The following is a 223,912-nucleotide window of genomic DNA, read 5'->3' as shown; positions in this document are numbered from 1 at the left end:
CTCGCTGGTCGGTTCGGGACCCGGCGACCCGGAACTGCTCACGCTGAAGGCGCGCCGTCTGATCGACGAGGCGGACGTGGTTCTCCACGACAAGCTCCCCGGCCCCGAAATCCTCGGCTCCATTCCCGAGGACAAGCGCGAGGACGTGGGCAAGCGCGCCGGCGGCGAGCGGACCAGCCAGGAGTACACGAACGACCGGCTCGTCGAGCTCGCTGAGGCCGGCAACCACGTGGTCCGCCTGAAGGGCGGCGACCCGTTCGTCTTCGGCCGCGGCGGCGAGGAGGCCGAACACCTCGCCGACCACGGCGTTCCCTTCGAGGTCGTCCCGGGCGTCACCTCGCCGATCGCCGCCCCGGGCGTGGCCGGCATCCCGGTCACCCACCGCGATCACGCCTCCTCCGTCTCGTTCGTCACGGGCCACGAGGACCCGACGAAAGACGAGTCGGCTGTCGACTGGGAGGCCCTCGCGGCCACCGGCGGCACCATCGTCGTGCTGATGGGCGTCGGGAAGCTGCCGCTGTACACCGCGGAACTGCTCGACGCCGGAATGGCCCCCGAGACGCCCGTCGCGCTCGTCGAGCGCGGCACGTGGCCGGAGATGCGCGTCGCGACCGGAACCCTCGCGGACATCGTCGACGTGCGCGACGCCGCCGATATCGAGCCGCCCGCGATCACCGTGATCGGCGAGGTCGCCGGGACCCGTGCCCGGGTGATCGAGTTACTGCGCGGTCGTGGGGACGCGGCCGCGACCGCGGGCGTCACCGGCGACGGTGACGGCGGCGACGGCGATACAGTCGGGAGTATCGCCGGGGACGGCGGAGGTGACGGCGCATGAGCGCCGATGGCGGCGACGGAGCCGCCGGTGGGACCGACCGCCCGCGCGTCGCGGTGTTCCGCCCCGACGACGAGCGGCTGACCGAGGCGGTCGAGACGCTCGCTGCGCTCGGCGCCGAGGCCGTCCCCGACCCGATGCTTTCGATCCGACCGACCGGCGCGGTGCCGGAGGGCGCCGACTGGATCGTGTTCACCTCGAAGACGGGCGTCGAACTCGCGGACGAGGCCGGGTGGTCGCCAGCCGACGTCGGCGGCGACGGGCGAGACGGAACTACCGCCAGAACGGGCGAGGGGCCCGCGATCGCGTGCATCGGCCCCTCGACGGCCGACGCGGTCCGGGAGGCCGGCTGGCCGGTCGATCTGATCCCGGACGAGTACTCCTCGACCGGCCTCGTCGCCGCGTTCGACGCGCTGAGCGTCGACGGCGTCCGGATCGAGGTCGCCAGGTCCGACCACGGGAGCCAGGTGCTGCTCGACGGCCTCCGCGACGCCGGCGCGACCGTCCGCGAGACGGTGCTGTACGAACTCGTTCGGCCGGAGGGCAGCGGCGACTCCGTCGAAGCGGCCGCCGCCGGCGACCTCGACGGGGCGTGTTTCACCTCCTCGCTCACGGTCGAGCACTTCCTCGACGCAGCCGACGAGCGGGGCGTTCGCGAGGAGGCGCTGGCGGGCGTGAACGACGCCGTAGTCGGCTGTATCGGTCATCCAACCCGCGAGACGGCCGAATCACACGGCGTCGCCGTCGACGTGGTGCCAGCGGAAGCGACGTTCGAGACGCTCGCCGAATCAGTCGTCGCCGAGTTGAGCGAATCCGAGTTGGACGCCTGATCGGCGCTCGTCGGCGAACGGATCGGTTCGAACAATCGGCCGCCGCACCGATCGCTGAACTCGGAAGCGCGCGCGAGGTATTTCGGGCGGATCCGGCAGATCGTCACCTTATATATTTCTCGCCTGTCACTATGTGCGTCAACTCCGAGTGCAACAATTGCCACGCGTGTGACGATGTTACATCCTTATATGACCTATATTCACCTGAAGATCCGACGCCCGTGTGAATAGGCCACCCGAAAGTTGAATATTTCAACTCCAACCTTTATGTATATCCAAATCGGCCCGTCTACCGTCGAGATGTACCAGAACGACACGGAATTCACGGCACTGCTGAACAGTTGTGGATCGGTTGAGGTGGAACAGTGACGCTCCTACAAGTCGACCCCGCGGTCCTGGCGGAGGGGATCAACCTGATGTGGGTGCTGGTGGTCACCTTCCTCATCTTCTTCATGCACGCCGGCTTCGCGATGCTGGAGGCCGGCCAGGTGCGCTCGAAGAACGTCGCGAACCAGCTGACGAAGAACCTCCTGACGTGGAGTGTCGGCGTTCTCGCCTTCTTTATCGTCGGTGCGGGCTTCTCTACGGTCGTCGGCACGCTGACGAGCAGCGGGAGTATCACCGTCGCCGACCTCTACGCCACGATGACGACAAACGCAGTCAACGACTGGGTCGGCTGGCTGTTCGGCGCGGTGTTCGCCATGACCGCCGCGACGATCGTCTCCGGCGCTGTGGCCGGCCGTGCGAAGCTCCGTGCGTACGTTAGCTACACGGTCCTGCTGGCCGCGGTCATCTACCCCGTGGTCACCGGCTTCACCTGGGGCGGCGGCCTGTTGGCGGTTAACGACGGCGCGGCGAACGGCTTCATCGCTGACGCGCTCGGCGGAGTCGGCTTCGCTGACTTCGCGGGCGGCATGATCGTGCACGGGATGGGCGGCATCGCCGGCCTCACGGCGGCGTACGTCATCGGCCCGCGGATGGATCGCTACAACTCCGACGGCTCGACGAACGTCATCCCCGGCCACTCGATGACGTTCGCGGCGCTGGGAACGCTGATCCTCGCGTTCGGCTGGTACGGATTCAACGTCGGGACGGCCGCGACGGTGTTCGCCGTTCAGGACGGTTCGCTCGTGCTCGGTGCGTTCGACTACGTCGGCCGCGTCGCGCTGAACACTACGCTCGGCATGGCCGCAGGGGCCGTCGGTGCCGGGCTGGCCGCGCTGTACAAATCCGGCAAGGTCGACACGCTGTACGTCGCAAACGGGCTGCTGGCGGGCCTGGTCGGCGTGACTGCCTCCGCGAACGTCGTCGTCTGGTACGGGGGCATCATCTCCGGCCTTATCGCCGGGGCACAGCTTCCCTTCGTCTTCGAGTTCGTCGAGAAGCGCCTGAAGATCGACGACGTGTGTGCAGTCTTCCCCGTCCACGGCTCGGCGGGTGTGGTCGGCGCACTCCTGCTCCCGTTCTTCCACGTCGACGGGTTCAGCGCGACCCTGCTGGCCGCACAGGTCGTCGGCGTCGTCGTCATCGCAGCGTGGACAATCCTGGCGACCGGCGCGGTGTTCGGGCTGTTCAAGTCCGTGGGTCAGGCCCGCGTCTCCCCCGAACACGAGCGCGACGGCCTCGACGTCTCCGAACACGGCGTCGACACCTACCCCGAGTTCGGCAAGCCCGACACCGTCACCGACGGCGGCGAGAACGACATCATCCGCACCGACGGCGGCGAGGCAAACGACGGCGAGATCAAGCTGGTGACGGCGTTCATCCGCCCGGACAAGCTCTCGGACGTCAAGACCGGCCTCGCGGAGGTCGGCGCGCCCTCCCTGACGGTGACGAACGTCTCCGGCCGCGGCAGCCAGCCCGCGAAGAAGGGCCAGTGGCGCGGCGAGGAGTACACGGTCGACCTCCACCAGAAAGTGAAGATCGAGTGCGTCGTCGCGGACATCCCGGCCGGGGACGTCGCAGCGGCGATCAGCGACGCCGCACAGACCGGCGAGAAGGGCGACGGCAAGGTGTTCGTCCTGCCCGTCGAGAACGCCTACCAGATCCGGACCGGCGAGGAGGGACGCAGCGCGGTCTGAGCGTCCCCGCCTCGCGGCAGCGACGAACCCACGTACAGCGCAGCGAAACGACCGGACGCCCGCTTTCGCAGTCGGCGCGGACGCGGCCGCCGGAGGTACGCGACGGAGGACCCCACTGGTACTGGTGCTCACCTCCTCGCGCCCGCCACCGTGCCACGTTCCGTGTCACCGCCTCCGCGGCCGCCGTAGCCGTCTGCCGGGTGACGCGTCCGGCTCTCGCCGCGACGGTCCGCCAGCCCGTCGCGGCGTCGTCACCCGATTCTGTCCGACACGCCACACCGATAGCGGCGGCGCCCGCCGCGACCCAGAAACTACTTTCGGGGACACACCCGTAGGGCGGCGTATGAACCACGACCGATCGCGGGAGCTGTACGACCGCGCGCTCTCGGTGCTGGCCGGCGGCGTGAACTCGTCGGTCCGCGCGACGCGGCCGTACCCGTTCGTGATCGAACGCGGCGACGGCGCGCACGTGATCGACGCCGACGGCAACCGATATCTCGACTACGTCATGGGGTACGGCCCGCTGCTGTACGGCCACGACGCTCCCGAGCAGGTCCAGTCCGCGGTCCAGCGCCACGCAAGTCAGGGGCCGATGTACGGCGGCCCCACGGAGATCGAGATCGACCACGCCGAGTTCGTCGCCCGCCACGTCCCCAGCGTCGAGATGCTGCGGTTCGTCAACTCCGGCACCGAGGCGACCGTCTCTGCGGTCCGCCTCGCCCGCGCGTACACCGGCCGCGACAAGATCGTGGTCATGCAGGGCGGCTACCACGGCGCCCAGGAGTCCACCCTCGTCGAGGCAGGCGATGACCCCTCCCACACCCATCCCTCGTCGCCGGGGATCCCCGACGAGTTCGCCGAGCACACGATCGCCGTCCCGTTCAACGACGAGGTGGCGATCCGCGAGGCGTTCGAGGAACACGGCGACGAGATCGCCGCCGTGCTCACCGAGCCGATCCTCGCGAACTACGGGATCGTCATGCCCGTCGACGGCTATCACGAAGCGCTGCGGGACCTCTGTGACGACCACGACTCGCTGCTGATCTTCGACGAGGTGATCACCGGCTTCCGCGTCGGCGGCCTCCAGTGTGCCCAGGGGAAGTTCGGCGTCACGCCCGACCTCACCACCTTCGGGAAGATCATCGGCGGCGGCTTCCCCGTCGGCGCGATCGGCGGCCCCGCCGAGATCGTCGAGCACTTCACCCCCAGCGGCGACGTGTTCCAGTCCGGAACCTTCTCCGGGCACCCGGTCACGATGGCCGCGGGCCACGAGTACCTCCGCTACGCCGCCGAACACGACGTGTACGATCACGTGAACGCCCTCGGGGATCGGCTTCGGTCCGGGATCCAAGACATCTGCGAGGACCAGGCGCCCGAGTACACCGTCGTCGGCACCGACTCCATGTTCAAGACGATGTTCACCCGTGGGGCGCCCGAAACGTTCGAGAACCACTGCGGCGGCGGCTGTCGTCAGCGCGAGTCGTGTCCCCGGTTCGAGACCTGCCCGAAAACCGGCGCCGACACCGCCGCGGCGGCGACCGAGCGCTGGGAGCGCGTGTTCTGGCAGGAGATGAAAGAGCGTGGGATCTGGCTCACCGCCAATCAGTTCGAGTCGCAGTTCGTCTCGTACGCGCACACGGAGGCTGACATCGACGAAACGCTGGAGGCGTACAAGGACGCCCTGTAAGGCGCGCGCCTCAGCCGAGGAGCTTCTCGCGGACCGTCCCGACCAGCCGCGTGATGTACCCGCGCTGAGAGCGGCGCTCGGGCACCTCGTCCCACAGCGCGAACGCCGACACGACGTCGGCCTCGCGGCTCGCGACCGCCGCCTCGCGGTCAGGCGAGACGACGCCGAGGTTGATCTCGTAGTGGCCGAAGTAGCCGTACTTCAGGAGCTGTCGCTCGCGGAAGTCGACGACGAACTCCCGCACGTCCTCGGGGATCTCCGGGACGATGATGACGAACGAGAGGTCCGTCCCGTAGTGTTCCTCGTCGCCCTCGACACGCTCGTCGGCGAGAGCGTGGCCCAACTGGACGATCCGCTCCAGCTCGCCGACCGTCACGGACGACTGCCGGCGGGCGAACAGGTACTCGTCGCTGTGGTGGTCGCCGTAGCCGAGCGACGGGTGGAAGAACTGCTTCTGTGATTCGATGCGCATCAGCCCGTAGAGGTCGAAGCGCTCCCCGCGAACGCGGTAGTCGCGTTCGAGGTCGTAGTTGAACATGAGCCGGTCGCTCGCGCGGTCGAGGTACTCGTCGTCCCAGACGGGGACGTCCTCGTAGGCGGCGCCGTCGAGAATCCGGCCGTGCTCGTCCGTCCGCGGCTCCGCTCTCCCGCCGAGGGCGCCGTCGTCGGCCGTCCCCGGGTCGACCCCGCCGCCGGAGCCATCGGCGTCGGCGTGCTTCTCCCGATCGTCCTCGCTCATCTTACTCCTCCGGCTCGTACGGGTGGACGTCGTCGACGGCGGGCGCGCCGACCGCGAGCAGCGTCACCGGGTCGTCGGCGTCGGCGGGGTTGTGCGCGCGCTGGGGGCTGTCCGGCTCGACGGCGAACAACGATCCCTCCGGCACCTCGAACGTCTCATCGGGCGTTTCGACGTGGAGCGTGCCCGCGATCACGTAGAACAACTCCTCCTGATCGTCGTGGTAGTGGTACGCCAGGGGAACGTCCTCGCCGGGATCCGCTCGAAACCAGTTGGCGACCATCTGCTCGAACTCCGCCGCCTCGCTCACGCGGCGGAGTTCGCACGGTCGGTCCGGGACGGCCGCTAGTTCGTCGGGATCGATGACGTGGTAACCCATACCTCGCGGGAGGCTCACGGGGATGAAAAGCCCGTCGTCCGACGCCGACGCGGTCGCCGGCGCCGGAGCCGAGGGTTTATGCTCGTCGTCACCAATGTTGTCACCAAGTACCATGGGACACGGCGATCGTGAAACGTGCGGCCGGTGTTCGATGACGACGGTCGTGGACGCGACGGAGGACGGTGAGGGCGCCGCCGACCGCGATCCGTTCGGCGACGAACGGATCGAACTCGACGAGGGAGACCTCCGACGGACGTCGCCGACCGCGTGGTTCAGCAGCGTCGCCTCCGCGCTCGACGACCTCGGGACCCGCCTCACCTACGGACGACGCTGACCCGGAACCAGCGCGGGTCGGGGGAACGTGGGGGCGCGAGTCCGTCTCGCATCCGACCTTCGCGCGACGACAGAGGGACCCTTATACGGCTCCAGGGCGTACGCGGCTGCTAATCGCATGGAAGAGAGCATCTCCGGCTTCAAGGTGCGCGGAGAGTGGGGGGACGCCGTCGAGCACGGCGAACGCATCACTCGCGCGCTCCAAGACGCCGGTGCTTCCGAGGAGTACTCCGAGGCGTTCGAGGCCTGGAACGAGTGGCGGCCCAAGGCCCACGAGCGCCTCGGCGAGGACGTGAACGAGAAGACCGCCGAACAGGCGAGCGTCGCCGAGGGGAAAGGCGAGCAGGAGGGAAAGACACCCGAGGAGGACCTCCAGACGGCCGGCGAGAAGCTTTCCGAGTCGTACGAGCACGTCGAGAACGGCGACAACGACGGCGCGCTCGACTCGTGGAGAGACTCCATCGACCACGTCGCGCGCGCGGCCGACTCCGCAGGGCGCAAGGCCGTTCGAAAGCTCGAGAACACGGTGTACCAGCGCGTGATGACACAGATCGCGCCGTACTACTTCGACAACGAACTCGTCTCCGCGAACATCCAGAAGTCCACCCGCGGGGAGGGCGGCCCGGAGTTCATCTTCGAGGTGAACGTCAACGACGACCGGTTGAAGTCCGCGGTGTCCGAGCGGCTCTCGTCGTACGAGGACGAGGTCGACCGGTGGCACGTCGACACCCAGAAGGTCGTCGAGGCGTCCGAGGCCGCGGAGGGCGCGGAGGCGCCGGTCGAGACGGTCGAAGACGGGAGCGACGGAGAGTCGAATCCGACAACGAACTGAGGCCGCTCCGGCGGCCGGTTCCTTCGGAGGCAGATTCGAAGGACCCGACAACGAACTGAGGCCGCTCCGGCGGCCGGTTCCTTCGGAGGCAGATTCGAAGCAGCGCACGGGCAGAGCGGACTGCGTCTCGGTTCGCACGCGGTCACCGGCACGGTCGTCGACGCCGGCGCCGGGCCCTATTCGACCGGTTCCTTCAGTTCCACGCGGTAGCCGAACGGGTCGCGGACGTACACCGCGCCCGCCTCGCCCGTCGCCCCCAGCGGACTGTCGAGCCGCCGTTCCACCTCGATCCCCGCGTCGGCGAGCGCCTCGGTGACCGTCGCAACGTCTGCTTCGACGACGAGCGCGACGTGGTCGTAGTTCGTCGCCGTCGGCGGCTCGAACTCGTCGGTCGGCCACAGGTGGATCACGTGTTCCGGAGCGAGTCGGACGTCGAAGAACGGCTTCTCGCCCGCCTCGAAGCGGTCGACGCCTTCCAGTTCGAAGCCGAGTCCGTCGGCGTAGAACGCGCCGGCGTCCGCCAGCCCGTCGGCGGGAATTCGGAGGTTCACGTGATCGATAGTGCGGACGTTCACGCCGGACATTAGCGACCAGGAGACAAGAAACATTACCACGCCCCGCTCATGCCCGGACATGAAACCACTGGAGGTCGACGCCGGCGAGCTCACTGCCGAGGAGATCATCGACGAGCTCTGGGAGGGGCGGCGGGTCGTCGTCACCGCCGATCTGTTCGGGAGCGAGCAGACGCTCACGCTCCGTCACGACGGCGAGACGTTCTACTGCGACACGCCGACGCGGCTGCACAAACACGACGACGAGGCCGGAATGGTCACCTGCATCAAGAAGATGGGCTACGCGAAGCAGGACGAGTGAGACGAGCGCTGACCGCCGAGTGAGCGCGGCGAGGTCAGTCGCGACGTGCTGTCTCGGTACCGGACGGTCGCGTTGCCGCCCGGTCGCCGCGACCGCCGGGGTTTATTCGCGGCGCGGTCGTCGGGTGACCCGACATGAGCGACGCGCCGGACATGGAGGACCTCATCGACACGAACGATCCCAGCTTCGGGCACGTGATGGCGTGCGTCTTCGGCATTCAGAAGCACGAGAGTCGGACGTACCTCCGGTTGCTCGACAACCCCGGAAGCACCGTCGAAGAACTGGCCGGCGTCCTCGAACGCGATCGATCGAACGTGAACCGCTCGCTCACGACGCTGCTGGAGAAGGGGCTGGCCGAGCGCGAGCGACGACTGCTCGACCCCGGTGGCTACGTGTATCAGTACACCGCGACGCCGCTGCCGGAGGCGAAAGAGCTCCTCCACGGGGCGCTCGACGAGTGGGCCGAGACCGTCCACGAAGTCATCGAGACGTTCGACGAGCAGCGCGAGGCGGGCGACGGGTAGCCCGCGGTCCCTGCCGACGAGGGTGCGCCGCGCGGCGGTCGTCCGCGAACCTCTCTCTCCGTCGAGCCCCGGCTGGCACTACCCGCCACGAACGGCCGACTTTTACCCGGCGAGTTCGACCGCTACCTCATGAGCCTCTCTCTCGACGCGCCGACGCAAGACGCCCCGTCAGTCGCCGACGACGGCGTCTGGCTGGAGTGTATCGCCTGCGGCGGGCAGTTCGCCCCGTTCGACGAGGTCCGCTTCACCTGCGACGACTGCGACGGCCTGCTGGAGGTCCGCTACGCTGACCCGCCCGCGTGGGACGAGTTCTCCGGCGAGGGCGTCTGGCGGTATTCGGCCGCGCTTCCCTTCGAGGAGGGCGTCTCGCTCCCGGAGGGGCACACCCCACTGCACGAGGTTCCCCGCCTGCGCGAGGACGTCGGCGTGAACCGCCTCCGGATCAAACACGAGGGCATGAATCCCACCGGTTCGTTCAAGGACCGCGGGATGACCGTCGGCGTCCGCGTCGCCCGCGAGCTCGGCGTCGGCCGCCTCGCGTGCGCCTCCACCGGCAACACCTCCGCCGCGCTGGCCGCCTACGGCGCCCGCGCGGGCATGGAGACGCTCGTCCTCCTCCCCGCCGGGAAGGTCGCCGCCGGGAAGGTCGCACAGGCGAGCCTCCACGACGCCCGAATCTTGGAGGTCGACGGCAACTTCGACGCCTGCCTCGACATCGTGCAGGACCTCGCGAACCGGGGCGAGGTGTACCTCCTCAACTCGCTCAATCCCTTCCGCCTAGAGGGCCAGAAGACGATCGGCTTCGAGATCCTCGAGGAGTTCCGCGACGACTACGGCACGTTCCCCGACCGGATCGTCCTCCCCGTCGGCAACGCGGGCAACACCTCGGCGCTGTTCAAGGCGTTCCGCGAACTCGTCGCCGCCGGCGCGATGGACGCCGACGAGGTGCCGAAGCTGACGGGCGTGCAGGCCGCCGGCGCCGCGCCGATGGTCGAGGCCATCGAGGAGGGCAACGACGAGGTCCGCCGCTGGGAAAACGTGGAGACGCGCGCGACCGCCATCCGCATCGGCAACCCGGTGAACGCGCCGAAGGCGCTGCCGGGCATCCGCGAGACCGGCGGCACCGCCGTCGCCGTCGACGACGAGGCGATCACCGAGGCCCAGCGGGATCTCGCTCGCGAGGGCGTCGGCGTCGAACCCGCCTCCGCTGCCTCCGTCGCCGGCCTCCGGAAGCTCCGCGAGGCGGGACGCGTGGACGCCGACGAGGACGTGGTGTGTCTCACGACCGGTCACCTGCTGAAGGACCCCGACGCCGCCTACGAGGCCGGCGGCGACCCCGAACCCGTGGCCAATTCCACCGAGGCGGTGCTGGACCACATCGGCGCCCAGTAAGCCATTCGCGGGCGGTCAGAGTGGTTTCCCGGATCGGGAACCGGTATCGCGCGGCGGTCGGCTCCCCTCCGTCCGACTCCCGTTGTTCGCGTGTCACCCGCTCGTCCGACAGGGGTTTTTGCGGACTCGTTCGGTACTATGTAACATGGTTGGGGAACGCGTGAGCCGGGAGCAGCGGAGCGGCGAACAGAGGGCCCGGGGGGACGGATCTCGGGCAGTCGGTGGCGGAACCGGGGGGGACAACGCCGCCGATAGCCCGGTGAACGCTGAGACGATCGAGGAACTCAGACGGGAGAACGAACGGCTCCGCACCCGTCTCGACGAGAAGCGACGCGAACAAGACCGGATCGTCGAGCGCTACGAGACGTTGCTGGATGCGGCGCGGGCGGGACGGACGGCGAGGGACGGTGACACCGCCGACGGCGACAGCGCGGGCGGACGGGGCGGGGAGGCAGTCCCCGGCGGGGACCCCGCCGGCGCGGATCCGACGCCGACTCGTTCGCCGGGAGATCGGTCAGAAGATCGGTCAGCGGGTCGGTCGAGGGATCGGTCAGCGAATCGCTCGGAGGAACCGTCAACAGATCGGTCGGTGATAGAGCGCGTGCTCCAGCGGTTGCGGCGGCCCTGACCGAACTCGTTTGGACCTCGTCGCGATCCGACGCCGTGTGTGAGCCGCGGTCGTTCTCAGCGGCCGTTCTCAGCGGCCGTTCTCAGCGTCGTCGAGTACGATTCGGTCGACGGAGATGATCCGGTCGTCTGCGAGCAGGCGTTCGACGGCGTCGTCGGGAAGGCGGTCGTCGAGGTTGTACACCGTGAGCGCCTCGCCGCCGATGGTCTCGCGGGCGTTGAACATCCCGGCGATGTTGACGCCGGCGTCGCCGAGGACGGTGCCGATGAGGCCGATGACGCCGGGCTCGTCGCGGTTGCGCGCGACGAGCATGTGGCCGTACGGCCGGGCGTCGACGCGGTAGCCGTCGATGCGGACGATGCGCGGGTCGTCGCCAGCGAAGAGAGTCCCGCAGACGGACAGCTCGGTGTCGCCGTCTTTCACCGTCACCGTGACCAGACTCTGGAAGTCCTCCGCTTGACGGGTCTTGCTCTCGGTCACCTCGATCCCGCGATCCTCCGCGAGCTGCGGGGCGTTGACGGCGTTGACCTCGTACTCCAGCGGCGAGAACACGCCCTTCAGCGCGCTGGCGGTGACGAGGTCGATATCCTCGTTCGCGATGTCGCCCTCGTAGTGAACCTCGACGCCGGAGATACGCTCGCCCAGCAACTGGGCGGCGATCCTGCCGGCGGTGTCGGCCACGTCGAGATACGGCTCGATACGCGGGAACGCCGACTCGTCGACCGAGGGGGCGTTGAGCGCGTTGACGACCGGTTCATCGGCGAACGCCGCGAGCACCTGCTTGGCGGTGTCGACGGCGACGTTCTCTTGGGCGGCCTCCGTGCTCGCGCCGAGATGGGGCGTGACGATTATCTCGTCCACGTCGAGCAGCGGCGAGTCCTCGGGAAGCGGCTCCTCGGCGAACACGTCCAGCGCGGCGCCGGCGACGGGGCCGTCATCGACGGCCGTCGCGAGCGCGTCCTCGTCGACGATGCCGCCGCGCGCGCAGTTGATCAGGTACGCGTCGCCCATCGCCTCCAGCTCCTCGGCGCCGATCATGCCCTCGGTTTCCGGGAGCAGGGGCGTGTGGACGGTGACGAAGTCCGACCGGGCGAGGCAGTCGGTCAGGTCGTCGACGAGCTCGGCCCCGAACTGGGCGGCGCGCTCCTCGTTGATGTACGGGTCGTAGACGACCAGATCCATTCCCAGCGAGTCGAGGCGCTTGGCGACCTCCTGGCCGACGCGCCCGAGGCCGACGATGCCGAGGGTCTTGTTGTTGACCTCGCGCCCGAGGTAGTCACTTTTCGCCCACTCGCCGCCCTTGAGGCGGGCGTGCGCTTGCGGGATGGAGCGCGCGACGGCGAACGTCATCGCGACGGTGTGCTCGGCGGCGGCGCGGACGTTCCCCTCCGGCGCGTTCGCGACGACGACGCCGTGGTCGGTCGCCGCCTCGATGTCGATGTTGTCGACGCCGATGCCCGCGCGCCCGACGATGACGAGGTCGGGAGCCGCCTCGAACACCTCGGCGGTCACCTCGGTCCCGGAGCGGACGATCAGCGCGTTCGCGTCGGCGACGGCGTCGAGGAGGTCCCGCCCCTCCAGTTCGTAGCCCGTGACGACCTCGTGGCCGGCGTCTCGGAGCGTCTCGATCCCCGCGTCCGCGACGGGGTCCGTGACGAGTACCTTCATGCGCGACCGGAGTTTCGGCGCGAGGTAAAGGCTTTCCACCTCGGCGGAACTCGCCCGGCGGAACTGTCCACGTCTTTGGATAGTCAACCCCCACGTTTCGGGTGGAGAATGCACGCTGGTGTACCGTCGGCACGGTTGGTGGGGCGGGCGGGTCGCCCCGACGCAGGGGCGGCGCGCTCGACGGCGCCGACGGACCCGCCTCGACGGGGAGTCGGTCACACCCGGGACTGTGAACCGATCGCATCGTCACCGGGGGTGGGGCGACCCACCAAACCCGGGGAGTTGAAGCCCCGGCCGCCGAACCGGGAGCCATGACGCGACTCGTGGCGTTCGACTTCGACGGGACGCTCTCGGACTCGGAGATGACGGTGCTGCTCGGCGAGCAGTGCGGCGTCGCCGACGAGATGGCCGACATCACCGCGCGGGCGATGAACGACGAACTCAGCTACGCGGAGAGCCTCCGCAAGCGCGCCGCCCTCCTCGAGCACCTGGAGGAGGAGGACGCCGAGGCGGCCTACGGCGAGGTGGCGCTGCGTGAGGGCGCCGCCGACGTGATCGAGCGCCTCCGCGACCGCGGCCACTACGTCGTCATCTTCACCGGCGGCTTCGAGCGCGGCGTCGCCGCCGCGCTGGAGAAGGCGGACGCGGAGGTCGACGAAATCGTCGCCAACCGCCTGCCGATCCAGGGCGGGCGCCTCACCGGCGACGTGGAGGGCCCGCTGATCGAGGGGACGAAAGACGAGCAGTTGGAGCGCGTCGCCGGCGAGCAGGGCGTGCCGATGACGCGAACCGTCGCGGTCGGCGACGGCGCCAACGACCTCCCGATGCTGGAGGTCGCGGGGCTGGCGGTCGGCTACGAGCCCAAGCCAGCGGTCGAGCCGGCGTGTGACGTCGTGGTCGAGTCGATGTTCGAACTCGCGGAACTGTTCGAGAACGAGGGGATCCTGGTCGGCGACGCGAGCGAAGAGTAACGCCGGGCGGGGATCGAGATTCGCGGGCGTGAACAGAGTTCGGCGGGCCCGAAACTACCGGTTCGAATGCGCCTCCGACTCGGACTCCGGCGCCGATCCGAACTCGAAATCGGCGTCCCCGTCGGTCGTTCCACCGTCCTCGATCGCGACCCGTGCGGCGTCGTTGCCGCCCGCGGGTCCACGGTCACCGCCCACCGCGCCGGCATCGCCGCCCGCCGGTCCAGAATCGGGCGCGTCGTCGACAGCGTCCACCTCGAACTCCCCGAGCAGGTCGCTGAGGTGGTCCGCCTGCGCCGACAGCGACTCCGTCTCGGCGGAGACGGCCGCCATCGACTCCGTCTGGTTCTCGGCGGTCGCTGCGGTCTCCTCGGCACTTTCGGCCGTCTGGCGGCTGATCTCCGTCACCGGCTCGATCATCGCGACCGCCTCCTCGGTGCTGGCCGCCTGGTCTTCGGTCGCGCTGCTGATCTCTTGGACGCCGTGGTTCGTCTCCTCGGTGTTCGCCGCGACCGTCGAGAGCGACGCGGACACCTCCTCGACGGCGGCCGCGCTCTCTGTGATGTGTTCTTCGGCCTCGCGGACCTCGTCGACCGTGGCGTCGGTGCGGGACTGCGTCCGCTCGATCAGCGCCTCGATCTCGGTGGCCGCCTCCTGGGTCTCCTCGGCGAGCTGCTTCACCTCGTCGGCGACGACGGTGAACCCGTTGCTGTCGCCGCTGCCGCCACCGCCTGCGCGCGCCGCCTCGATGGACGCGTTGAGCGCCAGCAGGTTCGTCTGATCCGCGATGTCGCCGATGAGGTCGACGATCTCGCCGATCTCGTCCATCTGCTCGTCGAGCGACTGGACGTTGTCGACGGTGGTGTCGATCGTCTCCTCGACCTCGTCCATGCGCTCGATCGCCTCGTCGGCGGCCGTCTCGCTCGACTCGGCGATCCGAGCGGTCTCCTTTGACGTCTCCGCGACCGACTCGGCGGAGGAGGCCACCTCCTCGATCGTCGCCGAGAGCGTGTTCATTTCGCCGGCGACTTCCTCCAGCAGGCCGCGCTGCTCCTCGGCGCTGTCGGCGATCTCGTCGGTCGCCTCGCTCATCCGGTCGGCGGCGCGCGTCGCCTCGGTCACGCCCGTGGACGCCTGTCCGCTCGCGGTTCCGACCGTCTGTGAGACGGCCTTGACCTGACGCACGGCCGCTTCCATCTCGTCCATCATCTCGTTGAACGCGACGCCGATCTCGGCCATCGCCTCGCTGTCGCTCTCGGCGTCGACGCGGACGGTCAACTCCCCGTCGGCGGCGCGGGCCATCCGCGCGCTGTAGGCGTCCGCCTTCCGTTCGAGCACCTCGTTCAGCTGCTCGACCTCCGCGCGACGCTCTCGGGCCTCGGCCATCGCCTCCTCGGCGTCGCGGACCTGCGACTTCTGTCGTTCGACCGCCGCCATCCGCTCGGCCGCCTCCTCGCGCGACTTCTCGATCGAGAACCAGTTGCGCATCAGCGCCGCCGCGAGCATGAGGATGAACGCAGCGTGGATCCCCGCCCAGACCCACGGGTTCTGGATCGCCGCCTGGTGGTTGTAGACGGTCGTCGGATCGATCAGCGAGAACACGACGTGGCTGCCCGACACGTAGACCAGCCCCAGCGCGAACGGCACCCAGTCCTCGTAGAGAGCGACGACCGCCATGACGACGAAGAAGTGAAAGTGCGCCTCGATGTAGCCACCGGAGAACCGGACGAGGAAGCCCGAACTCACCATCAGTCCCAGCGACGACAGCGCCGTCCGGGTCCGGCGGTCGAGCCGCGACCAGTTCGACAGCGCCGCCAGCCCCCCGAGCACCGCGACCTGCGCGGCCACCATCCACGTCGTCGTTCCCGGGATCGTCGCGCCCGTGACGAGCGATTCGGTCCCCTCGTACAATCCCAGCGCGGTCAAAAACGGGATGTGTACGACCAGCGCGATCAGGATGGTGCGGTGGCGAGTGCGCCACTGCTCGTCCGGGATCGTGTCGCCGGCCGGCGTGTACCTGATTACTTCCTCGATCCGAGCGCTGAACCGTCCCACAACGCCCGGTCCGGTCTCTTGGGTCCCCCCTGTATGGCTCATAGAGAGCGGAAGGTCGGATCGTCACAAAAGCCTACGTGGCAAAATATTTCCACTGATAACGAAACGGCCGCGAGACGTGACGACAACGGGGATCGCCGCCGGTCGTGGCTCGTCCGATGGATTCACGCGAGCCGCGTCCTAACCGCCGCTAATGAGCACGCCAGCCGAGGTCGACGCCGACGACCTCCGCTACGCCGACCCGGACAACCCATACCTGACCAATCCGGACACGGACTTCGTCGCCCCCGACGACCTCGACGCCGAGGCGGCCGCCGCGGAGGCGACCCTGCTTCGGGCGGCAGTCCGCGAACACGATCACCGGTACTACGCCCGCAGCGACCCGCTGATCGCCGACCGCACGTACGACGCGCTGTTCGCGCGACTGGCGGAGTTGGAGGAGGCTTTCGATCTGGCCGTGGCGGATACCCCCACGCGGCGCGTCGCCGGCGGCACACTCGACGAACTCGGCGAGGTCGAACACGCCGCGCCGATGCTCTCCATCGACCAGTCGGGCGAGGCCGCGGACGTACGCGAGTTCGACGAGCGCGTTCGCCGAGATCTGGGCGCCGACGCCGACCTCGGGTACTCCTGCGAGCCGAAGTTCGACGGGCTGTCCGTCGAGGTGGTGTACGAGGACGGCCGGTACGTGCAGGCCGCAACCCGGGGCGACGGCCGCGTCGGCGACGACGTGACCGAACAGGTGCGGACGATCCGCTCGGTGCCCGAGCGCCTGGCGGGTGACCCTCCTGAGACGCTGGCGGTCCGCGGGGAGGTATTCATCCCCCGAGACGCATTTCAAGCGCACAACCGCGAGCGCATCGAGACGGGGAAAGAGCCGTTCGCGAATCCCCGCAACGCGGCCGCGGGGACCCTCCGACAGCTCGACATCGACGCCGTCGCCGAACGCCCGCTCGACTGCTTCTTCTACGACGTGCTCGGGTGGGAGGAGGGTGACTCGGGCGATGCCGACGCCGGCGATCCGGGCGTGCGCTCGCGCCCGGACGACCACCTCGGGGAACTGGATGCCCTGCGCTCGTTCGGCCTGCACGTGAACGACCGGGACGAACTCGCCGCGGACATCGAGGCGGCGATCGACTACCGCGACCGCCTCGCCGAGGAGCGCGAGGGCCTGAACTACGAGATCGACGGCGTCGTGATCAAGGTGAACGATCGCACCGACCGCGAGGAACTCGGGACGAAATCGCGGAGCTACCGCTGGGCGTTCGCGTACAAGTTCCCCGCGCGCCACGAGGTGACGACGGTGGAAGACGTCGTCGTGCAGGTCGGCCGGACCGGCCGCCTGACTCCCGTCGCCCTGCTCGATCCGGTCGACGTGGGCGGGGTGACGGTGTCGCGTGCGACGCTGCACAACCCCGAGGAGATCGCGTCGCTGGGCGTGAACGTCGGCGACGAGGTGCGCGTGAAGCGCGCCGGCGACGTGATCCCGCAGGTCGCGGAAGTCGTTGAGTCTCACACCGACCGTTCCTACGAGTTCCCCGAGCAGTGTCCCGCCTGCGGCAGCGACGTGGAGCGGGACGGACCGCTCGCCTTCTGTCCGAACGGCCTCGCGTGCCCCGCGCAGGCCGAGCGCGCGGTCGTTCACTACGCCAGCCGCGGCGGCCTCGACATCGAAGGACTCGGCGAGGAGTCGGTCGAGCAACTGCGCGAGGCTGGACTGGTCGAGACGCTCCCCGATCTGTACCGGCTGCCCGACCGTCGCGAGGACCTCGCGGCCCTAGAGGGGTGGGGCGAGACGAGCGCGGACAACCTGATCCGCGAGATCGAGGCCAGCACCGAGCCGGAACTGGCGGACTTCCTCGCCGCGCTGGGCATCCACGAGATCGGCGCCGCGACGGCCCGGAACCTCGCGCGTCACTTCGGGACCTTCGAGGCCGTCAGGCGCGCCGGCGAGGCGGAGTTGGTGGAGGTCGACGACATCGGCGAGACGGTCGCGCGCACCGTGCGCGACTTCTTCGAGACCGAGCAGAACGCCCGCGTCATCGACGACCTGCTCGACCACGTCAACCCGCAGTCCGACGACACCGAGACGGGCGACGCGCTCGAGGGGCTCACGTTCGTGTTCACGGGCTCGCTGTCGACCGCCCGCAGCCTCGCGCAAGGGCTCGTGGAGACGCACGGCGCGAACGCGACCTCGTCGGTCTCGGGCAACACCGATTACCTCGTCGCCGGCGACTCGCCGGGGACGAGCAAGCGCGAGGACGCCGAGGCGAACGACGTGCCCGAACTGGACGAGGGGGAGTTCGCCGAGTTGCTCGCGGATCACGGGATCGAGTGGCCGCCCGACGAGGAGGGCTGACTATCTGCGGTTGCGCGTGCCGGCCGACCGCCGGTCACGCGAGCGGTGTGCGGTCGACCAGCGGGAGACCGCGATACCGGACGGCGAACGGAGTGCGCGAAGAGCGCAGCGAGCCGCGCGAGTCGGGAACGCTGGCAGGTTCGCGGGCGACAGCGCGGTCACTTGGCCGATGCCAAGACCGCGAGAGCGACGAGAGTGACAACAACGACGAGAACGTCAAGAACAGCGAGAGCGGATCTACGGTCGAGGAGAGTCTACAGATCCGCGCCTTCGAACCGCCACAGCCCCAGCAGCGGCGGCACCAGCAGCCACGCGCCCAGCATCGCGAACGCCGCGATCTCCATCTGTGTCGCGTACTGCCCGGCCGCCTCGGTGCCGGCCTGCCCGGCGGCGAACAGGGTGCTGCTCACGAACTCGCCGGAGACGATCTTGAACGAGCCCGTGGGATTGATCAGCCGTAGCAGCCGCAGCAGCTCCGACCCCGCGATCGGCAGCCAACCGGGGCCGCCCGTGCCGAGGTAGAGCCGCAGCGGGAACTGGATCGCCCCCCACAGCGGGACGAACAAGAAGTACAGTCCGACCGCGCCGCCGATCGCGAGGCGATTCGACGACACCGCCGCCGAGAAGCCGACCGCGATGGCGACGAACGCCGCCGACAGCAGCAGCGTCAGCAGGATGTAGCCGAAGAACGTCCCGACCTGCAGCGACAGCGGCCCGATCGCGGCCACCAGCGCCGGCAGCAGGAAGCCGATCGAGACGGGGACCGCGATGGCCCCGGCGCGGCCGGCGACCTTCCCAAACACCACGTCCGCCCGCGAGTGCGGCAGCGCGAGCAGCAGCTTCAACGACCCCGTCTCGCGCTCGCCGACGACCGCGTTGTACGAGACGACCAGCGCGATGAGGGGGATGAGCGTCGTGACGAGGGCGTCCCGGATGAAGATCGAGCCGAGAAGCGCGCTCGTCGAGAGCGTCTGGCCCGCTCCCGGCCGGACGAGGTAGACGACCACCGAGACGAGCAGGACGAAAAACGCCGTCAGTCCCAGGAGCCACCGCGATCGGACGGCGTCCTGGAAGTCCTTGCGCGCGACCGCTTCCAGACTCATTCGGCCACCTCCGTGTTCGCGGCGTCGCCGTCGACGGTCTTCGGATGATCGCTGTCTCCCGCGTACGTGAGGAAGAGGTCCTCCAGACTCGCCTCCTGCGTCGAGAAGTCTTTCACCGTGACGCCGGCGTCCTCTAACGCCCCGATCACCTGTGTCTTCGCGTCGCTCTCACAGGAGACGGTGACGGTGCCGCCGTCGGTCGCGGCCGAGGAGACGCCCGCCAGCGCACGGACGGCTTCGACGTCTTCCTCGCTGGCGGCGTCGACGGTGACGACGAGCTGTTCCTCGCCGCCGACGGCCTCGCGCAGCCCCTCGATGGAGTCCTCGGCGACGAGTTCCCCCTCGCGCATGATGCCGACGCGGTCGCAGACGGATTCGACTTGCCCGAGCACGTGGCTGGAGAAAAACACCGTCGTCCCCCGCTCGGCCTCCGCACGGACGATCTCGCGCATCTCTTTGGCGCCTGCGGGGTCCAGTCCAGAGGACGGTTCGTCGAGGATCAGGATGTCCGGGTCGCCGACGAGCGCCATGCCGAGGACGAGGCGCTGGCGCATCCCCTTGGAGTACCCTCCGGCGCGGCGGTCCGCCGCGTCGGCGATGCCGACGCGTTCGAGAACCGCGTCCACGTCGCCGTCGATCTCCTTCGAGCGCATCGCGAAGTCGACGTGCTGGCGACCGGTGAGCCGCTCGTACACGTCGTACCCCTCCGGGAGGACGCCGGTGTGCCGGCGAACCTCCACGGACTCCGCCTGCGCGTCGCGAGAGAGCACCCGAACGCTCCCGCTCGTGGGACGCACGAAATCGAGCAGCATGTTGATCGTCGTCGACTTGCCCGCCCCGTTGGGGCCGAGGAAGCCGAACACTTCGCCCTCCTCGACGGTGAGGTCGAGGTCGCGGACGGCCGTTACGTCGCCGTACCGCTTCGTGACGCCCTCCAACTCGATGGCGGCCATGTACCGCCCGCTTCCCCCGGTTTCCGCTTTAGGCTTTGGGAGTCTATCCGTCGACCGGCAGACGTTGCCGTAACTCGCGCGCATATCCGTGTGTGTGAATATGCTTGGAGTACATGACTGACGACGTCGATGCCGGCGCGCCGCGGTCGGCCGACGGAGACGGGTCGGCCGGGCGCGGGGCGCGTACCCGTGCGCTCCACTCCGGGTGGGACGGCGACCCCGCAACTGGCGCACGAGCGCCCCCGATTTACCAGACGACCTCCTACGCGTTCCCCGACGCCGACACCGCCGCCGATCTGTACGCGCTCGACCGCGAGGGCGACGTCTACACCCGCATCTCCAATCCAACGACCCGGGTACTGGAGCGGCGTCTCGCGGACCTGGAAGGCGGCGTCGACGCCGTCGCCACCGCGTCCGGGATGGCGGCCATCGACACCGCGACGAGTCTGCTCGCACGCGCCGGCGACACCGTCGTCGCCAGCGCGGACATGTACGGGGGGACGAGCACCTACCTCGCGCACATGGCCTCGCGCCGCGGCGTCGACCTTCGGACCGTCGAGACCACCGACGCCGACGCGTACGCAGCCGCCGTCGACGAAGACACCGCGTTCGTCCACGTCGAGACGCTGGCGAATCCGTCGCTCGTCACGCCGGACCTCGAGCGGATCGCCGAGATCGCCCACGACCACGCGGTCCCGCTCGTCGTCGACAACACCTTCGGCACGCCGGCGCTGTGCAACCCCATCGAGCACGGTGCCGACATCGTCTGGAACTCGACGACGAAGTGGGTCCACGGCGCCGGTACCACCGTCGGCGGCGTCCTCGTCGACGGCGGCACCTTCCCGTGGGATCACCCGGACGCGGACTACCCCGAGGTCGCGGGCGAGAATCCCGCCTTCGATGTCGACTTCGCCGAGCGGTTCGGCGAGCGGGCGTTCGCGCAGGTCGCGCGCCACCGCGGGGTCCGCACGCTCGGCAACACCCAATCGCCGTTCGACGCCTGGCAGACCCTTCAGGGGCTCTCGACCCTGCCGATCCGGATGGAGAAACACTGCGAGAACGCCCGCATCGTCGCCGAACACCTCGACGATCACCCTGACGTGGCGTGGGTCACCTATCCGGGATTCGAGGCGCACCCGACTCACGACGAGGCCGCCCGGTACCTCGACGGCTTCGGCGGCATGGTCGTGTTCGGACTTGAAGGCGGCTTCACGGCCGGCAAGCGCGTCTGCGAGGAGGTGGAGTTGGTCTCGTTCCTCGCGAACATCGGCGACGCGCGCTCGCTGATCATCCATCCCGCAAGCACCACGCACGCACAGCTCGCTGAGGCGGAACAGCGTGCAGCGGGCGTCAGTCCGGACCTCCTGCGCCTGTCTGTCGGCATCGAGGATCCGGACGACATCGTGGCGGACCTCGACTCCGCCATCGCGGAGGCGACGCGATGACCGCGATGGAGTCGGTCGGTGAGTTCCGGTTTGAGTGCGGCGAGTCCGTCGACGACCTCCGACTCGCGTACGAGGCGTACGGCGAGTTCGACGGCGATAACGCGGTGCTCGTCTGTCACGCCCTCACCGGAAGCCAACACGTTTCGAACGCCCCCAGGAGTGAGGACCACGAGCCGGTGACCGGCGAGAACGACGACACGGGCGACGAGGACAACGCCGTCGACGGCGCCGCGACCACCGGCGTCCAGACGGCCGGGCAGGCCCGTGCGTGGTGGGACGACGTGGTCGGCCCCGGCAAGGCCATCGACACCACCGAGTACTACGTCGTCTGCGTGAACGTCCCCGGCTCCTGCTACGGCTCCTCGGGGCCGCCCACCGAGGGGCCGGACGACGGACCCTGGGGCACCGAGTTCCCGCCGGTGACCGTCGGCGACTGGACGCGGGCACAGCGCCGGCTGTTGGATCGCCTCGGCGTCGGCCGCCTGCACGCCGTGGTCGGCGGGAGCGTCGGCGGGATGAACGCCCTCGACTGGGCGAAGCGCTACCCGGACGACGTCCGGCGCGTCGCCGCCGTCGCGACCGCGGGGCGGCTGGACACGCAATGTCTCTCGCTCGACGCCATCGCCCGGCGCGCCATCACCACCGACCCGGACTGGAACGGCGGCGACTACTACGGCGCCGACCGGCCGAATCCCGACGACGGGCTCGCGCAGGCGAGACGACTCGGTCACGTGATGTACCTCTCGAAGGCCTCGATGGGGCGCAAGTTCGGCCGACGTGCCGCCGGACGCGGCGCCTTCGACGACGCGCCCGCCGACCCAACCGGGCGGTTCTTCCCGTACCGTGAGGTGGAATCGTACCTCGATTATAACGCCGATTCTTTCACCACCCGGTTCGACGCCAACAGCTACCTCTACCTGACGCGGGCGATGGACGAGTACGACCTCGCCGCCGGCTACGGCTCCGACGCGGAGGCGCTGGCAGCGTTTGAAGGCGAACTCCTCGCGCTGTCGTTCACCGGCGACTGGCACTTCACCGTCGAACAGTCGCGCGCGCTCGCGGACGCCGCCGGCGACGTGGACGTGCCGACGGCACACCACGTCGTCGACTCGGACCACGGTCACGACGCGTTCCTGGTCGAGCCCGAGTCGGTGGGCCCGCCGCTTCGCGACTTCCTCCGCGACGGCGTCGACGGACGTGCCATCCGCGATGAGGGCGAAGACGACGACCCCGACGGCTCGGGGATCCACTCGGGCGGTCCGGACCGTGCGCCGGTCCACGCGAGCCTCTTTCCGGGCTGAGCGCCGGGCGTCGATCGGAGCTCGTTCGAACTCGTCAGCGACGGCGGCGAAACTCCGGACGGTCTGAGTCGTTATACCGCTTGGTTCCGATGGTCCACGGGATGCCCGACAACGACACCGACTACGGCTTCTGGACGCGAAGCGTCCACGAGGGCGCAGATCCCGATCCGACGACCGGCGCGCGCGCGCCACCGATCCACCAGACGACCTCCTACGTGTTCGACGACGCCGACCACGCGGCGCGGCTGTTCGCGCTGGAGGAGGAAGGATACATCTACAGCCGCCTGCTCAACCCGACGGTCGCGCAGCTCGGCGACCGGCTCGCGTCGCTTGAGGGCGGCGTCGGCGCGGTACCGACGAGCTCTGGGATGGCGTCATTCGATCTGGCTACCTTCCTGCTCGCGTCCGCCGGCGACAACATCGTGTCCTCGTCGTCGCTGTACGGGGGGACGTACACCTACCTCACGCACACGGTGGAGCGACGAGGGGTTGAAACGCGCTTCGTCGACACGCTCGACTACGACGCCTACGCGGAGGCCATCGACGAGGACACCGCGTTCGTTCACCTGGAGACCATCGGCAACCCCGCGCTCGTGACGCCCGACATCGAGCGGATCGCCGACATCGCCCACGAGCACGACACGCCGCTGTTCGTCGACAACACGTTCGCGACGCCGTACCTCTGCCGGCCGGTCGAACACGGCGCGGACCTCGTGTGGGAGTCGACGACTAAATGGATCCACGGCTCGGGCTCCACCATCGGCGGCGTCCTCGTCGACGGTGGCTCGTTCCCGTGGGGCGAACACGCCGATCGCTTCCCGGAGTTGGGCGCGGAGAACCCCGCCTACCACGGCGTCAACTTCGCCGAGCGCTTCGGCGACGCGGCGCTCACGTACGGCGCCATCGCCCGCGGTCAGCGGGACCTCGGCAGCGCGCAGTCGCCGTTCGACGCCTGGGCGACGATGCAGAAGCTGGAGTCGCTCCCGATGCGGATGGAACGACACTGCGCGAACGCCCAACACGTCGCCGAGCACCTCGCAGACCACCCCGCGGTCGACTGGGTGACGTACCCGGGGCTGCCGGACCACGAGACGCACGCCGAGGCCTCCGAGTACCTCGACGGCGGCTACGGCGGGATGATCGCCTTCGGCCTCGCCGGGGGCTACGACGCCGCCCGCGACACCGTCGAGAACACGGAACTCGCGTCGCTTGTCGCGAACGTCGGCGACGCGAAGACGCTCGTGATCCACCCGGGGAGCACGACCCACCAGCAGCTCACCGAGGAGGAGCAGTTGGCCGCGGGCGTCACCGGCGACATGGTCCGGCTGTCGGTCGGTGTCGAGAACCCCGAGGACATCGTCGCCGACCTCGACCAGGCGATCGACGCGGCGACGCGGTAGCTGCGGATCCGGAATGGCTGACAGGCGGCCCAGTAACCCGGGTCCGGCCCGGGTCGACGTCGACGGTCGGGCCGCACGCCCGCGGCGCCGCCGACGGCGGTTCTCAGCGTCGCATCGAGGGGGCTGGTTCCGCCTTCCGCCTTGAATCCTCGGCCGCCCGGGAACCGACGCGGCTGCCGCGGCGGCAACGTTTTACTGGCGGTCGCGAGACGACTCGCGTATGAACTACCGCGAGGTCGAGGTCGCCGGCGAGTACATGGCGAGCCTGGACAACGGCGCCGACTGGCGCGAGGAGATCGAATCGCTCGCAGACGAGGTCGAGGCTGACGCGGCGTGGTTCAACGCCATGGGCGCCGTGCAGGACGCCGAAGTGTGGTTCTACGACCAAGCCGACCAGGAGTACCAGTCAGTGGCGTTCGACGAACCGCTGGAGGTCGCCGCGTGCGTGGGCAACGTCGCGTGGCTGGACGGCGAACGGTTCGCCCACACTCACGCGGTGCTGTCGCGGCGCAGCGGGCAGTCGCTCGCGGGGCACCTGAACGCCGGCACCGTCTTCGCAGGCGAGGTGTACCTCCGGGCGTTCGAGGAGCCGCTGGAGCGCGAGCACGACGAAGTGACGGACCTGGATCTCTGGCTGTAGCCGACAGCGCCGCGTCGCGGCGGCGAGTCGCCGCCGCGCTCCGGCGACGACGAATTGCTTATCACCCGTCCCCGCACAGGAAGGTGACGTGCACCGACGACCCCGACACGCGAGCCGAGGCGACGCGTTCGCCGCCGCCGTGACGCCGGATCCGGGGTCGTCACCGACGATCGCCGCGACCGCGGAGGCGACACGATGAGACCGGACGACGAACGCTACTTCACACGGATCGAGGACAGGCTGGACGAGGCGTTCGAGCGCGCCGAGGCCGCGAAGGCACAGGGGAAAGACCCCGAGACGGAGATCGAGATCCCCGTCGCCCGCGACATGGCCGACCGCGTCGAGAACATCCTCGGGATCCCCGGCGTCGCCGAGCGCGTCCGCGAGTTGGAAGAGGAGTACTCGCGCGAGGAGGCCGCCTTGGAGCTCGTCACCGACTTCGTCGAGGGAACGGTCGGCGACTTCGACTCTCGGGCGGGCAAGATCGAAGGCGCCGTGCGGACCGCGGTGGCTCTGCTCACCGAGGGCGTCGTAGCGGCGCCCATCGAGGGGATCGACCGCGTCGAGATCCTGGAGAATGACGACGGCACGGAGTTCATCAACGTCTACTACGCCGGGCCGATCCGCTCTGCGGGCGGCACCGCGCAGGCGCTGTCGGTGCTGGTTGGCGACTACGCCCGCGCCCTGTTGGGCATCGAGGAGTACAACGCACGCGACGACGAGGTCGAACGCTACGCCGAGGAGATCGGCCTCTACGACAAGGAGACCGGCCTCCAGTACACGCCGAAAGACACGGAGACGAAGTTCATCGCCGAGCACATGCCGATCATGCTCGACGGGGAGGCCACCGGCGACGAGGAGGTCTCCGGGTTCCGGGACTTGGACCGCGTGGACACCAACAACGCCCGCGGCGGGATGTGTCTCGTGCTCGCGGAGGGAATCGCGCTCAAGGCCCCCAAGATCCAGCGCTACACCCGGCAGCTCGACGAGGTCGACTGGCCGTGGCTCCAGGACCTCATCGACGGCACGTACTACGACACGGAGGGCGCCGAGGCGGCGCAAGCGGAGGACGCCGAAGCCGACGACGTGGACGCCGAAGCCGACGCGGATGAGAGCGAGGACGGAGACGTGAACGCCGGTCCGGAGACGGAGGAACCGGTCGGACCCACCCGACCCGACCCCTCACAGAAGTTCCTGCGCGATCTGATCGCCGGCCGCCCGGTGTTCGGTCACCCCTCGGAGTCGGGAGGCTTCCGCCTGCGCTACGGCCGCGCGCGCAACCACGGCTTCGCGACGGCGGGCGTCCACCCGGCGACGATGCACATCGTCGACGACTTCCTCGCGACCGGCACGCAGATCAAAACGGAGCGACCCGGGAAAGCCGGGGGCGTCATCCCCGTCGATTCCATCGACGGACCGACGGTCCGGCTGGCGAACGGCGACGTGCGCCGCATCGACGACCCGGCGGAGGCCAAGGAGGTGCAAAACGGCGTCGAGGAGGTGATCGACTTGGGCGAGTATCTCGTCAACTTCGGTGAGTTCGTCGAGAACAACCACCCGCTGGTCCCGGCTTCCTACGTCCGCGAGTGGTGGGAACAAGATCTCGCAGCCGCCGGCGCCGACTTGCAGGCGCTCGAGGACGACCTCACCACGGATCTGGACGAGCCCGACGCCGAGCAGGCGCTCGCGTGGGTCGAGGAGTACGACGCGCCGCTGCATCCCGCCTACACCTACTGCTGGCACGACATCTCCGTCGACGAGTACGACGCGCTCGCGGCCGCCGCAGCCGACGGCGAGGTGACGGGCGACCTCCTCGTCGTCGAAAACGGCGACACCGTCCGCCGCGCACTCGAGCGCCTGCTCGTCGAACACACCCAGACCGAGGACGCGCTTCGCGTCCCCGATTTCCGACCGCTCCTCCGGCAACTCGGGGTGACGGACGGCCTCCGACGCGAGTGGACGCCGGACGACCTCTCGGCGGAGGCCGAGCGGTGGGACGACGGCGACAACGCCGTCCGCGCGGTCAACGAGGTCGCAGACTTCGAGGTGCGCGAGCGCGCCCCGACCCGGATCGGAAACCGGATGGGCCGTCCGGAGAAGTCCGAGAGCCGCGACCTCTCGCCGGCGGTCCACACGCTCTTCCCGATCAAAGACCACGGCGGGAATCAGCGTTCGATCGGAGAGGCCGCCCGCGACCGTACCGAGCAGGGGAAGGGCGTGTACGACGTGCTCGTCGGCGAGCGCGAGTGCCCCGACTGCGACGAGCACACGTTCAAGCCGCAGTGTCCCGACTGCGGCGCCCACACCGAACCCTACTACGAGTGCGAAGAGTGCGGCACGGTCTGTGAGCCCGACGAGTCCGGGCGCGTCGAGTGCCCGCGCTGCGAGTGGGACGTCGAGAGTCCCGACTGGCACACGATCGACCTCAACGACGAGTACTGGTCGGCGCTGGAGGCGACCGACGAACGCGAGGCCAGCTTCGAGATCCTCAAAGGGGTTAAGGGGCTGTCGTCGTCGGACAAGACGCCCGAACCCATCGAGAAGGGCATCTTCCGGGCGAAACACGGCGTCACGTCGTTCAAGGACGGCACGGTCCGCTACGACATGACCGACCTCCCGGTCACGTCGGTCCGGCCCGAGGAGTTGGACGTGACGGCCGACCACTTCCGGGAGCTCGGCTACGAGACCGACATCGACGGCGAGCAGCTCGTTCACGACGACCAGCTGGTCGAGCTGAAGGTGCAGGACATCGTCCTCTCGGACGGCGCCGCCGAACACATGATGAAGACGGCCGACTTCGTCGACGAACTCCTCACCGACTTCTACGGGCTGGAGCCGTTCTACGAGGTGAACGAGCGCGACGACCTCGTGGGCGAGTTGGTGTTCGGGATGGCGCCCCACACCAGCGCCGCGGTCGTCGGGCGCGTGGTCGGGTTCACGAGCGCGGCGGTTGGCTACGCGCATCCGTACTTTCACGCCGCAAAACGCCGGAACTGCGATGGCGACGAGGATTGCGTCATGCTCCTCATGGACGGCCTGCTGAACTTCAGCAAGGCGTTCCTCCCCGACCAGCGCGGCGGACAGATGGACGCCCCCCTCGTGATGTCCTCGCGGATCGACCCCTCGGAGATCGACGACGAGGCGCACAACATGGACATCGTCCGGCAGTACCCCCGGGAGTTCTACGAGGCCACGCTCGACATGGCCGACCCGGACGAGGTCGAGGAGCTGATCCAACTCGGCGAGGACACGCTGGGCACCGACGACGAGTACCGCGGCTTCGACCACACCCACGACACGACCGACATCGCGCTCGGCCCCGATCTCTCGGCGTACAAGACGCTCGGGTCGATGATGGACAAGATGGATGCCCAGCTCGCGCTCGCGCGAAAGCTCCGCGCCGTCGACGAGACGGACGTGGCCGAGCGCGTCATCGAGTACCACTTCCTGCCGGACCTCATCGGGAACCTCCGGGCGTTCTCCCGCCAGGAGACGCGGTGTCTCGGCTGCGGTGAGAAGTACCGCCGGATGCCGCTGACGGGCGACTGCCGCGAGTGCGGCGGCGACATGACGCTCACCGTCCACCGCGGCTCCGTGAACAAGTACATGGACGTGGCGCTGCGGGTCGCCAAGGAGTTCGGCTGCCGCGAGTACACCATCCAGCGGCTGGAGATCCTCGAGCGCTCGCTGGAGTCCGTGTTCGAGAATGACAAGAACAAGCAAGGATCCATCGCGGACTTCATGTGATCCCGGCTCGGCGGCGCGGCGCCAGCGCGATACGCCTTTGACCGGTCGGCTACAGGAGCCATCCATGCTCTCGGAGGACGCCTGCCGCGCCGAGATCGAACGCCTGCACGACCGCTTCGTCGCGTGGTTCACCGGCGCGACCGACCCCGACGACTTCGACGCCGTCGAACGCGCGCTCGCTCCGGAGTTCGAACTGGTCACGCCCGACGGCGACCGCGCCGACCGCGCGGCCGTCCTCGACTCGATCCGGGGCGCACACGGCCGGAACGACCCCGGGACATTCGACATCGAGATCCGGAACGTCGAGGTGGTCCACGGCGCGGCCGACCGCGCGACGGTCCGCTACGAGGAGTGGCAGGAGACCGCTCGGGGGACGACCGGCCGGATCAGCACGGCGCTGCTGCGGGAGGCCGCCGACGCTCCCGGCGGCCTGCTGTGGCTCGACCTCCACGAGACGTGGATCGAGCGGTAGCGGGAAGCCGACGGCTTCTCCGATAAGCTTCGCGTGCACTCGGTTTGGGCAGTGGCGTTCGTTCGGACGAAACCGGGAGATATCGCGCAACAACGTGGAAATGATGTCGCCATCGATCCTGTGAGATTGTTTAACAGGTCCCGTCGCGTACGTTCCCCCATGGCGACCGAACAGCGTGGCGAGGAGACGAGGCTGACCGATATCTCCGCGGGACAGTCGGTGTACGACGCCGAGGGGAACGAACTCGGGACGGTGCGCGGCGTCGACGACGCCGGCTTCTACGTCCTCGCGGCCGAGGGAGCCGGCGCCGTGGACCTCGACGAGGCCCGAGACATCTTCGGCAAGGCGTTCGTGATGTGGCGCTGTTGGGAGTGCGGCGAGATGGGCCAGATCGCCGACGACCTCCCGGCGAACTGCCCGAGTTGCGACGCCCCGCGCGAGGAGCTGTACTACTGGGCCGAGGACTGACTCCGACGGCGGGCAGACCGACGGTCGCTCGACCGAACCGCTCTTTTCGTCGCGTGACCAGCCGCTGCCATGGACATCGTCGTGTTCGGCGCCGGCGCGCTGGGCAGTCTCGTCGGCGGCCTGCTCGCGCGCGAGCACCACGTCACACTCGTCGCCCGCGACCCGCACGCCCGCCGCGTCGCCGGGGAGGGCCTGCGCGTCGTCGGCGAGCTCGATGCACACACCCAGCCGCGAGCGACGACCGATCCGACGCCCGCGGACCTGACCTGCGATCTCGCGCTCGTCACGGTGAAGGCGTACGATGCAGAGGCGGCCGGAAGCGCGCTCGCGGCCGGCGACCCCGAGGTGGTCTGCTCGCTGTCGAACGGCCTCACCGAGGAGACGCTCGCGGAGGCACTCGGCGACCGCGTCCTCGCCGGCTCGGCCACCTACGGCGCCGAACTCGTCGGCCCGGGCGAGGTGCGCTGCACCGGCGCCGGGCGGATCCACGTCGGCGAATTCGCGGGCACCCGGCGCGACAGCGACGAGAGTGACGCCGCGAGCGACCGCGCTGAGCGCGTCGCCGCCGCGTTCCGCGAGGCCGGCCTCGACTGCACCGCCGACCCGGCGATGCCGCGCCGACGCTGGGAGAAGCTCGCCGTCAACGCCGGCATCAACGCCGTGACGGCGCTCGCGCGCGTTCCCAACGGCGCGCTCGCCGACGGCCCGGGCCGAGCGGTCGCTCATCGCGCCGCCCGCGAAACGGCCCGCGTCGCCCGCGCCGAGGAGTCGACCTCGCGGAGGGAGCGGCGGTCGACGCGGTCGACACCGTCGTCGCGGAGACCGCGGCCAACCGCTCGTCGATGCTGGTGGATGTGCTCGGAGGCGGCCGCACCGAGGTCGACGCGATCAACGGCGCCGTCGTCGGCCGCGGCGCCGACCGCGGCGTCGACACGCCGACGAACCGAACGATGGCGGAGCTCCTGGGGACGCGGGAGCGAAAGCGAGAGCAGAGCGAAGAGTGAGTCGACGGTGAGAATGGCAGAATGAATCGATGGTGAGTGGAGGAGCGAATCGAAAGATCAGAGAGCGGAGAGCATCTTTCCGATCGGCCGCGATTGCTACTGAGTTCAGTCGTGGCCCGTACTTCCGAACAGATCGGGAGACGGCGGTCGGAATCGGAGCTTACTCGACGTATCCCAGATCGCGGAGGCGCTCGGTCGCCTCGTCGTCCATCTCGTCGAGCGAGTCGTCCGTCACCTCGGCGGCGTCGGTGCCGGTCCACGCGCCCCCGGCCGCCGCCTCGAACTCGCCCAGGTTGGCTTCGGCCTCGGCGATGCGGTCGTCGTCGCCGGCGGCGATGTCAGTCTCCTCGGCAGGGTCTTCGTCGAGGCGGAACGCCTCGTCGGGGATCCGGTCGATGCGGACGTACTTCGCGTCGGTGCTCCGGGCGGCGCGCATCCGCGAGTAGAACCTGGAGTCCTCGGGCAGTTCGATGCCCGCGCTCGACGCCTTCTCCTCCAGCTGTTTCAGCTCGACCACGGGCCGCGAGTACTCGACGAATCCGAACTCGCCCTCGGGCGACGCGCGCTGCCCGGGGTCCCGAGCGGCGTCGTCGAGCCCGGCGAACTCGCGATAGTCGGCCGACAGCAGCGAGCGCGTGCGATCGAGCGCGACCGCCTCCTCGCCCGCGGCGGCCGGGTCGCCGCCTTCGACGTCGAGCGTGTCGAGCACCGTGTGGTAGGTGTCGAGGAGTTCGACGGTGTCCTCGCGTCGGTCGCCGTCGAGAGACGGGTGCTTGACCATGAGCGGGACGTTGATCAGCTGATCGTATAGGCAGAACTCGTGGCCGTAGAGGTCGTGTTCGCCGTGGAGTTCGCCGTGGTCCGCGCAGACGACGACCGCGGTGTCGTCCCAGCGATCCGTCTCCTTCAGCCAGTCGAACAGGCGGGTGAGTTGGTCGTCGATGTGCGCGATCTCGGCGTCGTACAGCCCCCGGATGGCCTCCCACTCCTCGTCGTCGATGTCGCGGGCGCCCGCGTTGTACTCCTTGGAGTTCTGGCACACCTCGGTCGAGTCGACGCCGGGAGCGTACTCGTCGACGTACTCCTGCGGCGGGTGGTACGGGAGGTGGGCGTCCATCAGATTGATGAACGCGAACCAGTCGTCGTCGGCCGACTCGCTGTCGTCGATGAACGACTTCGTGCGGTCGATCACCGCCGGCGTCTTCGAGTCGGCGCCCTCCCCCGAGGCGAGATACTCGTGGGCGACGTTGCCAAGCGAGACGAGTTTGTCCGCGACGGTGCGCAGCGCGTCGTTGTCGTTCATCGCCTTCCACGCCTTCGCGAGTGGGCCCGACAGCAGGTCGCCGGGCATCACTTCGAAGAAGTTGTCCTGGTCGTCGAAGCCGTCGGTGAGGTGCGTGTACGGCGTGATCCAAGCGTTCGAGGAGTAGCAGGCGGTTCGGTAGCCCGCCGCGGACAGCGTCTCCGCGAGCGTCGTCGCCCCCTCGAGGTACGGGTTCTCTTGGTCGGCGCCGTGACGGTGCGGGTACATCCCGGTGAACAGCGACGCGTGTACCGGGAGCGTCCACGGCGCGGGCGCGACCGCGTTCTCGAAGACGGTCGCCTCCTCGCAGAACGCGTCCAGCCCCGGCGTCGTCCCCCCGTCGTAGCCGTACGGCCCGAGGCGGTCCTTGCGGACCGTGTCGAGCACGACGAACAGCACGTTCTCGGGCGAATCGTCGCTCATGTCTCCCGAATCCCGCTCGCCGGTAATCCCTCTTCTGGTCTCCCCGAACGGGGTGTGAATGAGTGCGATCCGACGTTCGATAGGGCGCTATACGGTTTATCGCTGACCGCAGCAGATCGTGTTCAACGCAGGTTCCGGGTCCAGAACGCGTCTACAGCCGAGTTAGCGGATTCGACGGTCATGACCTGCGGAGTACCAGATTCGACAGTCACGATCCGCGGAGTCGACCGTGACGACGGCACGGCCGCTCAGTGGAAGCGATCGAAGCCGGAAAAACGAGACGTGCGAGGGAACTATCGCGCGTTCAGAACGGCGCCTGCGGTCCCTCGTCCTCCTCGCCGTCCGAGGACTCGCCGGGGAACGAGGGAGACATGCCGTCGTCGGAGTGACCCATACCGCCGAGGTCGCCGTCGGCGCCTGCGCCCATGCCGGTGTCGGCGACGACCTCCTTGATCTCGGGGATTTCCTTGGTCATCCGGGATTTGATCGCCTGGATCGTCATCGGTGAGATGCCGCAGCCGGAACAGGCGCCACCCAGCGAGATGTGGACCTCACCGGTCTCGCGGTCGAGGTGCTGAATGGCCGCGCTGCCGCCGTGCATCTGGATCTGCGGGAAGTTGCGGCGCAGGAAGTTCGTGACGCGCTCGCGCAGTTCGTCCTCGCCGCCGTCGTCTTGAGAGTCGGCGCTCATTACTGACTGTTTGGCAGTACGAGGGTTTCAACCTTGTGCTCGGGGGGTCAGCGCAGCCGTCCGGTCACGCCGATTCCGGCGGTTCGAGGTCGAACACGCGGTACAACTGGGATTCGATCTCCGCGACATACCGGTCGAGCGTCTCACTCAGTTTCTCGTCGTCCACGACGGTCGCGGTGAGCCGCTGGGTCGAGTTCTCGGGGAGTTCGACGGTGAACGCGCCCGACTCCTCGTCGTAGAACGGCTCCGACTCGTTGAGGATCTGCTGGTCGATGGCGTGGATCAGCTCCGAGTCATACCGGTCGTTCATGATCTCGAAGGCGTTCTTGTACGCCCGCTGGAGCTCCGGGAAGTAGTTCGCGTACTTGTCCTCGAACTGCTCGGGGTCGAACTCGGCCATTATCGGACGATCCGTGGGGACCGAGGTAAGCGCGACGGTCCAGGCGTATACACCAAATTGCGCGATATCGAATGCGGTGGTGGTCGCCTGCGACGCACCTTCGGTGCGGTCACAGCGAGACGGGACGGCAGTCGTCCCGCTGGAAGCCTCGACCGATCGCCGGAGACCGCTCTATGGAACGGAATCGAGGCCTGAGCGGGCGAGAGGTGCTTCGGCGGAAATCGAGTCGGCGCGCCGGCGCGGAATGTCGTTTCGAGAGAAGAGGCAGCGTGTGGCCGTCAGAATGTCGTCCAGGCGGTCGCCGCCTGCGTCCGGTTTCGGACGCGCAGTTCGCGGGCGCCGTTCTCTTCGCGCGTGTTGATCACGGTGTCGAACGGCTCGTACATCGTGTGCAGCGTCTGCTCGTCGTGCATCGTGGAGTTGATCACCGCGATAGTTGTCCACCCCTCGTTTTGCGTCTGGCGGGTGAGTACGCGGACGAACTGGTAGACGTCCTGCGGGTCGAGGTACATCAACAGTTCCGACAGCGAGTTGATGCCGACGGCGACCGACTCGTCGGTCTCGCGAAACGCCTCATACAGGTCGGTGAACTTCATCCCGATGTCGGTGATGTTCTTCGGGGAGGAGGCGTACCTGACGAGGTCGTCTTCGATGAGATCGCCGCCGCGCTGTTTGGAGACGCAGTCGACGACGCCGACCGATTCCGGAGCGACCTTCGCGATGTCCGCGTAGTCCGCGCGGACCTGCTCTGCGGGGTCGCCGGTGGTGATGAGGACGCCGCGCTCGCCGGCCTCCACCAACAGGCGCAGCATGAGCGCGTATTTACCGGTCATGGGCGGACCGGCGATGAGGAGGCTCTCGCCTCCCCCGCTGCCGTCAAGCGACAGCGGGGCGTCCTCCAGCATACGCATCAGCATGCGTCGGACAGCTAAAACCTTTGTCCAAACCGACGGAAGCGACAGCTCTGATCGATAGAGGCTCACGCGTTTCCCCCGTCCAGGGCGGCCGAACGACCCTGGTCGTCGACCCGGTCGAGCGGGCGGCCCGTGGCCGCTTCGATCACCGAGGCGTGTCGCGCTCGTTCGAGGCCGAATTCGGCCGGCCGTGCCGTTCGGTGCACGGTCACGGGTCCTCGTCTGACGGTTCCGATCCCGGTGTCGAGCCAAACAGCGCGGGGAAGCCGAGCGAGTCGAGATCTTGTCCCCCTTCGAGCAGGTCCACTCGGCCGAGCGCCGACGGTAAATCGGTGGCGGTGATCGGCCGCCCCGCGGGGCTTCCTGCGTCGGGGCCGCCAGAGTCCGACAGGTCTGCGGGTGGAGTGGTCCCCTCGATCAACTGCTCCCAGACGTCGTCGCCGTCGGCCCCCTCGCTGTCGGCGTGGACCTCCTCCGCCTCGTGTTTGCCTTCTTGATACGCGAGGTCGATGATGCTTCGGTCGTAAGACGTATCGAGTGCCCCTCGGAGGCGGTCGAACTCCTCGCGGTTCTCGTAGCCGAAGGCAGCCGCGACGCCGAGCGCGTACGCCCGGCGAATCGCCTCGGTCCCGGAGAGCTCCTCCCAGTCGGTTCCGAGTCGTGTTTCGTACATCAGTGAGTGACCGTCCCGTCGTCGCCGACGACGAGGCCGTCGTCGGTGAACCGAAGCTCTTGGATGTCAGTGTCGACGTCGGCGCCGCGCATCTTCACGACCTGCAACCCGCGGCGCATCCCGTCGTCTTCCATGTAGTTGTGGAAGAAGACCACGCCGTGGGCGAGGAAGTGCTCGTCCGCGTACGCGGACGGGTCGGTCATCTCGGAGATGAGATACGTCGTCGCGCTGGTTCGCTTGAGCGCGGAGAGGACCCGCATCGTCGTGTTCTCCTCGTCGTCGAGGAGATACCGCAGCAGCATCGTCGAGTCGATGACGACGCGGTCGATGTCGCGCGACTCGACGAACGAACTGATCCGGTTGGTGACGCTGTTGACGTCGCGTCGGTCCCCCGGCATGCCGAAAAAGCGCTTTCCATCCGAAGAGAAGGCATCGAGGAACGTCACCGCCCCGGAGTCGAGCGCCCCCTCGAAGCCGAAGTCGTAGGCCGCCATGTCCCGTTCGAGGTCGGCCCGGCTTTCGTGCATGCTGATGAACAGACAGCGATCGCCGTTGGCGGCGCCGTCGGCGATGAACTGTGCTGAGAACGTCGTCTTCCCGCTACCGGGGGGACCGCAGACAACGTAGAGCCGTTCGGCTGGGAGCCCCCCGCCGACGAGGTCGTCGAATCCCGAAACGCCGCTCGAAACGCGCATGGTCACTACGGTATGAGGGGGCAGATAAGGACTGCTCCCTGAGACTCAGCAGTGATATTGGCGGGGCGTGAATCGGGGAGCTGCGCGGAAATCGAGGCGCGAACCGGGGAGATACGCGAAACCGAGCTCACTCCGTGCGCGGTTCGACCCAGACGACGAACCGGTCGTCGCCCTTCACGATGCCGCGGACGGAGTCGTCGCCGGCGGTCGTCGCCTCGTCGACCTGGTCGGCGGGCACGTCGCGGACCTGGAACACCTCGTCGACGACCCAGCCGACGGTGCCGCCGTCGTCGACCTCGTCGGGATCGAACACGATGATGCGCTCACGCGTCCCCGTCCCAGTGACGCCCAGCAGCGTCTTGGGGTCGATGATCGTCGTCGTCTTGCCCCGCAGGTCCATCACGCCCTCAACGTGGCGCGGCGAATTCGGGATCGCGGTGAGGTCGCCCGCATCGACGATCTCGTCGATGTAGGCGATGTCGAGACAGTACGTCTCGTCGCCGAGTCCGAACTCCAACACCTGCGTCGTCTCCTCGGTCGAGACGGCGTCCGCGTCGGCCGCTCGCTCGCTGCTTGCCATATCACCGATCGCCCGAGCGAATCGCTTAACGGTAGCGCACGAGGTATCAGCCGTGAAATTCGGGGCGGTGTCTTCAATAACGGCGTATCGGTAGCCGAGGACATGATTCGAGACGCCGCACGGCCGGCTGGGGGTGTGCCGTGAGCGCGCGGGCGCCGCGGACGGTCGTGGTGGACGATTCGCGGTTCATGCGCGGACTCATCGCGGACATCTTGGAGTCCGACGGAGTCGAAGTCGTCGGCGAGGCCGCGGACGGCCGCGAGGCGCTGTCGGTCGTCGCCGACACCGACCCCGACGTGGTGACGATGGACGTCGAGATGCCGGAGATGAACGGGATCGAGGCGGTGGAGCGACTGATGGCCGAGAACCCGACACCGACGCTGATGCTGTCGGCGTACACCGCCGAGGGCGCCGAAGAAACATTCGCGGCCCTTGACGCGGGCGCCGTCGACTTCTTTGCCAAGCCCGGCGGCGAGGTGTCGATGGGCGTCTCCCGAATGGAGGAGCAGCTCGTCGAGACGGTCCGGTCGGTCGCCAGTGCGGATGTCTCGCGAGCGGGACGGCGCCGTCGCAGCGAGGCCGCGACGGCCGCGACGGCCGGGGCGACGCAGGCGTCGCCGAGCGCGTCGACCGCGGGCGGGTCCGCCGGCGCCGCCGTCGAACCGAACACGACGCTGGTCATCGGCTCGTCGACCGGCGGTCCCGACGCCGTCGAGCGAGTCGTCTCGGCGCTGCCTGGCGACGCCGACCTCCGCGGCGTCGTCGTCCAGCACATGCCCGAGGCCTTCACCGGGCGGTTCGCGAACCGCCTCGACGACGCCTGCGAACTCTCGGTCCGTGAGGCCGAAGACGGGATGCGCCTCGGCCGGGGCGAACTGGCGGTCGCCAAGGGCGGCCACCACCTGGAGATAACGAACGCGCGGGACGGCCGGCTTCGCCTGTCAGTCATCGACGAGGAGCGCGGCGAGGGCGTGCGCCCGTCGGTGAACGTGACGATGGAGTCGGCCGCCGACGTCGTTGACGACCCGCTGATCGGAGTGATTCTCACGGGGATGGGCGGCGACGGGAGCGACGGGGTGCAGGCGCTCTCGCGTGTCGGCGCCCGCGTGCTCGCGCAAGACGAGGACTCCTGTGTGGTGTACGGGATGCCGAAGCGCGCGGCCGCGACCGGCGCGGTCGACACGGTGCTTCCGCTGGACGATATCGCCGCGGGAATCACGGGTGAGCGCGCGTGAGCGACGATGATTCACGTCGGGCGCACGCGGTCCACCGGAGGTGGTCCGCGTGAGCGAAGCGCACATCCGCGCGTTCGTCCGCGAGTCCGAGGAGGGGATCACCGAACTGAACAACTCCCTGCTCGCACTGGAATCGGACCCGGACGACCCCGAAGCGATGGACGCCATCTTCCGGACCGCCCACACCCTGAAGGGGAACGCAGCGGCCATGGGCTTCGGTGACTTTTCCGGGCTCGCACACGCGATGGAGGACCTTCTCGACGAGGTCCGCGACGGCGACATGGCGGTGTCGGGCGACCTGATGGACCGGCTGTTCGAGGCGGTCGACCTGCTCGACGCGATGCTCGGGGAGATCGACGACTCGGGCGGCACGAGCATCGACCCCGCCGGCGTGGAGGAGGACCTGCGGACGATGGCCGAGGAGGGCGTCGACGCGCTCGACGGTGACGGCGCGACTGACGCTGCCGGAGCAGGCGCGAATGCCGAGACCGGAGACTCGACCGACGGAGACGCCGACGCGAGCGGATCGGCCGACACCCCCGACGGCGACGACACCGACGCCGTCGATCCCGACTTCGACCCCGGCCTCTCCTCGGCGGACGACGAGGGCCTCTACCGCGCTCGCGTCGACCTCGGCGACGCCGACATGCCCGGGATCGACGCGATGTTCGTCCTCGAGGCCGTCGAAGGCGGCTTCGGGGAGATGGCCTGCGACCCCGACCGCGAGGCGATCGAGGAGGGCGAGTTCGGGGGGACGTTCGACCTGTACGTCGCCGCCGACGCGGGCGCGACCGTCGAGGCCGGTATCGACGCGGTGAGCCAGGTCGACGCGGTCGACGTGGCCACGGTCGAGCCGGCGCCTGGGGACGGCACGGTCGACGCGACCGAGGCCGAGTCCGACGCGACCGGCCGGTCCGAGCCCGGAGACGCCGGCGGCGCGGGCGAGGAGACCGACGACGGGGCGACCGATTCCGCAGACCCAGACCCAGACGCAGACGGCGACGGCGCCGACGGCGGGAGCGGCGACGGGTCGTCAGGCTCCGCCGGCGGTGGCGGATCGAGCACGTCGTCGTCGGACAATATCTCCTCGGTCCGAGTCGACGTGGAGCAGCTCGACGACCTGTACGGACTGGTCGAGCAGCTCGTGACCAGCCGGATCAAACTCCGCCGGGAGATGGAGGAGGCCGACATCGACTCCGACAACCTCGACGAGCTGGACAAGATCTCGACGAACCTCCAAGACACGGTGATGGACATGCGGCTCATCCCGCTGTCGGCGGTCGTCGACACGTTCCCCCGGCTCGTGCGGGATCTGGCGCGCGACCAGTCGAAGGACGTGAACTTCGACATCGACGGCCGCGACATCGAGCTGGACCGCACGATCCTCACGGAGATCCGCGACCCGCTCGTCCACATCCTCCGCAACGCCGTCGACCACGGCATCGAACCGCCCGAGGAACGCGAGGCCGCCGGAAAGGACCCGGCGGGAACCATCGAACTCCGGGCCGACCGCGAGCGCGATCACGTCACCATCGTCGTCGAGGACGACGGCGGCGGCATCGAGGCCGACGCGCTCCGGGAGAAGGCCGTCGAAAAGGGCGTGAAATCCCGCGCCGAAGTCGAGGCGATGTCCGACGCCGACGCGCGCGAGCTCGTCTTCCACCCCGGCTTCTCGACGAACGACGAGGTGACCGACGTCTCCGGCCGCGGGGTCGGGATGGACGTGGTCCGGACGACGGTGAAGGACCTCGACGGGAGCGTCACGCTCGATTCGACCCCCGGCGAGGGGACGCGCTTCGAGATCAAGCTGCCCGTCACGGTCGCCATCGTCCGCGTGATGTTCATCGAGGTCGACGGCGTCGAGTACGGCGTCCCTATCAAGAACATCGCGGAGGTGAGCCGCGCCGACGGCGTCGACGTGGCCCACGGCGACGAGGTCGTCCGCCACGACGGCGACATCTACCCGGTGGTCCGGCTGCGAGAGGTGCTCGGGACAGACACCCACGCCGGCACGCCCGGCGGCGCCGTCGCCGACGGCGGGCGCGACCACGGCGCCGAGTCTCGCGATCACGATGCCGGCTCGCACGACCGCGCCGCCGGCGACGAGGACGGCATGCTCCTGCGGATCCACGAGGAGAAGCGCCCGATCGCGCTCCACTGCGACGACGTGCTCCATCAGGAGGAGGTCGTCGTGAAGCCGCTGGAGGGCATCCTCTCGGGCATCCCCGGGCTGTCGGGGACGGCCGTCCTCGGCGACGGGGACGTGGTGAGCATCCTCGACGTCGAGACGCTCGGAGGGCGCAGATGAGCAGCGCCCGCGGCGACGCCGGCGACCTCCAAGGCGTCATCGAGTTCGTGGAGGACCGGGTGCCGTTCGAGCCGGGGTACTACAACGAGGCGTACCTCGGGCGGCGAATCGCCGCGCGGATGCAGCGACGCGACGCCGACGACCACGCCGAGTATCGCGCCATCCTCGAGGACGACGAGGGGGAGCGCGAGGCGCTGCTGGACGCGCTGACCATCAACGTGACCGGATTCTTCCGCGACCCCGACATGTGGGCGGACCTCCGGCCGGTGTTGCGAGACCTCTCAGAGGAGAACGGCCGCGCCGGCGTTGACGCGTGGAGCGCCCCGTGTGCGGACGGCCGCGAACCGTACTCGCTGTCGATGCTCGCGGCAGACGACCCCGAGGTGAGCGAGCGGCGACTCCGGATCACGGCCGTCGACATCAGCGAGGAGGCGCTCGACGCCGCTCGGGCGGGCGTGTACGAGACGACGCGGACGACGGACATCGGCGAGGAACTGTCGCCGCTGTCGGACCCGGAGGCGTACGTCGACCAAGAGGAGAACCTGTTTCGGGTGCGCGAGTCGGTGAAGTCGCGAGTCACCTTCGAGCCGTACGACCTCATCCGCGACGGGCCGAAGTCGGACATGGACCTGGTGTTCTGTCGCAACCTCCTGATCTACATCGACACCGAGTACAAGGGCCGGCTGTTCGAGACGCTGCGCGACTCGCTGCGCCCGGGCGGCTACCTCGTGCTCGGGAAGACCGAGACGGTGCCCCCCGACATGCGCGAGGAGTTCGAGCCGGTGGCGAAACGCAGTCGCATCTACCAGTATACGGGATAATGTCGCTGTACACGCTCGCCCGCGACGGGGACATGGAGCAGCTCACCGACACCGCGAAGAACAGCGACAGCGCCGCGGTGCGCCGGCGGGCCGCGGAGATGCTCGGCGACGTGGGCGACCCCGAGGACGACCGAACCGTCGACGTACTCATCCACCTGGCGCGAAACGACGACGAGGACGCTGTCCGCGCGGCGGCGGTCGACGGCCTCGACGAACTGGGCGGCAACGGGCTCGAACGGCTCATCGCCAAGGAGACAGGCGTCGACCCGAACGCCGCCGACTGGGCGGCCGTCCGCGCGTTCGCGAAGGTACTCGGCGGCGCCAGTATTCCCGAGTACCGGATGGCCGCCGCCAACGCGCTCGGTCGGATGGGCGACTCGGACGCGGTCGGCCCCCTGGCGAAGCGCCTCGACGATCCGGACCCGCGAGTGCGCGAGCGCGCCTGTCTCGCGCTCGGCCGAATCGGTGACGCGCGCGCTGTCGGGCGCCTGAAGACGCGACTGGAGGACGACCATCCCGCCGTGAAGTCGGCCGCCGCGGACGCGCTCGGCACCATCGCCAGCGGCGAGGCGCTCGCGGCGCTGTTGGGTCTGCTGGACGACGAGAACCCGAGCCTTCGGCGGCTCGCGGCCTCGGCGCTCGGCAACGCCAGTTCGGCGAAACCGGTGCCGGAGCTCGCGGGGGCGCTCGCGGACGAGCACGACACGGTGCGCAGGGCGGCGGTGTTCTCGATCATCGAACTGCTCGCGAACGCGCCGACCAAGCAGAGTCACGCCGTGCGCGACGCGGTCGTCTCCGAACTCCAAGACGCCGACGACGAGACGGTGACCGGGCCGCTCGTGGAGATCCTGGAGGACGCGACGCAGGCGCGCCAGCGGCGCAACGCCGTCTGGTTCCTCGGGCGAGTGACGAGCGCGGAACCGCCAGAACACGTGCTCGACGCACTGGTGGACGCGCTCGACGACGACGACAAGATGACCGCGCAGTTCGCGGCGACGAGCATCACCAACTTGGACGGGCTCGCCGTGGAGTCGACGCTCATCGATCTGGTGGACGACGACGACGCGACGATCGACGCGCGGGCGAAGGCGGCGTACGCCCTCGGCGACGTGGGCGGCGACCGCGCGAAGGAGACGCTGGATGCGATCACCGACAGCGACGTGGACAAGCAGATACGCAAGCGGGCGTTCGCGTCGCTGTCGAAGCTCGGAGGTGTTAGACAGTGAGCGACAGTAGTCAGCGAACCGACGGTGGCGGACAGCAGTCCGGCGAGGAGTACAAGGTCGCGGACACCCGCGGCAAGTTCGCGCAAGCGATGAAGGGCGGACGAAAGCTCAACGACGTCGGGTGGACCAACGGCCGGGTCGTCCTCTCGAACAAGCGGGTCGTCCTCGTCGGCAACGGCGGAAAGCGGACGATCGCGCTGTCGTCAGTCGACGGGATCGGCGGGCGCTACGACGCCAACCAGGAGATCCAGCGCGTTTCGAACTACGTCAGCCTCCGCATCGGCGACGACGTGTTTCTCATCGCCGCCGAGGAGCACGACGAATTCCGCACAGATCTCTACCGAGCGTTCCTCGACCGCAAGGTGATCAAGGCGCGCCACCCGGCGATCAAGGGCGGCGTCGTGCAGGACACCGAGTGGGAGCAGGCCCGGGTGAAGGTGGAGGCCGGCGGAATCTCCGTCGCCCAGCAAAGCGGCGCGTTCGTCCGCCTCGAACTCGACGACATCGGCACCCTCGAGGAGACGGAACGCACGGTGATGGACGAGAAAGCCGCCGTTATCGAGGCCGAGCACACCGACGACGAGGGCACGAGCGTCCAGACGTACCTCTCGGGCAAGCCGTGGCTGGTCGCGGTGATCAAGTCGTATCTCGGACAGGGCCACGATCGCAACCGCGGCGCCGTCGAGCTGTCCGAGTCAGAGCGCGAGGTCCTGATGGCGCTGTACTCGGGGGTCTCCTCGTTCGAGGTGCCGAACTTCCTCGGGATGAGCGTCGACCGTGTCGAGGAGATCTTCGAGCGGCTCATCGAGGCGGAGGTGCTCGAGGAGGTGCGGACCCGCCGCGAGGTCGCGCTGGAACCCCGCGGGCGAAACATCGCCAGCGAGGCGATGAACGAGCAGTGAGACGCGAATGAGCAGAGAGACGATGAACGGCAGCGAATCGGCGGGCGGCGACACTCCGCCGACAGCTATCCCGACTTCGGGAGTCGCGTCGACGCCGATATCAGGTGTTGACCGACTCGATCCGCTGACCGACGATCACGCGTCCCTTGGCGGTGAGTTCGGTTCCCTCGCCGCTGTCGACGAGTAGTCCGTCGTCGATGAGACCGTTCAGTAGCATGGTGAGCCGCTGAGGCTCGATGTCGACCACCTTGTTCAACGAGACGCCCGAGCCAGCCGAGTAGGCGGCCACGAGCACCTCCGTCTCCGCCTCGCCGAGTTCGACGTCCGCCAACTCCTCCTGCACGTCCGCGTAGCGCAGCCGGATGTACCGGCCGAGGACGTTCGTGAGCCGCCCGGAGTCCAGGCCGACTTGGGAGGTGACAGCGGTGCCGTCCTCGATGTGCCGAAACGAGATGACGGGGTGGGTGCCGTTGTCCAGGTCGCGCTGAGCGCGCTCGACGGAGATGACGCTGCGCAGGTCGACGGTGAACGGCTCCGGGCAGCCCTCGAACGAGAGCGCTCCCTGGGTTACGTCGAGCCGAGCCTTGTGCGCGTCCGTCTCGACGACGCGTCCGCCGATCTTCGCCGGGTGACGGACCAGCGCAGTCGTTCCGTTGAGAAGTACTTTGAACAGCACCGTCGCGAACCGGTCGATGTTTGTGTCGTTGCCCTCGATGGCGGCGACGCCGCGGCGGTCGTCGGCTCGATACGCGACGGTGACGGTGTCGTTGAAATAGCCCGCCATCTCCGGCGGCACCTGTCCCACCTTCACGTCGAACACCGACGACAGCGGGATCGTCTCCTTGGAGCCATCGGCCGCGAGCACGAGCCGCCGCTGACTCAGGATGATCCGCCCCGTCGGGGGTTCGCCCTCGACGCCGGGCGCGAAGAACCGACCGACGAAGTCGGCGACGACCGTCTCGCTCATAGCAGTCGACAGTGAGGCGGCCGACTTGACGGTTTCGCACCGATGCTCAGCGATGAAACCGAGCGGTCGGTCACTCGTCGGCGACGCCCGCCCATCGCTCGATCCGCGAGGCCTCGCTCATTGCGAGCGTCCCCGCGAACGCCATCACGAGTACGTAGCCGACCGCGAACGCCGGGATCACCCGGGCGATCGTCGGGTTCGGTGAAGTGGCCGCCAGCGCCGCGATGATGAGCGAGAACTCCCCGCGCGGGACAAGCGCGAGTCCCGTCCGCAGCGACCGCCGCCGGGAAAGACCGTAGATCTGCCCGCCGATCCCGCCGCTGAGTACCTTCGCCGGCCCCGACAGCGCGGCCGCCACGACGACGGGAACGGCCACGCCCGCGACCGCAACGGGGTCGGTGTTGAGGCCGACCCACGCGAAGAACACGACCGCGAAGGCGTCCCGCAGCGGCGCGATCCGGTCGGCGACGCGGTCGTGTAGCGGCGTCGCGCCGATCCCGACGCCGACAAAGAAGCCCGCGACCGCCTCGCTGGCGCCGACAGACAGCGCGAGCCCGGAGATCACGAGCGCGACCGCGAGCGTCCGGACGACGAGGTCCTCGTCACTCGTGCCCAGGTAGGGAGCGAGCCGCGGCGCGAGCACCTGCGCGGCGACCGCCAGCGCGATCAGGAAGCCGAGCGCGACGGCGATCCGCGGGAGGGCGTCGACCGGCGAGCCGCCGGCGACGAGCGCGACCGCGAGCGCGAGATAGACGGCGATGACGAGGTCCTCGGCGACGAGCGTCCCGAGCACCGGCTCGGCCTCGGGGTCGGCGATCCAGCCCAGGTCGACGAGCGACTTGGTGATCACCGCCGACGAGGAGATGTAGACGATGCCGCCGACGAGGAACGCCCCGAGCGGGCCGAGTCCGAACAGCAGGCCGACTGCGACGCCGACGGGGAAGTTCACGAACAGGTCGACGGCGGCGGCCGCCGAGAGCTTCCGCCGGGCGGCGATCAGCCGGTCGAGACTGAACTCCAGGCCGAGGAAGAACAGCAGGAGGACGACGCCGACCTCGGCGAGCGTGAGCACCTCCGCGGGGGCGATCGAGGGGAGGCCGACGGCGCCGGCGACGTGCGGACCGACGAACACGCCGCCGAGGACGTACAGGGGGACGGTCGGGATGCCGATCCGCCGGCCGACGGCGGCGACGGCCGTGGCGGCCGCGATCAGGATTCCCAGCGCGAGCAGGCCGTGGAGGTCGCCAGCGGCTGTCGGTCCCGCCGCCATCAGTCGAGCACGGTCCCGTCGCCGTCGTCGCCTCCGGCGTCGGTACCACCGGCGTCATCGCCACCGTCGCCCACGTCGATGAACATCGCGTGGAACGCGTCGACCTCCTCGCGCGAGCCGATGACGACGACCGTGTCGCCGGCACCGACCCCGGCGCCGGGGTCCGGATTGGGCGTCACCTCGTCGCCGTGTTCGACCGCGATGATCGACACGCCGGTGCGCTGGCGCACGTCGGCCGCCTCGATCGTCTCGCCCGCGAGCTCGGAGTGATCGGGCACCTCGTACCACTCAATGAGCGCGTCGCCGCCGAGGACGGTCTCGATGTTCTCCGTGGCGACCGGCTGGAAGTACGCCCCCTCCAGTACCGTGCCCACGGTTCGCGCGAGCCCGTCGGACAGTTCGAACAGCTTCTCGGCGTCGCTGTCGGCGTCGGCCCGCCGGTACACCTCGCGCTTTCCGGTGTTGTGCGTGACGACGACGAGCCGCTCGTCGCCGTGGAGTTCGATCTCGTGTTTCTTCCCGACCCCGGGAAGGTCCGACTCGTAAACCGTCATACGTGGGTGGTCCGGTCGGTCGGAGCATAAGTACGGCGACGGGCGGGGATCGGCGGCGGCGTCGACCGCGGCGGGACCGGGGCGAACCGATCGCGAACCACTTACCCCGGACCGCGACCCACCGGCGCCCATGAGCCACTTTCCGGCGTTCGAGGTCGTCCCGGCCGTCGATATGCAGGACGGCGAGGTCGTCCAGCTCGTGCAGGGCGAGCGCGGCACCGCCACGCGCTACGGCGATCCCGTCGAGGCGGCCCGTCGGTGGGTCGACGAGGGGGCCGAGACGCTGCACCTCGTCGACCTCGACGGGGCGTTCGAGGGCGAGCGCGCCAACGCCGCCGCCGTCGACGCCGTCCTCGACGCGGTGGACGTGCCGGTCCAACTCGGCGGGGGGATCCGAACCGCCGCGGACGCGATCGACCTGTTGGATCGGGGCGTCGACCGCGTCATCCTGGGCACCGCCGCCGTCGAGACCCCCGAGATCGTCGCGGAGATATCCGATGCGCACCCCGGGAGCGTGATGGTCAGCCTCGACGCGAAAAACGGGGAGGTCGTCGTCTCCGGGTGGACGGAGGGGACCGGCCTCGATCCGGCCGAAGCCGCCGAACGCTACGAAGCCCTCGGCGCGGGCGCGATCCTGTTCACCGACGTGGACGTGGAGGGACAGCTGGAGGGGATCAACCGCGAGTCGGTCGAACGCGTCGTCGACGCGGTCGACGTCCCGGTCGTCGCCTCCGGCGGCGTGACGACGCTCGACGACGTGCGGGCGCTGCGCGAGGCCGGCGCCGCCGCCGTCGTCGTCGGCACCGCGCTGTACGAGGGCCGGTTCACTCTCGCCGAGGCGCAGTCGGCCTGAGGCAGCAGCTCAGTCCCCGAGTCGTCGCGACACGTACGCGACCGCCAGAACCGTCGCGGCCGCCATCAGCACCAGCCCGATCACGAGCCCCGCGTTCGTCGCCGACGAGAGCGAGACGGAGCCCCCGGCGAACACGAGCGCTGCCGGAAGTGCCTCGTCCATGTGCGTTGGTAGTGCACGCGGATCGACTTGAATCCCTGTCGAACGGCCGTCAGACGGCCGGAAATCGGATGCTGGGCGAGCAGCATGCGGACGCCGGGCGGACAGCACGCGGACGCCGGGCGGACAGCACGCGGGCAGCAGGCGACCGGCGGACGGCCGCGAGACGGAACGGCAGGCAGCGGAGCCGGGAGGGAGTACGTCCGGCACGGCGACCGACGAAGCCGGAACCGTCTTGACCGGCGGCGCCGACGCCTCGGCCATGAGTGACCGCACGGCGGCTGTCAGTCGGGAGACGGCCGAGACGGACATCGAACTCACGCTCGCGATCGACGGCGACGGCGACAGCGAGGTCGACACCGGCGTCGGGTTCTTCGACCACATGCTGACCGCCTTCGCCAAGCACGGGCTGTTCGACCTGACGGTCCGCTGCGACGGGGACACCCACATCGACGACCATCACACCGTCGAGGACGTGGGAATCGCACTCGGGGATGCGTTCGCTGAAGCGCTGGGTGACAAGCGTGGGATCCGCCGCTACGCCGACCGGCGCGTCCCCCTCGACGAGGCGGTCGCCGGCGTCGTCGTCGACGTGAGCGGCCGGCCGTACTTCGAGTTCGCGGGCGAATTCTCACAGGACGAAGTCGGTGAGCTGACAAGCGACATGGCGCGCCACTTCGCGTACTCGCTGGCGATGAACGCCGGCCTGACGCTCCACGCGGAGGTCGAGCGCGGCGTCAACGCCCACCACGAAGTCGAGGCGCTGTTCAAGTCGCTCGCGCGGGCGCTGGACGATGCGACCCGCCTCGACGAGCGTCGCAGCGACACCCCGAGCACGAAGGGCGACCTGTAGGTCGGCGGGTTCACATCTTCCCGCGGCCCGATCCCCCGCTCAGCCTTTCATCAACTGACCGTCCTCCTCCGCGAGGACCCCGCGTTCGATCGCGTACTCGAAGATCTCCCGCACCTCCTCGTCTTCGAGATCGTACGCGCCGGCCGCGAACTCCGCGACCTCGGCGCGCGCGACGGGGAACTCGCGGTTGTTGAGGAAGCGCATCACCTTCCGAAAGTTCGCGGGCTCCTCGCCGGTAGTTGATCCCGCTGGGTCGACCGACTCCGTCGCGTCCGCGTCTGTCGGTTCCGTCGTGTCCGTGTCTGCCGACTCCGTCGCGTCCGCGTCGGTCCCTCCCGAGTCCGACTCTCTCTCCGCCGGGGGCGGCGAGGCGTGTCCCGCCGTGTCGATCGCGAGCGCCGGGTCGTCGTCAGTCTCGTCGATGCCGTCGTCGCCGCCGGTCGCGGCCGACGGCGAGGCGTGGCCGGCGTCGTCGGTCGCGAGCGAGGGAGGCGCGTCGCTCGCGCCGTCCGCGCCGAGGCGGTCGAGCAGCGGCGAGAGCACGCCGTCGAGCGTCTCCCGACAGGAGTCACAGAGGACGACGCGGGCCTGTTCATCCGGCGCGGGGTCGAGATCAGCGGGGATGACCTCGTACGCGCCCGCGGCAATCCCCCCACAGAAGTCGCAGTCGAGTTCGCGCATACCCGGCGCCTCGGCGTGAACCGACAAAAGCGAACGGGAAGCGCGGGCGGGTGCCGGCCGGCCGACAAGGGGACGACTCCGAACAGTTATGCCTGCACGTGGACGACGACGGACACGAATGTTCGACGAGATCATGGGGAAGTTCGAGGGCTCGCCCGGCCAGCAGGCGGTGGTCAGGCTCCTGCTCGAGCGCGGCTTCTCCGTGAACGAGGACGGGCGGGTCGTCTCCGGCGGCATCGAGATCCCCGACACGGGGATCGCCCGCGAGGCGGGGGTCGACCGCCGGGTCGTCGACGCGACGACGACGGCCGTCCTGAAGGACGAGGAACTGCGCCGGATCTTCGCCAACATCACCGCCGTCCCGAGCCTGATGGACCTGGCACCGGTGCTGGATCTCACCGTTCTGACCGTCGAGGTCGGCGACCCCGACGCCTCGGGGATCGTCGCCGAGATCACCGGAATGCTGGCGGACGCCGGCATCTCGCTCCGGCAGGTGCTGTCGGACGACCCCGAATTCGCTGACGAGCCGAAGCTGTACCTGATCGCCGACGAGGAGTTGCCGGGCGACCTGCTCGTGTCGATCCGCGATCTGTCGTACGTCCGCAGCGTCGAGTTCTAACGGGAGCCGCGGCGGTCGCCGTCGGCGCGGCCAAACGCTCGAACCGACGGCGCTTTCAGCGCGACCCGCCGAGGGCGAGGTATGGACGACCGAACCGCGAGCCTCCTGCGCGTGCTCGGCGTGCAGACCGCGCTCGTCTCGGCGGCGATCCACCTGATCGAGGGGCTCCCGCGGCTGTTCATCTACCTCCCGATACTATCGGTTCGTGACCCTCGACCGTACCTGTTCGTCCCGTCGGCGCTGTTGCTCGTCGGACTCGCGACGGCCATCGTCCGCGGGTCGCACGACCGACGGCTCTACTCGCTGAGCGCGGGGGTCCTGCTCACGTACACCGTCGGATACGCCTGGTGGCACCTCACCGACCACGGCGGGCTCCTCCCGACCCACGACGTGACCAACCCGGTGGGCGAGATCGCCGCACACCTCGCGGCGGATCCGATCGCGTTGGTGTCGTTCGCCGCGCAGGTGATCGGGGCGGTCGCCTTCCTCGCGCTGTTCGCCGCCGACCCGCGAGCGGTCGGAACCGCCGACTAACCGGACCCGATCGACCACGCCGACTGACCGAGGTCCGGCACCGAACCGCGGAGCGACCGTCCCCCGACGGATACCGCTTTACCGCGTCATCGACAAGCCCCGTCATGGCGAACCCCGAACCGTACCGCACCGTCGGCGACCGAGCGTCCGCGGAGTTCACGGTTCAAGGGTCGCGATTCATCGGTCATCTCGCGCCCGTAGACACCGTGGGGGCGGCGGAGGCGTTCGTCGATGAGGTGTGCGCGGAGTACGACGACGCGACGCACAACGTCCCCGCGTACCGCGTCCCCGCGGACGACGGCGCGTCCGCCTCCACCGGATCGGTGCTGCTCCGAGAGTATTCCAGCGACGACGGCGAGCCGACCGGCTCGGCCGGCAAGCCGGCGCTGAACGTCCTCCAGCAACAGGAGATCCGAAACGTCGCGGCCGTGGTCACGCGCTACTACGGCGGGACGAACCTCGGCGTCGGGGGCCTCGCGCGGGCCTACTCGCACGGGGTGAAAGCGGGGCTCGACGCCGCCGGCGTGGTCGAGGAGTCGCCTCACGAGCGACTGTCGCTCACGGTCGCGTACGACGACTCCGGCACCGTCAGGAGCGTCCTCGAGTCGACCGGCGTCGAGTTCGACGCCGACTACGACGCCGAGGTGACGTTCGAGGCGCGCGTGCCCGTCGCCGCCGCCCCCGAGCTTCGGGATCGGCTGCGCTCGGCGACGAGCGGTCGCGTCGAGATTCGGTAGTCGTCCGGCGTTCGCGCCGCTGGAAGCCAGCGACGGCGACCCTCGGCGCCGCCGCCACGTTCCGGGTTCCGAACGTACTTGGCGCGCGACTCCGACGCCGCGGTATGGACCGTATTCAGGCGAGCGACTTCCACGACATCGCAAAGCCGAGCGACCCGAGGGTCGCGCCGGGCGGCGAGCACGTGGCGTTCGTGCGGAGCGTGCCGGACGACGAGGAATCGTACGAGTCGACGGTGTCTCTCGCGCCGACGGACGGCGACGGCGACCACCGACGACTGACGTTGACGGAGGGAAGCGACGCCGAGCCGCGGTTCTCTCCGTCCGGGGACCGACTTGCGTTCACCTCCACACGCGGGAAGGACGACGACACCCAACAGCTGTGGCTGCTCCCGCTCGACGGCGTCGGCGGCGAGGCCGAGCAGGTGACCGACGTGGTCGGCGGCGTCGCCTCGATCGCGTGGAGTCCCGACGGGAGCCGGATCGCGTTCCTCCAGTCCGTTACCGACGAGGACCGCGAAGAAGAGCGGGACCTGGAGATTCCAGAGGAGTACGAGCCTGAGGATCCGGACCCCCGAGTCGTCGACCGGACCGTCTATCGAACCGGCACGGAGTACTTCGACGGCAAGCGCCCGCAGGTGTACGTCCTCGACGTAGAATCGGGCGGCCTCATCCGGGTCACCGACGGCGACCACGACCACGCGGCTCCCACGTGGGGCGACGACGAGACGCTCTACTTCACGGCGCAGAAGGCCGGCGACGATCCGGACGACAACTACGAGATCGATATCGTCGCCTACGACACCGAGTCGGGCGACACGGAGGACGTGGTGCGGACGACCGGCTGGGGCGCGGCGCTCGACGTAACCGAGGACCACCGGATCGCCTACACGTACACGGAACCGGAGCAGGCGAGCATCCAGCCCACCGAACTCCACGTGTACGACCGCGCGGCCGACGAGACGTCCGATCTCACCGCGGACCTCGACCGAACCGTGGGCTACGAGATTCCGCCGCAGTGGGGCCCCGAGGAGGATCGCGTGTACTTCGCGACGCCCGACGAGGGCGCGACGAGCGTCTGGTCGGCGCCCGGCGACGCCGGCGCTGCCCCCGAGCGCGAGTACCGCGGCGGCGCCGTCAACGGCGGTCACGTCGCCGCCGACGTCACCGCGATCACGAAAAGCGAGTGGGACCATCCCGGCGAGCTGTTTGTGCTCGACGGGTCCGAAGAGCGCCGGGTTACCCGCCTGAACGGCGAGTACCTCGATTCGGTCACAGTCTCGGAGCCCGAACCCCTCGCGTTCGAGTCCGAGCAGGGGCCCGTCGAGGGGTGGGTGCTGACGCCGCCGGAGTTCAGCGAGGACGAGACCTATCCGCTCGCCGTGGAGGTCCACGGCGGTCCGCACGCGATGTGGACGACCAGCGGGACGATGTGGCACGAGTTCCAGACGCTCGCGGCCCGCGGCTACGTCGTATTCTGGTCGAACCCGCGCGGCTCCACCGGCTTCGGCGAGGAGTTCATGCAGGCCATCGAGCGCGACTGGGGCGACGTGACCCTCACCGACGTGCTGGCCGGCGTCGAGACGGTCGCCGCGCGCGAGTACGTCGACGAGACGAACGTCTTCCTCACCGGCGGCTCCTTCGGCGGCTACATGACCTCGTGGGCGGTCGGACAGACCGATTACTTCCGGGCAGCCGTCTCCCAGCGCGGCGTGTACGACTTCACCGGGTTCTACGGGTCGACCGACGGGGCGTACAAGCTCGTCGAGGGCGACTACGATACGACGCCGTGGGAGGAACCGGAGTTCCTGTGGGAGCACTCGCCGGTCGCGCACGCCGACGGCGTGACGACGCCGACGCTGCTGATCCACTCGGACCGAGACTACCGGACACCGGACAACACGGCGGAACTGTACCACCGTATCCTCCGGAAGGCGGGCGTCGACACGCGGTTGGTGCGCTACCCGCGCGAGGGGCACGAACTGTCGCGCTCGGGGGAGCCGGCACACATCGTCGACCGCATCGAACGCATCGTCCGCTGGTTCGACGGCTACTCCGAGTACCACGACGCAGCGCGCGCGCTCGATCGGCCGGACGGCGACGGGCTGAGCGCCGGATCGGACGAGGAAGACGAGGCGTAGGCGACGGCGATCGACCGCCCGGGTCGGCGACCGACTTTTCCGTTCGCGGCGGTTTCGCTCGGCAATGAGCGACGCCGAGCACGACGACTGTGCGTACTGCGGCTGTGACGTGACCGTCCACGATCCGGTGTACGTCCGCGACGGCGGGGACGACACCGAGACGCCGTTCTGCAACTACGGCTGTCTGGCGGCACACATCGATGAAGAGGGGCTCGCGGTCGAGACGACCTGTTCGGTCGAGTTCTGACTCAGTCGACGATGATGTCGTTCTCCTCGTCGATCGTCACGTCCGGCTCCGACTGCATCTGCTGCTCGTAGCGGTCGATCCAGTCGGCGAAACAGCCCGGGCACAGTCGCTGCTCGTCGACGGTCGAGCGATCGACCGACAGCCGGATCGTTCGAGCGAGCGCGTCCTCCACCGACGATCCGCACGCGTCACAGGAGTCGGCCATACCTTCGGCTGTGCGAGCCAGCGATTTAGTCGTTGCCTCGGTGGCCGCGGAGAGACGGCGACCCCGCGAGATGGCGAATAGGCGGCACAGTCGACCCGCGACCGGGATGCCGCACACCCGCGAACCGGTCGCGGCACGCGTCAGCGCACGCGGTGGCTGGCCCCGGCATCGGGTATGAACCTTCGCGCGCTACCTCCACAGTTCGGGCGCCGGCACGTCCGCGTCGCGCGCGGTTCGCCACTCGTGCTCGGGACTCCAGTCGAACAGCTCGGCCGCCTTCGCCGTCGACAGCGCCGACTGCTCGCCGTCGAGGTCGCAGTCGTCCGGAAGCCGGCCGAACCGCTCTTCGACCGCCGTCGCCGTCGGGCGGCCGAGGTAGTTGTCGGCAGCGGCGACGTGGACCGCCTCGTGGCCTGCGGGCGGATCGGCGACCGCGCGGGCAACGAGGGTGGCCACGTCGCGCACGTCGACGTACGACCAACAGTTGCCGGCGCCGTCGGCGAGGTCGTCGACGTCGCTGCAGGCGTACTCCCCCGGGTACTGGATCCACGACGGGCGGACGGAAGTGGCCGAGACGCCGTGGCGACGGTGCACCATGTCGGCGACCTCCTCGGCGACGACCTTCCCGGTGCCGTACGGGTCCTCGGGCCGCATCGGATGCTCCTCGGTGATCGGGAGTTCCGCCGGGAGTGGGGTCTCCTCGGCGAACGCGAGGCCGTAGGCGCTCTCGCTCGACGCCTGCACGACGGTCGCGTCCGCGCGGCCGGCGGCGACAAGGACGTTGTACGCGCCGGCGACGTTGTCCTGGAAGACGCGGCTCCCCGCGTGCCGCGTCGGCGACGGGTGTGAGCCCCAGTGGACGACCGCGTCCGGGTCGAGGTCGCCGACGAGGTCGAACGTCTCGCCCGCGTCGGTGAGGTCGGCGGCGCGGAAGTCGAGGTTCTCGCGCGGGGTCACTTCGTAGCCGGGATGGTCGAGATCGACGCAGACGACCTCGTGATCGTCAGCGAGCCGATCGACGATCCAACGGCCCGAACGCCCGAGACCGCCGGTGACGATGACTGTCGAGTCCATACGTTCCCGGTGGGACGGCGGCGTCAAAAACGAGGGCGGTCACTCGGAACAGATCGCGCGCCGGAGTCCGGGCGCAGTACCCGCTTACGCGATCTTGTCGTACTGGTCGGCGAGCTTCCCGGCCGCCTCGTCCATGAGGTCGACCTCGTAGTCGTCGAGGTCCCACTCGACGACCTCCTCGACGCCGGTCGATCCGAGCTTCACCGGGACGCCGAAGGCGGTGTCGTCGTGGCCAAACTCGCCCTCCAGGGCGATCGAGCCGGGGAGCACCTCGCCGGTGTCGCGGACGACCGCCTCGACCATGTGGGCGACGCCGGTCGCCGGGCCCCACTCAGTCGCGCCCTTTCGGGAGATGACGTCCATCGCCGACTCCTGGAGATCGCCGAGGATCTCCTCTTTCTCGTCGGCGGTGAACTCCGGATCCGCACCGTCGACGCGGACCTTCGAGAACACGGGGACCTGCGCGTCGCCGTGCTCGCCGAGGATCGTCGCCTCGACGTTCTTCACCGGTGCGTCGAAGCGCTCGGAGAGGACGTACCGGAAGCGCGCGGAGTCGAGGCGACCGCCGAAGCCGATCACCTTCTCGCGGGCGCGCTCGCCGCTCTCGTACAGGTGGCGATTGAGCAGGTCCACGGGGTTCGACGTGGTGATCGAGACGAAGTCGTCGTTGTACTCGCGAAGCGACTCGCCGATGTCCTCCATGATCGGCGCGTTGTCGCCCGCGAGATCGATCCGAGTCTGTCCCTCCTTGCGTGGGATACCCGCCGTGATCACGACGACGTCGGAGCCCTCGGTGGCCTCGTAGCCGCCCTGTCGGATTCGCGTGTTGGAGTCGTACGCGACGCCGTGGTTGGTGTCGGCCGCCTGGCCGATCGTCGTCTCCTCCATGTCCGGGATGTCGACGAACACGAGTTCGTCCGCGATGTCCCGGAGCGCGATGTTGTAGCCGGCCGCGGCGCCGACCGTTCCAGCCGCGCCGATCACGCTGACTTTCGTCATATCACGTATCTAGCCGACCGAGCCTCCGGTAAACGTTTCGAAACCGACGATCTCGGGCGGTAAACGACGTAGCGTCGATCGACGATCGACGAAATCACAGTGTATCGGGCGCTCGAACACGAGCGATCAGTCGCGGTCGAACGCCCGCGCGCGACACTCACGCAGGGGGCGCGCGAGCCAACGGGATTATGACCGCCCACGGAGCAACGTCTGAACAACGATGGCTATCGAGGACCGAGGGGACGCACACCTCATCACGCACGCGCTGGCGAAGGACACGCTGTCTCGCCTGCGCGACGTGGAGACGGAGCAGGTGGCGTTCCGAAAGGGGCTGGTGAAGTTGGGCCGCATTTGTGGCTACGAGATCATCGACGGCGCGATGGAGACTGAGTTCGTCTCCATCGAGACGCCGCTGGCGGAGACGACCGGCGAGCGCGTGAAGGGGCTCGACAACGTCGTCATCATCAACGTCCTTCGCGCGGCGACGCCGTTCGTCGAGGGACTGTTGAAGGCGTTCCCGCGGGCCAAGCAGGGCGTCATCTCCGCCGGTCGCAACGAGGAGGCCGGGATGGACGAGGACGGCACCTTCCCGATCGAGATCGATTACACGAAGCTGCCCGAGATAACCGGGGAAGACACCGTCATCGTCGCCGATCCGATGCTCGCGACGGGATCGACGATGTGCGCCGTGCTCGACCACGTGCTCGCGGAGAACCCCGAGCCGGAGGACCTGTTCGTGCTCTCGGCCGTCTCCGCTCCCGACGGACTCACGCGCGTGGCCGAAGCGACGCCCGAGGCCGACCTGCTCACCGTCGCCATCGACGACGAACTCAACGACGAGGGGTTCATCGTCCCCGGCCTCGGCGACGCCGGCGACCGCGCGTTCCGGACGCAGTAGCGGTCCCGCGCCTGCTGTGGCCGACGGCTTGTTCGATCCGAGCCTTCTTCCGTGAATACGAGCCCATACGCTCGCGTGACGTAGTTACGGCCGTCGGGGAACACGGCGGGTGCGCGATCCATCCCCGACGCCGCGAGCGCCCGTATCCGGGGGCGAGCCGACGAATGATCGCCAGTTAGCCTACGAGCCGAACCCCCTGTAACGGCGAGGAATCGATAGCCTGGGACTGGGTCCTACAGCCGTGAATGGAGCGCTTGGGCGGTCTTCTCGCCGACACCGGGAACGTCGAGGAGGTCGTCCTCGCTGGCCGCACGGACGTTCTCGACGGAGCCGAAGCGCCGCAGGAGTCGCCGGCGCGTCTCGGCGCCGACGCCCGGCACCTCGTCGAGCACCGTCGACACGTCGTCGCGCAGCGTCTGGTGGTACTGAACGGCGAACCGGTGGGCCTCATCACGTGCGCGCTGCAGCAGGTGGAGGTGGGGCGCATCGTCGTCCCAGCGGTGCACCCGATCGGGAGCGATCACCAGCTCCTCCTCCTTGGCGAGCGCCACCGCGGGAACGTCCCAGCCGACCTCGCTGAGCGCGTCGCGGGCGGCGCCGAGCTGTCCGTCGCCACCGTCGATCAGCAGCAGGTCCGGGTCCGGCCGGTCGTCGCGCCCCTCGACAGCGCGTTCGGCGCGCCACTTCATCAGTTCGCGCATGTTCGCGTAGTCGTCGTTGCGGTCGGTGAGCTTCTTCCGCCGGTAGTCACCAGTCACGGCGCTCCCGTCGACGAAGCACACGTCCGAGCCGACGACCTGCTTGCCCTGCGCGTGGCTCACGTCGAACGCTTCGATACGCTCGGGGCGGTCGACGCCGAGCGCGTCGGCCAGCGCCGACAGCTCGTCGCGTCTGGTCGGACCGCTGCGGGCGTTCTTGAGCGCGAGGTCGACGAGCTTCGCTTCCCGTCCCGCTCCGGGGACGCGGACGGCGACGCCTTCGGCCTCCAGCCACGCGAGCACGTCCTCGTCGGGCGGTCGCTCCGAGAGCAAGATCGCCTCCGGAAGCTCGCGTTCGGCGTAGTACTGCACGAGGAACGCCGACAGCACCTCGGCGACCCGATCCTCGGCGTCGGGGGCGTCCAGCGAGTGTCGAGAACGGTCGACGAGTTGGCCACGTTCGCTGTGGAGGCGAGCGACGACCGCCGAGTCGCCCTCGACGGCCGCGCCGAGCACGTCGACCGCGCGCTCGTCGGACCGGTCAGAGACCGCTTCTTCGCCCTCGCCGTGGAACGACTCGACGGCGTCAAGGCGATCGCGGAGGTTCGCGGCGCGCTCGAACTCCTGCGCCTGCGCGGCCGCCTCCATCTCCCGGCGCAGCGGGTCGGCGAGGGCGCCGGTCTCCCCCTCGAAGAATCGGGTCGCCGCCTCGACGTCCTCCCGGTAGGCGGCCTCGGTTATCTCGCCCGTACAGGGTGCCGAGCAGAGCCCCATTTCGTAGTCGAGGCAGGGGCGCGCGCGGTCCTCGTACTTGTGGTCCGAACAGCCACGCAGCCCGTACGTCTCGCGGATCGCCTTGATCACGGTGTCGACGCGCCCCTTGTCGGTGAACGGGCCGAAGACGGTCGCGGCCTCGTCGGGGTCGCGCGTCGCTTCGATCCGCGCTACCGGGTGGTCGGTCAGCTGCACCAGCGGGTACGACTTGTCGTCCTTGAGTCGGACGTTGAATCGAGGGTTGAGCCGCTTGATCAGGTTCGCCTCCAACAACAGCGCCTGCGTCTCCGTGTCGGTGACCGCGAAATCGAGCGCGTCGGCACGGTCGACCATCTGTCGGACCCGGGCCGACCGCGGGTCGGCGTACGACGGCACCCGATCGCGGAGATCCACCGCCTTCCCGACGTAGAGGACGGTATCACCATCGAGGAACTGGTAGATCCCCGGCTCGCGCGGGAGGTCTGCCGCACGCTCGCGAACCGCGCTCGCGTCCATCGCGGGGAGATGAGAGTTCCGCGCGCTTGAGGCTGACGCGTCGAAGGAGCGACAGACCGTCCCCGGACAGTCGTCGGGCGACGGTCGGACGGCGGCCCCGTGAACGGGGATCGCACCAGCTATCGGGAGTGATTCTTAGACGGTAATGATTAAACAGGATTCGCAGAGCCGTAGGAGTATGTCATTACTTACCCGCCTCCGCGCGTGGGTCGCCGGGACGGCTCAAGAAGAGCCACTGGCCGACGGTGGGGTAACTGTCGAGGCGAACGGCGAACCGATCCCGACACAGGAGGCGGACTCGGACGACGAACTGAACATCGACGACGACCTGCTGCTCGACGGCGTCGGCTCCGCCGTGTTCATGGTGGACAGCGACGGCGAGATCATCGCCTGGAACTCGGCGATCGAGGAGCTGACCGGGGCGACCGCGGAGGAGGCGATCGGGCACGAACACGCCAGCGAGATGTTCTACCCTGACGGCCGTCGTGCGCAGACGCTCGCGGACAAGGTGCTGGAGCACCCGAAGTCGGTCCACGAGGAGTTCGGTGTCGACCTGAAAGACGAGTCGACGTGGCTCTACGCCGACACCAGCGTGATGACCGATCAGTACGGCGACGAGCGCCACATCTACTTCAGCGCGATGCCGCTGTACGAAGACGACGAGTTGATCGCGGTCGTCGAGACGGTCCAGGACAGGACCGAGGAGAGACAGCGCCAGGAGGCCGCCGAAGCGCTGGTGAACGAACTCAGCGCGACGATGGCCTCGTTGATGGCCGGGGATCTCAGCGAGCGCGCCCAGTTCGAGGACGACTGTCTCGACGAACGGCTCCTGTCGGTGGTGGACGACCTGAACGAGATGGCTGCCGCCTTCCAAGAGACGGCCGCCGGCGTCGACGAGGGGACCGTGCGGCTGGAGGACTCCGTCGAGGAGGCGGTCGACGCCGCCGAGGAGATCGCCGAGAACGTCGGTGAACAGAACGACCTCCTCTCGGAGGGCGTTTCGGAGATGCAGACGTTCTCCGCGTCGATGGAGGAGGTCGCCGCCACCGCCGAAGAGGTCGACACAGCCGCCGGACAGGCGCGCGAGGCAGCTACCGACGGGCTCGATGCCAGCGAAGACGCACGCGAGGCGACCGAGGAGGTGACCGATATCGGCGAGGAGCTCGTCGATTCAGTTACCGATCTCGGCGACCGGATGGACGACATCGAGGCGGTCGTGGAGGTCATCTCCGACGTGGCCGAGCAGACGAACCTGCTCGCGCTCAACGCGAACATCGAGGCCGCCCGCGCGGGCAAGGACGGCGACGGGTTCGCCGTCGTCGCCGAGGAGGTGAAGACCCTCGCTGACGAGACCCGCCAGCACACCGAGCAGATCACGGGGAACATCGAGGAGCTCCAGAGCCAGACCGACTCGACGGTCGTCGCCGCCGAGCAGAGCCACCAGCAGATCGACCACGCGGCCGACCAGATCGACGACGTGTTGGAGGCGTTCGAGGACATCGCGTCGTCGATCGATCAGGCCGCCGACGGCATCACCGAGGTATCGCGTGCGACCGACGATCAGGCGGCCACCGTCGAGGAGCTCACTGCGACTATCGAAGAGGTCCGCGAGCGGTCGACCGAGACCGAACACGCCGCCGACCGCATCGTCGCCGCGACCGACGATCAGAGCGAGGCCATCGCCGAGCTGTCCGATCGCGTGGCCGATCTTCGCGGGAAGAACGCCGAAAGCGCCGGGTTCAGCGCTGCCACGACCGACGGATCGGACGCCGAGTCGGACCACGAGTTCCGAACCGACGGCGGGATCACCATCGACGCGTCCGCGGTTCGCAAGGAGAACGACGATGGCGACGAGGGCGACGGCGTCACCATCGAATCGGTCGAGGAACCGGACGAGCGGACCGAAGCGGCGACTGAGCCGGCCGAGGAACCGAACGGGACCGAGGACGAAGACGAGTACGGCGGGTTCAACTTCGGCGTCTGATCTGCATCGACGCGGACGGTTCGGTTCGCCTCGTCGAACGACGCCCCGGGACTCGGACCCACACAGCCGCCCGTTTCGGACCCCGGTAGCCTTTCTCGCCGGCGCTTGAATCGGGTGTCATGCGCCTCTGGCTCGTCTCCCGCGAGTACGACACCCGACAGACGGTGACGCTCACCTACGCGAGCGTCGACGGTCGACGCGTCTACACCCGACAGGCGTCGATCGAGTTGCTCCAGCGAAAGCCGATCACCGCCGCGATCGACCGCGACGAGAGCGACACGGAACGCATCGACGACGTTGAGCGGCGCGAGCGCTACGCTGCGGAGGCAGAGCGAATGGCCGGGGACCATGACCCCGACGACGAGATCTGAGAAGCGGCGACGACGCCGTCGGTCGCTCGCGTAGCTATCGGTAATCCGCACGCTGCCCGTCGCCTGGTCTCTCGGTAGCCGAACAGAATCGACCGGATCAGCCGCAGCGGGGGAGATACCCTCTCAACACCAGTTCTCAAGCACCGGGGCGTCCGCCTCGCCGACGGCGAGCCACGCGTCGTCGCATGCGAGGTCCGCGATGACGAACTCCGCGGAGCTCTCGTCCACCGACGCCATCACCTCACCGGGCTCGCGCCCCGTGTGCCTCGTTGTCATATGCATACCTCTCACATACGCACTGATAAACTCATCGGATTGACAGCGACTCACAGGGGCCAGAGCCGGTGTCGGCGTCCGATTGATCGGGTGCGTTCCCGGGACAGCCGCCGGAAACACCTTCGCATGATACAAGAGGCGTGGGGGCGCACTGCGGGGTATGAACGTAGCAGACGCGATGACGCCGCGGACCGACCTCGTCACGGTGTCGCTCCCCGGTACTCGCGACGACGTCCTCACGTATCTCCAGGAGTACCGCTTCTCGTCGGTTCCGGTCGTGAAAGGCGAGGGCGACGAGGAAGTGTACCGGGGGCTCGTTTCCCGCGACGATCTCATCGACAAGCCGGACGAGGACCAGCTCGCGCTGTTGATGCGCGAGACCCCGACGGTCACCCCCGACACGAATCTCCGCGACGCCGCGCAGGTGATGCTCAGCGGCAGTCGCCGGATTCCCGTCGTCCACGAACACAACGGCGACGCGCTGGCGGGCATCATCACCGTCACCGACATCGTCGCTGCGATCGCTCGTGGCAAGGTCGACACCGCCGCCGTCTGCGCCGACGTGACCGGCACCGACGTGAACACGGTGTACACCGGCACGCCGCTGACGGTCGCCGAGCGACAGCTGTTCTTCGCGAACGTCCCGTATGCGGTCGTGCTGGGCGACGACGGCGACATGGACGGGATGCTCACCGAGGTCGACATCCTCGATGTCGCTCGCGTCGTCGAGGGCGAGGACGATACCGGCGACTCCATCGCCGATCAGGACGACGACTGGAAGTGGGAGGGCATCAAGGCCATCGGCGCGGCGTACGTGCCCACGCGGAACGTCGAGATCCCGGCCGAGCCGGTGACGGGGTTCATGACCGAGGACGTGACGACGGTCTCGCGAACCCGCTCGGTCAAGGAGGCCGCACAGGAGATGATCACCGAGGACATCGAACAGCTCCCGCTGCAGGCCGGCGGTGAACTCGTCGGCATCGTCCGGGACGTGAACCTCCTGGAGGCGCTGTAGGATGGTCGCACAGGAGGACGTGATCGAGCTGGCGAAGCGCCGGGGCTTCTTCTTCGGCGCGAACGGCGCCTACGGCGGCGTCGCCGGCTTCTACACGTACGGCCCGAACGGCGCGGCCGTGAAGGACAACCTCGAGTCCGCGTGGCGCGACCGCTTCACCGTCCGCCAGGGCAACATGGAGATCGAGGCGCCGACGATCATGCCCGAGGCCGTCTTCGAGGCGTCCGGCCACCTCGACGGCTTCGACGACATGCTCGTCAGTTGCCCCGAGTGCGGCGAGTCCCACCGCGCCGACCACCTGATCGAGGACAACACCGACATCGAGGAGGCCGAGTCGCTTCCGATCTCGGAAGTCGAAGCGCTCATTCGCGAACATGCGCTCTGCTGCCCCTCGTGTGACGCCGAACTCGCGGGCGAGCCCGTCGAAGACTTCAACCTCATGTTCGAGACGAGCATCGGCCCCGGCTCGGGCCAGCCCGGCTACATGCGTCCGGAGACGGCGCAGGGCATCTTCGTGGAGTTCCCGCGGCTCAAGGAGTACGCCCGCAACCGCCTCCCGTTCGGCGTCACCCAGATCGGTCCCGCCTACCGCAACGAGATCAGCCCTCGCAAGGGCATCATCCGCGTGCGCGAGTTCACGCAGGCCGAGCTGGAGACGTTCATCGATCCGGAGGAGGACGAGCCGCCGCTGGACGAGGTCGCGGACGTGGAAGTCACCCTCTATCCGGCCGACGAACAGGAGGACGAGGAGGGCTCGGCGTACACCGCGACCGTCGGCGAGGCGGTCGACGAGGGCGTGATCGGCTCCGAGTGGGTCGGCTACTACCTCGGCGTCGCCCAGGAGTGGTACGAGCGCGTCGGCGTCGACATGGACCGCTTCCGCTTCCGCCAGCACCTCCCCGGCGAGTTGGCCCACTACGCGGCAGACTGCTGGGACGCCGAGTCGGAAGTGAGCGGCGACTGGATCGAGATCACCGGCTTCGCGTACCGCTCGGACTACGACCTGCGCAAGCACGCCGAGCACTCCGGCGAGTCGTTCACCGTGTTCAAGCAGTACGACGAGCCCAAAACCGTCGAGCGCGCGACCGTCGACCCGGACATGGCGACGCTCGGTCCCGAGTTCGGCGGCGACGCCGGCGCGGTCGCCGACGCGCTCCAGACGCTGGCCGAGCGCGACCCCGACGCCTTCGACGCCGACGCGGTGACCGTCGAGGTCGACGGCGAGACCTACACCGTCGACAGCGACGTGGCGGACTTCTCGGTCGAGACGGTGACCGAGAACGGCGAGCACATCACCCCGCACGTCGTCGAGCCGTCGTTCGGCGTCGACCGCATCGTCTACACCGTGATCGAGCACGCCTACCGAACCGACGAGGTCGACGGCGAGGAGCGCACCTACCTCGCCTTGGACCCGGAGATGGCCGCGACCGACGCCGCCGTATTCCCGCTCGTCTCCAACGACGACCGCCTGTTGGAGTTGGCCGACGACGTGACCGGCGACCTCCGCGCGGCAGGCCTCTCGGTCGAGTACGACGACTCCGGCTCGATCGGCCGGCGCTACCGCAGACAAGACGAGGTCGGCACGCCGTTCTGCGTCACGGTCGACCGCGACGGCATCGAGGGCGACGGCCAAGACACCGTCACCGTCCGCGAGCGCGACTCGGCCCGACAGGTCCGCGTCCCGGTGGACGAGGTCGGCGCCGAGATCGCCGCGCTGCTGGATCCGGAGGACGACCGCGCGTTCGACGCGCTGGCGGCGTCGCACGACGAGATCGAGACCGACGTCCAGACGGCCTGAGGCGCCGATGGGGGAGCTGAAGCGGCGGGCTGTCCACGCCTCGGGGACGGGCTTTCCGGCGATCTACCTGCTCGGCCTCGTCACGTGGCGACAGCTGCAGGGACTGCTTCTCCTCGCGACCGCCGGCGTGTTCGTGCTGGAGTTCCTCCGGCTCGTCGTCGACGTGGAGTGGTGGCCGCTGAACCGCGTGTACGACGAACTGACGCGGGAGTACGAGGCCGACAACGTCGCCGGCTACGCGCTGTTCATGGTCGGGGCGACGCTGGCGGCGCTGGCGTTCGCGCCCCCGTACGGCCCCGACGCCGTCGCGGTCGAACCGCCAATTGCGGTGTCGGCGATACTGATGCTCTCCGTCGGCGACCCCATCTCGGGGTATCTCGGCAGCAACGACGCGACGACCGCCAAGGAGGTCGGCGTGCTCGCGGTGATGTTTCTCGTCTGCTTCGCGCTCGCGGCGCCGATCACCGTCATGCACGCGGGAGCGGTCGTCGGCGTCGCCGCCGCGGTCGCTGGCGCGCTCGGGGCGACCATCGCCGACGGGGTGAAGCCGGTGATCCGCGGCTACGTGGTCGACGACAACCTCACGATCCCGCCGGCCGCGGGGGCGGCGATGACGGCGGTGTTCCTGCTGGCGGCCTGAGTCGGTTGCGCGCGGCGGCCCAGTGAGAAGAAGCGCGGCTATCGGAGGACGACCAGATACGTCGCCGCGAAGATGACGATCGCGAGGCCGGCGACGTTCTCCAGCGTCAGGGCGGCGAGATCGAGGTACGACAGCCCCCACACGACGACGGTCGAGAACAGAGTCGAGAGGACGATGTTCATCGCGAGCAGCACGCGCGGGTCGCCGTCGCTTGCCATGCCTCGCCGTGCGGGTACCACCTACTTGGCTCTCGCGGTCGTAGGTGGGGGTATGCGCCTCCGGAACCGCGAGGGCGACCCCGTCGATCCGGTCCCCTTCCTCGTCGTCGCCGGGATGGCGTTCATGATCGTCTTCTCCGCCGGCCCGATCTACCTGATGGCGCTGTTCGGCGTCGATCTGTCGCTCGCGCTGGGCGGCTCCGCCGCCGCGTTCGTTCCGACGGCGGCCCTCGCGTACCACCGGCTCGTTCGGTCGGTTCGACCCGACCTCCGCGAGGAGCTCCCCGCGTCGTGGCGATTCCGCCGGCTGTGGTACGCCGCCGTCGCCTTCGGGCTGCTGCTCGTGCTGTTGACCCTCCCGCTTGTCGACTGGTGAGCGCGGCCGGCGCCGCGGCGGGGGAGCGACGCGGACGAGGGGGGCGAGGCCGGTTCCCCGCGGGCTTTTGTGCGGGGGTCGCCCACCGCTCGGCATGCGCGAAGTCGAGGCCGAACGGTTCGTCGGGGCGCCGCCCGACGCGCTTCGGCGACAGATCTCGCCGGCGGCGCTGGTCGAGTACGAGGGGAGCTTCGTCGTCCGCGGAACCAGACCTGAGCGCGCGGGCGAACAGAGCGAGGCCGCGGAGCGGGCGGGGAGCCACGGGGCCCGCGAGCGCGACGCCACCGTCGTCACCGTCGCCGGCGGCGGCCTGGAGTTCGACCTCCGGGTGACCGAGACCGACGGCGGCTGGCGCTACGAGCAGGTCGGCGAACGGGGCCCGTTCGACGCGATGGAGACGGAGGTGACCGTCGAGGCGGCCAACGAGGGCAGCCGGGTACGGGCAGTCTCCCGCGTCTCGCTCGGACTACCGCTTCCCCTGACCGACCGGATCGCCGGGTGGAAGCGCCGGGGGGAGCTTCGACGGCTGCTCGATAACGTCGCCGACGACCGCTGAGGCGCGCGATCGCTGACACGGCGGTTGTGTGTCGCGACCGCGGATCCGCGCCGCAGTTTATGCGCGGGACAGAGAGGATTACACCCATGGGACTGATCGGCACGCTCACGGAGACGCTGAAGGCCTCGACGGAATCGCCGAACCGCGGGGGCGGCCGCGAGGAGTCGGCGGGCGCGTACTGGTGTCACGACTGCGACGAGCGCCTGCTCGATCTCGACGTGGACGGCGACGGCGCGCCGTCGTGTCCGGCGTGCGGCGACGAGATGGAGTTCGAGCGCTCGCCCGGCTCGACCGGTTGCGCCTGCTGATCCTTACGACAGCGAGACGACCGCCTCGGCGTCCCCGTCGCCCTCTGCGGGCGCGGTCGGGAACCACTCGGCGGGGTCGACGCCGGTTCCGTTCTCCAGTTCCGCGTCCGTGACCCGACAGTCGTCCAGCCGCGCGCGAACCGCCGGCTCGTCGAGGTCGACGCCGATGACGACCAGCTCGGTGTGTCGGTCGCCCCACTCGTCGTCCCAGTCGGCGCCGCCGCGGCGGTTCGCGCGGTACAGCTCCCGGTCGGCCTCGTCCATCGCCGCCACCCATCGCCCGACCGCCTCCACCCGAACCGAGGGGCCGGCCTGGCTGTAGTTCAGCCGCTGATCGCTGCCCGCGACGTGGAGGGTCCCCTTCGAGCGCACGACCGACTCGGGGAGGTCCGAGAGGAGGCCGGAGAGCCGTTCGGGGTGGAACGGTCGACGGGCACGGTACACGAACGACGTGACGCCGTACACCTCGTCCGGGTGCGCGTGGTCGTGGCCGTCGCCGCCATGGGTGTTCCCGCGACCGTCGCTGTCGGTCCGTTCGTGCTCGTCGCCGTCGGCGTGGCCGTGGTCGTGGTCACCCTGCCCGTCGAGGTGGCCTGGATCGCCCTCGCCGCGGTGTTCGTACAGGTCGACGTCGAGGATCCGGTCCAACGGCGCCGCCGAGTGTTCGGTGAGGACGATCTCGGCGCCGGGGCGGAGCGCGCGGACCAACTCCTCGGCCTCGGCGAGGTCGGCGTCGTCGCACAGGTCTGCCTTGTTGAGCAGGACCACGTCCGCGCCTTCCACCTGTTCGACCAGCAGATCCGAGAGCGGTCGGGGCGCGTCGGCGGCAGCGGTGTCCTCGCTGTCGCCGTTCTCGTCGTCGGGCGCCGGCGTTCCCCGTCGCCGGGGCGTTCCCTCGCCCGCGAATGCGTCGAGGAACTGCGGGGTGTCCAGCACCGTGACGACGGCGTCCATCCGGTAGCGCGCGGCGGCCGGACCGTTCGTGAACTGTCGGGCGACCGGGCCGGGTTCGCTGATCCCCGAGGGCTCGACGACGAGGTGGTCGAACTCCTTGCCGTCGGCGAGTTGGACGACCGCGCGTTCGAGGTCGTCGCGCAGTTCACAGCAGATGCAGCCGTTCGACAGTTCCGCGACGCCGACGGCGGGGAGGTCCGCCGAGGACAGGAGGTCGTAATCGACGTTCACCGACCCCACGTCGTTGACCAGGACCGCAATGTCGCGGTCGCCGGCGTTCGAGAGGATGTGGTTCACGAGGGTCGTCTTGCCAGCGCCGAGGCTCCCCGAGAGCACCGTCACGGGGATCGCGTCGTCGCCGCTCGGTCCGGGACCGCCGCCGAGTCCGCGTCCGGGCGTCATCGACGGACGATCCGCGCGTGTGGTACTTGTGCCCGTTGATCGCGGCGCGTCTCCGCCGATCGGAGGCGACGAACAGCGCCGGCGCACGATCGCGATACCCTTAACCACGGGAGCATCACACAACCGGCTGATGAGCGACGCCACGGACGACGGCGAGGGCGCCATCGCGGACCGGATCGACCGGTACCTCGACGCGCTGCGCGAGTGGGCCACCGGCCTGTATCACGGGCTGGTGACCCACCCGGCGTACGAGAAGATCGAGAAGGAGGCCGAGGACCTGGAGGACACGTTCATGCTGGCGTGCTTCCCCGACGCCTTCGGCATCCCCTCCCCCGTCTCCTACTACACCGCCGAGCTGCTCCCGTATCTCGAATCGGAGTTCGAGGCGTGGGAGCGGCGGATGTGGGACCGCGGCTCGATGCTCGAACGCAAAGGACAGCAGTACCACTTCTGATGGCCGAGAACACACGCATGGAGAAGTTCGTGTTCTTCGGCGGCAAGGGCGGCGTCGGCAAGACGACGATGTCGGCGGCGTACGCCGTCAAGTGCGCCGACGCCGGGCTCGACACGCTCGTCGTCTCGACGGACCCGGCCCACTCGACGTCGGACGTGTTCGACCAGCAACTGGGCGACGAGCCGCAGGCGGTCGACGGTCGCGACAGGCTGTGGGCGATGGAGATCGACCCGGACGAGGAGGTCGAACACCACCTGATGGAGACGAAGCGCGCGCTCGGAGACCAGGTGAGCGCGGCGCTTGTCAACGAGATCGACCGCCAGATCGAGATGGCCCACCAGACCCCCGGCGCCTACGAGGCTGCGCTGTTCGACCGGTTCGTCGACGTGATGCGCTCGAGCGAGGCGTACGACCGCGTCGTCTTCGACACCTCGCCCACCGGCGGAACCCTCCGACTGCTCGGCTTGCCGGAGTTCTTGGAAGGGTGGATCGACCGCCTGCTGCGCAAGCGCGAGCAGTCGATCGACCTGTTCGAGAAGGCCGCCATCGGCAACAACGAACCCCGGCGGGTGATGGACGGGGACCCGATCCTCGCGCGCTTGCGCGAGCGCAAGGAGTTCTTCGAGTACGCCGGCGAGACGCTGCGTGAGCACGCCGCGTTCTTCCTCGTCGTCAACCCCGACGAGCTCTCGGTTCGAGAGACGCGTCGCGCGGCCGAGGGGCTGTCGGACCGGGGTCTCTCGGTGCGCGGGTTGGCGGTGAACCGCCTCACGCCCGGACCCGACGACGACGAGAACGGACGCGGGGCGCGCTACCTCCGCGACCGGGTCGCGACCGAACGCGCCCACCTCCGCACGCTACGCGAGGAGTTCGACCAGCCCGTCGTCGCCGAGATCGAAACCCGCGTCGAGGAGGTGAAAGGCGACTTCCTCACCGAGGTTGCCGCCGAGCTCGACATCGACACCGCCGCGCCCGCGACGCCTTCGAGTGAGTCGACGTGAGCCGCTCCGGCAGTCGGGTCGACCGCGCGACGGTCCGGGTGCGCGCGAGGCGCGCACCCACGACCACAAAGTATTCAACGAGATCCCATCAGTAAAATTCAGTGAAAAAAGATAAGAAACGAACATAGAACGACCGTTCAGGCCGATGAACCGGTCGTTTGAGCGTCCGCGGTCCACCGCCGAAGGTTAATGTTTTTATATTCATTCTACACACGACTGTGACGAGGTAACAAGCATGGTGGCAGCAATGTGGCTGGTGATCGGGGTACTCGTACTGTTCAGTGCGGGCTACCTCGGCTACTCACGGTATCTCGCTCAGTTCGTCGAACTGGACGATGACCGCGAGACGCCGGCACACAAATACGAGGACGGACAGGAGTACGTTCCGGCGAAAAAGCCGGTGCTCTTGGGGCATCACTATTCGAGTATCGCTGGCGGCGCGCCCATCGTGGGCCCCATCACCGCGGGTGTGGTGTGGGGCTGGGTGCCCGCGTTGTTGTGGATCGCCATCGGCAACCCGCTGATGGGGTCGGTCCACGACTTCGTCTCGCTGTCGGCGAGTCTCCGACACGAGGGGAAGTCGATCGGGTACATCATCGGGGAGTACGTGGGCGAGCGCGGCAAGAACATGCTGCTGTGGTTCGCGTTCCTGACGATCATCCTGGTCGTCGCGGTGTTCGCGCTCGTCGTGGCGATCGTGTTCAACGCGTACCCCGAGGCAGCGACGGCGAGCCTGATCTACATCGGGCTCGCGGTGCTGTTCGGCGTGTACCTGTACCAACTGAACCTCTCGTTCATCCCGGGGACGATCGCGTTCGTCGCCGCGATGTTCGTTGGCGTGTACGTCGGAACGCTGTTCCCGGTCGCGCTGTTCGAGCCGGCCGCGCGCGCGCCCGCCGAGACGTTCGTGCTGCTCGGAAGCGGCGGCTCGTGGCTCCCCGGCGCGGGGGCCCTCGGCGCCAACACCGCGGCGTGGGTGCCGCTCATCCTCGTGTACGGTGCGCTCGCGAGCGCGCTCCCGGTGTGGGTGCTGCTGCAGCCGCGTGACTACCTCTCGTCGTTCCTCCTGTACTCGGGGGTCGGCGGGGCGCTGCTGGCGATCATCGTCGGCACGCTCGGCGGCGCGCTCGGCATCGGTGCGATCACGCCGAGCCAGCCGCTCACCACGCAACTCGAACCGTTCTACGGGTTCATCGGTCGATCCGGCGCGCCGCTGTTCCCGCTGCTGTTCATCACCATCGCGTGCGGGACCATCTCCGGGTTCCACTCGCTGGTGTCGTCGGGGACGACCTCGAAGCAACTAAACAAGGAGAGCGACGCCCGCGCCATCGGCTACGGCGGGATGCTCGGCGAGGGTCTGCTGGCCACCGTCGCGCTGATCACCGTCGCGCTCGTCGCGCCCGAAGTCGGCGGCGGCATCGGCCTCGCGCTGCCGACGTTCGCGACCGGCGGCGGGATCATCCTGACGAGCTTCGGCATCCCGACGTCCTTCGGCGGCCCGTTCATGGCGCTGGTGCTCGTGAGCTTCCTGCTCACGTCGACCGACACCGCCGTCCGCCTGGGCCGGTACATGATGGAGGAGATCGTCGGCACGCCCGAGTCGTCGGTCGAGTCGTTCGCGGCCGACCGCTACGGCAACGCCGTGGTCCAGGCGCTTCCGGCGTACGTCCTCATCACGAGCGGCTCGTGGTTGACGCTGTGGCAGCTGTTCGGCAGCGCGAACCAGCTGCTCGCGGCGCTGGCGCTGCTCACCGCGACGGTGTGGCTCGCCAACTGGAGCGACTCGAAGCAGCTCATCTCCACGGGCGGCCCGATGGTGGTCATGGTGACGATCACGACTCTGGCCCTGCTGTGGCTCGCGCTCCACGACAACATCTACGCGAAGTTCCTCAACGACGCGTGGATGGCCGATGCGGGAGCGTTCGCGATGCTGTCGGCGGTCGTCCAGATCGTGCTCGCGTTCACCCTGCTGTACCTGGGGCTGTCGCTGGTGAAAATCGGGTACGAGAACATCCAGAATGCCCGCGAAGGCACGGGCGGTGCGGTCGCCACCGACGGCGGTGAGAAGTCCTAACGCGATTCTCGAACTCGTCGGGACCCGTTCCGACGGAGGCCAGGTCGGCGACTGAGCGGTCGACTGCCGGGGCGTCCGGTTCCACTTTTTCGATGCGCTCGCCGGACAGCGATTGCGCCGTCGAATCTCGCCGGTCTACGGGGCGGCGCCGACCGCTCGGACGGCACACGCTCGTCGAGGACTCGGATACAGAACGTCCCGAGCGCCTCGAACCCGAGGCGCCCGGCCGGATCGACGCGTCGAACGCCAGGTCCCTACCCATGGCTTCGCCGCGACCCGACGGCGGTCGACTCCCGTAGCCTCGTGACCGCCGCTGTCTGTACGTCGACTGCAGGGCGGCATAACCGTTTCGTGCGCGGTATCAGCTGGGAGACCCACGGCGACGGATGCCGCAGGTGACACCGGAGTCGGATGGCCGTCGACTCGGGCGAACTCAGATCGTGAGGATCGCGCTGACGAGGTGCTTGGTGAAGATGGCGACGCCCGAGCCGAGCCACGTCATGAGCACGAAGTGGAGGTACGCGTTCGCCTTGTTGCCGCCGTCGATGGTGCGGATCATCACCGACGAGAGGACGGCGTTGAACAGGATGACGAGCAAGAGCAGGAACTCGATGAGCGCGATGTCGTACACCCCTGCGTAGATGATCTTCCCGACGCCGCCGGCGTTGGTGATGTTGAACTGTTGAGACAGGTCCGCGAGAATGCTCACGACCTGCAGACCGATGAAGAACGCGAACGCGGACGCGGAGGTGATCCCGTACAGCAGCCCGATCATCGTCACCGTCGCCTGCCGGCGCTGCTCGCGCAATTGCATGACGGTGTTCATGTTCTGAGAGATGAGCTCCCCGAGCAGCTTCGGCCGACCGCCCATCGACCGCCCCTCGAGGTACATGTCGGAGAACTTCTGGATCAGGTACGACCGGGTGTCGGTCGCGAAGGTGTACCACGCCTGCTCGGAGCTGATCCGGATGTTAAGTCGTCGGTACAGCCGAACGATAGCGGGCGTGAGCGCGCCGAAGTCCTTCTGGTGGAGCGTCGCGAGCACGTCGCCGGTCGTCGACTGCTTGGCGGATTCGGCGGCGCCGAGCGCGCGGATGAACGAGGGGAACTCCCCGTCGCGCTCCTCGATGTTGCGCTCCTCGAACCGGAGCATCACGCCGGTGATAGCCATCGGCGAGATCGGGACGCAGATGTACAGCGCGAGCGGGATGTCTTCGAGGAAAAAGAGGAGCCCTCGCAGTCCCGGCCCGACGTTGAACAGCCCCGCACCGACGAAGACGACGAGTGCGGCCGTCCCGAACACGCCGACCGCGAAACTGGCCCACAGACGGAAGTCGGAGGGGGCGCCCTCCTCGGAGTGGAACCAGACGGGGTCGTGGGGCGACATCGCCCGGATGACGACGTAGAAGCCCAACTGGACCAGCATGAACAGAACGATGACCGCAGAGACGGTGAGCGTGGGGTTGTCGCCGGTGAGGATCGGCAGGACGATAGCGAACACCAGCGCGAACGTCATCGAGAGGATCATCGACATGTACAGATCCTTCATCACCTCCAGATTCGCCAGTGCGCCCTCGTACACCGTGATGTAGTTCTGGATGACCGCGTCCTGCTCGGACAGCAGGAAGTCGTCGAGGGTCTGCCCGGCGCCGATCGTGTAGCCGAGGCGGTCGAAGAAGTCCGAGAACACGTCCGAGGGAACCTCCTTCGCTCGGCGACGCAGCGCGTCGTCGAGCGACTGGTTCCACGTGTCGACGAGGTGAACGACGCGCGCGAGTTCGTCGGCGGCGGCGCCGTACTCCTCCTCGGTCGCGAGGGTCCGAAACACCTCCATCCGGTCGATGTTCGTCGTCGACAGCACGGTCATGTGCGTCATCACCAGGTGGAGCTGGTTCTCGATGGCAACCTGTCGTCCGTTGAGGTACAGTTTCGGGTAGAACACCGCCGCGACGAGTATCAAGATCCCGAGCGCGGGGATCGGCAGCCGGACCGTCAGCGGCAGCGGGAGCAGGAACGCCCCGACGATCGTGAGCAGGAAGAACGCCGCCGAGGGCGCGAGGATGTAGCCGACGTACTTCCGCTTGGACATGTCCAGCGCGTCGTACGACGCGACCAGATCGGCGGCGAGCTCCGCTGCGGAGTCGGGGAAGAAGTCGGACGCGGATGCGCTGTTCGTGCTCATGCGCGGCGCTCAGGTCGTGCGGTGCATGTCGAAGGGGAGCCCGTCGACGCCGTCGCGCTGGAAGGAGGTGATCGCCTCGTTCACCTCGTGGTAGCCGAGGATCCCTTCCTGGATCATCCGCTCGATGAGCTCCGCGCGGAAGCTCAGGTCGTCGTAGATGTCGCGGGTGTCGGCGTACCCCAGCAACGTCGCGATCTGCTCTTCGAGCACGTAGGAGTTGTTGCGCCCGCGGAAGACGATCTCGTCTTCGACGGGGTCCCAGTCGAACACCTGCCGGGTGACGACGCCGTCCATCTCCTTGGAGTACCCCTCGATCTCCTGGACCGAGGTGACCCGGCGAAGGACGTCGTCCCCTTGTTTGACCCGGTTCTGGAACAGCGCCACGTCGGCCACGTCCATGAACGTCTCCGGGACGTTGATCGGCTCGGACGTGAACCGCTGGATCATGGAGACGATATCGGAGGCGTGGAACGTCAGCATCACCGGGTGGCCCGTCTGGGCCGCCTGGAACGCCATGCGTCCCTCGGCTCCGCGGACCTCCCCCACGATGATGTAGTCGGGCCGGGAACGCAGCGCGGCCGCGACGAGGTCGAACATGTCCACGTCGTTGGAGTCGCCGCCGTCGCCCTCGCGGGTGAGCAGCTGCTGCCACGTGCTGTGGGGCGGGACGACCTCGGCGGTGTCCTCCGCGGTGTAGATCTTCGAGTCCCGGGGGATGTAGCTCAAGATGGCGTTGAGCGTCGTCGTCTTCCCGGACGCCGTCTCTCCGACGACGAAGACCGTCTGTTCGTTCTCTAGGCACAGCCAGAGGTACGCCGCGAGTTCGGGACTGAGCGTTCCCCACTTCGTGATCTGGTTGATCGAGAGGGGCGTCTCCTCGCCCTGGCGGATGGTGAGCGAGGAGCCCTTGATCGACACGTCGTCGGAGTAGATGATGTTGATACGCGAGCCGTCGGGCAGCGTCGAGTCGATGATGGGGTTGGAGTCGGACACCGGGTCCCCCATCCGCTCGCCCATGTTGCGCAGCCAGTTGTCGAACTCCGTCGGCGTCCCGAAGTCGACGGTCGTCTCCAACATTCCGAAGACGCCGTGGTCGACGTGGCACTCCTTGGGACCGATGACGTGGATGTCCTCGTTCTCCGGGTCACGCATCACCGGCTCCAGGGGTCCGAAACCGACGATGTCGCGGTTGAGCCGGTAGCGGATGTTGTCGTACGTCTGCTTCGACACTTCGACCCGGCCGAAGTTGCGCACCTTCGAGAGGACGTTGCGCTTGCCCTGTTCTTCGGTGACGGCTGTGACGTCCTCCAGCAGCTCTTCGATGAGGTCGTCGTACCCCGATTCGCCCTCGGGGGCGGGCCTGTGCCCGCTCTGGCGCAGCAGCTTCGACTTCACGGTGTCGAGCACTTGCTCTTCGGCGCCCGACAGCGTCGGCTCGACGGTGTAGTACTTCGTGTCTTGTCCGAAGTCGCCGTACACGTGACAGAATATCGGACCGCCAACCGGGTACAGCACGTTCGGCCGCCTGGTCTCGTGGTCGCCTTCGATCTCGTCGACGAACATCGGGAACTCGCCGGTGATCTGCTTGAACTTCTGCAGGTGCTCGCGCAGATGCGGCCGCTTCATGGCCAACTGCTTCAGCTCGCTCGAGGGATTCGCCTGTCCTTGGTCTGTCATCGGAGACACCTCCGTGCCGGCGACGACCAGCGTCCGTCGTCGGGCGTGACGGCACCGCGCCCCCGGCTCCCGACGAGGGTGGTACTCATTACGACGATACACCCCCGAACGAGGCTTAAACCCTCCCCGCGAGCTATCATCGACGATAACACTCGGCGAGGAAACGACGGCCTGACCGCGCCCGCGGCCCGCTCAGGCGACGCTGCGGGACTCGATGACGATGCCGGTGCCCGAGCGGACCGAAAAGCCGATCGAGTCGCCGACCTGACTGCCCATCCCGGCGAAGCGCTTCACCGCGATGTTCCGGCGCACGTCGGAGCCGACCTCCACCATCTGCAGTTCGAAGAACACGTCGGCGATGGAACGGAACGGACCGATCGCGTCGTCGCCGACCGCGGAGGGGTCGACGGTGAGCACGATCACCTTCCCGCTGGAGATCATGTCGCGGAAGAACGAGATGATCTCGAGGGCGGCCTGTCGCTCGTCGTTGTTGCGGACGAGCGCTTCGAACGTCGGATCGTTGCGGAGGATGGAGTCGAACGTGTCGAGGATGATCACGTCGGAGTTCCACATCGCCTCCGCCTCCATCAGGAGCTTGAGCAGTTCCTTGCGGTCGGCGTCGCTGTCGGAGAAGTTACCGCCGGAGTCGAAGTCCGCCGCCAGGAAGAGCAATTCCTCGTTGAGCAGCGGCTTCGTCACGTCGTAGCGAAGCGAGTACATCTGGTCGATGAACCCCGAGACCGTCAGCTCCGTCGACAGCATCGTGACGGACGCGCCCTCGTCGACGAGGCCGTACGCGAACCGTTGCGACAGCGCGGACTTCCCGGCGCCGTAGTCGCCCTCCATGAGGACGATGGAGCCACGGGGGATCCCGCCGCCGAGCTCTTTGTTCAGTTGGTCCCGCTCGGGCAAGCCGATCGATAACAGCGTGTTCTGTTGTGCTCGTGACATCGTAGTGGGTGGATGGTCGGTGGGTCAGTGGGTCGATGAGTCGATATCTGTAGGTCGGTGAGTCGGTGAATCAGCTGGTGGGACGGTCAGGTTCTGAAGCGGAACACTTCCTCGTCGCCGCTGACGACCAGCTTCAGCCGGTGGTCGCCGGTGGGGAGATCAGGCGCCGAGAGCTCGAGGCGAACCACGTCGCCTCGGTGCCAAGTGTCGCCCCCGCCGACGACGGAGACGTTCACGGCGGTCTTGTACTCGCCGTCGAGGAGGACGTCGAACGTCCCCGGCTCCGCCGGGAGATCCGATGCACCCGTGTTACGGACGTGGACGGTGACGTTCTCGTTGCCCGAGCGGTTGTACACCTGCGCACCGGCGTCGGAGACGATCTCCGCGTCGGCGCGGATCTCGCCGGCCACGTCCAGCGACTTCGCCGAGATAGCGTCGCTGACGCGGTCGACCTCGCTCGTGAGGGTGCCGGCGACCGACGCCGCGATGACGATGGCCGCGATGAACAAGATGAGTTCGGCGGCGCTCCCACCCGCCATCTCAGTTCACCTCGACCCCGGTCGCGTCGCGGACGCCGTGGTCGACGACGACCTGCGTGCGGTTCGGCGCGCTCCCGAGGTCGACCTCGAAGCGCGCGGTCTCGCCGGGCAGCCACACGTCGGTGTCGGCGTCGCCCGCGACGGTGACCGTCGTGTCCGCGGACGCGGGGATCTCGTTGTCGACGAGCAGCGTCGCGTCGCTCACGTCTACGGTCGTGGTCCCGTCGTTAGTGGCGTTCACGACGAGCGTCTCGGTGGTCGTGTCGTACGTCGCGTTCGTCACATCGACGCCGGTGTTCGCCTGTTCGAGCGCACGGTCTGTGGCGTCGTGGCGCGCGTCGGTGACCTGCTCGAACCCGTTGGCCGCGGCGGGATAGACGATGCCGATCGCGAGGAACACGCCGAGGAAGACGACGCCGGCGGAGGCGCTAACGCTGAGGCCCATGCATGCCCCCAGAGAGCTGCGGCCACCGGTCGATGACGACCGACTCGGCCGTGGCGTCGGTCAGCTGCATGATGTACTTGAGGCTACGGGTGTGGTGGTCTAGATCGAGGTGGTCGGTTCCGGGGCGGTCCATGAGGTTCCGATCGATGTCGCCGAACCCCGAGAGGAATCCCTTGAGTTGGTCTGCGACCTCCTCGTCGATCCACTCGACGCGTTCGTAGTAGTTGACCGCGCGCACCGCGTCGGTCGTAGTGGACTCCTCGACGAGGAACTCCAGCCACTCCATCACCATCAGGTCGCCCACGTAATCCCCGGGCAGACTCGTGAGGTACGGCTTCGCCGGCTCGTCGGAGAGATCGTCGTCCTCGACGAACTCGAAGCCGCCGTTCTTGTCGACTCCCTCCCCGCGTCGGCTCGGATCTGTGGGTCCGGCCGTCGACTCAGGCGTCGGGTCCGGGTCGGGGTCCGGCTCCGTCTCACCGCTCATTCCGAGGTCCCCGGCCTCGTCGTGGCCGTTGGACTCCGGCTCGGCGTCGAGCGCGTCGAGCGGATCGGCCCCGTCGGCCGAGGCCTCGTCTCCGTCCTCGCCCTCGTCCCAGTCGGCGTCGCCCGACTCGTACTCGTCTTTCAGTTCGCTGAAACTCTTTCCGCCGCCGTTGTCGGTCCCCATGGTATCTGAATCGGTGTCATCCGCGTCGTCGTCCCCGAAGCCGTCGAGGTCGTCGTCGAAGCTGTCCTCCTCGTCCATCTCGTCGAGGTCGTCGTCGAACCCGTCCTCATCGAGTTCGTCGTCTTCCTCCAGGTCGTCAAGGTCGTCCATCCCGTCGTCGGCGAGGTCCTCATCGAAGAACCCCTCCGCGTCGGCGCTCGCGAGGTCCTCGTCGAGGTCTTCCTCGTCCTCCTCCTCGCCGCCGGCTTCGTCGAACAGCCCGAACCCGCCCTCGCCGCCGAAGTCGCCGCCGCCGCCGCCCTGCACGTCGTCGACGAAGGGGTTGATCCCCCGCGTCACCATCTCGTAGATGTCGAGCAGGCTGCGGACGTCCTCCCCCATGTCCTCGACTTTCCCGGAGATCTCCTCATTCTCCGAGCGGACCGTGTTGACGGTCGAAGACAGGCTCGCGACTTCGTTTTCCAAGTCGTCGACGCGTTTCTCGAGCTCGGCGACGCCGTCGTCTCCGCCGCCGTCCTCGCCCCCGAAGGGGTCGTCGTCGTCCCAGTCGTCCATGCCGCCGAGGTCACCGAGGTCGTCGTCGCCGTCGCCGCCGCCGTCGGCGCCGCCGAAGGCGCCGTCGTCGCCGCCGAGCAGATCGTCGCCACCGTCGTCGACGTCCCCGGGCCCGTCGTCGCCGTCGCGGAAGCGATCGAGCAGGCTGGCTCCCAAGAGGCCGAACGAGACGAGGAGTGTCGCGTCCGCCCCCGGGATCCCGCCGACTCCTGCTCCCGGTAGCGCGGTGAGGAGACCCATTACACCTGAACACCCCCGAGCAAAACTTAAACCCATCCCGCGGATTATCGTGCCCGATAACGGTTCATGCGGCTGATTTTTCGTCTCGTTAGGGATACAGAGTCCGAAGAGTGTGACAACGAGACGGAGCGGACCCCGCCCGAACCGGACGCGCGGTGACCGTCACGGTCGCACAGTCACAGTACGACCGTCTCGCCGCCCGCATACGAGACGGTGAGCGCGCCCGAGTCCGTGTGGAACCGGAGCGAACGGCCGCGGTCACCGCCGGTGTCGGCCGCGTCGACGGGGATGCCGCGTTCGCGCAGAGCGCTCTCCGCGGCGGCGACGTTTCGGTCGCCGACCGAGCCGTCGTCGGCGACGGTGTCGAACGCGATCATCTCCGCGGCGCCGGCGATCTTGGCTCGGAGCGCCGCGGGGTCGGCGGCGGCGTCGACCATCGCGTCGATCGTCGCGTCGATGCCGTCGACGACGAACTTCTCGGGGTCGCCCGGGCGGCCCTCGGCGACGGGGAGCATCGCGTGCAGCAGCCCCCCGACGCCCGCGTTCGAGTCGTACAGCGCGACGCCGAGACACGACCCGAGGCCGCTGGTGACGAGTACCGCACCGTCGTCGGCGACCGCCGCGTCCGAGAGTCCGACCTTCAGTCGCGGAGCGGACTGCTCCGAGTTCGACTGCGCTGACGCCTGCGGTGCGGACGGCGGACTCGCGTTCGGCGAGTCGATCGGGCTCACGACGGTCTCACCGAGGGAGACCGCCGTCGGTCGCCGCCGGTTCGATGCGATCCAGCGCCGCCGCCAGCTCTCGCTGGTCGGGGAGCGCGTAGATGTCGCACCGCACGTTGCCGTCGGGCGTGCGGACCGTCGAGTCGATGATGAACGCGTGGTCCTGTGTCTTGCCGAGTCGGGTCACGAGGGGGCTCATCACCGCCGAGCCCATGTCGTGGACGAACTGCGGCGGGGTGTGTTCGATGCTCGTGCCGAGCACGTTCGCCCAGCCGTCGATGAACCCCGAGGTCATGATGTTGCCCAGCTCTCGCAGCGCGCCTTTCTCCATGTCGCCGATCCCCGGCTCGGTCTCGGTGGGAATCATGCCGCCGGCGACCTCCTCAGCCGACGCCTCGTCGAAGAGGATCGCGAGGTAGCCGCTCGGGTCGCCGTGGAGCTCGAACACCGTTCCCGCGACGGTCTCTTTGCCCAACTCGGCGGGTACGTCCTGTACCGGAACGAACCGAAGCCGCGAGACGTCGACGTCCGTCTCCGTGCCCGTCATCATGGTGATGTTGTCGGCGGCGGAGCTGGCGCCCCGCTCGGTCATCCGGTTGAACGTCGGCAGCTTGTTCACCGGAACGGCGTCGCCCGCCTCGCCGACGGGGCCGTCGTGGCCGAGCATATCGGTGAACCCGGCGTACTCGGGCAGCATGTAGATCGCGAACTCGAGGTCCTCGTCCATCGAAGAGACCTGCGACTCGAACATGAACACGCCCTGTCTGTCGTCGTCGAACGCGCCGTCGGGGAGGATGTCGGTCCCAGAGGCGCGGACGTACGCGGGCGGCGTCATGTCGATGGCGACGCCGAGGTGGTCCGCCCAGCCGTCGATGAACCCCGAGGTCATGATGTTGCCCGCCTCGGTGACGCCGCTGCGAACGAACTCGCCGTCGCCGGCGCCGGGCATCAGCCGCTCGACGAGGCTCTCTGCGGCGTCCAACTCGAACGCCATCACGGTCTGGCCGCTGATCCCGCCCTGCAGTCCGATCTCGACCCCCACGAACTCCCGGCCCGCGAACGATTCCCGCAGGTCACCGGCGGCCATCAGCGTCACGTCGGTCACGTCGACGTAGACGTTCGCGCCGGCGAGCTGTCCGAGTGCGTCCGCCGCCCGGTCGGCGCCCTGGCTCGCGAGATCGGAAAACTCCCCCAGCGACTGGATGTCGACGTACATCCCTACGCGGGGACGGCGTCGTTGATGGCTTCGAGCACGTTCGGCTTCTGGAACGGTTTCGTGATGTACCCCTCCGCGCCCGCCTTGATCGCGGCTTTCATCTTCTCCTCCTGCCCGACGCTCGTACACATGATGACGCTCGCGTCGGGATGTTCGTCGGTGATCTCGGTGGTCGCCTCGATCCCGTTGCGGATCGGCATGACGATGTCCATCATCACAATGTCGGGGGCGTGCTCGCCGTAGAGGTCGACCGCCTCCACGCCGTTTTCGGCCTCTCCGACGATCTCGAACTCCCCCTCGAGGATCTCCCGCAGGAGGTTCCGCATGAACTCCGAGTCGTCCGCGATCAGAACGCTGGTCGGCATATAGCCGATATCCTCCCGGCGGCGATGATAAACGCACCCCCGCGACTATCAGCTGTGAAAACCGAGCGCCTGAGCGCGGGCCCCGCGGTGCCGGCGGTTCCGATCCGTCGCAGCGCTCACTCCAACCTGAGCCCGCCCGCCTCCTCGAGCGCTGCCAACACGTCCTCGACGGAGTCGTCGCGAGAGACGCCAAGTTCGGCGAGGGCCGATCGGACGGCGTTCGGCGGGAGTCGCGGGCTGGTGTCCATCCCGGCAAGGAGGATGCCGATGGCGTCCTCTGTCGGCGTGTCGCCGCCGGCGGCGTCTGCAAACCAGGTGACGAGCGTCTCGAACGTCTCGCCCACGTCGTCGGACGCCATTCGGTGGCGCGCCGTGCGGCCGTCGAGCAGCAGCGTCGCGTCGAAGCCGTACGCGAACTCGGTGTCCGCGAGCGAGGCGGCGAGCCACTCGCCGACCGCGCCGGCGTCGAGATCCGACGGCGACGCGGTCGACTCGCCACGCGGGGCGCCCCGTCGGGCGTGCGAGGCGGGTCGTTCGGACGCGGTCGCTCCGCCGTCGGCGCCAGACTCGTCGCCGCCCGTCGACCCACCCGGAAGCCTGTCGTCGGTGCCCGCGGCGGGCGGCTGCGATGGTCGGGACGGATCGTCGATATCGTCGCTGGGATCGCCTGCGGTCGCGGTCGTCCGATCCGTCGACGAGGTCTGCGAGGTTGACGGCGCCGGCGACGACGACGCGTCCGTCTCCGGACCGGCGGCTCCGGGAGCGTCCGTCGGTGAGAGCCCCTCTCGGACCGACTCGGCGGTCGAGGCGACGTCGAGATCCCCCGGCGCGTCCGTGTCGGCGTCCGTCGCCGCGGCCTCGGACGTGCCCTCCCCCGGGTGTTCCGTCTCCGCGCCGTCGGATCGGTTCGCCGCCGCCGGCTGCTGCGGCTGACGACGGCCGGGCGAGACGACGTACCGGTCGTCGCCCAACTCGCGGACGTACTCGCTTTTCGAGATATCGAGGTCGTCCGGATCGACGCCGGGGTTCCCGCGCGGCGCGTCGTCGCTCATGACTCGCTGTTCAGTGGCGTATGATAAAAAGTGTAGTCGCGTTCGTTGCGGCCGGATTACAGCTCGACGCCGCCTTGCCCGTCGAGCGATTCAGGAACGGTGAATCGAATCGTCGTCGTCGCACCGGCCATCGTGTTGATCTTGATCGTCACCTCGTCGCCCTCATTGAGCTTGTCCGGCTTCCCGTCGCCGTTGTCCAGCCTGAATTCGATGTTGAAACGGTCGTCCGGATCGTTCAGCACCGTAGGGGATCCACCCGCGTTCTTCACGAAGGACGTGTAGAACTTGCTGTCGACATCGGTCGACGCATTCTCGTGGTTCAGGATAAACGTCCCCTCAGGACCGACCCAGGTGATGGTCACGTTCTCGAGATCGATCTCGCCAGAACCCGGTGCCTGTGTGACGGTCACGTTCACTTTATCCACCGTTCCGTCAGTGACGTTCCCGGTGGTGACAACTTCTTGGAGCCGATCGCTGACCTGCTTGGTCGACTGTTGTCCGGTCTCCTGTGATTTGCTCTGGAGGAAGCCGGCGGTGTTGATCAGGACACCCGCGGCGATCGCCGCCACGAGTACCATCGCGATGAACACGATGAGCGTCCCGATGCCCACCTGCCCGCGCTCTTCCTCCTCAGTGATGAATTCGAACATTGTATGATTCTCTTGGTCCCGATCCCTGCCGTAGGCCGGGCACTGGCGGCGACGACTCGGGATCGATTTTTAAACCTACGCTGCCGCCTATCAGAAAAGATATCTGAACGGCGAATATCGGTACAGATACCGGTAGGTCAACAGTACCAAATTCAGGCGAGGGAGCTGGAATGAAGGCGGTACGCTTATCACACGCACAATCAGTATTGAGAGTTATGCCTGCAGACGATGAGGAGATCATCGAGGTGCTGGGGACGAAATACAACCCCGAGATTCTCGATGCGGCGGGTGAGGCGAAGTCTGCACAGGAACTGTCGGACCAGCTCGACGTACCGATCGCCACCTGTTACCGGCGGATCAACGAGCTTGAGGACACCGAACTGTTGGAGCTCCACGATCGTCCGCTCTCCGACGAGCACCGTCGCATCAAGGTGTACCGTCGGTGTGTCGACGGTGTGAACGTGACGTTCCAAGACGGGTTAACCGTCGAGTTGGAAGAGCGGTCGGAGGTGAAGAACAAGCTCGACGACGTGTGGCGGACGATGACCGACGGGTGAGGCTGAGGTCCCCGGTCCCGGCAGGAGCGTGAGGCGTCAGAACCCGTCGTCCGGGCCGTCCCGGCCCATCATCGAGAACCCGCCAGCGCGCTCGTACACCTTGATCCCGCCCTCGTCGATCTCCATCGGGAAGATGTCTGTGTCGATGTCCTGCTTGCGCATCTTGGCCACCCAGACGTAGCGGTTGACACCGGAGTCGGTCGGCGTCTGAATGAAGTAGATGTTCCCATCGGTAAGGAAGTTCTCCAGGCCGATCTCCGTCTCCGGGAACACCGCGCCCTGCTCGTTGATGAGCAGCGACGTGAGCCCGTTCTGTTTGAGGATGTCCGAGAACTTCAGGAGGTACGTTCGCTTTTCCTTCTCGTTCTCGAAGAACAGCGAGAACATCGTCAGCGAGTCGAGTACCAGCCGGTCGTAGGAGGCGTTCGCGAAGTCCTCCAACAGCGTGTCGAGCGCCGACGAGAAGTCGCCCTCGCGGAGCATGTGCTGTTTGTCGTACACCTTGATCGACCCCTCGTCGACGAGATCGCCCCATCGGTCGAAGCCGATCGACTCGGCCGCCTGACGGATATCCTCCTCATTTTCCTCGAAGGAGATGTAGATCCCGTGTTCGTCGTGGTCAGTGACCCCGTCATAGAGGTATTGGATCCCGAAGAGGGACTTCCCCGTCCCGGGGTTTCCGCTCACGAGCACCGTCGCGTTCTCGACGAGACCGCCGTTGAGGACAGAGTCGAGTCCGTCGACCCCGGTTGGAACAGTGGCTACCATATTGGTATCCGCCGTCCTCACAAATGAAAACGGTTCCGCCGTGCTCCGGCAGATCGACGGCGGTCGGACCTCGATCGAGCAGAAGTATTGAAAACCTCATATTAGCTGATCAACAGCTTTCTACGGCCGAATTTGCGTGCGATAGCTTTAAGCACAAACACATCGGGTAAACGAACATGACTGACGGCGGGGTCGAGCACGTCGGGGGTCGGTCGCGGTGACACGGCGCGTGCTCATCGTCGAAGACGAACCCGAAGTAGCCGACCTGTACCGCGGGTATCTCTCGGGGACCTACGACGTCACAGTCGCCAACACGGGCGCAGAGGCGCTCGAGGCCGTCGACGACACGACCGACGCGGTCCTCCTCGACCGGCGGCTTCCGGACACCTCCGGGGCCGACGTGCTCGCGGCGATCCGCGAGCGCGGTCTCGACTGCCGGGTTGCGATGGTGACCGCGGTGGAGCCAGACGTCGACATCGTCAAGATGGGGTTCGACCTGTACCTCGTGAAGCCCGCCACCCGCGACGATATCCAGTCGGCGGTCGAGCGGCTGGGAACGCGCGCACAGTACGACGACACCCTCCAGCGGACGGCATCGCTCGTGACGAAGCGAGCGGTGCTGGAGGCCGAGCGAACCCCCGCCGAACTTCGATCCTCTCCGGAGTACGAGGACCTCCTCGACCGCATCGAGTCGCTGCAGTCGGAGATGGAAGACCTCACGTCCGCGTTCTCGCCGAACGACTATCGGATGTTGTTCCGCGACATCGGCACGTCGTCCACGTCCGAGTCGGCCTGAGCGGCGGTCTATTCGTCGGCCAACTGCTCGCCGACTAACTCGTCGACCGCCTCGAGGAACGCCTCGCGCTCGTCGGCGGGGATCGTCGCGCCGGCAGCCACGTCGTGTCCGCCGCCGTCGCCACCGACCGCCCGGCTCGCCTCGCGCAGCACCGCCGAGAGGTCGAGCCCCTCGCGGACGAGGAATCCGCTCCCTCTGGCCGAGACTTTCGTCTCCCCCGCTCCCTTGTCCGCAAAGGCGACGATCGGCTTGCGGGCGGAGACGCCGTTCGCGCCGACGGCCATTCCCGCGACGATGCCGACGATGGTCTCGCGGATCCTAGTGCCGGCGTCGAACCACTGGACGTGTTCCTCGCGTTCGACCCCCTCGTTCGTGATCCATTGGAGCCCCTCGGAGAGGTTCCGACGGTGGTTCCGCAGGAGGGTGCGGGCGCGGTCGAGCGCGGCGCCGCGGTCCCCGAGACAGACCGCGAGCCCCACGTCGGCGCGCTCGTAACGCGCGGTCGCGTTCAGCAGTGTCGAGAATTCGCTCACGTCTCGCAACTCGGTGCCGGGTTCCTCGTCGGCGAGCACGTAGGTGGTGTCCACGAGCGCGTCGACGCGCTCGCTGGGGACGCCCGAGGAGACGGCCCGACGGATGAGCGCGCTCGCGACCGTTCGGCGCTCGTCGCCGTCGAGGTCGACCCACCGACGCCACTCGCCGTCGGCGTCTTTCATCGGAACGTCCAGGTCCGTGAGGAACTCGATCGCGCCGGCCTGGTCGTTCGAGATGCCCGGGATCCGCGCCTCGCTGGCGTACTCCAGCAGCTTCGGGAGCGGACGGGTCTGGCGTCCGTATAGGGCTAGATCCGTCACTTCCGCCAGCGCCCCGGCGGCGACCGCGTCGGCGACGAGCGCCTCGTTGGCGCCCGAGAGCCCGCCCTCGTTGTCCTGCATGTCGCCGACGGCGCCGACGACCGCCAGCGCCGCGAGATCGCGGTTGTCGGTCTCGGTCGCGTCGCCCAGTGCGCGCGCGAGCAGGTACGCTGCCCCCGCTCCCGATAACTCGCTCGCGCCGTCGAGTCCTTCGAGGAGCGGATTGAGGTGGAACTCAGTTTCCGCCTCGGCCGGCTGGTGGTGGTCGGCGATCACCGGGACGAACTCGCCCGCTTCCTCGCGCGGGGCGATCACGTCGAGTTGACCGCTCCCGAAGTCGGTGAAACAGACCACGTCGTAGTCCGTGGCGGCGATGCTCGCGACCGCGTCGGCGTCGAGTTGCTTGAAGAACGCCGTCTCGAAGTCGAATCCCGCCCGCTCGAACGCCGCCGTCGCGACCGCGGCGCTGGTGAGACCGTCGGCGTCGATGTGCGAGCACAAGAGGAACTCGCCGGCCTCACACAGCCGGGCGGCGCACGCCTCGGCGCGCTCGCGGAGCTCCGGGACCGGGAACGCCGCGCCGTCGTGGTCGGTGGTCGCGTCCGCGCTCGCCATTACTGTGCGAGGGTGGGGCGTTCTGCGGCATAAACGCTCGTACTCGATCGGCGTCGACGGGCGGGGATCGTCGGCGGAGCGCGCACGTCAACGGGGCTCCGTGCCCGTCGACCGCGCGAGAGACGAGCGAGGCGACCGAGGTGGAGCGAGCGAACCGGCTGGGGAGGACGAGGCGCCGCGCTGTGCGGCTGGGACTGAACGGGGTCGTCGCTGTCGGCGGGCGGGGGGCACGGCGATCCGCAGCCGCCGACAGCGACGGGGTCCGTCGGGCGCGACGAGGGCAACCCGGGACGAACGACCAGGACAGTCGGATCCACGAGACCACCTGGGTCGACCGGTCGAGCTATTTCACGAACTGCAGCAGGTCGTCGCGTTTCGCCTCCCGAAAGTGCCCGCGCAACGCCTCGTTCAGCGGCTCGATCGACCCGTTCTTCGCCGTGATCGGCGCGATCGTCCCGCCCTCGCCCGACCACTGCTGCCACGGCGGATACAACCCCAGTCGGTCGCACAGCTCGTTCAGGCGCTCGTCACGGTCGTCAACTTTGTCCATCTTGTTCACCGCGACGACCGGGGCCACGTCCACGTCTTGAAGAAACTGGAACAGCTCCACGTCGTGGGGGATCTCGCCGGCGTCGCTGTGGCGGTCGATGATGTCGATGACGGACTTGCCGTCGACGACGAGCACGCCCGCGATGATCGAGTCGGCGTGCTCCTCGACGTAGCGAACCACGTCGGTCTTGATCGCCTCGCGCGCGTCCTCCTCGACGCCGGACATGAATCCGAAGCCCGGGAGGTCGGTGAACATGAACGACTGGCCGGTCCAGTCGAAGTGGTTCGGCTTTCGGGTGACGCCGGGCTTCTTGCCGGTCGCCACGTTGTGCCCGGTCAACTCGCGCATCAGCGTCGACTTGCCGACATTCGATCGCCCGACGAGGACGACTTCTGCGTCCCGGTCGGGTCGTCCCTCGAAAGTCATGCCCGGTGATGGGCCGCGGCGGCGCATAAGCGACGCGGGTCGAGCGACGCGCCAAAGTTGACGGGCACCGACACCTGAAGCGTGGACAAACAGCTCCTCCGCGATCGGATCTGGGACGCGCTGGAGGCGTCGGGCGAGGCCCGATTCCCGTTCCCGCCCCACGGCCGGATCCCGAACTTCGCGGGCGCGGACGCCGCCTGCGAACGACTGACCGATACCCCGGAGTGGGAGGCGGCCGAGGCGATCAAGGCGAACCCCGACGCCCCGCAGCTCCCGGTCCGACGCGCCGCGTTGCGCGCCGGGAAGACGGTGTACATGGCCGTTCCGCGGCTCCGAGCGGAGCAGCCGTTCCTCCGGCTCGCGCCCGACGAGGTGTCCGATATCGACGAGGCGACCACGGTGTCTGGCTCCTCAGACCACGGCGTTCCGGTCGGCCCCGACGAGGTGCCACACGTCGACCTGATCGTCTCCGGCAGCGTCGCGGTCACCGAATCAGGCAGCCGCGTGGGGAAGGGAGAAGGGTTTGCGGATCTGGAGTTCGCGGTGCTGTCGGAGTTGGGCGCGGTCGACGAGGAGACAACCGTCGCGACGACGGTCCACCCGATGCAGGTCGTCGACCGCGCGGTCGAGTTGGCCGCCCACGACGTGCCGCTGGACCTGATCTGTACCCCCAAACGGACGATCCGGACCGCGGAGACACGTGGCGGGGGCGCGCCGGCGCGCCCGGACGGCGTCCACTGGGACGTGCTGGCAGACGAGAAACTGGAGTCGATTCCCGTGTTGCGGCGTCTGCGACCGAAATGAGCGACGGACGGCGAGACGACAGAGGACAACGGATGGACTCGCCGCTCTATCACCCCGCCGGATCGCCGGCCCGTCGGGTATAACTGTCCGCTCCGTGAGGTGCCTCCGTGCGACTCGTTCAGGTGATGGTGCCGGCGGGCAAGCGCGAGACGGTTCTCTCCGTGCTCGACGAGGAGGAGATTGACTACGTCCTCTCCGACGAGACGAGCGGTCGGGAGTACACGGCGATCGTCTCGTTCCCGCTCCCGACAGAGGCCGTCGAGCCGGTGCTCGAGGAACTGCGCGACGCCGGCCTCGAGCGCGACGCGTACACGGTCGTCATGGACGCCGAGACGGTCGTCTCGAAGCGCTTCGAAGAACTGGAGGAGCGGTACGCCGAGAACGACGAGGACGGGAACGGCGACCGGATCGCTCGCGAGGAACTGGACGCGCGGGCGACGGAGATGTCCCCCCGGTTCGGCGCGTTCGTGACGATGACCGTGATCAGCGCCGTCGTCGCCACCGCCGGGCTGCTGCTCGACTCGGCGGCGGTCGTCGTCGGGTCGATGGTGATCGCGCCGCTGATCGGGCCCGCAATGGCCGCCAGCGTCGGCACCGTGCTCGACGACGAGGACCTGTTCGCGCGCGGTGTGAAGCTACAGGTGCTCGGCGGGGTTCTCGCTGTGACGAGCGCAGCCGCGTTCGCGGCGCTGCTCAGATACGGCCGAGTCGTCCCGTTCGGCGTCGAGGAGGTGTTCTCGATCGCGGAGGTGCGCGAGCGGCTCGCGCCGGACGTGCTCTCGCTGCCGATCGCGTTAGGGTCGGGCGTCGCGGGCGCGCTGTCGCTCGCGTCGGGCGTCTCCTCGGCGCTCGTGGGCGTCATGATCGCGGCGGCGCTGGTGCCGCCGACGGCCGTCGTCGGCATCGGCATCGCATGGGGTCGCCCCGGGACCGTCGCCGGGGCGGCGCTGTTGGTCGTCGTCAACTTCGCCGCGATCAACTTCGCCGCGATCGCGACGCTGTGGTACAAGGGGTACCGCCCGGAGTCGTTCTGGCGGCTCGACGAGACGCGGACGACGACAATCCGTCGGATCGGTGTGCTCGGCGTCGCAATTCTGCTGTCGACGGCCGTGCTCACGGGCGTGACGGTCGCCTCCTACCAGAGCGCGCAGTTCGAGACGGCCGCCCAAGAGGAGGCGAACGCCCTGCTCGACAGCGACGCGCGGGTACTCGACGTCGAAGTGACCTACGGTGGGTTCCCATTCCGGCAACCGACTGCGGTGACGGTGACGGTCGGGTATCCCCCCGAGACGACGACGCCGCGGATCGGCGACGCGCTCGCGACACGCCTCGCGGACGACGCCGACCCGCCGTTCGGGATCGGCGAGCCCGCGGCCGTCGACGTGTCGGTGCGGTACGTTCCCGTCGAGGAGTCGCGCACCGGTGCGGCGACAGCGTGACACAAACGGGCGTTTGTGTGTAAGATAGCTTGACGGTCCACGCACGCGTCTCTTCGTACGTGAACCGAACGAAAACCCTCCCAGCACTGCTCGTCGCGGCCATGCTCGTGTTCGCGGGCTGTGCCGGGACGACCGGATCGACCGCGGCGAACGCGGCCGGCGCGACGGGCGCGAACGCCTCCGACGTGAACACCGTCACCGCCGACGGCACGGCGACCGTAAGCGCCTCGCCCGATCTCGCCGAGATCACCGTCGCCGTCGAGGCGACGGCAGACAACGCCAGCGCGGCCCGCTCGCAGGTCGCCGCCGACGTCGAGCGGCTCCGCGAGGCGCTGACCGACGCCGGCTACGAGGTGCGCACGGTCGACTTCCGACTGTCGCCGGAGTACGACCACTCTCGAGACACTCGCGAGTTAGTCGGCTACCGCGCGTACCACGCGCTCGCGTTCGAGACGTCGCCCGACGCCGCCGGCAGCGCCGTGGACCTCGCGGTCGACAACGGCGCGACCGCCGTCCAGAACGTCCGCTTCACGCTGAGCGACGAGCGCCGCGCCGAACTCCGCGAGGAGGCGCTCGCGGCCGCCGTGGGCGACGCCCGCGGGACCGCCGAAACGGCCGCCGGCGCGGCCGACCGCTCGGTCGGAACGGAGCTGTCGATGCGGGTTGGCTCGGCGGGCGTCTCGCCGTACGACTCGCGGGTCGTCTACGAGACGGCCGCCGACGCCGGCGCGTCCACCTCGTTCGAGCCCGGTCCGGTGACGGTGTCCGCATCGGTGACGGTGACCTACGAGCTGGAGTAGACCGACCGGAACCGCAAAGTCGACGCCGTATCGATGCCTTCGCGTGAGCGACTCCGATGACCGCGTCGTCACCGGACTCATGCTCGGGACGTTCCTCGCGTTCGGCGTGGACACGATCCTGATCGTCGCCGCGCTGTGGTACGTCGGCGCGGTCCCCGCTTCGACGGCCACCGGGGTCTCAATCGCGATCCTGTCGGTCTTCCTGCTGTGGATCGCCGTCCGGTGGGATCGGCTGCGCCGGACGCGCGGGACCGGCGCCACGGTGAACGCCGGACCGAAACCGGACGCCGAGGACGAACCGATCGAGCGACTGAAGCGCCGCTACGCCGACGGCGAGATCTCCGACGAGGAGTTCGAGCGCCGGATCGACCGACTGCTCGACGCCGACAGCCGGATCGAAGCGGGCGCTCTCCGCGAGGACGACCCCCGCGAGCGGGAGCGGGAGACGGAATAACGGGGTCAGTTCTCTCCGCGCGAGGGGAGGTCGGGCTCGAAACCGACGGCCTCGACCGCCATATCGAGGACGGCGTCGACGTTGTCTCCCTCGGCGACGCTCATGTACGCGTCCGCCTCCACGTCAGTCGAGCGGTCGCTCTTGTTGCAGACGGTAAGTACGGGCGCGTCGAACCGGTCCTCGACCTCCGCGAGCAGTTCCAACTGCGACTCCAGCGGATAACCGCAGTCACCGGAGGCGTCGAGGACGAACACGACGGCGTCGGCGAGGTGAGTGAGCGCCGAGACGGCCTGGCGCTCGATGCCGTTGCGGTCCTCCTCGGGGCGGTCGAGCAGTCCCGGCGTGTCGATGATCTGATAGCGGATGCGGTCGCGCTCGAAGTGCCCGATCTGGATCGCCTTCGTCGTGAACGGGTAGGAGGCGATCTCGTTGGACGCGCGGGTCACGTGGTTGACGAACGACGACTTACCGACGTTGGGATAGCCGGCGACGACGATCGCGGGCTCGTCGGGGCGAATGTCGGGGAGCGTCTTCAGCGCGTCGCGGGCCTCGCCGACCGTCAAGAGATCGGCTTCGATCTCGTCCATGATGTCGGCCATGCGGGCGAACGCCTGCTTGCGGTGCTTGCGGGCGGTCTCGACGCCCGACTTGCGCATCTTCGCCTGGTACTCCGAGCGGAGCTCGTCGATCCGGCGGGAGGCCCAGTTCACCTCCGAGAGCGCCTGACGCAACTCGTCCACGTCCACGACCGCGTCGGCGAGTTCGTAGTAGAACGGCTCGACCTCGAACTCGAAGTCGGGCCAGGAGGTGGAGACGTTGGCGAGGTTGTCCGAGAGGATGTTCGCGGCGGTGATCAGCATCGACTCCTGGGCGTCCCACCCGTCTTTCGCGCGGCCGGTCCGGGACGCGCGGGAGAACGCCTTGTCGAGGAGTTCCTCCGCGCGGGGAGTGGTGGGGAGGTCTTCGAATGTCATAGTCAGTTGGCGGGAGTTGACGACGGCGGCGTATAAGCCCGTTCGTTCGGTTCTCGGCACCTCTCGTGTGTTTTCTCGGTGTCGAGAGAGTCGCCGAAGGCGGGCGAGACTGCGTGCGTGCTCGGCGACGACGGCGCCGCGGTCGGTGGCGGTGACTCCACCCGAAATGGCACCCGCGCGACGGGCCTGAAACAGAGCGACACGTACCCGACACCGGCATCGCCGTAACAGCACCTTTATCAGGCGCACGAAGCGAAGTTCCAACGAGATTACTCTCGGAGGCCCATGGTGACGGAGCAAACACAACCGGAGGTGAACATCGGACTCGTCGGTCACGTCGACCACGGAAAGACGACGCTAGTGCAAGCGTTGTCGGGCGACTGGACCGACCAGCACAGCGAGGAGATGAAGCGCGGGATCTCCATCCGTCTGGGCTACGCCGACGCAACGCTGCGTCGGTGCCCGGACTGTGCCGAGCCCGAGTGTTACACCGTCGAGGAGACGTGCCCGGAGCACGACGTCGACACCGAGACCCTGCGGACGGTCTCGTTCGTCGACGCCCCGGGCCACGAGACGCTGATGGCGACGATGCTCTCCGGAGCGTCGATTATGGACGGCGCGGTGCTGGTGGTGAGCGCCACCGAGGACGTGCCGCAGGCGCAGACGGAGGAGCACCTGATGGCGCTGGACATCATCGGCATCGAGAACATCGTCATCGCCCAGAACAAGGTGGACCTCGTCGACGACGAGCGCGCCCGCGAGAACTACGAGCAGATCAGGGAGTTCGTCGAGGGAACCGTCGCCGAGGACGCGCCGATCGTCCCTGTCAGTGCCCAGCAGGAGGTCAATATCGACCTCATGATCCAGGCGCTGGAGACGGAGATTCCGACCCCGGAGCGCGACGAGTCGCTCCCGGCACGGATGTACACCGCCCGCTCGTTCGACATCAACCGACCGGGCACGACAGCCGCGGACCTGCTCGGCGGCGTCATCGGCGGGTCGCTCGCGCAAGGGACCCTGGAGGTCGACGACGAGATCGAGCTCCGCCCCGGCCGCGAGGTCGAGGAGGGCGGCTCCTCGGAGTACCACTCGATCGAGACCTCCGTGCGCTCGCTGCAGGCGGGCGGCCAGTCCCAGTCGGAGGTCGGGCCGGGCGGCCTGCTCGGCGTCGGCACCGGACTGGACCCGAGCCTGACCAAGGGTGACGCGCTCGCGGGGCAGGTCGCCGGCGAGCCCGGGACGCTCCCGCCGACCCGGAACGGGTTCGAGATGGAGGTCGAACTGCTCGACCGCGTCGTCGGCGAGGGCGCCGTCGAGGAGATCTCCACCGGCGAGCCGCTGATGCTCACCGTCGGCACCGCGACCACCGTGGGCGCGGTGACGAGCGCACGGACCGGCGAGTGCGAGGTCAACCTCAAGCGACCGATCTGTGCGGAGGAGGGCGCGAAGATCGCGATCAACCGCCGGATGGGCGCCCGCTGGCGTCTCATCGGCGTCGGGACCCTCACGGAGTAACAGAGCCGGTGACGATGGTCGTCCTCGACACGAACGCGCTCATGATGCCAGTCGAGTGCGGCGTTCGCGTCTTCGAGGAACTCGACCGTCTGGTCGACGACTCCGACCTCGTCACTCCGGAGGCGGTCGTCGCCGAGCTGGAGACGCTCGCGACGGGCGCCGGCGAGGAGGCCACCGCCGCGTCGGTCGGCCGCGACCTCGCCGAACGGTGTCGGGTCGTCGAGACGACAGAGGAGTACGCCGACGACGCGGTCGTCGAACTCGCCTCCGCCGGCGCCGGTTCCGGCGCCGACGGGGACGAGGGATTCGACGGCTACGTCGTCACGAACGATCGTCCCCTGCGCGAGCGCCTCCTCGCTCGGGGCGTACGCGTAATCGGTTTAAGGGGCGCGAACACACTCGCGATAACAGAACCATAGCATGTACAAACGGGTACGACTCAAGGACACGGTCGAGGTCCCGCCGGAGCATCTGGCGGACGTGAGCCGCGACCGCGTCCGCAAGCTCTTGCAGGACAAGTTGGAGGGACGCATGGACGAGGACGTGGGCAGCGTTGTCAGCGTCATCGAGGTCCAGGATATCGGCGACGGCGCCGTCCTCCCGAACAGACCGGGCGTGTACTACCAGGCGGAGTTCGACGCCGTGACCTTCGATCCGGACATGCAGGAGGTCGTCGACGGGAACGTCGTGGAGGTCGTCGAGTTCGGCGCCTTCGTCGGCATCGGCCCCGTGGACGGCCTGCTGCACGTCTCGCAGATCTCCGACGAGTACCTCGCGTACGACGGCGAGAACCAGCAGCTCGCCTCGACGGAGTCCGACCGGACGCTCGGCGTCGACGACCCCGTCCGGGTGCGCGTCGTCACGAAGTCGATCGACGAGCGCAACCCGCGCGACTCGAAGATCGGCCTCACCGCCAAACAGCCCGGGCTCGGCAAGCACGCCTGGCTCGAGTCCGACGTTCGGCGCCGCGCCGAGGGGGCGCCCGCGGAGGGTAACTGATGGCGGAGGACCGCCTCGCCTGTCGCGAGTGCCACTTCGTCAACGGCCCCGACGCCCAGACGTGCGACAACTGCGGCTCATCCTCCCTGACGGAAGACTGGGCCGGCTACGTCATCATCACGCACCCTGAGGAGTCCGAGATCGCTCCGGAGATGAACGTGAGCGAACCGGGCAGCTACGCGCTGAAGGTCCGGTAACTGCGCGAGCCAGAGGCAACACGTTCATCGAATGTCGCTGCTCACGCTTCCCGACGACCTCCGCGGCGCGTTCAAAGACCCCATGGGTCCCGTCTACACCGACGCGGAGCGACTGCTCTCCGAAGCCGGCGACCCGATCGTCGCCGTCGGCGACGTCGTCACCTACCACCTCCGCGTCGCCGGACGCGACCCCGACGTGGCGGTGATCGACGGGAAGACGAAGCGCGAGGCCGTCGGCGCGGAGATCGCCGCGGTCCTCGACGGGGAGAACCGCCGGATCGAGGTCGACAACGAACCGGCGACGCTCTCGACGGCCATGCTCGACGCGCTCGTCGATGCGCTCGCCAGCGACGGCCCGGTCGTGATCTACGTGACCGGCGAGGAAGATCTCGCGACCGTGCCCGCGATCGTCGCGGCCCCGGAGGGGGCAAGCGTCGTGTACGGCCAGCCCGACGAAGGGATGGTGCTCGTAGACGTGACCCCGGACTCGAAGCGCAAGGCGGGGGAACTGTTGGGAAAACTCGACGGCGACACCGCGGCGGCGTTGGCGGCGCTGGGCGTGGACGGGTAGCCGGCCGCGCGCGCCGGCGACCTGCTCGCGGCCGCTGAATCGGGGTACAGCCCCTTCGAAATCCTTTTCCGCCTCTCGGGCGCACTCACTGACAACTGAACCATGGACATCGACATCATCTCCGAGGAGGAGAACCCCATGCTCCACCGGACGGACGTCCGGTTCGAGGTGCAGCACGACGAAGCAACCCCCGCCCGCCTCCAGGTCCGGGACTCGCTCGCCGCGAAGCTCGACAAGGGCTCCGACGAGGTCGTCATTCAGGAGCTGGACACGAAGTTCGGCATGCGCAAGACCGTCGGCTACGCGAAGGTGTACGAGTCGGCCGAGCACGCCGCCGACGTGGAGCAGGACTACGTCCTCGAGCGGAACGCCATCGCCGGCGACGAGGACGCCGAGGCAGAGGAAGCCTAACGCCGGATGCGCGTCCTCGGCGTCGAGGGCACGGCCTGGTGCGCCAGCGCCGCGGTGTTCGACGCCGAAGCCGACGCCGTTTTTATCGAGTCCGACCCGTACGAACCCGACAGCGGCGGCATTCACCCGCGCGAGGCCGCCGAGCACATGGGCGAGGCGATCCCGCGGGTGATCGAGACGGCGCTGGAGCACGCCCGAGGCGAGTACGACGACCGCGCGGCGGGAGACCCCCCGGTCGACGCCGTCGCGTTCTCGCGCGGTCCCGGCCTCGGCCCGTGCCTGCGGATCGTCGCCACCGCGGCCCGGGCGCTCGCGCAGACGCTCGACGTGCCGCTGGTCGGCGTCAACCACATGGTCGCACACCTGGAGATCGGCCGCCACCGCGCGGGCTTCGACTCGCCCGTCTGTCTGAACGCCTCGGGGGCGAACGCCCACCTGCTGGGCTTTCACGACGGCCGCTACCGCGTGCTCGGCGAGACGATGGACACCGGCGTCGGCAACGCCCTCGACAAGTTCACCCGCCACGTCGGCTGGAGCCACCCCGGCGGCCCGAAGATCGAAGCGCACGCGGAGGACGGGTCGTTCGTCGAGTTACCCTACGTCGTGAAGGGGATGGACTTCTCGTTCTCGGGGATCATGTCGGCCGCGAAGGCGGCGTACGACGACGGCGTCCCCGTCGCGGACGTGTGCTTCTCGCTGCAGGAGCACGTGTTCGCGATGCTCACCGAGGTCGCCGAGCGGGCGCTGTCGCTGACGGGCACCGACGAGCTGGTGCTGGGCGGCGGCGTGGGACAGAACGCGCGCCTGCGGGAGATGCTCGCGGAGATGTGCGCCGAGCGCGGCGCCGACTTCCACGCGCCCGAGCCGCGGTTCCTCCGCGACAACGCCGGGATGATCGCCGTACTGGGCGAGAAGATGGCCGCCTCCGGCGACACGGTCGCGGTCGCCGATTCCGGGATCGATCCCGACTTCCGGCCGGATCAGGTGCCCGTGACGTGGCGCTCGGGCGAGTCGGTCGCGCGCGCCCCCGGCGCGGACGACGACGCAGCCCTACGCGGCGCAGAGGCGACCGTCGAGGGCAACGGCGACGAGGTACTGAAGCGGCGGCTCGCGAAGGGGTACCGGCATCCGAAGCTGGACGCGACGCTCCGGCGCGAGCGGACGGTCGCGGAGGCGCGGCTGCTCGCGGCCGCCCGCAACGCGGGCGTCCCGACGCCGCTCGTGCGCGACGTGGACGTCGCGCAGGCGACGCTCGCGTTGCAGTTCGTCGGCGAGTGCGATCTGGCGGCGGCGCTGACCGCCGAGCACGCCCGGACCGTCGGCGAACACCTCGCGCGACTCCACGGCGCGGGGATCGTCCACGGCGACCCGACGACGCGCAACATAAGAGTGAGCTGTGAGGTCAAGCAGAGCGAGACCTCGATGCGAGCGGTGAACGAAACGAGCCGCGAGCGACCGGACACGCCCGAGGACGGGCGGCTCTTCTGCATCGACTTCGGGCTCGGGTTCAACTCCGACCACGTCGAGGACTACGCGATGGACCTCCACGTCTTCGAGCAGTCGATCGAGGGCACGGCGAGCGATCCGGAGGCGCTCGTCGCGGCCGTCGAGGACGGCTACCGCGCGGTGGGCGATCCGGCGGTGCTGGAGCGCCTCCGCGGGATCGAGGGACGCGGTCGCTATCAGTAGCGGTCGTCGCAGGAGTTGGCGGACTGGGTGGGGGCGAACGGGCGGTCGTACGCGGGGCATGGCGGCGACCAGGCGACCGCGCTCGGGGGATGGCGGCGACCGGGCGGCGCGGTCCCCGTTCGTTCGCGCACCGATCAGTAGCGCACCGGGAGGACTGGGTCGCCGTCGGGGACGACCCCTCGCCCCCGACCTGTCGGACGCGAGCCAAAACGATTTATCATACGGCGTCGTTATCGGGAGTATGGCAGACAAACCTCAGACGGGGGAGCTCTTCGGGATCCCGTACAACTTCGAACGTCCGAGCGTCGGCCGCCTGCTGTCCTCCTACTGGCGGCCCGGCGAGGGCATGCTGGTGGAGAAGCCGTTCGGCATCGGCTACACGCTCAACCTCGCGAGCTGGCGCTCGTGGCTCGTGCTCGGCGTCGCCGGCGCGCTGCTGTATCAGGAGCGCGCGAGTCGCGCCGGCGACGACGACGACGACGAGGCGTCCGAGCCCGTCGAGGTCATCGTCGACGACGACTGAGGTTCGCCCGCGAACGCCGCGTCCCGCTCACTCGGTCCACTCCTCCGACTCCGCGCGCTCGCGCCAGGCGCGCTGCTGTGCGCGCTCTGCGACGTGGTCGACGCCGTCGGCGATCTCATCGCGGAGACCAGTCTCGAACGCGTCCAGTTCGTTGAGGAGGTTGCGCTGGTAGGCCGTGACGAGCTCGTACGTCCAGCGGTCCTCGACGACGCCTGCCGGGAGGAGGCGATCGCGGATCTCGTCGGCGTACTCGTCGTGCCCGGCGGCGCGGAGGTGCTCTTCAGCCGCCGCGAAGCGGTCCATCGCGTGACCGGTGCGGTGGTGACACCCGAGCAGGTCGGCGTACGCCCGGTGAGCGTGTTCGATCCCGAGTTGGATCGCGTGCAACGCGGCGCGCTCGTCGGCGGTCAGGTCGGGAACGGTCGGTGTCGGTTCGTCGACGGACATACGTCGTGCTACGTCAGCACGTACCAAGGATGTTACGCGCCCGAACGATTAGGGTGGCCGGCGCCGAGGACCGTCGCATGAACGGGTCGTTCCTCGCGGCGGCGACGCTGACGGTGCTGTCGCTGGCCGGGTACGCCGTCGGGACCGTCGAGCCGTACCCCGGTCGGGAGGCGACTATCGCGGGGCTGCTCGTCGGCGTGACGCTCGCGACGGTGACCTACGGCGGGGCCGACGCGGGATCAGCCACGTCGGACGGCGAGGCGCACGACGGGGGCGGGTCGCGGTGATCCGCGCGATGTCGTACACGGACGGGGAGGCCGCGACGTTCGAGGGGGTGACGGCGGCCGCGGAGGCGCCGGGGACGACGTGGGTGTGGGTGGCCGCCGAAGACGAGCGCGCCGGCGGAGTCCGCGACGGACAGGCGGACGCCGGGCGCGTCCCGCGACCGACCGGGGAACTCGCGGCGGTGACTGAGCGGTTCGATATCCACCCGCTGCACGTCGAGGACGTGCTCGGCGACGCGCGGCCGAAGTCGGAGCTGCTGGAGGAGTACGCGTTCCTGCTCGTGAAGGGCGCGCGGTTTCGCGTCGGTGAGACGACGTTCCTCGAGGAGATCCGCACGCGCCCGGTGGGGGTGTTCATCGGCGACGACTGGCTGGTGACGGTGACGACCGGCGGCGACGACGCCGTCGAGGCGGTGTGGAACCGGCTCGCCGACGCCGACCGGCGGGCGCTCGCGCGCGGGCCGGATTTCGCGGGGTACCTCGTCGTCGACCGCGTCGTCGACGGCTACTTTCACCTGCTCGACGAACTGGAGGACGACATCGAGACCGTCGAAGAGCGCGTCGTCGAGGCGCCCGACCCGGAGACGCTCGGCGCGATCAACGACCTCCGGCGGGAGCTGCTGTCGGTCCGGCGGGTCGTGTGGCCCACGCGAGACGCGGTGAACGCCCTCTCGCGCGGCGACGCCGAGCAGGTCGCGGAGGCGACCGAGAAGTACTACCGCGACGTGTACGACCACCTCGTGCAGGTGGTCGAACTGACCGAGACGTATCGGGACCTCACAACCGGCGCCCGCGACATCTACCTCAACACGCTCTCGCAGTCGACCAACGAGGTGATGCGGCGGCTCACAGTCGTCGCGACGATCGTCCTCCCGCTGACGTTCGTCGCCGGCGTGTTCGGCATGAACTTCGAGTCGATGCCCGAGTTGACGTGGCCATACGCCTACCACGCGACGATGCTCGGAATGGGGGGAATCGCGCTCGTGCTCGTCGCGTACTTCAGGCGAGAGGGGTGGCTGTGAGTCGTCGGAACCGCGTTACCTGAAGCGCCACGCCGTCGCCGCACCACCCAGCCACGCGATCGCGAAGAAGGCCGCGAGCACCCGGACGGTCGCGGTCGCCGCGCCGCCGACCGCCACGGCGACGACGAACAGCGCCGCGTCCACGCCCAGCCCGGCGCCGACGATCCGTCGAAACCAGGTGATCGGCCGGTCGACGCGGCCGATCAGCGCTGCGTTGAGCCACACGCCGCCGATCGCACCCGGCGCGACGAGCATGAAGACGGGGTACAGCGCGCGCGACTCGACCAATCCGAACGCGACCGCGACCGCGAGGGCCGCGACCGCCAGCCCCGACGTGGTCAACGCGCCGGTCACCGCGGCGTGGCCCTGCCGAGATATCCGCCGGTTCCGGCGGTCGAGAACCGACTCTGGGTCGATCTCGTCCGGGTCGCGGGACACACGAACACCCATGGGCCATTCGATATTGGAGGTTGCGTCGGGCGCGAGTCACACCGTCACGCGCTCGCCGAGATCGGGCGCCGCGGCGTCGTACCCGTCCGCGCGCAGTTCCTCGGCGAACGCCGGACACCGGTCGCCGTGGTTGACGAGCACGGTCGCGCCGCGGTAGTCGTCGAGGAACGACCGGAGGCCGTCGCGGTCGGCGTGCGCGGAGAAGTCGAATAGCTCGACGCGGGCGGCGACGGGGACGACGCCGCCGTTCAGCTCGCAGCGACCGTGTTCGAGGAGCGTTCGGCCGTTCGTCCCCTCGACCTGGTACCCGGTGAGACACACCCGGTTTGTCGGGTCCGAGCGCAGCATCGGGAGGTAGCTCATCACGGGGCCGCCCGAGAGCATCCCGGAGGTCGTGACGATGGCCTCGTTGTCGGCGGCGACGCGTTCGCGCTGGCCCTGCGCTCCGGTCACGTACCTGGCGCCCGACTTCGCCCGCCGGAGGGCGTCGGGGTCGCGGACGAAGTCAGGGTAGTCGCGGACGATGTCGGTGACGCGCTGGCCCATCCCGTCGAGATACGGTCGGATCTCGGTGTCCGCGAGCACCGTCAGCACCTCCTGTGTGCGGCCGATGGCGAACGCAGGGACCAACGCGGTACCGCCCTCGTATCGGGTGGTGCGGACCGTCTCGACGAACCGTTCTTCGACGCGCGAGCGGTCCTCGTGAGTCACGTCCGAGTACGTGCTCTCGCAGATCACCGCGTCGGCGTCGGGCCGCGCGGTCGACCCCGACAGCAGGCGGGTGTCGTCGGTGTGAAAGTCGGCGGTGTACAACAGTCGGGCGTCCCCGTCATCGACGAGAACGTGCGCGCTCCCGGGGATGTGGCCGGCGTCGTAGAACGTGACCTCGTAGTCGGTGCCGCCGGCCGCGACGACGAAGGGCTCGCCGTACCCGTGGCGCCGTCCGACCTCCCCGAGGCGCTGGACGTGGCTCTCGGTGAAGGTGCAGTCGTAGCCGCGTAGCTTCAGCGTATCGCGCGCGAGCACCCGAGCGAGCTCAGCCGTCGGCGGCGTCCAGTGGATCGGCGGGCGACGGTCGCCCCGGAGCAGAGCGGGCACCTGGCCGACGTGATCGAGGTGCCCGTGGCTGACGACGACCGCGTCGGGTTCGGGCCGGCCCACGGGGTACTGCGGCGGCTCCCCGGTCAGCATCCCGTAGTCGAGGAGGAGCGCGTCGTCGACGAGGATCGCCGAGCGACCCACCTCGCGGGCGCCGCCGAGGAACTGGATCTCCATCGACCGAAGCCAGGCGCTGGGCGGGGTTGGGTCCGTCGGTTCGCCGCGACGGCGTCGCGCCGGGCGCCGTCAGATCACCTGCACAGCGACCAGCGCGGCAGCCCCCAGCGCCAGCACGCACAGCATCCCGACGGAGAGTGCCGACATCTGCTTCATGTTCATATCGATCCGGAACCGCGTCGCCCCATAACCGTTCGCCCCCGCGTATCAGGGGTGAAATCGAGGCGTTCGGCAGCGCTCGCCCGGGCCGCCCATCCGAGACGCTCGTTCACTCCGTTCGCTTTCGGCTTCGCCGTTCGCGGCCTCGCAGACTCGACCGCGCGCCGCTCGCGTCTCGCCTCAGTCGTCGGCGGTTGCGGCGTCGGCGTCGGCCTCACCGAGCCCCGGAACGACCCCGTCCACGCGCCAGCCGCGAACCTCGTAGTACTCGTCGAGCGCGTCGTCGAACCCCTCGATGTCGTACGGGAGCGCGTCGTCCGCGCGGTCGAAGCCGCGGCGGTTGTTGAACGCCCGCTCCAACTCGACGACGCGGGCGCCCACGTCGAGCAGGTCGTCGTAGTCCGCGTCCAACAGCGCCCCGAACCGTTCTTCGGTCAGGAAGTCCCGGCTGAACTTGCAGGCGACCGCGGAGTCGAGCGCCGCGTTGTGGTTCTCCGCGGCGGCGACCAGGGGCGCCTTCCCGTCGAGCCCGCGCTTGTCGACCGCCTGCTCCTTGTCGACGAGGGGGTACTCCTTCGAGTAGAAGCTGGCGTACATGTGGTCGGCGCCACGGTTCGAGGTGGCAAACGAGAGGCCCTGTCCGTTGAGGGTACGCCCGTCGTGGGCGGCGAACTCCAACCCCTTCACCGACCAGTCTTCGACGCCCAACTCGGGAGCAGCGCGGTGGACGCCCTCCGCGAGCAGGTCGCCGACCTCGCCCTCGCGGCGGGCCGCCTTCCCGAGCAGTTCGCGAGCGCGCTCCGGGTTCCCGAGGTCGTCCTCGCTTTTGAGGTACGCGGCGATCGTGTCGCCCGCGGAGATGGTGTCGACACCGAGGCGGTCACAGCGATCGTTGGCCTTCATCACCTCGACCACGTCGTCGACGAGCTGGTTCGACCCCCACGCCATCACCGTCTCGAACTCCGGGCCCTCCGTCTCCACGCCGGCGGCCTCATCGCGGGTGGGGAGCTTACACGCGAACGCGCACTGCGAGCAGGTCCCCTTCTTGTGTTTCTTCGACTCCACGGCGTCGCCAGAGATGCCCTCCGCCCCCTCGAAGGAAGTGCGAGCGAAGTAGTCCGTCGGCAGCGCCTCCACCTCGTTGGCGTACTCGGTGACGCTTGTCGTCCCCTGCCGCTTCATGATGTGGTCCGACGTGGCTGCCTCGCGGTGGATATCCGTCTGCACCGGATCGATTTCCACGTCCGCGGTTGCATCGCCGTCGAACGTGAGCACTTTCACGTTCTTGCTGCCGAGCACCGCGCCCATGCCGGTGCGGCCGAACGCGCGCGTCTCGCTGGTCATCACGCACGCGTAGCGAACCAAGTGCTCGCCGGCGGGGCCGATACACGCGAGGTGTTCGGCCTCCAAGCCGTGCGTTTCCTCGGCCCACTCGGTCACCGCGGGGACCTCCGCGTCCGCCAGCTCCGGCACCTCCTCGAACTCGACGCCCTCCTCGCGGACGTGGACGGCCAGCGGAACGTCGCTGGCGCCGCGCAGTTCGACGGCGGCATAGCCCGTCCCCGTGAAGTTTCGCGAGAGGAACCCGCCGGCGTTCGATGAGGCGAGGCCGTCGGTCAACGGGGAGACGCTCGTCATGTTCATCCGCCCGGTGAAGCTCATCTGCGAGTGCTGGAGCGGGCCCGTCGAGAGGTAGACGCGGTTCTCCGGACCGAGCGGGTCGGCGTCGAACGGGATCCGGTCGAACGCCAGCTTCGTCGCGACGCCGCGGCCGCCGACGAAGTCGCCGAGCGTGTCGTCGATGTCCGTCTCGGTCGCCTCGCGGGCGTCGAGGTCGACCGTCACCAGCGGACCGGTCGCGTGAATCATACCTCCCGATTCCCTGTCGAAGATGGTAAATCCCGCTGCCGCTCGCCGCCGCGGACGGCCTACGTTGCAGCCGCGGACCACTCACGTCGCCGCCGCGAACGGCCTCCGTCGCCGCCGCTGACTCTCCGATGTCGCCGGAGGCGGGAGGACGGCGGACCGAGGCGGGTACGCGGCGGTTCGGAACCACTATCCCGCCGGCCGTCGGACCCACGAACCGAATGAAGGTCTTCGGATCGAGCGGCACCCGCGGGGTCGTCGGCGAGGAGTTCACCCCGGAGTTCGTCTCCCGGGTGGCCGCGGCCGCGGCGGCGACGTGGGACGCCGAGCGCGTCGCCCTCGGCCGCGACACCCGTACCTCCGGGCGGACGTTCGCCGACGCCGCCGCCGCCGGGATCACCGCCGCCGGCGTCGACGTGGAGCGACTGGGCGTCGTTCCCACCCCGAGCCTCGTCCGCTACTGCGAGGTCGAGGCGGTGCCCGGGGTGATGATCACCGCGTCGCACAACCCGCCGGAGTTCAACGGGGTGAAGCTCGTCGGCGACGACGGAATCGAGCTGCCGGTGAACCGACTCGAAGTCGTCGAGGAGCGCCTCCTCGCAGAGGAGCCGACGACGGTGTCGTGGGACCGGATGGGCGGCTCCCGCCGCGTGCCCGACGCCAACGACGACTACGTCGCGGAGATGCTCGACGCGATCGACCGCGACGCCGTCGCCGACGCCGACCTCACCGTCGCGCTCGACCCCGGCCACGGCGCCGGCGCGCTCACCTCGCCTGAGTTCTTCCGCGAGTTGGGCTGCGACGTCGTCACCGTGAACGCCCAGCCGGACGGTCACTTCCCCGGTCGCGACCCCGAGCCCGTCGAGGCGAACCTCGACGACCTCGGGCGACTCGTGCGCGCCGCCGACGCCGACGTCGGGATCGCCCACGACGGCGACGCCGACCGCGCCATCTTCTTCGACGAGACCGGTTCGTACGTCGAGGGGGACGCCTCGCTGGCGGCGCTTGCCGCCCGCGATCTCGGTGAGGGCGACACGACCGTCGCCGCGGTGAACGTCTCTCAGCGCCTCGTCGACGTGTGTGCGGCCGCGGGCGCAAACCTGGATCTGACGCCCATCGGCTCGACGAACATCATCACCCGGATCAAGGAGCTGTGGCGCGAGGGCGAGTCAGTCCCCATCGCCGGCGAGGGCAACGGCGGGATTTTTTTCCCCGACTACCGGCTGGTTCGCGACGGCGCGTTCATCGCCGCGAAGTTCCTCGAACTGCTGGCCGAGCGCGACGCCGCCGTCAGCGAGATCGTCGCGCCGTACGCCGACTACACGAACGTCCGCGAGAACCTCTCGTACGACTCCGACGCAGAGTTGGAGGCGATGCTCGCGGCCGCCGAGGCGTACGCCGCCGCCGCCGACGCCGAGCCCGACACGAAAGACGGCTACCGCCTCGACTACGGCGACGCCTGGGTGCTCGTGCGCCCCTCCGGCACCGAGCCGAAGGTGCGCGTGTACGCCGAGTCCGCCGACCCCGAGCGCGCCGCGGCGCTGGCCCGGGGCGTCCGCCAGGCGCTGCAGGAAGCGAAGGCCGACACCGCGTAGCCGGCCGTTCGCCGCCGACAGCTGGTCTCTCTTCCCCCCGAATCCTTTCCTCCCGCCGACTCGGAGAGACGCACATGGACATCGAGGTCCGTCCCGTGGCGTCCCCGACGGAGTTCCGCGCGGCGTTAGTCGTCAACCGCGACGCCTGGCGCGACGCCTACGCCGACATCCTCCCGGCGGACACGCTCGACGCGATGACCGTCCCCGACGGCGTCGACCTCCAGGAGCGGTACGACCGCGCCACCGGTCGGGACCGGGCGTTTCTCGTCGCCGTCGACCGGAAGCCGGGGGCGGTCGTCGGCTTCGTCGACGCGGTGTGGGGCGACGGCCGCAAGGCGTTCTGCGAGCGCACGGACGCCGAGTTGCGGGCGCTGTACGTCGCCCCCGACGCGCAGGGGGCGGGCGTCGGGTCGGCGCTCCTCGACGGCGTCGTCGACCGCGTCCCCGACGCGTTCGACCGACTGGCGCTGGAGACGTTCACCGAGAATCGCGACGCGCGCGAGTTCTATGAGGCGCGGGGGTTCGAGCGGATCGGTACCTCCGCGTTCGAGGCCGACGGGACGTCGTACCCGACGGCGGTGTACGCGCGGGTGCTGTCGGTCGACGACGGGACGCGGGCGCTGTGAAGTAGTTCGTCCCCGCGGCCGTCACCTACCGACGGTGCGGCGACCGCGCCGCTCACTCGCCCTCGCCTGTCTCGTCCAGTGTCGCCGCCAGTGACTCGCGACGGTCGCGCGCCTCGGCCAGCTCCGCGGCCGCCTCGCCCGAGGCGACGCGCTCGACCTCCTCGTCCGACAGCTCCGCCTCGGCCTCCGCGGCGCGGCGGAGTCGCTCGTACTCCGGGTGGTCTGCGGCCTCCCGCAGCTCGCGGGCGCGGGCGACGGTCGGTTCCGGCGCGAACTTGGCGACGACCGAGACGAGCTCCTCGCGCTGGAACCGGAGCGTCTCGGCGGCCGGCGGCGGCCAGTCGACCGTGAGCGGTTCCGCGGACAGCCGTTCGAGGTAGGTCCGGTGCGGTCGAACCCGCGCCGTGAACGCCCCCGGGTCGTCGACGTAGTGGTCGAGCTTGGAGGCGGAGTAGTCGGCGTACTCGAGGAGGTCCGGAAGCGCCGCCCCGTCCGCGGGCGACGAGTCGAGGAACGCGAGCAGCTCCGGCGGCGGCGCGGCGTAGTCGACGAACGGCGTCTCCGCCGCGTCGGCGACGAACGCCAGCAGTTCGCGGGCGGACGACTCCCGGCGGAAGTCGTCGAACGCGTCGCCGACGGCGTCGTTGTAGGCGGCGATCGGCTCGCGAAGCTCCCCGGTGGGCGCGGTCAGATCCGCCTCCCCCAGCTCGACGAGCCGCTCCAGCTCCGCGATCCGGTCGTCCAGCGCGTCGACCCGCCGCGTGGCGTCCCGCTCGGCGTCGTGGAGCGCCGCCTCGGCGGCCTCGCGCTCGGCCAGCCGTCCGGCGAGCTCGCGGGCGGGCGAGAGCGCCTCGCGGGCGCGTTCGAAGTCCGACTCGGAGAGTCGACGGCCGTCGACGGCCTCGTTGGCCCGTTCGAACGCGTCCCGCCCGGGGACGTCCTCGTCGAGGTCCTCGACGACGGCCGCGAACTCGCCCTGAAACTCGACGTACGCCTGGAAGTCGCCCGTCCCGGTCGCCGAGTCGACGTAGCGGTCGAGCAGGCGGTCCGCGCGCTGAACGGCGTCGCGGACGGTCGAGAGCGTCGACTCGCCGTGTTCCTCGACGGCGTCGACGGCGTCGTCCCGTCGCTCGCGGGCCTCACGGAGCGTCGCTGCGAGCGCGGCCGCGTCGCGCTCGGCGTCCGGGAGCGGGTCCGGGGACGTAGTCGGCTCGGAGGTCACGTTCGGGTCCGGGGTCGCGTCGGCGTCACGTGCCATCCGTTACTCGTACACCGCGTCGGGTTCGAACACGCGCTCGCCGACGTGGTCGCCCTCGAGCGTGCGGTGGAAACACGAGCGGTGCCCGGTGTGGCACGCGCCGCCGGCCTGATCGACGAGATACAGGAGGGTATCGGCGTCACAGTCGACGCGGACCTCGCGGACGTCCTGCGTGTGCCCGCTCGTCGCGCCCTTCTCCCACAGTTCGTCGCGGGAGCGCGAGTAGTAGTGGGCACGGCCGGTCTCGCGCGTGCGGGCGAGCGCCTCCTGGTTTACGTACGCGAGCATCAACACCTCGCCGGAGTCGGCGTCCTGTGCGACGGCGGGGACGAGACCGTCGTCGCCGAAGTCCACAGCGAGCCGGTCGGCGGGCTCGGCGTCGGGCGTGGGATCACTCATCGGTCCGAACGTCGGGACTGCGGCGAATAGGTCTTGTGCGTGGCCGGCGCGGCTCCGCCCGCGTGACCGAGTCGGGGACCGGCGGAACCTCGGCGATATCAGACCAGCCCGAGCGCCCCGAGCGCGACCGTCAGCACGTCGCCGTACGTCAACGCGAGCACGAGCCCCCCGAACAGCGGCACGAGGAACGGGAGCCCGGGAGAGACCCACAGCGCGTCCTCGGCGGCGACGCGGTCCAATCCCTCGCGGAGCGTGTCCGGCGCCGTGCCGTAGGCCGTTCCGTCGATCTCGTCGAGGAACCGCTCGGCGGCCCACGGGTCGTCGACGTCGCCGGCGGCGGAGCCCGGATCGGCGGCGGCATCAGTCGTCGCGGCCGACTCGGGGAACTCGAACCCGCCGTCGTCGACGCCCCCGTCCGTCCGCGGCCCGTCGTGGACCGCGCCGTCGGTCGGCGGGTGCGTCTCGCCGACGGACGCCGGGTCCCGGTGTGCCTCGGGGGCCTCGCGGAGGGCCGCGAGCGTGGTGCCGCGCCACCGGAGGTACATCCGGAGCGCGTCGAGGTCGAGGCCGCGCTGCGGGCGAAGCCCGTCGACGCGGATGAGCTGGCCGTGCACGTCCGGGAGGTCCTCGACCGCGGTCCAGCGGCCGACGAACATCGCCGACGATAGCCGGCCGGCGGCGACGTTCGAGACGAACAGCAGGGCGACGTAGCCGGCGCCGAACAGCACCGCGTTCGTCAGCGCCGACATCGCCGTGACCCCGAGCGCCGAGGGGTGTGCGGGGAAGCCGACGGTGTGAAGCCACGTCACGTCCGGCAGGATCCACAGGGGCACGACGTACGCGGGGGTGGTCGGGAACGCGACCGCGAGCACGACGAGCGCCTTCGCGTCGGCGCCGCCGAAGGCGGCCATCCGGTAGGCGAGCACCGAGAAGGGAACGAGAAAGAGGAGCGAGAAGCCGACCCGGACGAGAAACAGCCGGCCGGCGTAGCCGTCGAACGGGTACGCGCCGGCCGCCTCCACGACGAGCGCGAGCGCGCCGAGCGCGAGCAGCGGGAGCCACAGCGCACTCGCGACCCGCCGGGTTCGGATGTCGCGGTAGGCCGCCCACGCGAACCCCGGGAGTACGAGAAGCCGGATGAGGTCGGCCGCGGAGGCGACGCCGAGCACGTCCATACGCCCTCGCGCGCGTCCGAGATGTTAGGCGTTGCCGTCCGCGTCTCGATCGCGAAACCGCGACGGCGACCGGGCGTTGCCGTCCCGTCTCGATCCGAGCGTCGTCGACAGCCGGACGGCTACCGACTGGGAATAAACGGAGAAGTTCGGCGAGAGACCGCGCTCAGATGACGCGGTTCTGGAGGTAGTCGAGGTGCTTCGCGTTGTAGACGATCTTGATGTCGTCGGCCTGCGGCGAACCGATGCAGGTCAGACGGACGTTCTTGTCCTCGACCTCCTCGTCGGAGAGGATCTGCTGCATGTCCATCTCGATCTCGCCCTCCTTCAGAATCGCCGCGCAGTTCGCGCAGGCGCCGGCGCGGCACGAGAAGGGCCAGTCGTAGCCCTGGGCCTCGGCGGCCTCGAGGATGTACTCGCCCTCGTTCACGTCGAGGGACCCGTAGTCCTCGGCGTCCAGGCCAGCGTCGGCGGCCTGTTCGAAGAGGTCGTCGTCGTCCATGTCCCAGCCGTTGTCGTCCAGCACTTCGTAGTTGAGGTATTCGACCGTGGGCATCTCGTCCTGCGTTTCGCCGGCCGCACCATTAGTTGTTGCTATCTCGTAGGGGATATCGGAGCTAACGGGGCTTTAGGCGGGCCAAAACCGCCGATCTGCTGCTGCCGGCGGTCGCGATCGGCGGCGGTCGCGACCCGCTGCGAGCTCGAGCGCCCCGGTCGTCACACCGGGGCGAGCGCGAACAGCGCGTACGAGCAGACGAACGAGATCGTGGGCGTGAAGATCCAAAACGAGACGACTCGACCAGTAGTTCCGGCGTCGAACAGGTCTTCGGCGAGCAGTTCGTCGCCGTGTTCCTCGCCCATCGGCGGAACGCCGTCGGCGGCGCCGGAGCGCTCGGCCGCGAGTGCGTTCACCGACACCTCCGGGCGCTGGCGCTGGTCGTCCGCCTCATCGCCCCCGAGTGCACCGCCGACCGCGTCGCTGACCGCGCCGCCGAGCGTCGTCGTCCGAGTCGCTCGCCCCCAGCCGAGGCCGACGATCGACATCGTCGCAGAGACCGCCAGCGAGGCGGGGATCCCGATCGCCGAGAGGAACGTGATGAGGCTCGCCGCGACGACCTCGACGATGAGCGCCGCCAGCAGCGGGAGGTCGGTGAGGTCGTTGCCGACCGTGTCGAGCGTCCGGCGGGCGATGGTGAACGCGCCGAGGGCGATCGCCGCGCCCGCCAGCAGCACGCCCTGGCTCGCCGTCACCGAGCCGTTGCCCACCAGCGGCGCGACCGCGTTGGCGACGTTGGAGGCGCCCGCCGAGAACGCCATGTAACAGGCGATGAGGAGCACGGCGACCGTACCGGCGACTTCTCGACCGGTCGCCCCGGGCGCGATCCGGGGCCGTGCGCCGTCGAACTCGACGACGCCGCCGGCTGATCGGTCGATCGCGAAGGCGGCGTCGAGATACGGGTAGAAGTACCGGCCCACGACCGCGCAGATCCAGAACGCGACGACGGGCGCGACGAGCCACCAGCCGACGATCCGCAACATCACGTCCGCGTTGAGCGTCCCCGTCGCCGCACCGAGGCCCGCGATGGCGCCGACGGCGGTCATCGACGTCGAGGCCGGGACCCCGAACGTGTTGGATATCAGCAGCGCCACTCCCACGAAGAAGAGCACCCCGACGCTCGCGGCCAGGGTGAACGCCGACGACGGGACGATCTCCCCGCCCATCGTGTCGATGACGTTGCGGCCGACCGTCCATCCGCCCGCGAGCGCAAACACCGACATGAGCGCCGCCGCCGTCGTCTTCGAGAGGGTGCCGCTGCCGACCGCCGGGCCGAACGAGACGCCCGTCGAGGATCCGCCGATGTTGAAGCCGACGAACACCGCGACGATCACACCGATTATCAAGAGCGCCTCGACCACGGTCGTACTCACTGCCGTCGGGATATAATTTCGGTCGATCCGCGCCGATCCGCGACAGCGTTTAAGCCGTGGGTCCGGTATGACGGGGTATGGAATGGAAGACAGACTGGGGCCTTCGGGGCCGGATGGTCCTGACCGGGTTCCTGCTGTTCGCCCTCTACATCGTGTTCATCGCGGTGTTGTCCCGCTTCGTCGGGCTGTTCGCGATAGTCGCCATCATGGGGCTGTTCTCGCTCGGGCAGTTCTTCTTCAGCGACAAGCTCGCGCTGTACTCGATGGGCGCGAAGGAGGTGTCCGAACAGGAGTACCCGGAGCTCCATCGAAAGATCACGCGCCTCTCACAGCAGGCGGATCTCCCGAAGCCGAAGGTGGCCGTCGCCGACTCGCGGGTGCCGAACGCGTTCGCGACCGGGCGGTCACAGAAGAGCTCCGCCGTCTGCGTGACCACCGGGCTACTGCGCACGCTGGACGACGAGGAGCTTGAGGGCGTGCTCGCCCACGAGCTGGCGCACGTCAAGAACCGCGACGTGATGGTGATGACCATCGCGTCGTTCCTCTCGACGCTGGCGTTCATCGTGGTGCGCTGGGGCTGGCTGTTCGGCGGCGGCGGCGACCGCGGCGGCGGCAACCAAGCGCCGGTGCTCGTCGCGATCGTCGTCTCGCTCGTCGTGTGGGTGATCTCGTTCCTGCTCATCCGACTGCTGTCGCGGTACCGCGAGTTCGCAGCCGACCGCGGAGGGGCGGCCATCACGGGCAAACCGGGGGCGCTCGCGTCCGCGCTCGTCACTATCGACAGCGGGATGGACCGCGTCCCGAAGGAGGATCTGCGCGACACCGCAGAGATGAACGCCTTCTTCGTCATCCCGATCAAGTCCGGGTTCGTCGGGAAGCTGTTCTCGACGCACCCGAGCACCGAGAAGCGCGTCGAGCGGCTTCAGGAATTGGAGCGGCAGTTCGAGACGGCCTGAGTCGCCGGCGACGCGAACGTTCAAGTGCGATTCCGCGAGAACGACGACCGTGAGCGATCCTCGCTACGACATCGCCGGAATCGACCTCGCGGACGACTCCTACACCGTCGTCCAGAGCCTCGTCCGGAACAAGTACCGGGCCGAGGACGCCGCCGGCAACGTCGTCCTCCGAGGCAAACAAAAGCTGTTCAAGCTGAAAGAGGAGTTCCCGTTCGTCGACGCCGACGGAACCGAGGTGTTCTCCGTGAAGGCGACGGGGATGCTCGACGTCGCCGGAAACTACGTCCTGCGCGACTCGCAAACCGGTGATGACGTCGTGATCCTCGACAACGACTACTCCGTCCTGCAGGACACGTGGACGATCCGCGACGCCGAGACGGAGGCGGTGATCGCGCGGATCGACTCCCGAGGCGCGCTGACGACGGTCGCACGGAACGTCCTGCCGTTCGGTCACTGGATCCCCCACAGGTACGAGATCACCGACGCGAACGGCGCGCACGTCGGCGCCATCTCCGGCCGGTTCTCGCTGCAGGACACCTACGACATCACCATCGACGACGCGACCGGCGTGCCGAAAGAGCCCGTCGTCGCCGCCGCGATGGTGATCGACGCGATTCAGGACAACTGACGACGGCGCCGGCCCGGGACCGCGAGTCGCGCGATCGACCGTCTCTCGGACCGCGGCGGCGACGCCCTGTGGGACGGTCGACCGCCCGAGGCGACGGCTTGAACACGACCGCCCCCTGAGTACCGACAGCGACCATGGGCATTCTCGACACGCTCAGATCGGTGCTCGGCTCCCGCGCGGAGACCGACGCCGTCAGCGACGCCGACCCCGAGGACCTGTTCGGCATGAGCACCGCCTACGTCACGATGGAGGCGGATCTCGGCTTCCGCTCGGTCGGCGAGGCGGCGCTGTGCTTCTCGTCGGTCGACTCCACCGACTTCGCCGAGGCCGTCGACGCCGTGGAGGCGATCCTCGACGCCGGCGAGGAGGAGACCGGCACCGACTTCCGCCGCCACGAGGACGACCACGGGTACCACTGGGTCGTCCTCGCAGACGACGACCCCGAGGACCTCGTCACCTCCGTTCACTTCGCCGCCGACGAGTTCGTCGAGCGAGGCTACGGCTCACGGCTGCTCGCGGCGGTGTTCGGCTTCGCCGACGAGCGTGACTCCGACCGCCACGCCTACTGGATCTACTCGTTCCGCCGCGGCGCCTACTACCCGTTCGCACCCACCGGCACCAGCAGTCGCGACAACAAGATCGAATTTAAACTGGAGTCGGTGTTGGACGGCGAGCTCGGCGTCGAATCCGACAAGGACTACTGGTACCCCCTGTGGCCGGACAGCCCGAACGGGCACCCCTGGGGGTAGCCGCCCCCGGCCCAGACGAACACCCGCCCGTCGAGAAGTCCCCTCATCCCTCCTGAACCCTCGTACACCGTTCGTGAGCGACGCGACTCAGTACCCCGGTTTCACTTCCACTTTGGTGTTAACGAGGGTTTATGAGGGGAGCCGAGCAAGGATGAGGTACGATGGCAGAAGACGATCTTCAAGAGCTTCCCGGCGTCGGCCCCGCGACCGCAGACAAACTCGTCGACGCGGGCTTCGACAGCTACCAGAGCATCGCAGTCGCGAGCCCGGCCGAACTGGGCAACACGGCCGACATCGGCGACTCGACGGCCAACGACATCATCCAGGGCGCTCGTAAAGCGGCCGACGTCGGCGGCTTCGAGTCGGGCGCGCAGGTGCTGGAGCGACGCGAGCAGATCGGCAAGCTCTCCTGGCAGATCGACGAGGCGGACGACCTCCTCGGCGGCGGACTGGAGACACAGTCGATCACCGAGGTGTACGGCGAATTCGGCGCCGGAAAGTCCCAGGTGACTCACCAGATGTCTGTCAACGTCCAGCTCTCGAAGGAGGACGGCGGGCTGGAGGGCTCTGCGATCTTCGTCGACTCCGAGGACACGTTCCGCCCCGAGCGGATCGACGACATGGTCCGCGGGCTGGAAGACGAGATCATCGAGCGAGAGTTCGAACGGCGCGAGATCGAGGGATCGCCGGACAACGACGACGACATGCGCACGCTGGTCGAGGACTTCCTCGACCACATCCACGTCGCGAAGGCGTTCAACTCCAACCACCAGATACTGCTGGCCGAGAAGGCGAAGGAACTCGCCAGCGAGGCCGAGGACACCGACTGGCCCGTGCGGATGCTCACCGTCGACTCGCTGACGGCTCACTTCCGCGCGGAGTACGTCGGCCGCGGCGAACTCGCCGAGCGCCAGCAGAAGCTCAACAAGCACCTGCACGACCTGATGCGCATCGGCGACCTCTACAACTGCGTCGTGCTCGTGACCAACCAGGTCGCCTCCAACCCCGACTCCTACTTCGGCGACCCGACCCAGCCGATCGGCGGCAACATCCTCGGGCACACCTCGACCTTCCGGATCTACCTCCGCAAGTCGAAGGGCGACAAGCGGATCGTCCGGCTCGTGGACGCGCCGAACCTCGCCGACGGCGAGGCCGTGATGCGCGTGCAGGACGGCGGTCTCAAACCGGAGTAAGCCGCCGCCCGCTCGACTGACGTCTCCCGCCGGATCGGAGGCGATCACGTGGCAACGGTCGTGGGAGTTTTTAACACGGTCCCCGCCATCTGTACGGGTATGAGTACCGAAACAGCGTCCGAGGGGTTCTCCCTCCACACGGAGTCGATGACCGGACTACACTGGTTCGGCGTCGCGCTGGCGGCGATCACCGGCGTGATCCACCTCTGGCTCGCGTACGCGTTCAGCTCGGAGACCGGGATGGCCGTCGCGTTCCTAGTTGCGGGCGTCGGCTTCCTGGGCGGCGTCGCGGCGGTGCTGCTCGACACCCGTCGCCGCCTCTTTTACCTGCTCGGCATCCCGTTCACCGCCGGGCAGATCCCGCTGTGGTACGTGGCGAACGCGCCCGACTTCGGCGCGACCGGGATCGCGGACAAGGTGGTGCAGGTGGTCCTCATCGCCGTCCTCGTCGTCCTCTACCGTCGCGAGTCGTAGGCCGTGATGGCGTTCACCCACGCCCTTGCGGGCGCGGTGCTAGCGGCGCCCGTGGTCGCGTTCGCACCCGAGTTCGCCGTTCCCGCCGCGCTCGCGGGGGTGGTCGGGGGCCTCCTGCCCGACCTCGACCTGTTCGCCGGTCGCCACCGCCGGACGCTGCACTTCCCCGTGGTGGGGTGGGCGCTGGCGCTCCCAGCGATCGCCGCCGCCGCAGTCGCGCCGACGGCCGGAACCGCCGCGGCGGCGGTCGCCTGCACCTCTTTCGCCGTCCACGCCGGGACGGACGCTCTCGGTGCCGGCGACGAGATCCGGCCGTGGGAGCGCACCTCCGCCGAGGCCGTCTACGATCACCTCCGCGGTCGATGGATCCGCCCACGATACTGGATCCGCTACGACGGCGCCCCGGAGGACGCCGTCGCGACGGCGGCGCTCGCGGTCCCGGTCGCCGTGGCGTATCCGGAGCCGCTGCCGGCGATCGCCGCCGCCTGCGTCGTCCTCGGCGTCGCGTACGCGCTCGTCCGCCGCCGGCTCCCGCCGGTCGTCGAGGAGTTGGTCGGGTGACCAGCGGGCGGGGCGGCCGCGACGTCGCGCGCGACAGGTTTACCATACCGGGGCCGCAGGGATCCGTCAGCAGATCGAGCGACGCGGCGCCGATCCGCGGCGACGTTCGGGTCCGCGCGTTCCGAATCGACCCACGTCTACCCACGTCGGTCCAAGCCGCCTCGGTCCACCGGCTTCGATTCCATCACACGACCCAGCCATGACCTATCGAACGACCGTCTCGCGGCAGTTCGTCGCACAGCACTTCCTCACCGTCCCCGACCCGGGTCCCGAGGGGGACCTCCACTCGCACGTGTTCTCGGTCGAGGTGACGTTCGCCGGCCCGTCGCTGAACGACTACGACTACCTCGTCGACATCGACGACGTGCGCGCGGCGCTCGACGCCGTCGAGGAGCGCTACCGCGACGCGACGCTGAACGACCTGCCCGAGTTCGATGGGTACAACCCGAGCGTCGAGCGGTTCGCTCGCGTCGTCCACGACCGGCTCGCCCCGGCCGCCGACGACGACCCGGCAGAGAGCCTGCGCGTCACCGTGTGGGAGGACGACGAGGCCGCCGCCGGCTACGAGGGACCCGTCGGCGTCGAGGAGACCGGCAACGGCGGATCCGACGGCACCACGGGCCGCGACGACGACGCTGCGGGCCCAGAACACGGGGATGGCTGAGGGGGCGTCCGCCGGCGTCGACGCTGACGGCCTCGCGGTCGCGCTCGTCCTCCCGGGCGACCCCGAGACGACGTCCGGAGGGTTCCGATACGACCGCCGGCTCGTCGGCCGACTGCGGGCGACCGGCGTGTCGGTCCGGGTGTTCTCGGTGCCGTGGCGACGGTACCCGCTCGGGCTCCTCGATGCGCCGGGGCTCGCGACCGGGGTGCCGACCGGACTCCGAGACGCGGACGTGGTCGTCGTCGACGAACTCGCGCACGCCGCCACGCTGGGCTCATCCGCCGGCTCCGCCGCGGCGGGACGCCGGTCGTCGCGCTGGTGCACCACCTCCGGCGCGCCGAGGGCGGCCGGCTCGCGCCGGTCGCGACGCGACTGGAACGACACTTCGTTCGTGGCTGTGCCGCGGCCGTCTGCGTCAGCGAGGCGACTGAGCGCGACGTGTTGTCGCTCGTCGATGACCTCGCCACGCACGTCGCGCCGCCGCCGGCCGACCAGTTCGACCCGACGGTGACGCCGGCGGATGTGACCGATCGCGCTCGGGAGGGGCCGCTCCGAGTCGTCTCGCTCGGGTCGCTGGTGCCGCGGAAGGGGCATCCGACACTGGTGCGGGCGCTCGCCGGCGTCGACGACGAGCGCGGTTGGACGGCGACCGTCGTCGGCCCGGAGCCGGACCCGGATCACGCCCGCACGGTTCGGAGCCTGGCCGCCGACCTCGACGTCGAGGAGCGCGTGTCGTTCCGCGGCGAGCTCTCGACGTCAGACCTCGCGGCCGTGCTCGGGGAGTCGCACGTGCTCGCGGTCCCCTCCTCCTACGAGGGCTTCGGGATGGCGTACCTGGAGGGGATGGGCTTTGGCCTCCCGGCGGTCGCGTCCGCCGCCGGAGGCGCGTCGACGGTCGTCGCCGACGGCGAGACCGGCTTCCTCGTCGATCCGGGCGACGTGGCGGGCGTCCGGGACGCCATCGCCGCGCTCGCGGGAGATCGCGACCGACTGGCCCGGATGGGGACGGCCGCGCTCCGGCGGTTCGAGTCCCATCCCGACTGGGCCGCCACGGTCGCCGACGTCCGGCGGTTCCTCGCGGAGGTGGCCGATGGAGGGTGACGACGTGACGTACCTGGAGGCCGCCCGGACCGTCGACGAACGCGCTCACAGCGACGATGCGACCGCCGCGTTTCGAGCGGCCCTTCGGGAGGCGGATCACGCCGGCGACGGGGATACCGACGACGGCGACCGTGGCGACGAGAGCGACGGGACGGACGGAACCGGCGTCCGCGTGTTGGAGGCCGGCGCCGGGACCTGCGGGATGCTCCGCCGGCTGCTGGCCGACGATGTGCTCCCCGCGGGCGAGTGGGTCGCCGTCGACACGGACGAGCGGGTGCTGTCGACGGCGCACGATCGCCTGCGTGCGGACGCGCTCGACGCCGGCTACGCCGTCGAGCGAGGTGACGCTGACGGTAACCGCGTCGGCAACGGTGGCAGCTACCGCGACAGCGACGGCGACAGCAGCGGTTACCGCGACAGCGACGCGATCGAACTGCGCCGTCCCGGGTGTGCGCGGTCCCTCCGTGTCCGGTTCGCGGTCGCCGACGCCCGCGCAGTCGCCGCCGAGGGCGGTTTCGACGGCGTCGTTGCGCGGTCGTTCGCGGATCTGTTGGCTCCCGAGGACGTGCTCGCGCTGCTGCGCTCGGCCGCGCCGGACGGCTGGTACCACCTCCCGCTCACCTTCGACGGCGAGACGCGGTTCGCGCCCGACCACCCGGCCGACGACGCCGTCGTCGACGCGTTCCACGCGACGATGCGCAACCGGGGACGAGCGGCGACGCGGCTGGCCGACCGGTTCACCGAGGCCGGAACGCCGCCGACGGTCGACGCGCGCTCCGACTGGACGGTCGAGGGCAACGAGGCGGGGACGTACCGGGCCGACGAGGCGACGTTTCTCCGGACCATCCTGGACACGGTGGTCGCGTCGGTGCGCGCGTCGGAGCGGGTGCCGGCGGCGACGCTGGCCGACTGGGCGGAGACGCGGGAGGAACAACTGGGTCGAGGGTCGCTGCGGTACGTCGCCCGGAACCGGGACCTGTTCGGCCGCGTGCCCTAGCGATTCGGGCGGACGGGGTCGAGGCCGGTCTCTCGGCCCTCAGTCTTCGGTTTTCGTCACGTCGAGGTCGTCGATCTCGCCCTCGTACAGCTTCGCGCCGTCCTGCGCGACCTGCCGGGCGAGCACGGCGCACTTGATCCGCATCGGGGAGATGTCGACGCCGAGCATCTCGGTGATGTCGTCGGTGTCCATCGCCTCCAACTCGTCGAGGGTGGTCCCCTGGAGGCGCTCGGAGAGCATCGAGGCCGACGCCTGCGAGATAGCGCAGCCGTCGCCCGAAAACGCGACGTACTCGATCGTCTCGTCGTCGTCCTCCAGGCGCACGTCGACGGTGATCGTATCCCCGCAGGAGGGGTTCTCGCCGGTGTGCGAGAAGGTGGCGTCGTCGAGTTCGCCGTGGTTGCGCGGGTTCTTGTAGTGGTCGAGAATCTGCTGGCGATACATGTCGGAGCCGCCGCCAATGCCCATTGTTGGCGGGAATTGGCGAGTGCGCCGGTTAAGCGTTCTGGGGATCGGAGTCACCACTGTCGGCTCGATGGGTGGCGAACGAGTGACGCTCGTCGGCTACGATCGGGAGACGAGATCGAGGACGTCGAGGTCCGTCGACGGCTGTTCCAGACCGTGTGCTATCGAGAGCATGACGTCGATCTCGCTGGCGGTGTCTGTGATTCGAACCTGTCGGTTCTCACGGTCGTATTCGATGCTGTCGGCCTCCGCTCGCTTCGGGAAGTGGTTGTGATCCAACGTCAGAACGACGTTCTCGAACAGCTCGTCCGGGACATCCGCGTCCGAGGGGTCCGACTCCCACTCGCTGATCGTCCGGGCGAGCTGCTCGATGGTGACCGGTCCGTCCTGTTGTCGAAGGTAGTAGAGCGCGTATCGCCGACGTTCCCGACTCAGGAGACGAAACACCTCGTCTAACGAACTCATACCGGCTCTCTGGCGGGTGGCGAATATATAGATCTCGCCGAGCGCGATCGCTACGCGAACAGTTGGCGCGCGTCGTCGACCGCCTCGACCAGTTTGTCGATCTCCTCGCGCGTGTTGTAGACGTAGAAACTCGCGCGGGCCGACGCCGCGATCCCGAGCTTGTCGTGCAGCGGCTGGGTGCAGTGGTCGCCGGCGCGGACCGCGACGGCGTGGTCGTTGAGGATGCTGGAGAGGTCGTGGGCGTGGACGCCGTCGAGGTTGAACGCCACGAGGCCGGCGCGGTCGTCGCCGGGGGGGCCGTAGATGTCCACGTCGTCGTACTCCGTCAGGCGGTCGTAGGCGTACTCCGCCAGCAGTTGCTCGTGGGCGTGAACGTTCTCCATTCCCAGGTCCTCGAGGTAGTCGATCGCCGCGTGGAGGGCGATCCCCTGCGCGATGACGGGCGTGCCCGCCTCGAACTTCCACGGGAGATCTTCCCACTCGGAGTCCTCGTAGGTGACCCTGCGGATCATCTCGCCGCCGTAGAGGTACGGCTGCATCTCCTCCAAGAGGTGCTCTTTGCCGTACAGCACGCCGATTCCCGTCGGGCCGCACATCTTGTGTCCCGAGAAGGCGAAGAAGTCGGCGTCGATCTCCGCCACGTCGACGGGCATGTGCGGCACCGACTGCGCGCCGTCGACGAAGATCAGCCCGTCGTGGTCGTGGACCAGATCGGCGAACTCGGCGACCGGATTGACCGTTCCGAGCGTGTTCGAGACGTGGACGACGTTCGCCATCGCGGTGTCGTCGTCGACGAGCTCGCGGGCGTGATCCATGTCGAGGCGGCCGTCCTCGTCGACGCGGACGAAGCGCACGTCCGCCCCGGTCTTCTTGCCGATCTGCTGCCACGTGACCAGCGAGGCGTGGTGTTCCATCTCGGTGAGCACGACGTTGTCCTCGGGACCGAGTTCGTTCAGGCCCCACGCGTAGGCGACGAGGTTCTCCGCCTCGGTGGTGTTCTTCGTGAAGACGACCTCCTCGCGGCCCTCAGCGCCGATGAACTCCGCCACGCGGTCGTGGGCGTGTTCGTATGCGGTGCTCGCCTCCTGGCTCAACTGGTGGATCCCGCGGTGGACGTTCGAGTTGTACGAGCGGTAGTAGTCCGCGATCGCGTCGACGACCTGATCGGGCGTGTGGCTCGTGGCCGCGTTGTCGAGGTACACGAGCGGCGTCGTGTCGCCCTCGCCCTCGCCGGGGACGGTCACGTCGCCGCCCACCTTCCGCTGGAGGATGGGGAAGTCGGCGCGGACGGCCTCGACGTCGAGCGGGTACGGTTCCTGCTCAGGCGCTTCCATTACCCGGTATGAGGGGTCGGAGGGGTAACATCCCTTCGGTCAGCCGGGAGAACCGTAACTGAAACCGGGCACGCTCCGCCGGAACCGCGTCCCGTCGCGGTCGGGATCCGGGCGCTTACAGCCACAGCAACTGCGCGTGCAGGGTGTCGCCGACCGTCAACACGCGGTCGGCGTCGATGACGCCGGCGTCGACGGCGGTGCCGACGCAGCCCTCGCCGACGAGGTTCGCGGTGTCGGCGTCGTACAGTGCCTGAACAACGGCGTCCGCGTCGGCCGGATCGGCCTCGTCGCCGCCGTAGAACTCCTCAGTCACGTCCAGCGAGACGCCGTCGCCCTCGAACGTCTCGCCGAGGACAGCGGCGTCGCACACAGCGACGAGCGTCCCCTCGGGCGTCTCACGGCGCGTGATCAGGTAGTCCGCCCCGCCGTCTTCGCCGAGGTCCGCGTCGGGACCGTCCCCGGCGTCGTCGCGCATCTACAGGCCTCCGAGGTCGAGATCATCGTCGCCGTCGCGGCCGCCGAGGCCCCGGGCGCGCCGCCCGCTCCGCCGGCACCCATTTCGCCGGCACCGCCCATCGCGCCGCCCTCACCGTGCTCTTCGACCATCTGCTGTTCGGCCTCCTCGCGGATCTCCTCGGCGCGCTCGGCGGCCTGTTCGGCCTCGTCCTCGCGGCCGAGTTCGTCGAGCGCGCGCGCCTTCTCCTCGAGCACCTCGGCGTTGCGCATGCCCAGCCGGATCGCGTTGTCGAAGGCGGTAACGGCGTCCTCCAGCAGGCCGCGCTCGACGAGGAAGAACCCGCGGTTGTACCACGCCTGCGGGAAGCGCGGGTCGATCTCGACGGCCTTCTCGGCGTGTTCGAGCGCCTGCTCCCCCTGCCCGTTCTCGTGGAGTGCGTACGCGAGGTTCGTCTCGGCGCTTGCGGCGTGCTCGGAGTCGTCGTCGATGCGCAGCGCCTCCCGGTACGCGCCGATCGCCTCGTCCCACTCCTCGAGCTGGGCGTGGGCGACGCCCTTGTTCACCCACGCCTCCTGTTCTTCGAGAGAGTCGTCCTCGGCGAACTGGGCGGCGCGCTCGAACGTCTCGGTCGCCTCCTCGAAGCGGTTGATCCCGATGTAGGACAGTCCCACGTCCATCAGGCTCTCCACGTCGACGCGGTCCTTCGGGATGTTGCGCTCGTCGAGCAGGTCCGCGAGCACCCGCGTGTCGACGGGATCGACCTGTGAGGGGTCTGCTTGCAGTTCCTCCGGGTCGAGCGTGAACTCCTCGTAGTCCTCGTTGAGTCCCTGACCCTCGGAGAACTTGTGCGGCGGTCGTTCTGGCTCGTCGTCGCTCATTACCACGAGTTCGGCCGTGTGGACGGATGTATGTTGCGCGTGCGACTCGAAGAGTCGCCGCGGTTTTTCCTCCGCGCCGACGAAGTCCCCGTATGCCGCGACTGTTCGTCTCGGTCGACCTCCCCGACCGGCTCGCGGACGCGTTCGCCGCCGTACAGGACCCGCTTCGTGATATCGAGAGCCTCCGGGTCACCGATCCCGAGCAGGCCCACTGCACACTGAAGTTCCTCGGCGACACCGACGAGGCACGCGTCGGCGACGTGACCGAGGCGCTGGAGGCCGCCGTTGCGAACGCGGACGTGGGCGCCTTCGAACTCGAGGTGGGCGGGCTGGGCGTCTTTCCGTCGACCGACTACGTCAGCGTGATCTGGGTCGGCGTTCGCGAGGGCCCCGGCGCCGCCGAGTTGACCCGGCTCGCCGAGACGGTCGAGCGCGAGACGGTCTCGCTCGGGTTCGACGAGGCCGACCACGAGTTCACGCCGCATTTCACCCTCGCGCGAATGGACGACGCCCGCGGGAAGGGACGGGTGCTGGAGTACCTGAACGAGGACCCGACAGTGGGACGGTTCGAGGTGAAGGAGATCCGCCTCACCGAGTCGACGCTGACGAGCGACGGTCCCGAGTACGGGACGCGGGCGCGGGTATCGCTGTGAGACGTGGTTGAAACGGCCAGGACAGTCGAGCGCGCACCGAGCCGATCGGAGCAGACGTTTCAGGTGAATAAGATGAAAGTGCGGATTTGTGCGTCGCAACCGACGGTCCGGTGTGAACTCTGTCGATACCGACACGCGATCCGAGCGGGAGTCGAACGACGAACCCTCGCGGGACGTTGCGAGCCGCGCCGGCGAGCCACTCTCGGCGGGGACTGCGATGGCGGTCGTGGGCGCGGCGGGCCTCCTCGCGGGCCTCCGAGCGTTCCGGCGCGGGAACCGGGGGCGCGGACTCGCCGGGCTCGCCGTCGGCGCCGCGCTCCTGGCGACCGCACTCGCCCGGCGGTCCCGAAGCGGCGACACGGAGACGGACGCCGCGGACACGTCCCCGAACCCCGAGGACGTGGGATCGGGGGCCGAACCCGCGTCCGAGTCCGACACCGACGCCGAGTCGGCGGCGGTCGATCGGCGCGAGGTCGGCGACACCGAACCCGTGACGGAGGAAATCGAGCGTGAAACGGGAGCCGTCGGCGACACGGACGGAACGAGCGACGGGGCGGCGACGGGCGCGGGGGACACCGGCGAGGTGGCGGCGGAGGGCGTCGAACCCGAGGAGGTCGAACGACTGGGCGAGGCGGCCTTCGACAGGCAGAGCCGGGAGGTCCCGGCGCCACAGCGGGCGTTCAATCGGGGGTTCCTGTCACACTCTGCGGAGGCGTTCTGGGGGATCCGAGCGGACGACGACGCGGTCGTGGTCTCCCGGAACTACGACGCCATTCAGGACCGCGACGGGATGCGGTACGTCGCCAGCAGCCAGATCGGCGAGGACGTCCGCGAACTCCCGATCCCCGACGCCGTACTCGACCACTGGGACGAGGTGGCCGGCGGCGGCACTGCCGTCGCCGGCGGCGACGACATCCAGTTCGTCACGACCGACGACCTCTCGGCCGACGGCCTGCTGCGCGTGCTCCCCGCGAAGTGGGCCGACGACGTCGGGGAGTCCGAGTGACGAGCGAGACGACTCGCGACGGGCGAGGGGATCGCCGAATCGGCTCCCTCAGGTCCCGTGTTGCCACGAGCCCATGTACTCTCGCTGCTCGTCGCTGAGCGCGTCGAACTCGACGCCCTCGGCGGCCAGTTTCACCTCGGCGACCTCGCGGTCGAGTTCGTCGGGCACCTCGTGGACGCCGGCGTCGTACTCCTCGCCGTTCTCCACGAGTTCTCGCACGCAGACGGCCTGCACGCCGAACGACTGGTCCATGACCTCGACCGGGTGGCCCAGCGCGATGGGCGCCGCGAGGTTGACGAGGCGGCCCTCCGCGAGGACGTTCAGCCGACGGCCGTCTGCCATCTCGTAGGCCTCGACGCCGTCGCGTGCCTCGTAGCGGTCGACGGCCATGTCGTCGAGCTGGTCGAGGTTGATCTCCACGTCGAAGTGGCCCGCGTTGGCCAGCAGGACGCCATCCTGCATGACCTCGAAGTGCTCCTCGGTGATCACGTCGCGGTTGCCCGTCGTCGTGATGAACACGTCGCCCTGCTTTGCGGCCTCACTCATCGGCATCACGTCGTACCCCTCCATGTGGGCCTCCAGCGCCTTGCGGGAGTCGACCTCACAGACGATGACGTTCGCGTTCTGGCCGGCCGCCTTCTTGGCGACGCCCTTCCCGCAGTAGCCGAAGCCGCCGACGACGACGTCCTTGCCGGCAAACGAGAGGTTCGTCGTCATCGCGATGGTCGCGAGCGACGACTCGCCGGTGCCGTGGACGTTGTCGAACAGCCGCTTCATCGGCGTGTCGTTGACGGCGAACACGGGGTAGTTCAGCTCGCCGTCGGCGTCCATCGCACGCAGGCGGTGGACGCCGGTGGTGGTCTCCTCGGCGCCGCCGACGATGGAGTCGATGAGTTCGGGGTAGTCCTCGTGGATCGCCGCGACCATGTCCATGCCGTCGTCGACGGTGACGGTGGGCTCGTGCGCGATGACCGACTCGATGGCGGCGTAGTAGTCCTCGTCGCCGACGCCGCGGACGGCGTAGGAGGTGATGTTCTCGTGGGCGTCAAGCGCGGCGCTCACGTCGTCGTGCGTCGAGAGCGGGTTGCAGCCGGTGATGGCGACCTCCGCGCCGCCGTCGGCGAGCAGCTCGACGAGGTTCGCGGTTTTCGCCTCGACGTGCATCGCCATGCCGATCGTCTGGCCGGCGAACGGCTGACTCTCCTCGAACTCCTCGCGGAGGTGCGAGAGGATGGGCATGTGCTGAAGCGCCCAGTCCATCTTGCGGCGACCCTCCTCGCGGGCCGACTCGGGATCGTCGAGATGCTGGGTGACCGGTGCGTACGACTGTGTGCTCATACACGATGGGTCGGCTGGGGACGGTATAATCCCGCCGGAGTCGACCCGCTTCGGGCGGGGAAGCGGAGCCGCGAAGGCGACTATTCCTCGGCGCGTGCGACGAGCGCCGCCGCGTGCTCCTGTGCCCGCTCACGCACGTCGGCCTCGTCGAACGCGAGCACCTCGCGGTCGCGCATCAGCACCTCGCCGTCACAGACCGTGTGTCGCACGTCGCTGCCGCGGGCGGCGTACGCGAGGTGCGAGACGAGGTCGTGCTCGGGCGTCAGGTGGACGGCGTCGAGGTCGACCACCGCGAGGTCGGCGTTCGCGCCCGCCTCGATTCGCCCCGAGTCGAAGCCCAAGGCTTTGGCCCCGCCCTCGGTCGCCATCCGGACGGCGGTCTCGGCGTCGACAGCCGCGGCGTCGTCCGCGGCGAGCTTGCCGATCATCGCGGCGTCGCGCAGTTCGTCGAAGAGGTCGAGGTCGTTGTTCGAGGCGGCGCCGTCGGTGCCGAGCGCGACGTTCACGCCCGCGTCGAGCAGATCCTGTACGGGCGCCATCCCGGAGGCGAGCTTCATGTTCGAGGCCGGGCAGTGGACGACGCTCGTGTCTCGATCGGCGAGCGTCCCGATCTCTGAGGCGTCGAGGTGGACGCCGTGGGCGACGAAGGTGTCGTCGGCCAGCAGGCCGAGGTCGTCGGCGTACTCGGTCGGCCGGACCCCCGCCTCGGCGTCGATCTCCTCGAGGTACGTCTCGGTCTCGTTCAGGTGGAAGTGCAGCGGGACCCCCGCCTCGCGGACCCGCGGGACGAACTCCTCGAAGAACTCCGTGCCGACGGTGTGGGGCGCGTGGGGCATCACCGCCGTCCGGATCCGACCGTCGGCGGCGCCGTCGTACTCCTCGGCGACGGCGACCGACTCGGCGAAGTCGTCGCGGGCGGCCGCCTCATCCTTGCCGACGGTGACGACGCCGTGGCCGACGCGGGCGCGGAGGCCGGCCTCGCGGACCGCCTCGACGACCTCGCCGACGTGGAAGTACATGTCAGCGAACGCGGTGGTTCCGCTCCGGATCAACTCGACGGCCGCCAGTCGAGTACCCACGGCCACGTCGTCGGCCGTCAGCTCCGCCTCTGCGGGCCAGATGTCCTCCCGGAGCCAGTCTTCGAGGTTCTTGTCGTCGGCGTAGCCGCGCAGCAGCGTCATCGTCGCGTGGCCGTGGGCGTTCACGAGCCCCGGCATGACGAGCGAGTCTGTCGCGTCGAGCGTCTCGTCGGCGTCGCCCGCGAGGTCGGGCGCCACGTCGAGTATCTCGCCCGCGTCGGCGTCGATCAGCACGTCCGCGCGGACGACGTCGAACTCGGGCGTGAGCACGCGCCCGTCGGTAACGGCGAGTGTGTCGGTCATGGGTGTGAGTGGCGGTCGGCGGCTAGTCAATCCGTCGGGTTCTCCCGGAGGGTACGCGGCCGGCGACGGAGGCGTTCACGCGAGGAACACGACCAGCGCGATCGAGATGAACACGATCTTCAGACCGGTGTTCACCGCGATCACCTTCGAGCCGAACTCCGGGCCCCAGACCCCGTACTGGAACGGGATCGACCGCTTGAACGTCGAGAACGCGAACGAGACGATCCCGCCGAGCAGCATCCCCGCGACCGCCTGCTCGGGCGTCAACGTCGAGCCGATCAGCGGCGCGAACGCCGCCGCCCCCGCCGTCGTGTCGAACACGAAGATCACGATCGCGGGCACGACCGCCGCCGGCAACCCGACGACCTCGGCGAACGGGCCGGCGACCTCGCTCGACAGCGCCTGGAGGTCCACGCGGGCCACGAGCACCGTCACGAGCACGTACACGAGCGCGAGGCGCGGCACGATCCGTCGCAGCGTCGACCACGTCGAGTCGGCGGCCGACTCGGCGCGCTCGCGCAACGACGCCCCGTCGTCCGTCTCGCCGGGCGTCGCGTCCGCCCTCTCGCCGGATGTCGCGTCCGCCGGTCGGTCCGCTCCCTCGTCTGCCGCCTCACCGGACGCCCCGCCGTCCGTCGCTTCCCGGAGCGTCTCGGGAGCCGGCCGGGAACTCGCTTCCCCGCGCAACAGCAGCGCGCCGGCGACCACGCCCGTCAGGGTGATCGCGAGCGCGATCGCACCGCGGGTGCCGACGTACAGCACTCCGGTTTCCCGGCCGAGGATCGGAATGATGACCGGGACGTAGAAGGTGAACAAGTGCTGCACGAAGCCGAAGAACGTGTTGATGACGACGGCGACCATCGTCGCCCGGTCCGACAGCCGGCCGGACTCGCGGAAGTCCGCGAGCATCCCGTAGCCCGCCGTCGTCGACGCCGCGGTCGTGACGATTGCGGTGCCGGCCTCGTCCGGGAGGTTCGCCGGTCCGGTGAGGTACCGCGAGAATCCCGCGATCCGCTCGACGATGCCGAACTCGACGGCGACGTTCGCGAGGAACACCCCGACGGCGATGAGGACCGCGATGCGGGCGACGCGGGCCAACGCGTCGGCGACGAGCGGGAGGAGCTCCACGAGGACTGAGCGGAAGTCCGCGACCGCGAGAACGCCCGCGGAGACTGCGACGCCGACGAGGTCCATGACCGCGTTCCGAGCGCGGACGGTAAGCCGGTTTCGCCGCGTTGGCACTCGCCCTCGCACCGCCGCGGAGGCGGCGTGCCACCGGCGCGGGCGGCGGGTTTATTTTGTCTGCCAGTAAATCCAGTGCGAATGCGCGGCCGAGGACGAACGAAGACGACGGTTCGGCATCGGGTGAGCGAGCCGGCGCTGACGGGACTCACCGCCGGCGCCGTCGTCGTTCCCGCCCCGCTGTTCGCTGCGGCCGTCGCCGTCGACGGCTGGACCGCCGGACTCGTGGGGCTCGCGGCGGCGATCGGCGTCGCGCTGTACGCGGCCCTCGCTGCCGCGGGAGACGACGACGGCGGGCTCTCAGCGGCCGACGACCCGGTCCGCCGGGCGGGGTTGGCCGGCGGCGGAGCGTTCCTCGCCGGCGCGCTCCCGTCGCTGGTGGTGCTCGCGGAGACGAGCTGGGGGTTCCCGCTCGCGGTCGCGCTCGTCGCCGCAGAGCTTGCGGTCGTCGGGAGCCTCCGCGTCCGGCTCGTCGGCGGCGACGTGCTGGAGACGGCCGTGCGCGTCGCGCTCGGCGGCGCGCTCGCGGCCGCCCTCGGCGCCGGGGTGGGGTCGCTCGCGGGGGTGTGAGCCGGACGGCTCCCCGCCGGGGCGCGCTCACCTACCGAACTTCCTCCACGCGCACGTCGTCGATGTAGTGGATCGCGTCCGCCTCCCAGACGACCGCGACGCCGATCGAGACGAAGAGTTCGTCGGGAAGGTCTCGCGGACGCCACGCGAAGCGGTACTCGTCCCACCCCGCAGCCCGGTGGAGCGGCTGTCTGAGTCCCCCGACCGCGGTCGGCGAGTCGGCGGTCGTAACCGTCTCCGGGGGCGGGAAGTCCTCCTCGGCCGCGGGCGGCTCGGGGGCGATCCGGACGGCGAGATTCCTGAGGACGTTGAAGCTCTCGGACTCGCTCCAGGCGTGAACCGACGCACGGAGCACGTCGGCGTCGATCCCGCTCGTGTCGATCGGTCGGGTCAACCAGGCGATCCCGTCGTCGTAGTCGCCCTCGGTGAACACCTCGACGCTGCGGGCGCCGGTGTGCGCCCGCTCCGTCGACGGCGATATCGACCACCCGAACTCCTCGACGGGAACCTCGGGCCCGATGGCGGCGTCAGTCGTCCACGCGTCGGTCCCGTCCTCGAAGGAGTCTGCGAGCGGCGGGGGAGAACGACGGCCGACGACGCAGCCGGCCAGCGATCCCAGCCCCGCGGCCGCGACCCCGCCGGCCGCGCGGAGCGCGTCGCGTCTGTGCACGGCCACGTCGTGTCGTTTTTGAGACAAAAATCCGCCGGCCCCCGGGACGAGAGCGGCCCGGATGGACAGGGTTTTCCCTACCGGCGATGAATCTGCCGGATACCATGACCAAGAAATCCAAGGCGAAAAAGAAGCGCCTTGCCAAGCTGGAGCGGCAGAACAGCCGCGTGCCGGCGTGGGTGATGATGAAGACCGACATGGAAGTGACCCGCAACCCGAAGCGACGCCACTGGCGGCGCTCGGACACCGACGAGTAAATGAGCGCCAACGACTTCGAGGAGCGCGTCGTCACGATCCCGCTCCGCGAGGCGAAGCAGGCGCCGTCCCAGGAGCGCGGCGACAGGGCGATGTCGCTCATCCGGGCGCACCTGGCGAAGCACTTCTCGGTCGACGAGGGCGACGTCCGCCTCGACCCCGCGGTCAACGAGACCGTCTGGGAGCGCGGCCGGCAGAAGCCGCCGACCACGGTTCGCCTGCGCGCGGCTCGCTTCGACGAGGACGGCGACATCGTCGTCGAAGCGGAGCCGGCCTGATACGGCGTGCTTCGCGTTTCGTTCGCCGGGTCGTCGTACGTCGGTGTCTACGCGCACGCCGCCAGCGACTGCCTCGTCGTGCGACCCGACGTCGAGGACGACCTCAGCGATCAACTCGCCGACGAGTTCGGCGTCGACGTGCTCCGCACGACCGTCGGTGGCTCCGGCACGGTCGGCGCACTCACCGCGGGCAACGAGAACGGGACGCTCGTCTCCCGACAGGCGACCGACCGCGAGATCGACGCGATCCGCGAGGCGACCGACGACCCCGTCGAACGCCTTCCCGGGACGCTCAACGCCGCCGGCAACGTCGTGCTCGCCAACGACTACGGCGCGTACGTCCACCCCGATCTCACCGACGAGGCCGTCGACACCGTCTCGGAGACGCTCGACGTGCCCGTCGAACGCGGCTCGCTCGGCGGCGTCAACACCGTCGGCACCGCCGCAGTCGCCAACAACACCGGCGTGCTGTGCCACCCTCACAGCGAGGAGCCGGAGTTGGAGGAACTTGAAGAGCACCTCGACGTGTACGCCGATCTGGGCACCGTCAACTACGGCGCGCCGCTGGTCGGGTCGGGGCTGCTCGCCAACGACGGCGGGTACGCCGTCGGCGGAGACACGACCGGTCCCGAGTTAGGTCGGATCGACGATACGCTCGGGTTCATCGACTGACTCGCAGTTCTCGCGGACGGCCGCTCGCCCGGGCGGCCGTCGTCGCGGGCGTCAGTCGGCCTCGGGGTCCCGAGTCGGAAGGTACTTCCCGCTCCCGAGCGGTTTTTCGGGCACATGAGCCAGTTCACTGTTAGCGGCGAGTTCCAAGCCCGAGACGGGATGCAGGCGTTCACCCGCTCGATCGACGCCGTCAACGAGAACGTCGCGCGCGAGCACGTCCTCTCGAAGTTCGGCGCCGAGCACAACCTAAATCGCACCCAGATCGAGATCGGCGAGGTGGTCGCCGAATGAGCCTCGGTGGCGGCGGTCAGGGTCAGCAGCAGCTCCAGCAGATCTCCCAGGAGATCCAGGCGATCGAAGACGAGATCGCGGAACTGGAGAGCGAGGTCGACGCCCTCCAGCAGGAGCAGCGTGAGATGGACGAGGCGATCGACGCGATCGGGCAGATCGAGACCGGGTCGACGGTGCAGGTGCCGCTGGGCGGGGGGGCGTACGTCCGTGCCGAGGTACAGGACCTCGACGAGATCATCGTGAGCCTCGGCGGCGACTACGCCGCCGAGCTCGAGGAGGGTGACGCCGTCGACGCGCTCGAGGACCGCAAGGACGCCATCGACAAGCAGATCGACACCGTCAGCGAGGAGAAGGCCGACCTCGAAGCCGAGAGCCAGCAGCTCGAACAGCAGGCTCAGCAGATGCAACAGCAGATGCAGCAACAGCAGATGCAGCAGATGCAGCAGATGGCCGACGAGGGCGGCGACGGGGACGAGTAAGGAATGTTCGACGGCCTGAAGGACAAGCTCTCCTCCTTCCGCGAGGACGCGGCAGAGGAGGTCGAAGAGAAGGCCGAGGAGGCCGAGACCGAGGCTGACGCGGACGCGACCGCCGACGCCGAAGCGGCCCCCGATCCGGAGACCGAGCGGGGATCAGACGCGTCCGACGGAGACGCGACAGCGAGCGACGCTGCCGCGGCCGACGACGCAGGCGAGGACTCGGGCCCGGGTCGCCTCAAGCGCGCCGCGGCGTTCGCGACCGGGAAAGTCATCGTCGAGGAGGAAGACCTCGAGGAGCCCCTTCAGGACCTGGAGCTCGCACTGCTGTCCAGCGACGTGGAAATGAGCGTCGCCGACCGCATCCTCGACACCGTCCGCGAGAAGATGATCGGCGAGACGCGCGCGCAAGTCGAAACGACCGACCAGCTCGTCACCGAGGCGCTCCACGACGCGCTGTTGGACGTGATCAGCGTCGGACAGTTCGACTTCGAGGAGCGGATCGCCGAGGCGGACAAGCCCGTCACTATCGTCTTCACCGGGGTCAACGGCGTCGGCAAGACCACGAGCATCGCGAAGCTCTCCGAGTGGCTCGCAGAGCGCGGCTACTCGTCGGTGCTCGCGAACGGCGACACCTACCGCGCGGGCGCGAACGAGCAGATCCGCGAGCACGCCGAGGCGCTCGACCGGAAGCTCATCGCCCACGAGCAGGGCGGCGACCCGGCCGCCGTCATCTACGACGGCGTCGAGTACGCCGAGGCCAACGACATCGACGTGGTGCTGGGCGACACCGCCGGCCGCCTCCACACCAGCAACGACCTGATGGCGCAACTGGAGAAGATCGACCGCGTCGTCGACCCCGACCTCACGCTCTTCGTCGACGAGGCGGTCGCCGGCCAGGACGCCGTCAAGCGCGCCCAGGAGTTCAACGACGCGGCCGCGATCGACGGCACCGTCCTCACGAAGGCCGACGCCGACTCCTCCGGCGGCGCCGCTATCTCCATCGCGTACGTGACCGGCAGGCCGATCCTCTTTCTCGGCGTCGGGCAGGGGTACGACGACATCGAGCTGTTCGACCCCGAGGAACTGGTCGACGAGCTGCTCGGCGAGACCGAGTAGGTCGGCGCCGGCGCCGTCGCCGGTTCTCGCGCCGAGTTCCGTTCCGATGAGTTCGTCTCGAGGGCGACTCGGCCGTCTCCTCGCGTTGCTGCGCCAGTTCTCTTCGCAGTCTCTTCGCGGCCTCAGGACCGATCCAACACGTGGACGTGTCGAACCAGGCTCCGGTGGACCCGTCGCTCGAAGGATTCGGTGACGCGCCAGCCCGCGTCGACCGCGGCCTCGCGCCACGAGCGGTCGGCGATCAGGACACCCCGCGGCGCGACCCGCGCGGCCTCAGCGAGCGCGTCACTCACGAGGTCGTCGAGGCTGTGGCGTGCGATCTTCGACTGCCGGCCGTACGGCGCGTCGAACACGACGCCGTCGACGGCGTCGCCCCGGAGCGCGAGCCGGGTTGCGTCGCCGCGGATCACGTCGAACCCGCCGGGATCGTCGACGACGGTGCCGCCGGGATCGCCGCTCGCGGGCGTCGACGGTCCAGCAGTCCCGTCAAGGTAGTGGCCGAGGTTCTCGCGGGCGCCGCTGACCATCTTCGACTGCGCGTCGTTGCCGACCACGTCGCCGCCGACGAGGCCGGCCTCGATGAGCACGCCGCCGGTCCCGCACATCGGGTCGAGGACCCGTGTTCCCGGGCCGGCGCCCGCGAGGTTGGCGTACGCGCGGGCGTCCATCGGGGCCATGCTCCCCGGCTGAAAGAACGGCCGGTCGGTCGGTCGTCGCGTCGAGAAATCCCGGAGGGACTCGGCGACGACCCAGCCGACGAGGCAGGTGTCGCCCGCGAACAGCACGCGGAGGGTGTGGTCCGGGTCGTCGAGGTCCACGTCGAAGCCGCGCGCGACGAGCGCGCTCCCGCACTCGCGCTCGACCTCGCTCGTCGAGACGGGGACGTCCGCGCTGTCGCGGAGCACGCGTGCGCGGACCGCAACGGTCCCGTCCCGCTCGACGCTCGCCGCCTCGACGACGGCGCGCGCGCTCTGCGGGTCCGCGTCTGCCCGGCCGAGCAGGTCGAGCGCGCGCCTGGTGTACGCCAGCCCGCGCACGCGGTCCGGGTCGACCGCGTCGGCGACCGCCAGCCCCGGGGCGACGCGGTCGACTCCGGTCGCGGCGGCGACGCCCGCCTCCAGCGCCGCGAACCGGTCCTCGTCGCCGACGAATTCAAGCCCGTACACGGGCGGGTGTCCGGCGCCGCACCGCTTGAACGCACGGATTCGAGCCGGTAGCGGTGACCCCCGAACTCGCGGAACGAATGCCCAGCAAGCGGTGCGGTACTACTTTATCCGTTTAAACCGTCGTTTTGTGTAAGAATGGCTGACCCCACGGAGTCGATCAACATCGAGAACGTCGTCGCGTCAACGGGGATCGATCAGGAGCTGGACCTCCAGACGGTCGCCATGGACCTCGAGGGGGCGGACTACGACCCCGAGCAGTTCCCGGGGCTGGTGTACCGGACCGCCGACCCCAAGAGCGCCGCGCTGATCTTCCGCTCGGGGAAGATCGTCTGTACGGGCGCGAAGTCCACCGACGCCGTCCACGAGGCGCTCCACATGGTGTTCGACGAACTGCGCGCGCTGGAGATCCCGATCGAGGACGACCCGGAGATCACCGTCCAGAACATCGTCACCTCCGCGGACCTGGGCACCGACCTGAACCTGAACGCGATCGCCATCGGGCTCGGCCTCGAAAACATCGAGTACGAGCCCGAGCAGTTCCCGGGGCTCGTCTACCGGATCGACGACCCCGACGTCGTGGCGCTGTTGTTCGGCTCCGGCAAGCTCGTCATCACGGGCGGGAAGCGACCTGCCGACGCCGAGGCGGCCGTCCGCGTCATCTCCGACCGACTCTCGGAACTGGGGCTGCTCGGGTAACGTGCTGCTGCAGTTGTCTGCGCTCGGTGTCGTCGCCGGGTTCGCCCTCATCGCGGTGCTGTCGACGTTGCTGGCCAACACTGCCGCCTACTTCGTCCTCGGCGGCGAGGCCGAGCTCAGGCAGGCGGTCCCCCCGGGAATCGCGATGGCACTCGTGGGGCTGTCTGCGGCCGTGTTGCCGACGGCCGCGGTCATCGCCATCGCGCTCGTCGTGGACTTCGTGGTGGTGCGGCTCGCGTACGGACTGAACCGCCGCGGAACCGCGATGATCACTGCGATGCACTACGCGCTCACGATCCTCGCGGCGTACGGCGTCAACAGCGTGCTCGCGATCTACCAGACCGCGCCCGTCTGAGAACCGTGTCCGTCGCTTCTCTCCTCCAGCGCTCGTGACCGACGTCCGCTCGCTCCTCGGCTCGATCGTCTGGAACGACGCCGAGCGCCGGCCGCGCGCGCCGGTCCGGCTCGTCGTCGCCCTCCTGGCGATCCTCGTCGCGCTCGTCGCCGGCGGTGTCGCCGCCGCCGTTCTCGGACTGCCAGTCCCGCTGTCGACCGTGCTCCCGATGCTGGCGGTGGCCGCGGCGACGCTGCTGGCCGCGCGATATGTCGATCGACGAACGATCGCGGACTTGGGGCTGCGAGCGGAGTCGGGGACGTTCCCGGATCTCGCGGCCGGACTCGCGCTCGGCGTCCTCCTCCAAGCCGGTATCGCTGTCGCGGGGGTGGCGGCCGGCTGGTTCCGCGTCGCGGACACGTTCGTCGGCACGGCCGCGGGGTTCGGGTCGGTCCTGTTTGTGTTCCTCGTCGTGGGAGTGTACGAAGAGCTCGTCTCGCGGGGACTGCTGCTCGTCAACGTCGCCGAGGGGCTCCGGTTCGCCGGCGAGCGCGTCGCCGTCGGGGGAGCACTCGCCGCGTCCGCGGCGGTCTTCGGCCTGCTGCACGCGGGCAACCCCGGCGCCTCGGTCGCCTCGACGGTCGGTATCACGCTCGCGGGGGCGTTCCTCGGCGTCGGCTTCGTCCTCACCGGGCGGCTCTCGTTCCCGGTCGGCGTGCACATCTCGTGGAACGCCGCGCAGGGACTGCTGTTCGGCTTCCCCGTCAGCGGCCTCGGCATCGAGGCGGCCGTCGTCGACCTCGAATCGACCGGGCCGACCCTGGCGACCGGCGGGTCGTTCGGACCGGAGGCCGGGCTGCTCGGGATGGGCGCGATCCTCGTCGGTACCCTCGCGACGGTCGCGTGGGTTCGCTATCGCGAGGGCGACGGCGGACTCGGCGTCGACTCCCGAGTGACGACGCCGACGCTTCGCCGGCGAGAGCGAGACGCGTAGAAGGCGGGCGTGACGCGAGCGGGCGAACGCGGAGCGAGCCCAGGGGGGACGCAACGCTACTCGACGAGCCGTTCGATCTCGGTGACGAGGATGTCGCTCGCGCCGACGCGTTTGAGCTCGTCGATGACCTCGAACACCGCGCGCTCGTCGACGACCGCGTGGACGGCGACGTGTTCGGTGTCGCCGTCGGCCACGTCCATCACCGTCGGGCCGCCCATGCCGGGGAGCACGGCTTTCACGTCGTCGAGCGCGTCGCGCGGGGCGTTCATCATCAGGTAGCGTTTGTCCTCGGCGGCGATCACCGAGCCGAACGCGGTGGCGACCTGCTGGACCTTCTCCTCGTCGGCCACGTCGGCGCGGGCGAACAGCCGGACCGACGAGGCGAGCACCTCGTCGACGATCGCGAGGCGGTTCACCTGCAGCGTGGTTCCGGTGGAGGTGATGTCGACGATGGCGTCGGCCATGTCGACGTGCGGGGTGAGCTCGGTCGCCCCCGTCACCTCGACCACCTCGCAGTCGATCCCCTTTCGATCGAAGTAGTCCCGGGTGATCCGGGGGAACTCGGTGGCGACCGTTCGACCGGCCACGTCCGCGGGCTCGGTGATGTCGCCGTCCTCGGGCGCCGCGAGGACGAGCCGACAGCGGCCGTACTCCAGGTCGAGCAGGTCGACGAGGTCCTGGCCCGATTCGCGCGCTTGGTCCAGCCCCGTGATGCCCACGTCGGCGGCGCCGTCGGCGACGTACTCCGGGATGTCGGCCGCACGCGCGAACAGCACGGACACCTCGGGGTCGACCGTGTCGGCGTACAGCTGTCGGTCGGCGGTGTTCTCGATGTGCAGGCCGGCGCGTTCGAGCAGGTCGATCGTCGGCTCGTGCAGGCGCCCCTTGTTGGGCACGGCGATGCGCATAGCGGGAGGACGGCGGGCCCGTCCTTGAGTCCGTCGGGGGCGCCGCGGGACCGCGGTCGCGACAGCCGCGGGGAAGCCGACGGTGCGGCACGGTTTTCAGCTGGGCGGCAGGATCGGTCCGCATGGTCCCCATCCAGTCCGGAGCCGCGTCCTCCGCGCCCGAGCTCGCTCCCCCACTGGCGTTCTGGCTCCTCCTGTGTCTGCTCGCGCTCGTCGGCGGCGCAGTCGGCAGCGCCGTCGCGCGCCGCCTCTCGAACCCCGTCCGGAAGTACCGGCTGCTGTACGTCGGCGCCGTGCTCCCGTTCGGGCTGTTCGCGTACGGCCTCCTGTCGATCCTCGATCTCGGCGCGGCCGTTCGCGCCGCACTCGTCGGCACAGCGACCGGCACCGCCGCGGTTGACGTGTTTTTCGCGGAGCTTCTGACGATGACGGCGGCCGGCGTCGTCTCGCTCGTCGCCTACGCGCCGACGATACGCGGCGTTCGCGTCGTTCGCGACATCGACCTCGGAACCGGCCGGGCGGTCCTCCAGATGGCCCGGTGGCTGCTCGGCGTGAGCGTCGCGTTCGCGCTCGCGTTCACGCCGTTCCGGGTCGGCGTCGATTCGGGCGTCTCGACGGTCGTCATCGCGGTCGGGGTCGTCACGCTCGTGGTCGGCGTGCTCGCGGCGTCGCCGTGGTTGGTCGCGGCGCTTCGGTCGACAGAGCGACCCGTCGGCGACGACGTCGCGCGGATCGACCGCCTCCGCGAGCGCGCCGAGCTCCGCGACGATCTCATCCGCGGCGTTCGCGTGCTCGACACCGACGAGGAGGAGACCGCGAACGCGTTCGTCCGTGGCCTCGGCCCGACCCGGCGGCTGTTCGTGACGAGCACGTTCCTCGACGCTTTCGACGACGAGACCGCCGCCGCGCTGCTCGGGGTGCAGGCCGGTCGGGTCCGGTCGCGAGCGCTCGCCCGTCGGATGGGCGCGGTCGTCGCCGCCGCGGTACCGCTGCTCGTCGCATTCGGCGCCGAGGCACCGACCGCCCCGCTCGTCGCCGTCGCCGGCGTCGCCCTCGTCGGCGGGCTGTGGTACGCTCGGCGTGGGATCGTCGCCGCCGACGACCACGCGGCCGGTCTACTCGGCGCCGACGCCGTCGCCGACGCGTTGGAGCGGTACGCCGACTGCCACGCGATGGAACCGTCGCGGCGGCGTGTGCCGAACCCGCTGTCGGCGAACGTCCCGCTGGGCGACCGGATCGACCGCCTTCGGGCCCGGTCGGACGGACGAGCTCCCGCGGGCGGCGACGGAGACCCCTACGCGAACTGATCGGTGGCCACCAAGCACTTTCCGGACGCTGGTTTTTTGTACGCTGTGAACCGACGAGAGTATCTCCGGTCGGCGGCCGGTCTCGCCGCGGTGGGGACGGTCGGCCTGGCCGGGTGTATGGGGGGATCGGGCGGAACGGGGACGTTGGCGACACACGTGAGCGACCAGCCGGGCGACATCGGCGACTTCGAATCGCTCGTGGTGACGGTGTCGGAGGTGCGGATCCAGCCCGCTGACGGCGATCTGATCACGGAGTCCGTCGACGACGTGACGGCGGACCTGACGAATCTCCAGGGCGACAAGCAGAAGCTCGTCGCGCAGTCGGAACTGGAGCCGGGCGAGTACGAACACGTCCACCTCGGCATTTCGAACGTCGAGGGGACGCTGTCGGACGGGAGCGACGCGGCCGTCGACACCGCCGGCGAGGCGGGGCTGAAGTTCCAGACGTTCGTCGTCGACGGTGAGGAGTCAGAGACGTTCGAGATCCGAAGCGACGAGACGACCTCCTTCACCGCGGACTTCACGCCGGTCAAGCAGGGCGGCTCCGGCAGTTACGTCCTCCGGCCGGTCGCCGACGAAGTGACCGTCGCCTACGAGGAGGTCACGGCGACGACCTCCGCGTAGGCAGCGACCGCCGCGGCGACCGCGACCCGATTTTCACGCGACTCGCGCGACCAGCGCCGCAGCCAGCGCGACGAGGACGCCGGCGGACGCGACCCGGACCGCCCGGGCGCTCCGGCCAGTCAGGAGTGCGCCGATCCGTCCCGCGAGCGCGCCGACGGCACCGAGATACGCGACGGTGAGCAGGGCGTACACGACGCCGAGGGCGAGCATCGTCGCCGGCTCCCCCTCGCCGGCGAAGCCGGGGAGGAACGCAAGGAAGAACAGCGCGACCTTCGGGTTCGCGACGTTCGTGACGAGGCCGCGACGGAAGCCCGCCGCCGCGGTCCCCGCGTCGGCCCCGCCGTCGGCGCGCGACGGGGCGTCCGGCGTCGAGTCGGGGGACACCGACTCGAACCCGTCCCTGCGGAGGGTGTCGACCGCGAGCCAGCAGAGGTACGCCGCGCCCAGCAGCGTCACGGTCGTCGCGGCCGTCGGCAGCGCGCGATAGACCGCCGCCAGCCCCAGCGCCGCGGCGGCGGCGTGGACGAGGACGCCGACGGCGACCCCGCCGGCGGCGCCGACCCCCTCCGCGCGGGAGGCGAGCCCGCTGGTGAGAACGATCAGCGTGTCCTGTCCGGGAACGAGGATCAGCGCGCCCGCAGCGATGAAGTAAGCCGCGAGGGTAGCGGCGTCGAGCCCGAGCACGTCACCGGGTTCGCGGCGTCGGGTGAAGGAGGTTCGGTGCGAACCGAGGAGACTCGCATGGCGCGTGCAGCGGGACCCCCGACTGGACGGCCTCGAGAGCGTTCGAGATCGCCGGCGACACCGTCGCACGCAGAACACCGCACGGACCGCGGACGCGATGGCGGATCGAGGACAGGGAAGCCTTTACCGCACGGACCGATTATCTGGGCCAAGACCAATGGTACTCGACGACCTGGGGAGTTCCCTCCGGAGCACCATGGACTCGCTCCGCGGGAAGTCCCACATCGACGAGGACGACGTGCAGGAAGTCGTCAAGCAGATCCAGCGCTCGCTGTTGTCGGCCGACGTCGACGTCGACCTCGTGATGGAACTGTCGGACAGCATCAAGACGCGCGCGCTGGAGGAAGAGCCGCCCGGCGGCACGACCGCCCGCGACCACGTCCTCAAGATCGTCTACGAGGAGATGGTCGACCTCATCGGCGAGTCGACCGAGATCCCCCTCGAAGAGCAGACGATCATGCTCGCCGGCCTGCAGGGGTCGGGGAAGACGACGACGGCCGCCAAGATGGCGTGGTGGTTCTCGAAGAAGGGGCTGCGTCCGGCGGTCATCCAGACCGACACGTTCCGCCCCGGCGCCTACGACCAGGCCAAGCAGATGTCCGAGAACGCCGAAGTCGAGTTCTACGGCGACCCGGACAGCGACGACCCCGTCGAGATCGCCCGCGAGGGGCTGGAGGCGACGGCCGATGCCGACGTGCGCATCGTCGACACCGCCGGCCGCCACGCGCTCGAGGACGACCTCATCGCGGAGATCGAGCAGATCGACGACGCGGTGCAGCCAGACCGCTCGCTGCTCGTGCTCGACGCCGCGATCGGACAGGGAGCGAAGGATCAGGCCCGGCAGTTCGAGGAGTCGATCGGCATCGACGGCGTCGTCATCACGAAGCTCGACGGGACCGCGAAAGGCGGCGGCGCGCTGACGGCCGTCAACGAGACCGGGTCGTCGATCGCGTTCCTCGGCAGCGGGGAGACGGTGCAGGACATCGAGCGCTTCGAGCCGAACGGGTTCATCTCGCGGCTGCTCGGGATGGGCGACCTCAAGCAACTCTCCGAGCGCGTCGAGCGCGCGATGAGCGAGACCCAGGAGGAAGACGACTGGGACCCCGAGGACATGATGGAGGGGGAGTTCACCCTCAAGGACATGCGCAACCAGATGAAGGCGATGGACCGCATGGGCCCCCTCGACCAGGTGCTCGACATGATCCCCGGGCTCGGCGGGGGCATCATGGACCAGCTCCCCGACGACGCGATGGACGTGACCCAAGAGCGCATGCGGAGCTTCGAGATCGCGATGGACTCCATGACCGAGGAGGAGCTCGAAAACCCCGCCGTCATCAAGAGCGACCGCCTCGAACGGATCTCCCGCGGCTCGGGCGTCCCCGAGGAGCGCATCGAAGAGCTGCTCGAACAACACAGCATGATGAAGCGAACGATGGACCAGTTCGGGAACATGGGTGACGGCGACATGCAGCGCATGATGAAGAAGCTGCAACAGCAGGGCGGCGGGGGCGGAGGCGGCGGCATGGGCGGAATGGGCCCGTTCGGGTGAGACTCGCCACGCGGTCGCCCCGCCCGCAACTGGTGGCTTCGCCCGTCGCAGGAATAACCGTCAGTTACAGGGCGGTCACAGTTGGCTGGTAACACGTGTCGTACACCAGAGTCAACTACCGCGACGTGGAGCCGGCTGCGGGCGCGATGCATTTTCTGCGCGACCCGCTGGAGTGCGAGGAGGTCGGCGTCACGGTCGTCGACTGCGACCCCGGATGGACCGGGAAGGAACACGACCACGCAGAGCGCAACCACGAGGAGGTGTACCTCCTGATGGACGGGGAAGCGACCGTGACCGTCGACAACGAAGACATCCACATGGAGCCGGGCGACGCGATCCGGATCCCACCGGAGTCAACGCGGCAGATCCGCAACGGCGACGACGAGAGTACGTTGGTACTCGCCGGCGCGCCCTAGCGCCGGCGTCGGCTCCGGGGAACCGACGCGACCGACCGCTTCCGCTCGCCTTTTGCCCTCGACAGTCGTCCCCCGAAGCGAATGGGAACCGGCGCCGGATCGCGACTGCGCGCGCTCGCGGAGTACGACGTGCTCGCGCTCACGGCACTCATCTGGTTTCTCGCGAAGTTCCTCCGGTACGCGTTCCCGCCGCTGTTCCCCGTCTTCCGGGACTCGCTGGGCGTCTCCAGCGCGGTCCTCGGCGTCGCCTTCACCGCGATGTTGGCCGTCTACGCCGCGATGCAGTTCCCCAGCGGCGCGCTCGCCGACCGGATCGGCGCGCGGCGAGTCATCGTCGCCGGCGCGGTCGTCACCGGGCTCGGCGCGCTCGTGCTCGCGGTCCCCGTCCCCGAGCCGCTCGCGCTCGGCGTGCTCGTCGCCGGAATGCTGCTCGTCGGGCTCGGAACCGGCGTCCACAAGACCGTCGCCGTCCGGCTGCTCTCGCGGCTGTACCCCGGCCGCACCGGCCGGGCGTTGGGCGTCCTCGACACGCTCGGCGCCTTCGGCGGCGTCGCCGCGCCCGCCGCCGTCGTCGCGGTCGCCGGCGCGGCGGTCGCCGGCGTCACGCTCCCGTGGCTCGACTGGCACGCGCTGTTTCTCGCGGGCGCGGTCGCCGCCGGCGGGTTCGCGCTCCTGTTCGCCCGTACCGTGCCCGATCCGGGAGCGACCGACCTCGGCACGGCCGACGACGGGGCGAGCGACGGCGACGAAACGGACGACGCCGGCAAGACGACCGATGCCGACGGCAGGGGCGGCCTTCGTCGCTACGCGGCGTTGTTTCGCGAGCCAGCGTTCGCCGTCTTCGTGCTCGCGACGGTTTGCTTCTCGTTCACGTACAACGGTGCCGTCGCCTTCCTCCCCCTCTACCTGACTGACGCCGCGGGGCTGCCGGAGACGACCGCCTCGCTGCTGTACTCGGGACTGTTCGTCGTCTCGCTCGTCCAGTTGGTCACGGGCGACCTCTCGGACCGCGTCGGACGGCTCCCGGTGATCGCCGCGACGCTCGCGCTCGCGACGGCCGGCCTCCTCGCGTTGCTCTCGGTCTCGGGCGTCGTCGCCGTCGGCGCGGCGGTGGTCGCGTTCGGCCTCGGCTCGCACGGCTTCCGGCCCGTCCGTGGGGCGTACCTCGCGGCCGTCCTCCCCGAATCGTCGGCCGGCGGCGGCCTCGGCGCCGTTCGGACGCTGTTGATGGGCGCCGGCGCGTTCGCGCCCGCCGTCGTCGGCGGCGTCGCCGATGTGGCCGGGTTCCGCGCCGCCTTCGGCGTGCTCGCCGTCGCGCTGGTCGGGGCGCTGGGGCTCACGGGCGTCGTCGCGGTCGTCGAGTGACGGCAGGCCGGGTGCCGGCGTTCGGACGGCAGCGTTCGGGCGCGCGGGTCAGTCGTCGTCCGCAGCCGCCGCGGCCTCGCGTTCGGCGCGCCAGTCGCGGTTCACCGCGGCGACGAGGTCGTCGAGGCGCTCGGAGTGAACGGGTGTCTGGGGCACGCGCAGCGGGGAGACGCTCACGTCGCCGTCGACGACGGCCGCGCGGTCGGACCACGCCGGGTAGGAGTCGGCCACCTGTTCGAGCGTGGGGTGCCGGTCGCGCTGGTCGAGGCGCGCCCAGAAGTCCGACTCCAGGCGCCAGTCGCCGCCGTGGCGATCGCGCTCCTCGTCGGTCGCCTCGCGGACTGTCACGGCGTAGTCCTCGAGCGGTTCGGTGAGCCGGAGATCGGCCGGCGTCTCGGCGACAGGAGCGTTCACAGAGAGGTAATCAGCTGTCGCGAGGTCGGCGCTCGGGGAGCCGTCGTCCGAGCCTGCGTCGGGGGCGGCGTCGAAGCCGTCGTCCGCCGCGGCGCCGCCGCGGGCGAGCGCGTGTTCGGCGAGCAGGCGCGTCACCGTCGCGGGCGTCTCGAAGGTGAACTCGGCCGGCGGGAAGAACTCCTCGCGGTGGTACGCCGAGACGGCGAGCGCGGGCACGCCGAGGTAGGCGGCCTCGACGGCCGCGCCGACGGTGCCCGAGTGGCCCATGATGTACTCGCCGCAGTTCGGCCCGAGGTTGCAGCCGGAGACGACCAGATCGAAGTCCGTCGAAAGCGATCGGAGGGCGTAGGCGACGCAGTCGGCGGGAGTCCCGTGGACCCTGTGTCCCCACTCGTGGTCGTCGACGTCGACCGCGCGCGAGCGGGAACGACCCACTCCCGACTGGTCCTCGGCGGGCGCGACGACGGTCACGGTCGCGACGGCGCGCAGTTCCTCGTACAGCGCCGCGAGCCCGGCGGAGTCGACGCCGTCGTCGTTCGTCAGCAACACCTGCGCCTGCGAATCGGTCATTGGAGGTAGCTGGTCGCTCGCAACCAAGTGCGCGTCGGTCCCGCGGGGCGACAATGGCACCCGATTTTTGTCCTCGGGCGTCGTCGGTAGGCGCGATGGGGATCCGCGAGACGGCCGAAGAGGCGTACCGCGACGCGTTGCCGGCGCTCGCGACGAGCGCGGTCGGCGGACTGCTCGCGGGCGTCGTCCTCGGCGGCATGCGCGCGGAACTCCGGGCAATCGAGGGACTGCTCGTGCTCGTGCCTGCGCTGCTGGCGACTCGCGGGAGTGTGTTCGGGAGCTTCGGCGCTCGGATCTCCACCGGACTCCACCAGGGAGTCGTCGAACCGCGGGTCGATCTCGGCGACGAACGCCTGCGCGCAGCGGCGACAGCCGCGCTCGCAAACGGCGTGCTCGTGTCGCTCGTGGCCGCCGTACTCACCGTTTCGGCGCTGACGCTCCTCGGTAGCCCCGTCGCGCCATTACCGGTGATGCTCGGCGTCGCGCTGATCGCGAGCGTCCTTTCGGGGCTCGCGCTGACGGCCGTCGTCCTGCTGGTCGTGTTTGCGGGCTACCGTCGCGGGCACAACCCCGACACGTTCGTCGGGCCGGTGGTGACGACCACCGGCGACGTGGCCGGCGTGTTCTTCCTACTGGTCGCGGCGCGGACCGTGCTCGCGCTGGTGGCCGCGCTCGGAGGTGGGGCGTAGGTGCCGACCGAGTGGTCGGTCCGCGCGATCACCCGCGCGATGCTGCCGGTGTTGCTCGTGCTCGCCTTCGTCGAGTTGGGATCGGGACTGGTGCTCGGCTCGCTGGAGGACCGACTGCTCGCGTCGCCGTCGCTGCTCGTGCTCGTGCCGGTCACGATCGGCACCGCGGGCAACCTCGGCTCGATCTTGGCGGCGCGGCTCTCGACGGCGTTCCACCTCGGGACGCTCTCGTTCGACCCGACTGACGACGGACTCGCGGGCAACGCGCTCGCGACCGTCGCGCTCGCGGTCACGCTGTTCCCGGTCATCGGCCTCGGCGCGTGGGCGCTGGCGGCGCTCGTCGGGGAGACGACGCTGGCGCCGGGAACGGTGCTCGTGGTCGCGCTGGCGGCCGGGGTCGCGCTCGCCGTACTTGCGGTCGCGGTGACGCTCGCGACGACGTACGCGGCCTACCGCCTCTCGCTCGATCCAGACGACGTGGTCATTCCCGTCGTCACGAACGTCTGCGACGTGCTCGGCGTGGTGGTGCTGTTCGCGGCAGTGCTCGTGTTCACGTGACCCGGACCCGGGGACGCGGCGACGGCGGCGGCGACGTCGTGGTACACCTCGTCGAACACGCTAACCGCCGCGTGCGCGCGAAAAGCTCAGACCCCAGTTTGACGCGGGGGATCAGGGGCGAACCGGGTTGCGTCCGGGCGCCCAGCGCCGGCCCGAACCGCGGCCGGGCGGTCAGCGACGGTCCGGGTCGACGGGGGCGCCGTCCTCCGTCGGCGGCGCGAGGTGGTCGACGTACTCCTCGACCGACGGGGACCGGACGGTCACATCGACGGAGATGTCGCCCAGTTCGTCGGGCTCGCCGACGGCGAAGTTGACGACCCCCTGGAAGGCCGCCTGTTTCTTCAGGCTGAAGGTGAAGCCGCCGTCGGTTCGGTTGCGCTCGAACTCCCGGCGCGCGGTGTCGAGAATCTCCTGCTCGTGGAGCCTGTCGGAGAAGTCGTCGAGCGAGTGCGTCTCGGCGACGAGCAGCCCAGGCTCGGAGACGAACTCCGCGGCGGGGAACAGCGCCTCGACAGCGTCGCGGACGCGGTCGGTCACTTCGGTGTCGTGTACCGGGGCCTCGATCCGCGCGTCGACGCTGTAGACGGTCGTCACTTCTCCACCCCCGTCGGATCTGCGGTGGCCGCGGCGTCGGCGTCGCTGCCGGCGTCCCCGTGCAGCACCGCGCGAACGCGATCGCGGAACGACGCGAGCGAGTCCGTGTTTTCGATTGTCACGTCGGCGGCGTCGATGACCTCGTCCATCCCGAACTCACGCTCGCGTTCCTCGCGGTCGCGCAGTGCCTCGGCGTCGACGTCGGAGTCGTCGCGGCCGCGTTCGCCCAACCGCTCGGCACGCAGGTCGAACGGCGCGGTGATGGCGACGAGCGTGAAGTCGTCGCCGAAGCGCTCGCGAAAGCGCTCCAACTCGACGGGCGCGCGCAGCCCGTCGACGAGCACGGTGCCGGCGTCTTCCGGGGCCGTTTCGTCCTCGATCAGCGGGATAGAGCGCTCAGCGATGGCCGCGGGGCCGTTCTCCTCGCGAAGCGCGCGGGCGATCGCGCCGTGGTGTTCAGCGGGGTCGAGCCCGCGGTCGCGACACTCCGCGCGGATGACGTCCCCCATTGTGACCACGGGGACGCCGTCCTTCTCGGCGACCGCGGCGGCCTCGCCTTTCCCGCTGCCGGGCAGGCCGACCGTTCCGATGACTCGCATCACCGTCCGTTCGCCGCTGGTCGGATTAAAGCCTGCGAGACGGCCGACGCCGATCGGTGGTTCCCCCGCGGGCGAGCGCACCCACCCAGGACCGCGCCGCTTTTGACTTCCCCGCGTGTCTCTGCATCCGTGGGCGCGTAGCTCAGTCCGGATTCAGAGCGTCGGACTTCTAACCGCGTCGGGATTCCGGCGGGGGAAGCCATCCGACGGTCGCGGGTTCAAATCCCGTCGCGCCCGTTCACGCGCGTTGCTCACTCGCGCGAGGTTCGTCGCGGCCGTGGTCCGTGTCGCAAACAGCGTGAGCGACCGGAACCGACCAGAGAAACGGGATTCGACGGGAGAAACGGCAATCGACATCGAGCGCCTCGCGATACTCGGGGAACAAGGGATTCATCCGCTGGGCGCGTTCGTTCGACCATGGCACAACGCTCACTGTTCACGCGCGCGCTGTGGTTCCTCGCGATCGGCTGGTGGGCCACGCCCGCCGTCGTCAACGTCGCGTGGTTTCTCAACGCCACGGTCGTCGGCCTGCCGATCGGGATCAAACTGATCAACCTCGTGCCGACGGTGCTGTCGCTCAAGGAGCCACGGTCGCTGTCGGCGCCGGACGAGGGTCGCGGACAACGGCCGCTGCTCGTCCGCGGCGTCTACTTCGTGGTCGTCGGGTGGTGGCTGAGTTTCCTCTGGGCGAACGTCGCCGCCTTCCTCGCAGTGACCGTCGTCGGCCTCCCGGTCGCCTACTGGATGTTCAACTGGCTGCCGTTCGTCACGTCGTTGTATCGATTCGACGGCTGACCGACACCGAGAAGAGCGAAAAAACAGCCGGGGCGAGTTCCGTCGGAGCCCTCCGGGGTCGTCTCAGTACCGCGACGGCATGTACGCCAGCCCCAGCAGGACGAACGCCGACAGCCCGCTGAGGATCGTAACGCCCCACAGCCCGTTGGTCATCGTGGTCTGCATCGCGGTCGCCTCTTCGAACTGGTTGTACGTCTCGAACTCCTGTGTGAGCACCATCGTCGAGTTGTCCGGGAAGTACGCGAAGTACGTCGTCGATCCGACGCTGACGTTCGCCTCGTCGGACACCGAGATCTCGTTGGTCCGCGGCGCGAAGTACTCGAGCGTCGCAGCGTCGGGTGTCACCGACGCGACGGCCACCGTCTCGTCGTCGACGTTCTCGATCTCGTCACCGACGGCGTACTCGCGGGTCTCCGGCTCCGGGAAGTACTCGTCGACGGGGATCAGCTCGCGACTCTCGTTCCCGTCCGCGCGCTCGACAACGTACTCCTCACCGTCGACGGTGGTCGTCTCGTTCTCGACGTCGGAGTCGTTCTGGAGAATGGCGGTGCGGTCGATCTGCTCGGTCAGCGTGAATGTCTCCGACTCGTTGTCGGTCGCGACGGCCCAGTCTTGCCCCTCGTAGGTGACCGTCGAGCCGTTCGCCCACTCTACGGTGTAGCGTGCTGACTCATTAGTCCACTCCACCGTTCCCGAACGGACGAGGTGGGCCTGGCCGCCGCCTCCGTGGCCACCACCGTCACCACCCTCCATCTCGGCGGAGATGTCGGAGACGGTGTACTCCTGTCCGTCGACGGTGAATGGATCGTCTTCACTCAGTTCGTGTTCAGGGTTCTCGAAGGAGAGCTGCGGCGCGCTCGCTGTCGCGATGAGCGAGAACGAGGCCGCCCCCACGATGAGGAAGAACGCGACGTAAATGGCCGCGGCGCGTCGTTGCATACGTCAGCCACGGGTCGCCCGGAGTTTAACCGTTTTCTTTCGGGTGACACAGTCGGGACTGAGACGCCGTCACGTGTTCGGTATCAAGAAAGCCAAGGGCCGGATTTGAACCGGCGTGGTTCTCCTCTGCAGGGAGATGCGTATGACCAGACTCTGCCACCTTGGCGCAACCGTGAGATGTCGTGTGAGGCGGTTAAGTGTAGCGGATCCGCCTGTGAGACGGTCCGAGGTACCGACCGGCGTAGCCACTCTTCGATCTGGGAGATGGATACTGAGAGAGAAAACGAACAGGTGAGCTGAGAGAGAGAGAGGTGGGGAGGACTGGAGAGGGTGGGATAGTATGAAAAACGCCCACCAGCGCGCGCGTGCGCTGGTGGGCGTGGGTTGGGTATGAGTGGTGGGCGGCGAACCGGTGTTTCCAGAGGCTCTCGCACTCCAGGACTTGCCGGAACGCTGGCGGGCTTAACTTCCGTGTTCGGGATGGGTACGGGTGGTGCCCCGCCGCTGTGGCCGCCCGAAGGCCGACCATCGGGAATGATCCGATGTAGGTGCCTGCGTCGGTCTGTGGCCGATATGTACGTGCAATCCAGGTAACGCCTGGACCCGTTCACGGGTCCCAGTGCATATGAGTGTGGCTTGGTCTGTTAGTGCTCGCGGGCTGAACGTCTCGTTGCCTCGACGCGTACACCCCGAGTCTATCGAACTCGTCTTCTACGAGTGACCTCGGTGGTACTTCTTTTCCAGGTGGGTTTCGAGCTTAGATGCGTTCAGCTCTTACCCCGTGTTGCGTAGCTTCTCGGCAGCTGCCCTCTCGGACAACCGATACACCAGTGGCAACCAGTCGTAGTTCCTCTCGTACTATACGACCGTTCCCGTCAAGTACCGTAACACCCCCAATAGATAGCAGCCGACCTGTCTCACGACGGTCTAAACCCAGCTCACGACCTCCTTTAATAGGCGAACAACCTCACCCTTGCCCGCTTCTGCACGGGCAGGATGGAGGGAACCGACATCGAGGTAGCAAGCCACGCGGTCGATATGTGCTCTTGCGCGTGACGACTCTGTTATCCCTAAGGTAGCTTTTCTGTCGTAAATCCGGGCCATTGAGGCCCTTGATCCGTTCGCTAGACCACGCTTTCGCGTCAGCGTCACTCGCTTGGAATGACACTGTCAGACTTCCTTGTGCTCTTGCGCTCTTCCGCGGGTTCCTGTCCCGCGTGAGGAAATCTTGGGGCGCGCTCGATATCTTTTCGAGCGCGTACCGCCCCAGTCAAACTGCCCGGCTACCGGTGTCCTCCTCCCGGAGTGAGAGTCGCAGCCACTAACGGGTAGTATTTCAGTGATGTCTCGGTGGCCCGCTGGCGCGGGTACCTGTGTAATGACTCCTACCTATCCTGCACGTCAGCGGCCACGTCTCAGCGACAGCCTGCAGTAAAGCTCTATAGGGTCTTCGCTTCCCCTTGGGGGTCTCCAGACTCCGCACTGGAACGTACAGTTCACCGGGCCCAACGTTGGGACAGTGTGGCTCTCGTTGATCCATTCATGCGAGTCGCTACTGAAGCGACAAGGTACTACGCTACCTTAAGAGGGTCATAGTTACCCCCGCCGTTGACAGGTCCTTCGTCCTCTTGTACGAGGTGTTCAGATACCTGCACTGGGCAGGATTCAGTGACCGTACGAGTCCTTGCGGATTTGCGGTCACCTGTGTTGTTACTAGACAGTCGGAGCCACCGAGTCACTGCGACCTGCCTCGTGAAAGGCAGGCATCCCTTATTGCGAACGTACGGGACTAACTTGCCGAATTCCCTAACGTCGGTTGTTCCCGTCGGCCTTGGCTTGCTCTGCCAGAGTACCTGTGTCGGATCTCGATACGAGTACCACGCTCGTCTTTTCACGGGCTCTAGATAGGATCGACTTGCGCTATCTCAGGCTTCTTTCGCTTCGTGCCGTTACGGCTTCCACGGAGTTCCCTGATTTGACCGGGCGAAAGCCCGGCTCGATCGTTTCCAAAGCGTCGACTTTCAGTGCGTGGTAGCACTGGAATATTAACCAGTTTCCCGTTTGTCCGGTTCGAATTGCGGTCGGACTTAGGATCGGCTAACCCTCGGCTGATTGGCAGTGCCGAGGAACTCTTACTCTTCAGGCCTTCGGGGTTCGCACCCGAATATCGCTGCTACTGTGACCAGGATTGTCGTTACTGAGCGGTCCACGCGAGTTCTCACCCGAGCTTCCATCCGCACAGTACGCCGACCTACACGATCCCTCGGTGAAGAGGGCGGTTAGGTATCAGAAGTGGATTTGAGTCCCGTTCATTTTGGGCGCCTTGAACCTCGGCCGGTAAGCTGTTACGCTTTTCTTAGCGGGTAGCTGCTTCTAAGCTCACCTCCCGGCTGTTTAGGGCTCAAGACTACCTTCAGAGGATTACACTTAATCCACATTTTGGGTCATTAACCTAACTCTGGGTTGTTCCCCTCACGGTGCCCAAGCTTACCCCGGGACACCGGACTCCCTCCGTCGACAGCGTTCGTACGTTCGGAGTTCGACAGAGAGGCCGACTCCTCTCGGAGGCGGGTCTCTCAATCGGTGGCTCTACCGCACGAACTACCTCAGGAGAGGTCATGCTTCGACATGTTTCGGTCGGAACCAGCTGTTGCCGAGTTCGATGGGCCTTTCACCCCTACTCCAAGATCACGCGAGGGTATTGTAGGACACCAACGCTAACGGACCTCCACGTGCCTTTCGGCACGCTTCATCCTGCCTCGGAGTAGATCACTCGGTTTCGGGTCGTACCTCTTCGACTCCCCGCGCTTGAACACGGCGGCCCTCGTCGTAAGACTGCGGCCATGTCGGTTTCCCTGTGCCTTCCACGATACTCGTGTTAGACTCGCCGGAGAAGTACACTCCCTGGTTCGTTTTTCAAAACGCACGACGGAACTTCGGCTCCCCACTCGTCTTACTGGAGGCTCGCGCCTCGGTCATTCTGAGTGGGGCCTTTCAAGCCCCGTCGCTCAATCGCCAACTGATTTCAGGCCCTATTGCACCGCCCTTCTCGGGGTGCTTTTCAGCGTTCGCTCACGCTACTTGTTCGCTATCGGTCTCGAGGAGTGTTTAGCTTTCTCAGTCGATGCCTGAGATATTCACGAGGGATATCCAACCCCCGCTACTCTGGGAACTGATCCACAGAGACGGTCGACGATACGGGACTGTCGCCCTGTATCGTGCTCCGTTCCAGGAGACTTCTCGTCGACTGTATCTGTTTGGTATCAGCCCGAACACCACATTGCCCGTGAGGGCTTCGGTTTGAGCTGTGTCGCGTTCACTCGCCGTTAGTAACGACATCTCGGTTTGATTTTTCTTCCTGCTCCTACTGAGATGTTTCAATTCGGAGCGTTCCCTATTGCGCAAGGCAATTGTGAGAGGGATTCCCATTCGGAGATCCGTAGTTCTTCGCCTCCATGCGGCTCCCTACGGCTTATCGCAGCTTGGCACGTCCGTCGTCGGCTCTCGAGCCGAGCCATTCACCAGCTGGCACAGTAGCCAGTTGACTGATGGTACACTGTGACCCGGTGAACGGGTCCAGTGGACGTCTGGATTGCACGTACATACGGTCGTCATCGCACGTCACGTGGGTGTCACGCGAGCGTGCTCAACCCTTCCCATTCCCGCTCTCGCGGAATGGTGCATCGGTCTTGCGTCGGGATTCATCGTATCGCCGTCTGCCGTATAAGGCACACGGTTCACGACGAACCCCGAAGACATGGACCCACTGGGATTCGAACCCAGGGCATCCTCCTTGCAAAGGAGGCACTCTACCACTGAGCTATGGGCCCACCCCCGTCAGGGGGCGTGAGCGAGCCTCGATAGTTCGAAGGTGCCCGATCGGCGTCGGGAACGGACCGAAAGGTGAGCCAGGCGCGTCGGCCTGGTCTCGATCTGTGGAGGTGATCCAGCCGCAGATTCCCCTACGGCTACCTTGTTACGACTTAAGCCCCCTTGCGAAGCCCAGATTCGACCTGGCAACCCAGGCCTCATCCGGACCTCACTCGGGTGCTTTGACGGGCGGTGTGTGCAAGGAGCAGGGACGTATTCACCGCGCGCTTGTGACACGCGATTACTACCGAATCCAGCTTCATGTGGGCGAGTTTCAGCCCACAATCCGAACTACGACCAGGTTTCTGAGATTACCGTCTCCTTTCGGAGTAGGAACCCATTGTCCTGACCATTGTAGCCCGCGTGTAGCCCAGCCCATTCGGGGCATACTGACCTACCGTTGCCCGTTCCTTCCTCCGCCTTGGCGGCGGCAGTCCTCCTAATGTACCCAACGACCTCAAGGGTCTTGCTGGCAATTAAGAGTGCGGGTCTCGCTCGTTGCCTGACTTAACAGGACGCCTCACGGTACGAGCTGACGGCGGCCATGCACCTCCTCTCTGATCGTCTGCTAAGCTCATCACACTGAGCTTCATTCGAACAGTCGGGGCTGGTGAGATGTCCGGCGTTGAGTCCAATTAAACCGCAGGCTCCTCCGGTTGTAGTGCTCCCCCGCCAATTCCTTTAAGTTTCATCCTTGCGGACGTACTTCCCAGGCGGTTCGCTTCTCGGCTTCCCTACGGCACAACACAGACGCGTAGTCTGCGTCGCACCTAGCGAACATCGTTTACAGCTGGGACTACCCGGGTATCTAATCCGGTTCGAGACCCCAGCTTTCGTCCCTGACCGTCGGATCAGTTCTCTCAAGGTGCTTTCGCCATCGGTGGTCCGTCCAGGATTACAGGATTTCACTCCTACCCCGGACGTACCCCTTGAGTCTCCCTGTCCCAAGCCGTGCAGTTTTCGCCGGACGCCTACCAGTTGAGCTGGTAGATTTCCCGACGAACTTGCCCGGCCGGCTACGAACGCTTTAGGCCCAATAAAATCGGTCATCACTCGAGCTGCCGGTATTACCGCGGCGGCTGGCACCGGTCTTGCCCAGCTCTTATTCGTGCACCGCCTTAGGGTGCACAAAAGCGAAGGCACTATGCCTCCGCACTCGGAGTCCCCCTATCGCACTGTCGTGCAGTGTAAAGGTTTCGCGCCTGCTGCGCCCCGTAGGGCCCGGAATCTTGTCTCAGATTCCGTCTCCGGGTTCTTGCTCTCACAACCCGTACCGATTATTGGCACGGTGGGCCGTTACCCCACCGTCTACCTAATCGGCCGCAGCCTCATCCTACGGCGTCGGAACGTTTCCAGCTCTCAGCGTTCCAGCGCGAGAGCCGTATCTGGGATTAGCCTCAGTTTCCCGAGGTTATTCCAGTCCGTAGGGTAGATTGGCCACGTGTTACGGAGCTATTCGCCACGGGTCTAAACCCGTGCGACTAGCATGGCTAAATCGGACTCCGATAGCAATGACCTCCGGCAGGATCAACCGGAATGTTCCTCCCCGTGAAGGGAGGGGGTGGCGGGAAGTCACGCGCAAAGCGTGACTTCACCATTGCGTGGTCCATGTTCGGCGACACCGATCGGGTGACACCGAACTATCGAGGCTCACATCAGATACCGTCTTGCGGCGGACCGCAGGGGCGGAATCCTCATCTCTTGCGGATATCAACGTACTTCGCGTGGGGACTTAACCCCTTCGAAGCAGGTTGACGAGGCGAACCGCGGTGGGTTTGAACCACCTCGACTCGCGTCGTGTCTTCGCATTTCATCCGAGGCCGTTGCCGTTCATAAGGCCGTCGGAACGAACTTCGACACACCCCAGAAGGGTGTGCCGTGTCGCCCGGGGCGTCCCGTGCGACCTTCGCATTTCTTCGAATGGCAGGGGAACATAAAAGGCCGTCGTCTCGCCACCGCCACGTCATGCGGTTTCACGGCCCGCTATCCTGAACAACCGTGTACGACAATCGTCGCGGTCAGATTCGAAGGGCACGGACGTGCCGACCTGAAGCACCGTCGCAGATCGGCGGCGTTCCCACTAGCGAGCCGATGTTCCAAAGAACGGACAACGCGCGAATCAGCTCTCGAGGTGCTCGATGCCCTTTTTCGACACGTTCGCTTCGGTGATCTCGTTGGGCATCCAGTCGGGCTTGTTGTCCGGTGCGGACTCCCGCCAGGACCACCCCTCGTAGATGTGGACTTTGTCGGTCCCTTTCTCTCGGAGCCGGAGTTCGACGCGTTCGGCCGCGTCCTCAGAGCTCGCCGGTTCGAGCCGGCGGGCGGCCTTCAGCGCCGCCTGTCGCGGCGTGTTGCCTGAGAAGACGCTCTCCTCGGTGCCGTCGCCCTCGCGTAGCGCGAAGTTCCGCTTACCGTCCTCACGTACCATGGTTTTTCGCCTCCGTGTGAAGCGAACACACACTGTATGATAAACGTATCGGGGAAATTACCCCACCTGGGGAGAAAGATTCATATGTCCCGATAGTCCCAACCCGCATCCTCGGAGGCGACGCCCCGGTTCGTTTCGGTCCCGAATGCGGGCCGAATCAGGGCACAGATCGACAGCGGTGGCTGACGTGTTCCGCCGGATCAGACGGGGGCAACCGTAAACAACACTTATGTGTCTCGTCGGGGGACTCACGGGATACCGAAGGCGATGGTCCGGAAGAAGACGCTCAGCCCGAGTGGCGCCAAAGACGAGAACGGCGAGTACCACAACGTCCACGTGAACCTGCACGAGGACGAGCTCGCAGTCGCCGGCATGGAGATCGGTGACGAGGTGTTCGTTCGCGTCCGAGACGGCAAGATCATTATCCAGAAAGCGGACCCCGACGAGGTAGAACACGACTTCTGACACCGGGTGATCCCCGCAGTTCAAGAGTCTGCCCGGTCTGAGACACGGCCAAGTACCGCAATGAGGGCATACGACTTCGCGAAGCCGGCGCTGTACGCACTCCCCGCCGAAACCGCCCACGAGGCCACCCAACGACTGTTGCGGGCGGTCCAGGGAACGCCGATCCAATCGCTTCTCCGCGATCGATACGCCGTCGGCGACGAGCGACTGGAGACGGACGCGTTCGGCGTCGACTTCCCCACGCCCGTCGGCGTCGCTGCCGGCTTCGACAAGAACGCCCGCGTCCCGCGCGCGCTCGCCGCGCTCGGCTTCGGTCACGTCGAGGTCGGCGGGGTCACTGCCGAGCGCCAGCCCGGAAATCCCCGTCCGCGGATGTTCCGCCTGCGCGAGGACGAGGCCATCGTCAACCGCATGGGCTTCAACAACGACGGGGCCGACCGCGTCGGCGACCGCCTCGACCGCGAGCCCGCGCCGGAGGTCCCCCTCGGTGTCAACATCGGGAAGTCGAAGGCCACGCCGCTGGCTGAAGCGGCCGACGACTACCTGTACACCTACGAGCGCGTGGGTGCGCACGCGGACTACGTCGCGGTCAACGTCTCTTCCCCGAACACGCCCGGGCTCCGATCCCTCCAGAACCGCGACTCGCTGGAACAGATTCTCGGCACGCTCTCCGACGCCGGCGCCGATCCGCTGCTCGTGAAATTCTCCCCGGATCTGCCCGAGCCGGCGATCGAGGAGGCGCTCGCGGTCGTCGACGACCTGGAGCTCGACGGGGTCATCGCGACGAACACCACCACCGAACGCCCGGAGACGCTCCGGAGCCCGCGACAGGCCGAGCGGGGCGGTCTCTCGGGCAAGCCGATCGAGGAACGCGCCACTGGCATGGTCCGGTTCATCGCCGAGCGCACGGACGTGCCGGTGGTCGGCGTCGGCGGCGTCTCCGACGCCGCGGGCGCGTACGCGAAGATCAAAAGCGGTGCGAGTCTCGTCCAGCTGTACACCGGACTCGTCTACGAAGGACCGAGTCTCGCGCGCGAGATCAACGAAGGGCTGCTGGAGTTGCTCGAACGGGACGGGTTCGACTCCGTCGCCGACGCGGTCGGCGCGGACCTGTAAGCGTCGGGTCAGACGGGACGTGCGGTCGATCAGCCGGCGAGCGTGTACAACAGGACCGCCGCCGAGACCAGTCCGAGGGCGACGCCGACGATGGCGAAGATGGGACGGGAAGCCACCCCGTTGAGGTCGCCTCCGCGGACCAGCGGGCGGCCGAAGATCCACAGGACACCGAGGCCGACGAGCGCGGAGAGTCCGGCGTCGACGAGCGCGCCGCCGGCGAACTCGACCCCAGCGAGTGCGATCTGACAGACGCCAGAGAGTGTGAAGCCGCCAAGCGAGAGGACGCGCACGTCCGCATTCACCCGACAAGCACCCCCGCGGTGAGCACGATCGAGACGATCCCGGCGGCGACGCCGACAGCGACGAACAGCGGGCGGGTCGCGAGGCCGTTCAGGTCGTCACCGCGGAGGAGCGCGCGGGCGAACACGCCCGCAACCACCGCCCCGCCGAGCACCGAGAACAGCGGGTTCGCGGGAGTGTCGCCGCTCGCGTACATGGCGACGCCGAGGAGAGTCTGTGAGACGCCGGCGGCAACGAAGCCACCCAGCGAGAGGGCACGTCTGTTCACGGGTGGAGGTCCGGCCGCGGCGAGAAGACGGTTGGGGTCGACGCGAGCGCGCTCTCTAGTCGTCGTGGACGATGACGACCGCGTCCTCCGGCTGGAGTAGCTCGCCGGTGCCGGAGTAGCGGCGTTCGCGCTCAACCTCGAAGAGGTCCGCGCCGAGCGACTCGCCGGCGACGTGGAGCTTCCCGTCGACGATCTCGTAGTCCTCGGTCGCGAGCGCGGCCTCGATGTCGCCGACCTGCTCGCCGTACTGCGGGCCGACCTGCGCGTAGTCGAGATCGATCCCCGTGATCACCGACTCGACCTCGGGCTCCTCGTCGAGCACGGTCAGTTCCCCGACGTTCATCACGCCGCGAACGTCGTCGGCGAACGCGATCAGCTCACCCTCGCCGTACACCTCGACGCGGTCGATGGCGGCGTTAAGCGGGAGGCCGCGCTCGCTCTTGTAGCGCCGGAGCGCGCCGACGACCGACATCGCGGCGACGCCGGCTTCGTGGTCGGCATCGACGCCCAGCGGCTCGGGCCAATCGCGCAGGTGGATCGAGTCGAAGTCGTCGCCCGCGCGCTCCTCGGCGTACATGTCCTGCCACAGTTCCTCGCTGACGTGTGCCAGCATCGGGGCGAACAGCTTCAGGAAGCGCTCGTGGGCGACCGACAGCGTGTATCTGGCTGCGGGGTCGTCGTCCTCGGCCTCCCGGACGCGGGTCTTCGCGACCTCCAGGTAGTCGTCGCAGAACGTGTGCCAGAAGAAACCGCGCAGGTCGTCGCGCGCCTTGGAGAACTCCCGGCGCTCGAGTTGCCCAGTGAGCGTCTCGGTGAGGTCGTCCAGCTCGGCGAGCAGCCAGCGGTCGAGCTCCCGGAGGTCGCCGTGGTCGAGGTCGGGTCGAGCGTCGGATGCCCCGTCACCGACGAGCGACTCGACGAGCTTCGACGCGTTCCACAGCTTCTGCAGCAGTTTCTCGCCGGCGCGCAGTCCCTTCTCGTTGTACGGGAGGTCGTCGCCGATGGCGGAGCCGGCGGCCCAGAAGCGCGCGGCGTCGACGGGGTACTCGGCGAGCACCTCCCGCGGAAGGACGACGTTCCCCTTCGATTTCGACATCGCCTCGCGGTTCTCGTCGAGCACCATCCCGTTGATGAGCGTCTCGTCGAACGGAACCTCCCCGGTGTGCTCGTAGCACTTGACGACCGTGTGGAACAGCCAGAAGCTGATGATGTCGTGGCCCTGCGGGCGCATGTCGAACTGGTACAGCTCCGGGTGCTCCATCGTGAACGCCTCCGCCTCGTCGTCCCAGTCCCAGCCGGCGTTGATGAGCGGCGTCAGGCTGGAGGTGGCCCACGTGTCAAGCACGTCGTCCTCGGGAGCGAACTCGTCGTGGCCGCACGCCGGACAGGCGTCGACCGGCGGGTCGTCCGACAGCGGGTCGACCGGGAGATCGGCCTTCTCGGCGATGATCTCCTCGTCGCACTCGGCGCAGTACCAGACGGGGAACGGGATCCCCGAGGAGCGCTGGCGAGAGATGAGCCAGTCCCACTGGAGGCCCTCGACCCAGTGCTCGTATCGGGTGAACATCTTCTCGGGGAACCACTCCATCTCCCGACCGGCCTCGAGGTACTCGTCGGCCTTGTCGAGCAGTTCGATGTACCACTGCTCTGTGACGAGGAACTCGACGCTCGTCCCGCAGCGCTCGTGGACGTTCACCGTGTGGGTGATCGCGCGACGGTCCAGCAGCGCGCCGGCGTCGTCGAGGTCCTCGACGATGGCCTCGCCGGCCTCGGCGGAGTGCAGCCCCTCGTACCCCTCGGCGACCTCGGTCATGTGGCCGGACTCGTCGATGGCAACGCGGAGGTCCAGGTCGTGGATCTGGTACCACTCGATGTCGTTCTGGTCGCCGAACGTACAGCACATGACGATCCCCGAGCCGGTCTCCATGTCGACGCTCTCGTCCGCGAGGATCGGGACCTCGTGACCGAACAGCGGGATCTCCGCGGACTCGCCGACGAGGTGCTGGTTCTCGTCGTCGTCGGGGTGGACGAAGACGGCGACGCACGCCGGAAGCAGTTCCGGGCGCGTCGTCGAGATGGTGAAGTCCTCGTCGCTTCCGGCAACCGAGAACGCGATGTCGTGGAAGTGGCTGTCCTGCTCATCGTCTTCGGTCTCGACCTGCGAGATGGCCGTCTCGCACTCGGGACACCAGATCGCGGGCGCCTTCTCGCGGTACTCCCGGCCCTGCTCGTACAGGTCGATAAAGGAGAGCTGCGAGATGCGCTGGGTGCGCGGCTCGATCGTCTGGTAGGTGTGATTCCAGTCGACAGAGACGCCCAGCCCCTGGATGTTCTCGGTGAACTGCTCCTCGTAGTTAGCGCACACCTCGCGGCACTTGCGCTGGAACTCCCGGCGCTCGAAGTCCTGGTGGCGGATGTCGAGTTCGTCTTCGGTGAGCCGCTCTGAGGCGATGCCGTTGTCGTCGTAGCCGAACGGGAAGAACGTCGTCTCGCCGTTCATCCGCTCGAAGCGGGCGACGAAGTCCTGCAGGGTAAAGCCGTACAGGTGGCCCATGTGGAGGTCGCCGGATACCGTCGGCGGCGGGGAATCGATGGAGAAGACGGTGTTCGGATCGGTCGCGGCCTCCTCGTCGTACGCGTACGTCTCCTGGTCGACCCAGCGCCGCTGCCACTCGGGCTCTGTGGTCTCCGGGTCGTAATCCCCACTGGGCATGTCACCCGTACTTTCCCCGAACGACTGTTAAGCGCCTCGGTTGTCAGGGGAGGCGTGACACGCCCGAGAGGGCCGTGGATCCGCGGCGACGACGTCCGGTACCGCGGAAGCGACGCCGACGGCCGGCCAACGGTTATGCCCGGCCCGCCCGACCCGTGCCCTGTGACAACGGCAGTTATCGCGGGTGTCGGTCCGGGACTCGGCGAGTCGATCGCGCGGCGCTTCGCCGCCGAGGGGTGCGACCTCGGACTGCTCGCGCGCAGCGGCGGCTACCTCGACGAACTGGCGGCGGATCTCCCGACGGAGGCCGTCGGCGTTGCGACGGACCTGTCGGATCCGAGCGACATCGCGACGGCGTTCGACCGCGTTCGCGACGAACTCGCCCCCGTCGACGTGCTCGTGAACCACGCCAGCGCCGCGTCGTGGACGGGGGTGCGCGACACCTCGCTGGACGCGTTCGACCGCGCGTACGAGGTCGGGCCGCGCGCGGACTTCCTGTGCTCGCAGGCGGCCGTCGGCGACATGCTCGGCGAGGATCGGCCGGCCGACGAGCGCGGCGGCACCATCATCTTCACGGGCGCGACCACGTCCGTGCGCGGGCGCGAGGGCGCCGTCGGGTTCTCCATGGCAAAGTTCGGCTCCCGGGGGCTGGCGGAGTCGATGGCGAGGGAACTCGGCCCCGAAGGGGTCCACGTCGCGCACGTCGTGATCGACGGCGGCATCCTCGGTCCCACGGTGGAGACCGAACCACCCGAGGAGTACCTCGATCCGGATGCGATCGCCGACAGCTACTGGCACCTCGTCCAGCAGGACCGAAGCGCGTGGACGCTGGAACTCGACCTGCGGCCGCACGTCGAGGAGTTCTAATGAACCTCTTTTCGCCTCGGGGTTCCTCGCGCTCGCCAGCGGCGAGCGTGGTTCGAGAGACGCCTCCGGCGTCTCTCGTCATCACGAGAGGCGCTTCGCGCCTCTCGAACGACTGCGGGAACCGCTCGGCGAAACCCCGTTCATGTCGTCGGATTCCGCCGGAATCCGACGACTGACGGGAAATCTTCGATTTCTCGTACTGACAAAAGGGCCGCGCGCGAGGGATGAGCCGAGCGGTAGCGAGGCGAATCGGCTGGGGAGGCTCACGCGAGCGGAGCGAGTGTGAATTCGTCGGAGCTTGCTTCGAGGTAAGTGTGGCGGCAGTGACATTTGGGTGGGACTGAAAGGGGCCGAGTGGGCTTTCGCGGCCATCTGCTTTCCCTCGAATACGACGAATGTCCCCACGAACACGACCACGCCCGATCAACCCGAGAGGGAAAGGTTCATCCGCCGAAGCCCCCGGACCTACTCGTAGTTGCCGGCGCGGTCCGCCAGCCGGTTCCGGAGTCGCTCGCCGCCGCCGACCGCGGACCGCGCCACCCCGCACCCCCGACCGAACCCCATGAGACCCAACAGATGAAAGTCGCAGACGCCGTCCCGGAGTTCGCCGACGCGTTCGGGTTCGAGGAGTTCAACCGAATGCAGCGGGAGGCGCTGCCGGCCATCCTCGACCGCGACGACAACGTCGTCGCGGCCGCCCCCACCGCCTCCGGGAAGACCGCGCTCGCGGAACTCGCCATCTGTGAGACCCTCAAGAGCGACGGAACCGCGCTGTTCATCGCCCCGCTGCGCGCCCTAACGAACGAAAAGGAGTCCGAGTGGGAGCGCTTCGAGGACCTGGGCTACTCGGTGTACGTCGTGACCGGCGAGCGCGACCTCAACCCCCGCCGCGCCGAGCGCGCCGACATCCTCGTGATGACGCCCGAGAAGACCGACTCGGCGACGCGAAAGCACGAGTCCGCCCGCTACGACTTCATCAACGACGTGGACTGCTGCGTCATCGACGAGGTCCACCTCCTCGACTCCGACAAGCGCGGCGCGGTGTTGGAGGTCACGGTCTCCCGACTCCGCCGCATCTGCGACCCGCGCGTCGTCGCGCTGTCGGCGACGATGCCGAACGTCGACGACGTGGCCGACTGGCTCGACGCCCCGCCGGAGACCACCTTCGAGTTCGGCGACGACTACCGCCCCGTCGACCTGGAGACGGGGGTCAAGACGTACACCCACGGCGACAACTCTTTCGCCGACAAGTACCGCCGGCTCTACCGCGCGCTCGACCTCGCGGAGCCGCACATTCGCGAGGAGGGGCAGGCGCTGGTGTTCGTCTCCTCCCGGCAGGACACCGTGATGGCCGCGAAGAAGGCCCGCGACGAGGTCGGCGAGCGCGATCTGGAAATGGGCGCCCGCGGCGACTACGACTTCCACAACGCCGCGAAGGAGTTGGACAACGACACGCTCCGACACTCGGTCGTCGACGGCGTCGCATTCCACCACGCCGGTCTCTCGAAGAACGACAAGGACCGCGTCGAGCGGTGGTTCAAAGAGGGGAAGATACAGCTGCTGTTCTCCACTTCGACGCTCGCGTGGGGCGTGAACCTCCCCGCGCGCTGCGTCGTCATCCGGGACACGAAGCATCACGACCCCCTCGAAGGCGAGGTCGACATCAGCCCGCTCGACGTGCTCCAGATGCTCGGGCGGGCGGGACGTCCCGGCTACGACGACGTGGGGTACGGCTGGGTCGTCTGCGACCGATCGGACGCCGACAAGTACCGCACGCTCCTGCGCGAGGGGAAGGAGATCGAGTCGCGACTCGCCGAGGACCTGGACTCGCACCTGAACGCCGAGATCGCGCTGGGCACCATCTCGGGGCTGGACGACGTGATGGACTGGCTGGAGACCACCTTCTACTACGTGCGCGCCGGCACCAAGCCCGACGAGTACGACTTCGAGGGCGTCCGCGACCGCGTGCGCGACACGCTGAACTCGCTCGTCGACCGCGGGTTCGTCGAGACCGACGATCAGCTCGGTGTCGCGGCGACGACGCTCGGCCGACTTGCCTCGAAATACTACCTGCGGATGGAGACGGCCGAGCGGTTCGCCGACCTCGCCGATCGGGAGACGATCGACGAGGGCGCCGTCCTCACCGCGGTCGCCTCGGCCGCCGAGTTCGACTCCGCCTCCTCGCGCTCCTCGGAGGCCGACGCCGTCGACCGCGTGCTCTCGGACGTGGACACCGCCCTGGAGGGGGGCAACCGGAAGGTGCTCGCCATCCTGCACGCGGCCGTTCGCGGGTCGATGCCGTCGGATCTGCGCTCGGACGCGTGGATCATCCAGCAGAACGCGCTACGCCTGCTCGCGGCGCTGCGGGAGTTCGCCGACGCCGTCGCCGGCCCACGCGCGGCGAACCTCGTGCGTCGCGTCGAAGCGAGGGTCGAACACGGCGTCAAGCGCGAGGCGGTCGGACTCACCGCCATCGAGGGCGTCGGTGAGGGGCGCGCGGAGTCGCTGTCTGCGGGCGGGCTCACGACTCCCGCGGACGTGGTCGCGGCGGGCGCCGAGCGGCTGACGCGCGCAGGGCTCTCTGAGGGCGTCGCGGAGCGCGTGATCCGCCAGGCGGAGGCGCTTCCGAACGCCGTCGTCGAGTGGGGCGCGGTCCCGGACTCGATCGGCGTCGGCGAAAACGAGATGCTGGAGGTGACCGTCCGCAACGTCGGCGGCAGCGCCCGAGCCGGGATCCGCGTTACCGCGAACGGGGTCGAGATGACCGAGAAAACGCTGTACCTCTCAGACGAGACGACCGTCCCCGTCGGCGTGTTCGGCGCGCCGGGGGAAGCGGAGATGCGCTACGAGGTGGAAGTCGTCTACCCCGAACTCCCGTTGCTCCCCGAGACGGACTCCCGGATCGTCCGCGTCGACTGACGCACCGCGGCGAACACCGACTCCGGGTCGTCGCGGTCGACCACCTCGTCGGCCGCCGAGAGGTCGGTGTCTGCGTTGTGGTCGTCGCGCACGGCGATCGTGTACGCCCCCGATCGGACGGCCGCGAGCACGCCGTTCTCGGAGTCCTCGACGGCGACCGCGCGGTCGGGAACGCCACCCAGCTCACGGAGCGCCGCCTCGTACACGCCCGGGTCGGGCTTTCCCGGGCCGTCGAACTCCTCGGCGGGTGCGACGAGGTCGAAGTCGAGTTCGAAGCGGTCGATCACGACCTCGATCCAGTCCCGCGGCGATGACGAGACGAGCGCAACGGGGACCCCGGCGTCGCGTAGTTCGGCGACGAACTCCCGGGCGCCCGTGAGCAGTTCGACGCGGTCGCCGTAGATCGCCGTTGCCGTCTCGTCGTACAGCGCCATGAACTCGGCTTTGTCCACGGTCGGCTCGTAGCGCTCGGCGAGATAGTCGTAGATCTCGCCGTAGTACATCCCCGTGATCTCGTCGAGGTCGGGCGTCGAGGACCCCTCGGCGAGCACGCGCGGCAGGATCGCCTCGCGTTCTGCGGCGTGCCAGTAGTCCTCGGAGTCGACGAGTACGCCGTCCATGTCGAAGCAGACGACGACCGGCGCGTCGTCGGCCACGACCGTCTGTTCGGTTCCGGGCGCGGAGTCAGAGTCGTCGTCGGCCGCCGAATCAGTCGTGTCTGCCGCGTCTGTGGCGTCGGGAGCGTCGGTGCCGCTCCGAGCGTCGGATGGGTCGCCGCCGGATGACTCGGACATACCGAACGGTTTCGGTCCGACGGCATGGACGTTCCGGCCAACGCGGACGAGACGACGATCGGGGAGACGAGGCGACGGGTTCGCCGCTGCCGGACCGCGTGCGAGGGTCCAAATAGGAGCCCGGAACCAGCACCCCCATGGCAGCGACCTCCACCGTCCTCGCGGGCGACTGCACGACGCGTTTCGAGACGACGAGTGGCGACGAGCGCACCCAGCGCGGCCGCGTGATCGTCGTCACCAAGCCCGATCGGACTGTCCTCGTTCACGACCGCTCGGGGTACCAGCCCGTCGCGTGGCTGACGCGCGCCGACTCGCTGACCGTCGACGCGGACGACGACGGGTTCGCCGTCACCGCACGCGACTCGGGTCGCGCCCTCGCCGTCCGGTCGCACGACGCCGGCGAGGTGGTCGAACTGCCCGTCAGCGACGCCGGCGTCCCTGTCGGCGAGTGTCCGAAGCCCGACTGCGGCGCCGCGATGGTACGCGCCGGCGGCGACGTGGTCTGTCTCGGCTGCGGCGACAGCTACGGCCTGCCGTCGGGCGCGACCGTCCACGACGACGACACCTGCGACGACTGCGGGCTCCCGCTGTCGACCGTCGAGCGCGGCGAGGAACTCCGCCTGTGTATCGATTACGCGTGCGACTCGCTGACCGAGGCCGTCCGCGACGTGCTCGACCGGCGCTTCGACTGCCCCGACTGCGGGCGCGACCTGCGCGTCCGAGAGCACCGCGGCCGGGCTTTCCTCGGCTGCGACGGCTACCCCGACTGCGAGACGGCGTTCTCGGTCCCAGCGGGCACGTTCGCCGGCGAGTGCGCCTGCGGGCTGCCCCGGTTCGAGACGGCGACCGGCGTGCGCTGTCTCGACGGCGCCTGCGAACTTGACCGGCCACCGGAGCCCGACCGACAGCCCTGAGCGCGCGACTCGGCCGCCGCGGCAACGTCGGCGGCGGCGTCGACGGTGACGGGGCGGCGACGGTCGCGACGTCCCCGACACGCCGTGCCACGGTGAGCCACACGATCACAGCCCCTATACACCGACCACCCGCCCGTACACACAATGAACGCGACACTCGACGGCGGCGTCGTCCGCGCGAGCGGCGACGCGCGCCAGCGCTTCCACGACGCCCGGGGATACGGGCGCGCGTCGGGCCCCGACGTGACGCTCGCGCGGGTGGAGGCGGCCCACCTGCTGTACCGCGGCGATCTCGACTCGATCTCGGGGATGGACTTCCGGGCGTTCTTCCGCGACAGCGTCGCCAGCGAGGACGCCTTCGCCGCCCGGTTTCTGGTGTACGCAGATCTCCGCGAGCGGGGCTTCTACCTCGCGCCGGCCCGCGAGGGCTGGCCCGGGAGCGACCGCGAGCGCGGCGACGGCGAGGACACCGCGGGCCGCGATGGCAACGCGAGCGGCGGCGGTGGGAGCGACGCCGACATCCTCGTGTTCGAACGCGGCGAGAAGCCCGGCGGTCCGGTCGACCACCGCGTCCGTGTTCTCGGCGAGCGCGAGGAGCTGGCGGCGGCGGCACTGGCGGGACAGACCCTCGCCGTCGTCGACGAGGAGAGCGAGGTGTCGTACTTCGCGTGCGCGACCGGCGGCGGCTTCGACGGTCGGACCGAATACGACCTGCCCGCGGCCATCGACGCTGACCTGCTCGACGACCGCGTCGTCTGCTGGTCCCCTCCGGGCGACCTGTACGAGTCGGCGTTCTACGGCCAGCCGATCTCCGGGCGCGACGACGCCGACGTGGACGCGCTCCAACTGTCACTCGTGGAGGCGGCCGATCTGGCCGCGCGCGGCGCCGTCGAACTCGACGCCGACGAAGTGATCGAGCGCGGGCGAGCGGTCGAGGGCGAGCGGTTCGATCGCCGCCTCTCAGTGTACCGCGAGCTTCGCGACCGGGGAGTCGTCCCGAAGACCGGCTACAAGTTCGGCGCCGACTTCCGCACCTACGACGCCGTAGAGACGGTCGCAGAACTCCCCCACTCCGAGCGACTCGTCCGGGTGGTCCAGCCGGATCACCGCTTCCACCCGCGGGAGCTCGCGCTGGACGTGCGCCTCGCCGGCGGCGTGCGGAAGCGAATGGTTTTTGCGCTCGCCGGCGACGACTCGAACGACTACCTGACGGTCGACCGACTCACCCCATGAGCGACGACAACACCGGCCCTTCGCGGGGTCACGACGGAGCCGAGACGGAGGAATCGGAGGCGCGAACGGACGGTGGAACCGGCGTCGCGCTCGACCCCTGGGGATCTGCGACCGTCGCGGACTACCGCGAGCTGTTCGAGGAGTTCGGCATCGAGGAGTTCGAGGCGATCATCGACGAGGTGCCCGAGCCGCACTACCTCATGCGACGCGGCGTCATCTTCGGCCACCGCGACTACGGCGCCGTGGCCCGCGCGCTCGCGAACGACGAGCCCGCGGCAGCGCTCTCGGGGTTTATGCCGACCGGCGACCCCCACATCGGACACAAGCTCGTGTTCGACGAACTGATCTACCACCAGCAGCAGGGCGCAGATACGTACGGGCTCATCGCGGACCTGGAAGCCCATTCCGCCCGGGGGCTGACGTGGGAGGAGATCGACGAACACGCCCGCGACTACCTGCTCTCGCTGCTCGCGCTCGGGTTCGACGCGGAGGAGGGTGAGCTGTACCGCCAGTCGACGAACCGTCGACTGCAGGACCTCGCGTTCGAGTTGGGGTCAAACGCCCGGTTCGCGGAGTTCGAATCGATCTACGGCTTCGACGGCGGCACCTCTGTCTCGCACATGCAGTCGGTCGTCACGCAGATGGCGGACATCCTCTACCCGCAGTTGGACGAGCCGAAGCCGACCGTCATCCCCGTCGGCCCCGACCAAGATCCACACGTGCGCTTCTCGCGCGACATCGCGCGCAAGACGCGCTACTTCAGGGTGACCGAGGCGTTCGCCAGCCCCGAGTTCGACGCCGCCGAGCGCGTGCTCGTCCGGCGCGCCTACGACGAGCGCGAGACGTGGGCCGACGACCCCGAGACGCCGCGCTGTGAGGACGCCGCCGCGTGGCTCGCCGACGCGGATGTCGACGCGGAGTTCGAGTCGGCCCGCGCAGGCGCCGTAGAGAAGCTGGAGAACGCCGGAATGGAGCCGCTCCGTCCGCGGACGCGGTTCCTCGACCGCAACGCCGACGAAGCCGCCTTCGAGGCGCTCGTCGAGGCCGTCCCCGGCGAGAAGCGCGTGTTCGACGCGCACATCGACTCCTTCGAACTGGACCGAGCGGAGGCGGAGGAACTCGCCCGCGAGGTCGAAGTCGACAACGGCGGCTTCGGCTTCTACACGCCGTCCTCGATCTACCACCGTTTCATGACCGGCCTCACCGGCGGGAAGATGTCCTCGTCGATCGAGGCGAGCCACATCTCCCTCTTGGACGACCCCGAGGAGGGGTACGACAAGGTGAAGTCGGCGACGACCGGCGGCCGCGAGACGGCCGAGAAGCAGCGCGAGCTCGGCGGGAAGGCCGACGAGTGCCCGGTGTACGAGCTCTACGCGTACCTGCTGGCGAACGACGACGACGGCTTCGCCGAGGAGGTGTACGAGGAGTGCGTCGGCGGCGAGCGCCTCTGTGGCGGCTGCAAGGAGCAGGCGGCGACGCTGATGGAAGAGTTCCTCGCGGAGCATCAAGCGAAGCGCGAGGAGGCCGAGGAGCTGCTCTCGGAGCTCGACATCGACCTGAACGTCGACGACTCGCGGCGAGGGATCCCCGGCGACGAGGAGTAGCGAGGCCTCGTTTCCCGAGCCGCTAAAAAAAAACAGTACCGAGCGTTTCGGCCGACGGCAGAGAGGCCGACCGAGGAACCGTCGGAACGGAGGCGATTTCTCCGGGAACAACTCTCCTCCAGCTCTCAGAACGGAGTCCCCGACCGAAAGACGTATTGACACGTCGTGAGAGAACGTCATACGATGGAGTACGCGTTCGAATGTGAGTGCGGCGAGCAGGTGTCTGACTTCACGCGCGGCGGTGACGTGGAGGTCAGCACCGTCGCGGTCTGTGACGCCTGTGGGACGACCTACGGGCTCACGATCACGACGATTCAGAACGGAGACGAGGAGTAGCCCGCCGACGGTCGCCCGAACCGTCGGACCGCCGCCGCGCTCAAAACGCGATCTCTCTGCCGTCTCCCTCGCTCGCTTCTCGCCAGAGGTGGTTCGCCGTCGCCGCATCCAGTACCGCCGAGCCGACGCTCTCGACGACGATCACCTCGTCGTCGCGCTCGCGTCCCGCTTCTCCCTCGAACAGCGCCGAGAGCGGCGTCAGTCGGTCCGGATCGACCTCGTTGGCGACGACGTCGCCGATGCCGGCGACCTCCTCGGGGACGTCCGCGAACACCCGGTCCGCGCGCTCGAACGTCGTCCGATCGAGTTCGCACATCCCCGCCTCGTAGGCGCCCACGGCGACGACGAGCGTACCGGCGGCGAGCGCCTCCCCCGGGAACACGGGCGTCTCGCTGGTCGTCGCCGTAACGACCACGTCCGCGTCGCGGACGGCCGCCTCGGGCGACTCGACCGCCGATGCGTCGAGTCCCTCGGCCCGGAGGTCGGCCGCACAGCCCTCGCGGGAGTCGGGGGTGGGCGAGTAGATCCGGGCGCCGGCGACGCCGCGGGCGACGTCGATCGCGCGGGTCTGCCAGCGCGCCTGCTCGCCGGCGCCGATCACCGCGAGGTCGACCGACCCCGTACCCGCCGCGAGACCGCGGGCCGCCAGCCCGCCGATACATCCCGTCCGGGCGTTGGTGATGCGCTCGCCCGCGAACAGCGCGAGCGGAGCGCCGTTCGCGGCGTCGGTGAGCAGCACCTGCGCCTGCACCGTAGGGCGATCGACAGCCGGATCGGCGTTTCCAGGGTGGACCGACGCGAGCTTCGTCGCGTACGCGGGGTCGCCGTGGACGTACGCGGGCATCGCGAGGGCGGTCCCAGCAGGCCCGGCCCGGCCGTCGAGGCCCTCGCCGACAGGGAAGTGCGGCCGTTCCGGGCGCTCCACCTCGCCGCGCCCCTGTTTGAGAAACGCCTCCTCGATCACCGGGAGGAGCGCGTCGAGCGAGAGCAGGGTCGCGACGGCGTCGTCGTCGAAGACGTGCATGAGCGAGGGTCGGCGCGGCGGAACTTCGGTGTTTCCTCGGACCGCCGGGGCGAAATCGCGTCGGATCGGGGAGGTGGCGGCAACGTTCTTGTGAGTCGATAGCATGGGTATGCCTATGCACGTCGCCGTCGTCGGCGGTGGAATCGTCGGCGTCGCCAGCGCGTACGAACTCGCCGTCGACGGCGCCGATGTGACGCTCCTCGAACGTGGGAGCCTCGGCGCCGGCAGCACCGACCGCGCGCTGGGCGGCATTCGCGCGCAGTTCTCCACCCGCGTCAACGTCGAACTCTCGGTCGCCTCCATCGAGGTGTGGGACGGCTTCGAGGAGCGCTTCGGCGTCGACATCGACCGCCGGCGGACGGGCTACCTCTTTTGCACCCGCGACGGCGACACCGCCGACGGCTTCGCCGAGCAGGTCGCCATGCAACGCGAGTACGGCGTCGAGAGCCGCCTCGTGGCCCCCGACGAGGCGGCCGAGTTGTGTCCCGGTCTTCAGTCGGAGGAGTTCGTCGCCGGCACCTTCTGCCCGACGGACAGCTTCGCCGACCCGCACCTCGCGCTCCAGGGGTACGCCGGCGCCGCCCGCGAGGCGGGCGTCGAGATCCGGACGAACACGCCCGTCGCGGGACTGGACCCCCGGGAATCGGGCGTCCGGGTCGAACTCGCCGGGGAGGCGACCGAACCGATCGACGCCGACTACGTCGTCAACGCCGCCGGCGCGTGGGCGCCGCGACTCGCCGAGACCGCGGGCTACGACCTCCCGATCGTCCCGCACCGGCGCCAGACGGCCGTCGTCGAGCCCGAGCGACCGGTTCCGGAGTCGGACCCGCTGGTCATCGACGCCGACACGACCGCGCACTTCCGGCCCGAGCGCGACGGGCGCGCGCTCGTCGGCGGGCACTTCGCGGAGGCCGATCCGATCGTGACCGACCCCGATCGCTTCTCCGAGAAGCCCGACACCGAGTGGGCGGTGGAGGCCGTCGAACGCGCCGGCAGAGTGGCCGACTACTTCGGTCCCGAGACCCGTCTCGCGGGCGGGTGGGCCGGGCTGTACGCGGTGACGCCCGATCACCACGCGATCGTGGAGGAGTCGGTGCCCGGCGTCGTCACCGCCGCGGGGTTCTCCGGCCACGGCTTCCAGCACGCGCCGGCGACCGCGCGGACGGTCGCGGAACTGGTGCTCGACGGCGAGGCGTCGACCGTCGACGTGTCCGGGCTCGACCGGGGACGCTTCGAGCGCGGCGAGAGCCGGATGGAACGGAACGTCGCGTGAGTGGCCTCTCGGGTGGATGAAAAAGCGGAAAAAGCCAGAAGAGCCCGCGGGCAGGCTCTCGAGTGAACGGGCTCCCGAGTGAGCAGGCGGTCGGGAACCGGGTGTCGACCCGGCCGATCAGACGCTCGCCGATTCGTCGATCGGCTCGTCGAACTCGGTCACTTCCGAGTCGAGATCGGACTCGGCGTCCCGAACGTCGCCGTGGAGCCGGGCGGGGTCGGTCTCGACGGGGCGGGCGAACTCCTCGTTGAGCAGCGCGCCGACGAAGCCGCCGGCGGCGCCGAGGACCCCGCCGTAGACGACGGTGAACAGCAGCGCCACGAGGAAGACGGCGACGGCGACGAGGAGCGCCGAGCGCTGGCCGGGCCCGACGATGACGAAGATCGACGCGATGAGCGTGACAAGCACCGCGCCCGGAACCGCCGCCAGCAGGCCCGAGAGTCCCCCGACCTTCGCGCCCTCGGTCCGGTCGGGGCCGTGGAGGTAGCCGGCGACGCCCCCGCCGATGACCGGCGAGAGCGGCAGAAAGAACGTCACGAGCGAGACAGCCGCGCCGATGGCCGCGTGTTTGAGGGAGTCGGTGCGTGAGGAGTCCATAGCTGGTAGACGCCGGTTGCGAGCATAAGTAGCGCTGCGACGTGGGGTAACAGCCGACAGGATCCGCGGCGGCGGCCGAGCGGTCGCCGCCACGTGAAACCGACGCGGGTCGCCGTGCGCGGGTATCGGCCGGTTCCCGTCCGAACGACGCGTACCGGAACGACACGACTAACCACCGACCACACGCACACGGACACAACCGAATGCGACTCCCACAGGCGCAGGTCGCGTTGCTGGAGGCCGCCAGCGCGACCGATGCGAAGACGATCGAACAGCTCGCAAGCGAGACGGACCTGAAACCCGAGACGGTCACCCGCGCCGCCTTCGACCTCCGAGACGAGGGTCTCGTCGCCGTCGAGGAGCGCGTCGAGGAGTCGGCAGCGCTCACCGACGAGGGAGAGACGTACCGCGGCGAGGGACTGCCCGAGGTCCGCCTGTTCCGCGCTGCACGCGAGGCGGGCGGGGACATCGGGATGGGCGAGGCCGTCGGCGCCGCCGGGCTGGAGGGGCCGGAGGTCGACATCGCGCTCGCCAACTACGCCCGGAAGGGGTACGGCGTCGTCGACTCCGGCGAGGTCTCTGCCGAGGCGGACGCCGACCCCGAGGCCGACGCCGAGGCCGCCGCGCTCGACGCGGTCGATGACGGCGACGCGGTCGACGACGCGGACGTCCTCGATCGACTGGAGAGTCGCGGGCTCGTCGAGGTCGACGAGCGGACCGTCCGCTCGGTCACGCTCACCGACGAGGGCGTCACCGCGTTGATGGAGGGCGTCGAGGCCGCCGAGACGGTCGACCGCCTCACGCCGGAACTCCTGACCGGCGGGGAGTGGGAGGACGTGGAGTTCGCCGAGTACAACGTCGAGGCCGACGCCCCGGCCGTCGAGGGCGGCCGCGAGCACGTGCTCCGCGGCATGTCCGAGCGCGTGAAGGACGTGCTCGTCGGCATGGGGTTCCAGGAGATGGACGGCCCGCACGCCGACGCGGACTTCTGGATCAACGACTGCCTGTTCATGCCGCAGGACCACCCGGCGCGGACCCACTGGGACCGGTTCGCGCTGGACGTGCCGCCCGTGGCCGACCTCCCCGAGGGACTCGTCGACCGCGTCGAGACCGCCCACCGGAACGGCGTCGGCGAGGACGGCGACGGCTATCACTCGCCGTGGTCCGAGGACTTCGCGCGCGCCGTCGCGCTGCGCGGGCACACCACGTCGCTGTCGATGCGCTACCTGTCGGGGTACGCGAACGCCGACATCGACCCGCCCAAGCGGTACTTCTCGGTGCAGAAGGCGTACCGCAACGACACCCTCGACGCGACACACCTGCTTGAGTTCTACCAGATCGAGGGGTGGGTGATGGCCGAGGACCTCTCAGTGCGCGATCTGATGGGCACGTTCGAGGAGTTCTACCGCCAGTTCGGCATCGAGGAGATCCGGTTCAAGCCGCACTACAACCCCTATACGGAGCCGAGCTTCGAGCTGTTCGGCGAGCATCCCGAGACGGGCGAGGAGATCGAGATCGGGAACTCGGGCATGTTCCGCGACGAGGTGCTCGAACCGCTCGGGATCGACTGTGACGTGATGGCGTGGGGGCTCGCGCTCGAACGGCTCGCCATGCTCACGACGGGCGCGGAGGACATCCGCGACCTGCACGGCACACTCGCGGATCTTGAGTTCCTGCGGAACGCGGAGGTGACCTACTGATGCCAGTCGTCGACATCGACACGGACGAGCTTCGAGGATTGACCGGCGAGGAGAAGAGCGACGAGGAGTTCAAACAGGACCTGTTCGCGCTCGGGTTGGAGTACGAGGGAGACACCGACGACGGCCTGCTCCAGTTCGAGTTCGGCCCCGATCGCCTCGACCGGCTGTCGGTCGAGGGCGTCGCGCGCTCGCTGCGCTACCAGTACGGCGCCGACCGCGGCGTGTACGTCCCGAACACGAACGACGCCGACTGGACCATCGAAGTCGACCCCTCGGTGCCCGAGGAGCGGCCGTACGTCACCGGCGCGGTCGTCCGCGGCGTCGAACTCGGCGAGTCCGGCCTGGAGTCGCTGATCCAACTGCAGGAGAAGCTGCACGCGACGATGGGGCGCGGTCGCGCGAAGGGCGCGATCGGCGTCCACGACCTGACGATGCTGAAGGGACAGGCGCTCACCGAGGAGAGCGAACCCTCCGGCACCATCGACGCCGCCTCCGCGGATCTCGCCGCGACCGAGAAGACCATCACCTACCGCGGGGTCGAGCCCGCAGGCGACCGGTTCGTCCCGCTGGACGCGAACGCCGAGCTGACGCCCGCGGACGTGTTGGCCGAGCACGACACGGGCGAGAAATACGCCGATCTCGTCGCGGATCTTGACCGATATCCCGCGATCTACGACGAACTCGGCCTGTTCTCGTTCCCGCCGGTGATCAACGGGAAGCGCACGGAAGTCGACGCGGAGTCCCGCGACCTGTTCATCGAGCTGACCGGGACCGACCAGTGGACCATCGACAAGATGTGCGTCATCCTCTGTTATGCGCTCTCCGCCCGCGGCGGCACCGTCGAGGAGGTGCAAGTCAGGTACCAAGACGGCGCGACGTACCCCGACGAGTACGGCCCCGACCTGATCCGACCGGATCTCGACACCGACGAGAAGTCCGTCACGCACGACCGAATCGAGACGATGCTCGGCGTCGAGTTGGAGCGCGACGAAGTCGTCGACCTGTTCGAGCGCTCGGGGCTCGACGCCGCCTACAGTCTGGGCGAATCGGAGACCGTCTACGACGTGACGATCCCGCCGTACCGCGTCGACGTGCTCCACCCGCTCGACCTCGTCGACGACGTCGGGCGCGCCTACGGGTTCAACGAGCTGGAACCCACGTACCCCGACATCGGCACCATCGGCGGGCGCCACGAGCGCTCCCGGCTGGAGCGGGCGGTGCGCACGAGCCTGATCGGCCTCGGCTTCGAGGACATGCTGAACTTCCACATGACCGCGGCCGCGGAGAACTACGACCGGTTGCGGCTCGACGAGCGCGAGGCGGGCGCGGATCTCGCGGACGCGCCGCTCGGTTCCGAGCCGCGCGCGGAGATCACCAGCCCGTACAGCGAGGACTACACCCAACTGCGGACGTGGGTGCTCCCCTCGCTGGTGCAGGTGCTGGAGAACAACACCCACCGGAGCTACCCGCAGGATCTCGCGGAAGTGGGCTTCGTGGCACACCGCGACGACGAGGAGAACACCCGCGTCGCCGAGGACCACCGCGTCGCCGCCGTGCTCGCGCGCACGGACGCGACCTACGAGGACGCGAAGGCGCGCCTGCAGGCAGTCTGCGACGACTTCGACGTCGACCTCTCGACGCCCGCGACCGAGCACCCGAGTTTCATCCCCGGACGCGTGGCCACGGTCGTGATCGACGGCGACGCCGTCGGCGTCGTCGGCGAACTCCACCCCGAGGTGCTCGTCGACCGGGACATGGAGGTGCCCGTCGCCGCCTTCGAGTTCTCGCTGTCGGCGCTCGAGTGAGCCGGCGACGCGACCGCCGATCGACGGGGGGTCGATCCCCGGAGCCCTCCCAGTGCGTCGGAGGATCGCGACACGCGCGAGGGGAACACCTTTCACGCACTCCGACGCAGGCATCCGTATGAGCCTGACCGTCGAGCGCGTGTTGGTCCCCGTGGACGGGAGCGACGAGTCACTGACGGCGGTCGAGTACGCCGTCGCCGTCGCCCAGCGGTACGACGCGCAGGTCCACGCCGTGTACGTCCTCGGAGAGGAGGTCGTGCGCGCCATCGAGGAGGACGTCGTCGACCAGTCGGAGGTCGCAGAAGACACCGAGGCGTTCACCGACACGGTTCGCGAGATCGCCCACGCGGAGGGCGTCGATGTGTCCAGTTCGATCGCGTACGGCTTCTCGACGAAGCGCAAGACCACCCACCCCGGGTCGGTCATCCTCGACACCGCCGAGGACGTCGACGCCGACTTCATCGTCATCCCGCGCGAGCCGCTGACGGGTGAGCCCGGCGAGGTGCTGGAGAAGGCAGCCGAGTACGTCCTGCTGTACGCGAGCCAGCCCGTGCTGTCGGTGTGACGTGAACAGCGGCGGCGGAAACAGGCGAGAACAGACCGACAGCACGGAACGCAGAGGAACTTCGACTCGGCGTGAAGGCGGACTCGCTACGCCGGATCGACCAGTCGTGTCGTCATCTCCAGTTCGAACGACTCGGCGTCGCTCGTCTCGAACCCGATCTTCTTGTAGAGGCCGACGGCCGCGCGGTTCCACCGCTCGACGGTGAGCCACACCTTGTCGACGCCGTTGGCGGCGCCGTGGCCCAGCAGCGCCTCCATCAGGTTGGTGCCGATTCCGGCCCCCTGATACGCCTGAAGCACGAAGATCGCCAGCTCGTAGGCGTCGCCGTCGGGGACGAGCGTCGCGTGGCCCGCGACGGTGTCGCCGTCCCACGCGACGACGTTGTACCCGTCGTCGCCGAGGATCGTCTCCAGCCACGAGCGCACGTCTGACTCCCGACTCGGGGGGATACCCTGTGCGCGGTCGGCCGGATCGAACTCCGTGTACATCTCCACGAGCGCCTCGAACTCGTCCTCGCCGGCCTCTCCCGCGGCCGCGGGCGGATACGGCCTGACCTCGATGTCCCGGTCCTCGCGGTCCGCGAACGACACCGGCGGCGCCTCGAACGGGCCGGCGGGCTCGTCGGGGTAGACGCGATCGCCGTTCATCGGACCAGTTTCACCGAGACGTGGGAGTTCAGCAGGACGAATTGTGCGATGCTTCCGAGGTTGATCTTCCCCATCGGGCTGGTCTGCCCCCCGCCGATCGCGATCATGTCGAAATCCTCGTCCTCGGCGATGGCGACGAGCTGACTGCCCGCGTCGCCCTCGACCCGCCGTACGTCGGCGTCGATCCCCGCGTCCGCGAGTACCGTTCGGACGCGATCGTCGACCGCCGCGGGCGACCGGTCGGACCGCGGATTCTCCACGATCGCGACCGTGAGGTCGTCACCGGCGGCCTGCGCCCGCTCGACGGTGTCCTCGAGGGCGCGCAGCGAGTCGTCGCTCCCGCCGATGCCCAGCAGTACCTTCATGCGCCGACGGTCGGGAGGACCGGACAAAAGCGTGCCGCCGAGGGCGTCGCGTCCGGCTGTCGTCCGCCGGTCGACGGCCGCGGTGGGGACGGGTTTTTCACGGTCGCTCGGCTACGAGGCTCCATGACAGACGACGCGGACCACGGGGGCGACGGCGACGCTGCCGCCGACGCGGCCGGGGCCGACGACGAACGCGCGGCCAGCGACGAACCCGCGACCGACGGCGGCGAGGGGGTCGCCGACGAGACCCCCACCGAGGAGGCGGCAGCCAGCGGGCGCATCGCCGAGGGGGACGACGTCGCAGACGACACAACTGCAGGCGACGGCGCTTCGGGCGACCGTGCGACGGACGACGACATCGCGGACGACACTGCCGACAACGGCGACGATGCCGGATCAGTTCCCGGGCCGGACGTGGGCGCCGATGCGGCCGAGGAGCCCGACGAAGACGTGCCGGGCGACGTTGCGAAGTACGACCGCTTCCAGAAGATGGAGCGTGCGGAGTACGACCGCGTCAATGAGTTCCTCCGGGACCGGACCTACGTCACCGCCCGAGAGTGGGCGATCGCACGGCTGTGTGCGGATTTCCGGACGGAGACGGGCGTCGAGATGACGAAGATCGGCGAGAACCTGCCCCGGCTCGTCCCGTTCATGACCGACACCTACACCCCGCAGGCGGTGAACCAGGCGCGCGCCTCCTTCGAGGAGAAGGTACGCAAGGCGGGCGCGACGTTCCTCTACGGCGCGATGTCGGGCTTCTTCACCGCCGAGGACCTCGACGACGTGATGTACGAGTCGACGGAGGTGGCGAAGTTCCTACTCGAGGTCGAGGGCGCCGACCTGGCCGTCGAGGAGGAACTGGCCGCCGAGGACAAGATCTCGTCGGTGATGCGCGACGTGCGCGAGGCGAGCGCGGAGGTTCGCGGCGAGGAGGTCAAGTGCCCCGAGTGCGGGCACGTCCACGAACCGTAGCCCCCGACCGAAGCCGTTCTCGTCCCGTCCTCCGACAACTTAAACCCGAGACCCCCGCTACCTCGGGTAATGAGACCCTCCGATCTCTCGACCCTGCCCGACGGCGTCCCCGAGGCGCTGGAGGCGGAGGGAATCGAGGAGTTCTATCCGCCGCAGGCCGAGGCGGTGGAGGCCGGCGTCGCCGACGGCGAGAGCGTCGTCGCCTCGGTGCCCACCGCCTCCGGCAAGACGCTGATCGCGGAGTTGGCGATGCTTTCGGCGATCGCCCGCGGCGGGAAGGCGCTGTACATCGTCCCGTTGCGCGCGCTCGCCAGCGAGAAGAAAACCGAGTTCGAGCGCTGGGAGGAGTTCGGGATCGACGTTGGCGTCTCCACCGGCAACTATCAGTCCGACGGCGAGTGGCTCGCCAGTCGCGACATCATCGTCGCCACGAGCGAGAAGGTCGACTCGCTCATCCGAAACGGCGCGCCGTGGGTGAACGACCTCACGTGCGTGGTCGCCGACGAGGTCCACCTCGTCGACGACTCGGGACGGGGGCCGACCCTCGAAGTGACCCTCGCGAAGCTCCGGAAGATCAACCGCGACCTGCAGGTGGTCGCGCTCTCGGCGACGGTCGGCAACGCCGGCGAAGTCGCCCGGTGGCTCGACGCCGCGCTCGTCGAGTCCGACTGGCGCCCCATCGAACTGAAGACGGGCGTCCACTACGGCAACGCGGTCAACTTCGACGACGGCAGCCAACGCGAGGTCCCCGTCGGGAAGGGACAGAAGCCGACGGCCGCGCTCGTCGCCGACGCCCTCGACGAGGAGGTATCGGGGCGAGGCGGCTCCTCGCTCGTGTTCGTCAACTCCCGACGCAACGCCGAGGGCGCCGCCAAGCGGCTCGCGGACGTGACTGCGAGCCGGCTCGCACCCGACGAGCGGGCCGAGTTGGAGGAGCTAGCGAAGAAGATCCGGGACGACTCCGACACCGACACCTCCGACGACCTCGCCGAGTGCGTGCGCGAGGGCGCGGCGTTCCACCACGCCGGCCTCTCGGCGACGCAGCGCTCGCTCGTCGAGGACGCCTTTCGCGACCGACTCGTGAAGTGCATCAGCGCGACCCCCACCCTCGCCGCCGGCGTCAACACGCCCGCCCGGCGCGTGATCGTTCGCGACTGGAAGCGCTACGACGGCGAGTTCGGCGGGATGCAGCCGCTGGACACGCTGGAGGTCCACCAGATGATGGGGCGCGCGGGCCGCCCCGGGCTCGACCCCTACGGCGAGGCGCTCCTCCTCGCGAAAGACCGCGACACGATGGACGAGCTGTTCGAGCGGTACGTCTGGGCCGACCCCGAAGAGGTCCGCTCGAAGCTCGCCGCCGAGCCGGCGCTGCGCACGCACGTGCTCGCGACCGTCGCCTCGGGGTTCGCCACGACCCGAGCGGGCCTGCTGGAGTTTCTGGATCGAACGCTGTACGCGAGCCAGACGGGCGACGACGCCAGGCTCGGCGAGGTGACCGACCGCGTGCTGGAGTACCTGGCGGCCAACGACTTCCTCGAACGCGAGGACGGCACCCTCACCGCGACCGGCATCGGCCACACCGTCTCGCGGCTCTACCTCGATCCGATGTCCGCGGCGGAGATCGTCGACGGCCTCCGCGAGGGCGTCGAACGCGCGGGCGACGCGGGCGGCACCGCCGACGCGTCCGCGACGGCGACCCAGCGGACCCGGCCCGCCGGCGACGGCGAGGTCCCCGAGGACGCCGCAGAGGCGTCGTTCGTCACCGGAACCGACCTCGTCGCTGACGACGGCGCAGACAGCGCTGACGACGGCGACGATGGGGGGCCCGAAGACACCGATGCCGCCGACGGCGACGCCGACCGCCCGACGCTCACGCCGCTGGGGCTGTACCACCTCGTCGCGCGGACGCCCGACATGTACCAGCTGTACCTGAAGTCGGGCGACCGCCAGACGTACGAGGAGCAGTTCTACGAGCGCGAGCCGGAGTTCCTCGGCCGGGCGCCCTCGGAGTTCGAGGACGTGGCGTGGGAGGACTGGCTGGCGGCGCTCAAGACAGCGCGGCTGCTAGAGGACTGGGCCGGCGAACTCGACGAGGACACCATCGCCGAGCGCTACGGCGTCGGCCCCGGTGACATCCGGGGGAAAGTCGATACCGCCGAGTGGCTCCTCGGCGCGGCCGAACAGCTGGCGAACGAGCTCGACCTCGACGTGGTGCTTGACGTCCGGGAGGCGAAGAAGCGCGTCGAGGACGGCGTCCGCGAGGAGCTGCTCGACTTGACGGGCGTGCGCGGCGTCGGTCGCAAGCGCGCCCGCCGGCTGTTTGAGGCCGGGATCGAGACCCGAGCGGAGCTGCGCGAGGCCGACAAGTCGGTCGTGCTCGGTGCGCTCCGCGGGCGCGAGAAGACCGCGGAGAACGTCCTCCAGGCGGTCGGCCGACAGGACCCCTCGATGGACGGCGTCGAGACGGACGCGAGCGCGTCGGCCGCCGCGACCGCGGGAAGTCGGACGACCGGCGAGGACGGCGACGAGGACGAGCCCGGTCAGGCCACGTTCGGTGATTTCTCGTGAGACTCGTCGAGGGCGAGGCGAAGATCGACGACCTCGACGCGTTTCTCGACGAGGTAACGGCGATCGGCGCCGAGACCGGCTGCACCGTGCAGGCGTTCGACGCCCGCTACGTCGTCGACCGCGCGCACCTCGAACGCGCGCTCGCGCTGGCGGACCGCGCCATCGACCGCGGGGAGAACGTCGCCCGCGACCGCGGGGTCGAGGTCATGCTGTACGCCGCCGGGCGCCGACAGATCGACCGCGCGCTTACCATGGGGGTCTCCGAGGGCGACCGCCCAGTCGTCGTGCTCGTCGCCGCCGGGGCAGCCGTCGCAGGCGACGCGAAAGGCGAGCGCGAACGAGCGGCCGCGTCGAGGGTCGATGACCTGCTGGCGCCGGCAGACACGCTCGGCGAGTACGACGGGGAACTCGTCCGCGACTACTTCGACGTGTCCGACGCCGAGTTGGCGGCGACGGCGGGGACGCTCGCGGACGTGATCCGCGAGCGCGTCGCGCTGCTGGACGTGCGGAAGTAGCGACCGCCGGACTCGTCGCCGGCGGTGAGGGTGCGACTCACGCGGGCGGATCGCCCGCGTCCGCGTCGGTACCCCCGAGTTCGACGAACATCCGTCGGATCCGTTCGCCGTCGATCTGTTCGATGGTCACCGCGATCCCGTCGAGTTCGATCCGTTCTCCGGAGCGGGGGACGCGCCCGAGTCGGTGGTAGACGTAGCCGGCGAGCGTCTCGGCCGCAGCCGGCGCGTCGGCCGCCATCGCCGTGCCGAACACGGCGTCGAGGCGGTCGAGGAACACGTCGCCGCGGACGATCACCCCGTCGGCGACCGCGCGGATGCTCGCCTCGCTGCCCACGTCGAACAGGTCGCCGACGATCTCCTCCAACACGTCCTGCACCGTCACGAGCCCCACGACGGCGCCGCCGTCGTCGACGACCAGCGCCATCTGGACGCGCTCGTCTTGCATGCGGGTCAACATCGTGTCGATCGGCTCGGACGCCGGAACCGACAGCGTCGGCGTCGCGAGCCGCTCGATCGGCACCGACTCGTCGAGCGCGAGCGCCCGCTCCAAGTCACGCAGGTCGACGATCCCGCGAGGCTCGTCGAGCGTCCCGTCGTACACCGGGAGACGAGTCACCCGCTCGTCGGCCGCCAGCGTCGCCGCGTCGCGGATCGAGGTCGTCGCGTCGACGGCGACGACGTTCCCGTGCGGGACCATCACGTCGCTCGCGGTCACCTCATGGAGCCCCAGCACCGACTCCACCATCTCCCGCTCGCCGGCGTCGATCTCGCCGCCGCGCTCGGCCGTGCGCACCAGCGCCGCCAGTTCGTCGCGGGTGACGTACGGCGCTTCGATCGCCGTCTCGCCGCCGACAACCGTGCTCAGTCGTCTGGTCACCGCGTCGAAGGCAGTCACGACCGGCCCCGCCGCGCGCTGGAATCGCCGGAGCGTCGGCGCCGTTCGGAGCGCCCACGTCTCGGCGTTGGCCACCCCGTAGGACTTGGGCACGATCTCGCCGAACACCAGCACCATCACGGTCAACACGAGCGTCGCGACCGTGACGGCGATCCCCGTGGGGAGCGCGGCGACGAGGATCGCCGTCGTGATCGACGACATCGCGATGTTTACGACGTTGTTGCCGACGAGGATGGTCACCAGCAGGCGATGCGGATCTGATCGAAGCGCTTCCAAGAGGGTTCCCGCCCGCCCGCCGGTCTCGGCGAGCGAGCCGATTCGGTGGCGCTCCACGCTGAATATCGCGATCTCGCTGCTCGAGAAGAACGCCGAACACGCCAACAACACGAGAATCGCTCCCCCGCCGAGCACGCGAACAGAGAGCGGATCGACCGTGACCATGTGCGGAGGAGACGCCCCGTCACTAAATCGGTCGGGGGCGCCGGACGGCCCGCTCTGGTGGGGTGGCAGCGGCGGCTCACGGTGGATCGCGAACACCCCCTCGTTTCCACTGGAGATCGCGTTGCGCGAGCGGCGCTCGCGTCGAGTCGAAACGTGACGGGCGCGGAGAAACCGGGAGTAGTCCCAGAAGGATTCGAACCTTCGTCGTTGCCCCCAGAAGGCAACAGGATTGGCCACTACCCCATGGGACTGCTCGGGATCGCGTCGCCGTGCACCCGGTGATTGTTGGCTGGAGGTTATGAGTGTTGCGAAGCGGAACCGGCATCCGAAGCCGGATCCGCGGCCGTCAGGCGACGACGCCTCCCGCCGGGCGATCCCGTCGGAATGCTGATATCCCGTCACAGTCGAGATAAACGGAGAGATGCCGCCACTCGAACTCGACGGGCTCACGAAGTACTACGGCGACGTGCGCGGCGTCGAGGACCTCACCTTCGACGTCGAATCCGGGGAGGTGTTCGGGTTTCTCGGCCCCAACGGGGCCGGGAAGACGACCGCAATCAGGACGCTCATGGGCTTTCAGTCGCCGACTGCGGGCACCGCGAGCGTGTTGGGCGCGGAACTAACAGACGCCGACGCGCTCCGCAGGGCCCGCGCGAACGTCGGCTACCTTCCGAGCGAGCCGTCGTTCGACGACCACGTCACCGGCCGCCGCATCCTCGACTACCACGGCGCCCTCCGCGGCGACGAGCGCAGCGCCGAGTTGCTGGAGCTGTTCGACCCGCCGCTCGACCGCGACGTCGGCGAGTACTCGCGGGGGAACCGCCAGATGCTCGCCATCGTGATCGCGTTCATGCATGACCCCGACCTCCTCGTCATGGACGAGCCGACCACCGGGCTCGATCCGCTGAAGCAGGCGCAGTTCCACCGGTTCGTCCGCGACGAGCGCGACCGCGGGACGACGTTCTTCTTCTCGTCGCACGTGCTGAGTGAGGTCCGGAAGGTGTGCGACCGTGTGGGGATCATCCGCGACGGCCGCCTCGCGGCGCTGGAGGACGTCGAGTCGCTGCTCGAACGCAGCGGGAAGACCGTCCGCGTCCACGCGGCGGAGACGCTCGCGGCCGACGACGTGACCCTCGCGGCCGCACACGACGTCGCGGTGACCGAGACTGCAGCGGAGACGGCGGACGGCGCCGCGACCGTCTCGTTCACGTACACGGGGTCGTACGATGCGCTGCTGGAGTGGCTGCGCGGGTACGACCTGCTCGATTTAACCATCGAAGAGGCACCGCTGGAGGCGGTGTTCATGCGCTTTTACGACGGGGGACTGGATGACGGAGCGAGCGACGGTGGGGAACCGAGCGACCGAGGGGAGAATGACGAGGCGCTGAGCGGTGAGGGACCGAGCGACGAACGCCCCGTGGAGTCCGGCGATGTTTGAGGTCGCGCGCTACGAGGGCGAACAGCGGCTCCTCGGGGCGGTGGTCGTCTCCGCGTCGCTGGCGGCGTTCGGGGCCATGATGCTGCTCATCGCGCCCGGACTGCTCGACCAGGTCGATCTGACGGCATACGCCGACCAGTTGCCGCCGTCGCTCGTCGAGTCGTTCGGACTGGAGCAGATCGGGACGCTCGCGGGGTTCATGGCCGCGGAGCTGTACGTGTTCGGCTGGGTGTTCGGGCTCGGGACGTACGTCGCGTACCTCGCGGCCGGGAGCCTCGCGGGCCGGATCGAAGACGACACGATCGAACTCGTGCTCGCGTCGCCGATCTCCCGGACGCGCCTGCTCGCGGAGACGTACGCCGCGGGCCTGCTGCCGGTCGCGCTCGCGAACGTCGTCGTCGCCGCCGTCGTCTACGGCGGGTCGATCGCGATCGACGACCCGTTGCCGCTAGTCGACGTGCTCGCGGTCCACGCTCTCTCGGTGCCGTACCTCCTGTGTTGCGTCGCGGTCGGGACGCTGTGTTCGGTGCTCGCGCCGACCCGCCGGGCCGCCGAGGGCGCCGGCGCTGGCGCGATCGCCGCGACCTACATCCTCAGCGTTGTGGTGACCGGCACCGACCTCGCGTGGCTCGGCGCGCTCGCACCGGCGCGCTACTACGACCCGGTCGCGGTGCTCACCGCGAGCGAGTACGACCTCGCGGGCGCCGGGATCCTGCTTGCGGTGACCGCCGTTCTGCTGGTCGCGGCGATCGGTCGGTTCCGGGGGTGGACGTGTGAGCGAGTCCGACGCCGACGCCGGAACCGATCCTCGGCGGCCGCGACGGAGCGCCGATCCGGCGACCGTCGGCGGCGAACGACAGTCCGTCGGCGCCGCTCGTCCCTCGACCGCGACGCTGGCGATCGCCCGTTACGAGGGCGAGCGGCTGGTCGTGCCGTCGGCCGTCGCCGCCGTCGCACTCTCGCTGTTCGGATCGCTGTACGTCTGGATCGGCCCGCAGGTCACCGCGGGCGTCGATGTCGAGGCGCTGACGGAGGCGCTTCCGCCCGCGTTGCGCGCGCTGTTCGGTCTGGAGTCGCTCGGCAGCGTCCCCGGTCTCCTCGCCTCGGAGTTCTACACGCTGGGGTGGATCGTCGGCCTCGCGGCGTACGTCGCGTACGTCGCCGCAGGGCGCGTCGCTGGCGGAATCGCCACCGACCGACTCGACGCGACGCTCGCGGCGCCGACGGCCCGACGGAGCGTCATCGTCGGGCTGTTTCTGGCGCTGCTCGTGCCGGTCGTCGTCGTGAACGCCGTCGTTCCGCTCGCGCTGTACGGCGTCTCTCTCGCGGTCGGGGACGCGCTCTCGCTTGCCGACCTGTTCGCGCTACACGCGCTGTCGGTGCCGTACCTCCTGCTGTGGGGCGCAGTCGGGCTGGTCCTCGGCGTGGCGATCGACGGCGGTCGGACCGCGGGCCGCGTCGCCCTCGGCGTCGTGTTCGCCACGTGGATCGTCGAGGCGGTCGTCACCGGCAGCGACTACGAGCGGGTCGGCGCGGTCGCGCCGGCGCGGTATCTCGATCCGACCGGCGTGCTCGTCCGGGGCGAGTACGCGCTCGACTCCGTCGCGGTGTTGCTGGCCGCGACAGCGCTGTGTCTGGTTGTCGCCGTCGTCGCCTTCGCCCGACGGGACGTGTGACCGCCGATCAGCCACGGCGGTACGCTCGATCCGCTCGACAGGCGCACGAACTGGTACAGCCCGACCGCCGTCATCACCGTCAATCCAAGAACTCCGGACGGCTTGAGTGGCGTCGTCATCGTCACCGGCCGGTGACCGAAGGACATGTTATCGAGTATTGAGTTTATGCGACAGCGCTTGCGGAATCAACCGACGGAATCCGGATCGGCCGACGACGGTGGCCTCGGCGACTCTGAAAACGATCGCCACTCGGGCCTCAAGACCGGTACGCCTCGCGCAGGAACGCCAGCGCCGCGCCGAACATCGCGAGGTTGCCGAAGAAGGCGAGCCGCTCGCCGCTGGCGTCGCCCTCCTCGTTCCAGAAGTCGTGCATCGTCGGAGTCACCACCGCGAGGAACGTGACGACCGCGCCGGTCGCGATCTTCGGGAGTCGCCACAGTGCGACGCCGAGCCCGCCGACGAGCATCATCCCGGAGGCGAACGGCGCCGCGAGGTCGGGCATCGGCACTCCCGCGGACTCCGCGTACTCGATCGAGTCCTCCATGTCGCGGAAGTCCTCCGTGGCCTGCAGCGCGAGCCCGAGCCCGAACAGCACGCGTCCGAGCCGGGAGAGCGAGCGGCTGTTGTCACGATCGGTTCCGGTTGGGTTCGCTTCGTCATCTGCCATACACAGTGACACTTCCGGCGTCGTGAAAAGCCTGTGCTCGCGGCGATCACTCCTCGCAGTCACTCCGGGCGTTCACTCGCCGTGTTCAGTTATTCCCGGCGTCCTCGCCCGTGGTGTCCCCCGCGTCGTCGCCGACGGCGAAGGTGTCGATATAGCCGTGGAGCGCCGCCCTGACGGGCGTGACCACGTCGAACTCGGCGGTGTGTCGCTGGAGCATCGCGCCGGTGAGCGCCGACAACAGCCACGTCGCGGTCGATTCCGGTTCGACCGCGTCGTCGATGACGCCCGCCTCGACCCCGTCGGCGAGCGCGGTCGCGAGGCGCTCGCGGAGGTGGCGGTCGGTGCGCGTGAACTCCTCGCGGAACCGGGGCTGTGCGACCGCCTGCGCGCGGAGGTCGATCATCGATCGCTGCGCCTCGGCCATCTCCTCGTCCAACTCCGTCCCGAGGTAGATGTCGACGAGCGCGCGGACCCGGTCGACCGGCGAGTCGGCCTCGTGCTCGGCTTCCTCCAGCATCGCGAGGAAGTGGTCGCCGGCAAATCGCAGGAATCCCGCGAGGAGGTCGTCCTTGGAGTCGTAGTGGTAGTACAGCAGCGATTTGCTCTTCTCGAACTCCGCGGCGATGTGCGAGACGCTCAACTCGGCGTAGCCGTGCTCGCACAGCGCGCGATAGGTCGCCTCCATGATCAGGGTGTTCACGTCCGACGCGTCGCCGTCACCGGTCGCCGCGTCGCCCGCATCGGACTCCCCGTTCGTACCGTCACTCATCCCTCGGCTCCCCTCGCGGACGCGGAGTAATGAACCCCCCGAAGCCGGCGGGGCCGGCGACGGGCGAGGCGCGCGGGTCCCGGCTGGATCGCGACCCGGTCGCGACGCGGTCAGCCACGCAGCGACTCCACGGGCCGCTCGCGGGCGGCAGTCCACGCGGGGTAGATACCCGCGAGCAGGCTCGCGACTACCCCGAACACCATCCCGACGGCGACGTACTGCAGCGACCCCGCAGGGTACGCGAACGGGTCGCCCAACAGCGCGTCGTTGATCACCGCGACGATGCCGAGCGTGACCGCGCCGCCCAGCAGCGAGCCGACGAGCCCCAACAGCGTCGCCTCCGCGAGCATGATCCGGACGATGTCGAACTTCTGGTAGCCGACCGCGCGCAACACGCCGATCTCCTCGCGGCGTTCGATCGCCGCCATGAGCATCACGTTCGCGATGGAGACCCCCGCCACGACCAGCGAGATGGCGCCGATGCCGACGAGGAACAGGTTGATCAGCCGGAACGCCTCGTCGATCTGCTCGGCGATGTCGCCGCGCTCGAACACGGAGACGATCTGGCGACGGCCGTTGAACGTCCGCTTGATCTGCATCGCGGTCTCGTTGGCCCTCGTCGCGTCCTCCGAACGGACGATCACCTGCGCGAAGACGTCGTCGTCGAACTCGCCCGGCGGGAGCACGAACGCCTCGTTCGGGTTGGCGATGTCGGCTTGTCCGGCCTGCGCGAGCACGGCCGTCACGCGGTACTCCTCGGTCCGGCGGACTGTCTCACCGTCCTCGGTGACCGTTCGCCGGAGCGTCACCTTCGAGCCGGGGCGGAGGTCGTAGCGCTCGGCGAGCGTCGACCCGACGAGCACGCCGTTTCGCCAGTTCGGCGGGATCGACCCCTCGTCGACGTCGTACAGGGCCGCGGGGTCCTCGACGCCGTACACCGTCGCGCTCCCGGCGGCCGAGCCGCCCTCGATCACGTCCGCGCTCTCCTGTTTCAGGGGGACGATCTCCGCTTGCCCGCTGACGCGGTCGATCCGGCCGACGTCGGCGGCGGTGAGGTAGCCGTTCTCGTTGTCCTCGCCGGCGAACACCTGCACGTCGGCGCCGATCGAGCCGAGCGTCTCGAACTGCGACTCCTGGAAGGCGACCCCGCCGGCGCCGATGGCGCCGATGGCGACGACGCCGATGAGGATGACCGCGACCGCCAGCGCCGAGCGCGTCTTCGCCCGCGCGACGTTCCGGCGCGCCATGAGAAACGCCGGGAACGACCCCCACAGGCGGTGGAGGAGCTTCATCCGGTGACAGCCTCCTCGTCCTCGCGGACGGTGCCGTCGATGAGGTTGACGACGCGGTCGGCGAACTGCGCGACGTAGTCGTCGTGGGTGACGGTGACGACGGCGACGCCCTCGTCGGTGATCGCGTCGAACTCCGCGAGGATCTGATCGCCGGTGTCGCGGTCGAGGTTCCCCGTCGGCTCGTCCGCGAGCAGGAGCCGCGGCTCGTTCACGAGCGCCCGAGCGATCGCGACGCGCTGCTTTTGCCCGCCGGACAGCTCGTCGGGGTAGTGCTCGAGTCGGTCGCCGATCCCCATCCGTTCGAGGAGGTCAGTCGCGATCTCGCGGGTCCGGGTCGGCGTTCGATCGAGCAGCCGCGGCACCTCGACGTTCTCGACGGCGGTGAGGGTCGGAATGAGGTGGAAGCTCTGGAAAACGAACCCGATCGTCTCCTTGCGCTTGCGCGTCCGCTCGGCGTCGCCGAAGGTCTCCACGTCGACGCCCTCCAGCTCCACGAGGCCGCTGGTCGGTTCGTCGAGCAGGCCGAGCATGTTCAGCAGGGTGGATTTCCCCGACCCCGACGGGCCGACGATGGCGACGAACTCTCCCGGGTCGACCCGGAAGTCGATGCCGCCCAGCGCGCGCACCGTCTCGCCGCCGGTGACGTACTCCTTGACCACGTCGCGGCCCGCGATGACCGGGGGGGCCGACGCGTCGACGGCGCCGGCCCCGGAACTGCGCTCGTCGGCGTCCGCGTCCTCGGGTCCCGCCATCAGCGGCGGAGCACGAGCGCGCCACCGAGCACGATCACGAGGACGGCGAGGGCGGTCGGAAGCAGCGGAAGCCCGCCGAGCGGGCCGCCCTGCGGCGCCGGCGTCGGGGTCGCGAGCGCGGCCTGGCTCACGCGCACGTCGGTCGTGTACGACCGGCGGACGTCGTCGACGACGTACTCCACCCGGACGGGGACGGTGGTTCGATCGCCCGTCAGCTCGGCGTTGAGATCGAAGGAGGCGAAGTCGCTGCCCTCGACGCCGCCGACGAAGTAGTCGGGCTGCGGGTCGGCGGCCTGCACGCCGTCGCCGTCGACGACGCTGACGAGGACGCTGCCGACGTCTGTGCTGCCGACGTTGGCCGCGCTTCCTGCGATCTGTAACACGCCGTCGGGACCGCGCGTCACGCTGACGCCGGTGAGCCGGATCTCGCCGGGGTTCTGCGGCTCGGAGAAGTCGGCGTCGAACGTCCGGGTGACGGTTCGACGGTCGCCCTCGAGCGTGTACGCGAGCGTCACCTCGACGGGGAACTGTCCCGCCTCGGTCGCCTTCACCGGGAAGGAAAACGCGGCGGTATCCCCGCCCGCGAGCGTCGCCCGAACGCGACCGCTCGTGCGGAACGCGAGCGCGTCTGCGGGCGACGAGACTCGCACGTCGATCTGGCTGACCGACGCGTCGAGCCCGTTGGCGACGGTGACGTTCACCGTCCGCTCGGCGCCGACGACGGCGTCGCTCACGTCGAGTTCGAGCTGCGGGTCGGGCTGGTCGACGTCGACGGTCACCGCCTGGACGATGTGCTTGCGGTCGCCGCGGGAACTGAGCAGTGTCGCGTGGACGTACACCGTCTGCTCGCCGGTGTCTTCGAGCGTGACCGAGAAGTCGTACGTCCGCTCGGATCCCGGAGCGAGTGGGTCGGAGACGTCGAGGACCGCCAACTCCTCGTCCTCCTCGTCGTAGTTGCGGTCGGAGACCTCCGCGACCGAGAGGTCAGTGATGCGGTACGTGTCGTCGCTGTCGCCGTCGTTCGCCAGTGTCGTCGTGACCGTGAACGCCTCCTCGGGGACCGGATCCTCCGTGGAGACGTCGGTGGTCATCGTCACGAACGTGTCGGCTGCGGCGGGTGCGGTGACGCCCGCGACCCCGCCGACGACGAGCAGCAGACAGACGGCGACGACGGATACTGAAGGAGTTCGCACGGGTTTCGATCGAATGACGGTGACCGCCCGGATAAATATTCTGAACATTCATTCAGCAACGAGGAGTGCGGTTCGTCGCGCGAGTTTCCGCACACGTGCATATATCATCATCTACTTGTCCGCTCGTGATACACAGTCGTGTATGTACATCGGACGGTTCGTCGTCATCGGGCCGAAGGTCGGCGCGTACCGCGTCTCCTCGCGTTCGTTCCCGAACCGCAAGGTGACGCGGCGCGGCGACGACACGCTCACCGTGGTCCCGACGGCCGACGCCGAGGAGACGGACAACCCGTACGTCTCGTACAACTGCGCGCGGGCGGCGGGCGAGGGCGCCGTCGTCGGCAACGGTTCGCACGTGGACCCGATCGCCGAGAAGTACGACCGCGGGTACCCCGCCCGCGACGCGCTCGTCGAGGCGCTGCACGCGATGGACTACGAGAAGGACGACTACGACACCCCGCGCGTCGCGGGAATCGTCGAGGAGGGTGCCGGCTACGTGGGGATCGTCCGCCGCGACGCGCTGGTGGTCCACGAGGTCGACGAACCACACCTCGTGGCGACGTACGAGGAGGACGAGCCCCGAGCGTTCGAGTTCGAGCCGCGGACCGCAGTGGCGGCCGCGCGGACCGCGTACGGACTCGAGTACGAACACGCCGTCTGCGCAGCGGGGGTCCACGTCAGTGACAGCGGGAGTTCCTTCGCCGTGCAAAACACGAGCGAGGAGTGAGCAACAGCGGAGGCTGAACGGATCGAAACGGGAAGCCAGCCCGTCAGCCGGCGGAACTGTCGGCCGGGGTACGTTTATCGGGTGGTGTGTTGTATTCTTGTCTCATGACTGGAAACAACGCCACCATCACAGAATCGATCGGCGACGCATCGACTGTCCTGCTCGTCGCTCCGTCCCACTCGTGTGCGGACTCGACGGCGTGTGCTGAATTGATCACGCGTCACAGTCCACCCCATCCAGACGTGATCTGTGTGACGTTGAACAAGGGGCCAGACGACAGGCTCGGCGGGTGGCAGGAGCACGTCGGGGCGGAGTTGCCGGCGCGGGCCGCGATCATCGACGCCCGACCTGTCGACACTAGAGGGACCGGCGCCGGAGCGGGCGCGCGCGCCGTCTCCTCGGCACCCTCGATCACGCTCGAGTCGATCGCTGCCGACGCCGATCTGTTGGACTTCGCCGTGAAGATCGGGGCGCAGATCGGCGCGTGGACCGACACCGACCACCGGACGCAGCTGTGTGTGGACTCGTTGGAAACCCTGGTGGATCGCTACACGGCGCAGGATCTCGTCGATCTCGTTCGAGCGCTGAACACGCTGTGTACTGATCTGGGCGTGTTCGCACACCACCACGTGGACCCCGCTGACTGCCCGGAGTCGCTGCTCGCGATGCTCCGGCCGCTGTACGACGCGGTGCTCGAGCGCACCAGCGACGGCTGGACCGTCTCGACGGCGGAGTCCGCGACTGTCGAACCGTCGTTCCGGGAGACTGTCGACAGCCGACCCGGGCGCACGTCTCGCGAGGCCGATCCGCCGGACGCGGTTTCGCTGCCGTACTCGTTCGACACGGTGCTGGATCTGGTCGGCAACCCTGTTCGGCGGACGCTGTTGTACGAACTGCGGGGGCGGCCCGACGATGAGATCCCGCTCGACGAGTTGGTCGACGTCGTACTCAATCGAGTGAGTACCGCCCCCTCGGTGACCTCCGACAGCACCGACCGTATCGATCTTCAACTCGTTCACACGCATCTCCCGAAGTTGCAGGAGGCGAACGTGATCCGGTACGATCCGGACACCGAGACGGTGACGTACCGGTCGAACCCCGCGTTGGAGGCACATCTCGACTGTATGGAGATGCTCGAATTAGGATGAGCCGGAGTCGGGGTGATCCGTGGACTTCCGCTCCGAAGAGAACCGGTCGGAGCAGTTGGCGCCGAACGCCGCCGGACCTACTACCCCCGAGTGCGTCTACGATCACGTGCGACTCGGCCTCCTCTCGGACGTCCACGGCAACCGCATCGCACTGGAAGCCGTCCTCGATGACATGCCGCCCGTGGACGGACTCGTCTGCGCGGGCGACGTGGTGGGATACAACCCCTGGCCGGCCGAGTGCGTCGCGGCGCTCCGCGAGCGATCGGTGCCGACCGTCCAAGGGAACCACGATCGGGCGGTCGCCACCGGGTCGGCGACCGGGTTCAACCCGATGGCCCTCGCGGGCGTCGAACACGCCCGGACGAGCCTCGACGAGAACGCACTCGCCTGGCTCGGCGGACTCCCCGAACGGCGGACGGTCGCCGACGGGCGCGTCGCGGTGGTCCACGGGCACCCGGACGACCCGGACCACTACACGCGCCGGCGGGAGTTTTCCGGCGGCCTCGTCGCGAGGGCGGCCGATCGCCTCGGCGTCGACGAGGGCGACCTCGACGCGCTCGTGCTCGGGCACACGCACGTCCAGCACCACGGGGTGTTTCCCGAGGGCGCGGTCGTGAACCCGGGGAGCGTCGGGCAGCCGCGCGACGGCGATCCGCGCGCGGCGTACGCCGTTCTGGACGTCGACGCTCGCGAGGTCGAGGAGCGACGCGTCGAGTACGACACAGACGCCGTCGCCGACGCCGTCGCCGACGCCGGCCTTCCAGAGCGGATCGGGAGCCGCCTCGCCGAGGGACGGTGAGCGGTCGACCGTCGACGTGCTGACGGACGGTAACCGGTCGACGATCGGTTCGCCAACGGGCAGTGAGCGGTCGACTATCGGCGTGCCGAGGACGGTGACTGGTCGATCGAGTCAGGCGCTATCGGGAGCCGTTTGTGTCGGGGAATTAAGACCGTCCGACCGGATCTGCCACCACTAATGGATTGGATTGACGAAAACCTCCCCGACGACCTCGCGATCGCCGTCGTCAACGAGACGGGGTCGCGGACGACGGCGAACGTCGGGTGTCGCACCGGCGGGGACGTCTTGTTCGTCGATCGGGTGACGCTCGATCCCGGGGCGCGACGCGAGTGGTCGGAGTCGGTCGACGGCCCGGTCGAGATCGGGGTACAGGTCAGAGACGGTCCGGAGGCGACCGAACGGTTCGATCCGACCGACGGCTCCGGCCGCGTGGCGGCGACGATCACCGCGGGTTCGGTCTCGTTTTCGACCGCCGGCGGTCGAGGCGGCGTCGGCCAGAGGGGAACCGGCGGCGTGGACTCCTTCGCGGCCGCCGAGACGAGCGGCGGCGGTTTCGGCGACGACGGCGGTCCCTTCGGCGGCGACGACGCCGTCGGCGCCGACCGCGACGACGCCGTCGGCGCCGACCGCGACGACGGCTGGGGGTTCGGCGACGACGGAACCGACGCCGGCGGGACGTGGGGCTTCGACGACGCGCCGACCGGCGAGGGTGCGAGCGCCGCCGGCGACGGCGGTATCGACGGCGGTGACGCCACCGCGTCCGCGTCGACATCCCGATCGGCATCGGGGTCGGGAGCGGCCGCCGACAGCGGCTGGGGATTCGGGGACGAGGGGGAAGACCCCGACGACGTGTCGAGCGCAGACGGTGACCACGCAGAGCCGTCGACGACTGCGGGCGCCGAAGACGAACCGGCGGGGAGGACCGCCGGCGCGACCCCGACCGACGGGAATCGAGGAGACGCACGGACAGGGGCGGACGCCGCCGGGGATGCTGCCGCGAGCCGACCGACCGGGACTCGGGAGCCCGAAAGCGACGAGCGCCACTCCGGCGGCGAATCCCCCGGAGCGGGTCCCGGAAGCGATTCCGGCGACCGCGAGGGCGACGACGAGGAAGCGTCCGATTCGAGAGGCGCGACGGCGGACTCCGCGCGGGCCGAACCCGATCGGAGCGGCGGGAGGGACGCGTCCACCGACGCGAACGCGGACGTCGCCAGCGGTCGACCCGACGAGACCCGAGGCGGAACCAGTCGAACCGCGGGCGCCGACGAGATGTACTGCTCTAGTTGCGGTTCCGTGATCAAAGAGCAGGCCGAACTCTGTCCGGAGTGTGGCGTTCGTCAGTCGGACACGTCCGCGTCCGCATCCGGATCGAAAGACAAGACCAGCGCGGCGCTGCTCGCCATCTTCCTCGGGTTCATCGGCGCCCACCACTTCTACCTCGGGAACACCGGTCGCGGAATCTTGTACCTGCTGCTGTCGTGGACGTTCATCCCCGCAACGATCGCTCTCATCGAAGCGGTCATCTACCTCACGAAGTCGGAAGAGGAGTTCCAGCGGCAGTACGGTGGGTGACGATGTAGCAGGCGAAGGCGGCGGTCACGGGAGGTGGCGGTCGCGGGAGGTGACCGTTGCACAAGATGACGCGGGAGGTGGGGTCGCGAACGGTGACGCGGGAGGTGACGGTTACGGGGAGTAGCGCGAGCACGTAGCGTCGGCTTCTCGGAACACGTAGTTCGCCGGCTCGAGCCGCGGAATCCTCGCGCTCAGAACACGGAGTCCGCCGTCGCCGCACCGATCACCGAGAAGACGGAGCCGACGCTCATCGCCTTCAGCGTGATGTACACCTGATCGCGCATCGACACCGGCGGGTCGACGTGGTTCGGGATGAGCGTCGCGGGCGCGTCGAACGACAGCGCGAGGATCCCGACGGAGAGATACGAGACGACGATGAGTGAGACGAACCGCAGCGGTACCCCGCCGACCTCCGCCTCGCGGTCCGGGTCGCGGTCGTCGTCGGCCTTGTACAGCGCGCCGTAGCCGACCGCGAGGACGATGCCGACGGTCACGACCGCCTGATACCACGCCATCCCGACGGCGAGCCCCCACACCTCGTCGGTGACGACGAACGGTCCCGCGAGCAGGAAGCCGCCGACGATCTGCTGGGCGGTGTCCGCGAAGGCGAACCGGCGGCTGCGTCCGACCATATCGGCCCGTTACAGTGGAAGGTGAAAACACCCCACGTTGCTACGTCGTCTGGCGTCGCGTCATCGCATCCGCTGTCCAGCCTCATCGCATCCGCTGTCCAGCCTCATCGCGTCGTCTGCTCCCGCGACGCCGGTGGCGACGCTGGACACGATCGCGTCCGGCGACCCTTGTGAGAGAGGACAGCGTTAAACGCGAACCGGTGTTATCCGGCGGCATGAATCGCGGAGAATCTGACGTACGTCCACCGCTGGCGGGCGGGGTGCAGTCGTAATGCGTGTCGTCGCGAAGTTCGGGGGGACCTCGCTCGGGTCGGGCGACCGCGTGGAGCGCGCGGCCGACTCGATCGCCGCAGCCGTCGAGGCCGGTCACGAGATCGCCGTCGTCGCGAGCGCGATGGGATCGACCACCGACGATCTCATCGACGAGATTACCTTCGAAATCGGCGACAAGGACCGCGCGGAGATCGTCTCGATGGGCGAGCGAACCTCCGTGCGCATGTTGAAGGCGGCGCTGGCCGCCCGGGGCGTGAACGCGGTGTTCCTCGAACCGGGGCGCGACGAGTGGCCCGTGATCACCAACCAGGTCGGGGAGGTCGACGTCGAAGCGACGAAGGAGCGTGCGGCCGCGCTGGCCGCGGAGATGGACGGTGTCGTCCCGGTCATCACGGGCTTTCTCGCCCAGACGATCGACGGCGAGGTAACCACGCTCGGGCGCGGCGGCTCGGACACGACCGCCGTGATGCTCGGCAGGTACATGGACGCCGACGAGGTCGTGATCGTCACCGACGTGGAGGGCGTCATGACCGGTGACCCCCACGTCGTCGAGGGGGCGCGCAACGTCGCAACCATCACCGTCGACGAACTGCGGAACCTCTCGTTCCGCGGCGCCGAGGTGATCGCGCCATCGGCGCTCGTGTACAAAGACGAGGAGCTCGACGTCCGCGTGGTTCACTACCAGCACGGCGACCTCCTCGGCGGCGGCACGCGGATCGAGGGGAGCTTCGAGAATCTCATCGACATGCGTGAGGACCCCCTGGCGTGCATCACCGTCGCCGGGCGCGCGATCCGCAACCGACCCGGGATCCTTGCGGACCTCTCGGAGGCGCTCCGCAAAGGGGATATCAACATCGACGCCGTCGCCTCGGGGATGGACTCGGTGACGTTCTACGTCGACACGGATGTCTCTGACCGCGCGGAGGCGGCCCTCCACGACGAGGTCGTCGTCGGCGACGGCTCGCTGTCGTCGGTCAGCACCACGAACGACTACGCCGTCATCCGCGTCATGGGCGGGGAACTTCCGAACCAACCGGGGGTAGTCTCCAGCATCGTCGGCCCGCTCGCGGACGCGGGAATCAACGTTCACGATATCATCACCTCCGCCACCTCCGTTGCGATCTTCGTCTCTTGGGACGACCGCGAGGAGGTGCTCGAGATCGTGCAGGCGGAGTTCTGAGTCAGCAGGGTAGCGAGCCCGTCGAATCGCTCCGACGATCGTGAGACGATCGCCGTCGAACGAACGGAACGGCGGTCCCGAGAAGCGCAGCGGAATTTAAGTTCAAGCGGTCGCTGTCATGTACATGGACTACACGCTCGCCGTCGGCGACGCCGACACGACGATCCCCGGCGGAACAGGGGTGCTGCTTCTTCACCCGAGCATCGGCGAGACCGATCGAATCGACACGGATTTCTTGAAAGCCGACACCGACAACTTCCTCGTCGTCTCCACGCGAACCACCGCCCGCGAGGTCGAGCAGAAGCTCGAACACTACGACGTCGATGAGTCGCGCGCGGAGATCCTCGACACGATCTCAGTCGAGCGGGGGTATTCCAGGCGGAGTTCCGACCACTTCCACTACGTCTCCGCCCCCGACGACCTCGACGGCGTCGTCGAACAGGTGGAATCGTTCCTCGCTTCCCACGCCGGAAAGCGCCGGATCAGCGTCGACTCGCTCACCGAGTTGGCCTACTACGCCGATGTCGACGGCGTCCGCGACGCCGCGAGCCAGATGCTCGACCTCTTGACTGAATACGACGCAGTCGGGCTGTTCCACCTCTCGCGGGAGGTCCACGACGACGACGAGATCCGACGGTTCCGAGAGCTGTTCGACGTGGTGATCGACCTCACCGACGACGGCGACGCGACCGTCGAACTCCCCGAGGAGTGACGCCGAGCAAGCCGGCCTTCCGCTCCTGAGACGATAGGCTTCCTGCCACCGGAATGGCCCGCTTTCCGCCCTCGAAATGATCCACTTTTCGCCCTCGAAATGATCCACTTTTCGCCCTCGAAATGACCCGCTTTCCGCCCTCGAAATGACCCGCTTTCCGCCCTCGAAATGACCCGCTTTCCGCCCTCGACACGATCCGCTTCCCGTTACTCAGCGAGCTTCTCGAACGTCTTCTGTGCCCAGCGGACCGCGTAATCGGCGCCGTGGTCCCGGTAGGCGTCGGTGTCCAGCGCGGAGAACGGCGCCGGGAGGTCGAGGTCGTGTTTCACCGCCGCGCAGGCGTACTCGGTCGCGGCGGTGAAAGAGCGGTCGCCGCGCGCGACGTCGCCCGAGAGGGTTTCGAGGCGATCGACGAGCTGATCGCCCGCGTCGGTCCACGCGGCGTAGATCTCAGGGTGGTCGGATTCCCATCCCTCGAACACCTCGCGCGTCTGGATGCCGACCCAGGCGTCGAACAACGCCGCCGCGAGCTGGTAGGTCTCGTTTGGGCCGAGCGGCGTCGCCGCCGCGAGATCGCGGTACGACTCGCCGAAGAAGGGGAGAAAGTGCTCGGGCGCCTCCAGCGACAGTTCGACGAATGCCTCGGCCAGCAGGAACGCGAGGAAGTCGTCGGGCGTCCCCTCCGCGCGCTTCTTCGCGATGACCGTCGGCGGCGTCGTCTGGCGCGTCCACACGACGGTCCCGTCCCCGGGCATCCCGATGGTGAAATCGGAGCCCGCGTAGCGACGAAGCTGGGCGGGCGCGTCGTCGGGGAGCCACGCCGTCGGGTACGCGGCTGGATCGAGGGCGTCGACCAGCAGGCCGAGCTCCTCGGCCGCCTCCGGCGGGAGCGTCTCGAAGTCCGCACCTGCGTCGAGGACGACGCTGTTCGGGGCGTACACCTCGCGGACAGCCTCGACGGACGACGCTAGCGTCCGCCGTTCGAAACCGGCCATCCTACCCGAACGCGAGAACGAGGATGATGCCGACCGCAAGGACGGTCGACACGCCGACGGTACCGAGCACGATCTTCGTCGCCTTGCTCATGTCTCGATGTGGCATGGCGCGGGTGATAAAGGCTTCAATACGCGGCCGTCGTTGGGTTCCGAACACGCCGAGATTCGCTGTGATACCCCGAGGTTCTCTGGCGGCCTCCGAGATCTCTGTGAAACCCCGAGGTTCTCGGGAGACACTGAAATTCTTCGAGACACGCCGGGTTCGCGTTCGGCGACAGGGAGAGCGCTCGTCTTCAATCGGCCGATGTGCCGACGCCGGATTCGCGGGCCACCGTCTTCCACGCGTCGCTGTGGTAGCGAACGACGTTGACGAGGGCCCGGGCGTACATATCCCCGAGGATGGCCGCGAACACCGCGAGCAGTCCAAGGCCCATGCCCGGGAGCGGGACGACCAGCGGGGCGAGCCCGAGTGCGGCCGCGAGCGGTCCCGAGAACAGTGTGACGGCGTACCCGGCCGGGAGCGCGAGTACGGCGATTGGCAGCCGGACCACGTAGGTGCTGATGATGCCGCCGTAGAAGGGCCACCGCGTGTCGCCGGCACCGCGAAGCCCACCGCGCATCGTCCGCGAGACGGCGAAGCCGGCGACGCCGAGGCCGAACACCCGGACGAACGTGACGGTGAGCGCGAGGTTCTCCGACCCGAAGGCCGCTGCGATGGGCCGCGCGGCCAGCGCGATGACCGCGCCGATGAGCAACTGCGTGACGAGCGCGAGCCGGAGCGTCTGCCAGCCGTACTCGTCCGCTTCCTCCGGATTCCCGGCCCCGATCGCCTGTCCGACGAGCGTCGAGGCGGCGGTCGAGTAGCCCCACGCCGGCATCAGCGCGAGCAGCATCACCCGTCGTCCGATGGCGTAGGCGGCGACGACATCAGTCCCGAGCACTCCCAGCAGGAACAGGAACGGGAACCGACCGAACGTCCGTGAGAGCCGGGTGCCAGCCAGCGGGAGGCTCACCCTGACGAGTTCGCTGGCGATCTCGGTGTCCCACTGCTTCCCGCGGATCGGGAGTCTGACTGAGTACCGACCCGAGAGCAGCGCCCACGCGAACACGACGCCCGCGAGCGTCGTCGCGGCGACGGTCCCCCACGCGGCGCCGACGACGCCCAGTTCCGGGAACGGCCCGAGCCCGAAGATGAGCGCGGCGTTGAGTCCCACGTTCGTCGGAAGCGTGAGCAGGCGGACGTACATCGGCGTACGGGTGTCGCCGGAACCGGCGAGCGCCCGGGCGGCGATCATCGACCAGAAGCGGAACCCCACGGAGTACATCACGACCCGCAGGTAGTCGCCGCCGAGTTCGATAGTCCGGGCGTCGTTGGTGAGCACGCCGATCAGCTCTTCGGCGAAGAAATGCGTGAAGACGGTGATCGGTACCGCGAGCGCGATCGCGAGCCACAGCGACTGCTTGATCGCGAAGTTCGCCTCCGCGGGATCGTCGGCCCCCTGAAACCGGGAGACGACGCTGATCGTACCGGACGTGAGTGCGAGCGCGAGGCCGAACGGAACGAAGTAGTACTGAAATCCGAACTCCAGCGCCGCGATCGCCGCGCCGCCGGCGTACATCCCGACCATCAGGAAGTCGGCAACGCGAAGGAGCGTGCGCAGGCCGCCGGTCACCATCACCGGAACGGCGAGGTCGAACGCTTCCTCGCCCTTCCGTCGATCAACGAGTCCGAGTGACGCCAACGCCAACGGGAACGCGAACAGGATCGACCGGAGGCGCTCGCGGAGGGCAGAAGGCATCCGGTTTCAATCGATCGGGCTGGATCCAAGGACCTATCGAAATCGGCGGAACGTTCGGAAGGAACAGAGAGACGAACCTCGATGCCGGCTCGATTCAGGTGGAGAACGGAGGCGAGCGACGATCGGCGTCGATAGCTCGCTTCCGAGTCAGCGGTCGTCCCAGCCCTCGGGCATCTCGATGACGTATCGGCCGTCCTCGCGCAACGAGATGATGTACTCCTCGCGGTCGTACAGCTCCATGAGGTTCAGTTCGTACTGGCCCGGACTGACGATACGGATGGACTCGAACTGGTCGTTGAGCTTCTGCCGGAGGGCGTCCAGGTTCGGGTCCGACGCCTCCGCCTCCGACGGGTCGGCGTCGTCAGCCGACGCGGGTACGTCCTGCTGTTCGGCCCGGTCGACCGCCGCCGGCTCGGTCGACTCCGCGGCCGCCGCGAGCTCGTCCGGTGAGACGACATCGGAGCGGGCGCTCGCCTGTGCGCCGTCCTCCGTCTCGGGTTCGGCCCGTGGTGACGTGCTTGCCTCCGTCGCTTCGTCTGGCTCCGCTTCCTCGCGCTGGGCTGTCGAAGCGGTTCGACTCGGGGCGTTCTCCGTTTCGGGCGGAGCGGTATTGCTTCCGCCTGCCGGATCGAACTGGAACTTGTTGCCGCCGCAGTCGGGACACCCAGAGAGCATCTCCTTTGACCCGTCGGCGAACGTCCGTCCGCAGTTGGTGCACTGGTGAGGCATCGCTACTTGCGGGAGACGAGGGCGCTGATGAGGTCTTCGTCCTTGTGCAGCGTCTCGATCTGGTTCGCTGGCCCGATTACGGTCAGTTTGTTGGCGGCCTCCTCCTTCCCGAGGAGCCGTCCGACGAGCCCTTGGTTGGCCTGCTGGGTCGACGGGTACGTCTCGATCTCGATGCCGGAGAAGTCGTCGGGGCTGATCTCCGTCATCGTGACCTCGATGAGCTTCGACTCCTCCTCGGGCGACAGGCCCGCTTCGAGGACGACGATGTCCCCGTCGCGGACCGAATCGAGGATGAGGCGGATCTTCTCCATCGAGGTGAGTCCCTCCATGCGGCCGCCGCTGATCAGGTCGATGCGGACGCCGTCGTCGCCGTCGTCCGGAGTGGTCGCCTCGGGCATTATCCGAAGTACTCCGCGATCTTCTCGTACACTTCGTCCATGTTGTCGCCCTCGAGCGCCGACAGCGGCACCGTCTCGTGTTGCGGGAACGCGTCGGCGATGCGCTTGACGTCGGCGTCGTCGAGGTCGACCTTGTTCGCGAAGATAAGCACCGGCAGGTCCTGGCTCTCGATAATCCCGATGAGCATCGTGTTGACCTGCGTGAACGGGTCGGTGCTGGAGTCGAGCACGTAGATGACGCCGTCGACGTCCTCGCGGAGCCAGTGCATCGCCTCCGCGACGCCCTCGGTCGCCTCGCGCGAGCGCTTGACGGCGTCGTCTTTCTCCATGTCGTGATCGAGGAACTCCTTGTAGTCCACCTTCGTGGTCACACCCGGCGTGTCCACGATGTCGATGGTGACGGTTTTGCCGTTCCGCTCGATCTCGACGTTCTCTTTTCTTCGCGCGCGACGCGTCTCGTGCGGGATGTGACTCTCTGGACCGACCGCGTCGCCAGTCCAGTCGCGAGCGATCCGGTTCGCCAGCGTCGTCTTACCCGCGTTCGGCGGGCCGTATATCCCGATCCGTTTGGGCTCGTCGTCGGCGAAGAGCCGATCGGTGACCCGTGTGATACTGTCCCTGAGATTGGTGAGCAGACCCATCCTGGCCTCCGTTTCCCCTCCGTCCCGTGTGGAGGGCGTTATCGCCCCAAACCATCCGCGCCACTTAAGCACTACGTCAGACGGGTTACGGTGGGGTTTCTCGGCGCGTTCGATAGTCGAGTGCCCACATCCGGTGCTGGCGAGCGACAGTTCGCACACGGATGAAGAGGGGGGTTGCATGGAATTCGAGTGGATGTACACGGTTGATTGAGCGTGCAGAGTCGCGTACTAGCCGGGACCACTAGCGTCAAGAGCGGTCCCCGACGAACCAGGGCGGCGTGTTTGTCGGCCGGCTGCTATGCGTCTCGGTAACACGACTCGAGCGGAGAGGCTCACCACTGTCGGTCAGGAGCCTGGTATCGACATGAGTCCGACTGAAGTTGCACACCCCCACCCCTCTGTTTCGGGTGGAACCGGCCGAACTCGGGTGGAGGGGGAAGCTCGGAGCAGTTATCTAGACCTCACCACAACCTAAATAAAATATATCTGCTAGTCGTGCGGATATTGTTTAACCTATGGTGTAATAAAGATGCTGCAGTCTAGCGGCACCCGTCCCCCACCCCGTCAGTCTCCGTCTCCACCGGAAACGAAGGGGTGGGGGGGTCGTCATATCACCCCGTCATCGGGTCTCGTAGCAGTTCCTCCCTGGGATCCGCCGGGAGTATTTCTAGTCGAATTCAGTTACGCAACGTCGTAGGGGGTGAGTGACGATCGCAGTAATGCAACGTGGAGCCCACGGCCCAAGCTGTGGCCCGCTGACTTCGATCCACTCCTGTCTTTCTCGTCGAACTCGCAGTTCTGACCTCGGTAGTCCGACGCTGCGCCGGCCAAACAGTAACGTTTTTTAACAGGCTGTCCATCCACTTCGGTTGCATCATCTGGACGCAATCGATCACCGTTCCGGGTCCAATACTCCCGATACACCGGGTGAGAACCCGCTCTTCGGCAGGTGCTCGATGCGAGTTCCAGTCGAAACAAGGGGGTACAACGAACGGATGACACGGGACGACGAGCCGGGACACGATTCGAACGACGGCGGAACCGACGACCGGTCGGGCGCGGCGACGAGCTCGGACAGCACCGACGACTCCACCCGAAGCGACGGACAGTCGTCGGATGCAGAGCGGTCGTCGGGCCCAGACAGCGACAGCGCCGACCCGAGACGGGACGGCGCCGAAGCGAACGGTGAGCCCTCCGGATCCGAATTCGACTTCGGCTCCGGGTCGCGGTCGCGGACCGACGTCGACCTCGATGTCGACGAGGTGCTCGCGGACGAGGACGACGAGGCAAGCACCGGGTTGTTCGATGATCTCCTTTCGGGCGAACCCATCTTCGAGAACAAGGAGGTGCTGCGTCCCTCGTACACCCCTCACGAGCTCCCCCACCGGAAAGACCAGATCAACAAGATGGCGACGATCCTCGTGTCCGCGTTGCGAGGTGAAACGCCGTCGAATATTCTCATTTACGGGAAGACCGGAACCGGAAAGACCGCCTCGGCGAAGTTCGTCTCCCAGGAACTGGAGTCGACCAGCCAGAAGTACGATGTTCCCTGCGAGGTCGAGTACATCAACTGCGAAGTGACCGACACCCAGTACCGGGTGCTCGCACAGCTCGCGAACAAGTTCATTGAGAAGAACAAGCGAGTCATCGGCGACCGACTCGACGAACTCCGCGATCTCCGATCTACGGCTGCCGACGACGACAGCGCACTCGACGGGACAGAGTTCGGTGCCGTCGCGGATGTCGACGAGCGCATCGCCGACCGCGAGTCGGACCGCGAGGAGATGGAGGAAGTGCCGATGACCGGGTGGCCGACGGACCGCGTCTACTCGACGTTCTTCGACGCCGTCGACTATCACGAGCGCGTCGTCGTGATCATGCTCGACGAGATCGACAAGCTCGTCGAGAAATCCGGGGACGACACGCTGTACAACCTCTCGCGGATGAACTCCGAACTCGAGAACTCGCGGATCTCCATCATGGGGATCTCGAACGACCTGAAGTTCACCGACTTCCTCGACCCCCGCGTCAAGTCGAGCCTCGGCGAAGAGGAGATCGTCTTCCCGCCGTACGACGCCAACCAGCTGCGCGACATCCTCCAGCACCGCTCGGACATCGCGTTCAAGGGCGACGCGCTCACCGAAGACGTGATCCCGCTGTGTGCCGCTTTCGCCGCGCAGGAACACGGCGACGCTCGCCGCGCACTCGATCTCCTCCGGACCGCGGGTGAACTCGCCGAGCGCTCGCAAGCCGACCTCGTCGAGGAGGCGCACGTCAGACAGGCACAAGACAAGATCGAACTCGACCGGGTCGTCGAGGTCGTGCGGACCCTCCCGACGCAAAGCAAGATCGTCCTGTTTTCGATCATCCTTCTCGAACAGAACGGCGTCCACAACGTCAACACCGGGGAGGTGTTCAACATCTACAAGCGCCTCTGTGAGGAGATCGACGCCGACGTGCTCACTCAGCGACGGGTGACCGATCTCATCTCCGAACTGGACATGCTCGGCATCGTCAACGCCGTCGTCGTCTCGAAGGGTCGGTACGGGCGCACGAAGGAGATCTCCTTGTCGGTCCCGATCGACGAAACGGAGGCCGTCCTCCTGTCTGACTCCCGGCTCGGCGACATCGAGGACGTCCAGCCGTTCGTCCAGGCCCGGTTCGACAACTGACCAGGCCGCCGATTGGACACCCCATGGGTTCGACTCCACGACGTCGACTACCTCTGTGCATTTAGGTTGCTATTTCACTCCACTCGAAACGCTTGATTGGCGTGAACTGTTGGTGCCCGTGAACAACCGATACCACGTGGACTGCTGGGCTCACACGAACCTTCCGGTCACGTGGAAACAGTCCGAACCACGCCAACGATCCCACCCACGCGAGAGGGTCGATTCCACACGAGAGCCGAAGAAGCCGCAGAATAACGGTCAATTCCGTGTGCCGATTTCACTGGTGGCCGCCGACACCAATCGGCGACACTCGGCCACAGCGTCGGTCAGCGACGAAGGCGTCAGGCGGTGGCCGTCGGCGTCCCGTGGGCCGAACCAGTAGCAAGTGTCGGCGACGCGGATCCGACTACTCCGGTGGTCGTCGTCCGCTCGCTTCCGGTCACGGAGACGCGTTCGCCACCGACGGCGGGTACCACGCCATCGGCCCCTCCGTCTATCTGGACTAGTACGGCCTCCGAGAAGACGAGACGAACGTACCCGAGATACGGGACCCGAACGCGCGCGACGCCGTGGACCCACTCGGATTTCACGACGGGAGCGATCCCGCTAACTTGGTCGTACTCGGCGTTCGCGTCACCCTTCGTGATGAATCCGTCGTACGGTGCGGGACAGGCGGGAACGCCCTCGCACGAGGTCGCCGGGAGGTAGTCGGGATTCGCCCGATCCACCCAGTTCTCGCCCTCCTGGACGTGGAATCGCGCGCGATGTATGATGGGGGAACCACCCGACCCCGGTGGATGGTACACGATCACGGACCCTGGTTCGCCGAAGGTGGTGTACGCCTCCGCCGCGCCAGTCTCGTAGGTGACGATTCCCGTGTCGCCGTGCGCAAACTCGGGGGTGAAGCGGTCGGGTTCCGTGATGAACACCAGGTCGCCGCGCTCCATGTGTGGCTCCATGCTCCCCGACTCGACGGCGACCATCGGGGGCCAGACGCCGGAAACGGCGAACAACAGGAGCCCGACCAGTGCGACTGCAAGTACCGACGTGAGTACTTCGCGGACGAACACCAACGCGCCCGTCTCACCGTGGAGGAACCGTGACAGCGGGTCGTCGGGCTGCCGACCGTCGTCGCTCATTACTCGTCTGAACCCGACGACCGGTGTTGAACCTTCTGCTACCGTCTCTCCGTCGGCATCGCGTCGGGTCGACGGCTCTTTCCAGTCGCTATCCTTTTGACTGCCGCAGGCGGACCACTGGGCGTGCCGCTGGAGACGTCCTCTCGAATCGTACAGGCGCTCGCCCGCCGCGGGTACAACGCCGAACGGGAGGCCGTCACCCTCATCGCCGAATCGGCGACGCCGGATCTCGCACTCGAAGCCGCCATCGAAACTGCGCCGGAGGACGCGCTCGTTCTCACCGCCGACCACGTCCGCGAGGCGGTCGAAAGCGATCCCCTTCCGGACCCCGAACAGGTCGCGGACGCGACCCCGCCCGCTGCGTCGGCGAATTCGGGATCGCCGCCGTCGACGAACGACGCTCCGCCGTCAAACCCCTCTGTTTCGACTGGAACGGCCGGGCGGAAATCCAAACAGGACGCCGGCGCTGTTCCAGACGAAACGGGGGGGTATCCGGCCGGCGATCGGTCCCCACAGCAGCCCGTCGTCGCGAACGATATGACCGGGGAGTCGACCGGGACGGGCGCGTACGACGAGTTCGTCGGCGTGTTCCGCGACCGGTACGAACGGCTCTCCGGACAGCTCCGGGGGCGCGTCAACCACCGGCCCGCAGACTCGATCGAAGCGATGGGCGGCGGCGCCGACGTGGAGATGATCGGCCTGGTCAACGACATCCGGTCGACCGCGTCGGGCCACTGGCTCATCGAACTCGAGGACACCACCGGCACGTTCCCGTGTCTGGTGATGAAAGACCGGGACATCGCGGACCTGGTCGACGAGCTCCTCATGGACGAGTGCATCGCCGTGTCCGGAACGCTCGCCGACGACGCGGGGATCGTCTTCGTCGACGCGATCCACTTCCCCGACGTTCCGCGCACTTACCGGCCGAGCACCGCCGACCGTCACGTCCAGGCGGCGCTGATCTCGGACGTGCACGTCGGGTCTCAGGAGTTTCTCGCGGACGCGTGGTCGCGCTTCGCCGACTGGCTCCACACCGAGGACGCCGAATCGGTCGAGTACCTCCTCATCGCGGGCGACATGGTCGAAGGCGTGGGGGTCTACCCGAACCAAGACGAGGAACTCGACATCATCGACATCTACGACCAGTACGAGACGTTCTCGGAGCACCTGAAGGAGGTGCCCGGTGACATGGAGATCGTGATGATCCCCGGAAACCACGACGCGGTTCGACTCGCCGAGCCGCAGCCGGGGTTCGACGAGGAGCTTCGAGAGATCATGAGCGCGCACGACCCACAGATCGTGTCCAACCCCGCGATGGTCGACGTCGAGGGCGTCTCGATCCTGATGTATCACGGCGTCTCGCTGGACGAGGTTATCGCGGAGTTACCCGAGGAGAAGGCCAGCTACGACGATCCGCACAAGGCGATGTACCAGCTTCTCAAGAAGCGCCACGTCGCTCCGCAGTTCGGCGGCAAGACCCGCGTGGCCCCCGAGGAGCGCGACTACCTCGTTATCGACGAGGTGCCGGACGTGTTCCACACCGGCCACGTCCACAAGCTCGGATGGGGGAAGTACCACAACGTCCTCGCGGTCAACTCCGGCTGCTGGCAGGCCCAGACCGACTTCCAGAAGTCCGTCAACATCGACCCTGACGTCGCTCACGCGCCGATCCTCGATCTCGATACGCTCGACATGACTGTCCGGAAGTTCGTGTGATCGGCCGTCAGACGGAGCCTACCGACCGACCCCTGGTGGTCACGTTGGGGGCCGGCGCGCTGGCAAACCACGACTGGCCCGACCGGGTTCGCGCGGGCGAACCGCTCGACGACCTCGATCCGGGCGTCGTGTTCGCTCCCGACGCCTCCCTCAGTGACCCCGAGGTTCCGAGCGACGACTGACCCCGACGGCGTCGGCGTGGTCGCGCCTTCAGGCGATCCGTCGTCACGCCTTCTCCACTCGGTAGCGCGTCGTCGCCTTCCCCTCGAACCGCGGCCCCGCCCCCGACTCGACGAAGCCGGCCGACTCGGCCGCCTCCCGGAGTTCCGTCTCGCCCTCGACGACGAGCAGTTCGACCCCCATGCTCTCGCTGGCGGCGAACCGGAGGGGCTCGGCAAGCAGCTGTTCGGCGGCCCCGCGGGTGCCGCCGAACTGGGTGACGTGGACGGTGTCGCCGCGGACGTCGAAGCTGACGAATCCAAGGAGGTCGTCGGGGTCGGCGTCGACGTCCTCGTTCGGGTCCGTGGCGGCGGCCTCCTCGACGGCGACGCGAACCGTCCGGTCGTGGACCAGGCCCCGCATCGCGTCCGACGGCGCGTCCGCGATGGCCGCCAGCGCCTCGGCGTCCGCCTCCACCGCGTCCCGGACGTGCATACCCTCGCTATGCCCGCATCCCTCCTAAAGCCCCACCTCGTCACGCCCCGTCACGTGGATCTCGACCGCCGTTCCCTGCCGGCTCCCCCTTCCGGTTCTCTGCCGGCTAGGGGGCATCTCCGTCGAGCCCGGCGCCGGTCCGACACCGGCGGACCCTTAGGTCGTGGCCGTCGACTGCCACGACATGAGCGTTCGCGACGAGTTCGACTCGTGGGCCGCCGACGGCCGCGACAAGGGAATGGAGGAGCGCCACTGGCACACCGCGAAGCACGCGCTCGCACGGATGCCGATCGAGGACGGTGACCGCGTCCTCGACCTGGGAACCGGCAGCGGCTACGCGCTTCGCGCGCTCGCAGAGTCGGCCGGGATGGCCCGCGGCTACGGCCTCGACGGCGCTCCCGAGATGGCGCGCAACGCTCGCGAGTACGCCGTCGACGCGTCGCCGGCAGCCCAACTCGGCTTCGTCGTCGGCGACTTCGGTCACCTCCCGTTCGCTGACGACTCGCTGGACCACGCCTTCACGATGGAGGCGTTCTACTACAGCGCCGACCCACACGAGACGCTCCGGGAGGTCGCGCGCGTCCTGAAGCCCGGCGGCACGTTCTACTGCGCGGTCAACTACTACGAGGAAAACGTCCACAGCCACGACTGGCAGGAGCACATCTCCGTCGACATGACCCGCTGGGACGCCGACCAGTACCGAGCGGCGTTCCGCGAGGCCGGACTGTCCGTCGCCGAACAGGACAGCGTCCCCGACCGGGAAACTGAGATCCCGCCGGCTGAAGCGTTCCCGACGGAAAACTGGGACACGCGCGAGGCCATGGTTGAGCGCTACCGCGAACTCGGCACGCTGCTCACCGTCGGCGTGGCGCCGTAACCGGCGGTCGCGCCCGGTTCATCGGTCTGTCGATTTGTCGCCGCCGTCGTTCCCACCTCGGCTGCCGTCGTTTCCACTCGGGCCGCCGTCGCTCCCAGTATCGGGGCGGTCCTCGTCGGCTGACTGAGTCGATTCGCCGACGGTGAGCGGCCCGCGGCCCAGCAGGATCGACACCCCGCCGAGGAGGCTCCCGCCGACGATCAGCACCATCAGCGGTTCGAGCACGCCGGCGAGTAGCAGGAAACCCGCCGAGACGACTGTGACCAGCCAGACGAGCAGCAGGTCTTGTATCGATCTGTCCCAGCCGCCGCTCACATCGGTCTCGCTCACGGGACCCGTGACTCAGCGGGCTGTGAAAAACCACGGGAGTCGAGGCGGTCGCGACGGGTCGGTCGACGCCCGTCCGCTCACTCACGTTCGACCACATGCACGTCCGCGGCGTCGACGGCGAGCGTCACCGCCTCCCCGACCGCGAACGACCGGTCCCCAGCGGTCTGTGCGACCACCTCGACGCCGTTCCACTCGCAGCCGACCCGGGTCGCGTCCCCGAGGAACTCGGTGTGGGTGACGGTCGCAGACAGCGTCGCGCTGGCGCCATCGTCCGTCGGACCTCCAGCCGACTGGTCGGCGCTCGCCGACCGTGACGACGCAGTCGGGCGTTCCGTCTTACTCGTGTCCGCGCTCTTGCCGGAGCGAACCCGGATCCGTTCGGGGCGGATACAGACGACGAGTCGGTCCCCTTCGCGGGGACCGACCTCAGCTTCGACTGGAAGCGGGAGGGACTCACCTCCACCCCCCTCGATCCGAAGCGCCGGCGACGATCGGGCGTCGCCGCCGGCAACACCCGTGGGGACCGACCCGCTGGCGTCGTCGACGACGGCGCCCGCGAACACGTTGTTGTCGCCGAGGAACTCCGCGACGAACCGAGTCGCCGGCGCGTCGTACAGCGCCCGCGGCGGGCCGACCTGTTCGATCCGACCGTCGTTGACGACGGCGACGCGGTCGGAGACCGACAGCGCCTCCTCTTGATCGTGGGTGACGTACACGGTCGTGATGTCGAGTTCGCGCTGGATCTCCCGCACCTGTACCCGGAGGCGCTCGCGAAGGCGCGCGTCCAGCGCCGACATCGGCTCGTCGAGCAGGAGCAGTCGCGGCTCGGGCGCGAGTGCCCGGGCGAGCGCCACCCGCTGCTGTTGCCCGCCCGACAGCGTGTCCGGGTCGCGGTCGGCGAACTCAGGCAGGTCGACGAGGTCGAGCAACTCGGCGACGCGCTCGGACTTCGTCGTCCCCGCGGGCGGCTCCGCGAATCGGAGACCGTACGCGACGTTCTCGCCGACGGTCATGTGCGGGAACAGCGCGTAGCTCTGGAACACGACGCCGACCCCCCTGGCTTCGGGTGGAACCCCGGCCATCGACTCGCCGCCGATGTGGACGGCCCCCGCGGTCGGCTCCTCGAACCCCGCGAGACAGCGGAGCGTGGTGGTCTTCCCGCACCCGGAGGGGCCAACGAGGGTGAAGAACTCCCCCTCGGTGACGCGAAGGTCGACGCCGTCGAGCGCGGTCGTCGAACCGTATTCGACGCGGAGATCTTCCACTCGAACGTGGGTGGTGCTGTCGTCACCCACGGAACTCACCCCCGACGCGCTCGATGACGACGAACGAGGCCGCCGTCACCGCCAGCAACACCGTCCCCATCGCGGTCGCGGGGCCGAGCCGCCGACCGATGAACCGCTCGACGGCGACGGGCATAGTGTCGGTGCCGCCGCCCTCCGCGAGGATGACGGTGGCGTCGAACTCGCCGATGGAGATGGCGAACGCGAAGGCCGCGCCGGCGACGATCCCCGGCCACACGAGCGGCAACTCGACGTCGAGCACGGTCCGCGCGCGGGAGGCGCCGAGCGCCCGCGCCGACTCGACGAGCGCCCGGTCGAGGCGGTCCAGCGGCGGGGCCACCGTCCGCACGACGAACGGGTAGGCGCCGACCGCGTGGGCGGCGACGATGGCGACGGCGCCCGTGACGGTGAACCGGTAGCCGAACGCCTCGACCCCGAACACGAGCCCGCGGAGCAGCCCGAGGCCGACGACGATCCCCGAGACTGCGAGCGGCGCCATCGACAGCGCGTCGACGAGCCAGCGCCCGCGGAATCGCCTGGTCGTGAGCACGCCCATCGCGACGCCCAGCGGCAGCGCGAGCGCGAGCGTCGCCGCCCCGAACAGCAGCGAGTTGACGATTGCGGGGAACGGTTTCACCTGGAAGTCCGCACCGGTCGCCTGTCGCTCCAGGAGGAACCGGTAGGCGTCGAGCGTGAGCCGGCCGTCGACGCTGACGCTGGCGTAGATCATGCTCGCGAGCGGCGCGACGAACACGAGCGCGACGACGACGGCGTAGCCGGCGATCGCGAGCCGGCGAAGGGCCCGCTCGCGGGTCCACGACTCGGGCCACAGCGACCGGCGGATCAACCCGCGCGTGTCGCGGCGCTCGGCGGCCTGCGCGCGCTCGTACCGGAGGTACACCGCCATCAGTGACAGCGAGACCCCAGTTTCCAACACCGCCAGCGACGCCGCGCGGCCGTACTCCAACTGGCGTCTGGCCGCGTAGATGAACACCTCGATGGTGGCGTACTGCGAGCCGCCCAGCGCCAGCGGGATGGCGAACGTCGCGAACGTGAACACGAACGTCAGCGTCGCGCCGGTGAGCACCGCCGGAAGCAGCTGCGGCACCACCACGTCGCGGAACGCCCGCCGCGGAGAGGCGCCCAGCGACCGGGCGGTCTCGACGGCGCCGGCGTCGACGGACTCCCACGCCGCGGCGACGACGCGCGTCACGAGCGGGGCGTTGTAAAAGGCGTGCGCGACGAGAATGGCGCCCAGCGACGGAAGCAAGTCGAGCTCGGGGAGCCCGAGCGCCGACAGCCCCGCGTTGAGCGTCCCATTCGCGCCGAACGTGGCGTAAAACGCCGCGGCGACCAGCACCGAGGGGACGACGAACGGCACCATCGTCACCGACCGAAGCGTCTCGCGACCGCGGAACTCGAAGCGCGCGAGCACCCACGCGCCCGGCAGCCCGAGGGCGACGCTGAGCGCCGTCGACAGCAGCGCCTGGTACGCGGTGAACCCGAGCACGCGAACGAGGTAGAACTCGTCGGTGAGCACCTCGGCGAGCGGTCCGAAAGTGACCCGGTCGCCCTCGACGACGGCGTCGACGAACACGGTCGCGATCGGGTAGTAGAACAGCAGCGCGAGCAGGAGGGCCGTGACGGCCGCCAGCAGGGGGAGCGCGAACCGCTCGGCGAGTGCCGCGGGACCGGCCGTCCGCGCGCGTCGAAGGGCTCGAGCGAGTCGAGCTCCGCTCACCCGCCGGCGAAGCGCCGCGCCCACTGGTCGGTCCATGTGCCGAGGTTCGCTTCGAGTTCGTCGTACGTGAAGGTGACCGACTCGGGCGGCTCCTTGGCGTACTGCGCGTAGTCCTCGGGCAGCGGCGCGTCCGCGATCGCCGGGAACGCGACGTTGCGCTGGGCGATCCCGGCCTGGATCTCCGGCCGGAGCATGAACTCCATGAATCGTCGGGCGAGCCGCGGCGCGTCGCTGTCGGCGAATCGGGCCATCCCCTCCGGGTTGGCGTACCCCTGGTCGTTCAGGAACCGGATCTGGTGTTTGTCGAGGTCCTGTCCCTCGGTGGAGGCGAACACCTGGTCGGTGGAGTACGAGACGATCATTGGCGCCTCCTCGTTGAGGTACGCCGAGTAGGAGTCCGACCAGTTGCCGAGCACGGTGATCCCGTTGTCTTGGAGTCGCTCCCAGTAGTCGAGGTAGCCGTTTGTGCCGAAAGCGTCGATGGTGTGGAGCATGAACGCCTCGCCGGTCGTCGAGGTTGTCGGGTTCTGCGCGATGAGATCATCTCCGAACTCGGCGGCCGTCAGATCCTCGAACGTCTCGGGGGCGGCGAACTCGCCGCCGTCCATCGTCGCGTTCCACACCAGCGAGACGTAGCCGGTGTCGAACGGGACGGCCCGGCTCTGCGGGTCGAATCGGAGGCCGTCTTTGATCGCGTCGCCGCCGGCGATGTCGCCCGCTTCCGCGAACAGCGGGCCCGTGAACTGCCCTTCGCCGCGCTGGCTGTCGACGTCGATGAGCTGCCCCGTGTCGAGCCCGACGTACACGTCGGCTTCGAAGTCAACTCCCTGCACCGCGCGCTCGATGTAGTAGTTGAGCTCGGAGTCGGGCGTCTGGTACACGAGCGTCGCGTCGAACTCGGACTCGAACTCCTCTTTGAGCCACGCGCCCGGGCTCGTCGACGGCGCGTTCACGAACGGCGGATACGTCGCGACCACGAGCGTGTCGGCCATCGACTCGGTCGGTTCTCCCGTCGTCGTCCCCGCGGTCGGTTCGGCGGTGCCGCCCGCATCGGTCGGCTCGCTCGTCGTCTCCTCAGCGACTGGCTCGGCCGAACAGCCGGCGAGCCCGGCGACGCCTGCGGCCCCAACCGCCCGGAGGAATCGCCGTCTGCTGCGTCCGTTCGCGTCTGTCATTACTCGGTGGTCACACCCGGAGATAATTAATCCCCGCGGTTCGCAGTGCCGGCGGTGGGGAAGGCGGTCGTCCGCGTTGCGGTCGCCGACCCGCGAGCGACGGTCACGGTCTCTCAGCCCACGAACGGATCGTCGCCCGGCTTCCGACGGGCAACCGTTTTGTACCGAGGGGTGCGGTGTAGCCGTATGCAGCCCAGTCGGCGGACCGCGCTCGCGGCGCTGCTGGCCGGGCTTCTCGTCCTCGCGGCGCTCGTGCTCGCGAGCGTCCTCTCGACGGTTGTGTTCGCGATCACCGTCGCGTACGTGTTGTACCCGTTCCGCGAGATGGTTAGCGGACGCAGCTATCCCGACCGCGTCGCCGCGGGCGCGGCGACGGCCGCGGGCTTTCTCGGCGTCGTCGCGCTCGCGGTGCCGATCGCGTTCGTGCTGTATCGCCGTCGTCGGGACCTACTGACGTTCTTCGAGGCGATCCCAGAACGGATCTCTGTCGAGATCGGGGCGTTCGCGTACGCGCTCGAAACGGCGCCGCTGTTGCAGGCCGCGCAGGCGACGCTGCGCGATCTCGCGATCTCGCTCGCAGCGGCGGCCCCCGTCATCGCACTGAAGCTCGTCGTGTTCGTCATTCTCGTGTACGGGCTGTTGTTGAAGCCGAACGCGCCGCGCGTCGCCGTGCTGCGGCTGTGCCCCGGCGCGTACCACGACGTCCTGTTCGCGCTCCACCGCCGCACGGCGTCGACGTTGCGGGCGATCTACGTGCTGCAGGGGGCGACCGCGATCGCGACGTTCGCCGTCGCGCTGGTGACGTTCGCGGCGCTTGGGTACAGTTCGCCGTTCGCGCTGGCGGTCGTTGCGGGCGTGCTCCAGTTCGTTCCCGTGCTGGGACCGAGCGTCGTCGTCGTCGCGCTGGCGGTCGTCGACCTCGTCGCCGGCAACGCCTTCCGCGCGATGATCGTTCTGGTCGTCGGACTGATCCTCGTCGGGTTCATTCCCGACGCCGTGATCCGCCCGCGGCTCGCCGGTGGCGCAACCGACCTCCCCGTCTCCGTGTACTTCGTCGGCTTCGTCGGTGGGCTGCTCACGCTGGGGGCGATCGGGTTCGTCGTCGGACCGCTCGTCGTCGCGCTGTTGGCCGAGACGGTGCGGCTGCTCTCGGAGAACGGCGTTCCCACCCAACAACAGCTCCCGGGGCTCGGCGCGGATCCGGACCTGCCCCCCGATGGGACGCCGCCGGAGACCGACGACGAGCATTCCTCCTGAGTCGCGCGTCTGTCGGCTGCCGCTCCGTGCGCCTACTCGGCGACGACTTCGCCGTCGCGCTGCTCCCATTCGGTGAGACTTCCCTCGTAGAACAGCACGTCCTCGTAGCCGAGGTGACGGAGCACGAGGTACGTGTGGCTGATCCGCCGAGCCGTGTTGCAGTACAACAGAACCTCCCGATCCGGGGTGATTCCACTCGCCCGAAGCGTCGCCTCCAACTCGGCACGCGGCTTCAGTCCGCGCGTGTCGGGGTCGACCAGCTCCAGCCAGTCGAGGTTCACCGCGCCCGGGAGGTGTCCCGCGGCGTACTCCTCGGGGTCGCGGGTGTCGACGATCACGGTCTCTCCGCCGAGACGGTCGCGAACGCCCTCGAAATCCACGAGCGGGGAGTCCGCGGGCTCGCCGGGTTCGTAGTCGGCCGCGTCGACTTCGGGGGCCTCGCGCGCTGTCTCGCGTTCGCGGCTCCACGAGCTATAGTCGCCGTCGAGCACGTGCAGCCGCGCGGGGTCGTGACCGTACAGCTCCGCGGTCACCAGAAACCGGGCGGCGAACACGCCGTGTTCGTCGTCGTACGCGACGATCTCGTCTCCGGGGGAGACGCCGGCGTCGGAGAGCAGTTCGCTCCACCGGTCGACGCCGGGGAGCATCCCCTCGTCGCCGTGGTCTCGCGGCTCGTCGTCGCTCGACTCGTCCGCGGCTAAAGCCGCGCTCTCGCCGGCGTCACTTCGGAACTCGTCGAACGGGATCGAGACGGCGCCCGGAACGTGGCCGATGCCGTCGTACTCCCAGGCGTCGCGCACGTCGACGACGCGGACCTCGCCGACCCGGTCGGCGAGCCACGAGGCGGGGACGAACGTGTCGTTCATGGCCGCCGTTCGCACGGCCGCGGTAAAAGCCCGGCCGCCCCGGCGACGCCCGCGCCCCGTCAGAGGAAGCAGCAATTGTTGCTGCTCAACGCACGCCGTGGTGCCTCCGGTCGCCGCGGTCCGTCGCCGGTGACAGGTGTCCCGAGAGGGGGGCGAAAACCCACGGCAACATCATCCGGTTCGAGCGACGATTGGCCGCCTCTGCCGGTGATACGGGTATTATACGGCGGGAACACGTATGGGTGAGTGCAATGTCACATTACGCGAAGGACGTGCTCGTCGACGCCGATTGGGTGGAGTCCCACCTCGACGAGTTCCAGTCCGACGACGCGGCGCACCGACTCGTGGAGGTGGACGTCGACACCGAGGCGTACGACGCCGAACACGCCCCCGGCGCAATCGGCTTCAACTGGGAGACGGATCTCCAAGACCAGACCCAGCGCGACGTGCTCACGAAGGACGACTTCGAGGCGCTGAACGCCGAACACGGCATCAGCGACGACTCCACGGTCGTTCTCTACGGGGACAACTCGAACTGGTTCGCCGCCTACACCTACTGGCAGTACAAGTACTACGGCCACGACGACGTGAAGCTCCTCGACGGCGGCCGCGAGTACTGGCTTGAGAACGACTACCCGACCACCGACGAGGTACCGTCGTTCCCCGAGACGAGCTACGAGGCCGACGAGCCAGACGAGTCGATCCGCGCGTACCGCGACGACGTGGACGACGCCATCGGCGCGGGCGTTCCGCTCGTCGACGTTCGCTCGCCCGAGGAGTACAGCGGCGAGATTCTCGCCCCGCCCGGACTCCAGGAGACCGCCCAGCGCGGCGGCCACATCCCCGGCGCCCGCAACATCTCGTGGGCCTCCGTCACCAACGACGACGGGACGTTCAAGACCCAGGCGGAGCTGGAGGAGCTGTACGAGGACGTGCTCGCGGAGGGAGACGACGAGATCGTCGCGTACTGCCGAATCGGCGAGCGCTCGTCGGTCGCGTGGTTCGCGCTCCACGAACTCGTCGGCGCCGACCAGACCGTCAACTACGACGGTTCCTGGACGGAGTGGGGCAATCTCGTGCGCGCCCCGATCGTGACGGGCAGCGAGCCCGGCGGCGAGTAGGTCGCTCGCGGCTACCCGGACGCGGACTGATCAGCCGGACGCGCCGTCGATTCGGTCGACGCTCGCGTCCGGTTCGTCCGCTCTCGACCCGTCCGACTCGGACTCTCCCGGAAGCGTCGGGACGCTGATCTCGACTCGGTTCCCTCGTGTCGCACCCCGATCGACGCTGATGTCGCCGTCGGAGAGTTCGACGCACCAGTAGACGAGCCAGCTCCCCAGTCCGCTGCTGTGGCGGACCGGGTCCATTCCGAACTCGTGAGAGCCGGTCAACACGTTCACCTCGATGTCGGGGATCGGATCGGCGTCGTCGGCGATCTCGATCGTCGCCTCCCCGTCCCCAGTCCGAACGTGAGCGCTGACAACCGGCCGGTCGTCGTCGCAGTGAACGATCCCGTTTTCGAGCAGTTCCGTCACCGCGACCACGGTCAACGACGACACCCGCACCGACGGCTCGCCCGACTCCACGACGGACTCGACGAGCGCCTGCGGATGTCGGTCGCGCACCCGGTCGACCGCGCGTTCGACGGCGTCGACGAGCGCGGTTCGCTCGTTGAACCGCTGGTTGACGACGAGCTCGATGATCTGCCGCTCCTTGGCCGCGGTCTGGAGCAGTCGCGTGCCGGTCGTTCGGATCTGATCGGTCAGCGCCGCCGCCTCCGGGAACTCGTCGGCGATCTGCTCTGCGGTGCCCAGTATCACGTTGAGGTCGTTCCGGAGGTTGTGTCGGAGGAGGTTGTCCATCACCACTAGGTGCTGTTCGCGACGGTGACGTTCGGTGACGTCGCGGCTGAACCCGGCGATCCGCGTCACGGAGCCATTCTCGACGATCGGCACCGCCTGTACCCACACCCACCGAGTGAAGTTCTCCTCGGCGTTGACCCGGTACTCGATGTCGATGGACTCCCCGCCGCTGAGCCGCTCCATCGCGTCGATCACCGAGGCGACGTCGTCCGGATGGATCGCATCGATGAACGCCACCGCGTCGTCGTACAGCTCCGCCGGGGAGACGCCGTAGATCTGGTTGACGGCGTCGTTGACGAACAGCGCCTCCGACCAGTCGCCGGTGAACAGCCAGAGGCCGTCCCCCGACATCGACGCGATCGTGTTCAACCGTGCGGCGGCCTCTTCGCGGGTCTTCTCGGCGGCGACTCGATCGGTGATGTCGCGAGAGCTCACCACGTAGCCGTCGATCGTCGCGTCCGTCAGGTTCGACATCCGGCTTTCGAGCCAGGACCAGTCACCGCCGCTGGTTCGGTGCCGGTAGGTGACGGTCGTTTCGTCGTAGTCGTCCGATCGGACCGTCCGGGCGAACTCCCGGCGGACCGCGGGTGCGTCGTCCGGGTGGATGTACTCGAAGGCGTTCTCGCCGAGAAGGGTCTCCGGATCGTACCCGAGGATCGTCTCCGCGGCGGCGTTGACGTAGGTGAACGTTCCGTCTTCGGTGATCACGGCGATCTTGTCCTGCGCGGTGTCGAGGAGCAGTTCACCGAGCGACGGGTCGCCCATAGGCGCGCTCAGACACCAACCATGAAAAAGGTGCGTATGTGTCTCCCTCCCGGCATTTCTGCCGGTTGCGACCCTGACCGGCGCCGAGCGGCAGCAAGTGAGCCGGAGACGGCCGCTACCCGCCCAGCACGACTGCCGCGACCCGCGGGGTCACGAACGCCTCGATGGCGGCCGCGACGATCAACAGGATTCCGATCCCGACGAGGACGCGAGCGGCCCGCTCCAGCGCGGTCGCGACCTCATCGGGGTTCGTTCGACCCCGAACTGCGCGCCACCCGACGCCACCGAGGTGGAGTCCGAGGCCGCCGGCGACGGCGATCACCGGGAGTTCGAGCACGCCGTGGGGCGCCACGAGTGCCAGGAACGCCAGCCGGTCGAACACGCCCGCGAGCGCGCCGACGAGGACGCCGTTGAACAGCAGCCCCGAAACCGCCGGGACGCCGAACGCGATCCCGCCGTACGCGAGTCCGGCGCTCACGAGCCAGTTGTTCGCCGCGATGGTGACGAACGGCCCGACGGGAACCGTCCCGAACACGCCCGCAACGTCCTCGGGACCCGACGCGGTCACCCCGTAGGGCGCGGTCGTGGCGTAGCCCGCGGCGATCCCCCCCACGAGCGTCGCGAGCGCGGCGAGCACTGCGACCGGATGGCCGGCGAGGAACCCCCGAGCTCGCGCCAGCCGTCGCCGAGCGCACGCCGGACCCGGGCGATCGCCCCGGGGCGGTCGATCGAAGCGGGCCTGTCGCTTCCGGCGTACAACGCCGTCGCGCCGGCGTCGAGCAGCGGAGCGACCACGAGCGGCAGCACGATACCGCCGAGGCTCCCCGCGCCGGCGGCGTTGGCGACGCCGACGGCGACCGCGGCGGCGACGTAGCCGCCGACGGCGACCAGCGCGAACCCGAGCGCGTGCGCCGGGTGGTCGCGAACGAAGCCGAGGCTCGCGCGGACCGACCCGACGGTCCCCGCGCCGTCGACGATCGCAGCCGACTCCGCGAACGCGAGCAGGAACGACGCGAGGAGGACGACCACGACGCCGAGGCCGACCAGGGCGACAAGCAGCAGCACCGCGGCCGCGGCGGCGGCGGGGTCGCCGGCGATCACGGCGGGCGAGACCGCGAGGTTCGTCCCGATGACCAGCGGCGCGCCCAGCGCGAGCGCGACGACGGCGAGGCGAACGAGCGCGATCCCGAGGAACGTCCGCCAGCGACCGGCGGCCCGAACGCCCGAGGCGAGCGGGGCACGTCCGTCCAGCCCGGCCCAGACGGTCCCGTACGTCACCGCCGATCCCAGCGCCCCCGCGAGCAGGCCGACCAGAACCGCGCCGGCGACGCCGAGTCCGACGGCCGCGACGACCGTCGGCGTGGCGGCGTTCGCGGCAGCGTCGGCCAGCGCCTCGCCGGCGCCTGCGGGGAGGCCGTCGGCGCCGGCTCCCGGGCCGGACTCGAACGCCCCCGACCCGCTCGATCCCTCGGCGGCGCGAGCGGCCTCCTGTAGCTCGACGACAGCCCGGACGAGCGGCTCCAGCCGCCCGGTCGCCGCCAGCGAGGCGACGGCGATGCCGATCCCCGCGGTCAACGGGACACGAGCGGCCGCGGTGAGTCCGATCGAGAGGAGGTACGCCGGCAGGACCGCGGCGGGGCGGTCGCGGAGGAGCCGCCCGGCCGCTGCGAGGGCGGTCGAGACGGACCGCGACTCGCCGGAGGGACGTGACATATTTCCGACTCTCCCGGGCGGCTGGTAAGGGTGTCGCCGGGGCAGCGCTGTCGGCGGCGAGGGTTTCAAGCGATACACCGGCGTACGTCCGCGCATGGACGCAGACGTCTTCTCCGACGAGTTCCGCGCGGACAACGAGACGCCGCTGTCGCGGCTCGGCTCCTCCAAGTCGCTGTACGCGCTCACCGGCGGCGAGATGGACGCCGGCGCCGTCCGGACCGCCGTCGCCGCCGAGTTCGCGCTCGCGGGACGGGCGTTCGAGTCGTGGAGCGCCGACGAGGCCAACGGCGACGCCGCGGCGCTGTTCGGCGACGTGGCCGAGGACGCGCGCGGGCACCGCGAGGTCGCCGACGCCGACTTCGACCCCGAGACGGACGACGCCCACGAGTACCCGGAGTACGACACCCTCGCCGGCCTGACCGACACCGTCGAGCGCGTCGGCGGCGCGTACGGCCGGCTCGTCGTCTCGCACGCGCGCGCCGAACAGACGGTCGGCTTCTTCGTGGGCGACGCCGACCCGGCGTCGTCGAACGACTTCCGCGCGATCCGCGACGACCTGGCCGAGCGCCTCGCGGACGCGCTCGACGTGCTCGCGGAGGTGTGCGACGGCGCCGACGACTGGGCCGCCGCCCGCGACGCCGCCGATGCCGTCGTCGACGACGCGTACGACGACTACGTGGCGACGCTGGAGTCGATGGGCGTGAAGCCGAAGAACGTCTGCTGAGACCGAGCGTCGATCGGTCGGTCCGCCCGGCCGGTGTTCAAAACAGCGGGTCGAGCCCCTCGGCGTCCCAGATCCCGGCCGAGAGCTCGGCGCGCTCGGCGATGGCAGCGACGTTTCGCTGAGCCTCCACGGCGGCCGCGCGTAGCTCCGCCAGCCGCGGCGCCGCCGCGACCCCGCCCAGCAGGACCGCCGCCGAGAGGTGATCGGTGTCGCGCAGCGGGTAGTCGCCGCCGCGCACCTCCGGGGTGCCGGTCGCCGTCTCCAGCCACCGTCTGGCGTCCTCGATCCCCTCGCGCGAGAGCGCCTCCGGCGGGCCGCTGACGACGACGAGCGCCCGCTCCACGTCCTGCAGCTCACACGGGAGCGTCAGCCCGCCCAACGCGGCCCGTCGGACGGTCGCGGTCACGCGCGTCGTCGACTCCAGCGCGTCCTCTGCGATCTGCTTTCTGCCGCCGAACAGCCCGCGCTTGCGCTCCAGCGGCGCCGACGCGTAGCCGAGCGACGCGACCCCGCCCGAGCGCCCGAGCGTGTTGATGATCTCGCTGGCGTCGACCACCTTCTCCGGCGTCGGGTCGCGCGCCTCCCCGGCCGAGAGAAGCACACCCAGCCGGCGGGCGATCTCGTCGTTCACGCGCCCGTACCCGCCCGCGAGGCTCTCACCCGACTCGCGGTGGGCGTCGTTGTCGAACAACAGCGTCGCGTCCGCGTGCTCCACGACGGTCTTGAGCGACCGCGCGGCGTTGAGGGTGTAGATGCCGCCCTCGTCGCGGGCGGGGAGCACGCCGAGCGCGTACACCGGCTCCTCGTAGATCCGGCGGAGCTCACGACAGATAACCGGCGCGCCGCCGGACCCGGTGCCGCCGCCGAGCGCGGCGACCACGAGGAACGCGTCCACGTCGCTCGTCGGGATCACGTCGATCGCGTCCCGGATCTCGTCGACGTCGTCGCGCGCCACCTCGGCGCCGAGTTCGTTGTCCGCGCCGGCGCCGTGGCCCTTCACCCGGTCGCCGCCGATGAGCACGCGGCGCTCGGGGTCGACCTCCCGAAGCCCCAGCAGGTCCGCGCGGGCGGTGTTGACCGCGACCGCGCCCGCGACGATGTCGGCGCCGGCGTTTCGCTCGTACCGCAACAGCGCGTCGGCGATCTTGCCGCCCGCCTGTCCGACGGCGACGAGTCCCACCTTCATGGCCGGACGTTGTCGCCGTCAGTGATAAATCGCGATCCCGGTTCCGATCCGTTCGGCAGGCTCAGACGCCGGCGACGCCTTCGCGGTACTCGCTGATCGATTCGACCGCCGCGTCGGCGTGCTCGCGTACCGCCGCATCCGCGCCGTCAGCGGCCTCGCGAACCGTGTTGATGCGCTTGGCCATCCAGCCGTGGTCGGGCCCCGAACGGCTCTCGTCGGCGACCGCTCGGAGGTCGTCGGCGACGCCGCCGAGTCGCTCGGCGGTCTCGCCGTCGGCGGCCTCGGCCGCGCGGTCGGCGTGCTCCGCCGCGTCTGCGAGGAGTTGTCGCGTCATGTCCGGTCGTTCTCGGCTTCGGGTGGTATGCGTTTCGGCGGTCGCGAACGTCGCCGGCGTCCGTGACGGGTCTCGGCCGCTGTCGTCGCAGTCTCGGGCGTTCGCTCGGCCGCGCAGTGGATCGCGGCGACCGCGCTCTTCCATGGACGGTGCGCCCGCAAGCATCCCGCCGACTCTCCGCGGTCTCTTCGATGGGCGGAGCGGCACAGGGCCGCTCCGCCGTTTCCCGCGGTCTCACTCACTCGCTCACGCTGTTCGCTCGTTCGCTCGACCGCGCTCGTCAAGTGTGTCCCACCCCACACCACACACAATGAGCGAGTCGCAGGGTCCCCTCTCGCCGGACCGACCCGACGCCGAGAAGCCGCTGCGCGTCGACGCCCCGTTCGATCCCGCGGGCGACCAGCCGGACGCGATCCGCCAGCTCGTCGACGGCTACGAGTCGGGGATGACCGAGCAGACGCTGCTTGGCGTCACGGGGTCGGGGAAGACGAACACCGTCTCGTGGGTGGTCGAGGAGCTGAACACGCCGACGCTCGTGATCGCGCACAACAAGACGCTCGCGGCGCAGTTGTACGAGGAATTTCGCAACCTGTTCCCGGACAACGCCGTCGAGTACTTCGTCTCCTACTACAACTACTATCAGCCCGAGGCGTACGTCGAGCAGACGGACACCTACATCGACAAGGAGATGTCGATCAACGACGAGATCGACCGCCTCAGACACTCCGCGACGCGGTCGCTGTTGACGCGAGACGACGTGATCGTCGTCGCCTCCGTCTCGGCCATCTACGGGCTGGGCGATCCCGCGAACTACCGCGGGATGGCGCTGGAACTGGAGGTCGGCCAGGAGATCGGTCGCGACGAGCTGCTGAAGCGGCTCGTCGACCTGAACTACGAGCGCAACGACGTCGACTTCCAGCAGGGGACGTTCCGCGTCCGCGGCGACACCGTCGAGGTGTTCCCGATGTACGGTCGCCACGCCGTTCGGGTTGAGCTGTGGGGCGACGAGATCGACAGGATGCGCAAGGTCGACGTGGTCGACGGGACGGTCGTGAGCGACGAGCCCGCCACGCTGATTCACCCCGCGGAGCACTACTCGCTGCCCGAGGACCAGATCGACACCGCGGTCGCTGAGATCAGCGACCTGATGGAGCAGCGCGTCTCCTACTTCGAGCGCCAGGGAGATCTCGTCGCCGCCCAGCGCATCGAAGAGCGCACCACCTTCGACATCGAGATGCTCCAGGAGACGGGCTACTGCTCGGGCATCGAGAACTACTCGCTCCACCTCTCGGACCGAGAGTCCGGCGACGCGCCGTACACCCTGATCGATTACTTCCCCGACGACTTCCTCACGGTGATCGACGAGTCCCACCAGACGCTCCCGCAGATCAAAGGGCAGTTCGAGGGCGACAAGTCGCGCAAGGACTCGCTGGTCGGCAACGGCTTTCGGCTCCCGACCGCCTACGACAACCGCCCGCTCACCTTCGAGGAGTTCGAGGAGAAGACCGATCGCCGGCTGTACGTCTCCGCGACGCCCGGCGACTACGAGCGCGAGCGGTCCGAGCAGATCGTCGAGCAGATCGTCCGCCCCACCCACCTCGTCGACCCCGAGGTGACCATCGAGCCCGCACAGGGGCAAGTGGACGACCTGATGGACCGCATCGACGACCGGATCGAGCGCGGCGAGCGCACCCTCGTCACCACGCTCACGAAGCGGATGGCCGAGGACCTCACCGAGTATCTGGAGGAGGCGGGCGTCGAGGTGGCGTACATGCACGACGAGACGGACACCCTGGAGCGCCACGAGATCATCCGCTCGCTCCGGCTGGGCGAGATCGACGTGCTCGTCGGCATCAACCTCCTACGGGAGGGGCTCGACATCCCCGAGGTCTCGTTAGTCGCGATCCTCGACGCCGACCAAGAGGGGTTCCTCCGATCGGAGACAACGCTCGTGCAGACGATGGGCCGCGCCGCCCGCAACGTCGAGGGCGAGGTGATCCTCTATGCCGACGAGACGACGAGCGCGATGGAGGCGGCCATCGGGGAGACGAACCGCCGCCGCGAGATCCAGCGCGAGTTCAACGAGGAGCACGGCTACGAGCCCCAGACCATCGAAAAGGAGATCGGCGAGACGAATCTCCCGGGGTCGAAGACCGACACCTCGGGCGTCGCCGGCGGCGATGTCGCCGACGAAGAGGAGGCACAGGCACGCATCCAGGCGCTGGAAGAGCGCATGGAAGAAGCCGCGAGCAACCTGGAGTTCGAACTCGCGGCGGACATCCGCGACCGGATGCAGGACCTGCGTCGCGAGTTCGACGTCGACCCCGAGGAGGTCGGGATCGAACCGCCCGCCGAGGACGCCGAGGGCATCGCTCCCGGCGACGACGCCGACGCGTTCTGAACCGTGAACGGTTCGATCGCGGTACCGCCCCGAACGCACCCGGGACGGATCAGTCGCCAGCCGCGACCCCGCCCTCGCCGCCGGCGTCTTCGGCTGCCCGTTCGTGCAGCCCGCCGGCGGTCGAGTACCGGAAGTACCCCGCCAGCCCGACGGCGGCGACGACGTTCGAGACCGTCACCGCCCAGAACGGGCCGAGCGCGCCCCATCCGAGAACGAACGCGCCGACGGCGGCGACGGGCACCCGAACGGCCCAGTACTGCAGCATCGTCGCGTACATGCTCACGTCGGTGCGGCCGGCGCCGTTGAAGCCGGCCTCGACCGTCCAGATGGTGCCGAGCGCCCAGTAGCCGAACGCGAGGATCTGGAGGTAGGCGACCGTCAGCGTCAGCGCCTCGCCGGCGATTCCGGGAACGAACAGCGTCGCGATGGCCTCGGGCAGGAGGTACTGAACGACGCCGATCGCGCCGAGACCGATCGCGCCGACGCCGACGCCGAGCCACGTCGCTCGCGTCGCCCGCGCGGGCTTGTCGGCGCCGAGGTTCTGTCCGACGAGCGTCGTGCCGGCCGAGCCGATCGCGGCCGCAGGGACGAACACGACCGTGGCGACGCGCGCGCCGACGGTGTACGCCGTGAGGGCGGCCGCGCCGCCGGTGACCGACACGATCGCGACGACCACGAGCCGGGCGACCTGTCGGGCGACGCCCTGCCCGACCTTGGGAACGCCGACGGCGACGAGCTGGCGGAACTCCCCGCGGTCGAGCGAGACGGCGTCCAGCCGGAAGGTGAACCCCCGTCGCCCCGAGCGCGCGGCGGCGATCATGACGAGCGCGCCGACGCCGAAGCCGATCGCCGTCGCGTAGGCGGCGCCCGCGATCCCGTAGCCGGGGATCGGGCCGAACCCGAAGATGAGCAGCGGGTCCAGCCCGATGCTGATCCCGATCGAGAGGAGGTTCACCAGCAGCGGGGTGCGGGAGTCGCCCGCGCCGATGAAGCCGTACTCGAACACGTCGCTGACGGTCGAGACGGTGTACGCGATCGCCATCGTCCCGAGGTAGATCGCGCCGAGCCGTGCGACCTCGGCTCCGGGATCGAACAGCGCGGTCAGCGCCCGGCCGAACTGGGTCGCAATCAGTACCATCGCCAGCATCACCGCGACGCCGGCGATGAGCGCGTGGAACACCGCCCGGCTTGCGCCGCGTTCGTCGTCGTCGCCGATACGCTGTGAGACGAGCACGTGTTCGCCGGTGAACACGCCGCTGACCGCCGCCGTCATCAGGCCGATCAGCGGCGCCACGAGTCCGACGGCGGCGACGGCGTCGCCGCTGAGGCGGCCGAGCCAGAGCACGTCAACGATGCTCTGGGCGGTGACCGCGAGCTGCTGGGCGACGATCGGGACCGAGAGGAACGCCAGCGCTCTCCCCAGCCGCCCGTCGGTTATTTCCTCGGGCGAGACCTCGAACATTCCTGGGTCTGTTCCACACTCTTAGGGGGATAATAAATCCCTATCGGTTCAATACGATATCATATCCGATGCGCGGATTCGACATTCGAGTTCGTGCTCCCGCCGGCTACACGTCCCTGCCCGTGCCACCGGCGTCGCGGGCTCGACACGCGTCGGACCCGTCGCGGATCCGAGACGACTGCCCCGGGTATACCGCACGCTTTTGGCCCCCGCGACGAAGTGTAACCCATGAGTAGTCGGCGGCGGAAGCCGGACTGGCTGAAGATGCGCCCACCGTCCGGCCGGCGCTTCACCGAGATCAGATCCACCCTCCGCGACCGCGACCTCCACACCGTCTGTGAGGAGGCGAACTGCCCGAACCTCGGGGAGTGTTGGTCCGGGGGGAGCGGTCCCGGCGACGGCCCGGGGACGGCGACGTTCATGCTCATGGGCGACCGCTGCTCGCGCGGCTGTAACTTCTGCGACGTGGAGACCGGCGGGATGAACCCGCTGGATCCCGACGAACCAGCCAACGTCGCGGACGCGGTCGCGGAGATCGGGCTCGACTACGTCGTGCTCACCTCCGTCGACCGCGACGACCTCGCCGACGGCGGCTCGCGCCACTTCGCGGAGACGATCCGCGCGATCAAGCGGCGCGACCCCTCGATCCTCGTCGAGGTCCTGATCCCCGACTTCGGCGGCGACCCCGACGCTGTCGACCGGATCATCGACGCCGAACCGGACGTGATCGCCCACAACATCGAGACCGTCGAGCGCCTCCAGTGGCCCGTGCGCGACCGCCGCGCGAACTACGAGCAGACCCTCGACGTGCTGGAGCGGGTAAACCGCGAATCCGACATCCGCACGAAAACAAGCGTCATGCTCGGACTCGGCGAGTACGACCACGAAGTGTATCGCACCCTCCGGGACCTGCGCGGCGTCGGCGTCGACATCGTCACGCTCGGGCAGTACCTCCAGCCGTCGCGCTCGCACCTCGACGTGTTCGAGTACGTCCATCCGGACGCGTTCGACACCTGGGCGCGCGTCGCCGAGGAGGACCTGGGTTTCCTCTACTGCGCCTCCGGCCCGATGGTGCGCTCGTCGTACAAGGCGGGCGAGTTTTTCGTCGAGGCGCTCGCCCGCGACGGCGCCAGTCTCGAAGAGGCGCGCGAGGCCGCGCACGCGGCCGACTGACCCACTCGCCCGGGCGCTCACGGGTCGAGCGTTGTTCCGTGGACTCGCGTTCGTGAGCCACGTCGTTCGCGACGTGCGGGTCGCCTTCCCGGACCAGACCGACACGGCACCTGCATTAACGATTGTCAAGAACACCGTCTCCTTTTCGGTCGTTCACAAAGCTGCCTCGGAAATATCCCCCATCACTCGGACAAACATCCGATTCACTCGCGGCGGACTCGACGCCCTGCCAATTCTTGGCAGTATTTCTGTCCACAGTAAACTATTTACGAAAACACTATCAGGCGGGGCGGCCAGCGTTCGGGTATGCGAAGGTGGGTACCGTGAGCACGCTCGAGCGCGACCCCGGCGACGGGATGGTTCAGGTCCTCGACGAGGAGGGCGGCGTCGTCGGCGACGTCCCGGACCTCTCCGAGGACGAGTTCGTCGCGATGTACCGCCACATGAAACTCGCCCGCCACTTCGACGAGCGGGCGGTGTCGCTCCAGCGCCAGGGGCGGATGGGGACGTACCCCCCGCTGTCCGGGCAGGAGGGCGCACAGGTCGGTTCCTCGATGGCGCTGGCCGAGGACGACTGGATGGTTCCCTCCTACCGCGAACACGGGGCGGCGATGGTCCGCGGTCTCCCGCTGAAGGAGACGCTGCTGTACTGGATGGGCGACGAACGCGGGAGCCTCATCCCCGAGGACGCGAACGTCTTCACGCCCGCGGTGCCGATCGCCAGCCAGATCCCCCACGCGACGGGGATGGCGTGGGCCGAGAAGCTGAAGAACGGCGGCGACACGGAGAAGGCGTTCATCTGCTACTTCGGCGACGGCGCCACGAGCGAGGGCGACTTCCACGAGGGATTGAACTTCGCGGGCGTGTTCGACACGCCGAACGTATTCTTCTGTAACAACAACCAGTGGGCCATCTCGGTCCCGCGCGAGAAGCAGACCGCGAGCGAAACCCTGGCCCAGAAGGCGGTCGCCTACGGCTTCGAGGGGGTCCAGATCGACGGGATGGACCCCTTGGCCGTCTACAAGGCGACCACCGAGGCGCTGGAGAAGGCGAAGGACCCCGAGGAGGGCGAGCGTCGTCCGACGCTCATCGAGGCGGTGCAGTACCGAT

The 223,912-nt window shown here is 68.8% G+C and carries 224 protein-coding genes, 4 tRNA genes, 3 rRNA genes and 1 pseudogene (2 of these 232 running past the window's edge); 125 read left to right on the top strand and 107 right to left on the bottom strand.

Features of this window, described 5'->3' with window-relative positions; translation table 11 throughout:
* From cobA to hemL, 4 genes are all read left to right on the top strand, one after another.
* Nucleotides 1–835, top strand: the 3' portion of a protein-coding gene (gene cobA, locus P0Y41_RS09565; RefSeq protein WP_284061128.1) for a uroporphyrinogen-III C-methyltransferase. It extends 56 nt beyond the left edge of the window; the window shows 835 of its 891 coding nt (coding positions 57–891); the start codon falls outside the window, past its left edge; it ends in the stop codon at nt 833–835.
* The gene (locus tag P0Y41_RS09560; RefSeq protein ID WP_284061127.1) at nt 832–1,662 is read left to right on the top strand and encodes a uroporphyrinogen-III synthase; all 831 of its coding nucleotides are present in this window, start codon (nt 832–834) and stop codon (nt 1,660–1,662) included. The genes cobA and P0Y41_RS09560 overlap by 4 nt, the downstream gene beginning before the upstream one ends.
* A gap of 416 nt (nt 1,663–2,078) precedes the next feature.
* Nucleotides 2,079–3,743 (top strand): ammonium transporter, encoded by a 1,665-nt coding sequence (locus P0Y41_RS09555; protein ID WP_284063393.1) that lies wholly within the window; start codon nt 2,079–2,081, stop codon nt 3,741–3,743.
* 343 nt (nt 3,744–4,086) lie between these two features.
* A complete protein-coding gene (hemL, locus tag P0Y41_RS09550; RefSeq protein WP_284061126.1) occupies nt 4,087–5,430 on the top strand; it encodes a glutamate-1-semialdehyde 2,1-aminomutase in 1,344 nt (447 codons plus the stop codon).
* A 10-nt stretch (nt 5,431–5,440) separates the two neighbouring features.
* Here hemL and P0Y41_RS09545 read toward each other — a convergent pair whose 3' ends face one another.
* Together P0Y41_RS09545 and P0Y41_RS09540 are read right to left on the bottom strand one after the other, a co-directional pair.
* Nucleotides 5,441–6,169: a DUF8052 family protein gene (locus P0Y41_RS09545; RefSeq protein WP_284061125.1), complete on the bottom strand. Its 729-nt coding sequence runs from the start codon at nt 6,167–6,169 to the stop codon at nt 5,441–5,443.
* A 1-nt stretch (nt 6,170) separates the two neighbouring features.
* Nucleotides 6,171–6,545, bottom strand: a complete 375-nt coding sequence (locus P0Y41_RS09540; RefSeq protein ID WP_284061124.1) for a cupin domain-containing protein — start codon at nt 6,543–6,545, stop codon at nt 6,171–6,173.
* 112 nt (nt 6,546–6,657) lie between these two features.
* Between P0Y41_RS09540 and P0Y41_RS09535 the strand changes: the two genes are divergently transcribed.
* Nucleotides 6,658–6,879 (top strand): DUF8007 family protein, encoded by a 222-nt coding sequence (locus P0Y41_RS09535; RefSeq protein ID WP_284061123.1) that lies wholly within the window; start codon nt 6,658–6,660, stop codon nt 6,877–6,879.
* A 117-nt stretch (nt 6,880–6,996) separates the two neighbouring features.
* The gene (locus P0Y41_RS09530) at nt 6,997–7,710 is read left to right on the top strand and encodes a DUF5828 family protein (protein WP_284061122.1); all 714 of its coding nucleotides are present in this window, start codon (nt 6,997–6,999) and stop codon (nt 7,708–7,710) included.
* Nucleotides 7,711–7,886: 176 nt separating this feature from the next.
* Here the strand turns inward: P0Y41_RS09530 and P0Y41_RS09525 are convergent, their stop codons facing one another.
* Nucleotides 7,887–8,285, bottom strand: a complete 399-nt coding sequence (locus tag P0Y41_RS09525) for a VOC family protein (protein ID WP_284063392.1) — start codon at nt 8,283–8,285, stop codon at nt 7,887–7,889.
* Nucleotides 8,286–8,343: 58 nt separating this feature from the next.
* Between P0Y41_RS09525 and P0Y41_RS09520 the strand changes: the two genes are divergently transcribed.
* The 4 genes from P0Y41_RS09520 to P0Y41_RS09505 all read left to right on the top strand — a co-directional run bounded on the left by P0Y41_RS09520 (nt 8,344) and on the right by P0Y41_RS09505 (nt 11,127).
* Nucleotides 8,344–8,583 carry a DUF8001 family protein gene (locus tag P0Y41_RS09520; RefSeq protein ID WP_284061121.1) on the top strand — a complete coding sequence of 80 codons (240 nt, stop codon included), beginning with the start codon at nt 8,344–8,346 and terminating at the stop codon, nt 8,581–8,583.
* A 134-nt stretch (nt 8,584–8,717) separates the two neighbouring features.
* Nucleotides 8,718–9,107, top strand: coding sequence for a helix-turn-helix domain-containing protein (locus P0Y41_RS09515; RefSeq protein ID WP_284061120.1), 390 nt, complete (start codon nt 8,718–8,720; stop codon nt 9,105–9,107).
* Between the two features lie 129 nt (nt 9,108–9,236).
* Nucleotides 9,237–10,499: a threonine synthase gene (gene thrC, locus P0Y41_RS09510; protein WP_284061119.1), complete on the top strand. Its 1,263-nt coding sequence runs from the start codon at nt 9,237–9,239 to the stop codon at nt 10,497–10,499.
* 145 nt (nt 10,500–10,644) lie between these two features.
* Nucleotides 10,645–11,127 (top strand): hypothetical protein, encoded by a 483-nt coding sequence (locus tag P0Y41_RS09505; protein WP_284061118.1) that lies wholly within the window; start codon nt 10,645–10,647, stop codon nt 11,125–11,127.
* A gap of 69 nt (nt 11,128–11,196) precedes the next feature.
* On the opposite strand, the gene serA is transcribed toward P0Y41_RS09505, so the two are convergent.
* Nucleotides 11,197–12,795 (bottom strand): phosphoglycerate dehydrogenase, encoded by a 1,599-nt coding sequence (serA, locus tag P0Y41_RS09500; RefSeq protein ID WP_284061117.1) that lies wholly within the window; start codon nt 12,793–12,795, stop codon nt 11,197–11,199.
* A gap of 311 nt (nt 12,796–13,106) precedes the next feature.
* On the opposite strand from serA, the gene serB reads away from it, so the two are divergent.
* On the top strand, nt 13,107–13,766 hold the full coding sequence (serB, locus tag P0Y41_RS09495) for a phosphoserine phosphatase SerB (protein ID WP_284061116.1): 660 nt from the start codon (nt 13,107–13,109) through the stop codon (nt 13,764–13,766).
* Between the two features lie 54 nt (nt 13,767–13,820).
* Here the strand turns inward: serB and P0Y41_RS09490 are convergent, their stop codons facing one another.
* Nucleotides 13,821–15,860 carry a methyl-accepting chemotaxis protein gene (locus tag P0Y41_RS09490; protein WP_284061115.1) on the bottom strand — a complete coding sequence of 680 codons (2,040 nt, stop codon included), beginning with the start codon at nt 15,858–15,860 and terminating at the stop codon, nt 13,821–13,823.
* A 151-nt stretch (nt 15,861–16,011) separates the two neighbouring features.
* Here P0Y41_RS09490 and ligA point away from each other — a divergent pair, with 151 nt between their 5' ends.
* A complete protein-coding gene (gene ligA, locus P0Y41_RS09485) occupies nt 16,012–18,177 on the top strand; it encodes an NAD-dependent DNA ligase LigA (RefSeq protein ID WP_284061114.1) in 2,166 nt (721 codons plus the stop codon).
* A gap of 254 nt (nt 18,178–18,431) precedes the next feature.
* Here the strand turns inward: ligA and P0Y41_RS09480 are convergent, their stop codons facing one another.
* Nucleotides 18,432–19,280: an ABC transporter permease gene (locus tag P0Y41_RS09480; RefSeq protein ID WP_284061113.1), complete on the bottom strand. Its 849-nt coding sequence runs from the start codon at nt 19,278–19,280 to the stop codon at nt 18,432–18,434.
* Complete coding sequence (locus tag P0Y41_RS09475) at nt 19,277–20,233, bottom strand: ABC transporter ATP-binding protein (protein WP_284061112.1); 957 nt, start codon at nt 20,231–20,233, stop codon at nt 19,277–19,279. Before P0Y41_RS09475 ends, P0Y41_RS09480 begins: the two co-directional genes overlap by 4 nt.
* Before the next feature lie 113 nt (nt 20,234–20,346).
* Here P0Y41_RS09475 and P0Y41_RS09470 point away from each other — a divergent pair, with 113 nt between their 5' ends.
* The 8 genes and pseudogenes from P0Y41_RS09470 (at nt 20,347) to P0Y41_RS09435 (ending at nt 30,710) form a co-directional block, all read left to right on the top strand.
* Nucleotides 20,347–21,678, top strand: a complete 1,332-nt coding sequence (locus P0Y41_RS09470; RefSeq protein ID WP_284061111.1) for an O-acetylhomoserine aminocarboxypropyltransferase/cysteine synthase family protein — start codon at nt 20,347–20,349, stop codon at nt 21,676–21,678.
* A complete protein-coding gene (metX, locus tag P0Y41_RS09465; protein ID WP_284061110.1) occupies nt 21,675–22,979 on the top strand; it encodes a homoserine O-acetyltransferase MetX in 1,305 nt (434 codons plus the stop codon). The genes P0Y41_RS09470 and metX overlap by 4 nt, the downstream gene beginning before the upstream one ends.
* 101 nt (nt 22,980–23,080) lie before the next feature.
* Entirely contained in the window at nt 23,081–24,379 is a 1,299-nt protein-coding gene (locus P0Y41_RS09460; RefSeq protein ID WP_284061109.1) for an O-acetylhomoserine aminocarboxypropyltransferase/cysteine synthase family protein, read from the top strand.
* Nucleotides 24,380–24,599: 220 nt separating this feature from the next.
* The gene (locus tag P0Y41_RS09455; RefSeq protein ID WP_284061108.1) at nt 24,600–25,019 is read left to right on the top strand and encodes a PPC domain-containing DNA-binding protein; all 420 of its coding nucleotides are present in this window, start codon (nt 24,600–24,602) and stop codon (nt 25,017–25,019) included.
* Nucleotides 25,020–25,214: 195 nt separating this feature from the next.
* On the top strand, nt 25,215–28,766 hold the full coding sequence (locus tag P0Y41_RS09450; protein ID WP_284061107.1) for a DNA polymerase II large subunit: 3,552 nt from the start codon (nt 25,215–25,217) through the stop codon (nt 28,764–28,766).
* A gap of 64 nt (nt 28,767–28,830) precedes the next feature.
* Nucleotides 28,831–29,238, top strand: a complete 408-nt coding sequence (locus tag P0Y41_RS09445) for a DUF4440 domain-containing protein (RefSeq protein WP_284061106.1) — start codon at nt 28,831–28,833, stop codon at nt 29,236–29,238.
* Nucleotides 29,239–29,397: 159 nt separating this feature from the next.
* The gene (locus P0Y41_RS09440; RefSeq protein WP_284061105.1) at nt 29,398–29,706 is read left to right on the top strand and encodes a DUF7130 family rubredoxin-like protein; all 309 of its coding nucleotides are present in this window, start codon (nt 29,398–29,400) and stop codon (nt 29,704–29,706) included.
* Nucleotides 29,707–29,775: 69 nt separating this feature from the next.
* Nucleotides 29,776–30,710 (top strand): annotated as a pseudogene (locus P0Y41_RS09435) (ketopantoate reductase family protein).
* A 160-nt stretch (nt 30,711–30,870) separates the two neighbouring features.
* Here P0Y41_RS09435 and P0Y41_RS09430 read toward each other — a convergent pair.
* The 7 genes from P0Y41_RS09430 to P0Y41_RS09400 all read right to left on the bottom strand — a co-directional run bounded on the left by P0Y41_RS09430 (nt 30,871) and on the right by P0Y41_RS09400 (nt 36,389).
* Complete coding sequence (locus P0Y41_RS09430; protein ID WP_284061104.1) at nt 30,871–32,436, bottom strand: sulfatase; 1,566 nt, start codon at nt 32,434–32,436, stop codon at nt 30,871–30,873.
* Nucleotides 32,437–32,740: 304 nt separating this feature from the next.
* Nucleotides 32,741–33,127 (bottom strand): NifU family protein, encoded by a 387-nt coding sequence (locus P0Y41_RS09425; protein WP_284061103.1) that lies wholly within the window; start codon nt 33,125–33,127, stop codon nt 32,741–32,743.
* Between the two features lie 64 nt (nt 33,128–33,191).
* A complete protein-coding gene (locus tag P0Y41_RS09420; protein WP_284061102.1) occupies nt 33,192–33,527 on the bottom strand; it encodes a DUF5783 family protein in 336 nt (111 codons plus the stop codon).
* Nucleotides 33,528–33,805: 278 nt separating this feature from the next.
* Entirely contained in the window at nt 33,806–34,432 is a 627-nt protein-coding gene (locus P0Y41_RS09415) for an RAD55 family ATPase (protein WP_284061101.1), read from the bottom strand.
* Between the two features lie 217 nt (nt 34,433–34,649).
* The gene (locus P0Y41_RS09410; protein ID WP_284061100.1) at nt 34,650–35,114 is read right to left on the bottom strand and encodes a DUF8057 family protein; all 465 of its coding nucleotides are present in this window, start codon (nt 35,112–35,114) and stop codon (nt 34,650–34,652) included.
* A complete protein-coding gene (locus tag P0Y41_RS09405) occupies nt 35,114–35,809 on the bottom strand; it encodes an RAD55 family ATPase (protein WP_284061099.1) in 696 nt (231 codons plus the stop codon). The genes P0Y41_RS09410 and P0Y41_RS09405 overlap by 1 nt, the downstream gene beginning before the upstream one ends.
* 127 nt (nt 35,810–35,936) lie before the next feature.
* Nucleotides 35,937–36,389 carry a chemotaxis protein CheW gene (locus P0Y41_RS09400; protein ID WP_284061098.1) on the bottom strand — a complete coding sequence of 151 codons (453 nt, stop codon included), beginning with the start codon at nt 36,387–36,389 and terminating at the stop codon, nt 35,937–35,939.
* 188 nt (nt 36,390–36,577) lie between these two features.
* Here P0Y41_RS09400 and cheB point away from each other — a divergent pair, with 188 nt between their 5' ends.
* The 5 genes from cheB (at nt 36,578) to P0Y41_RS09375 (ending at nt 42,881) form a co-directional block, all read left to right on the top strand.
* A complete protein-coding gene (gene cheB / locus P0Y41_RS09395) occupies nt 36,578–37,624 on the top strand; it encodes a chemotaxis-specific protein-glutamate methyltransferase CheB (RefSeq protein WP_284061097.1) in 1,047 nt (348 codons plus the stop codon).
* 49 nt (nt 37,625–37,673) lie between these two features.
* A complete protein-coding gene (locus P0Y41_RS09390; RefSeq protein ID WP_284061096.1) occupies nt 37,674–39,932 on the top strand; it encodes a chemotaxis protein CheA in 2,259 nt (752 codons plus the stop codon).
* Nucleotides 39,929–40,753, top strand: coding sequence for a CheR family methyltransferase (locus P0Y41_RS09385; protein WP_284061095.1), 825 nt, complete (start codon nt 39,929–39,931; stop codon nt 40,751–40,753). Before P0Y41_RS09390 ends, P0Y41_RS09385 begins: the two co-directional genes overlap by 4 nt.
* A complete protein-coding gene (locus P0Y41_RS09380) occupies nt 40,753–41,979 on the top strand; it encodes a HEAT repeat domain-containing protein (RefSeq protein WP_284061094.1) in 1,227 nt (408 codons plus the stop codon). The genes P0Y41_RS09385 and P0Y41_RS09380 overlap by 1 nt, the downstream gene beginning before the upstream one ends.
* An 89-nt stretch (nt 41,980–42,068) precedes the next feature.
* A complete protein-coding gene (locus P0Y41_RS09375) occupies nt 42,069–42,881 on the top strand; it encodes a CheF family chemotaxis protein (protein WP_284063391.1) in 813 nt (270 codons plus the stop codon).
* A 100-nt stretch (nt 42,882–42,981) separates the two neighbouring features.
* Here P0Y41_RS09375 and P0Y41_RS09370 read toward each other — a convergent pair whose 3' ends face one another.
* The 3 genes from P0Y41_RS09370 to P0Y41_RS09360 form a co-directional block, all read right to left on the bottom strand.
* Nucleotides 42,982–43,848: a CheF family chemotaxis protein gene (locus tag P0Y41_RS09370; protein ID WP_284061093.1), complete on the bottom strand. Its 867-nt coding sequence runs from the start codon at nt 43,846–43,848 to the stop codon at nt 42,982–42,984.
* Between the two features lie 70 nt (nt 43,849–43,918).
* Nucleotides 43,919–45,118, bottom strand: a complete 1,200-nt coding sequence (locus tag P0Y41_RS09365) for a cation:proton antiporter (RefSeq protein WP_284061092.1) — start codon at nt 45,116–45,118, stop codon at nt 43,919–43,921.
* Nucleotides 45,118–45,672, bottom strand: a complete 555-nt coding sequence (locus P0Y41_RS09360) for a cation:proton antiporter regulatory subunit (RefSeq protein WP_284061091.1) — start codon at nt 45,670–45,672, stop codon at nt 45,118–45,120. The genes P0Y41_RS09365 and P0Y41_RS09360 overlap by 1 nt, the downstream gene beginning before the upstream one ends.
* 130 nt (nt 45,673–45,802) lie before the next feature.
* Here P0Y41_RS09360 and hisA point away from each other — a divergent pair, with 130 nt between their 5' ends.
* Nucleotides 45,803–46,525, top strand: a complete 723-nt coding sequence (gene hisA / locus P0Y41_RS09355) for a 1-(5-phosphoribosyl)-5-[(5-phosphoribosylamino)methylideneamino]imidazole-4-carboxamide isomerase (RefSeq protein WP_284061090.1) — start codon at nt 45,803–45,805, stop codon at nt 46,523–46,525.
* A gap of 9 nt (nt 46,526–46,534) precedes the next feature.
* Here the strand turns inward: hisA and P0Y41_RS09350 are convergent, their stop codons facing one another.
* Nucleotides 46,535–46,687, bottom strand: a complete 153-nt coding sequence (locus P0Y41_RS09350) for a hypothetical protein (RefSeq protein WP_284061089.1) — start codon at nt 46,685–46,687, stop codon at nt 46,535–46,537.
* Between the two features lie 259 nt (nt 46,688–46,946).
* On the opposite strand from P0Y41_RS09350, the gene hisB reads away from it, so the two are divergent.
* Nucleotides 46,947–47,537, top strand: coding sequence for an imidazoleglycerol-phosphate dehydratase HisB (hisB, locus tag P0Y41_RS09345; protein WP_284061088.1), 591 nt, complete (start codon nt 46,947–46,949; stop codon nt 47,535–47,537).
* A 39-nt stretch (nt 47,538–47,576) separates the two neighbouring features.
* Here the strand turns inward: hisB and P0Y41_RS09340 are convergent, their stop codons facing one another.
* A complete protein-coding gene (locus P0Y41_RS09340; RefSeq protein ID WP_284061087.1) occupies nt 47,577–48,218 on the bottom strand; it encodes a DUF8528 domain-containing protein in 642 nt (213 codons plus the stop codon).
* 118 nt (nt 48,219–48,336) lie between these two features.
* Here P0Y41_RS09340 and trpY point away from each other — a divergent pair, with 118 nt between their 5' ends.
* From trpY to P0Y41_RS09315, 5 genes are all read left to right on the top strand, one after another.
* Complete coding sequence (trpY, locus tag P0Y41_RS09335; protein WP_284061086.1) at nt 48,337–48,837, top strand: TrpY family transcription regulator; 501 nt, start codon at nt 48,337–48,339, stop codon at nt 48,835–48,837.
* Nucleotides 48,838–48,918: 81 nt separating this feature from the next.
* Nucleotides 48,919–49,371, top strand: a complete 453-nt coding sequence (locus P0Y41_RS09330; protein ID WP_284061085.1) for a hypothetical protein — start codon at nt 48,919–48,921, stop codon at nt 49,369–49,371.
* Between the two features lie 104 nt (nt 49,372–49,475).
* Entirely contained in the window at nt 49,476–50,108 is a 633-nt protein-coding gene (locus P0Y41_RS09325; RefSeq protein WP_284061084.1) for an IMPACT family protein, read from the top strand.
* A gap of 104 nt (nt 50,109–50,212) precedes the next feature.
* On the top strand, nt 50,213–52,246 hold the full coding sequence (locus tag P0Y41_RS09320; RefSeq protein WP_284061083.1) for a S9 family peptidase: 2,034 nt from the start codon (nt 50,213–50,215) through the stop codon (nt 52,244–52,246).
* A gap of 64 nt (nt 52,247–52,310) precedes the next feature.
* Nucleotides 52,311–52,493 carry a hypothetical protein gene (locus P0Y41_RS09315; RefSeq protein ID WP_284061082.1) on the top strand — a complete coding sequence of 61 codons (183 nt, stop codon included), beginning with the start codon at nt 52,311–52,313 and terminating at the stop codon, nt 52,491–52,493.
* 1 nt (nt 52,494) lies between these two features.
* Here P0Y41_RS09315 and P0Y41_RS09310 read toward each other — a convergent pair whose 3' ends face one another.
* The 3 genes from P0Y41_RS09310 to mdh form a co-directional block, all read right to left on the bottom strand.
* Nucleotides 52,495–52,698: a DUF7569 family protein gene (locus P0Y41_RS09310; protein ID WP_284061081.1), complete on the bottom strand. Its 204-nt coding sequence runs from the start codon at nt 52,696–52,698 to the stop codon at nt 52,495–52,497.
* A 189-nt stretch (nt 52,699–52,887) separates the two neighbouring features.
* A complete protein-coding gene (locus P0Y41_RS09305; protein ID WP_284061080.1) occupies nt 52,888–53,772 on the bottom strand; it encodes an NAD-dependent epimerase/dehydratase family protein in 885 nt (294 codons plus the stop codon).
* A gap of 84 nt (nt 53,773–53,856) precedes the next feature.
* Nucleotides 53,857–54,771, bottom strand: coding sequence for a malate dehydrogenase (gene mdh, locus P0Y41_RS09300; RefSeq protein ID WP_284061079.1), 915 nt, complete (start codon nt 54,769–54,771; stop codon nt 53,857–53,859).
* Nucleotides 54,772–54,991: 220 nt separating this feature from the next.
* Between mdh and upp the strand changes: the two genes are divergently transcribed.
* On the top strand, nt 54,992–55,669 hold the full coding sequence (upp, locus tag P0Y41_RS09295) for a uracil phosphoribosyltransferase (RefSeq protein WP_284061078.1): 678 nt from the start codon (nt 54,992–54,994) through the stop codon (nt 55,667–55,669).
* A gap of 233 nt (nt 55,670–55,902) precedes the next feature.
* Here upp and P0Y41_RS09290 read toward each other — a convergent pair whose 3' ends face one another.
* Nucleotides 55,903–57,636, bottom strand: a complete 1,734-nt coding sequence (locus tag P0Y41_RS09290; protein WP_284061077.1) for an excinuclease ABC subunit C — start codon at nt 57,634–57,636, stop codon at nt 55,903–55,905.
* Between the two features lie 178 nt (nt 57,637–57,814).
* Between P0Y41_RS09290 and P0Y41_RS09285 the strand changes: the two genes are divergently transcribed.
* Entirely contained in the window at nt 57,815–59,620 is a 1,806-nt protein-coding gene (locus P0Y41_RS09285; RefSeq protein WP_284061076.1) for a methyl-accepting chemotaxis protein, read from the top strand.
* A gap of 119 nt (nt 59,621–59,739) precedes the next feature.
* The gene (locus P0Y41_RS09280) at nt 59,740–59,991 is read left to right on the top strand and encodes a DUF7967 family protein (RefSeq protein ID WP_284061075.1); all 252 of its coding nucleotides are present in this window, start codon (nt 59,740–59,742) and stop codon (nt 59,989–59,991) included.
* Nucleotides 59,992–60,114: 123 nt separating this feature from the next.
* On the opposite strand, the gene P0Y41_RS09275 is transcribed toward P0Y41_RS09280, so the two are convergent.
* Entirely contained in the window at nt 60,115–60,267 is a 153-nt protein-coding gene (locus tag P0Y41_RS09275; RefSeq protein ID WP_284061074.1) for a DUF7556 family protein, read from the bottom strand.
* 160 nt (nt 60,268–60,427) lie between these two features.
* Between P0Y41_RS09275 and P0Y41_RS09270 the strand changes: the two genes are divergently transcribed.
* The 3 genes from P0Y41_RS09270 to P0Y41_RS09260 are packed head-to-tail and all read left to right on the top strand — an operon-like array spanning nt 60,428 to nt 63,720.
* Nucleotides 60,428–61,282, top strand: a complete 855-nt coding sequence (locus P0Y41_RS09270) for a CBS domain-containing protein (RefSeq protein WP_284061073.1) — start codon at nt 60,428–60,430, stop codon at nt 61,280–61,282.
* Nucleotide 61,283: 1 nt separating this feature from the next.
* Entirely contained in the window at nt 61,284–63,080 is a 1,797-nt protein-coding gene (gene glyS, locus P0Y41_RS09265) for a glycine--tRNA ligase (RefSeq protein WP_284061072.1), read from the top strand.
* 7 nt (nt 63,081–63,087) lie between these two features.
* Complete coding sequence (locus P0Y41_RS09260) at nt 63,088–63,720, top strand: diacylglycerol/polyprenol kinase family protein (protein ID WP_284061071.1); 633 nt, start codon at nt 63,088–63,090, stop codon at nt 63,718–63,720.
* A 38-nt stretch (nt 63,721–63,758) separates the two neighbouring features.
* Here P0Y41_RS09260 and P0Y41_RS09255 read toward each other — a convergent pair whose 3' ends face one another.
* The gene (locus tag P0Y41_RS09255; protein WP_284061070.1) at nt 63,759–63,938 is read right to left on the bottom strand and encodes a DUF8107 family protein; all 180 of its coding nucleotides are present in this window, start codon (nt 63,936–63,938) and stop codon (nt 63,759–63,761) included.
* A 52-nt stretch (nt 63,939–63,990) separates the two neighbouring features.
* On the opposite strand from P0Y41_RS09255, the gene P0Y41_RS09250 reads away from it, so the two are divergent.
* From P0Y41_RS09250 to P0Y41_RS09240, 3 genes are all read left to right on the top strand, one after another.
* A complete protein-coding gene (locus P0Y41_RS09250; protein WP_284061069.1) occupies nt 63,991–64,314 on the top strand; it encodes a hypothetical protein in 324 nt (107 codons plus the stop codon).
* A 94-nt stretch (nt 64,315–64,408) separates the two neighbouring features.
* On the top strand, nt 64,409–64,870 hold the full coding sequence (locus P0Y41_RS09245; protein WP_284061068.1) for an SRPBCC family protein: 462 nt from the start codon (nt 64,409–64,411) through the stop codon (nt 64,868–64,870).
* Between the two features lie 86 nt (nt 64,871–64,956).
* Nucleotides 64,957–65,178 (top strand): hypothetical protein, encoded by a 222-nt coding sequence (locus P0Y41_RS09240; RefSeq protein ID WP_284061067.1) that lies wholly within the window; start codon nt 64,957–64,959, stop codon nt 65,176–65,178.
* A 3-nt stretch (nt 65,179–65,181) separates the two neighbouring features.
* On the opposite strand, the gene P0Y41_RS09235 is transcribed toward P0Y41_RS09240, so the two are convergent.
* Nucleotides 65,182–66,534, bottom strand: coding sequence for a CobW family GTP-binding protein (locus P0Y41_RS09235; protein ID WP_284061066.1), 1,353 nt, complete (start codon nt 66,532–66,534; stop codon nt 65,182–65,184).
* Between the two features lie 130 nt (nt 66,535–66,664).
* On the opposite strand from P0Y41_RS09235, the gene P0Y41_RS09230 reads away from it, so the two are divergent.
* From P0Y41_RS09230 to P0Y41_RS09220, 3 genes are all read left to right on the top strand, one after another.
* Nucleotides 66,665–66,988: a DUF7990 family protein gene (locus P0Y41_RS09230; protein WP_284061065.1), complete on the top strand. Its 324-nt coding sequence runs from the start codon at nt 66,665–66,667 to the stop codon at nt 66,986–66,988.
* 17 nt (nt 66,989–67,005) lie between these two features.
* Nucleotides 67,006–67,989 (top strand): ArsA family ATPase, encoded by a 984-nt coding sequence (locus tag P0Y41_RS09225; protein ID WP_284063390.1) that lies wholly within the window; start codon nt 67,006–67,008, stop codon nt 67,987–67,989.
* A 235-nt stretch (nt 67,990–68,224) separates the two neighbouring features.
* Complete coding sequence (locus P0Y41_RS09220) at nt 68,225–70,063, top strand: carbon starvation CstA family protein (protein WP_284061064.1); 1,839 nt, start codon at nt 68,225–68,227, stop codon at nt 70,061–70,063.
* Between the two features lie 433 nt (nt 70,064–70,496).
* On the opposite strand, the gene arlJ is transcribed toward P0Y41_RS09220, so the two are convergent.
* The 11 genes from arlJ to P0Y41_RS09165 form a co-directional block, all read right to left on the bottom strand.
* Nucleotides 70,497–72,245, bottom strand: coding sequence for an archaellar assembly protein ArlJ/FlaJ (gene arlJ / locus P0Y41_RS09215; RefSeq protein WP_284061063.1), 1,749 nt, complete (start codon nt 72,243–72,245; stop codon nt 70,497–70,499).
* A 9-nt stretch (nt 72,246–72,254) separates the two neighbouring features.
* Nucleotides 72,255–73,922: an archaellum flagellar ATPase motor FlaI gene (gene flaI / locus P0Y41_RS09210; protein ID WP_284061062.1), complete on the bottom strand. Its 1,668-nt coding sequence runs from the start codon at nt 73,920–73,922 to the stop codon at nt 72,255–72,257.
* 192 nt (nt 73,923–74,114) lie between these two features.
* Nucleotides 74,115–74,873 (bottom strand): archaellum protein ArlH, encoded by a 759-nt coding sequence (gene arlH, locus P0Y41_RS09205; protein WP_284061061.1) that lies wholly within the window; start codon nt 74,871–74,873, stop codon nt 74,115–74,117.
* Nucleotides 74,874–74,959: 86 nt separating this feature from the next.
* Nucleotides 74,960–75,412, bottom strand: coding sequence for an archaellum stator protein ArlG (arlG, locus tag P0Y41_RS09200; RefSeq protein WP_284061060.1), 453 nt, complete (start codon nt 75,410–75,412; stop codon nt 74,960–74,962).
* A gap of 1 nt (nt 75,413) precedes the next feature.
* On the bottom strand, nt 75,414–75,857 hold the full coding sequence (gene arlF, locus P0Y41_RS09195; RefSeq protein WP_284061059.1) for an archaellum stator protein ArlF: 444 nt from the start codon (nt 75,855–75,857) through the stop codon (nt 75,414–75,416).
* Nucleotides 75,841–77,322, bottom strand: a complete 1,482-nt coding sequence (locus P0Y41_RS09190; RefSeq protein WP_284061058.1) for a FlaD/FlaE family flagellar protein — start codon at nt 77,320–77,322, stop codon at nt 75,841–75,843. The genes arlF and P0Y41_RS09190 overlap by 17 nt, the downstream gene beginning before the upstream one ends.
* 176 nt (nt 77,323–77,498) lie before the next feature.
* A complete protein-coding gene (locus tag P0Y41_RS09185; RefSeq protein WP_284061057.1) occupies nt 77,499–78,053 on the bottom strand; it encodes a chemotaxis protein CheD in 555 nt (184 codons plus the stop codon).
* A 7-nt stretch (nt 78,054–78,060) separates the two neighbouring features.
* Nucleotides 78,061–79,260: a chemotaxis protein CheC gene (locus tag P0Y41_RS09180; RefSeq protein WP_284061056.1), complete on the bottom strand. Its 1,200-nt coding sequence runs from the start codon at nt 79,258–79,260 to the stop codon at nt 78,061–78,063.
* Nucleotides 79,261–79,262: 2 nt separating this feature from the next.
* Entirely contained in the window at nt 79,263–79,625 is a 363-nt protein-coding gene (cheY, locus tag P0Y41_RS09175) for a chemotaxis protein CheY (RefSeq protein ID WP_284061055.1), read from the bottom strand.
* Nucleotides 79,626–79,741: 116 nt separating this feature from the next.
* Nucleotides 79,742–80,677 carry a DUF7500 family protein gene (locus tag P0Y41_RS09170; protein ID WP_284061054.1) on the bottom strand — a complete coding sequence of 312 codons (936 nt, stop codon included), beginning with the start codon at nt 80,675–80,677 and terminating at the stop codon, nt 79,742–79,744.
* A 56-nt stretch (nt 80,678–80,733) separates the two neighbouring features.
* The gene (locus tag P0Y41_RS09165) at nt 80,734–81,327 is read right to left on the bottom strand and encodes a flagellin (RefSeq protein WP_284061053.1); all 594 of its coding nucleotides are present in this window, start codon (nt 81,325–81,327) and stop codon (nt 80,734–80,736) included.
* Between the two features lie 215 nt (nt 81,328–81,542).
* On the opposite strand from P0Y41_RS09165, the gene P0Y41_RS09160 reads away from it, so the two are divergent.
* Nucleotides 81,543–81,884: a helix-turn-helix domain-containing protein gene (locus P0Y41_RS09160; RefSeq protein ID WP_284061052.1), complete on the top strand. Its 342-nt coding sequence runs from the start codon at nt 81,543–81,545 to the stop codon at nt 81,882–81,884.
* Nucleotides 81,885–81,920: 36 nt separating this feature from the next.
* Here P0Y41_RS09160 and P0Y41_RS09155 read toward each other — a convergent pair whose 3' ends face one another.
* A complete protein-coding gene (locus tag P0Y41_RS09155) occupies nt 81,921–82,652 on the bottom strand; it encodes an RAD55 family ATPase (RefSeq protein WP_284061051.1) in 732 nt (243 codons plus the stop codon).
* Nucleotides 82,653–82,869: 217 nt separating this feature from the next.
* On the opposite strand from P0Y41_RS09155, the gene P0Y41_RS09150 reads away from it, so the two are divergent.
* Nucleotides 82,870–83,448 (top strand): HalX domain-containing protein, encoded by a 579-nt coding sequence (locus P0Y41_RS09150; protein ID WP_284061050.1) that lies wholly within the window; start codon nt 82,870–82,872, stop codon nt 83,446–83,448.
* An 8-nt stretch (nt 83,449–83,456) separates the two neighbouring features.
* Here P0Y41_RS09150 and recJ read toward each other — a convergent pair whose 3' ends face one another.
* Together recJ and engB are read right to left on the bottom strand one after the other, a co-directional pair.
* A complete protein-coding gene (recJ, locus tag P0Y41_RS09145; RefSeq protein WP_284061049.1) occupies nt 83,457–84,917 on the bottom strand; it encodes a RecJ family nuclease in 1,461 nt (486 codons plus the stop codon).
* Nucleotides 84,918–85,260: 343 nt separating this feature from the next.
* On the bottom strand, nt 85,261–85,893 hold the full coding sequence (engB, locus tag P0Y41_RS09140) for a GTP-binding protein EngB (protein WP_284061048.1): 633 nt from the start codon (nt 85,891–85,893) through the stop codon (nt 85,261–85,263).
* An 81-nt stretch (nt 85,894–85,974) separates the two neighbouring features.
* Between engB and P0Y41_RS09135 the strand changes: the two genes are divergently transcribed.
* The 4 genes from P0Y41_RS09135 to P0Y41_RS09120 all read left to right on the top strand — a co-directional run bounded on the left by P0Y41_RS09135 (nt 85,975) and on the right by P0Y41_RS09120 (nt 89,390).
* Nucleotides 85,975–86,697, top strand: coding sequence for a 5-formyltetrahydrofolate cyclo-ligase (locus P0Y41_RS09135; RefSeq protein WP_284061047.1), 723 nt, complete (start codon nt 85,975–85,977; stop codon nt 86,695–86,697).
* A gap of 107 nt (nt 86,698–86,804) precedes the next feature.
* A complete protein-coding gene (locus tag P0Y41_RS09130) occupies nt 86,805–88,136 on the top strand; it encodes a TIGR00341 family protein (RefSeq protein ID WP_284061046.1) in 1,332 nt (443 codons plus the stop codon).
* Nucleotides 88,137–88,195: 59 nt separating this feature from the next.
* Nucleotides 88,196–88,936, top strand: a complete 741-nt coding sequence (locus P0Y41_RS09125; protein WP_284061045.1) for an SIMPL domain-containing protein — start codon at nt 88,196–88,198, stop codon at nt 88,934–88,936.
* A gap of 43 nt (nt 88,937–88,979) precedes the next feature.
* Complete coding sequence (locus P0Y41_RS09120) at nt 88,980–89,390, top strand: SHOCT domain-containing protein (protein WP_284061044.1); 411 nt, start codon at nt 88,980–88,982, stop codon at nt 89,388–89,390.
* 5 nt (nt 89,391–89,395) lie between these two features.
* Here P0Y41_RS09120 and P0Y41_RS09115 read toward each other — a convergent pair whose 3' ends face one another.
* The gene (locus P0Y41_RS09115; RefSeq protein WP_284061043.1) at nt 89,396–90,364 is read right to left on the bottom strand and encodes an NOG1 family protein; all 969 of its coding nucleotides are present in this window, start codon (nt 90,362–90,364) and stop codon (nt 89,396–89,398) included.
* Nucleotides 90,365–90,649: 285 nt separating this feature from the next.
* Between P0Y41_RS09115 and P0Y41_RS09110 the strand changes: the two genes are divergently transcribed.
* From P0Y41_RS09110 to P0Y41_RS09075, 8 genes are all read left to right on the top strand, one after another.
* On the top strand, nt 90,650–91,879 hold the full coding sequence (locus P0Y41_RS09110) for a translation initiation factor IF-2 subunit gamma (RefSeq protein WP_284061042.1): 1,230 nt from the start codon (nt 90,650–90,652) through the stop codon (nt 91,877–91,879).
* 14 nt (nt 91,880–91,893) lie between these two features.
* On the top strand, nt 91,894–92,298 hold the full coding sequence (locus P0Y41_RS09105; RefSeq protein WP_284063389.1) for a type II toxin-antitoxin system VapC family toxin: 405 nt from the start codon (nt 91,894–91,896) through the stop codon (nt 92,296–92,298).
* A gap of 1 nt (nt 92,299) precedes the next feature.
* Nucleotides 92,300–92,878 (top strand): DNA-directed RNA polymerase, encoded by a 579-nt coding sequence (locus tag P0Y41_RS09100; RefSeq protein ID WP_284061041.1) that lies wholly within the window; start codon nt 92,300–92,302, stop codon nt 92,876–92,878.
* On the top strand, nt 92,878–93,075 hold the full coding sequence (gene spt4, locus P0Y41_RS09095; protein WP_284061040.1) for a transcription elongation factor subunit Spt4: 198 nt from the start codon (nt 92,878–92,880) through the stop codon (nt 93,073–93,075). Before P0Y41_RS09100 ends, spt4 begins: the two co-directional genes overlap by 1 nt.
* Nucleotides 93,076–93,112: 37 nt before the next feature.
* On the top strand, nt 93,113–93,646 hold the full coding sequence (locus tag P0Y41_RS09090; RefSeq protein ID WP_284063388.1) for a GTP-dependent dephospho-CoA kinase family protein: 534 nt from the start codon (nt 93,113–93,115) through the stop codon (nt 93,644–93,646).
* A gap of 102 nt (nt 93,647–93,748) precedes the next feature.
* On the top strand, nt 93,749–94,057 hold the full coding sequence (locus P0Y41_RS09085; RefSeq protein ID WP_284061039.1) for a 30S ribosomal protein S24e: 309 nt from the start codon (nt 93,749–93,751) through the stop codon (nt 94,055–94,057).
* A 6-nt stretch (nt 94,058–94,063) separates the two neighbouring features.
* Nucleotides 94,064–95,746, top strand: a complete 1,683-nt coding sequence (locus P0Y41_RS09080; protein WP_284061038.1) for a bifunctional N(6)-L-threonylcarbamoyladenine synthase/serine/threonine protein kinase — start codon at nt 94,064–94,066, stop codon at nt 95,744–95,746.
* A 241-nt stretch (nt 95,747–95,987) separates the two neighbouring features.
* Nucleotides 95,988–96,269 (top strand): DUF5808 domain-containing protein, encoded by a 282-nt coding sequence (locus tag P0Y41_RS09075; RefSeq protein WP_284061037.1) that lies wholly within the window; start codon nt 95,988–95,990, stop codon nt 96,267–96,269.
* A gap of 27 nt (nt 96,270–96,296) precedes the next feature.
* Here the strand turns inward: P0Y41_RS09075 and P0Y41_RS09070 are convergent, their stop codons facing one another.
* Nucleotides 96,297–96,716, bottom strand: coding sequence for a hypothetical protein (locus P0Y41_RS09070; protein WP_284061036.1), 420 nt, complete (start codon nt 96,714–96,716; stop codon nt 96,297–96,299).
* A gap of 77 nt (nt 96,717–96,793) precedes the next feature.
* Between P0Y41_RS09070 and P0Y41_RS09065 the strand changes: the two genes are divergently transcribed.
* Together P0Y41_RS09065 and corA are read left to right on the top strand one after the other, a co-directional pair.
* On the top strand, nt 96,794–97,003 hold the full coding sequence (locus tag P0Y41_RS09065) for a hypothetical protein (RefSeq protein WP_284061035.1): 210 nt from the start codon (nt 96,794–96,796) through the stop codon (nt 97,001–97,003).
* Nucleotides 97,000–98,022: a magnesium/cobalt transporter CorA gene (corA, locus tag P0Y41_RS09060; protein WP_284061034.1), complete on the top strand. Its 1,023-nt coding sequence runs from the start codon at nt 97,000–97,002 to the stop codon at nt 98,020–98,022. The genes P0Y41_RS09065 and corA overlap by 4 nt, the downstream gene beginning before the upstream one ends.
* A 15-nt stretch (nt 98,023–98,037) precedes the next feature.
* Here corA and P0Y41_RS09055 read toward each other — a convergent pair whose 3' ends face one another.
* The 3 genes from P0Y41_RS09055 to P0Y41_RS09045 all read right to left on the bottom strand — a co-directional run bounded on the left by P0Y41_RS09055 (nt 98,038) and on the right by P0Y41_RS09045 (nt 101,775).
* Complete coding sequence (locus P0Y41_RS09055) at nt 98,038–98,460, bottom strand: hypothetical protein (protein WP_284061033.1); 423 nt, start codon at nt 98,458–98,460, stop codon at nt 98,038–98,040.
* Nucleotides 98,461–98,508: 48 nt separating this feature from the next.
* Complete coding sequence (locus P0Y41_RS09050) at nt 98,509–99,747, bottom strand: MBL fold metallo-hydrolase (protein ID WP_284061032.1); 1,239 nt, start codon at nt 99,745–99,747, stop codon at nt 98,509–98,511.
* Between the two features lie 339 nt (nt 99,748–100,086).
* Nucleotides 100,087–101,775: an aldehyde ferredoxin oxidoreductase family protein gene (locus P0Y41_RS09045; RefSeq protein WP_284061031.1), complete on the bottom strand. Its 1,689-nt coding sequence runs from the start codon at nt 101,773–101,775 to the stop codon at nt 100,087–100,089.
* A gap of 218 nt (nt 101,776–101,993) precedes the next feature.
* On the opposite strand from P0Y41_RS09045, the gene glmM reads away from it, so the two are divergent.
* Nucleotides 101,994–103,367, top strand: a complete 1,374-nt coding sequence (glmM, locus tag P0Y41_RS09040; protein WP_284061030.1) for a phosphoglucosamine mutase — start codon at nt 101,994–101,996, stop codon at nt 103,365–103,367.
* A gap of 74 nt (nt 103,368–103,441) precedes the next feature.
* Nucleotides 103,442–103,993, top strand: a complete 552-nt coding sequence (locus P0Y41_RS09035) for a GNAT family N-acetyltransferase (RefSeq protein WP_284061029.1) — start codon at nt 103,442–103,444, stop codon at nt 103,991–103,993.
* A gap of 52 nt (nt 103,994–104,045) precedes the next feature.
* Here the strand turns inward: P0Y41_RS09035 and P0Y41_RS09030 are convergent, their stop codons facing one another.
* The 5 genes from P0Y41_RS09030 to P0Y41_RS09010 all read right to left on the bottom strand — a co-directional run bounded on the left by P0Y41_RS09030 (nt 104,046) and on the right by P0Y41_RS09010 (nt 108,739).
* Nucleotides 104,046–105,251, bottom strand: coding sequence for a DUF7118 family protein (locus tag P0Y41_RS09030; protein WP_284061028.1), 1,206 nt, complete (start codon nt 105,249–105,251; stop codon nt 104,046–104,048).
* A gap of 3 nt (nt 105,252–105,254) precedes the next feature.
* Nucleotides 105,255–105,650: a phosphoribosyl-AMP cyclohydrolase gene (hisI, locus tag P0Y41_RS09025; RefSeq protein ID WP_284061027.1), complete on the bottom strand. Its 396-nt coding sequence runs from the start codon at nt 105,648–105,650 to the stop codon at nt 105,255–105,257.
* Between the two features lie 98 nt (nt 105,651–105,748).
* Nucleotides 105,749–106,825 (bottom strand): prepilin peptidase, encoded by a 1,077-nt coding sequence (locus P0Y41_RS09020; RefSeq protein ID WP_284061026.1) that lies wholly within the window; start codon nt 106,823–106,825, stop codon nt 105,749–105,751.
* 163 nt (nt 106,826–106,988) lie between these two features.
* A complete protein-coding gene (gene fer / locus P0Y41_RS09015) occupies nt 106,989–107,378 on the bottom strand; it encodes a ferredoxin Fer (protein WP_284061025.1) in 390 nt (129 codons plus the stop codon).
* 161 nt (nt 107,379–107,539) lie between these two features.
* A complete protein-coding gene (locus tag P0Y41_RS09010) occupies nt 107,540–108,739 on the bottom strand; it encodes an inorganic phosphate transporter (RefSeq protein ID WP_284061024.1) in 1,200 nt (399 codons plus the stop codon).
* An 89-nt stretch (nt 108,740–108,828) separates the two neighbouring features.
* On the opposite strand from P0Y41_RS09010, the gene htpX reads away from it, so the two are divergent.
* The 9 genes from htpX (at nt 108,829) to P0Y41_RS08965 (ending at nt 116,074) form a co-directional block, all read left to right on the top strand.
* Nucleotides 108,829–109,707: a zinc metalloprotease HtpX gene (htpX, locus tag P0Y41_RS09005; protein WP_284061023.1), complete on the top strand. Its 879-nt coding sequence runs from the start codon at nt 108,829–108,831 to the stop codon at nt 109,705–109,707.
* Nucleotides 109,708–109,756: 49 nt separating this feature from the next.
* On the top strand, nt 109,757–110,335 hold the full coding sequence (locus tag P0Y41_RS09000) for an LURP-one-related/scramblase family protein (protein WP_284061022.1): 579 nt from the start codon (nt 109,757–109,759) through the stop codon (nt 110,333–110,335).
* A 134-nt stretch (nt 110,336–110,469) separates the two neighbouring features.
* Nucleotides 110,470–111,084 (top strand): PspA-associated protein PspAB, encoded by a 615-nt coding sequence (gene pspAB, locus P0Y41_RS08995; protein WP_284061021.1) that lies wholly within the window; start codon nt 110,470–110,472, stop codon nt 111,082–111,084.
* Between the two features lie 161 nt (nt 111,085–111,245).
* Nucleotides 111,246–112,277 (top strand): DNA repair and recombination protein RadA, encoded by a 1,032-nt coding sequence (radA, locus tag P0Y41_RS08990; RefSeq protein WP_284061020.1) that lies wholly within the window; start codon nt 111,246–111,248, stop codon nt 112,275–112,277.
* A 99-nt stretch (nt 112,278–112,376) separates the two neighbouring features.
* Nucleotides 112,377–112,751, top strand: coding sequence for a DUF7475 family protein (locus P0Y41_RS08985; RefSeq protein ID WP_284061019.1), 375 nt, complete (start codon nt 112,377–112,379; stop codon nt 112,749–112,751).
* A gap of 6 nt (nt 112,752–112,757) precedes the next feature.
* Nucleotides 112,758–113,312: a metal-dependent hydrolase gene (locus tag P0Y41_RS08980; protein ID WP_284061018.1), complete on the top strand. Its 555-nt coding sequence runs from the start codon at nt 112,758–112,760 to the stop codon at nt 113,310–113,312.
* 199 nt (nt 113,313–113,511) lie between these two features.
* Nucleotides 113,512–113,976 (top strand): 6-pyruvoyl trahydropterin synthase family protein, encoded by a 465-nt coding sequence (locus P0Y41_RS08975; RefSeq protein WP_345783151.1) that lies wholly within the window; start codon nt 113,512–113,514, stop codon nt 113,974–113,976.
* Nucleotides 113,977–114,294: 318 nt separating this feature from the next.
* Nucleotides 114,295–115,077 carry a glycosyltransferase family 4 protein gene (locus P0Y41_RS08970; RefSeq protein ID WP_284061017.1) on the top strand — a complete coding sequence of 261 codons (783 nt, stop codon included), beginning with the start codon at nt 114,295–114,297 and terminating at the stop codon, nt 115,075–115,077.
* Nucleotides 115,067–116,074, top strand: a complete 1,008-nt coding sequence (locus P0Y41_RS08965) for a hypothetical protein (protein ID WP_284061016.1) — start codon at nt 115,067–115,069, stop codon at nt 116,072–116,074. The genes P0Y41_RS08970 and P0Y41_RS08965 overlap by 11 nt, the downstream gene beginning before the upstream one ends.
* A gap of 39 nt (nt 116,075–116,113) precedes the next feature.
* Here the strand turns inward: P0Y41_RS08965 and sufU are convergent, their stop codons facing one another.
* From sufU to P0Y41_RS08940, 5 genes are all read right to left on the bottom strand, one after another.
* The gene (sufU, locus tag P0Y41_RS08960; RefSeq protein ID WP_284063387.1) at nt 116,114–116,536 is read right to left on the bottom strand and encodes a Fe-S cluster assembly sulfur transfer protein SufU; all 423 of its coding nucleotides are present in this window, start codon (nt 116,534–116,536) and stop codon (nt 116,114–116,116) included.
* A gap of 102 nt (nt 116,537–116,638) precedes the next feature.
* On the bottom strand, nt 116,639–117,004 hold the full coding sequence (locus P0Y41_RS08955) for a DUF7344 domain-containing protein (RefSeq protein WP_284061015.1): 366 nt from the start codon (nt 117,002–117,004) through the stop codon (nt 116,639–116,641).
* A 50-nt stretch (nt 117,005–117,054) separates the two neighbouring features.
* Entirely contained in the window at nt 117,055–118,338 is a 1,284-nt protein-coding gene (locus P0Y41_RS08950; RefSeq protein ID WP_284061014.1) for an aminotransferase class V-fold PLP-dependent enzyme, read from the bottom strand.
* A 115-nt stretch (nt 118,339–118,453) separates the two neighbouring features.
* The gene (locus P0Y41_RS08945; protein WP_284061013.1) at nt 118,454–118,813 is read right to left on the bottom strand and encodes a DUF424 domain-containing protein; all 360 of its coding nucleotides are present in this window, start codon (nt 118,811–118,813) and stop codon (nt 118,454–118,456) included.
* The gene (locus tag P0Y41_RS08940; RefSeq protein ID WP_390215138.1) at nt 118,747–119,673 is read right to left on the bottom strand and encodes a tetratricopeptide repeat protein; all 927 of its coding nucleotides are present in this window, start codon (nt 119,671–119,673) and stop codon (nt 118,747–118,749) included. Before P0Y41_RS08940 ends, P0Y41_RS08945 begins: the two co-directional genes overlap by 67 nt.
* A gap of 92 nt (nt 119,674–119,765) precedes the next feature.
* Here P0Y41_RS08940 and thpR point away from each other — a divergent pair, with 92 nt between their 5' ends.
* Complete coding sequence (thpR, locus tag P0Y41_RS08935) at nt 119,766–120,326, top strand: RNA 2',3'-cyclic phosphodiesterase (RefSeq protein ID WP_284061012.1); 561 nt, start codon at nt 119,766–119,768, stop codon at nt 120,324–120,326.
* A 112-nt stretch (nt 120,327–120,438) separates the two neighbouring features.
* Entirely contained in the window at nt 120,439–121,332 is an 894-nt protein-coding gene (locus P0Y41_RS08930) for a hypothetical protein (protein WP_284061011.1), read from the top strand.
* A 48-nt stretch (nt 121,333–121,380) separates the two neighbouring features.
* Here P0Y41_RS08930 and P0Y41_RS08925 read toward each other — a convergent pair whose 3' ends face one another.
* From P0Y41_RS08925 to P0Y41_RS08915, 3 genes are all read right to left on the bottom strand, one after another.
* Nucleotides 121,381–122,670: an adenosylhomocysteinase gene (locus tag P0Y41_RS08925; protein ID WP_284061010.1), complete on the bottom strand. Its 1,290-nt coding sequence runs from the start codon at nt 122,668–122,670 to the stop codon at nt 121,381–121,383.
* Nucleotides 122,671–122,750: 80 nt separating this feature from the next.
* Nucleotides 122,751–124,052, bottom strand: a complete 1,302-nt coding sequence (locus P0Y41_RS08920) for an amidohydrolase (protein ID WP_284061009.1) — start codon at nt 124,050–124,052, stop codon at nt 122,751–122,753.
* Nucleotides 124,053–124,127: 75 nt separating this feature from the next.
* Nucleotides 124,128–125,294 (bottom strand): nucleoside recognition protein, encoded by a 1,167-nt coding sequence (locus P0Y41_RS08915; protein ID WP_284061008.1) that lies wholly within the window; start codon nt 125,292–125,294, stop codon nt 124,128–124,130.
* An 81-nt stretch (nt 125,295–125,375) separates the two neighbouring features.
* Between P0Y41_RS08915 and P0Y41_RS08910 the strand changes: the two genes are divergently transcribed.
* A complete protein-coding gene (locus P0Y41_RS08910; protein WP_284061007.1) occupies nt 125,376–125,864 on the top strand; it encodes a VIT1/CCC1 transporter family protein in 489 nt (162 codons plus the stop codon).
* A gap of 31 nt (nt 125,865–125,895) precedes the next feature.
* Here P0Y41_RS08910 and P0Y41_RS08905 read toward each other — a convergent pair whose 3' ends face one another.
* Complete coding sequence (locus tag P0Y41_RS08905) at nt 125,896–126,534, bottom strand: hypothetical protein (protein ID WP_284061006.1); 639 nt, start codon at nt 126,532–126,534, stop codon at nt 125,896–125,898.
* A gap of 104 nt (nt 126,535–126,638) precedes the next feature.
* Here P0Y41_RS08905 and P0Y41_RS08900 point away from each other — a divergent pair, with 104 nt between their 5' ends.
* The 6 genes from P0Y41_RS08900 (at nt 126,639) to ftsY (ending at nt 129,625) form a co-directional block, all read left to right on the top strand.
* The gene (locus P0Y41_RS08900; RefSeq protein ID WP_073308560.1) at nt 126,639–126,791 is read left to right on the top strand and encodes a 50S ribosomal protein L39e; all 153 of its coding nucleotides are present in this window, start codon (nt 126,639–126,641) and stop codon (nt 126,789–126,791) included.
* Nucleotides 126,792–127,067 (top strand): 50S ribosomal protein L31e, encoded by a 276-nt coding sequence (locus P0Y41_RS08895; protein ID WP_284061005.1) that lies wholly within the window; start codon nt 126,792–126,794, stop codon nt 127,065–127,067.
* A gap of 6 nt (nt 127,068–127,073) precedes the next feature.
* Entirely contained in the window at nt 127,074–127,739 is a 666-nt protein-coding gene (locus P0Y41_RS08890; protein ID WP_284061004.1) for a translation initiation factor IF-6, read from the top strand.
* Between the two features lie 114 nt (nt 127,740–127,853).
* The gene (gene rpl18a / locus P0Y41_RS08885; protein WP_159670216.1) at nt 127,854–128,030 is read left to right on the top strand and encodes a 50S ribosomal protein L18Ae; all 177 of its coding nucleotides are present in this window, start codon (nt 127,854–127,856) and stop codon (nt 128,028–128,030) included.
* The gene (pfdA, locus tag P0Y41_RS08880; protein WP_284061003.1) at nt 128,027–128,509 is read left to right on the top strand and encodes a prefoldin subunit alpha; all 483 of its coding nucleotides are present in this window, start codon (nt 128,027–128,029) and stop codon (nt 128,507–128,509) included. Before rpl18a ends, pfdA begins: the two co-directional genes overlap by 4 nt.
* Before the next feature lie 3 nt (nt 128,510–128,512).
* Nucleotides 128,513–129,625, top strand: a complete 1,113-nt coding sequence (gene ftsY / locus P0Y41_RS08875) for a signal recognition particle-docking protein FtsY (RefSeq protein ID WP_284061002.1) — start codon at nt 128,513–128,515, stop codon at nt 129,623–129,625.
* A gap of 122 nt (nt 129,626–129,747) precedes the next feature.
* Here ftsY and P0Y41_RS08870 read toward each other — a convergent pair whose 3' ends face one another.
* The gene (locus tag P0Y41_RS08870) at nt 129,748–130,791 is read right to left on the bottom strand and encodes a THUMP domain-containing protein (protein WP_284061001.1); all 1,044 of its coding nucleotides are present in this window, start codon (nt 130,789–130,791) and stop codon (nt 129,748–129,750) included.
* 135 nt (nt 130,792–130,926) lie between these two features.
* Between P0Y41_RS08870 and P0Y41_RS08865 the strand changes: the two genes are divergently transcribed.
* From P0Y41_RS08865 to P0Y41_RS08855, 3 genes are read left to right on the top strand one after another with little or no spacing between them, the layout of a single operon-like run.
* Complete coding sequence (locus P0Y41_RS08865; protein ID WP_284061000.1) at nt 130,927–131,487, top strand: TATA-box-binding protein; 561 nt, start codon at nt 130,927–130,929, stop codon at nt 131,485–131,487.
* A 1-nt stretch (nt 131,488) separates the two neighbouring features.
* Nucleotides 131,489–131,842, top strand: a complete 354-nt coding sequence (locus tag P0Y41_RS08860) for a DUF7473 family protein (protein ID WP_284060999.1) — start codon at nt 131,489–131,491, stop codon at nt 131,840–131,842.
* A gap of 34 nt (nt 131,843–131,876) precedes the next feature.
* The gene (locus P0Y41_RS08855; protein WP_284060998.1) at nt 131,877–132,815 is read left to right on the top strand and encodes a CPBP family intramembrane glutamic endopeptidase; all 939 of its coding nucleotides are present in this window, start codon (nt 131,877–131,879) and stop codon (nt 132,813–132,815) included.
* 56 nt (nt 132,816–132,871) lie between these two features.
* Here the strand turns inward: P0Y41_RS08855 and hisG are convergent, their stop codons facing one another.
* The gene (gene hisG, locus P0Y41_RS08850; protein ID WP_284060997.1) at nt 132,872–133,723 is read right to left on the bottom strand and encodes an ATP phosphoribosyltransferase; all 852 of its coding nucleotides are present in this window, start codon (nt 133,721–133,723) and stop codon (nt 132,872–132,874) included.
* A gap of 122 nt (nt 133,724–133,845) precedes the next feature.
* On the opposite strand from hisG, the gene P0Y41_RS08845 reads away from it, so the two are divergent.
* Nucleotides 133,846–135,030 carry a M48 family metalloprotease gene (locus tag P0Y41_RS08845; protein WP_284060996.1) on the top strand — a complete coding sequence of 395 codons (1,185 nt, stop codon included), beginning with the start codon at nt 133,846–133,848 and terminating at the stop codon, nt 135,028–135,030.
* Nucleotides 135,031–135,075: 45 nt separating this feature from the next.
* Nucleotides 135,076–135,654 (top strand): DUF4382 domain-containing protein, encoded by a 579-nt coding sequence (locus P0Y41_RS08840; protein ID WP_284060995.1) that lies wholly within the window; start codon nt 135,076–135,078, stop codon nt 135,652–135,654.
* 33 nt (nt 135,655–135,687) lie between these two features.
* On the opposite strand, the gene P0Y41_RS08835 is transcribed toward P0Y41_RS08840, so the two are convergent.
* Nucleotides 135,688–136,338 (bottom strand): LysE family translocator, encoded by a 651-nt coding sequence (locus P0Y41_RS08835; RefSeq protein WP_284060994.1) that lies wholly within the window; start codon nt 136,336–136,338, stop codon nt 135,688–135,690.
* Nucleotides 136,339–136,555: 217 nt separating this feature from the next.
* Here P0Y41_RS08835 and P0Y41_RS08830 point away from each other — a divergent pair, with 217 nt between their 5' ends.
* The 3 genes from P0Y41_RS08830 (at nt 136,556) to P0Y41_RS08820 (ending at nt 139,728) form a co-directional block, all read left to right on the top strand.
* A complete protein-coding gene (locus tag P0Y41_RS08830; protein ID WP_284060993.1) occupies nt 136,556–137,947 on the top strand; it encodes a signal recognition particle protein Srp54 in 1,392 nt (463 codons plus the stop codon).
* Nucleotides 137,948–138,042: 95 nt separating this feature from the next.
* A complete protein-coding gene (locus P0Y41_RS08825; protein ID WP_284060992.1) occupies nt 138,043–138,363 on the top strand; it encodes a cupin domain-containing protein in 321 nt (106 codons plus the stop codon).
* An 81-nt stretch (nt 138,364–138,444) separates the two neighbouring features.
* The gene (locus tag P0Y41_RS08820) at nt 138,445–139,728 is read left to right on the top strand and encodes an MFS transporter (RefSeq protein WP_284060991.1); all 1,284 of its coding nucleotides are present in this window, start codon (nt 138,445–138,447) and stop codon (nt 139,726–139,728) included.
* Nucleotides 139,729–139,776: 48 nt separating this feature from the next.
* Here the strand turns inward: P0Y41_RS08820 and surE are convergent, their stop codons facing one another.
* Nucleotides 139,777–140,712: a 5'/3'-nucleotidase SurE gene (surE, locus tag P0Y41_RS08815; protein ID WP_284060990.1), complete on the bottom strand. Its 936-nt coding sequence runs from the start codon at nt 140,710–140,712 to the stop codon at nt 139,777–139,779.
* A 95-nt stretch (nt 140,713–140,807) separates the two neighbouring features.
* Here surE and P0Y41_RS08810 point away from each other — a divergent pair, with 95 nt between their 5' ends.
* Nucleotides 140,808–141,401, top strand: coding sequence for a magnesium transporter (locus tag P0Y41_RS08810; RefSeq protein ID WP_284060989.1), 594 nt, complete (start codon nt 140,808–140,810; stop codon nt 141,399–141,401).
* Entirely contained in the window at nt 141,402–141,959 is a 558-nt protein-coding gene (locus tag P0Y41_RS08805; protein WP_284060988.1) for a magnesium transporter, read from the top strand.
* Between the two features lie 171 nt (nt 141,960–142,130).
* Here the strand turns inward: P0Y41_RS08805 and P0Y41_RS08800 are convergent, their stop codons facing one another.
* Both P0Y41_RS08800 and P0Y41_RS08795 read right to left on the bottom strand, forming a co-directional pair.
* Entirely contained in the window at nt 142,131–142,553 is a 423-nt protein-coding gene (locus P0Y41_RS08800; RefSeq protein ID WP_284060987.1) for an RNA-binding domain-containing protein, read from the bottom strand.
* A complete protein-coding gene (locus tag P0Y41_RS08795; protein ID WP_284060986.1) occupies nt 142,550–143,152 on the bottom strand; it encodes an AAA family ATPase in 603 nt (200 codons plus the stop codon). The genes P0Y41_RS08800 and P0Y41_RS08795 overlap by 4 nt, the downstream gene beginning before the upstream one ends.
* Before the next feature lie 131 nt (nt 143,153–143,283).
* On the opposite strand from P0Y41_RS08795, the gene P0Y41_RS08790 reads away from it, so the two are divergent.
* Nucleotides 143,284–143,389, top strand: a tRNA-Arg gene (locus P0Y41_RS08790).
* Between the two features lie 180 nt (nt 143,390–143,569).
* Nucleotides 143,570–143,947 carry a YccF domain-containing protein gene (locus tag P0Y41_RS08785; RefSeq protein WP_284060985.1) on the top strand — a complete coding sequence of 126 codons (378 nt, stop codon included), beginning with the start codon at nt 143,570–143,572 and terminating at the stop codon, nt 143,945–143,947.
* A 63-nt stretch (nt 143,948–144,010) separates the two neighbouring features.
* On the opposite strand, the gene P0Y41_RS08780 is transcribed toward P0Y41_RS08785, so the two are convergent.
* The 7 genes from P0Y41_RS08780 to P0Y41_RS08750 form a co-directional block, all read right to left on the bottom strand.
* Nucleotides 144,011–144,886, bottom strand: coding sequence for a hypothetical protein (locus P0Y41_RS08780; protein ID WP_284060984.1), 876 nt, complete (start codon nt 144,884–144,886; stop codon nt 144,011–144,013).
* Between the two features lie 90 nt (nt 144,887–144,976).
* Nucleotides 144,977–145,052, bottom strand: a tRNA-Cys gene (locus tag P0Y41_RS08775).
* 230 nt (nt 145,053–145,282) lie between these two features.
* Nucleotides 145,283–145,404, bottom strand: a 5S ribosomal RNA gene (gene rrf, locus P0Y41_RS08770).
* Between the two features lie 108 nt (nt 145,405–145,512).
* Nucleotides 145,513–148,432, bottom strand: a 23S ribosomal RNA gene (locus P0Y41_RS08765).
* A 212-nt stretch (nt 148,433–148,644) separates the two neighbouring features.
* Nucleotides 148,645–148,716, bottom strand: a tRNA-Ala gene (locus P0Y41_RS08760).
* Between the two features lie 106 nt (nt 148,717–148,822).
* Nucleotides 148,823–150,294: ribosomal RNA gene (locus P0Y41_RS08755) — 16S ribosomal RNA — on the bottom strand.
* The 16S, 23S and 5S rRNA genes sit together here with 2 tRNA genes alongside, the layout of an rRNA operon.
* Nucleotides 150,295–150,875: 581 nt before the next feature.
* Nucleotides 150,876–151,184, bottom strand: a complete 309-nt coding sequence (locus P0Y41_RS08750; protein WP_284060983.1) for a non-histone chromosomal MC1 family protein — start codon at nt 151,182–151,184, stop codon at nt 150,876–150,878.
* Between the two features lie 267 nt (nt 151,185–151,451).
* On the opposite strand from P0Y41_RS08750, the gene P0Y41_RS08745 reads away from it, so the two are divergent.
* On the top strand, nt 151,452–151,649 hold the full coding sequence (locus P0Y41_RS08745) for a hypothetical protein (protein WP_222920950.1): 198 nt from the start codon (nt 151,452–151,454) through the stop codon (nt 151,647–151,649).
* 60 nt (nt 151,650–151,709) lie between these two features.
* The gene (locus P0Y41_RS08740) at nt 151,710–152,765 is read left to right on the top strand and encodes a quinone-dependent dihydroorotate dehydrogenase (protein ID WP_284060982.1); all 1,056 of its coding nucleotides are present in this window, start codon (nt 151,710–151,712) and stop codon (nt 152,763–152,765) included.
* Between the two features lie 29 nt (nt 152,766–152,794).
* On the opposite strand, the gene P0Y41_RS08735 is transcribed toward P0Y41_RS08740, so the two are convergent.
* Genes P0Y41_RS08735 through P0Y41_RS08725 form a run of 3 tightly spaced genes read right to left on the bottom strand, consistent with a single transcriptional unit; the run spans nt 152,795 to nt 156,046 of the window.
* A complete protein-coding gene (locus P0Y41_RS08735) occupies nt 152,795–153,067 on the bottom strand; it encodes a hypothetical protein (RefSeq protein WP_284060981.1) in 273 nt (90 codons plus the stop codon).
* Nucleotides 153,064–153,333, bottom strand: coding sequence for a hypothetical protein (locus P0Y41_RS08730; RefSeq protein ID WP_284060980.1), 270 nt, complete (start codon nt 153,331–153,333; stop codon nt 153,064–153,066). Before P0Y41_RS08730 ends, P0Y41_RS08735 begins: the two co-directional genes overlap by 4 nt.
* A gap of 55 nt (nt 153,334–153,388) precedes the next feature.
* Nucleotides 153,389–156,046 (bottom strand): valine--tRNA ligase, encoded by a 2,658-nt coding sequence (locus P0Y41_RS08725; protein ID WP_284060979.1) that lies wholly within the window; start codon nt 156,044–156,046, stop codon nt 153,389–153,391.
* A 162-nt stretch (nt 156,047–156,208) separates the two neighbouring features.
* Between P0Y41_RS08725 and P0Y41_RS08720 the strand changes: the two genes are divergently transcribed.
* Nucleotides 156,209–156,913: an SDR family NAD(P)-dependent oxidoreductase gene (locus P0Y41_RS08720; protein WP_284060978.1), complete on the top strand. Its 705-nt coding sequence runs from the start codon at nt 156,209–156,211 to the stop codon at nt 156,911–156,913.
* A gap of 576 nt (nt 156,914–157,489) precedes the next feature.
* A complete protein-coding gene (locus tag P0Y41_RS08715) occupies nt 157,490–159,832 on the top strand; it encodes a DEAD/DEAH box helicase (RefSeq protein WP_284060977.1) in 2,343 nt (780 codons plus the stop codon).
* Here the strand turns inward: P0Y41_RS08715 and P0Y41_RS08710 are convergent.
* Complete coding sequence (locus P0Y41_RS08710; protein ID WP_284063386.1) at nt 159,775–160,452, bottom strand: HAD family hydrolase; 678 nt, start codon at nt 160,450–160,452, stop codon at nt 159,775–159,777. The two genes, P0Y41_RS08715 and P0Y41_RS08710, sit on opposite strands and share 58 nt — an antisense overlap.
* A 311-nt stretch (nt 160,453–160,763) precedes the next feature.
* On the opposite strand from P0Y41_RS08710, the gene P0Y41_RS08705 reads away from it, so the two are divergent.
* From P0Y41_RS08705 to P0Y41_RS08690, 4 genes are all read left to right on the top strand, one after another.
* Nucleotides 160,764–161,540: a topoisomerase DNA-binding C4 zinc finger domain-containing protein gene (locus P0Y41_RS08705; protein ID WP_284060976.1), complete on the top strand. Its 777-nt coding sequence runs from the start codon at nt 160,764–160,766 to the stop codon at nt 161,538–161,540.
* Nucleotides 161,541–161,684: 144 nt separating this feature from the next.
* Entirely contained in the window at nt 161,685–162,773 is a 1,089-nt protein-coding gene (endA, locus tag P0Y41_RS08700; RefSeq protein WP_284060975.1) for a tRNA-intron lyase, read from the top strand.
* On the top strand, nt 162,770–164,377 hold the full coding sequence (locus P0Y41_RS08695) for a tryptophan--tRNA ligase (protein WP_284060974.1): 1,608 nt from the start codon (nt 162,770–162,772) through the stop codon (nt 164,375–164,377). The genes endA and P0Y41_RS08695 overlap by 4 nt, the downstream gene beginning before the upstream one ends.
* Nucleotides 164,378–164,560: 183 nt before the next feature.
* Nucleotides 164,561–164,713, top strand: coding sequence for a hypothetical protein (locus P0Y41_RS08690; protein ID WP_284060973.1), 153 nt, complete (start codon nt 164,561–164,563; stop codon nt 164,711–164,713).
* Nucleotides 164,714–164,753: 40 nt separating this feature from the next.
* On the opposite strand, the gene P0Y41_RS08685 is transcribed toward P0Y41_RS08690, so the two are convergent.
* Complete coding sequence (locus P0Y41_RS08685) at nt 164,754–165,737, bottom strand: ornithine cyclodeaminase family protein (RefSeq protein WP_284060972.1); 984 nt, start codon at nt 165,735–165,737, stop codon at nt 164,754–164,756.
* Nucleotides 165,738–165,852: 115 nt separating this feature from the next.
* On the opposite strand from P0Y41_RS08685, the gene P0Y41_RS08680 reads away from it, so the two are divergent.
* The gene (locus P0Y41_RS08680; protein ID WP_284060971.1) at nt 165,853–167,010 is read left to right on the top strand and encodes an NAD(P)/FAD-dependent oxidoreductase; all 1,158 of its coding nucleotides are present in this window, start codon (nt 165,853–165,855) and stop codon (nt 167,008–167,010) included.
* A gap of 117 nt (nt 167,011–167,127) precedes the next feature.
* Here P0Y41_RS08680 and P0Y41_RS08675 read toward each other — a convergent pair whose 3' ends face one another.
* Entirely contained in the window at nt 167,128–167,607 is a 480-nt protein-coding gene (locus P0Y41_RS08675) for a DUF5518 domain-containing protein (RefSeq protein WP_284060970.1), read from the bottom strand.
* Nucleotides 167,608–167,810: 203 nt separating this feature from the next.
* Between P0Y41_RS08675 and pheS the strand changes: the two genes are divergently transcribed.
* From pheS to P0Y41_RS08660, 3 genes are all read left to right on the top strand, one after another.
* Nucleotides 167,811–169,307: a phenylalanine--tRNA ligase subunit alpha gene (pheS, locus tag P0Y41_RS08670; RefSeq protein ID WP_284060969.1), complete on the top strand. Its 1,497-nt coding sequence runs from the start codon at nt 167,811–167,813 to the stop codon at nt 169,305–169,307.
* Complete coding sequence (gene pheT / locus P0Y41_RS08665; protein ID WP_284060968.1) at nt 169,307–171,112, top strand: phenylalanine--tRNA ligase subunit beta; 1,806 nt, start codon at nt 169,307–169,309, stop codon at nt 171,110–171,112. Before pheS ends, pheT begins: the two co-directional genes overlap by 1 nt.
* Nucleotides 171,113–171,230: 118 nt before the next feature.
* Entirely contained in the window at nt 171,231–171,677 is a 447-nt protein-coding gene (locus tag P0Y41_RS08660; RefSeq protein ID WP_284060967.1) for a universal stress protein, read from the top strand.
* 86 nt (nt 171,678–171,763) lie between these two features.
* Here the strand turns inward: P0Y41_RS08660 and P0Y41_RS08655 are convergent, their stop codons facing one another.
* Both P0Y41_RS08655 and P0Y41_RS08650 read right to left on the bottom strand, forming a co-directional pair.
* A complete protein-coding gene (locus tag P0Y41_RS08655) occupies nt 171,764–172,324 on the bottom strand; it encodes a GNAT family N-acetyltransferase (RefSeq protein ID WP_284060966.1) in 561 nt (186 codons plus the stop codon).
* Entirely contained in the window at nt 172,321–172,689 is a 369-nt protein-coding gene (locus P0Y41_RS08650; RefSeq protein ID WP_284060965.1) for a universal stress protein, read from the bottom strand. The genes P0Y41_RS08655 and P0Y41_RS08650 overlap by 4 nt, the downstream gene beginning before the upstream one ends.
* Before the next feature lie 123 nt (nt 172,690–172,812).
* On the opposite strand from P0Y41_RS08650, the gene P0Y41_RS08645 reads away from it, so the two are divergent.
* From P0Y41_RS08645 to cgi121, 3 genes are all read left to right on the top strand, one after another.
* Nucleotides 172,813–173,661 (top strand): DUF5806 family protein, encoded by an 849-nt coding sequence (locus P0Y41_RS08645; RefSeq protein WP_284060964.1) that lies wholly within the window; start codon nt 172,813–172,815, stop codon nt 173,659–173,661.
* A gap of 69 nt (nt 173,662–173,730) precedes the next feature.
* A complete protein-coding gene (locus tag P0Y41_RS08640) occupies nt 173,731–176,229 on the top strand; it encodes an ATP-dependent DNA helicase (RefSeq protein ID WP_284060963.1) in 2,499 nt (832 codons plus the stop codon).
* Nucleotides 176,226–176,744, top strand: a complete 519-nt coding sequence (gene cgi121 / locus P0Y41_RS08635; RefSeq protein ID WP_284060962.1) for a KEOPS complex subunit Cgi121 — start codon at nt 176,226–176,228, stop codon at nt 176,742–176,744. Before P0Y41_RS08640 ends, cgi121 begins: the two co-directional genes overlap by 4 nt.
* A 37-nt stretch (nt 176,745–176,781) precedes the next feature.
* Here cgi121 and P0Y41_RS08630 read toward each other — a convergent pair whose 3' ends face one another.
* Both P0Y41_RS08630 and P0Y41_RS08625 read right to left on the bottom strand, forming a co-directional pair.
* Nucleotides 176,782–178,080 (bottom strand): hemolysin family protein, encoded by a 1,299-nt coding sequence (locus tag P0Y41_RS08630; protein WP_284060961.1) that lies wholly within the window; start codon nt 178,078–178,080, stop codon nt 176,782–176,784.
* Between the two features lie 178 nt (nt 178,081–178,258).
* Nucleotides 178,259–178,331 (bottom strand) — tRNA-Gln (locus P0Y41_RS08625).
* Nucleotides 178,332–178,501: 170 nt separating this feature from the next.
* On the opposite strand from P0Y41_RS08625, the gene P0Y41_RS08620 reads away from it, so the two are divergent.
* Both P0Y41_RS08620 and P0Y41_RS08615 read left to right on the top strand, forming a co-directional pair.
* Nucleotides 178,502–179,518: an ABC transporter ATP-binding protein gene (locus tag P0Y41_RS08620; protein WP_284060960.1), complete on the top strand. Its 1,017-nt coding sequence runs from the start codon at nt 178,502–178,504 to the stop codon at nt 179,516–179,518.
* Between the two features lie 773 nt (nt 179,519–180,291).
* Nucleotides 180,292–181,194 (top strand): ABC transporter permease subunit, encoded by a 903-nt coding sequence (locus tag P0Y41_RS08615; RefSeq protein ID WP_284060959.1) that lies wholly within the window; start codon nt 180,292–180,294, stop codon nt 181,192–181,194.
* 256 nt (nt 181,195–181,450) lie between these two features.
* Here the strand turns inward: P0Y41_RS08615 and P0Y41_RS08610 are convergent, their stop codons facing one another.
* The 5 genes from P0Y41_RS08610 to P0Y41_RS08590 all read right to left on the bottom strand — a co-directional run bounded on the left by P0Y41_RS08610 (nt 181,451) and on the right by P0Y41_RS08590 (nt 185,867).
* A complete protein-coding gene (locus tag P0Y41_RS08610) occupies nt 181,451–181,861 on the bottom strand; it encodes a DoxX family protein (RefSeq protein WP_284060958.1) in 411 nt (136 codons plus the stop codon).
* A gap of 85 nt (nt 181,862–181,946) precedes the next feature.
* Nucleotides 181,947–182,630: a TetR/AcrR family transcriptional regulator gene (locus P0Y41_RS08605; RefSeq protein WP_284060957.1), complete on the bottom strand. Its 684-nt coding sequence runs from the start codon at nt 182,628–182,630 to the stop codon at nt 181,947–181,949.
* Nucleotides 182,631–182,740: 110 nt separating this feature from the next.
* A complete protein-coding gene (locus P0Y41_RS08600; protein WP_284060956.1) occupies nt 182,741–183,922 on the bottom strand; it encodes an ABC transporter permease in 1,182 nt (393 codons plus the stop codon).
* The gene (locus P0Y41_RS08595; protein ID WP_284060955.1) at nt 183,919–184,674 is read right to left on the bottom strand and encodes an ABC transporter ATP-binding protein; all 756 of its coding nucleotides are present in this window, start codon (nt 184,672–184,674) and stop codon (nt 183,919–183,921) included. The genes P0Y41_RS08600 and P0Y41_RS08595 overlap by 4 nt, the downstream gene beginning before the upstream one ends.
* Nucleotides 184,674–185,867: a COG1361 family protein gene (locus P0Y41_RS08590; RefSeq protein WP_284060954.1), complete on the bottom strand. Its 1,194-nt coding sequence runs from the start codon at nt 185,865–185,867 to the stop codon at nt 184,674–184,676. Before P0Y41_RS08590 ends, P0Y41_RS08595 begins: the two co-directional genes overlap by 1 nt.
* Before the next feature lie 142 nt (nt 185,868–186,009).
* Here P0Y41_RS08590 and P0Y41_RS08585 point away from each other — a divergent pair, with 142 nt between their 5' ends.
* The 4 genes from P0Y41_RS08585 (at nt 186,010) to P0Y41_RS08570 (ending at nt 190,113) form a co-directional block, all read left to right on the top strand.
* Entirely contained in the window at nt 186,010–186,594 is a 585-nt protein-coding gene (locus P0Y41_RS08585; RefSeq protein ID WP_284060953.1) for an IMP cyclohydrolase, read from the top strand.
* Between the two features lie 104 nt (nt 186,595–186,698).
* Nucleotides 186,699–187,742 carry a DUF7504 family protein gene (locus P0Y41_RS08580; protein WP_284060952.1) on the top strand — a complete coding sequence of 348 codons (1,044 nt, stop codon included), beginning with the start codon at nt 186,699–186,701 and terminating at the stop codon, nt 187,740–187,742.
* A 106-nt stretch (nt 187,743–187,848) separates the two neighbouring features.
* Nucleotides 187,849–188,541 (top strand): metallophosphoesterase family protein, encoded by a 693-nt coding sequence (locus tag P0Y41_RS08575; RefSeq protein WP_284063385.1) that lies wholly within the window; start codon nt 187,849–187,851, stop codon nt 188,539–188,541.
* A gap of 177 nt (nt 188,542–188,718) precedes the next feature.
* Nucleotides 188,719–190,113 (top strand): NINE protein, encoded by a 1,395-nt coding sequence (locus P0Y41_RS08570; protein WP_284060951.1) that lies wholly within the window; start codon nt 188,719–188,721, stop codon nt 190,111–190,113.
* 191 nt (nt 190,114–190,304) lie between these two features.
* On the opposite strand, the gene P0Y41_RS08565 is transcribed toward P0Y41_RS08570, so the two are convergent.
* Nucleotides 190,305–190,745: a DUF2391 family protein gene (locus P0Y41_RS08565; RefSeq protein WP_284060950.1), complete on the bottom strand. Its 441-nt coding sequence runs from the start codon at nt 190,743–190,745 to the stop codon at nt 190,305–190,307.
* A gap of 271 nt (nt 190,746–191,016) precedes the next feature.
* On the opposite strand from P0Y41_RS08565, the gene P0Y41_RS08560 reads away from it, so the two are divergent.
* Together P0Y41_RS08560 and P0Y41_RS08555 are read left to right on the top strand one after the other, a co-directional pair.
* The gene (locus P0Y41_RS08560; protein ID WP_284060949.1) at nt 191,017–192,198 is read left to right on the top strand and encodes an aspartate kinase; all 1,182 of its coding nucleotides are present in this window, start codon (nt 191,017–191,019) and stop codon (nt 192,196–192,198) included.
* A gap of 124 nt (nt 192,199–192,322) precedes the next feature.
* Nucleotides 192,323–192,910 (top strand): DUF7090 family protein, encoded by a 588-nt coding sequence (locus tag P0Y41_RS08555; protein ID WP_284060948.1) that lies wholly within the window; start codon nt 192,323–192,325, stop codon nt 192,908–192,910.
* A 206-nt stretch (nt 192,911–193,116) separates the two neighbouring features.
* Here P0Y41_RS08555 and P0Y41_RS08550 read toward each other — a convergent pair whose 3' ends face one another.
* The 6 genes from P0Y41_RS08550 to P0Y41_RS08530 form a co-directional block, all read right to left on the bottom strand.
* Nucleotides 193,117–193,905, bottom strand: a complete 789-nt coding sequence (locus P0Y41_RS08550; protein ID WP_284060947.1) for a DUF7089 family protein — start codon at nt 193,903–193,905, stop codon at nt 193,117–193,119.
* Nucleotide 193,906: 1 nt separating this feature from the next.
* Nucleotides 193,907–193,996 (bottom strand): hypothetical protein, encoded by a 90-nt coding sequence (locus P0Y41_RS18005; RefSeq protein ID WP_432764783.1) that lies wholly within the window; start codon nt 193,994–193,996, stop codon nt 193,907–193,909.
* Between the two features lie 202 nt (nt 193,997–194,198).
* Complete coding sequence (locus P0Y41_RS08545) at nt 194,199–195,704, bottom strand: MATE family efflux transporter (RefSeq protein WP_284060946.1); 1,506 nt, start codon at nt 195,702–195,704, stop codon at nt 194,199–194,201.
* A gap of 147 nt (nt 195,705–195,851) precedes the next feature.
* The gene (locus P0Y41_RS08540) at nt 195,852–196,433 is read right to left on the bottom strand and encodes an OapC/ArvC family zinc-ribbon domain-containing protein (protein ID WP_284060945.1); all 582 of its coding nucleotides are present in this window, start codon (nt 196,431–196,433) and stop codon (nt 195,852–195,854) included.
* Between the two features lie 2 nt (nt 196,434–196,435).
* Nucleotides 196,436–196,831: a DUF2073 domain-containing protein gene (locus P0Y41_RS08535; RefSeq protein WP_284060944.1), complete on the bottom strand. Its 396-nt coding sequence runs from the start codon at nt 196,829–196,831 to the stop codon at nt 196,436–196,438.
* Nucleotides 196,831–197,472 (bottom strand): Era-like GTP-binding protein, encoded by a 642-nt coding sequence (locus P0Y41_RS08530; RefSeq protein WP_284060943.1) that lies wholly within the window; start codon nt 197,470–197,472, stop codon nt 196,831–196,833. The genes P0Y41_RS08535 and P0Y41_RS08530 overlap by 1 nt, the downstream gene beginning before the upstream one ends.
* Before the next feature lie 995 nt (nt 197,473–198,467).
* On the opposite strand from P0Y41_RS08530, the gene P0Y41_RS08525 reads away from it, so the two are divergent.
* Nucleotides 198,468–200,144, top strand: a complete 1,677-nt coding sequence (locus P0Y41_RS08525; protein ID WP_284060942.1) for a Cdc6/Cdc18 family protein — start codon at nt 198,468–198,470, stop codon at nt 200,142–200,144.
* A gap of 341 nt (nt 200,145–200,485) precedes the next feature.
* On the opposite strand, the gene P0Y41_RS08520 is transcribed toward P0Y41_RS08525, so the two are convergent.
* Entirely contained in the window at nt 200,486–201,283 is a 798-nt protein-coding gene (locus P0Y41_RS08520; RefSeq protein ID WP_284060941.1) for a S26 family signal peptidase, read from the bottom strand.
* 123 nt (nt 201,284–201,406) lie between these two features.
* Here P0Y41_RS08520 and P0Y41_RS08515 point away from each other — a divergent pair, with 123 nt between their 5' ends.
* On the top strand, nt 201,407–202,999 hold the full coding sequence (locus P0Y41_RS08515) for a DNA-directed DNA polymerase II small subunit (protein ID WP_284060940.1): 1,593 nt from the start codon (nt 201,407–201,409) through the stop codon (nt 202,997–202,999).
* Between the two features lie 35 nt (nt 203,000–203,034).
* Complete coding sequence (locus tag P0Y41_RS08510; RefSeq protein ID WP_284060939.1) at nt 203,035–203,181, top strand: hypothetical protein; 147 nt, start codon at nt 203,035–203,037, stop codon at nt 203,179–203,181.
* A gap of 43 nt (nt 203,182–203,224) precedes the next feature.
* On the opposite strand, the gene P0Y41_RS08505 is transcribed toward P0Y41_RS08510, so the two are convergent.
* Nucleotides 203,225–203,653, bottom strand: coding sequence for a hypothetical protein (locus P0Y41_RS08505; protein WP_284060938.1), 429 nt, complete (start codon nt 203,651–203,653; stop codon nt 203,225–203,227).
* Nucleotides 203,654–203,837: 184 nt separating this feature from the next.
* Here P0Y41_RS08505 and P0Y41_RS08500 point away from each other — a divergent pair, with 184 nt between their 5' ends.
* Complete coding sequence (locus P0Y41_RS08500; RefSeq protein WP_284060937.1) at nt 203,838–204,530, top strand: class I SAM-dependent methyltransferase; 693 nt, start codon at nt 203,838–203,840, stop codon at nt 204,528–204,530.
* A gap of 18 nt (nt 204,531–204,548) precedes the next feature.
* Here the strand turns inward: P0Y41_RS08500 and P0Y41_RS08495 are convergent, their stop codons facing one another.
* From P0Y41_RS08495 to P0Y41_RS08480, 4 genes are all read right to left on the bottom strand, one after another.
* Nucleotides 204,549–204,860 carry a hypothetical protein gene (locus P0Y41_RS08495; protein ID WP_284060936.1) on the bottom strand — a complete coding sequence of 104 codons (312 nt, stop codon included), beginning with the start codon at nt 204,858–204,860 and terminating at the stop codon, nt 204,549–204,551.
* Between the two features lie 77 nt (nt 204,861–204,937).
* Nucleotides 204,938–206,155, bottom strand: coding sequence for an ABC transporter ATP-binding protein (locus P0Y41_RS08490; protein ID WP_284060935.1), 1,218 nt, complete (start codon nt 206,153–206,155; stop codon nt 204,938–204,940).
* Nucleotides 206,148–207,920: an ABC transporter permease gene (locus P0Y41_RS08485; RefSeq protein WP_284060934.1), complete on the bottom strand. Its 1,773-nt coding sequence runs from the start codon at nt 207,918–207,920 to the stop codon at nt 206,148–206,150. The genes P0Y41_RS08490 and P0Y41_RS08485 overlap by 8 nt, the downstream gene beginning before the upstream one ends.
* Nucleotides 207,881–209,059, bottom strand: coding sequence for a thiamine ABC transporter substrate-binding protein (locus tag P0Y41_RS08480; protein WP_284060933.1), 1,179 nt, complete (start codon nt 209,057–209,059; stop codon nt 207,881–207,883). Before P0Y41_RS08480 ends, P0Y41_RS08485 begins: the two co-directional genes overlap by 40 nt.
* 186 nt (nt 209,060–209,245) lie before the next feature.
* Here P0Y41_RS08480 and P0Y41_RS08475 point away from each other — a divergent pair, with 186 nt between their 5' ends.
* The gene (locus tag P0Y41_RS08475; RefSeq protein ID WP_284060932.1) at nt 209,246–210,316 is read left to right on the top strand and encodes an AI-2E family transporter; all 1,071 of its coding nucleotides are present in this window, start codon (nt 209,246–209,248) and stop codon (nt 210,314–210,316) included.
* Between the two features lie 32 nt (nt 210,317–210,348).
* On the opposite strand, the gene P0Y41_RS08470 is transcribed toward P0Y41_RS08475, so the two are convergent.
* A complete protein-coding gene (locus tag P0Y41_RS08470) occupies nt 210,349–211,182 on the bottom strand; it encodes a sulfurtransferase (protein WP_284060931.1) in 834 nt (277 codons plus the stop codon).
* 251 nt (nt 211,183–211,433) lie between these two features.
* Here P0Y41_RS08470 and P0Y41_RS08465 point away from each other — a divergent pair, with 251 nt between their 5' ends.
* Entirely contained in the window at nt 211,434–212,303 is an 870-nt protein-coding gene (locus P0Y41_RS08465; RefSeq protein ID WP_284060930.1) for a sulfurtransferase, read from the top strand.
* A 30-nt stretch (nt 212,304–212,333) separates the two neighbouring features.
* On the opposite strand, the gene P0Y41_RS08460 is transcribed toward P0Y41_RS08465, so the two are convergent.
* From P0Y41_RS08460 to P0Y41_RS08450, 3 genes are all read right to left on the bottom strand, one after another.
* On the bottom strand, nt 212,334–213,809 hold the full coding sequence (locus P0Y41_RS08460) for a PAS domain-containing sensor histidine kinase (protein WP_284060929.1): 1,476 nt from the start codon (nt 213,807–213,809) through the stop codon (nt 212,334–212,336).
* A gap of 115 nt (nt 213,810–213,924) precedes the next feature.
* Nucleotides 213,925–214,422, bottom strand: coding sequence for a stage II sporulation protein M (locus tag P0Y41_RS08455; protein ID WP_284060928.1), 498 nt, complete (start codon nt 214,420–214,422; stop codon nt 213,925–213,927).
* Nucleotides 214,374–215,522, bottom strand: a complete 1,149-nt coding sequence (locus tag P0Y41_RS08450; protein ID WP_284060927.1) for a hypothetical protein — start codon at nt 215,520–215,522, stop codon at nt 214,374–214,376. The genes P0Y41_RS08455 and P0Y41_RS08450 overlap by 49 nt, the downstream gene beginning before the upstream one ends.
* Nucleotides 215,523–215,616: 94 nt before the next feature.
* On the opposite strand from P0Y41_RS08450, the gene P0Y41_RS08445 reads away from it, so the two are divergent.
* Entirely contained in the window at nt 215,617–216,246 is a 630-nt protein-coding gene (locus P0Y41_RS08445) for a transcription antitermination protein (protein WP_284060926.1), read from the top strand.
* Between the two features lie 37 nt (nt 216,247–216,283).
* Here P0Y41_RS08445 and P0Y41_RS08440 read toward each other — a convergent pair whose 3' ends face one another.
* Complete coding sequence (locus P0Y41_RS08440) at nt 216,284–217,432, bottom strand: tubulin/FtsZ family protein (protein ID WP_284060925.1); 1,149 nt, start codon at nt 217,430–217,432, stop codon at nt 216,284–216,286.
* Nucleotides 217,433–217,493: 61 nt separating this feature from the next.
* Nucleotides 217,494–217,766: a DUF7553 family protein gene (locus P0Y41_RS08435; protein ID WP_284060924.1), complete on the bottom strand. Its 273-nt coding sequence runs from the start codon at nt 217,764–217,766 to the stop codon at nt 217,494–217,496.
* A 310-nt stretch (nt 217,767–218,076) separates the two neighbouring features.
* On the opposite strand from P0Y41_RS08435, the gene uvrB reads away from it, so the two are divergent.
* Nucleotides 218,077–220,167: an excinuclease ABC subunit UvrB gene (gene uvrB, locus P0Y41_RS08430; RefSeq protein WP_284060923.1), complete on the top strand. Its 2,091-nt coding sequence runs from the start codon at nt 218,077–218,079 to the stop codon at nt 220,165–220,167.
* 49 nt (nt 220,168–220,216) lie between these two features.
* Here uvrB and P0Y41_RS08425 read toward each other — a convergent pair whose 3' ends face one another.
* Nucleotides 220,217–221,629, bottom strand: coding sequence for an MATE family efflux transporter (locus tag P0Y41_RS08425; RefSeq protein ID WP_284060922.1), 1,413 nt, complete (start codon nt 221,627–221,629; stop codon nt 220,217–220,219).
* 228 nt (nt 221,630–221,857) lie between these two features.
* Here P0Y41_RS08425 and lipA point away from each other — a divergent pair, with 228 nt between their 5' ends.
* Both lipA and pdhA read left to right on the top strand, forming a co-directional pair.
* Complete coding sequence (lipA, locus tag P0Y41_RS08420) at nt 221,858–222,802, top strand: lipoyl synthase (RefSeq protein WP_284060921.1); 945 nt, start codon at nt 221,858–221,860, stop codon at nt 222,800–222,802.
* A gap of 323 nt (nt 222,803–223,125) precedes the next feature.
* Nucleotides 223,126–223,912, top strand: partial view of a pyruvate dehydrogenase (acetyl-transferring) E1 component subunit alpha gene (gene pdhA / locus P0Y41_RS08415; RefSeq protein WP_284060920.1) — the 5' portion only. Its footprint extends 329 nt past the window's final position; only the first 787 of its 1,116 coding nucleotides appear in the window; it begins with the start codon at nt 223,126–223,128; its stop codon lies beyond the right edge, outside the window.

The organism is Halobaculum halobium (genome assembly GCF_030127145.1).
In the GTDB taxonomy this organism is placed as follows: domain Archaea; phylum Halobacteriota; class Halobacteria; order Halobacteriales; family Haloferacaceae; genus Halobaculum; species Halobaculum halobium.
This window is presented reverse-complemented; position numbering and strand designations above follow the sequence as displayed.

Coding starts and splice junctions, on each gene's coding strand:
- P0Y41_RS08695 (WP_284060974.1), top strand. CDS start 162,770: ATGAGCGACGACAACACCGGCCCTTCGCGGGGTCACGACGGAGCCGAG.
- endA (WP_284060975.1), top strand. CDS start 161,685: ATGAACGCGACACTCGACGGCGGCGTCGTCCGCGCGAGCGGCGACGCG.
- P0Y41_RS08925 (WP_284061010.1), bottom strand. CDS start 122,670: ATGAGCACACAGTCGTACGCACCGGTCACCCAGCATCTCGACGATCCC.
- ligA (WP_284061114.1), top strand. CDS start 16,012: ATGAGCACGCCAGCCGAGGTCGACGCCGACGACCTCCGCTACGCCGAC.
- pheS (WP_284060969.1), top strand. CDS start 167,811: ATGCGACTCCCACAGGCGCAGGTCGCGTTGCTGGAGGCCGCCAGCGCG.
- P0Y41_RS09410 (WP_284061100.1), bottom strand. CDS start 35,114: ATGTACGAAACACGACTCGGAACCGACTGGGAGGAGCTCTCCGGGACC.
- P0Y41_RS08540 (WP_284060945.1), bottom strand. CDS start 196,433: ATGCCTCACCAGTGCACCAACTGCGGACGGACGTTCGCCGACGGGTCA.
- P0Y41_RS08570 (WP_284060951.1), top strand. CDS start 188,719: ATGGATTGGATTGACGAAAACCTCCCCGACGACCTCGCGATCGCCGTC.
- pspAB (WP_284061021.1), top strand. CDS start 110,470: ATGGGCATTCTCGACACGCTCAGATCGGTGCTCGGCTCCCGCGCGGAG.
- cheB (WP_284061097.1), top strand. CDS start 36,578: ATGCGCGGACTCATCGCGGACATCTTGGAGTCCGACGGAGTCGAAGTC.
- P0Y41_RS09045 (WP_284061031.1), bottom strand. CDS start 101,775: ATGATTCACGCGACCGGTCCGCTGGTGACGGTCGACCTCGACGCCCGC.
- P0Y41_RS08705 (WP_284060976.1), top strand. CDS start 160,764: ATGGCAGCGACCTCCACCGTCCTCGCGGGCGACTGCACGACGCGTTTC.
- P0Y41_RS09110 (WP_284061042.1), top strand. CDS start 90,650: ATGGTGACGGAGCAAACACAACCGGAGGTGAACATCGGACTCGTCGGT.
- P0Y41_RS08725 (WP_284060979.1), bottom strand. CDS start 156,046: ATGCCCAGTGGGGATTACGACCCGGAGACCACAGAGCCCGAGTGGCAG.
- P0Y41_RS08470 (WP_284060931.1), bottom strand. CDS start 211,182: ATGAACGACACGTTCGTCCCCGCCTCGTGGCTCGCCGACCGGGTCGGC.
- P0Y41_RS09350 (WP_284061089.1), bottom strand. CDS start 46,687: ATGGACGAGGCACTTCCGGCAGCGCTCGTGTTCGCCGGGGGCTCCGTC.
- P0Y41_RS08640 (WP_284060963.1), top strand. CDS start 173,731: ATGAGACCCTCCGATCTCTCGACCCTGCCCGACGGCGTCCCCGAGGCG.
- P0Y41_RS09020 (WP_284061026.1), bottom strand. CDS start 106,825: ATGGACGTGCTCGGCGTCGCCTCCGCGGCCGACCTCATCCGGCTTCTC.
- uvrB (WP_284060923.1), top strand. CDS start 218,077: ATGAGCGAGTCGCAGGGTCCCCTCTCGCCGGACCGACCCGACGCCGAG.
- hemL (WP_284061126.1), top strand. CDS start 4,087: ATGAACCACGACCGATCGCGGGAGCTGTACGACCGCGCGCTCTCGGTG.
- P0Y41_RS09440 (WP_284061105.1), top strand. CDS start 29,398: ATGGCGACCGAACAGCGTGGCGAGGAGACGAGGCTGACCGATATCTCC.
- P0Y41_RS09275 (WP_284061074.1), bottom strand. CDS start 60,267: ATGACAACGAGGCACACGGGGCGCGAGCCCGGTGAGGTGATGGCGTCG.
- P0Y41_RS08595 (WP_284060955.1), bottom strand. CDS start 184,674: ATGGCGGGACCCGAGGACGCGGACGCCGACGAGCGCAGTTCCGGGGCC.
- P0Y41_RS08655 (WP_284060966.1), bottom strand. CDS start 172,324: ATGAACGGCGATCGCGTCTACCCCGACGAGCCCGCCGGCCCGTTCGAG.
- P0Y41_RS09330 (WP_284061085.1), top strand. CDS start 48,919: ATGGACGACCGAACCGCGAGCCTCCTGCGCGTGCTCGGCGTGCAGACC.
- P0Y41_RS09080 (WP_284061038.1), top strand. CDS start 94,064: ATGCGCGTCCTCGGCGTCGAGGGCACGGCCTGGTGCGCCAGCGCCGCG.
- P0Y41_RS09240 (WP_284061067.1), top strand. CDS start 64,957: ATGGGACTGATCGGCACGCTCACGGAGACGCTGAAGGCCTCGACGGAA.
- P0Y41_RS09480 (WP_284061113.1), bottom strand. CDS start 19,280: ATGAGTCTGGAAGCGGTCGCGCGCAAGGACTTCCAGGACGCCGTCCGA.
- P0Y41_RS08465 (WP_284060930.1), top strand. CDS start 211,434: ATGTCACATTACGCGAAGGACGTGCTCGTCGACGCCGATTGGGTGGAG.
- P0Y41_RS08460 (WP_284060929.1), bottom strand. CDS start 213,809: ATGGGCGACCCGTCGCTCGGTGAACTGCTCCTCGACACCGCGCAGGAC.
- P0Y41_RS08585 (WP_284060953.1), top strand. CDS start 186,010: ATGTACATCGGACGGTTCGTCGTCATCGGGCCGAAGGTCGGCGCGTAC.
- mdh (WP_284061079.1), bottom strand. CDS start 54,771: ATGACGAAAGTCAGCGTGATCGGCGCGGCTGGAACGGTCGGCGCCGCG.
- P0Y41_RS08440 (WP_284060925.1), bottom strand. CDS start 217,432: ATGAAGGTGGGACTCGTCGCCGTCGGACAGGCGGGCGGCAAGATCGCC.
- P0Y41_RS09400 (WP_284061098.1), bottom strand. CDS start 36,389: ATGGCAAGCAGCGAGCGAGCGGCCGACGCGGACGCCGTCTCGACCGAG.
- P0Y41_RS08910 (WP_284061007.1), top strand. CDS start 125,376: ATGCGCGGCCGAGGACGAACGAAGACGACGGTTCGGCATCGGGTGAGC.
- P0Y41_RS09370 (WP_284061093.1), bottom strand. CDS start 43,848: ATGAGCGAGACGGTCGTCGCCGACTTCGTCGGTCGGTTCTTCGCGCCC.
- P0Y41_RS09320 (WP_284061083.1), top strand. CDS start 50,213: ATGGACCGTATTCAGGCGAGCGACTTCCACGACATCGCAAAGCCGAGC.
- cheY (WP_284061055.1), bottom strand. CDS start 79,625: ATGCCGACCAGCGTTCTGATCGCGGACGACTCGGAGTTCATGCGGAAC.
- P0Y41_RS09220 (WP_284061064.1), top strand. CDS start 68,225: ATGGTGGCAGCAATGTGGCTGGTGATCGGGGTACTCGTACTGTTCAGT.
- P0Y41_RS08645 (WP_284060964.1), top strand. CDS start 172,813: ATGACAGACGACGCGGACCACGGGGGCGACGGCGACGCTGCCGCCGAC.
- P0Y41_RS09260 (WP_284061071.1), top strand. CDS start 63,088: ATGGGGGAGCTGAAGCGGCGGGCTGTCCACGCCTCGGGGACGGGCTTT.
- P0Y41_RS09190 (WP_284061058.1), bottom strand. CDS start 77,322: ATGGGTCTCCTCACCGCGCTACCGGGAGCAGGAGTCGGCGGGATCCCG.
- P0Y41_RS09165 (WP_284061053.1), bottom strand. CDS start 81,327: ATGTTCGAATTCATCACTGAGGAGGAAGAGCGCGGGCAGGTGGGCATC.
- P0Y41_RS09170 (WP_284061054.1), bottom strand. CDS start 80,677: ATGAGCGACGACGCGCCGCGCGGGAACCCCGGCGTCGATCCGGACGAC.
- P0Y41_RS09305 (WP_284061080.1), bottom strand. CDS start 53,772: ATGGACTCGACAGTCATCGTCACCGGCGGTCTCGGGCGTTCGGGCCGT.
- P0Y41_RS08560 (WP_284060949.1), top strand. CDS start 191,017: ATGCGTGTCGTCGCGAAGTTCGGGGGGACCTCGCTCGGGTCGGGCGAC.
- P0Y41_RS08785 (WP_284060985.1), top strand. CDS start 143,570: ATGGCACAACGCTCACTGTTCACGCGCGCGCTGTGGTTCCTCGCGATC.
- P0Y41_RS09065 (WP_284061035.1), top strand. CDS start 96,794: ATGAACGGGTCGTTCCTCGCGGCGGCGACGCTGACGGTGCTGTCGCTG.
- P0Y41_RS08610 (WP_284060958.1), bottom strand. CDS start 181,861: ATGGCAGATGACGAAGCGAACCCAACCGGAACCGATCGTGACAACAGC.
- hisB (WP_284061088.1), top strand. CDS start 46,947: ATGAGTGACCGCACGGCGGCTGTCAGTCGGGAGACGGCCGAGACGGAC.
- P0Y41_RS08980 (WP_284061018.1), top strand. CDS start 112,758: ATGGCGTTCACCCACGCCCTTGCGGGCGCGGTGCTAGCGGCGCCCGTG.
- P0Y41_RS08685 (WP_284060972.1), bottom strand. CDS start 165,737: ATGCACGTCTTCGACGACGACGCCGTCGCGACCCTGCTCTCGCTCGAC.
- P0Y41_RS08830 (WP_284060993.1), top strand. CDS start 136,556: ATGGTACTCGACGACCTGGGGAGTTCCCTCCGGAGCACCATGGACTCG.
- P0Y41_RS08530 (WP_284060943.1), bottom strand. CDS start 197,472: ATGGGTCTGCTCACCAATCTCAGGGACAGTATCACACGGGTCACCGAT.
- flaI (WP_284061062.1), bottom strand. CDS start 73,922: ATGACAGACCAAGGACAGGCGAATCCCTCGAGCGAGCTGAAGCAGTTG.
- P0Y41_RS09250 (WP_284061069.1), top strand. CDS start 63,991: ATGCGCCTCCGGAACCGCGAGGGCGACCCCGTCGATCCGGTCCCCTTC.
- P0Y41_RS09230 (WP_284061065.1), top strand. CDS start 66,665: ATGAGCGACGCCACGGACGACGGCGAGGGCGCCATCGCGGACCGGATC.
- P0Y41_RS08750 (WP_284060983.1), bottom strand. CDS start 151,184: ATGGTACGTGAGGACGGTAAGCGGAACTTCGCGCTACGCGAGGGCGAC.
- thpR (WP_284061012.1), top strand. CDS start 119,766: ATGCCGCGACTGTTCGTCTCGGTCGACCTCCCCGACCGGCTCGCGGAC.
- P0Y41_RS09520 (WP_284061121.1), top strand. CDS start 8,344: ATGAAACCACTGGAGGTCGACGCCGGCGAGCTCACTGCCGAGGAGATC.
- P0Y41_RS08535 (WP_284060944.1), bottom strand. CDS start 196,831: ATGCCCGAGGCGACCACTCCGGACGACGGCGACGACGGCGTCCGCATC.
- metX (WP_284061110.1), top strand. CDS start 21,675: ATGACCGCGATGGAGTCGGTCGGTGAGTTCCGGTTTGAGTGCGGCGAG.
- P0Y41_RS08500 (WP_284060937.1), top strand. CDS start 203,838: ATGAGCGTTCGCGACGAGTTCGACTCGTGGGCCGCCGACGGCCGCGAC.
- P0Y41_RS08690 (WP_284060973.1), top strand. CDS start 164,561: ATGGAGTACGCGTTCGAATGTGAGTGCGGCGAGCAGGTGTCTGACTTC.
- P0Y41_RS08745 (WP_222920950.1), top strand. CDS start 151,452: ATGGTCCGGAAGAAGACGCTCAGCCCGAGTGGCGCCAAAGACGAGAAC.
- P0Y41_RS09445 (WP_284061106.1), top strand. CDS start 28,831: ATGCTCTCGGAGGACGCCTGCCGCGCCGAGATCGAACGCCTGCACGAC.
- P0Y41_RS09290 (WP_284061077.1), bottom strand. CDS start 57,636: ATGGACGCGAGCGCGGTTCGCGAGCGTGCGGCAGACCTCCCGCGCGAG.
- P0Y41_RS09310 (WP_284061081.1), bottom strand. CDS start 52,698: ATGGCCGACTCCTGTGACGCGTGCGGATCGTCGGTGGAGGACGCGCTC.
- P0Y41_RS09315 (WP_284061082.1), top strand. CDS start 52,311: ATGAGCGACGCCGAGCACGACGACTGTGCGTACTGCGGCTGTGACGTG.
- glyS (WP_284061072.1), top strand. CDS start 61,284: ATGGTCGCACAGGAGGACGTGATCGAGCTGGCGAAGCGCCGGGGCTTC.
- P0Y41_RS08675 (WP_284060970.1), bottom strand. CDS start 167,607: ATGGACTCCTCACGCACCGACTCCCTCAAACACGCGGCCATCGGCGCG.
- P0Y41_RS08945 (WP_284061013.1), bottom strand. CDS start 118,813: ATGCGCGACGACGCCGGGGACGGTCCCGACGCGGACCTCGGCGAAGAC.
- P0Y41_RS08810 (WP_284060989.1), top strand. CDS start 140,808: ATGGGGATCCGCGAGACGGCCGAAGAGGCGTACCGCGACGCGTTGCCG.
- P0Y41_RS08565 (WP_284060950.1), bottom strand. CDS start 190,745: ATGGTCGGACGCAGCCGCCGGTTCGCCTTCGCGGACACCGCCCAGCAG.
- P0Y41_RS08450 (WP_284060927.1), bottom strand. CDS start 215,522: ATGTCACGTCCCTCCGGCGAGTCGCGGTCCGTCTCGACCGCCCTCGCA.
- P0Y41_RS08650 (WP_284060965.1), bottom strand. CDS start 172,689: ATGAAGGTACTGCTGGGCATCGGCGGGAGCGACGACTCGCTGCGCGCC.
- P0Y41_RS08550 (WP_284060947.1), bottom strand. CDS start 193,905: ATGGCCGGTTTCGAACGGCGGACGCTAGCGTCGTCCGTCGAGGCTGTC.
- hisG (WP_284060997.1), bottom strand. CDS start 133,723: ATGCGCATCGCCGTGCCCAACAAGGGGCGCCTGCACGAGCCGACGATC.
- P0Y41_RS09545 (WP_284061125.1), bottom strand. CDS start 6,169: ATGAGCGAGGACGATCGGGAGAAGCACGCCGACGCCGATGGCTCCGGC.
- P0Y41_RS08965 (WP_284061016.1), top strand. CDS start 115,067: ATGGAGGGTGACGACGTGACGTACCTGGAGGCCGCCCGGACCGTCGAC.
- P0Y41_RS08600 (WP_284060956.1), bottom strand. CDS start 183,922: ATGAAGCTCCTCCACCGCCTGTGGGGGTCGTTCCCGGCGTTTCTCATG.
- P0Y41_RS08985 (WP_284061019.1), top strand. CDS start 112,377: ATGAGTACCGAAACAGCGTCCGAGGGGTTCTCCCTCCACACGGAGTCG.
- P0Y41_RS08680 (WP_284060971.1), top strand. CDS start 165,853: ATGCACGTCGCCGTCGTCGGCGGTGGAATCGTCGGCGTCGCCAGCGCG.
- rpl18a (WP_159670216.1), top strand. CDS start 127,854: ATGAGCCAGTTCACTGTTAGCGGCGAGTTCCAAGCCCGAGACGGGATG.
- P0Y41_RS09160 (WP_284061052.1), top strand. CDS start 81,543: ATGCCTGCAGACGATGAGGAGATCATCGAGGTGCTGGGGACGAAATAC.
- P0Y41_RS08865 (WP_284061000.1), top strand. CDS start 130,927: ATGGCTGACCCCACGGAGTCGATCAACATCGAGAACGTCGTCGCGTCA.
- P0Y41_RS09425 (WP_284061103.1), bottom strand. CDS start 33,127: ATGAGCGCCGACTCTCAAGACGACGGCGGCGAGGACGAACTGCGCGAG.
- P0Y41_RS09560 (WP_284061127.1), top strand. CDS start 832: ATGAGCGCCGATGGCGGCGACGGAGCCGCCGGTGGGACCGACCGCCCG.
- P0Y41_RS09360 (WP_284061091.1), bottom strand. CDS start 45,672: ATGACGGTTTACGAGTCGGACCTTCCCGGGGTCGGGAAGAAACACGAG.
- P0Y41_RS09540 (WP_284061124.1), bottom strand. CDS start 6,545: ATGGGTTACCACGTCATCGATCCCGACGAACTAGCGGCCGTCCCGGAC.
- hisI (WP_284061027.1), bottom strand. CDS start 105,650: ATGAGTGATCCCACGCCCGACGCCGAGCCCGCCGACCGGCTCGCTGTG.
- P0Y41_RS08445 (WP_284060926.1), top strand. CDS start 215,617: ATGGACGCAGACGTCTTCTCCGACGAGTTCCGCGCGGACAACGAGACG.
- P0Y41_RS08555 (WP_284060948.1), top strand. CDS start 192,323: ATGGACTACACGCTCGCCGTCGGCGACGCCGACACGACGATCCCCGGC.
- P0Y41_RS09460 (WP_284061109.1), top strand. CDS start 23,081: ATGCCCGACAACGACACCGACTACGGCTTCTGGACGCGAAGCGTCCAC.
- arlG (WP_284061060.1), bottom strand. CDS start 75,412: ATGGCGGGTGGGAGCGCCGCCGAACTCATCTTGTTCATCGCGGCCATC.
- thrC (WP_284061119.1), top strand. CDS start 9,237: ATGAGCCTCTCTCTCGACGCGCCGACGCAAGACGCCCCGTCAGTCGCC.
- lipA (WP_284060921.1), top strand. CDS start 221,858: ATGAGTAGTCGGCGGCGGAAGCCGGACTGGCTGAAGATGCGCCCACCG.
- P0Y41_RS08740 (WP_284060982.1), top strand. CDS start 151,710: ATGAGGGCATACGACTTCGCGAAGCCGGCGCTGTACGCACTCCCCGCC.
- P0Y41_RS08605 (WP_284060957.1), bottom strand. CDS start 182,630: ATGAGTGACGGTACGAACGGGGAGTCCGATGCGGGCGACGCGGCGACC.
- P0Y41_RS09235 (WP_284061066.1), bottom strand. CDS start 66,534: ATGACGCCCGGACGCGGACTCGGCGGCGGTCCCGGACCGAGCGGCGAC.
- P0Y41_RS09420 (WP_284061102.1), bottom strand. CDS start 33,527: ATGGCCGAGTTCGACCCCGAGCAGTTCGAGGACAAGTACGCGAACTAC.
- P0Y41_RS09115 (WP_284061043.1), bottom strand. CDS start 90,364: ATGACATTCGAAGACCTCCCCACCACTCCCCGCGCGGAGGAACTCCTC.
- P0Y41_RS08545 (WP_284060946.1), bottom strand. CDS start 195,704: ATGCCTTCTGCCCTCCGCGAGCGCCTCCGGTCGATCCTGTTCGCGTTC.
- P0Y41_RS09105 (WP_284063389.1), top strand. CDS start 91,894: ATGGTCGTCCTCGACACGAACGCGCTCATGATGCCAGTCGAGTGCGGC.
- P0Y41_RS08820 (WP_284060991.1), top strand. CDS start 138,445: ATGGGAACCGGCGCCGGATCGCGACTGCGCGCGCTCGCGGAGTACGAC.
- P0Y41_RS08660 (WP_284060967.1), top strand. CDS start 171,231: ATGAGCCTGACCGTCGAGCGCGTGTTGGTCCCCGTGGACGGGAGCGAC.
- P0Y41_RS08920 (WP_284061009.1), bottom strand. CDS start 124,052: ATGACCGACACACTCGCCGTTACCGACGGGCGCGTGCTCACGCCCGAG.
- P0Y41_RS08950 (WP_284061014.1), bottom strand. CDS start 118,338: ATGGAAGCGCCTGAGCAGGAACCGTACCCGCTCGACGTCGAGGCCGTC.
- P0Y41_RS09365 (WP_284061092.1), bottom strand. CDS start 45,118: ATGGCGGCGGGACCGACAGCCGCTGGCGACCTCCACGGCCTGCTCGCG.
- P0Y41_RS09380 (WP_284061094.1), top strand. CDS start 40,753: ATGTCGCTGTACACGCTCGCCCGCGACGGGGACATGGAGCAGCTCACC.
- serB (WP_284061116.1), top strand. CDS start 13,107: ATGACGCGACTCGTGGCGTTCGACTTCGACGGGACGCTCTCGGACTCG.
- P0Y41_RS08940 (WP_390215138.1), bottom strand. CDS start 119,673: ATGAGCGACGACGAGCCAGAACGACCGCCGCACAAGTTCTCCGAGGGT.
- spt4 (WP_284061040.1), top strand. CDS start 92,878: ATGGCGGAGGACCGCCTCGCCTGTCGCGAGTGCCACTTCGTCAACGGC.
- pheT (WP_284060968.1), top strand. CDS start 169,307: ATGCCAGTCGTCGACATCGACACGGACGAGCTTCGAGGATTGACCGGC.
- P0Y41_RS08620 (WP_284060960.1), top strand. CDS start 178,502: ATGCCGCCACTCGAACTCGACGGGCTCACGAAGTACTACGGCGACGTG.
- engB (WP_284061048.1), bottom strand. CDS start 85,893: ATGACTTTCGAGGGACGACCCGACCGGGACGCAGAAGTCGTCCTCGTC.
- P0Y41_RS09225 (WP_284063390.1), top strand. CDS start 67,006: ATGGAGAAGTTCGTGTTCTTCGGCGGCAAGGGCGGCGTCGGCAAGACG.
- P0Y41_RS09415 (WP_284061101.1), bottom strand. CDS start 34,432: ATGCTGGAGGACGCCCCGCTGTCGCTTGACGGCAGCGGGGGAGGCGAG.
- P0Y41_RS08900 (WP_073308560.1), top strand. CDS start 126,639: ATGACCAAGAAATCCAAGGCGAAAAAGAAGCGCCTTGCCAAGCTGGAG.
- P0Y41_RS09515 (WP_284061120.1), top strand. CDS start 8,718: ATGAGCGACGCGCCGGACATGGAGGACCTCATCGACACGAACGATCCC.
- P0Y41_RS08525 (WP_284060942.1), top strand. CDS start 198,468: ATGACACGGGACGACGAGCCGGGACACGATTCGAACGACGGCGGAACC.
- recJ (WP_284061049.1), bottom strand. CDS start 84,917: ATGGCGAGCGCGGACGCGACCACCGACCACGACGGCGCGGCGTTCCCG.
- P0Y41_RS09455 (WP_284061108.1), top strand. CDS start 24,600: ATGAACTACCGCGAGGTCGAGGTCGCCGGCGAGTACATGGCGAGCCTG.
- P0Y41_RS09030 (WP_284061028.1), bottom strand. CDS start 105,251: ATGGCACGTGACGCCGACGCGACCCCGGACCCGAACGTGACCTCCGAG.
- P0Y41_RS09285 (WP_284061076.1), top strand. CDS start 57,815: ATGTCATTACTTACCCGCCTCCGCGCGTGGGTCGCCGGGACGGCTCAA.
- P0Y41_RS09180 (WP_284061056.1), bottom strand. CDS start 79,260: ATGTACGTCGACATCCAGTCGCTGGGGGAGTTTTCCGATCTCGCGAGC.
- P0Y41_RS09070 (WP_284061036.1), bottom strand. CDS start 96,716: ATGTCCGTCGACGAACCGACACCGACCGTTCCCGACCTGACCGCCGAC.
- P0Y41_RS09530 (WP_284061122.1), top strand. CDS start 6,997: ATGGAAGAGAGCATCTCCGGCTTCAAGGTGCGCGGAGAGTGGGGGGAC.
- P0Y41_RS09475 (WP_284061112.1), bottom strand. CDS start 20,233: ATGGCCGCCATCGAGTTGGAGGGCGTCACGAAGCGGTACGGCGACGTA.
- P0Y41_RS08425 (WP_284060922.1), bottom strand. CDS start 221,629: ATGTTCGAGGTCTCGCCCGAGGAAATAACCGACGGGCGGCTGGGGAGA.
- arlJ (WP_284061063.1), bottom strand. CDS start 72,245: ATGAGCACGAACAGCGCATCCGCGTCCGACTTCTTCCCCGACTCCGCA.
- P0Y41_RS09050 (WP_284061032.1), bottom strand. CDS start 99,747: ATGGAGATCCAGTTCCTCGGCGGCGCCCGCGAGGTGGGTCGCTCGGCG.
- P0Y41_RS09340 (WP_284061087.1), bottom strand. CDS start 48,218: ATGCGCGAACTCGACTGCGACTTCTGTGGGGGGATTGCCGCGGGCGCG.
- P0Y41_RS08520 (WP_284060941.1), bottom strand. CDS start 201,283: ATGAGCGACGACGGTCGGCAGCCCGACGACCCGCTGTCACGGTTCCTC.
- P0Y41_RS08480 (WP_284060933.1), bottom strand. CDS start 209,059: ATGACAGACGCGAACGGACGCAGCAGACGGCGATTCCTCCGGGCGGTT.
- P0Y41_RS08505 (WP_284060938.1), bottom strand. CDS start 203,653: ATGCACGTCCGGGACGCGGTGGAGGCGGACGCCGAGGCGCTGGCGGCC.
- P0Y41_RS09430 (WP_284061104.1), bottom strand. CDS start 32,436: ATGAGCGACGATTCGCCCGAGAACGTGCTGTTCGTCGTGCTCGACACG.
- P0Y41_RS08955 (WP_284061015.1), bottom strand. CDS start 117,004: ATGAGTTCGTTAGACGAGGTGTTTCGTCTCCTGAGTCGGGAACGTCGG.
- P0Y41_RS08895 (WP_284061005.1), top strand. CDS start 126,792: ATGAGCGCCAACGACTTCGAGGAGCGCGTCGTCACGATCCCGCTCCGC.
- P0Y41_RS08475 (WP_284060932.1), top strand. CDS start 209,246: ATGCAGCCCAGTCGGCGGACCGCGCTCGCGGCGCTGCTGGCCGGGCTT.
- P0Y41_RS09035 (WP_284061029.1), top strand. CDS start 103,442: ATGGACATCGAGGTCCGTCCCGTGGCGTCCCCGACGGAGTTCCGCGCG.
- P0Y41_RS08580 (WP_284060952.1), top strand. CDS start 186,699: ATGACTGGAAACAACGCCACCATCACAGAATCGATCGGCGACGCATCG.
- arlH (WP_284061061.1), bottom strand. CDS start 74,873: ATGTCACGAGCACAACAGAACACGCTGTTATCGATCGGCTTGCCCGAG.
- P0Y41_RS09280 (WP_284061075.1), top strand. CDS start 59,740: ATGCGCCTCTGGCTCGTCTCCCGCGAGTACGACACCCGACAGACGGTG.
- P0Y41_RS08715 (WP_284060977.1), top strand. CDS start 157,490: ATGAAAGTCGCAGACGCCGTCCCGGAGTTCGCCGACGCGTTCGGGTTC.
- P0Y41_RS09245 (WP_284061068.1), top strand. CDS start 64,409: ATGCGCGAAGTCGAGGCCGAACGGTTCGTCGGGGCGCCGCCCGACGCG.
- glmM (WP_284061030.1), top strand. CDS start 101,994: ATGAAGGTCTTCGGATCGAGCGGCACCCGCGGGGTCGTCGGCGAGGAG.
- P0Y41_RS08975 (WP_345783151.1), top strand. CDS start 113,512: ATGACCTATCGAACGACCGTCTCGCGGCAGTTCGTCGCACAGCACTTC.
- P0Y41_RS09075 (WP_284061037.1), top strand. CDS start 95,988: ATGGCAGACAAACCTCAGACGGGGGAGCTCTTCGGGATCCCGTACAAC.
- P0Y41_RS08780 (WP_284060984.1), bottom strand. CDS start 144,886: ATGCAACGACGCGCCGCGGCCATTTACGTCGCGTTCTTCCTCATCGTG.
- P0Y41_RS09385 (WP_284061095.1), top strand. CDS start 39,929: ATGAGCAGCGCCCGCGGCGACGCCGGCGACCTCCAAGGCGTCATCGAG.
- P0Y41_RS09085 (WP_284061039.1), top strand. CDS start 93,749: ATGGACATCGACATCATCTCCGAGGAGGAGAACCCCATGCTCCACCGG.
- arlF (WP_284061059.1), bottom strand. CDS start 75,857: ATGGGCCTCAGCGTTAGCGCCTCCGCCGGCGTCGTCTTCCTCGGCGTG.
- P0Y41_RS09270 (WP_284061073.1), top strand. CDS start 60,428: ATGAACGTAGCAGACGCGATGACGCCGCGGACCGACCTCGTCACGGTG.
- P0Y41_RS09535 (WP_284061123.1), top strand. CDS start 6,658: ATGGGACACGGCGATCGTGAAACGTGCGGCCGGTGTTCGATGACGACG.
- P0Y41_RS18005 (WP_432764783.1), bottom strand. CDS start 193,996: ATGAGCAAGGCGACGAAGATCGTGCTCGGTACCGTCGGCGTGTCGACC.
- serA (WP_284061117.1), bottom strand. CDS start 12,795: ATGAAGGTACTCGTCACGGACCCCGTCGCGGACGCGGGGATCGAGACG.
- hisA (WP_284061090.1), top strand. CDS start 45,803: ATGAGCCACTTTCCGGCGTTCGAGGTCGTCCCGGCCGTCGATATGCAG.
- radA (WP_284061020.1), top strand. CDS start 111,246: ATGGCAGAAGACGATCTTCAAGAGCTTCCCGGCGTCGGCCCCGCGACC.
- P0Y41_RS08845 (WP_284060996.1), top strand. CDS start 133,846: ATGGTCCCCATCCAGTCCGGAGCCGCGTCCTCCGCGCCCGAGCTCGCT.
- P0Y41_RS09375 (WP_284063391.1), top strand. CDS start 42,069: ATGAAGGGCGGACGAAAGCTCAACGACGTCGGGTGGACCAACGGCCGG.
- P0Y41_RS09505 (WP_284061118.1), top strand. CDS start 10,645: ATGGTTGGGGAACGCGTGAGCCGGGAGCAGCGGAGCGGCGAACAGAGG.
- P0Y41_RS09405 (WP_284061099.1), bottom strand. CDS start 35,809: ATGCGCGTTTCGAGCGGCGTTTCGGGATTCGACGACCTCGTCGGCGGG.
- P0Y41_RS09155 (WP_284061051.1), bottom strand. CDS start 82,652: ATGGTAGCCACTGTTCCAACCGGGGTCGACGGACTCGACTCTGTCCTC.
- P0Y41_RS09470 (WP_284061111.1), top strand. CDS start 20,347: ATGACTGACGACGTCGATGCCGGCGCGCCGCGGTCGGCCGACGGAGAC.
- P0Y41_RS08795 (WP_284060986.1), bottom strand. CDS start 143,152: ATGCGAGTCATCGGAACGGTCGGCCTGCCCGGCAGCGGGAAAGGCGAG.
- P0Y41_RS08485 (WP_284060934.1), bottom strand. CDS start 207,920: ATGGACCGACCAGTGGGCGCGGCGCTTCGCCGGCGGGTGAGCGGAGCT.
- trpY (WP_284061086.1), top strand. CDS start 48,337: ATGTTCGACGAGATCATGGGGAAGTTCGAGGGCTCGCCCGGCCAGCAG.
- P0Y41_RS09555 (WP_284063393.1), top strand. CDS start 2,079: ATGTGGGTGCTGGTGGTCACCTTCCTCATCTTCTTCATGCACGCCGGC.
- htpX (WP_284061023.1), top strand. CDS start 108,829: ATGGAATGGAAGACAGACTGGGGCCTTCGGGGCCGGATGGTCCTGACC.
- P0Y41_RS09490 (WP_284061115.1), bottom strand. CDS start 15,860: ATGAGCCATACAGGGGGGACCCAAGAGACCGGACCGGGCGTTGTGGGA.
- P0Y41_RS08710 (WP_284063386.1), bottom strand. CDS start 160,452: ATGGACGGCGTACTCGTCGACTCCGAGGACTACTGGCACGCCGCAGAA.
- ftsY (WP_284061002.1), top strand. CDS start 128,513: ATGTTCGACGGCCTGAAGGACAAGCTCTCCTCCTTCCGCGAGGACGCG.
- P0Y41_RS08435 (WP_284060924.1), bottom strand. CDS start 217,766: ATGACGCGACAACTCCTCGCAGACGCGGCGGAGCACGCCGACCGCGCG.
- upp (WP_284061078.1), top strand. CDS start 54,992: ATGGCTATCGAGGACCGAGGGGACGCACACCTCATCACGCACGCGCTG.
- P0Y41_RS08630 (WP_284060961.1), bottom strand. CDS start 178,080: ATGGTCACGGTCGATCCGCTCTCTGTTCGCGTGCTCGGCGGGGGAGCG.
- P0Y41_RS09450 (WP_284061107.1), top strand. CDS start 25,215: ATGAGACCGGACGACGAACGCTACTTCACACGGATCGAGGACAGGCTG.
- P0Y41_RS09100 (WP_284061041.1), top strand. CDS start 92,300: ATGTACAAACGGGTACGACTCAAGGACACGGTCGAGGTCCCGCCGGAG.
- P0Y41_RS09255 (WP_284061070.1), bottom strand. CDS start 63,938: ATGGCAAGCGACGGCGACCCGCGCGTGCTGCTCGCGATGAACATCGTC.
- P0Y41_RS09325 (WP_284061084.1), top strand. CDS start 49,476: ATGGCGAACCCCGAACCGTACCGCACCGTCGGCGACCGAGCGTCCGCG.
- fer (WP_284061025.1), bottom strand. CDS start 107,378: ATGCCCACGGTCGAATACCTCAACTACGAAGTGCTGGACGACAACGGC.
- pfdA (WP_284061003.1), top strand. CDS start 128,027: ATGAGCCTCGGTGGCGGCGGTCAGGGTCAGCAGCAGCTCCAGCAGATC.
- surE (WP_284060990.1), bottom strand. CDS start 140,712: ATGACCGATTCGCAGGCGCAGGTGTTGCTGACGAACGACGACGGCGTC.